The sequence below is a fragment of the Desulfosudis oleivorans Hxd3 genome (assembly GCF_000018405.1).
Classification (GTDB): Bacteria; Desulfobacterota; Desulfobacteria; order Desulfobacterales; family Desulfosudaceae; genus Desulfosudis; species Desulfosudis oleivorans.
The window spans coordinates 459,742-680,000 of the sequence record NC_009943.1 but is presented as its reverse complement, the minus strand read 5'-3'; the positions used below and the strand labels follow the sequence as shown (position 1 = coordinate 680,000).

The window sequence follows — 220,259 nt, the reverse complement described above, 5'->3', positions numbered from 1 at the left end:
CCAGCACCGCTTTGGCGCTGTTAAGGTCGGCGCCGCTGATCCGCTTGACTTCCTGGATTTCCGGCATGGGCAGAAAGGTAAACAGGGAAAGAAACCGCGCCACGTCCTGATCGTCGGTGTTGATCCAGTACTGGTAATAATCATACGGGCTGGTACGTTCAGCATCCAGCCAGACCGCGCCGGCAGCGGTTTTTCCCATCTTGGCACCGCTGCTGGTGGTGATCAGGGGAAAGGTGAGCCCGTACACCTGGCGGTTGAGCACCCGCCGGACCAGGTCGATGCCGGCCACGATATTGCCCCACTGGTCGCTGCCGCCCATCTGGAGCACGCAGTCCCGGTCCCCGCACAGCTTGAGAAAGTCGTAGGCCTGCAGGAGCATGTAGTTGAACTCGATAAAGCTCAGCCCCTCCTCGGACTCCAGCCGCATGCGGTAGCTCTCGGCCTTGATCATCCGGTTCACGGAAAAGTGCCGGCCGATGTCCCGTAAAAATGGAATGTACTCCAGGCCGGTCAGCCAGTCCGCGTTGTTCACCAGCAGGGCTTTACCGCCGTCAAAATCAATAAACCGCGAAAGCTGGCGCTGAATACCTTCAATGTTTGCTTCAACCGTTTCCGGCGTGATCAGCTGGCGCATCTCGGTCTTGCCGCTGGGATCCCCCACCAGGCCGGTGCCGCCGCCCACCAGGGCGATGGGCCGGTGACCGTTTCGCTGCATGTGGGCCAGGGCCATGATGGGCACCAGGCTGCCCACGTGCAGGCTGGAGGCCGTGGGATCAAACCCGATGTAGCAGGTGACGGCCGATTCAGCGGCCAGGTCCCGCAGCTCCTGCTCGTGGGTAAAGGCCTCCACAAACCCCCGTTCGCTCAGTATGTCTACCACGCTCATCAGTACAGACTCCGTTATTTAGTTTCCATCCATAAATGGCCTTTTTCCGCAATCTCTGCGTCAAACTGCGGGCTTCCTTGTGCGGTGTACAACAGTACGCCTCCGCGTCATCCCTTGTTTTCCTTGACCTTGCGAAAAAATTCTCATTTCTGGATTGGAAACGTTTTTCGTGCCCCCATCTATTATGAGAACGCAACAAAGAAATTGGGTGTTTTACGAAGCCATTCGTTATTTATTAGCGTATTCGACGGCTCTTGTTTCCCGGATCACTGTCACCTTGATCTGGCCCGGAAAGGTGAGGTTCTCCTCGATCTGCTTGGCAATGTTGCGGCTCAGCACCACCGACTCTTCGTCCGACAGGGCCTCGCCTTCCACCATCACCCGCAGCTCACGGCCGGCCTGAATGGCGTAGGCCGTGGCAACGCCCTTGAACGCGTTGGCGATCTTCTCCAGGTCTTCCAGCCGCTTGATGTAGTTTTCCAGCAGCTCTTTGCGGGCACCGGGCCGGGCACCGGAAAGAGCGTCCGATGCCTGCACCAGGACATCATAGACCGACTGAGGCTCCACATCCTCGTGATGAGCTCCGATGGCATGGGCCACCTCCGCCGACTCTCCGTATTTCAGGGCCACGTTGGAGCCGATCAGGGCATGCGGGCCTTCCACCTCATGGTCGATGGCCTTGCCGATATCGTGCAGCAGGCCCATGCGCCGGGCAAGCTTCTGGTCCAGGCCCAGCTCAGCGGCCATAATGCCGCACAGAAAGCCCACCTCGATTGAATGCTGCAGCACGTTCTGTGTATAGCTGGTACGAAACTTCAGGCTCCCCAGGATGCGCACCAGCTCGGGGTTGATACCGTGCACCCCCAGGTCGAAGGCCGCCTGTTCGCCGGCCTCCTTTATCGTTGCCGCCACCTCGACTTCGACCTTTTTTACCACATCCTCAATGCGGGCCGGATGAATACGGCCGTCGGCAATCAGCCGCTGGATCGAAATACGGGCCACCTCACGCCGCACCGGGTTGAAGCCGGACAGAATCACGGCCTCCGGTGTGTCATCAATAATCAGGTCGATGCCGGTGGCCGCTTCCAGCGCCCGAATGTTCCGGCCCTCCCTGCCGATGATGCGGCCCTTCATCTCGTCGCCGGGCAGTTCCACAACCGATACGGTCTTTTCCGCCACATAGTCGCCGGCGTACCGGTGAATGGCCGTGGAAATGATCTTCTGGGCCTTCTTGACCGCCTCTTCCTCGGCCTCGGTGGTAATTTTCTTGATCAGCTTGGCGGCATCGTGCCGGGCCTCATCCTCCATGGAGCGGACCAGAATCTCCTTGGCCTGTTCCGCCGTCAGTCCGGACACCACCTCCAGCTGCCGTTTCTGTTCAGCCAGCAGGTGATCGTATTCAGCCTGTTTCTGCTCGACCTCCTCTTCGATCTTCTGGGCCCGCTTCTCCTTCTTGACGACCTCCTGCTCCCGCCGCTCCATCTGGTCATACTTCTTGTCCAGGTTCTCCTCTTTGGAGATCAGCCGCTGCTCAAGCTTTTTTAATTCCTTTCTGGCATCCGCGGTTTCGGCGTCAAAATCGCTCTTCATCTTGAAGAGCCGGTCTTTGGCCTCCAGCTTGGCTTCCTTGACAAGGTTTTCCGCCCGCAACCGGGCATCCTCGACAATCCGCCGGCTCTCCTCCCGGGCTTCATTCACTTTCTTTCTGGCCAGCCAGTTCTGTATCACAACCGCCAGCACATACCCGATCACAACACCGGCAACACCGGCAACACCTGTGTATATATTCATACGGTTATTCCTCCTCGTCCCTGGTAAAGATCAGCGACCGGTTTAAGGTAAAAAAGGCACCGGCAGGCCGGCTCTGCCGGCGCCGGGGCACCTGTAAACGTCAATCAGTGCTGAAACGACAGACGGGAAGAAAACAGAAAAAAGAAGGAGTTTCAACTTGAGGAAAAGTGCTGTGGTGAAAAAATCCCCCTGCCTTTGTGCCGTGTTGCCAGGTCTTTGACCATGGTAAACAAGGTGGGCGCCGTGTGGCTCTTTTAGGCTTTTCCGTCCATGCGGAACCTGCACACCAGAGCCAGAGACAGCTCCCGTCCTGCTATAGTTGGGACAAAGAGCATCTATCAATCACTTGCACGGCAGGGGGTACACCTCAAAAATCATTTCACCTTACACGATTGGAACAACAGTTCACGAAAAAGGCCATCCTTAAATTACTACAGACGGGCATCCATCGCCTGAATCAGCGCCTGGGACCGGGTGGTCACGGCCTGCACCATCCGGTGCCGGTCGCTTCGCAACCCGACGCATTCATTGGCGATGTTCAGCGCGGCCTGGGTAAGCATGGCAAAGGGGTTGCGTGAAATGGCCGTTCCGCCGGCCTTCTTTGCAACCACCGTTACCTCCTGTTCCAGTAAATCAGCCACCGCATGCGCATTTGGAACATCCGCATCCGCCTCAAATGTATAACTTTTACCAAAAAGATGAATGGTTATATGCTCACCCAAAAGGACACCCTTTTCTAAAACCGTGGAGACCGCTTACTGCTGCCCCACTGTTGCGTTACCTTCCAGAGACTTGAAATGATTTATCTTTTCAATCAGTGCGTCGATTTTTGACCGAACCAACGCCTTTTCCTCGACAAACCGTTCCTGTGCTTCTGCTTTCTCCTTAACCTCTTGTTCCAACTGATTTATTCTATCCTTCAGCTGGATGTTGGCCGTTTCAAGTGACTCTATTGTTTTAAATAACTGTTCAACCCGTTTTTCAATCTCATCAAACTGATCGTGCAGTTGTCTGGTTTCCTGCTCGTTCAACAATACACCTCGCTGGTTTCATAATTTATTTGGATAAACATGAAAAGTCAAGAAGTTTTCCCCCGAAGACCGGCTGCCATCCGCTCCTCGGCACGGGCCAGGTCGGCCCTGCTGTTGACACCGATCACCTCGTCCGCGTCCGGGCAGACCAGTGTGCCGATCCGCCGCTTGTTCGTATAGGCAACACCTATTATATCGGTCAGGTAAATCTCGTTCTGGGCGTTGTGGGGTTCGATACGGGACAGTGCCCAGGCCAGAAAGTCCTTTTTCACGCAGTAGATACCGGCGTTGACGACATTGATTTCCCGCTCTTGTTCCGAAGCATCCGCCTCCTCAATAATACGGGAGACATTCCCTTCCGGGTCCCGAATGACACGGCCGTAACCGGTTGGATTTTCAAGGGCAACGGACAGCAGCGTCACGGCCCGCGCCTCCTGCCGATGGGCGGCAACCAGCCGGCAAATGGTGTCGCCTGCGATAAACGGCACATCCCCGCACAGAATCACCACATCCCCGGTCTCTTCAGAAAGGGCATCAAGGGCGCACTGGACCGCATGGCCGGTGCCCAGCTGCCGTTCCTGAAAGGCAAACCGCACCCCGCCCTTTTTCGCCGCCTCGGCCCGAACGGCTTCGGCCTGGCACCCCACCACCACCACGACATGTTCACAGGCCGTCACTGTCAGGGCTGCGTCCAGCACATAGCTGAGCATGGATTTACCGGCGATCTCGTGAAGCACCTTGGCTTTGTCGGACTTCATCCGGGTGCCAAGGCCGGCCGCCAGAATAACAATAGAAACAGGAGAGTTGCTCATTTTATATCCGTATTCAAGGTACTTGTTCTTGAGTCCCGGGCCGTGTCGCCGGCAGACCGGAACAAAACCCGGCAAAAACAAAAGGGCATGCCAGAAAACGGAATGCCCTTTGTATTCTTTAATAATCGACTGCCAACGGCGGTAGAACCGGTCAGGCGCCGGCTACGCGAATCCGCTGTATCGCCCGTGTCAAAGCAGCCTTTGCCCGGACAAAATCAACGTCTTCCCCGCTCTCCAGCCGCTTTTCCGCCCGCTCTCTGGCGGCCTCGGCCCGCTGAAGGTCGATATCCTCTTTTCTTTCGGCGGATTCCACCAGAACGGTGATCCGGTCGGGCAGCACCTCGGCAAAGCCGTCGCTGACAAACAGCAGGTGCTCTTTTTCACCTGTATCTTTATAGTGAAGGGCTCCCGGCATCAGGGACGTTAAAAAAGGGGTGTGATTGACAAGTACACCAAATTCACCCAGAACGCCCGGTGCCATGACGATCTGCGCGTCGTCGCTGACCACCGTTTTTTCCGGGGTAACCACTTCAAGCCTCAAATTTTCAGCCATTTTCCATCCCCTTGTTAACGCTGTTAGCCTTTGGCTTTTGCAACGGCTTCTTCAATGCTGCCCACCATGTAAAAGGCCGACTCCGGAAGGTCGTCATGCTTGCCGTCACAGATCTCCTTGAAGCTTCGAACCGTGTCTTCAATCTTGACATAGGAGCCGGGCTTGCCGGTGAAGACCTCGGCCACATGGAAGGGCTGAGACAGGAAGCGCTGAAGCTTTCTGGCCCGCTCAACCGTGACCTTGTCCTCATCGGAAAGCTCATCCATACCGAGGATGGCGATAATGTCCTGGAGTTCCTTGTATTTCTGAAGGGTCTGCTGAACCTCCCGGGCCACCCGGTAATGCTCCTCACCGATATAGGCCGCGTCCAGAATACGGGAGGTGGAGTCCAGCGGGTCCACCGAGGGGTAAATGCCCAGCTCGGCGATCTGACGGGAAAGCACCACTGTACCGTCCAGATGGGCAAAGGTGGTGGCAGGGGCCGGGTCGGTAAGGTCGTCCGCGGGCACGTACACGCACTGAACCGCGGTAATGGAGCCCTTGTCGGTTGAGGTGATCCGCTCCTGAAGGCCGCCAAGGTCCACCGCCAGTGTCGGCTGATAACCCACCGCCGAGGGAATGCGGCCCAGAAGGGCGGAGACTTCGGCGCCGGCCTGGGTAAACCGGAAGATGTTGTCGATGAAGATCAGCACGTCCTGGCCTTCCACATCACGGAAATATTCGGCGCAGGTCAGCGCGGAAAGGGCCACACGGGCACGGGCCCCGGGGGGCTCGGTCATCTGACCGTAAATCAGGGCCGCCTTGGGAAGAACCCCGGAATCCTTCATTTCATGGTAAAGGTCGTTGCCTTCACGGGTCCGCTCGCCCACACCGGCAAACACGGAAATACCGCCGTGCTGCATGGCGATGTTGTTGACCATTTCCATCATGATAACGGTCTTGCCCACGCCAGCGCCGCCGAACAGACCCATCTTGCCGCCTCTGGGAAAGGGCACCAGCAGGTCAATAACCTTGATGCCGGTTTCCAGAACGTTCACGCTGGTGTCCTGCTCAGTGAACAGAGGCGCGGGACGGTGAATCGGCATGGTCTTTTCACGGCTGACAGGGCCCAGGCCGTCCACGGGTTTTCCCACCACGTTGAGCACACGACCAAGAGAGGCCGCGCCAACAGGCATGGTAATGGGAGCACCGGTGTCCTTTACCGGCATGCCCCTCACCAGACCGTCGGTAACGTCCATGGCAATGGTGCGCACCACGTTGTCGCCAAGGTGCTGGGCAACCTCAACCACCAGGTTGTCCGCCTCATCATTAATGACGGTATTGGTAATCAACAGCGCTGTCAGAATCGCGGGCAACTTGCCGGGTTCAAACTCGACGTCCACCACAGGCCCCATGACCTGTACGACCTTTCCGATATTGTCACTCATCTATAGACCTCCTGGTATCTATTTACATGCTTGTTTGGTTAACCTTTAAGAGCCTCGGCACCACCCACAATATCCATCAGTTCCGCCGTGATGGCCGCCTGCCTGGCTTTGTTGTACAGCAGTGTAAGCTCGTTGATCATGTCGTTGCACGCCTTGGACGCGTTGTCCATGGCCGCCATACGGGCCGCGTGCTCGCTGGTGGATGTCTCCAGCAGGGCGCTGTAAATCTGAATAAAAACATTCTTGGGAAGCATGGCGTCAAGAATTTCATCCGGCGACGGTTCGCAGATATGTTCCGCCAGATAATCCTCCCCGCCATCCGACGCTGGAGAATCGGCCGTCTCAATGGGGGGAATCGGCAGCAGCTGCCGGATCACGGGCAACTGCTTGGCCATGCCCTGGAACTCGCTGTAAATAACATGGACCTCGTCATAATCACCGTTTAAAAAGCCGTTGATCAGCTCCCGGCCCGCTGTCACCGCCACGTTAAATCCGAACCGGGCGCCCACCACGCCGAGGTATTCGCTCTTGCGCTCGCAATCGGTCATCTTGCGGCACCAGTCACGCCCCTTCTTGCCGAAGTGGGTGAAAGAGACCTCAATCTCCTTTTCCTGGCAGCGCTTGAGATACGCATTGGCCATACGGACCAGGTTGGTGTTGAAACCGCCGCATAACCCCCGATCCGACGTGCAGAGAACCACGTTGACGCGCTTTACCGACTCTTTGGGAACCAGCAGCGGGCTGGTCTCCTCTCCGGCCTTGGCGGCCAGGCTGCCCAGCACCTCGGCAAACTTCTCCGCATAGGGCCGGAATGCCTCCATGTTGGTCTGTGCGCCGCGCAGCTTGGAAGTGGCCACCATGTTCATGGCCTTGGTGATCTTCTTGGTCTGCTTGACACCCTTTATTTTCAGTTGGACTTCTTTTAAAGATGGCATATGTCACTACCCTTATGTGCCCTCAAAGCAAGGCTTTCTGAATTATTTGATCGTGTCCTTGAACTCCTGTCCGTATTCACCCAGTGCTTTTGTCAGGGTCTGTTTGATCTCATCCGTAAAGGCCTGCTTCTCCTTCAGGTCGGCAAAAACCTGCGGGTATTTGGTCTCGATAAAGGTATAAAGACCGGCTTCATAAGCGGCAATGGCATCCAGGGGCAGTTCGTCCAGGTGCCCGTTGGTGCCGGCAAAAAGAATGGTGACCTGCTTTTCCATGGACAGGGGCTTATACTGGGGCTGCTTGAGAATTTCCACCAGCCGGGCGCCGCGGGTCAGCTGCCGCTGGGTGGCGGCGTCCAGGTCGCTGCCGAAGGCGGCAAACGCTTCCAGTTCGCGGAACTGGGCCATGTCCAGGCGCAGGGTACCGGCCACCTGCTTCATGGCCTTGACCTGAGCCGCGCCGCCGACGCGGGAGACTGAAAGACCCACGTTGATGGCCGGACGGATACCGGCGAAGAACAGGTTCGGTTCCAGGTAGATCTGCCCGTCGGTAATGGAAATAACGTTGGTGGGAATAAAGGCCGACACGTCACCGGCCTGGGTCTCAATAATGGGAAGGGCCGTGAGGGAACCGGCGCCCAGCTCGTCGTTCAGCTTGGCGGCCCGCTCCAGCAGACGGGAGTGGTTGTAAAAAATGTCGCCCGGATAGGCTTCACGTCCCGGCGGGCGGCGCAGGAGCAGGGAGACCTGACGGTAGGCGGCGGCCTGCTTGGAAAGGTCGTCGTAAATGATCAGGGCGTGCTTGCCGTTGTCCCGGAAATACTCGCCCATGGAGCATCCGGCATAAGGGGCCAGATACTGAAGGGAGGCGGGATCGGAAGCGCAGGCGGCAACGATGGTGGTGTACTCCATGGCGCCGTGCTTTTCCAGGATGGCCGCCACCTGGGCCACCGAAGATTTCTTCTGGCCGCAGGCAACGTAGATGCAGTAAACGTCCGTGTCCTTCTGGGCCAGAATGGCGTCGATGGCCACGGCGGTCTTGCCGATCTGGCGGTCGCCGATGATCAGCTCGCGCTGGCCACGGCCCACCGGGGTCATGGCGTCAACGGCCTTCAGGCCGGTGTAGCACGGCTCGTGCACGCTCTTTCTGGCGATAACGCCGGGCGCCACCACTTCGATGCGCCGGGTTTCACTGGCGTTGATGGGGCCCTTGCCGTCAATGGGCGCGCCGGTGGTATCCACCACGCGGCCCAGAACGGCCTCGCCAACGGGCACCTGGGCGATGCGCCCGGTCCGCTTGACGATATCGCCCTCCTTGATGTTGGTATCTTCGCCCATGATGGCCACGCCCACGTTGTCCTCTTCAAGGTTGAGCACCAGCCCCAGAATGCCGCCGGGAAACTCGACCAGCTCCATGGTCATGACCTTTTCCAGGCCATACACCCGGGCGATACCGTCACCAACAGAGAGGACGACGCCTGTTTCGCTCAATTCGACCTTTTTGTCGAAACCCCTAATCTGCTCTTTGATAATCTGACTGATCTCTTCGGCTCGTATTTCCATTAGACTCTCTCACCCTTTTTTAAAGATTCTTTCATATTTGACAACTGGGTCTTGATGCTGCCATCCAGTACCATATCCCCTACCTTTGTCACGATACCCCCGATCAGGGTCGGATCCTGAGCGATATCGACAATCACCTGTTTGCCGGTCATCTTTGAAAGCGAGGCGCGAATCTTTTCAACCACATCGTCGGACAGTTCGCCGGCGGAAACCACGTCGGCCCGCACAATCCCCTTGAGCTCGTCCACCAGATTCTGGTACACCTCGTTGATGCCCCGCACATGCTGAATGCGCCGTTTTTCAAAAAGCAGGGCCAGAAACGATCGCATCATGACCGACACGCCGAGCTTTTCAATGACCATGTCCAGCACCTTGCGCCGGGCTTCCACCGGGTAAAGCGGGTTGGTGATGGCGCTTTCAAACGCCTTTTCCATGTCCAGAACGGAGACAAAGCCGTTCAACTCCTCCTTGTACTGCTCGGCATTGTTGTCCTCCTTGCCGATCAGCAACAAGGCCTTTGCATAACGCCTCTGAATAACATAATTTTTCACTATAGCACCGCCTTGTCCAGATATTCTTCGACCAGCCTGTGCTGATCATCAGGAGTGATTTTTTCCGTTACCAGGGCCTCTGCTCTGGCAACGGCCTGCTCAAATATATCCAGCCGCAGTTTCTGCCGGGCGGACTCAAACTCATTGTCGATATTGCGCCGGGCCTGTTCCTCAAGCTTGGCGGCCGATGCCTGGGCGCTCTCCATGATCCGGGCCTTTGCGGCCTCGCCCTGTTTCTTGTAATCTTCGATGATCTTTTCGGCCTCCTTGTCGAGCATCTTGAGACGCTCGTTATAGGCCTCCAGGGCTTTTCTGGCTTCCTCCTTCTGGGCTTCCAGGCGGGCAAGCTCCTCGCGAATACCGGCGATGCGATTGTTCAAGGCCCCGGCAACCGGCTTGCGCAAAAGCAGGAACAGGGCAATCGCCAGAACGGCAAAATTCATGACCCTGAACGTATCCGTGGCCACCCAGCCCTTGGGAGCGGCTTCCGCCCCATGTTCAGCGGCAACCGCAAAACCGGCGCAGCAGAACGCCATCAGCGATACAACCACGATCACGGCCGCTTTTTTCTTTACTGATTCGCACATTCCAAACAGCCTCATGCAACGTCCCTCCCTAAAATTTTCGAGCCGATAGCAGCGGCAAATTCATCAATCTCCCGTTGCAGGGCTTCAGCGGCCCTGGCCGCATCCCTGGTGATCTCCTCCCGGGTCTGGGCAAGGGTCATCTGGGATTGCTGGTATATGCCCTCCATGATTTTCTTTTCCTCGTCGGCAGCCGCTTCGATCAGGGCGTTCTTTTCGTCCATGCCCCGGGTCCTGGCCTTCTTGATCCCTTCGGCAAAGGCCCGTTCCTTGTCCGCCGCGTCCTGTGTATAGGCCTCGATGTTGTTGTCGAGCCCTTCCATCTTCTCTTTCCGCCGGGCCACCACCGTGCGGATGGGCTTGTACAATACAAAATTAAGCACCACCACAAGCACTATAAAATTGGCCATCTGCCAGATCACAGACCCGTCCGGAATAACGGTTATGCCACCTTCGGCCGAAGCCGCCCGGGCAGACAACAGGATGCCGCATGCCATTGCCGCGCCCGCCGATATCTTTTTATCCAACCTCATAAAAATCCTCCGCGCCAGCCACTGTGTTGTAGTCGTTTCACAAACTCCCATCAACTGAAGATTTAAGCAAAAATTAAACTTCCCTTTTAGCACAAGACGCTTCAATGTCAAAGGGTTTTCGAAAAAAAAACAACTTTTTTTCACCGGCCTTTCGACCGGGGATGATTTTATTGATTTTATTTTATTTCCGTATGTTTACGCGATGCCATGGAGCAGTTCCCGTTGAACTTCACGCCGGCGTCAATGGAAATCACCGGCGCGTGAATGTCCCCCTCAATGGCGGCCGGCGGATAGACCTCGATGCGGGAGGCGGCATCCACCGTGCCGTTGACCCGGCCCTTGATGATGGCCACATCCACCGACACATCGCCGTCGATCACCGCCTTTTCCCCGATAATCACCGTGCCGGAGGCGCTGGTGACTTTTCCCGTGACCCGGCCGTCCACCCGTATGGTGCCTTCAAAGCTGACGGTCCCCTCCACCGAGGCGTCAGCCCCCAGAAACGTCGTAATGGCATCCGGTCCCTTCTCTGTCTTTCCCATGATTGCTCCTGTGTAAAATATAAGGCGCCGCCAAGGCCGCACCCGTCATGTAATATGGCTGAAAATCCGCCTCTGTTCACCCGGTGTCCGGGCGCCGTCACTCCACGCCGGAACGCCGCATGCTGATGTTGAGCAGCAACCCGATGCCCAGCATGAAAGTCACCACCGACGAACCGCCGTAACTGATCAGGGGCAGCGGCACACCCACCACCGGCAGCAGCCCCATCACCATGCCCACGTTCACCACCACGTGCCAGAAAATCATGGCGGTGACGCCGACCGCCAGGATAATACCAAAATTATCCTTGCATTGATACCCGATACTGATGCCCCAGATGATAATCAGCAAATACAGAAACAGCGCCACGCTGACCCCCACCAGGCCCCACTCCTCTGCCATGACCGAAAGGATAAAATCGGTATGCTGTTCCGGCAGAAAGGCCAGGGCGTTCTGCGTGCCCTGCATGAACCCCTTGCCGAACACCATGCCCGAGCCGATGGCGATTTTCGACTGAATAATATGATATCCCGCGCCCAGGGGATCCCGGTCCGGGTTGAGAAACGTCAGCACCCGCTGCTTCTGGTACTCCTTGAGCAGAAAAAACCACCCCAGGGCCAACAGTACCCCCATGACCCCGCCCATCAGGTAGAGGGTCCGCTTCTGAACCTTTATAAAAAGGGTAACAACCGTGGCAATCAGGGCCAGGAGCATGGCCGTGCCCAGGTCGGGCTGCATGCCGATCAGGACAAAGGGAATGCCGACCAGCAGGATGGGCACCAGCAGCTTTTTTATGCCCAGCCCGTCCGCGGTCGCCTGCTTGGCGTAATACCGGGCCAGAATGATGATCATGGCGATCTTGGCCAGCTCGGAGGGCTGAATCGCCACCGGCCCCATGGGCAGCCACCGGGTAGAGCCGCCGGCCGCCTTTCCCCAGAGCAGCACGCTCACCAGCAGGGCCATGCTGAAAATGTAAATAACAATGGCCCAGTTGTCCAGGCGCTTATAGTGAAACAGCAGCGAGCCGCCGGCCAGCACCAGGCCGAGGACAAACCACACGGCCTGCTTGATGCACAGCATCTTCTGCAGGTGGGCCGGGGCCGACGCCGACGCGCTGTAAAGCACGATCACCCCGATCATCCCCAGGGCCACCACCGGCAGCAGCAGGCCCCAGTCAAACTGTCTTGATTCCCAGCTCTCCCTCATCGTCCGTCCGTGCTCCCGCCTTTGTCACTTAGATAGGTCTCAATCATTGCCTTGGCCACCGGTCCGGCGGCGGAAGATCCGTGCTCGCCGTGCTCCACGATCACGGCCACCGCGATGACCGGATTCTCGGACGGCGCATAGGCCACAAACCACGCGTGGGGCTTATGCGTGTCCACCGCGTAAATCTCCTCGTCTCCGTTTCGCGGGCTGGCCACCACCTGGGCCGTGCCGGTCTTACCGCTGATCTCCACCTTGCGGCTGCGGGCCGACCACCATGCCGTGCCGTGACGGTCGTTCACCGCCTTCCACATGCCCTGCCGCACGATCTCCAGGGTGGCGTCGCTCACCGGCAGCATGCCCATGTCCCGCGGTTCTCCCTCTTTTAACCGCTCTTTCTCCACGGTTTCAACGCGGTCCAGGATCACCGGCCGTTTCAGCACGCCGCCGTTGGCCACGGCCGCGGTCAGCACCGCCATCTGCAAGGGGGTGACCAGGTTGTAGCTCTGGCCGATGGCCACGGAAAGGGTCTCCCCGCCCTGCCAGGCCGTGCCCAGGCGCCTGCGTTTCCACTGGCCTGACGGCACCAGCCCGCCCTTTTCCGGATAGAGGTCAATGCCGGTGGGCCGGCCCAGGCCACAGGCCTTGGCATACCAGGACAGGCGCTCCACCCCGACCCGCTGGCCCACCTGGTAGTAATAGACATCACAGGACCGGGCCAGGGCATCCACCACGCTCACCCGGCCATGGCCCTGCTCGGCCCAGCACCGGTAAACCCGGTCCCCGTACCGGTAATACCCGGGGCAGTAAAACGTTGTGTCCGGTTCCACCACGGCCTCTTCCAGCCCGGCAAAGCTGGTGACGATCTTGTACACCGAAGCCGGCGGATATTCCGCCTGAATGGCCTTGTTCTCCATGGGCCGGCGGGGGTCTGTCACCAGGGCCTGCCACTCCTCGGCCGACATACCGTCCACGAACCGGCTCTGGGGAAACGACGGGCTGCTCACCATGGCCAGCACAGCACCGGTGTCCGGATCCAGGGCGATGACCGCGCCGGACACGCCGGCCATCAGGGCCTCGGCCTTTTGCTGCAGGTTGAAATCAAGAGTCAGGTAGACATGGTGGCCGGATTCCGCTTCCACGGTTTTCAACACCCGGACCACGTTTCCGCCGGCATTCACCTCCACCTGGCGGCCGCCGTACCTGCCCCTCAAAAACGGTTCATACAGCCGTTCCGCCCCGTACTTGCCCACATAGCTGCCCGGCTCATACCCCGCAAAGCGGTCGCTGCCCAGTTCGTTGCGGCTGATCTCCCCGAGATAGCCGATCAGGTGAGCGGCAAACCCATTGTACAGGTACTGCCGCCGGGGCGTGACGTCCATCACCACTCCGGGCAGGTCAAAGCGGTGGCCCTCCACCACGGCCAGCACGTCCCGGCCCACGTCCTGGGCCAGCAGCACCGGCTTATAAGGATTGACTGTCTTGTGCTTGACAAAATTTCCGTGCAGCCGGGCCGCGGGAATGCCGGTCAGGGCCACCAGCCGCTCAATGATCTTGCCGGGGTTCCCGGCGTCCTTGGGAATGATGCTCAGGTCAAAGGAGGGCCGGTTATCCACGATGTTGACGCCGTTGCGGTCAAAAATCTGGCCCCTGGGCGGCTCGATCCGCTGAAGGCGAATGCAGTTGTTCTCTGACAGGCGGCGGTACTCCTCCCCCTCCACCACCTGAAGGAAGAAAAGCCGGGCAAACAGCACCACAAACACCCCGGCCACGCAAAGGGAGAGGGCCACCAGCCGATGCTTGAACCAGTCGGCATCCAGTGTTGCGAAATAGTCTTCCACCCGAAAAATCCTGATGGCTTTGTAAAAAGCCCAATATCTGCGTTGCGCTGCACCCCTCGTCATTGCGACGTACGACAAGTAGGCCTCATTCCTCGGGATTTGCGACGCCTTGATCTTGAACTTTTTACTTTGCCATTTCAAATAGACTTTTTACAAATTCATCAATCCTGACTTGACTGTACTTCAAGAATCCCCCGCCGGGGCCGGCCTGTTACACCGGCCTGTCCAAACGGATCAGCAACTGGCCCAGCACGGCATTAAACCCCAGCACGACAAACGGCCCGGTGATGCCGGCCAGCACCAGTTGCCGCGCCAGCCCGCCCGCCGCGCTGCCGCCGAAGGCGTACGCATGACCGGCCACCCGGCCCGCGCCCCAGAAAACAAGTGTTTCAATCAATACACCGGCCAGCACGGCAAAAAACAGAAAGGGCACGCCTTCGCCGTGGAAAAACCGGAGGGAGATGCGCACGCCGGCGACAATCCAGAGATAGGTGAGCAGGTAGAGACCAAAGGCCCCGCCCGACACCGCGTCCATCATCAGTCCGGCCCCCAGGGCCGTGACCCCGGCTTCCACCGGGGAACGGAACACGGCCAGGTAAATCAGCAGCGGAATCAGCCAGTCATAGAGGCCGTAAAGGGGGGAATACGCCGGAGGGGCCGCGGACTGGGCCACAATAAGGAGAACACACACCATCAGACAAACAAGATAACGCATTCGATGTGCCCCCTACATGTCCTGAAACTCGTGCCGGGGAGCGTTGAGGATCACCAGCACCTCCTCCAGCTTGCCGAAGTCCACGTAGGGATCCACCTCCACGGTCTGAAAGATGCCGGCGTTTCGCTTCACCACCGCCGACACCCGGCCGATGGGCAGCCCCTTGGGATAGATGCCGTCCAGCCCCGACGAGATCACGCTGTCGCCCACCCGCACATCGTCCTTGCGCAGCACGTACATAAAATCGCACCGCTCGTGAATGGTACCTTTGACCACACCCCGGGCACGGGTCCGCTGGCACAGGCCGTCCACCGAGCTGTTGGGGTCAATGATCAGCAGCACCTTGGCGTAATATCGGGAGGTGTCCACCACCTGTCCCACAATGCCTTCGTCCACCACCACCGGCATGCTGCGCCGGACCCCGTGGGTCGAGCCCTTGTCGATGATGACGGTGTTGAACCAGCCCGAGGGGTCCCTGGCCACCACCTCGGCGGCAAAGGATTTGACATCCACGGTCTCGTAAAAATTGAGAAGTTCACGCAGCCGCCGGCTGGAGAGTTCCATCTCCCGGTAGCGGTTGTTTTCAGCGATTTCCCGGGCCAGGGCGTCGGTCAGCCGCTCGTTTTCATGGGCAACGGAGACCAGGGCAAAATAGCGGCGCCAGGTGTTGCGGACAAACCGGGCCGATCCGGTCACCATCTCCTGAATCGGGGCGACCACGAGCATGCCCACGCCGCCGCCGCTCACCGGATAGGTGGCGCGCCGGCCGGTGACGGCAAAAAAGACAAGGCTGACGATCAGCATACCGGCGATGCCGACGATGACAAGCATGCGTCTTGAAAACATAAAATTTCGGTAACCCGGAGAAAAGGGTCCTGCCGGTCACAAGGAGGTTACGTGATCATGACCTGCTTTAATATGTCGATGTTGTCTAAGGCCATGCCGGAGCCCACGGCAACGGTGGTCAGGGGATTTTCGGCCACGGTAATGGGCAGGCCGCTCTCTTCCCGCAGCAGCTTGTCCAGGTTCTTGAGCAGGGCCCCGCCGCCGGTGAGCACGATGCCCCGGTCCACGATGTCGGCGGCCAGTTCCGGCGGGGTCTGTTCCAGGGCGATCTTCACGGTCTCGACAATGGCGTCGATCTGCTCGGAGATGGCCAGCCGAATCTCTTCGGAATCAATGGCCAGAATCTTGGGAATGCCGGAGACCAGGTCCCGGCCCTTGACTTCGATGGTCTCTACATTGTCCTCATCCGGGTAGGCGTTGCCGATGGTCATCTTTATCATCTCCGCGGTCCGCTCACCCACCAGCAGGTTGTATTTCCGCTTGATGTACTGGGCGATGGCCGCGTCCATCTTGTCCCCGGCCACGCGCAGGGACCGGCTGTACACAATGCCCCCCAGGGAGATGACCGCCACCTCGGTAGTGCCGCCGCCGATGTCCACCACCATGTTGCAGGTGGGCTCGGAGATGGGCAGCCCGGCGCCGATGGCCGCGGCCATGGGCTCTTCCAGCAGGAGTACCTCCCGGGCACCGGCCCGTTCCGCCGAATCCTTGACGGCCCGCTTTTCAACTTCCGTAATGCCGGACGGCACCGCGATAATGATCCGGGGCCGAATGAACTTGCGCCGGTTGTGCACCTTCTGAATAAAATAACGGATCATGGCCTCGGCCACGGCAAAATCGGCGATCACGCCGTCCTGCATGGGCCGGATGGCGGTAATGTTGCCCGGTGTCCGGCCCAGCATCTGCTTGGCTTCGGCCCCCACGGCCCGGACCCGGTTCTTGTGCCGGGTGTCGGTATACACCGCCACCACGGAGGGCTCGCTCAGCACGACCCCCTTGCCCTTCACAAACACAAGGGTGTTGGCCGTGCCCAGGTCAATGGCAAGGTCATTGGAAAACAGACCCAATATGGCATTGGCTATAATATTCATGGCGTCCTTTCTGGCGTTAACTGGTCACCCGGCGGAAATTCATGTTTCGCGCCGGATTATTATCCGCATTTTTATCAGTTATATAAAACCGATACAAGGGAAAAAAGGGCGAACTGAAAAAAGATTGGCCGCCGGGGGGTAAAAAAACGATAAAAATCAGACATGAACCATCACGGCATCGTGAAGCCGGGGCCGAAAGGCGCGAATGGCGTCGCTGGCCCGGTCCGGGTGGACCCGGTTGGTCAGCAGCACCACCACCGCCTCCCGATCCGGATCGATCCAGCAGGAGGTGCCGGTAAATCCCAGGTGCCCGGCCCCCCGGGCGGAAAAAAGCCGGCCCGCGCTGGAATTTTCCGGGTCCACCGTGTCAAACCCGAAGGTTCGGTTGGTGCCGCACTGGGGCGCCATCATGTGTGCGGCCATGGCAGAAGAAAACACCGGGCCGGGTTTTGCCCCGGAATAGACATCCAGAATTTCGGCCGCAAAGGCCGTCACGGCGCCGGCCGTGCCGAACAGCCCGGCCTGGCCGGCCACTCCGCCCATCTCGTAGGCATTGTCGTCATGCACCACCCCGCGCACCACCATTTTCCGGCGGGGGCAGTTTTCCGTGGCAGCCACATTTGAAAGGCCCAGGGGGTTGTTTACGGCCGTTTCTGGATTTATGGGAATAAAAAAAAGATCGAAGATTGCCAAAGGACGGTAAAGCCGGTCGGTTGCAAACCGGTCCAGGGCCAGGCCCGACACCGCTTTTACGATAAATCCCAGCACCATATATCCCAGGTCGCTGTATACCACTTTTTCGCCGGGCCGATATTCCAGGGGCTCATTTTCCAAAAGCTTTTTCAGGGCCGGCTGCCGGTCTTCAAAGGCCGTGGTCGAAAGATCATAAAAATACTCCCTGTGGGCCGGCAGACCCGAGGTGTGGCAGAGCAGGTGGGCAATGGTGATCTCTTTTTTGTCTCCGGCGTCAAATCCGTCCAGATACTTTCCCGCCGGGTCCTCAACCGACAAAAACCCCTGGTCGGCCAGTTTCAAAATCGCCGGGGCCGTTGCCAGAGGCTTGGTCAGAGAGGCCAGGTCAAACACCGTATCCGTGGTCACCGGGTGACGGGACTCAAGATCGGTCACGCCATAGGCTTTGCAGAACCGCACCGCGCCCTTGACCCACACACAAAGCACCCCGCCGGGAAAAACCCCGATTGCCACCCCCTCTTTCATCAATTCTTCCGCCTGCCTCATCTACCTTGTCTTTCTCTTACTCTTAATCGTGCTCGTGCTCGTGCCCGTGGTCGATACCGATAGCGATCCCGATACCGATTTCGACAAAGCCCTGCCGCATCCGCACCGTCAGCTTCGTGTCCTTCGTGCTCTTCATACGTCATTGCGAGGAGCGTCAGCGACGAAGCAATCTCCTCCGCATATGTCAAAGATTGCTTCGCTTCGCTCGCAATGACCCGTGAACTGAGCGATCCCGATATGCACAGGGGACTTCAACACGAAGACCGCGAAGAAGGGGGCCTCTCCGTTCATGCCCGGCCTGTTTGTAGTGACGCCGTAAGGCGTTTAAAACCGTCCATGCCGAATGCCCTTACGGGCACACTACAAACATCACGCCTGCCCCCGGTCCGCCTCCACAATGGCGATCTCGTCCGGCGTCAGTTCGTAAAGTTCATCCGCCTGATTCATCTGCCTTCTCTTACTCTTACCCTTAATCGTGCTCGTGCCCGTGATCGATCCCGATACCGATATCGATTTTGACAAAGCACTGCCGCATCTGCACCGTCAGCTTCGTTTCCTTCGTGTTCTTCGTGTCCTTCGTGCTCTTCGTGTTTAGAAGCAACCGGTCACACAAAGGCTCTCCGCCTATCGTGCCAGGGCCGGTTCGTGGTATTCCAGGAACCGGTTCTCCGCGTCCAGGCTGGCCCACACCCCCAGGGGCAGGGTTCGGTTGGTGCCGTTGTGGCCAACGGGAAACCCGGCCAGCACCGGCACCCCTTCGGGCAGGTGCTCGCGCACGATTTCAAAAATCACATCCATATGCCCGCACCGGTCAAACCGGCCCAGGGCCACGCCGGCAACGCCCGCAAGGCACCCGGCCAGCCGCATCTGGGTCAGCATGCGGTCAACGCGGTAGGCCGGCTCGCTGGTCTCCTCCAGAAACAGGATACAGCCGTCAAATGCAGGCTGCCAGGGTGTGCCGATCATCTGGCACAACGAGGCCAGGTTGCCGCCGGCAACCGGGCCCTGGGCTGTGCCCGGCACAAGGGACATGCCTTCGGCCAGGTCGATGCGAAGGGGTTCGGTGGTGGTCAGGGCATCGGCCAGGGAGGCAATGGTGGCGTCGTCGGCATCGGCCAGGGAGGTAACCACCGGGCCGTGAAAGGTGATGAGCCCGGCCTTGCGGCCCAGAATGGAGAGCAGCACCGAGATGTCGGAAAACCCGAGAAATATCTTTGGATGGCGCGTGATGGCGTCCATGTCCAGCAGGGGGGCCATGCGCAGCGCCCCGAACCCGCCCCGGGCGCAGGCCACGGCCTTTATTTCCGGGTCGGCAAACAGGTTGTTGAACATGGCGGCCCGGTGTTCGTCGGTGCCGGCCAGATAGCGTTGGGAGGCGTGGGTGCCGTCGGGAAGGCGCACCAAAAAGCCCATGGCCTGAAGAACGGACAGCCCCTTTTCAAGCCGGTCGGCGTCAAAGGCCCCGGCCGGGGCCGCAATGCCGATGGTGTCGCCAAAGGCAAGGGCACGGGGTTTGATTTTTGACATGGGCGCAAGGTCCATTGTCGATACCCCTTAATGAATGTTACGGCGCCGGAAAAAACTCATGACCCGGCCCGTAAGTTCAATGGCATGTTCGGGACACATCTCCTGGCAGCAGTAGCAGTGAATGCAGGCGGCAGCGTCGGCCCTGGGAAATTCGCCCTCCGCCATGGTCATGGCGTTTACCGGGCAGTGGCTGACACAGATGCCGCACTGTTTGCACACCGCCTCCACCACCTCCGGCGTGCAGTTCATCCGCCGGGACAGAATCCGGTTGAGCACCACGCCCATGATGCCGGGCAGAAAGGTGACCGGCATTTTAAACCCGGCCACCGGCACGATGGGCGTGTTGATCTCAATGTCGGCCATGTCGATGGGGCCCAGCCCCTTTTGCGCGGCAATGCGAAGATGGGGAATGCGGGCCGGCTTTTTTCCGACCAGGGTGACGGCCGCGGCATCCAGGCTCACGGCGTTTGTGCCGGCCAGGACCTTGCCCACGAACCGGGGCGCGCCGCTGCTGGGGCCGTTGCCCTCCATGGCAAGGACCGCGTCCATGATGGTCAGGTCCGGAGGCCGGATCGAAAAAATATCCACCAGGGCTTCGGCAAACTTTACCGGCGTGGGGGCGTCGGCATGGACCCGCATCTTGTCCCCGCCCACCACGTAGCCGAAAGTGTTTTTCACGGCCCCGGTAAAATAGGTGAGGCCGTGGGTCTTGAGCTTGGGCAGGTTGATCACCAGGTCGGCGGAGAGCACCTCGGACGCGATCATCACGTGGTCGATAACACGGGAGGAAACGGTGTGGCGCACCGGCCGGCCACCCAGGTTGATAAAACTGTCACCGGCCGCCTGCAGGATGCCGGCGATGCGGGCCGCCTTTTCCGACCGGCCGTAGCCGTGCAGGCCGGGGTTGTCCCCCACCATGACCCGGGCTCCGGCTCCGCGCAACTTTTCCACCACGGCACTCACCAGCACCGGGTGGGTGGTCACCGCCTTTTCCGGGGCATAGCCGGACAGGATGTTGGGCTTGACCAGCACGTTTTTTCCGGCCAGGTCCAGGGGAAAGGTGTCAAACACCCGGTCCACCACGTCGGCCATCACCTCGGCCTCGTAGGCGGCATCCATTATCAGAACGCGGTCCTGGGTTTTCACTCTTGCTCCTTTTGTCCCGTCCATCGGTAGCCCGACCATAAAACAACTCCGGGCAGCCCGTGGGAATCACGCCGGACTATAACAGGATAACCAGTTAAAAAACAAGCATTTATTTGCACCGGCCCCCCTGTTTTTGCTTGACACCCCGCCCTGGAACCGGTACAAAGGCCACTGGCACTGTTTCACGAATAAAACCCTAACACAAGGAGACCCATTTTACGATGAACCCGATCGCAAAAGAGTTGAACGATATTCTGCAGGCAAAAAGCCCCCATATTTTTGACATGCTGTCCGACGTGGGCAAGTCCCTGTTTTTTCCCAAGGGCATTTTAAGCCAGAGCGCCGAGGCCAAGGAAAAGGCCCACGCCATCAACGCCACCATCGGCATTGCCAAGGAGGAGGGGGGCATCATGTGCCTGCCCTCGGTCATGGACCAGGTGGCGCCCCTGGTGCCGGAAGAATCCCTCACCTACGCGCCCTCCTTCGGCATTCCCGGCCTGCGCAAGGCATGGCAGAAGGGACTGTATGAGAAAAACCCCTCCCTTGCGGGCCAGGCCGTCAGCCTGCCGGTGGTAACCTGCGGCATCACCCACGCCATCAGCGTGTTTGCCGATGTGTGGACCAATCCCGGCGACACCGTGCTTTTGCCCCACATGTTCTGGGGCAACTACAACATGATCCTCAACGTGCGGGGGGGGGTGAACCTGAGCCACTTTCCGCTTTTCAACGAGGCGGGCGGCTTTAACGTAAAAGGGTTTGAGAAAGCGGCCCGGGCCGCCGCGGAAAAAGACGGCAAGCTCATCACCCTGCTCAACTTTCCCCAGAACCCCACGGGCTACACCCTGACCCATGCGGAAGGGGAGGCCATGACCGCTGTCCTGACCGACATCGCGGCCGGCGGCACCAACGTGATGGTGGTGTGCGACGACTCCTACTTCGGCCTTTTTTACGAAGAGAACGTGATGAAAGAGTCGCTGTTTGCCAGGCTCTGCGGGGCCCACGAGCGGCTGCTGGCCATCAAACTGGACGGCGCCACCAAGGAGAATTACGTGTGGGGCCTGAGAATCGGGTTTATCACCTATGGCTGCAAGGCCGGGGCTTCAGCCGATGTGTATGACGCCCTGGAGAAGAAAACCGCCGGGTGCGTGCGGGGCTCCATCTCCAACGCCTCCCACCTGGGCCAGTCCATTGTGTTAAAGTCCCTGGAGAACGCCAACTACCAGAAAGAGCGGCAGGCAAAAGGCGAGGTGCTAAAGGCCCGGGCCAACAAGGTCAAGCAGGTGCTGGCCGACTCCAGGTTTGACGACGCATGGGAGGTCTACCCCTTTAACTCCGGCTATTTCATGTGCCTGAAGTTAAAAAAGGTCAAGGCCGAAACCCTGCGGGTCCACCTGCTGGACAAATACGGGGTGGGCCTGATCGCCCTGGGCGAACACGACCTGCGGGTGGCCTTTTCCTGCATTGAGGAGGCCGATGTCCAGCGGCTGTTCGACATCATCTATAAAGGGGCAAAAGAGCTGCAATAAGCCTTAGAAGATTGCTTCGCTTGCGCTTCCGCCGTCGCCAAAGGCTATGGCGGACAGGCGCAATGACCCATGGGCGTTCCAGGTTGCTTCGCTTACGCAATGACGGGAAATTCCCGAGAAAAAACCTTTTTCCAGGCAGGTGCCTTATGAAACGTTTTGCTGTTGGCCTACTGGCCTGCGTCACTTTTTTTACCGGCCCGGCTTTTGCCGAGAACTATCTGCTCAACGGCGGCCAGGACTCTGCCATCGCCTACCAGATGGTCCAGTCCATTACCCCGGCCCCGGACACGCGCAAGCTGTTTTTAAGCTACGTAAAGCCGGTTTCCTTTACCTCTCCCACTTACAACCAGGCGGTGGAGTCGGTAAACATCACCTTTTCGGTGGCGCCGGACAGCCAGACCTCAAAAACCGACGAGAACGGCAACACCATCATGGAGGCCGCCTGGAACAACCCTGCCCAGCCCGTGTCCGCCACTCTGGCCTTTAACGTGAAAAACAGCGTCCGGCTGGACACGCTGAAGACCTCGGCCCCGTTCCCGGTGGCCGGGCTTCCCGACGCGGTGAAGCCCTACCTTGCCGCCACCGATCAGGTGCCGGCGTCCGACCCGGCCATCACACAAAAGGCCCGGGAGCTCACCGCCTCGGCCGAAACCCAGTTCGACGCGGTGCGCCGGGTCCTCACCTGGGTGATCGACCACATGCGTTACGTGCAGCCGCCGGAAAGCTACGACGCCATGTACGCTTTCACCTCCGGCAAGGGCAACTGCCAGAACTACTCCCACCTGTCCGCGGCCCTGATGCGGGCGGCCGGTATTCCGGTGCGCATCGTCAACGGCGTGACCCTGAAAAACCCCTACGAGATCAAACAGGGCGACACCGTGCTGATCATGAAAAACGCCGAAGGCCGCCACTCCTGGATCGAGGTCTATTTTCCGGATTTAAAGTGGGTGCCCTTTGATCCCCAGTGTACCGAGCTGTTTGTAAGCAACCGGTTCATCCGCGTGGAGGTGGGCCTGGACAACAACGACACGGAAAACGACGGCCTGATCCGGTGGACCCGGGTAAAGGGTTCCACCGGCAAGCCTTCGTTCCGGGAAGATATTCGAGCCGACTTTCTGTCCGACAACGTGACCCTGGCCGGCACCAAAACCGACTACGGGCCCAAAAACAAGATGTTCGGCCCGCCGGTGACCGCCGCGTTCCAGAAAGTGACCAAGGTGTACAAGGAGCCCGAGCCCGAGCCGGTAAAGCCGGAGCGGTTAAAGACCCTGGTCTTTTCCGAGCCCTTTGTGTTCGGCAACCTGGAGTTTCCAAAGCACCTGGACTTTCAGACGGCCCGTGCCCGCACCGAAGAGGCCCCGGACGGCAGCATGAAGATGGTCAAGACCTTTCTGGTGGAGACCGCCGAATACGTAACCACCCAGGGGAAAAAGTACGCCCAGTCCTTTGTTCTGGACAGGCCGGTGAAGCTGTCGGCCATCGGCCTGGCCCTGCACAACTTCAGCTCGGACGGCCAGCTCTGGGTGGAGCTGTTTACCGACAAAAACGGCATTCCCGACCAGCAGATGGCGGTAAGCGACATGGTGTTTCTGGCCGACCGGGTGTACAAGCCCGGCTACGACTGGGTGAATTTCGCGTTTGCCGGCCAGGAGATCGTGCTGCAGCCGGGCCGCTACTGGGCGGCCCTTGGATTTACCGGCGGGCCCATCGTGAACTGGTTTTTCTCCTACGGCAAGCCCACCGGGCCCCAGGACGGCACCCGGTACCGGACCCTGTTTGACGAGCAGTGGAGCCACAGCCACGCCTTTGAGTTCAACTACCGGGTCACCGGCCTGGCGCCAAAGGATTTTAAGGCCGAATAGCGTTCAGGGTATTGCAAGGAGAGGCCCGACCACCATCGCCGGGAACGGCGGCGGAAACGGCCCATTCCGTTATTTCGTTTATGGGGAAAACCGCCATGGCCAAAACCCAGTTGGATTTCACAGCGTCCGCCGACCTGCTTGAAGCATATGGAATTCCCATTCTTGGCAAAATGGTCACTGATCCGCAACAGGCGGTCCAGGTCGCCCGGGACCTTGGATACCCCGTTGTTTTAAAGGCCATATCGGAAAAGATCATTCACAAAACCGATGCCCAGGTTGTATTTCTGAACCTCAAAACCGAAGAGGCCGTCAAAAATGCCCTGGACCGCCTGATGGAAAACGTGAAACAGGCCGGCGCCGGTCTGCCGGACGGCATCCTGGTGCAGAAAATGGCCGACCCCGGATTTGAACTCCTGGTGGGGGCCAAGCAGGACCCCGGGTTCGGACCGGTGACCATGGTGGGCCATGGCGGCCGCTTTGTTGAGCTGTGGGCAGACGTTCAGCCCGGTATCGGCATTCTGACCGAAACCGATGTTGAAGAAATGCTTTCCCAGACCATGGCCGGCACCGTTCTGAACGGGTTTCGCGGCCCGGCCCTGGACAAACCGGCTGTAATTCGGCTTGCCATAAACGTATCCCGGTTCATGGCCGACCATCCGGAAATTAACGAACTGGACTTAAATCCCGTGATCGTCTACGAACAGGGATACGCCATCGTGGACTGCCGGCTCATTGCCGATGATCCCATTACCGTACCGTCCGGCACCGACCTTTCCGAAGAAAAAATGAAAAGCCTGAAAGCCGTTTTCAGCCCCCGGTCCGTTGCCATTGTGGGCGCCTCCCGGCCCGGCACCATGGGCGGCATCATTCTGAAAAACTGCCTCGGCATCCCCACCGTCTACCCCATCAACCCCAAGCTGAAAACCGTCCAGGGCCTGACCTGCTACCCGGATTTTGACGCCCTGCCCGAAGCCCCGGACCTGGGGGTTTTTGCCGTCAACGCCGAAGCCACGGTGGAAAGCTTTGAGCGATTCTGCAAGGCAGGCGGCCGGGGCGCCATCATCTTCAGCGACGGATTTGCCGAAATCGGCAGAAAAGACCTGGAAGAGCGGCTCCTGGAGTTGAGCATACAATATGACGTGGCCTATATCGGCCCCAACTGCATGGGGGTGATTGACAATTTTTCAAAGGTCAACACCCTGTTCATACCGGAACACCGCACCAGCGTCATCAGGGGGTCCAGCGGTATCGGCATCATCTCCCAGAGCGGCGGCGTGGGCCTTGAACTGATGGAAATGATGGAGGCCGACAACCTGGATCTTGGCATGTGGGTGAGCTGCGGAAACGCCAGCTCCGTGGGCGTGGCGGAAATTCTGGCCCACATGGGAAACGACCCCAGAATAAAGGTGATCGCCATCTACATGGAAGGTTTTGACAACGGCCTCAAGCTGATGCAGGTGGGCAAAACGGTTTCGGCAAAAAAACCGGTGCTGGTCATCAAGGGCGGCACCGGGGGCGGGGCCGCGGCCACCCTCTCCCATACCGCTTCTCTGGCCGGCAGCCACGAGGCCTTCAAGGCCTGCTGCCGCCAGGCCGGTTTTTACCTTGTGGAAGAGCTGACAGAAGACCCCAAGGTCCTGGTCAACATTCTCTCCATGCTCAGTTCCCAGCCGGCGGCCGGAGGCAACCGGGTGGCCGTGGTCAGCGTGGGGGGCGGTGCCGGCATCCTGCTGGCCGACCGGGTGACCGAAGAGTGCATGGAGCTGGCCGAGTTTGCGCCGGAAACCAGAAAGGCCCTTCAGGACCTGATGGCGGACAATATCAAAACCGCCCGGCCGGAAGACAAGGCCACCATTGTTGCCGGCATCGGCTCAAACCCGCTGGACCTGTTCGGCAACTGTGATGACGACCGCCTGCTGGCCGCCCTGCGGATTATCGCCGACGACCCCAACACGGACATCATCCTCACCGCGATCTACCTGCAGGTGCCCTACCTGTCTGAATACCTGCCCGAGCGGCTCATTGACCTGCAAAGAGACCTTAAAAAACCCCTGATCGTCTCCCCGCGCGGGTTTTCCAAACACGTGGCCAGAAGCAGGGCCTACCTGTATTCAAAAAAATTTCACACCTACACCGTGCCCATGATAAAGCCCATGAGCATTGCCATCAAGGTGTGGTGTGATTACGGAAGATCGTTTATTCCGGAGGAGTAGCGAAAGACGCTGGGGTGCTACCGCAAAAAAGTTCGCCGCACACTCCCGGGGTGGTGTTCACAGGAGGGTGCTCCCGGGGTTGATGCGCCGGGTTGATACGGTTTTATGGCTGCTGATCCACCTTTTTTGCGACATACACCCCATAGCTGTAATATGGTTTGTATTGCTCATACATTTTGATTTCCCGGATTTCGGCTTCCACGACCGCCTGTGCCGCTTTGCTGTTTTTGTGCCGGTCAAGGAACTCCTTAAAACGGTTCTGCATGGGCCGATAATAATTCTCCAGCCAGCAATGCGCGGGCAGGACAAAATATCCAACCGGTGAGTAGCCGTGCTTCTCCAGCACGGCAATCTTTGAAGCGGCCGTGTCTATTTCGGGATATTCGGCTTCCCAGTATTTCTGGAGTTCCGGCGGGCGGGAGGCGGTAAGCCAGGTAATCTCCGAGACAACCAGCAGGCCGCCTACCGGCAGATAACGGCGCCACGCCTTTACGCCTTTTTCAAACCCGATGTTATATATCGCCCCTTCAGACCAGATGACATCATATGCCTCATCTTGAAACGGCAGGTTGTCCATTGACCCGCACAGGGTCGTTATTTTCTCAGAAAGCCCCATGCTTGCAGCCCTGTCTTCAAGCACTTCAAGAAAATCTTCAAGAAAATCCACCGCCGTAATTTGGGCCTTTGGCAGGCGGGCCAGCAGCAGGGCAGAAGCGCCCGTGCCGCAACCGATGTCGGCAATTTTTAATGGTTTCGACCGGTCCGGCATGGCCAGGAAAATCGCCTGTTCGGTCTCTGCATCCCCGCCCGGACCCTGCCGGTCCGCGCTTTTGTGAAGGTCTATCAAGAGTTGATAATCGTCCACTGACAGCCTCTTATCTTTGAGGGACAAACCGCATAATCGGGCACAGGTCCGCCATTTCATAATCACCGGTAAAGAATTCGACCAGGTCAAACCGCTCGCCAAAAATTTGACCGACCTCTTTCTGTGTGGGCAAAAAATAACGGGTGGGCTGGCCCCGGTAGTTGTCCATCAGGGCCATGGCCTCAGGTGTCCAGCCCAGGTTGCGGGCGATCTGCTCCTTATCGATATCGGCATTCTGCCATGCCTGCCAGACATCGTTGAGGCAGACACCCTTTTCCACGTCATCCCCCTGAAGGGCCATTGCCAGTTGTATTCTGAACGCGTCAAAACTGCGGATTGTCCCGTTTTCCAGGCCGGCCATTAACTGCGAAACGGTGGGCGCCTTTGCCGGCCGCGTGAAAAACCGCGATATCAGGCACCCGCCCGGCAACAGCACCTGGTGCAGAACGTCCGCCACCCGGCGATACCCCTCCGGAAAGTCCATCAATATAAAACAGCCGTCACCGATCACCATGGAAACAGCCGCCTTACGCACCGGCATCTGCTGCCACCGGCCGCAGACGGCCATGCTGTCGGCGCAGCCAGCCTCACCCGGCCACACATAACGGACCATATCCAGGTTGTGGTCCACGGCCAGCAGGCGCGTGCGAGCCGGCCAGGACATGGCCGCTATCTCCGGGGTCACGCCCAGCAGCAGGGCCACGGAGTCGTCCGCCGGCCGGGTTTCGGCATGCCAGGCGGCGATGCGTTGCTCGAAAATACGAATGTCTTGCGTGCAGGGCCGCAGCGGCGGGCCGATATGGCGCCACTGCCTCGCGTGCAGGCTCCAGTGTTCCGGGCGTGAAGGGGTCACGGCATCATCCTTTCATCACAATTCATTGCCACAAAACAGCCGTATTCAGGGAGCGCCGACAAAGATGCCGCATGATACCCTGAATCGCGGTCTGCTTCAAACCGTTTACCTCAAAAGCCTGTCTGATTCGGAAATACCGGGCGGTACAGGCTCTTTTTTTATTTTCACGCAGATAAAAAATCCTTCACCGGACACCGCGTTGGCCGAGTGGCTGCACCCGGCCGGAACCCATACAGCGGCCGGCGCCGCCACCTTCTGTTCGCGACCATCCAAAATGATACTGTAGGACAGCCCGCCGGCGCCTAGAACAATATTGATTTCATCATGGTCCTCGTGGGCATGGGGGGTTACATACATCTCCGGGACAATGCCCTTCGGCACCGACACGTTGTGAACCGCCATTTCCACAGGGAATCCAACGGGCACAAACCGTTCGAACCACTGCGCCATTTCATGGTGGGCCATCTCCTCAAACGGAGCAACTGATAGAGGATAGACTTTTCCGACAGGCAGATTGTCGCGCATTTGCAAGACCTTTCCGTGACGGAACCATCTTCCGTCATTTGATTGGCGGTTGCGTGATATAGTCCGATGTAAACATCTGAAACTTGCCATTGGCCGGTTCCGGAAAACCGTCCACCTCCACGATGCGCATGGCCGGCGGGTTGTCTGTATCCGGCCTCCAGGCGCTTTTCACATATTCAATCAGTGCCTCCGGCCGGCCCGGCGTTAAGGCCAGGCGCAGCTCAAAGATATTGTCCCGAAAAAGATGCATCTGGAACTGCCGAATGTACTGCATCAGGTGAGATGGCATTGACGAAAAGTTGCCCACAAAGGCGATCCAGTAATTCCAGTATCCGTCGGGCAACGACACAATGCTGTTGTACCGGCCGTGAACCATGCCAAAGGAAGGCAGGGTCCGGCCGCAGGGACAGGGTCCTTCCATGGCTTCTGCCAGGTCCCCGGTGTCGTAACGAATCAGGGGCATGGCGTCGTTGGCCAGGGCCGTGACCAGGAGCCGGCCTTTTTGGCCCGGCTTGCAGGGCTGACCGTCGGCGTCCACGATCTCCACCACACAGAGCTCGGTGTTGACGTGATACCGGCCCCCCTCGGGGCAGCGGGAGGCAATGATCCCCACTTCGTTGATCCCGTAGTTCTGGTGTACCGGCACGCGAAAAACGGCCTCAACAAAGGCGCGCATCCGCGGGGTCAGCTCCTGGGAAATGGAAAGCGCCGCCTCCAGGGTTTCCGGCACGGGCCGCTGCTGGTATCCAAAGGCCAGGTGCTCCAGCTTGGAAGCGATCACCATCAGGTAGTGGGGTTGTACATGGTCCAGCCACCGGACCTGGGTCTCAAGAGGCGCGGTGCAGCTCATGCCGCAAAAAGGGCCGGTATGAAAACAGCTGCCGATCACCGGCCAGTGAGGGGTTTGACAAAAAAAGGTGTTCTCAAAGGCGGTCCGGTTGTCGTCTGAAAACGGGATCTCGTTGGCCGACCGGACAGCGGCCAGGGTTTTTTCAGGATTCCACCGAAACCAGCGCAGCTCCCGCTGCTTGAGCAGGCCGAACATGCGGCGGCTTTCCACGGTGTGCAGCACGGTCACGGGCTGTCCCGTTGACCCTGACGTCTGCGTGGGCAGCATGGGCTGCCCCGGTTTCAAGGCCGTGGACTGCATGCGGTCAAAGTGGGCCTGAATATCGAGGCGTGTCAGCACCGGCAGCCGGGCAAGGTCAGACAACCGTCCAATATCGGGCCGGCCAAAGGCGGCCTGGAAACGATCACCATAGTATGGAACCGTTTCAAAGGCGCGTGCCACGGTGCGCTGCAGCATGGCCAGCTGCCGGCGCTCCTGAACATCAGGCGGAAGGAACTCGTTTGCCAGCAGTTGATCAAACCAGGGAGTTCCACGAAAACGGGGCAGAAGGCGCCACAACGATTGCTGGGCCTTTTCCGCTTCCAGGGAGGTGGGGGCAGGTTCAACCGCCTGGTTCACGCGCATGGCTCCTGTCAGAAAAACTGATTCTCACAAATTTCTGACAAAATACCACGGGTGTAATGAAAAATCGAGAAGCAAGGCGACGAAGCAATCTCCTCCGCGTCTGGACAAGATTGCTTCGCTGCGCTTCCGCCGTCGCCAGAGGCTATGGCGGACAGGCGCAATGACACATGGATAAAATAGACGGTGACTTTACATCATGCCACGGCCCCGGCCACCGCCACCACCACCTCCCATGCCCCGGCCGCCGCCACCGCCCATGCCACGACCACCGCCGCTTACGCCACGGCCACCACCGCCGGCCACACCGGCCTTTTCCGCCACCGTGGCTTCGGTCACTTCCTGAAGCGTACCGCTTTTAAACTTTTCCACGGCATCAGCCACGCTTCCGGACAGGCCCGCGTAAATCTTGATGTCGGCCGCTGAAAGGCCCTGCAACGCCTTGGGCCCGCAGTTTCCGGTAAGCACCGCCGACACCCCCTGGGAGGCAATGAAACTGGCGGCCTGCACACCGGCACCGCCGCTCAGGCCCACCCCTTCGTTGGGAAAAGCCGTAAACCCCATATCTTCTGTATTGACCACCACAAAATAGGCACACCGGCCGAAGCGCGGATCGATCTGTGAAGACAGGTCCGTTCCGGTTGAACTGACCGCCACTTTCATAACAACCTCCTTTTTTAATGATAATCATGGGTCCCGGTCACCACGGGAATGCCGAACTTGCCTTCGATCATTTTTGCCATCTCTTCCGCGTTGCTGTAAGGGCAGCCGGGCTTGGCATTGGCCAGGCAGCTGCTCAGGTATATCCTGTCCGGCTTGATCTCGGACAGTTTCATGGCCATGCCCACGTTGGGCACCAGGCAGCGGCCCGGGCACTCGCACTTGATAAAGGCAACCACCGTTGCGGGGGCCTCAAACTTGCCCTCGCCCAGGGCCGCGGCTTTCAGGCACCGCCACTCGCCGGGACATCCGTATCCATTGTCCATGTACGCTCCGCATCCCACAACCGCAACTTTTTCCATTTTTCTCTCCTTGTTCGTATGTTCGAATTATTCAGGTATGGTGCCCATGGCCGCGAACCGGGGCTCATGCAGCGGCAGCAGGATATCCGCCATGGACCGGACCGCCTGCATGATGTCATAGGCCTTGTAGCTGTTGACCACGGTGCCCGGCGGAATCACCTCCATCTCCATGGCCCGTGCCTCTTTAGGGGGATTAAAATTTTCGTCGATCACGCAGAACCCTGTAATGGCCGCGGTGCCGGCAGGGGTCTGAATCAGCACCGTGAGCCCGCCCTCGGTGTGCACCGGCGTGTGAATCACGCGAATGCCATCCACAATATCGGTGTTGCCCTCCACCGTGACCACCTGGCCGTTTTCTTCAACGGTTTCCAGGTAATCTTCCACATACCGGATATCCAGGGGATGGGGGGCATGAAGATGGGCCAGTTCCCTTTCGTGCACGTAAAACACCGCGTTGGGACACTTGTCATCGTTTTCACAATGGTCATTGTGAAGGTGGGTGTGAATCACAACGTCGATGGCTTCCGGTTTTATACCCCACCGGGCCAGGCCCTCCTCAAAGGTATAGATCTTTCCGCCGATGGCCGCTTCCCGTTCCGCCGAGCAGATGGGATTCCGTTCCCCGGTGTCCACCAGGATGGTCTTGTCGCCGCCCTTGATATACCAGCAGTAGATAGGAATGGTATACGGGGTGCCGGCGCCGAACTGGTAGGTCATCATGCTCTTGTCAAACACCTTGGTCCCCATCACGATGGGATGGATGGTGTATGTGGTCATGATTCTCTCCCGTTACGCATTTTTTACCCGAAAACGCCGTTCCGAATATGTCACAATTGATCTGAACCGGATATTTCACGCGTTTATTTGGCCGAAAGATGCAGGGCGCGGGACAATATATTGTAGGGGCACTCCCTGTGGTTGCCCATCAAAGGGCGAACACAAGGTTCGCCCCTACCGTATATATTGCGAGCGGCCCGCAACACAGTCCCGCCGATGGCGGGATCAAAGCGACTCGCCCGAAGGTGAAATATTCGGCTAGTGGCCGCCGCCCCCGCCACACACCTGGTCGTCCCGGATCTGGAGCAGCTTGCCGGCGATCAGGTCTTCCACCACGGGGCGGATTTCGGGCCGCTGATCGTCGTGGTACACGTCGATGCCCACCTGCCGGAAACCGGCCAGGGGGCGCATGCCGATACCGCCCACCACCAGGGCGTTGACCCTGTGTTCCGCCAAAAGGTTCACCGGCACCATGCACCCGCCCTGAACATGCTCCTGGTTGGAAATGGTGGAAACCTGGGCGATCTGGCCGTCTTTCACGTCCACCAGGGTAAACACGTCACAGTGGCCGAAATGGCCGGACCGCGTGCCGTCCAGGCCGCCCGCTCCGTTGGAGGGGACGGCGATTCTTCCGTCTTTCATACAATCTCCTTCATCGTTTGTTGTTAAGCGTACAGCGCTCTACAGGAACCGGCCGCCCCATGCGGCCCGTCCCGCACATTGTTATGCCGGATTCATTTCAGGCGACGCGGCAATGGTCTCCCACAACCGTCGCACCGCCTCGGTGACTTCGGCTTTTGCATCATATTCAAAAACTGTTTTGCCGTAAACCATGGCCTTTGTAAACACCGGGTCAAAGGGAATCCGGCCCACAAAGGCGAGTCCCCGGTCCCGGCACAGGGCCTCAATGGCGTCCGACTGGTCCGGGTTCAAGTCGTATTTGTTCACGCACACCATGGCCGGCACCTTGAAGTGGGCTGCCAGCTCGGCGGCCCGGCCCATGTCGTGAATGCCCGAGACCGTGGGCTCGGCCACGATCAGCAGGGCCGTTGCCCCGCCCAGGGAGGCGATCACCGGGCAGCCCACGCCGGGCGGCCCGTCGGTCAATATCAGGTCCAGATTTTGGGCCTCGGCCAGCTTGCGGGCCTCCTGCCGCACCAGGGCCACCAGCTTGCCGGAGTTCTCCTCGGCAATGCCCAGCCGGGCATGGACCATGGGGCCGAACCGGGTGCCTGATATATACCACTGCCCACAGGTCTGAATGGGAAAGTCAATGGCCTGTTCCGGGCAGAGGTCCACGCACACGCCGCATCCTTCGCAGGCAATGGGGTCGACCACAAAATCGTCGCGAATGGCCTCAAACCGGCACAGCTCGAGGCACCGTCCACAGGAAGTGCAACGGTCCGGGTCTATTTCAGCAATACCGCCGCCGGTAAAATCGGTCTCCTGCTTTACGGCGGGCGCCATGAGCAGATGCAGGTCCGCGGCATCCACGTCCGCGTCGCACAGTACCCGGTTATTGGTAATGGCCGCGAAAGCAGCGGTCAGGCTGGTTTTGCCGGTGCCGCCCTTGCCGCTTAAAATCACCAGTTCCTTCATTTGCGGCCCCCTTTCTCCACCAGTTGGGTGATCCGGCCATACATGTCCACAAATTTTTCCCGCCACTCGGGGAACCGCTCCACCACCATCTCCCCCCGGGAGTAAGCCTCGGCAATGCCCCGGTCAAACGGCATCTCCATCAGGATGGGCAGGTTTTCCGCCTCGGCGTAACGCCACACTTCATCATTGCCGATGTCGCTGCGGTTGATCACCAGGCCGCAGGGCAGGCCCAGCATCCGCACCGCCTCCACCCCCAGCTTCAGATCATGCAGGCCAAAGGGCGTGGGTTCGGTCACCATCACCACGAAATCGGCATCCTTAACCGACGCGATTACCGGACACGACGTGCCGGGCGGCGCGTCAATAATGGTCAGACCGCTGGGCCGGGTATAGGCCCGCACCCTTTTAATCAGGGGCGGGGCCATGGCCTCGCTCACGCGCAGGCGGCCATGCACAAAAGCGGTGTCGCCCACGCCGGTGCCCCGCTCCACCACACCCACCTTGCGGCTGGTTTCATACACGGCGTCTTCCGGGCAGACTTCAATGCAGCCCCCGCAGCTGTGGCACAGCTCGGGAAAGGTGAGGATGGTCTCACCCAGCACGGCAATGGCGCGAAACCGGCATATCTCGGCGCACTTGCGGCAGTAGGTGCATTTTTCTTCGTCAACAGCCGGCACCATCACCATCACGGCCTCCATGTCGGTGAAGGCCGGCTTTAAAAACAGGTGGGCATTGGGTTCTTCCACGTCGCAGTCCAACACCTGAACGTCCGGGCCCAGGGCCACGGCCAGGTTGGTGGCCACCGTGGTCTTTCCGGTGCCGCCCTTTCCGCTGGCAACACTGATGATCATTTTGCACGCTCCTTTTTACCCGCTTTTTTTCCCAGGTTTAAAATGGCACTCAAATGATCGATCAACTTACGGGCATGTGCCTCTCCCGGAACAGGGGGAAGCTGCATCAGCACGCCCAACCCCTCGCTGGCCTCGTGAAAGTCCTCCGGCGACCGGGTGCTCACTGCCGCGCAGTTGAGAAAAGGATTGCGTGTCACCATTGTTTTTATGCATTCCAGGCCGTCGGCGCCTTCAACCCGCTCGTCTACTATCACCAGGTCCAGGGGTCCGGCCTCCGACACGGCCAACGCGCTTTCACATGTATCGGCCCATTTGACCGCAAAACCCGCTGCCTCCAGCGCGGCGGACATCGCTGTAAAAGCAGGCCGGTTCGATCCCACCAGCAAGGCTTGCATGGCGTTTTGTCTCCTTTTTCGCTTTTGTAAAACGTATGGGTACGTTTCGTTTTTCAGGCAAACGAATTTACACCCGCCTGGGACATCATACAAGGCCCGACCCGGCCCCCGTTCACGATTGAACGGGGATCGGGCAGGGTTGGAGGAGGGCATGAATATGGCACGCCCAGGCAAAACATATTTTGCTAGTTTCCATCCATAAATGGCCTTTTTCCGCAATCTCTGCGTCAAACTGCGGGCTTCCTTGTGCGGCGTACAACAGTACGCCTCCGCGTCAGCCCTTGTTTTCCTTGATCTTGCAAAAAAATTCTCATTTCTGGATTGGAAACACCATGTGGTCTCATCCATGTTACATGGATGGACACTTGCTAACCTGTCGGGTTATTCCTCTTTTTCCAGTTCGGCAAGCCTTGCGGAAATGGCATCCAGGCTGTTCTGCATGGCCTGGGCCTGCTGCTTCAGGGCCGCGGCCTCGTCAGTGGGTGATACCCCGTAAGGGGCCTGCGGCCCCGCGAACCGTCGGCCGTAGCCACCTCCGGCGCCTCTGCCCGGACCAAAGCCACCGCCCCGACGATATGCCATGCCCCGGCCAAAGCCGAAACCCGTACCTCTCTGGCCCGCAGCGGCCGGTGAACAGTAACCCCGCGCACCGCCCGTCATGGGCCCGGCCCCCATGGGGCCTGTTCCATTGTATCCTGGCATTTTCATCTCCTTATTTGACGACTTCGTAAAAAGCCCAATTTCTGTGTTGCGCTGCATTCACTCGTCACTGCGGCGTACAGCAAGTACGCCTCATTCCTCGGAACTTGCGCGCCTTGAACTTGAACTTTTTACGAAGCCGTCCGGTTTTTGGTTTTTACGACTTTATCTTTTCAATAAAGTCGAATTATCGGTTTCTTTTACCCTGGCCGGCGCCGTTTCCTGCACCCTGGCCTCTGCCCTGGCCACGGCCTTGACCTTGACCCTGGCCAGTGCCCTGCCCGGTGCCTGTTCCGGTCCTGCCGCCCTGGCAGGGCCCACGGCCCCGACCGGTTCCCGGCCCCAGACCCTGGGGCCCTGTTCGATCGCTTCTTGGCATTGCATTCACCTCCTTATAACTTCTCGGGCAGGCGCCCCTGCCCTGTCGGCGTTGCCCGCGACCACACCCCGGCATCAGAAAATCCGAGGCAATACGGCCGCTTCGGGCAAACGCGTTGAGCACCTCTTCAATGGCACCGCCGATAAAAGGAATCAGGCGGATGCCATTTGCCTCTATAATAGTGGACGGCGTCTGTGAAATGGCGCCGCAGATCAGCACGTCCACCCCCAGTTCGCGCAGCCGGTCGGCCAGGTGGGAAATCCACACCGGATCAATGCTTTCATACCGCCGGGACACCACCTCACCATCTTTTATCTCCGCAAGCATCAGTGTCCTTGCGGAATCAAAGACCGGAGAGATTCTCCCGCCCCAGGCTGTTACCGCCACATTCATCATTTACCGACCGTTCTCGTCAGATTAGGGTTGCACTTACTGTCTTCGCCTTTACTTACAGCAATTGCCGTGCCACTTGTTGCATAACCTCGATAAAATAAATTTAAATATAAAATACAAATATTTAAAGTTTATAGCGGCTGATGGGAAAGGAGTCGGAAGCGTAACATAGTCGCAAAAACGCGACTATTCTCGCACCAAAATGTGCGACCCTATTGCGACTGTATCGGTTTCGTCAGGGGGAGGGCAGACAGGATGACTCAGGCCTTTGTGCGGCCGTCCCGGTCGGGCAGGGGAATGCCCAGCCGGTGCATCTTGCGAAACAGGGTACTCTTGTGAATGCCCAGGTCCCTGGCAGCGGCATTTCGGTTATAGTCGTTGCGCGCAAGGGCGTCGGTGATGGCCTGAACCTCGGCCGACCTTACCGGGTCATCGAACCCATGGTCCCCGGCAGACGGCTCTGCCTCCTGCCGGACCAGGTCGGCGGGCAGGTGGCGCACCCCGATGCGATCATCGCTGCACAGCACAAAGGCGTATTCGACGATGTTTTCCAACTCCCTAATATTGCCGGGAAAACGGTGGGTCATCAGTACCTCCAGTGCCTCCTGGTCGATGCCGGATATGGTCTTGCCCCGAAGCCGGTTGAGCCGATCGATAAAATGGTCCACCAGCAGGGGCACATCTTCCATGCGCTGGCGCAGGGGCGGAAGGGCCAGGCGAATCACGTTGATGCGGTAAAACAGGTCCTGGCGAAAGGTACCGGCTTCCACCATTTTTGCAAGGCCGGCATTGGTGGCGGCAAGAATCCGCACGTCGGTCTTCTCTTTTTTCACCGTGCCCAGAGGGGTAAAGGCGCGATCTTCCAGCACCCGCAGCAGCCGCACCTGGAAAGCCGGGCTGGTTTCGCCGATTTCATCGAGAAACAGGGTGCCGCCATTGGCCGCGGCAAACAGGCCCTGCTTGTCCTTGACCGCGTGGGTAAAGGCCCCGGCCTTGTACCCGAACAGCTCGGACTCCAGCAGCGTGTCCGGAAAGGCCCCGCAGTTTACCGTCACAAAAGGCTTGTCTTTGCGAAAACTCAGGCTGTGCAGGGCCTTGGCGGTCAGCTCCTTACCGGTGCCGGTCTCTCCCTCGATCAAGACCACGCTGTCGCTTTCCGCCACCTGGGGCAGCATCTTCAGAATGCGGCGCATGGCCGGGCTGCGGCTGACAATGTCGCCCATGCGCCAGGTATCGGACAACTCCTTTCGCAGCTCCTCCAGCTGGCTGTGGTCCCGAAAGGTCTCCACACATCCCACCACTTCACCGTCGTCATCCTTGAGCAGGGCCGTGGATACCGTGACGGGAATGCGCTTTTTTTCGCTGTTGATGATATAGCTGTCGGTGCTGACAAAGGGCTTGCCCTCTTTACGGGTCTTTTTCAGGGCACACTCCGCCTCGCACATGTTGGAGCGAAAGACCTCCCAGCAGTGACGGCCCAGGGCCTCTTTTCTGGGAATGCCGGTGATCTTTTCAGCGGCCCGGTTAAAAGAGGTGATCCGCCAGTTGTTATCCACGGTAAACACCCCGTCGGAGATGCTCTCCAGGATAATGCCGGTCACGTCTTGCGGCAGCGTGTTGTCGGTTTTCTTTTTTGCCATTGCTTTTTTATAAATACCTTACAGCAGGCCCATGTCGATCAGCACCTGCCGGACATTTTGTGCCCCGTAAACGCGGCGGGCGTTCATGCCGCAGGCTTCGGCCGCGGCCACGTTGGTTGGGCTGTCATCAAAAAACAGCACCTGTCCCGGCCCGCAGCCCAGGCCTGCCAGCACATGATCAAAGGCCTCGGCGTCCGGCTTGACCAGCCCTATCTCACAGGAGGCAAAGGTTTTTTCAAAACAGGAAAGCACGTCAAAATCGCTGCGGATAATCTGCCAGTGCACGTCATTGGTGTTGGAAAAGCAGGCCAGCCGGTAGCGCGGCGCCAGGTCGGCCAGCAGCTCCTTTGTGCCGGGAAACACCTGCCGAATCCAGGCCCTGAAGGTTTTTTCAAACTCGTCGTCGGAAACGGCCAGCTCCAGCTCCTGCTTCAATGCGTGCCGAAAGGCGAAAAAATCGATCCTGCCGCACTCAAAGGCCCGCACCGACGGAGAGGCCAGCCACCGCTCCAGCAGATCCGCCGGCGCCAGCCGGCCCCCGGTCCAGTGGGAGATTTTCTGAATGCCGGACAGCTCGAACAGGACCCCGCCCAGGTCAAAAAGAATGGTGGTAACCTTATCTGTCTTCAATGGCCTGACTTTCTATTTTTCTTGCAACTTTCCACGTTATGTTATTTTTTATACAGGACTATTATAATCACGAACAGCCTTTTTGCAAAAAGGAGCCTTTCCCATGAAAACCTTCCGCAAGGAGCTTGTGTTTAATGTTCCCACCCGCCGGGCCTTTATCAACATCACGCCCGAGGTCGAACAGTGCCTTTCGGAAAGCGGTATTCAGGAGGGCCTGGTGCTGGTCAATGCCATGCACATCACCGCCTCTGTCTTTATCAACGACGATGAATCCGGCCTTCACTACGACTATGACCAGTGGCTGGAAAAACTGGCGCCCCACGCCCCGGTTTCCCAATACCGGCACAACGTGGGCGAAGACAATGCCGACGCCCACATGAAACGCCAGATCATGGGCCGGGAGGTGGTGGTGGCCGTCACCGGGGGCCGGCTTGATTTCGGCACGTGGGAGCAAATATTCTACGGTGAGTTTGACGGACGCAGGCCCAAGCGGGTATTGATTAAAATCATCGGGGAATAGGAGATGGCTTTGTCAGAAGCCCAATATCTGCGTTGCGCGGCACCCCTCGTCACTGTATTTCAAAAAATTATGACAACTCGCTAAAATGGAGGGGAGAGATGGAATACGAAAAAATTTTAAACCCGGATTTTTGGAAAGCATTCAAAATTCCTGGATATGCTCTCGCTGTTCTCTTGTTGCTACTGCTCATGAGAGATATCAACAATGGCCTTGAGTATATTTACATTCAGAAGGTGGCCAATTTCGCCATCGGTGCCAGTATTATTTCATATGGGCATTCTATGCTTCACAGCACCTGGGTAAATCGCCGAAAAGAGATGGATCTCCCGTTTTGGCCACAGCTTCTGGCTTTGACAATTCACGCTGTTTGGTTCGGTTTTTTTCTCTACCAAGTAGTCTGACAATAAAGTATGCCCTAGTCCTAAGGATAAAAAAACAAAGCGACCAGACAGCATTCAGCATAACCATGAATAACAATTGAACGCAAAGGATCAGGCCCCGCCCGTTGCAGCGCAGCCGAGCGTGAATGCTTTTTTCGGAAACAGCGGGCAGGCTGTTTGAGCACCGCCACAGGCGGGCGAGTTCCTGCCCGCGCCGAAAAAAGCGTTTGCACGAGGGCAGCCGAAGGCCAAGCTGCAGGGCATGTTTCTTTTGGTACTTTTCTTTGCGCCAAAGAAAAGTACACGAAACAGATAAATATAGTATTAATACTGTTGTGACATGAGAAGACTGACACGAAACAGTTTTACGGAAAAATACCTGCGCTTCACCGAAGAGACAAATGCGCTCGATTACTTGGAAAGAGCAGGTGAATTTATCCGACGGGCACTCACTGATCCAAAGGCATGGAAATGGGTGGTGTTATCATTACATGGAGCTCTGTATGGTTTTGCAATAGTCGCCTGCAAAACTTCCAATCCAAGCTCAATCGTAAAAACAACTAAAAAAGGACATGAGCGGCTTATAACGCTCGATGAAGCGTTGGAGATGTGTAAGGATGCTAATTGGATGGGCACACTTTACGGTGGTATCCCACTAAATGTCTCTGCTAGACAAGCAGATTCCATTAGACGATTAAAAGAAACTTTGAGAAACAACTTTGAACATTACATCCCGAGCCTTTGGCTCATAGAGTTGCATGGAATGCCACAAATAGCGATAGACATCCTTGATGTTATTCGTTTTCTTGCGATAGAGACATTTCGATACCAACATTTAAACCAATCTCAAGAGAGGAAAATCAGGTCCATTATCTTCCAAAGTAAAAAATTGTTAACAAAATCCGCTCTGCACCTAGAATCTCTGGAAATGAACCGCTCCAATGGAAGCGAACAAACATTCTGAATGATTGTTTAGGCGAGACGCTATCGATTTCGATACCGATAGCGATACCGATACCGATTTAAAGGGGTAAGCACATGAAAACCGAAAAAGTCGTTGACCATATCGTTTCCTGGCTGGTGAATTACTGCGACAATGCGAAAATGAAGGGCTTTGTGGTGGGGGTTTCCGGCGGCATTGATTCCGCGCTCACCTCCACGTTGTGCGCGAAAACCGGCAGGCCGGTATGGGCATTGAACCTGCCGATCCTTCAGGATCCGGCCCAGGTCTCCCTGTCGGCAAAGCATATCGCCTGGCTGACGGGCCGTTTTGACAACGTGCGCACCGAAACCGTGGACCTGTCGAATGTACTGGCCTCACTGCAGGACGCCCTGCCCGATGCGGTCGGCGACACCCGCACCCTGGCCAACACCCGGTCCCGGCTGCGCATGGTCACCCTGTACGTCTTTGCCTCTCATTACAGCCTGCTGGTGGCCGGCACCGGCAACAAGGTCGAAGACTTCGGCGTGGGGTTTTACACCAAGTACGGCGACGGCGGGGTGGACCTCTCCCCCATTGCCGACCTGGTCAAAACCGAGGTCTATGAAGCGGCCCGCCACCTGGGCGTAATTCAGGAAATTCTGGACGTGCCCCCCACCGACGGCCTGTGGCCGGACAACCGCACCGACGAAAGCCAGATCGGCGCCACCTACCCCGAACTGGAGTGGGCCATGGCCTTTGATGCCACCGGTGAAGATCCCTCGCTGCTGTCGGCCCGCCGACAGGAAGTGCTGGCCATCTATCGCCGGTTTCACAGGGCCAACCGCCACAAGATGGACCCCATACCGGTGTGCCAGATTCCAAATGACCTGCGATAGCCCGGCTGCATCGTCAGCTTCGTGCGCTTCGTGTTAAAAAGCGGCCGGCCGAGCCGGGAGCACCGGGAGTTTCAACACGAAGACCGCGAAGAAACGAAGCGCACGAAGAAAAAAGCGTTTAATATTGCTTCGCTTTCGCTGATAATGACGCGTAAACTGCCCCTGCCCTCACTGGCCTCTCGCTAATCACATTTTTGTTGTTTATTTTTTATTATATTCCAAAAATGTAAAGTACCACACCGGTGCCTGGCCAAATAATCATTTAAAATAAGAATATTACATAAAAACAGCAGTTGGCATTCCAGTTGCATTCTTTTTGTTCCAAAAGGAACCGATAGTCATGAATGCAGGGACCACCACTGGCATCGACACACCCGCGACCCGCATGCGCACTGCACGGGAGCGCCTGATTGCCGACTTTTCCGCACAGGGCAAGGCATTTGACTTTCTCTCCCGCCACACCGCCCTGCTGGACGACTATTTTATCTCCTGCTTTGAAGGCAGCCGGGTGGGGCCGAAGATGAATTTCCACAAACATCCCTTTGCCGTCATCGCCCTGGGCGGCTACGGCCGTCAGGAGATGTGCATTCATTCGGATATCGACCTGCTGTTTCTGTTCAAAAAACAGGTGCCCCCGGCGGCTGAGGCCCTGATCCGGGAAATGGTCTATCCCCTGTGGGACCTGGGATTTGAGGTAGGTCATGCCACCCGGTCGGTCAAGGAGTGCGTGACCCTGGCCGGCCAGGACCTGGACGTGCTCACCTCCCTTCTGGACGCCCGTTTTCTGTGCGGCATGCTGCCCCTGCATACCCAGCTTCGGGAACGGCTGGCCCCCGGGCTTTCCGGTCGCCGGGCCCGCAACGTGATCGCGGCCCTGATTCAGGGCAACCAGGAGCGTCACCGAAAATTCGGCGACTCCTCCTACCTGCTGGAGCCCAACCTCAAGGAGGGCGTGGGCGGCCTGCGGGACTATCACTCCATGCTGTGGATCGCCCGCATCATCTCGCCCATCATCAGCCCCCGGGACCTGGAGTACTACGGTTACCTCTCCCACGACGAATACGCGGACCTGAACAGGGCCCTGGCCTTTATCTGGACCGTGCGCAACCATCTGCACGGGCTTGCCGGCCGAAAATTCGACCAGCTCTACCTGGATCACCAGGAGGTCATTGCAACGGCCATGGGCTTCAAGACGGCCGGGGGCCAGATGGCGGTGGAGCGGTTTCTGGGACGGCTGCACAGCGAGATGGAATACATTCGGCACACCAACCGGGCCTTTCTGGCCGAGGCCGGTTATGCCCGGGGCTACCGGTTCGCGCGAAAAACCCGGGTCCGGCAGCCGGTGGCGCCGGGCATCGAGGTCGACCGGAACCTGCTTACGTTTGCGTCACCGGAGGCCATTCTTTCCCGGCCCCACCTGCTGCTCGATATTTTTGAACAGAGCGCCCGCCTGCATCTTCCCCTGGGCCTGGAAGCCCGGCGCATTCTTCGGGAGTTTGCCTTTCTGGTGGACAAACCCTTTCGCAGCGACCCGGCCGTCACAAAAGCCTTTGAGCGCATTCTGGCCGCCTGGGCCCCGGATGCCGGGGTGCTCAACGAAATGCTGCACACCGGCGTTCTGGAGCGGCTTATTCCAAAAATGAAAACCATTATCGACCGGATTCAGTTCGACGGGTACCACCTGTTTCCCATTGCCCGCCACTCCATTCAGACCGTGGAGCGGCTCAAGGCCCTGGGGGCAAAGGAGAGCGACGCCCCCCTGTGCGCAAGGCTTTACAGGGAGCTGGGCCGCCGGAAAACGATTCTACTGTGGGCCGGCCTGCTTCACGACATCGGCAAGGGCGAGGCCGGCGGCGGCCATTCGGAACGCGGGGCGAAAATAGCGGAAACAATTCTGTCGGGAATGGGATACGGCCCGGAGTTTACCGGGGCCGTGGCCTTTCTGGTGAAAGAACATCTGCTGCTGGCCAAAACCGCCACCCGCCGGGATATTAACAGCGAAGAGACGGCCCTGGCCTGCGCCCGCCGGATCGGTGACGAAAAAACCCTGTCCATGCTCTACCTGCTCACCGTGGCCGACTCCATGGCCACCGGCCCCAAGGCGTGGAACGACTGGACCGCGTCGGTGCTGCGGGACCTCTTCTTAAAGGTATTAAAAATCCTGGAAAAGGGCGAGCTGGCCTCCCGGAAGGCCCTGGCCACCGTGGAAACCAAAACCCGGGAGCTGCTGGACATCGCCGCCTCCGCGGAGGAGAAAACCGCCCTGGCCGCCCACATGGAGATCCTGCCGCCCCGCTACTGCCTCTATGTGCCGGCCCTGAACATTCGCGCGCACATGGACCTTTACCGGCGGCTGGGCCATGGCGACTTTGTCTGGACCGTGGCCTCGACGGCCAACGGCACAGCCCGCACCGTAACCATCTGCGCCAAGGACCGGCCCGGCCTGTTTTCAAAGATCGCCGGGGTGTTTACGTTAAACAGCCTGGATATTCTGGAAGCTGAAATCTACACATGGAAAAACGGCATCGCCCTGGACGTGTTTACCGTAAGCCCGCCGGCGGACCGAATCTACGAGCACCAGCAGTGGGAAAAGGCGGCTTCCCATCTTCAGGCGGCCCTGTCCGGAGACCTCGACCTGGCAGGGGCCATCGCGGCCCGGCCCGCGCCCCTGCGAACGGAAAAGACCTTTGCCACGCGCCCGCACCGGGTAAAGATCGACAACGAAGAATCGAGCTTTTTTACCATTGTGGAGGTGTTTGCCTACGACTTTCCGGGATTGCTCTTTTCCATCACCGACATTCTGTTTCAGTGCGGCATCGATATCTGGGTGGCCAAAATCGCCACCAAGGTGGACCAGGTGATCGACATCTTTTACGTGCGGACCCTGGAGGGAGAAAAAGTGGACACGCCGGAGGCCGTTGACCGGCTCCAGACCATGATTGAAACAATGCTGGAACGACATGAAGCGGGTAATCCCGCCCCTTCACAGACGGCCACCGTATGAACATCAAATAAATTGAGAACAAAGAGGGGACAGCCAATGAAAAGAAAAATGGTATCGGCCCTGACCGCTGCATGGGTCCTCCAGACAATGCCGGCGCTTGCCGCCGCCCCGGAGACGGTTATCGACACCGGCACCACCTCCTGGATGCTCACCTCCACGGCCCTGGTCCTGCTGATGGTGCCGGGGCTTGCCATGTTTTACGGCGGCCTGGTGCGGACCAAAAACGTTCTGGGCACCATGATGCACAGCTTTGTGGCCATGGCGGTCATCGGCGTGCTGTGGGTGGTGGTGGGATACGCCCTGACCTTCGGTAAAAGCGTGATGGGCGGTGTGGTCGGCTGGAACAGCGACTACTTCTTGTTGAAGGGCATCGACTCCAGCATCACAAACGGCGTGCCTGAATACGTGCTGGCCATGTTCCAGGGCAAGTTCGCCATCATCACGCCGGCCCTGATCAGCGGCGCCCTGGCCGAACGGGTCTATTTCCGGGGATACATCCTGTTTATCGCCCTCTGGTTTCTGGTGATCTACTGCCCCCTGTGCCACTGGGTGTGGGCCGCCGACGGCTGGCTCTTCAACCTGGGCGCGGCCGGGGTCATCGACCTGGCCGGCGGCACGGTGATCCATGTTTCCGCGGGCGTCAGCGCCCTGGTCATCGCCCTGATGCTGGGCGCCAGAAGGGGATATCCCCAGACCCCCATGCTGCCCAACAACATGGTCATGACCATGATGGGCGCGGGCCTGCTGTGGGTGGGCTGGTTCGGCTTCAATGCCGGCTCCACCGTGCAGAGCGGCCTGGACACGGCACGGGCACTGACCATGACCCAGATATCCGCGGCCAGCGGGGCCCTCACCTGGCTTGTGATCGAGGCCCTGATTTACCGCAAGGCCACCTCCCTTGGGTTTGTGTCCGGCATTCTGGCCGGCCTGGTGGTGATCACGCCGGCCGCCGGCGTGGTGCTGCCCGGCGGCGCCCTGGTCCTGGGCGCCCTTTCGTCCATGGCCTGCTACTTTGCGCTGAAAGCCAAAAACCGGCTGGGGTATGACGACAGCCTTGACTGTTTCGGTATTCACGGCGTGGGCAGCGGCCTGGGGGTTCTGCTGCTGAGCTTCTTTATCCGCGACAGCTGGATGAAAGACGCGGCCGAGGCGGCGGGCGGGGCCTGGAGCGCGTGGAACCAGCTGGCCGTTCAACTGGCCGGTGTCGGCGCCACCGTGGCCCTGGCCGTGGTCGGCACCCTGGCCATCTATTTTGTGGTGGAAAAAAGCGTGGGATTCCGCATTGAAGAGCAAGGGGAAGTGGAGGGGCTTGACCAGTTCCTGCACGGTGAAAACGGATACGGCCTGGTCCGCTCCGACTTCATTACATAACCAAAAAAAAGGAGAACTCCGATGAAAAAAATTCTGTTGGTACCGGTGGCGTTGCTGCTGTCCGTGCTGCCGGCATTTGCCGAAGAGGCGGTGCTGGACACCGGCGACACGGCCTGGATCATCGTGGCCACGGCCCTGGTGATGATGATGACCCCGGCCGGCCTGGCCCTGTTTTACGGGGGCATGTCCCGCAGCAAGAACCTGCTCAACACCTATGCCATGACCTTTGCCGCCTACTGCCTGGCCAGCCTGGTGTGGGTCTGCTGGGGCTATACCCTGGCCTTTGGCCCGGACAAGGGCGGGATCATCGGCGGCCTGGACCACCTGTTTTTAAACGGCATCGGCATTGACACCCTGTCCGGCACCATTCCCGCATCGGTGTTTGTCCTGTTCCAGCTTACCTTTGCCGGCATCACCGTGGCCCTGGTGCTGGGATCAGTGGTGGACCGAATGAAGTTTTCCGCGTGGATTGTCTTCTGCCTGCTGTGGCTCACCTTTGTCTACAGCCCGGTGGCCCACTGGGTGTGGGGCGGCGGCTGGATGGCCGAGATGGGGGCACTGGACTTTGCCGGCGGCAACGTGGTGCACATCAACGCGGGTATTGCCGGCCTGGTGCTGGCCCTGATGCTGGGAAAACGGGAAGGCTATGGAAAAGTGGCCATGTTTCCCTCCAGCGTCTCCTTAACGGCCCTGGGCGCGGCCCTGCTCTGGTTCGGCTGGTTCGGGTTTAACGCGGGCAGCGCGCTGGGCGCCAACGGCCTGGCCGGCTCGGCCTTTCTGGTCACCAACACATCGGCCGCCATGGCCGGCATGGCGTGGATGTTTGCCGAATGGATCGTCAGCAAGCGGCCCACCCTGCTGGGCCTTGCCTCGGGCGTGGTGGCCGGGCTGGTGGCCATCACCCCGGCGGCCGGGTTTGTCAACCTGCCCGCCTCCCTGGTCATCGGCCTGGTGGCCGGGGTCCTGGGATTCTACAGCGTGGCCGTGCTCAAGCACAAAATCGGGTATGACGACTCTTTGGACGCCTTTGGTGTTCACGGCGTATGCGGCATATGGGGCGCCCTGGCCACCGGCCTGTTTGCCAACCCCGCCATTTCCGGGGCCAGCGGCCTGTTTTACGGCAACCCCGCCCAGCTGGGCATTCAGGCGATCTCCATTGTGGCCACCATTGCCTTTACCGCCGTGGCCACCCTGATTATCGTTTATGTCACCCGGCTGATCACCGGCGGCTTGCGCGTAAGCCGGGAAGATGAGATGATGGGCCTTGACAACGCCATTCACGGCGAACGGGCCTTTGAGCTGGACTGATGCCCCAACCCTTGTCCCATATAAAAAAGGAGACCGACCATGAAAAAGATAGAAGCCATAATCAAGCCCTTCAAGCTTGATGATGTAAAAAACGTCTTAAACGAACTGGGCATTCAGGGAATGACCGTGACCGAGGTCAAGGGCTACGGCCGCCAGAAAGGCCATACCGAAATCTACCGGGGCGCGGAATACATAGTTGACTTTGTGCCCAAGATCAAGCTGGAGGTGGTGGTGGCGGCAAGCATGGCCGACAAGGTGGTGGACGCCATTGCCAAGGCCGCCCTCACCGGCAAGGTGGGCGACGGCAAGATCTTCGTGATGCCCGTGGAGCAGGCCGTCCGGGTCCGCACCGGTGAAAAAGGCAAAGACGCCATCTGATTTAAACGCCACACCCTACATTCAATCCATTCGCCCCGGGGCCGGACAACCCTGCCCGACCCCGGGGTTTTCTTTTTCCTCCGACCCGAAAGCCCAGCAAAAAACCTTGATTTTCTGGCCCGACATGGCCAGACTGCAAACCAGAAGGAAGCGATTAATAATAAGAACCCCACACACCCCAAGGAGGAAATCATGTCCCAATTTACAGACCGGATGATCCGGGCCGCAAAACTGGATGTCAACGTCTATGAAGAAGTGGAGGCGGACGGTGAGGCCATGGGCCAGGCCATGGGCGTGGTGATTCTTTCCAGCCTGGCGGCCGGCGTCGGCACCATCGGCACCGGCGGCATCATGGGCCTTGTGCTGGGAACCGCGGGGGCACTGGCCGGCTGGTTCATCTGGGCCTGGCTGACCTATCTTATCGGCACAAAACTCCTGCCCGAACCCCAGACCCAGTCCAGCCCGGCCGAACTGCTGCGCACCATCGGATTTTCCAGCTCACCGGGGCTGCTTCGCATTCTGGCCATCATTCCCGGCCTTGGCGCCATTGTTTTTATGATAACCGGTATCTGGATGCTGGCAACCATGATCATTGCGGTGCGCCAGGCCCTGGACTACACCAGCACCCTGCGGGCCGTGGGCGTCTGCCTCATCGGATTTATCGTCCAGGCCGTGGTCATCGGCCTGCTGGTGTCCCTGTTCGGCGCGCCCCAGGGAGCGATGTAAGGCTTTTTGAAATTATAAAAAAAATCAGGGGCGCAAGTTCTGCGCCCCTGTCCGCTTTAATCGAAATCGACAGCCCATATCCCGCCTGTTTTTAATAAGGCATGGCTACTCCCGTTGCCCGTCCCTTCACGGGTAACCTTTGGTTTACCCGTGGCACCCGCCTATGAAAATCCCGTCTTTACCTGGTGGCACGGGCCAGGCGCAGTCTGCCCGTGTTGGGGACCGGGCTCGCTTCAATCTACTGTGGCGGGATCGATTTTCAGAAGAATGCGGCCGTCGGCGTCCAGCATGAAGATCAGGCAGCCGTTGGCGGTGGCGTCTTTGGCCAGGTCCTCAAACATCACCGCCTGAATTTCATATTTTTTCCCCTTTTCCCGGGGCAGGTTGATAAAGCAGGCCTGGGCCTCCTCTTTTTTGTAAAACGCCGGCACATAAGAAATATCGGAGACCTCATCCCGGTAGGCCACAAACCGGCCTGCCCAGTCGCCGGCCACTTCGGCCGCCACAAATACCCAGTCACTGTTTTTCGGCTGTTCTGCCATCTTCTCTTTCTCCTTTTGAAATGCAATCTCGGTGCGGACGGTGGCCCGCGCTTTTGAATCAAAATAGCATACCGGCACGGCAAACAACAAGCCGAACAGTGAAGGGCAGGAAAATCCGTTCAGAAGGCCGAAGCCTTGGAACGCAGAGCCGTGCAGGGAATGGCGAAAAAGCCCGTGGGTGGCAGGGCGGAAGGCCTTTCACGGGCAACCGTTGGTGCCCGTGGCACCCGAGGAGCTTAGGAATGGTTAATAGTCAATAGTTAATGGCCAATGACCAATAGCCAATGAAAGGGCCACTCCGCACAGGCAAGGCAGCCCCTGCATTTCAAACCGCTGTTGCGGTGGGATATTACTGCTTTTTTTCCTGGAGCATGTCGAGGTCCAGGGGGAACAGGCCCTCGGCAAACTCTTTGTTCAGGGAGCGGGCCTGCCGGGGACAGTGTTCCACGCAGAGGCCGCAGCCCATGCAGGCGTCCCGGTTGTAGACAGGCGCGCCGTTTTCATCGGCGGTGATGGCGTCGAACATGCAGCCCGAGATGCAGGTGCCGCAGGCGGTGCACAGGGCCGGGTCGTGGTCCACCTTGTAGCCGGAGGGCGCCACGTTGGAAACGTTTTCTCCGCCCTTGATGGCTTTCACCATGCGCATGCCTTCCAGCCCGCCGCAGCAGCAGGTGCAGCAGTTGCAGATGATGCCGGTGCGGCCGCCGGTGCCCACCTTGACCCAGGCCGTGGTGATGCACCCTTTTTCGCGCTGGGACCGGACCAGCTCCAGGGCCTCTTCCTGGGTGATTTTGCGGGGATGAAACTTCTGGGAGTGCTCCAGCCAGAGTTGACCATAGTAGCGACCTACGGCCATGCACACGGTAACCGGCTCGCAGTGGTGCTCGCGGTGCAGCCGGCAGGGGCAGTCCATCACCACGATAAAGTCCGGCTCGTCAAAAATGATCTTGTTGGCATAGGCATAGGGGATGACCTGCTTGTGGGGGCCCAGGTCCAGCTCCCGGTTCAAGGTGAGAATTTTTCTCACATCAGCCTCGGTCATTACCTTGGAGTGGTAGCGCTCGAAAACCGACTTGAAAGGGCGGCTGAGCAGCCACATGCCGCCGAAGTGCTTCTGCAGAAACCGGGCGGCGGCCAGCATGGTTTTAACGTAAATTCTGTAGTGGGCAAAATAGAGCCAGTTGTGAAAGGCCCGGTCCGGCCGCAGGCCGTGATACCTTATTATACGCTTAGTGGATTCTTTCATTTTCAGGCCGCTGTTCCCTTGAAGTCCACGTACTGTTCGATCCGTTTTTTCACATCCTCGGTGACGTTGGGGTTGTTGATGGTGATTCTGACCGCGTGGTTGGGGCACCGGGTTTCGCAGCGGCCGCAGCCCCGGCACTGGTCGTTGTGCACCGCTTTGCCGTTTTCAATGGTGATGGCGCCGAACCCGCAGAACTCCACGCAGGTGCCGCAGCCCACGCAGGCGTCGGTGACAGAGATTTCCAGGCCTTCGATGCGCGGCATGATGCCGTCCAGGTAGTCACCGGGAATGTGCTTGAGCGAGGTCATCATGCAGCAGCAGTGGCAGCAGAAACAGACAGACAGCAGCTTGCTGCGGTCCGGGGTAAGAAAGATGAAGTTATCCACCCGCACCTTGCCGGTCATGGGAATCAGGCCGACGCTGATGGCCCGGTCCACGTGGGCGTGGGCCTGTTCGCGGGTGACCCGGCGGCTGACACCGTGGGGCATTTTCAGGGCGGTTTCTCCCATGAACAGGCACCCGATGTCCGGGGTGTGGTGCTGGCACTTTCGGGCCAGCCGGCAGCCACACTTGTCCATGATGACATAGGTGTCGGCGGCGTCGATAAAATCGTGCACCACCTGGGCGGGCAGCACCTGGTCCACCACCTGGCCCAGGCTGCGGTTGACCGGCAGGTAGCTCATGCTGTTCTTTTTGGGGTTCATCCAGGGAATGGCCCGCCGAAGACCGGGTACCTTTCCCAGCCGGAACACGTTGAGCACCGCCATGGTGGGCCGGGTGCGGGGGCCGCTTTTGAATATCCAGGACAGGGTGGCCTGAATGGGGTTGTCTTTGGCGTCACGCTCGCGGGCCGCCAGAAAGGACTCAAAGGTCTGGCGGGAGGTGTACCGGGGTTTCCACCCGGTGGCCTGCTTGAACTTGTCGCAATTCATGAAGATGGTGTATTCGCCCAGGCTGACCCAGCCGCGGCCGGCCGAAAACAGGCGCAGCTTGAACCCAACGGCCGCCACCAGCTTGAGCAGGCTTGTGGGCACCGGAATGATGCGGACCCCGGCCATGGCAAAGGCGTGCCGGGTAGCCATGCCGTCGTCGGCCCCCACGTTGTAGATGCCGGGCAGGTCGCAGGCCATGGCCATGTGAAGGGCGCTGCCCAGGTCTTCTTCGTGAATGTACTGGTTGTGGGTGGTGCGGCCCATGGGAAGGGACGACACCGGCAGGTCGTAAAGCTTTGAAAACATGTTGTCGATGTGAGGGCCGAACAGCAGGGCCGACCGAATGACCGTAAACGTGATATCGGGATGGTTGCGGAAAAAATCCCGGGCAAAGGTTTCGACCTTGACCTTGCTTTCGTTGTAGTAGCTGTCCTCGTTGACGCGCAGAGGGGCGTCTTCGCGAAAACCGATGGGATTATCCGCATGGGCGCCATAGACCGTGGAGGAGCTGGTGTAGATCACCTTGGACACGTTGTTCTTCACGCAGGACTCAAACACGTTGCGACTGCCGTTGATGTTAATGTCCAGGGCTTTTTGAGTGTCCTGAATCTGGCCCACGATAAAGGCCAGGTGATACACCACGTCGGCCCCGGCCAGGATGTCGGCGATCTGGGGGTCCCGAATATCGGCCCGGTGGAACTCAACCTTGCCATATCCCCCTTTCCAGGGTGACACGTCAATGCCGATGACTTTATCCACGTCAGGATCGGTTTCCAGCAGCGGCAGGATAGTGGATGCAAAGTAGCTGTTAACGCCGGTGATGGCAACGGTGGTGCCCATGGTCTACCTCCTGGTTGAAGGTTTATGAATTTTTTCCCGGCCGGTCCAAATCGGGATCGATGCGGCAAGGGTTCTCGATGCCGATACCGCTACCGATACCGATGACAAGGTATTGATCAATTTTATCCGGAATGACGGCTCACCCTATTCCTCGTAAGCCTTTTCCAGGAGCTGGGTTTTCTTTGTGGCCCGCTCCAGGGTATTGGGCGCCAGCCATTGGATGGCCGGCCGGATTTTCAAAAGCGAATGCATCCGGCTTGTCAGGTCGGCCTCAATGCCGGGCAGGTCTTCTTTTCTGACCCCTTCGGCGTATTCAATTTTAAGTTTAAGCGGGGGCACCACCCGGGGGGGCGGTTCGTCGAGCACGATGCGGAAGGAGCCGGTGAGCTTGTCGGGAAAGGAATGGATCACCCCCTCAATGGCCGCCGGGTAGACCGGCACTCCCTTGACCTTGAGCATGTCGTCGGCCCGTCCCACGATCTTATACCTGAAACCGGACCGGCCGCAAGGGCAGGGGTCGGTAAACACCTGGTGAATGTCCATCATGGTAAACCGCAGGTCAAACCAGACCGCGGCCGGCGGGTTTAAGGAGGTGCCCACCATGATGCCGGTGGCGCCGTTTTCCATGGGTACGGGCTGGCGGGTTTCCGGGTCGATGAGTTCGTAGTAGGCATAATCGTCGGCAATCCAGTGCATGCCCTGGTAGACCGGGTGATCGCAGGAGCAGCCGTAGCCGCCGCCCAGGTCAAACACCTTTGCGCCGTAAGCCTCCTCCAGCTTGGCGCGCACCTCGGGAATGCCGGCACCGGCTTCGGCCCCCAGCATCAGCACCTTGATGCCCAGGGATTTCACGGTCTGGCCCATGAGCACTTCCGGGGCCCGCTCGATGAGATGAAGGGCCAGTGAAGGCGTGCCCAGAAACACGTTGACCTTGAACAGCTGCATAAACTGGAGAATCTTTTCCGTGCCGGCCTCGGCGCCGATGGGAACCAGGGTGATGCCCGGAAACTTGCGGAACCACAGCACCTGGGGCGTTCCTGCGGCATGCATGGAGAGCCCGAAGCAGATGCCGACGCGGTCACCGGGCCGAATGCCGATGCGCCAGGCGGCCCGGGCCATAATTTCGGCGGCGTCGTCCAGGGAGGCCCCGAAATTGGGATAGGGCGTGGGAATGCCGGTGGTGCCGGAGGTGGTGGTGAGCAGATAGAGATCGTTCATGCGCTTTTCACCGAACAGGTGGCCCATGAGCTTGTCCATGTCCAGGCCGATTTCGCCGATCAGATCCCGAATCTCCGCCTGGCCCATGGGCGGCAAGGCCTGGGCAAAATCGTCAAAACTGCGAATGTCGGCGGGCGTGATGCCGGCCTTTTCAAACCGGCTGCGGTGCATGGGCGTGTTTTCATACTGCCACTGAAGGGCCGGCACCAGCTTTTTCCACTGAAGCTCGCGCATCTCTTCCGTGTTGAGCCTGGGTTCGATCTCCATGTTCCAGTAGGGCTGATTGTTGTCCATTTAAATATTCTCCCTGGTTTTTGGAAAAAAGCGCTGGTTAATTTTTAAACACGTGCAGGGCCATGGCGGCGGCGTCCACGCCGAGAATGCCGCCGCCGTTGTGGGTCATGCCCACTTTCGGATTTTTCACCTGGCGTTTGCCGGCGGTGCCCCGCAGCTGGTTGACGATTTCATAAACCTGGCCCAGGCCGGTGGCGCCGATGGGGTGGCCCTTGGCCGCCAGCCCGCCCGAAGTGTTGGACGGACGGGAGCCGTCGATCTCCATGTAGCCCTCGTCAATCCACTTGGGCGCGTCCGCGCCGGGGCACAACCCCAGCTCAATGAGAGTGATGATTTCAGACGGTGAGGTGGCGTCGTGCACCTCGATCACGTCGATATCGTCCGGCCCGATGCCGGCGGCCTCAAAGGCTTTGGGCGCCAGCCGTTTGGTCAGGGTGTCTTCCAGGTCACCGGAAAGCTTGCCGCTGCCCACCACGCTGGAAGCGATCCAGACCGGCCGGGCCCCAAACCGGGCCGCGGCCTCTTTTGAACAGACGATAACGGCGGCGGCGCCGTCGCCGATGGGTGAGCACATCATTCGGGTCAACGGCCAGGACACATCACCGGAGTTCAGCACCTGCTCCAGGGTGACCTCTTCCTGGTACTGGGAATGGGGATTGAGGGCACCGTTCTTGTGACTTTTGACCGCGATCCTGGCAAAGTGCTCCTGGGTCAGGCCGTAGCGGTCCATATATATCTTGGTGTAGTGGGCGTACATGTCCATGAACACGCTGCGCTTCTGGCCGCTGCCCTCTTTTATGATCGATTCACCCTTGCCCTGGTTTTTCTGGAACTCGGCCAGAAACAGCTTGAACAGCTCAATGTCCACGGCCGTGCCCAGGGCGGCAAAGGACTTTTTCTTGTCCTCGTCATAAAGCTTTTCAAAACCTGTCACCAGCACGCAGTCAAAAATGCCGGCCCCCACCGCTGTCCATGCCAGGTTCAGGGCGCTGGAAGAGGAGGCGCAGGCGTTTTCCACGTTGTACATGGGAATCGCCTCAATGCCCATGGCCGACAGGGTGACCTGGGCCTTGATCATTTCCTGGCCGGTCATCAGGCCGGCCACGGCGCTGCCCACGTAGGCGGCCTGAATGTCTGACGGCTGAATGCCGGCATCCTTTATCGCGGCCTGGCTCGATTCTTTGACCAGGTCCTTGATGCTCTTTTCCGGAAACTTGCCGAACCGGGTCATGCCCGCTCCGATAATTGCCACATCACGCATTGCTGCCACTCCTTTTCTATATTGACGATCACTGATGTGGGAAAAGGCTATCCCGGTTTGGACGGTTGAGTCAAGAAAATTTATTCAAATCCTTTATTTTAAGGAACCGTGGTCAATTATATGTAAAGTGAGTGTATAGTTATAGCACGCCGGTTAATGTTGATGCTCTCGTAAAAAATCTGTTTTGGGATGGCAAAGTAAAAAGTTCAAGATCAAGGCGTCGCAAATCCCGAGGAATGAGTCACGCCGCTGGCGTGATGTTCCAGCAGCAATTATATGTACGCCGCAGTGACGAGGGGCGCAGCGCAACGCAGATATTGGGCTTTTCACGAAGCCATCAATGTCGCCGAATACCGGAAAGCACCACACCGATCACTTCGCGCAAAACAGCGTCATCGGAGATGTCCGGGTCCATGGAGCGCAACACCCGCATGCTGCGCATGGCCCCGATCATCAGGGCCGCGGCAATGGCCGGGTCCACCGTTCGAATCAGGCCCTGGGCCATGCCCTTGCGAATATCCGATTCCATGGGCTTTCGGATCGTTACCAGGGTTTGCTCGCCCATCTGTTTGAGCTTGGGGTCCGGGTCTTCATGGGCCTCTTCGCAGATGGCCAGAATGGCGCAAAACTCGTCCAACACCGGCAGAACGGCCCGGGCCCGCAACTCCAGACGTTTGAGGGGGTCGGCCTCCTGACGTATGACATCCCACCCGTTGGCAAACAGTTCGCCGAATATTCTGGGCACGCAGGCTAAAAGCAGCTCTTTTTTGTCGGAAAAATAAAAATAGAACGTGCCTTTGCCGATGTTGAGCCGGGTGGTGATGTCACTGACCCTGGTGGCCCGGTACCCTTTTTGCCGGAACAGGGCGGAGCCCAGGTCAAGAATGGCCTCCCGGGTTTTCATGCTTTTGCCCCGGCGGGGCATTCGCCGATCGGTGGTGCCGGCCTTCCGGGCCGGTGTGGACCGGCGGGCCGAAAAGCAGCCGGGGCTTTCGGCCTCCAAGCGTTCGATGTTTTCCCGAATGGAAAAAAGGGGCTGGCCCAGGGCTTTCTGTTCAATAATATAGGCCAGCTTGTTGAGGTGGGACGCGTCATAATAGGCCATGGTCCGTCCGGTGCGGTGGGGCGCATGGAGCAGGCCCTGCTGCATGTAAAAATGAATGTTGCGCCGGGCCACGCCGGACAGTCGTTCCAGCTCGCCGATGCGAAACAGATGCTGCGTGTTTTCCATTTTTTTACATCCTCCCTGATTCTGACCACAAACTATACACCTGTTATCGACCCGGGTCAATCCTGAAATTTTATAGCCTTCATTAAATAAGGCATTATTCCACGAGAAAGAAAGGCGCACAATTCATTTTCAGTTGACTAGAGAGTCAACTCCATACTATCATCGATCCAACATCATGACTTTAGGGAACCGCGAAAAATTAAATTTCTCGCAAAGACCCAAAGGACGCAGAGAAAAGCGTGAACGCTGGGTGTAAAGCAGAAGGCATAATCCTTTGCGCACTTTGCGCCTTCGCGAGATAAAAAAATAAACCGCCAAAAACAAAAAATGGCGTTTGGTGTTGGGAAAAAATCAATTTTTAGAGAGGTCCTTTAATCATTTAAATCGGCGTTAACGACAGGGAGCGGCCATGATCAAAAAATTTTTTCAATCGACCAACAACCCGGAGGCCGCTTTTGCACGGTTTGTTTTAGATGAAGAGAAATGTAACGGGTGCGGGGCCTGCGTGGCCGCCTGCCCCATGCAGATCCTTATGGTTGCCGACGGCAAGGCGGCCCCAAACCAGCGTTATGACCATTTCCGGTGCATCACCTGCCAGAACTGCGTGGCCACCTGCCCCAACAAGGCCATTGTCATTGAAGGAGACTACCGGGTGGGCGCCGGTTTCTGGAAAAACACCCACCTGTTTGAAAACGGCAAAACCCTTCCCGCACCCATACGCAGCCGCGCCGGCGAGCCCTTTGAGCAGATTGAAGGCCAGCTCACCGAGACCGAACGGGTGATCTACAAGCGGCGAAGCATACGGCTTTACAAAAAAAAGCCGGTGGAGCGGGACCTGGTAGAAAGGGTGATCGAGGCGGGACGGTTCGCGCCGTCGGCGGGCAACAACCAGCCCTGGAAGTTTATCGCCATCACCAACAAACAGGTCATTGACGAGATCAATGACAAGTGCAAACGGTCCCTTCGCAAAGGGACATTTATCATGATGCCCCACGCCTACCTGGACAAAAAAACGCCCGGCGATCCAAACGCAAAGCTCAACTGGTGGCAGAACATGGTGATGGCCCTGCTCTGCCGGATCAAAACCGGGGACGTGGAGCCCCGTGCCCGGGGCGGCATCAATACCGTGACCAGTGACCCGGACTACCACATCTTTTTTAACGCGCCGGTGCTGATCATCCTGCTGGCCGACAAGCGGGGCATCGGCTCCATTCAGCTGGACACCGGCATCTGCGGACAGAACATGGTGCTGGCGGCCCACGCCCTGGGCCTGGGCACCTGCTGGGTATCACTGGTAAGGGGGCTGGGGTTCTACCCGGCTTTCAGAAGGCAGTTGGGTATTGACGACCAGTTTGAAATCATCAGCTCCCTGACCCTGGGATGGCCCAAGATGCAGATCGACAACGTGGTGGCCAGGGAACAGGCCCGCATTCAGTGGGTCGAGTAACCCGGGTCAGGTCAGATTGTGAACATTTCTGACCCGCTTGGCCACATGGTCCAGTTCATAAGCCATGGTGCGAATAAAGGATTCGGTGTTGGGCCTTTCGTCCGGCATAAACGAGGTGACCGAACCGGCAATGATCACGTTCAAGGGAATGCCCTGAATTTCAAAGGGCTGGTCGTGAAGCAGTTTTGTGATGCGCTGCAGTGCCAGGCGGGCACCGGCTTTTTCGGCCATGGGCAGGATAATGGTCATGGTGTTCGGATCCAGCTCACCCACGATATCCGAAGTCCGGGCGACCTCCACCAGTCGCTCGTAAGCGGCAGCAAAAAGATCGGCTTTCTTGATTTTCACATCAGCCGGCACTTTGGTTTTGGGCCGAACATTGATGATGGTAAAGGCCAGGGTGGACAGGTAAAGCTTATGACGCCCGGCCCGGGACAGCTCCTTTTCAAGGTGGAACCGGAATTCGGCCGGCTTGAGTACACCGGCGGGCATCTGCCGTTTTGACTCTTTTTCCCTTCTCGCCTCCTGGTGTTTGACGATGGCCGCGTATATCTGTTCAATGCTGTTCTCGTCAAGGGCGTCGGCTTGGGCATCCGCACGCACGGCCTGCAGAATCTGCTTTAAATCCTGATTGCCCTCCAGGCTCTGCTCCATCATCTCCAGCAGGGTGCGCTCCTTTCGTGCCGGGCACCCGCCTCCCCCCAGTGCCGCCGGACCGGTGTCCAGCCGGTCAAAAACCGCCTGAATGCGGTCGTTGATCCGGGTCTCCATTTCGGCCAGGGCATCAGGGTCTATGTTCATGCCCCGCAGATGGGCCGTCAGGTTTGATCCCAGGTCGGCCATCATGCTGCGGGCGTCAGCCGCATCTCCGCCGGCGGTCTCTTTCCGGAGTCCGCTTCCCAGCTCCTCAACATAGTTCACCAGCGTATCCATAAAGGCCTGCTGGTCCCCGTCGCCCTTTCGAATCTCGGCAGCAATGGCAATCAGGCCGGCCACCTGTTCCGGATTTTTCTGAATCTCGTCGACCAGGTCGGCGCCATCCACACCCACGGACCCGGCCGCTTCCTGAAGCACCCTGGAAAGCCCCTCGCTTTCCAGTTCTTTGCCCAGATGCTGTACCAGGGAAAGATACTCGGCAACGGGCATGCCCTCGGACAACAGGGCTTTTTTGATCTTGGGCAGCAGCCGCCGCAGCTCGCCGGGTTCGGGAACCATGCGCCGCAGTATCTGGGCCAGCCGGACGGTTGTGATCTTTCCCTGCTGGTACTCGTTTTTAATTAACTGCACCAGCACATCATCGGACAGGGCATTGACCTGGTCTACAATCGCCGATTCGTTTTCATAGGCCTGGTTGACCGCCTTCCGAGCCTCAATTCCCAGGGTCAATTGACGCTTCATTTCAAAGACCGCTTCAGCCACATTCATCATGTCGGATGGGCCTTCGGTTTCCAGGTGTTGCCGAATATCGTCGCCCAGGGTCTGGATCTGGTAAAGGAGGGTGGCACCCGGTGTGATGGCCGCCGTATCCCCGGCAGCGCCGGAATCTCCCGGTGCAAGGTTGCCGGATGCCACAGCGGCCATACCTTTTTCTTCTACCGACAGCATTTGTTTCGACATACCCGCCGGATCACTCATCAGACGCTGCATGGAAAGGGTTTTATCCGTTTCCTCGGCAAGTACACTCTCCAGCAGCGTTTTCATGAGCTGCTTTTTTGCTGCGTCGGAGACCGGCGGGGGAACCGGTTTTTCCTCCTGGTCCCGACGGGTAATCACCTCCTCTTCACGGGTGATTTTTTTATAAAACACATGGTTGATCTTCAGCTGATCCACCCCCCGGAACCGCAGCTCCTCGATCATGGCCGGGCTGTCGGCATACTGGGCCGGCGATGTGACAATGTCGATCAGCACATCCAGTTCTTCCGCGGCCATACCCTTAAAAAAGGAAATCGACTGAATGCCGGCTTTCTTGAAGAGGGCCACGATGCGGCCCACATTGATGCGCGGGTCCACCGGTTCTTCATCCAGGTAAAGCTGGTCCTGGTGAAGAATCAGGGAGATGGAGGCCACCTGGGGAAGCAGGAGGGCAAGTTCCCTATACAGGTTGGCGGCCGCCTCACGAATCTGGGGGTGGTCGGCCTTGTACATCATGGCGCGGTTCAACAGCATGCACACCATGCGGCTCAGCTTGACATATTCGGCGCTGCCGGCTTTCGGCTCTGCCATTGGGTCTCCTTTCAACGGTCTGCCTGCAAATGGTTGGCTGCGTAGTGTTTCAAGGCATCCGCGAACTCCCGGCAGGAGCCATAGCGGTCCCGGGGGTGAAACGCGGTGGCCTTTACAACAATTTCGTCCATGTCTGAATGAACGGCCGGGTTGACTGCAGAAGGCGGGCGAATAAACATCCGGTCGGCCAGTTTGAGTTTCAGCAGTTCCCTGGTGGATTCATGCGGTGCCAGCGGCAGGTTTGAGACAAGAGACTGAAACAGCAGGACACCCGCACCGTACACATCAACCCGGTTGTCCATCTCTTTTCCCAGAATCTGTTCCGGCGCCATGTTCACCGGGGTCCCCAGAATGGTATTTTCAGCGGCGCCGGGCTCGCGCACACTTTTGGAGATGCCGAAATCCATCAAAATGGGGCGCTGCGTATGGGGTTCAATCAGCACGTTGGAGGGTTTTACGTCCCGGTGCACGATGTCCTGGCCGTGGGCATAGTCCAGAGCGTCCAGCATGGCCCGCACCAGGTCAAGACTGGCAGAAACCGGCAAAAATCTTTTTGACGGAATCACATGGTCCCGGACCCGGCCGATATGGTATGCGAGGGAGTTGCCCTGGATCAGCTGCATGGTGAAATAGAGAAATTCGTCCGTCTCTCCCACCTCGTAAACCTGAATGATGTTGGGGTGGGAGAGAATGGCGGCCATCTCGGCTTCCTGAACAAAAAGCGCGGCCGTTTCAGGCGTGAGAATGGATTTGGGAAGAATCTTAACGGCGATCTGACGCTTGAGGGTGCGCTGAAAGGCCACGAACACGACGGCCATGGCACCGCGGTCCAGCTCTTTTAAAAGCGTTGATGTTCCCACCTCCCGTCCAAGCAGGTGGCTCAGGTCGACCTCCGTGAGCTTTGCCATGGGCCTGCTCCAGTAAAATAGACGCGTGCCGGTGAAGATGCAGGTGCAGCGGCCTGGGATGGAACCCTTTTTCGTGCGCTTACAACAGAAGCATGGACACTACTCTAATGCCAGGATCTTTTCCGCCAGGGTATCGGCGATTTTTTCATTCATCAGCAGGCCAGCTGAAATACGGAGCCATCTTGCCAGGCTCTCCCTGTCTGAAAACTCAAGGGTGCCGGGGCTCTTGCCCAGGTGGGACCGAATCTGGCGATCCAGGAACCGGCCGGTCATCTGGCCGAAAAAGGGCTGAACCTCGGCAAATACCTTGTTATAAAACGCCGATGGTTTCTGGTCCTCCAAAACCGCTGGGATACGCTCCTGGTCCGCGTCATTCAGGTCGATACGGAAGTACTGCATAATCACGCTGCCGATCTTGATCTCGTCACGATCCTTAAGTTCGGCCTGTTCAATGAGAGTGTCGTTGAGAAAAGTGCCGTTGGTGCTTTTGCAGTCAACAATTTTCGCCCCATCTTCTGAAGAGATGATCTGCGCGTGCTTTTTGGAAACATACTGCTTGTTGATGACAATGTCCGATGCCTGGTCCCGGCCGATGGTCATGGTTCCCTTGTGTGCGGCCACCACATTGCCCCTGGACGGGCCGGTGATAAAGACAATGCAGGCCCCTTTTTTGCGTCCGGAGTAGATGACTTTCTCCTCCACCTGAAACTTTTCCTGCTCGACAAAGTCAAGGGCTTCCTTATCCAGGTTAAGGGTATCGTCGATTTCACGCCGGGTCATGGGTTCCTCCTTCTGTCCGTGCAAAACGGCCGGCCTCCCTGCCGGTTGCCGCAAAACATCTGCAACTTTATTTGCATACTATGCTAAATCAAGTTCGATTTTGCAAGAAGAATCAGGCAAACAGGTACTTAAGGTAAATATTTCATAAAGTGTTTCGATATGTATAGGTTTGGGGCCTTCTCCGATTTAATGGAAGCAAAGGGTTCAAGGATTCAAGGGGTCGAGGGTCCAAGGGGGTTGCCCCTTTAATATTTTGTCCCGCGCCTTGCATCTTTCGGCCAAATCAACTCGTGAAATACCCGGGCTCACGAAAACAGGCCGGAAATTTACGCCTGCCCGGCACCCGGTGTTTACAAGGGCAGGGCCGTGATGGACACCCGGAAACGTATTACAAAAATGCAATAATAGAATGCCATCAATACATTTTCGTAATACTATTTTTTTTATCATGGCTTACTGCACCATCTCAGTCACTCCTTTTTATTGAAAATAATTAAACAAAAGAGGTATTTATATTAACCATCCGCGATTCGATATTTTTCTGGCACATCCTTTGCTTTTGTCAATATCGAAAGGGCACAAGACCTTTCACATTCCAATAGAAGGAGGAGCGACACATGAAAAAGATTGAGGCAATCATCAAGCCGTTTCGGCTGGACGATGTAAAAACCGCGTTAAACGAGGCCGGCGTGACCGGCATGACCATTACCGAGGTCAAGGGATTCGGCCGTCAGCGGGGCCATACCGAAATTTACCGGGGAGCCGAATACCAGGTGGACTTTATCCCCAAGATAAAGCTGGAGGTCATCACCGATGACGAGATGAGCGAGAAGGTTGTTTCCATTATTCTGGAAAAAGCAAGTTCGGGAAAAATCGGTGATGGCAAAATTTTTGTGCTGCCGGTGGAAGGGGTCGTGCGCATTCGGACCGGCGAAAAAGGCAGCGCCGCTGTTTAAATAAAGAAAGGAGCATACAGGATGAAACGGATATTATATATGACGCCCCTGCTGGGTCTGGCCATGTCAGTCAGTGCATGGGCCGGGGAAGCGGCCATCACGCCGGCGGCCAACGCCGCTGCCATTGAACTGGTGCAGAGCCATGCCGACTACCTCTGGACCCTGGTTGCGGCGTGCCTGGTCTTTTTCATGCAGGCCGGGTTTGCCCTGGTGGAGACCGGCTTTACCCGGGCCAAGAACGCGGTCAATATTTTAATGAAAAACCTGATGGACTTTTCCATCGGCAGCCTGGTCTTCTGGGCCGTGGGATTCGGCCTGATGTTCGGGGCCTCGGCCTCCGGATGGTTCGGCACCAGCGGGTTCTTCTTAAGTGACTTTTCCCCGGAAGGGGATCCCTGGGTCCTGGCCTTCTGGATGTTCCAGGTGGTCTTCTGCGCCACGGCAGCCACCATCGTGTCCGGTGCCATGGCGGAACGGACAAAGTTCATCGGCTATATCGCCTACAGTATCGTGTTAAGCGCCCTGATCTACCCGGTGTTCGGCAGCTGGGCCTGGGGCAGCCTGTTCAACGGCGGCGGCTGGCTGGAAGGGTTCGGGTTTATCGACTTTGCCGGGTCCACGGTGGTGCACTCGGTGGGCGGCTGGGCGGCCCTGGCAGGTGCCATCGTGCTGGGCCCCCGTATGGGAAAGTACGCAAAGGACGGCACGGCACGGGCCATTCCCGGTCACAACATTCCCCTGGCGGCCCTGGGCGTCTTTATCCTGTGGCTGGGCTGGTTCGGGTTCAACCCCGGCTCCACCACCGTTGCGGACAAAAGCATTGCCATGATCTTTGTCAACACCAACCTGGCCGCGGCCACAGGCGCCGTGTTTGCCATGATCGTCTCCTGGCTCAAGTTCGGCAAGCCGGAAATCAGCATGAGCTTAAACGGCGCCCTGGCCGGCCTGGTGGGTATCACGGCCGGATGCGCCAACGTGTCGCCGACCAGTTCCATTATCATCGGCGCCATTGCCGGTGTGCTGGTGGTGTTCTCCGTTCTCTTTTTCGACAAAATCAAGGTCGACGACCCGGTGGGCGCGGTATCGGTCCACGGTGTGTGCGGGGCCTGGGGAACGCTGGCCGCCGGTATCTTCAACATGGGCGGCACATCGGCGTCCATCATCGGCGTGCAGCTTCTGGGCATGGGGACCTGCTTTGCATGGACCTTTTCCATGGCCTTTGTCATGTTCAAGCTGATAGACAAAACCATCGGCCTGCGGGTATCTCCTGAAGAAGAGGCCGAGGGGCTTGACTTTTCCGAGCACGGCGGTAATGCCTACCCGGATTTTAGTGTGTCGGCCTACGCCCAGAAGTAGGCGACGGAAAATTCGTATTCATAAAAAAAGCCCCCGTGAGGTTTCACGGGGGCTTTCTATTTTTATTAAAGCGGAAAGGGAGCAGGTTGTTACATCATGCCGCCCATGCCACCCATACCGCCCATGCCACCCATGCCGCCGCCCGGCATGGCCGCCGGCTCTTCCTTGGAGGGTTTCTCGGCGATCATGGCCTCGGTGGTCAGCATCACGGAGGCAACGCTGCACGCGTTCTGCAGGGCGAACCGCACCACCTTGGTGGGATCAATGACACCGGCGGCAATCAGATCGCCATAGTCGCCGGTGGCTGCGTTGTAACCGAAGCTGCCGGTTTCGTTCTTGACCTTTTCGATCACCACGGAGCCTTCCACGCCGGCGTTGTTGGCGATCCGGCGCAGGGGTTCTTCAATGGCCCGCATCACCACCTTGACGCCCAGCTTCTCCTCGGACTTGATCTTGATCTTGGAAAGTGCGTCCAGACACCGCACCAGGGCCACGCCGCCGCCGGGCAGAACGCCCTCTTCCACGGCCGCGCGGGTAGCGTTGAGCGCGTCTTCCACCCGGGCTTTCTTTTCCTTCATTTCAGTCTCGGTGGCGGCGCCCACGTTAATGACGGCCACACCGCCCACCAGCTTGGCCAGCCGCTCCTGAAGCTTCTCCCGGTCGTAATCGGAAGTGGTGTCTTCGATCTGGGCGCGAATCTGCTTGACGCGGCCCTCGATGTCGGCCTTTTTGCCGGCACCGTCCACGATGGTGGTGTTATCCTTGTCTATGGTGATGCGCTTGGCATGTCCCAGGTCGCCCAGGGTGATGCCTTCCAGATTGATGCCCACATCCTCGGAAACCACCTGGCCGCCGGTGAGAGTAGCGATATCCTCGAGCATGGCCTTTCTTCTGTCGCCGAAACCCGGGGCCTTGACCGCGGCCACGTTCAGGGTGCCGCGCAGCTTGTTGACCACCAGGGTGGCCAGGGCTTCGCCCTCAATATCTTCGGCAATGATCAGCAGGGGCCGGCCCGCCTTGGCGGTCTGCTCCAGAATGGGCAACAGCTCCTTCATGTTGGACAGCTTCTTCTCGTTGATCAGGATATAGGCGTTCTCCAGGGAGACCACCATCTTTTCAGCATCGGTAACAAAATAGGGGGAAAGATAACCGCGGTCGAACTGCATACCTTCCACCACGTCCAGGGTGGTGTCCATGGACTTGGCCTCTTCCACGGTGATGACACCTTCCTTGCCGACCTTTTCCATGGCCTCGGCAATGATATTGCCGATGGTCTCGTCGCTGTTGGCGGAGATGGTGCCGACCTGGGCGATTTCGCGCTGGTTCTTGGTGGGCTTGCTCATGCCGGCAAGCTCCTTGACCGCCACTTCACAGGCCTTGTCGATACCGCGCTTGATGGCCATGGGGTTGTTGCCGGCGGCCACCAGCTTCTGGCCTTCCTCGTAAATGGCCCGGGCCAGCACGGTGGCGGTGGTGGTGCCGTCACCGGCGGTGTCGCTGGTTTTGCTGGCGACCTCTTTTACCATCTGGGCGCCCATGTTCTCGAACTTGTCTTCCAGTTCGATCTCTTTTGCCACGGTAACGCCGTCCTTGGTGACCGTGGGGGATCCCCATGACTTTTCAATCACCACATTCCGGCCCCGGGGGCCCAGTGTTACCGCAACTGCGTCGGCCAGGGTCCTGACACCCGCAAGCATGGCTTCACGTGCCTTTGTTGAATATTTAATCTCTTTTCCAGCCATTTCATTCACTCCTTTATGTCTTTTGTCTTAAATTGTTCTATTCCAGAATACCGAGAATGTCGTCTTCCCGCATGATCAGGTATTCCTGGCCGTCCATCTTGACCTCTGTTCCGCCATATTTGCCGAACAGTACCCGATCGCCCTTCTTGACCTCCAAAGGAATGAGCTTGCCGTCCTCACCGAGCCGGCCGTTGCCAACCGCCATCACCTTGCCCTCAATGGGCTTTTCCTTTGCGGTGTCGGGAATGATGATACCGCCCTTGGTCTTTGTCTCTTCCTCAACCCGTTTTACCAGAATCCGGTCGTGCAATGGTCTGAACTTCATCTTCTTTCTCCTCCTTGCCTGTCAAGCGTTTATTTATACACAAAAAAGCATACACCTGTAATCCCAGGCGGCCTCAGAGCCGGCCCGGAAACACCATATCCAATTGTTATTATTATTTATCTTTAGACGAGCCGCTTTTTTCCTTGGATGCAGCCGGCGTTGATTCGCATGCCTGGCACGTTGACGCGCCCGGTTTTGCGCCGCCTGAATAGTCGGTCACGTACCAGCCGGAACCCTTTAAATGAAAAGCGCTGTGGGAAATCAGTTTGTGAAGTTTGCCTGAACAGGCGTCACACCGCTGCAGCGGCTTGTCGTTGATCTTCTGCCATGCCTCGTGGATTTTTCCACATTTGGTGCATTCATACTCGTAGATCGGCATAACGTGTTCTCCCTCTTGTTCTTTACATCGGCCACAGGCCGGGGCATTCAAAAATCCTGAAAACCCATATACCTCAAATTTGGTTGACAAAAGTTTAAGTCTCTTTATGGCATTGTCAAGGTGAAAAAACAAACAAAATAAACGGCAGGCCCGATTATTTCACAAATCGACAGGCGCCTGACACGTTTCCCATTTTTCATAAAATTTTAATACCGGCGCCATGCCGGCAATCTCATGCCGCACCAGGATGGCCCGGGTGGCCCGGTGGACCCGCCCCTCTTCTCTCTCCTTTTCTTCGGGCGGCGCGTCAAAGTGCTGGTCAAACCGGGCAAACCGGATAATGTGAACCAGTTCGTGCACGATGACATAGACCAGAAAGGGAAAAAGAGAAAGACCGGGCGTGGCGGAAACAACCGACAGAATGGCCGGGTCCTGAACGCATATCTTATAGAAATCATAGACAGAAGAGCCCAGAGACGCATCGCTGCCCCGGGCCGCGTAACGGACGATCTGAGCAAAAGGGCCTTCCACGATCTCAGTGCCGGAAAGCCCGGCCCGTGTTTTTACATCGTAGCGGTGGCGAAGCCACTGGCTGGCCGACATCTTGTAGTAATCGCATACCATCTCTTCGGCCACGGCCACAGAATCATTGAGCACCGCGAGCTGGTCTAAGGAAAAACAGGGTGTGGCCTGCCGGGCCTGCCTCGTTTTCTGTTTCATGGTGGTCAATACCTGTCCCCCCCTGTCATATGAGCAACAAAACTCTTGCATTTTGAAAATATATTCATATAGTGTGGACACGCAACACAAAAAAGGGTATGAATCACAAGAAATTTGAATAAAAAGGAGGTGGGCTCTTGGGCTCGGTTATTAAAAAAAGACGGAAAAAGATGCGGAAGCATAAACACAGAAAACTTCTTGCGCGCACACGCCACCAGAGAAGAAAAGGCAGATAAGCGCCTGCGCTTTTAAGTATATGACGGCAATTAAAACGCCTTTGACGCACGCTTTGCGTTGTGTCAAAGGCGTTTTTCCGTTGTGTTAAGCCGCGGATATTGCAGGCGTCGATTTGCCCGCAAACACAAGGCGCGGTGTGCAACGCTGTGGCCCGGGCTACCGTTTGTCCGAATACCCCTTGAGGTATTTGAAAAAATCGGTGTCTGTGGAAAGCACCACTGAACTGGATTCATCCAGGGACTCGGCATAAAGAGAAAGCGTTTTCACAAACGAATAAAACTCCGGATCCCTTGAGTAGGCGTCAGCGGAAATCTCCGTGACCCTGGCATCGGCCTTTCCCATAATGGTCTGGGCCGTTTTATATGCTTCAGACTGGATCTCCTTTAACTTCTTCTCTTTTTCACCCAGAATCCGCTGGGCCTCTCCCCGGCCCTCGGACCGGAACTGCTCCACGATCTGGGACCGCTCGGCGATCATGCGGTCGTACACCGATTCCTGCACGTCCTCCCGGTAGTTGATCCGCTTGATCTTCACATCCACCAGGTCGATGCCCAGCTCAGCGATCTTGGGTTTGGCCCGTTCCAGAATGATGTTTTCCACCTGCTCCCGCCCGACCTTGATCTCGCTGCTTTTCACCGTCCCCCTCCGGGTACCGGTGGTGGCCTCTCCATCTGTGGGTTCGGAGGATGATGAAAAAAGCTCTTCCAGGGAGGCCATCTGCCGGTTGCTGTTCCGCACCGTCTCAATCAGCTCCTGGTTGGCAATGGCGTTTTTCACCTCTGAGTCAAGAATATTGCCCATCAGCCGCTGGGCCTTGTCCATATTCACGGCCCGCTGATAAAACACCACCGGGTCCTCAATTCGCCACCGGGCAAAGGTGTCCACCCAGATATAGGTTTTGTTCAGGGTGGGCAGCTCCCCTTTTTCGCCGTCCCATTCCCTCAGGTTTTTCGGAAACAGGTACACTTTGTCCAGAAAAGGCACCCGAAAGTTCAGCCCGGCCTCCATCACCGGTTCCCGGGTCACCTTGCCAAAGCGGGTGACGATGGCCAGTTCAGTTTCATCCACGATAAACGCGGAGAGAAAAAAAGCGACAATGCCGACGACCAGCACGACAGCAATCGTTGTTATACCTCTGGATTTCACTTGGTCACACCCCTGTTTCCGGTTTCAAGATTAAGCAGCGGCAAAACATTTTTCTGATCTTCGTCGATCAGGTATTTTTTGCCCAGTTTCGGCAGCACATCCTTCATGGTTTCAAGATAGAGCCGCCGGCGGGTCACATCCTTGGCCTTGGAATACTCCTTGTAAAGCGCCATGAACTTGGCGGCATCACCCTCGGCCCGGTTGACCCGGTCCAGCGCATAGCCCTCCGCGGCGAGGATGGTTTTCTTGGCCTCGCCCATGGCCGCGGGAATGGCCTGGTTATACTCCTTGCGGGCGGTAAAGATCATGGTCTCCTTTTCCTGCTCGGCCTTGTTCACCGCGTTAAAGGAGGGCTGAACCTTGGGGGGCACATTGGTCTTGCCCAGCTCCAGGGCAGTCACCTGAATCCCGGTTTCCGCGTCATCCAGCTCTTGCTGCAAGCGGGTTCGGCACTCGGAGGCGATCTCCTCCCGGATCAGCAGGACCTCGTTGATGCTCCGGTCCCCCACGACCAGGCGCATGGTGGCCTCGGACAGATCCTTGAGCAGAATCTCGGCTTCATGCACTCTGAACAGAAACCGGATCGGATCCTTGATGTTGTACTGCACCACCCAGGGCACGATGCCCACGTTCAGGTCTCCGGTGAGCATCAGGGACTCGTCATAGACGTTGGACGGGGCCGCCGGCCGGGAGGAGAACAGGGTCTTTTCCGCCTGGGCCGTTGAAAGCCCGAAGCCTGCGGACCGGGTCTCGTCCACGTTGACAATGTGCAGGGTTTCAATGCCCATGGGCAGCTTGAAGTGAAGCCCGGGATAGGTGGTGCGCACATATTTGCCGAACCGCTGGACCACTCCCACCTCCCGCTGCTCCACCGTGTAGACCATGGTAGACCCGAGCAGGATCACCAGGATTGCCACGATGATCAGCACCGGGCCCATGGAAAATTTCATGTTCTTGAATTTATTGATCAGTTCATCCATCTGAGGCGGTGTTCCACCACCACCGCCCCCGGATGGACCGGGGCCGGACGGCCGCCTGCTTTTTTGTTGCTGCTGAAGCTTTTCCCAGTCCCAGTTCATTGTTTTTCCCGTGTCCATAGAATAACAGACCCTATTTTGGATTTTTGACTGCGTCGACATTGACCGCGTGACGTGTTACAAGAAAAGACTGTAAAGCAGCGGCCATATGAAGTCAAGGCCGATCCGAAAATATAGGTGATTTTAATTGACACGCTTTGCGATTTCTGAGACCTAAACAGCCATGGCCAGGGAAAAAAGAGAAAAAGGTGAATTTGAGCACATCGGTGCGATCCTTCAGGGTGTCATGCGGGGCATGCAGAACGGCCTTCATGCCGACCTGATGCTGATTTCCAAAATCTGGCCAACCGTTGTGGACGGGCCGACCGCCCAGAACGCTCAGCCGGCGGCCATAAAACAGAAGACCCTCACCGTCCATGTGACCAGTCCGGCCTGGATTCAGCATCTCCGCTTTCATCAGAACGATATGATTCGGCAAATCAATCAGGCCGCCGGCCGGGACCTGGTCACGGACATGAGATTCAAAATCGGCGGCCTTCACTCATGACCCGGCCCATCACGCAAGACTCCTTTTTTAACGGCCACGTTTGCGTCCGGCAGACGGCGGACGGTTATCGGTTCTCCATTGACGCGGTGATCCTTGCCTGGCACATCACCCCGGCACCCGGCGCCCGCATCGTGGACCTGGGCACCGGGTGCGGCATCATTCCCCTGATACTGGCCTGCCGCCACCCATCGGTATCAATCACCGGCATTGAGATTCAGCCGCAACTCGCTCAAATCGCCACGGAAAACGCGGCGGCCAACCAGATGACCGATCGTGTAAGCATCGTCTGTGCCGACATTCGAAACGCGAACGATCACCTGCCGGCGGGCAAGGCCGACATCGTGGTGTGCAACCCCCCTTTTCGAAAGGTGGCTGCCGGCCGGATCAACCCCGACGAGGAACGGGCCATTGCCCGGCACGAACTGGCCGTCACCCTGAAAGATATTCTGGCGGCGGCAAAACGGGCCCTGCGCACGGCCGGCGAGTTTGTCGTTATCTACCCCGCGTTCCGGGCACCGGACATGATCTGTGCCATGCGGGAGGCGGGCATCGAACCCAAGCTGGTGCGTACCATCCACTCCCGGCAGCACGAGGAGGCCCGGCTGGTGCTGATCAAGGGCACCCGTAACGGCCGGCCCGGCGCCGTCATTCCTTCTCCCCTGGTGATCTACGACGCGGACGACCGGTACACCCCTGAAGTTGAACGGATGTTTCTGCCCTGATACCGGCCCTGTTTTGGCGATGCCTGCCCCGATACCGATACCGATACCGATTTCGATGACATAAAGAAGCCGGATCAACCGATCATTTTAATTTGACACCGCCGGTCAAAGAGTATACAAATGACAGGTTGTTTTCGGCAAAGGGCCGGCCCATGGGCCGCCATTGGCCGACAGCCCCATTCCGGGGACTTTGCAGGAGAGGTGGCCGAGAGGCTGAAGGCACCGCTCTCGAAAAGCGGCATCCTGTTGACGCGGGATCGGGGGTTCAAATCCCTCCCTCTCCGCCATGACCCGCGCCGTGAACCGGCTGCGGGAAACCGGCCCCGGAACCGGCGGTACAACATCGAGAACACCCTGCGGAGAGATGGCCGAGCTGGCTGAAGGTGCACGACTGGAAATCGTGTGTGCTCTAACAGGCACCGAGGGTTCGAATCCCTCTCTCTCCGCCACACTCACAACACGCAGACCCGACATCCGTCATCCAATACGATGCGCCGCGCAGGGAGTTTGCTTCGAGCATGTCCTATCTTGTTCTTGCCCGCAAATACCGGCCCCAGACCTTTGAGGAGGTTGTCGAGCAGCAGCAGGTGACCCGCACCCTGACCAATGCCATTGCGTCGGGACGGGTGGCCCACGCCATTCTGTTCACCGGTCCCCGGGGCACCGGGAAAACCACCATCGCCCGGATTCTGGCCAAGGCAATGAACTGCGAAAAGGGCCCCACGCCCACGCCCTGCTGCGCCTGCCGCTCCTGCCTGGAGATCGCGTCGGGAAACGCCACCGATGTATTTGAAATCGATGGCGCCTCCAACAACAGCGTGGACCAGGTACGGGAGCTTCGCGGCAACGTCAAGTTCATGCCGGCCCACAGCCCCTACAAAATCTATATCATCGACGAAGTCCATATGCTCTCCGGCCCGGCCTTCAACGCCCTGCTCAAGACCCTGGAAGAACCGCCCGCGCATGTCATGTTCTTTTTTGCCACCACCGAGCCCCACAAAATTCCGGTTACCATTCTCTCCCGGTGTCAGCGCCACGACCTCTCCTTTGTGGGCATTGATCCCCTGGTGGCGCACCTGGAAACCCTGTGCGAAAAAGAAAACATCCCCATCGAAAAAAAGAGCCTTGAACTGATCGCCCACGAGGCGGGCGGCAGCGTCCGGGACAGCCTGAGCCTGCTGGACCAGGTGATGAGCAGCGCCCAGGGACCGGTTTCCCATGAAATGGTGCTCGAAGCCCTGGGCATCATCGACCGGGAGGTGATTTTCGGCCTGTCCGGGGCCGTGCTGGCCGGCGACATGACAGGTGCGCTGGACATTCTGGATACCGTTTACAGGGGCGGGCACGACATCAAGCGATTCTACGCCGAGATGCTGGGCCATTTTCGAGACCTGCTGATGGTCAAGCTGGGGGTCCGGGCCGAGCGCCTGGCGTCCCTGCCCGGCTGGGCCGTGGAAAAGATGCAGGCCCAGACCCGCGACGTGACCGAACTCTTTTTAAGCCAGGCCATGGCCCTGATGCTGGCGGAAGAGGACAGGGTCCGGTTTTCCAGCCAGCCGAAAATCGCCGTGGAGATGGTCTTTGTCAAGCTGCTGCACACCAAACCGGTGCTGCCCATTGATACGCTGATTCAAAAAGTGGACGCCCTCAGAAAATCCTTTGCCCAACTGGCCGGCAACGGCAATGCACCTGCCACGGCTTCCAAAGACGCGGCACCCGAAAGAAACGCCGACGGTGCTGCCGGTGTTTCCGCGTCCCGGCCGGCCCAGGCCAGGCCCGCGCCCACGGAAAATCAACCGCGGCCATCTTCTCCGCCGCCGGCTTCGCCACTGCCAGAAGAAACCGGGCCGGTCGCAACCGGTACCACGGACCCGGTACCCCTGGACAACGCAGGGACCTGGGAGGCCATTCTGGCCAGAATCGACGAACAATACCCCCTGCTGGGGGCCAACCTGCGCAACAGCACCCTGGCCGCCATGGAGGGCGGCCGGCTGGAGATCAAGGTATACGGTTCCCAGACCAACAAGGCCATCCTTGCCCGGGAACAGAGCATGGAAAACCTGAAACAGGTGTGTTGTGATTTTTTTAAAACCGATATAAACCTTGCCGTCACCTATACGTGCGACACCCAGCCGGCGCAACCGGACAAACAAAAACCCAGGACCGCGGGTCCGGACCCGCTGGTTGCCGAGGCCCTGAACATTTTTGGTGGAACTATTGTAAACACATAGAATAAAATCCGGATAAGGCAAGCGGCCACCGGGAACAAAGGAGTCAGTAAAGATGAAAAACATGGGAGGTATGCTCAAGCAGGCCCAGAAACTGCAGGCCCAGATGGTAAAGCTCCAGGAAGAACTGGCCGAAAAAACCGTTGAAGCCACCGCCGGCGGCGGCATGGTCAAGGCCACCGCCAACGGCCGCCAGCAGATCACGGCCCTGGTGATTGAAAAAGAGGTGGTGGATCCGGCGGATGTGGAGATGCTTCAGGACCTGGTGCTGGCCGCGATCAACGACGCCCTGACCAAGTCCCAGGAGATGATGAACAGTGAAATGGGCAAACTCACCGGCGGCCTTAACATTCCCGGACTGATGTAGTGCTTCCCTATCCGCCCTCCATTCGCAACGCGATTTCCCACCTTTCCCGGCTTCCCGGCATCGGCCAGAAAACCGCGGAGCGGCTGGCCATGCACCTGCTTCACGTGCCGGACCGGGCCGTGCACGAACTGGCCCGCAGCCTGGTGGACCTGAAAAAAAACACCCGAATGTGCTCGGTCTGTTTTACCTTAAGCGACACCCCGGTGTGCGCCATCTGCGGCGATCCCGACCGCAACGCCTCACTGCTCTGCGTGGTGGAAGGCCCCACCGAGGTGATGGCCATTGAAAAAACGGCGGCCTTCAAGGGCGTGTACCATGTGCTTCACGGTGTACTTTCTCCCATGGACGGCATCGGCCCTGATGATATTCGCATTCGGGAGCTGGTGGACCGGGTAAAAAAAGGAATTGTCAAAGAGATCGTGCTCGCCACCGATACCCGGGTGGAGGGAGAGGCCACGGCCGCCTACCTGGTTGAGGTGTTAAAACCCTTTCCTGTTACCGTGACCCGCATCGCCTCGGGCATGCCCGCCGGCGGAGAAGTCCGGTACAGCGACCCGGTGACCCTTAAAAACGCCATGGAAAAACGCTATGCCCTCTGATCATACACAACCCGAAGAGATATTTGAGTGCAAACAGTGCGGCGACTGCTGCCGGGGATATGGCGGCACTTTTGTGACCCCTGAAGATATCGCCGCCATTTCCGCCTATGTTCACACCGATCCAAAAGAGTTTGTCGAAAAGTGGTGCGCCTTTTCCGGCAGCCGGCCGGTGCTGGCCCAGAAAGCGGACGGGTACTGCGTCTTCTGGGACAGGGTGTGTACCATTCATCCGGTCAAACCGCGCATGTGCCGGGCATGGCCTTACATTGAAAGCGTAATGATCGATCCGGGCAACTGGGAGATCATGTCCTCGATGTGCCCGGGCATTAAAACCGGTGTGGGGCCGGAAACCATTCGGGCCTGTGTGCGCCGGCACCTGGCGGACCTGCCGCCGGCCGGAAGCAGGCATTTGGAACAACCCGTTTCTGAAGGGCGGTCCACCAATGATCGGCATCTTTGATTCGGGGCTGGGCGGGCTCACCGTTGCCAGGGCCGTGATGGATGAACTGGCCGGTTACGACATCCTCTATTTCGGCGACACGGCCCGGACCCCCTACGGCGCGAAAAGCCCGGAAACCGTCATCAAGTACGCGCTGGAAAACACCGAGCTGCTGCTGTCCCACGGCGCAAAAATGGTGATCATGGCCTGTAACACCGCCTCCAGCGTGGCCACCGAAGCCGTAACCGCCCGCTTTGACATTCCGGTGTTTGAAGTGATCACCCCGGCGGTGGCCCTTGCGGCCCGGCTTTCAAAAACCGGCGCCATCGGCGTCATCGGCACCCGGGCCACCATCAACAGCGGTATTTACGAAAAAAAAATTCTTGAACAGCGGCCCGGCGCCAGGGTCCATTCCCAGGCCTGCCCCCTGCTGGTGCCCCTGGTGGAGGAGGGGTGGCTGAAAAAGCCGGAAACCGCCATGATCGTGAAAAAATACCTTCACCCGCTCAAAACCCGGCAGGTGGACACCCTGATCCTGGGATGCACCCACTATCCGATTTTAAAAAAGACCATTGGTCACAAGATCGGCAGGCGGGTGGCCATCATTGACTCCTCCACGGCCGTGGCCCGGTCGGTCAAGGCGTTTATCGACGGTCATCCGCCGATGGAGGCCTCACTGTCGAAAACCGGAACAGCCCGGTTCCTGGTATCCGACATCACGGCCCAGTTCAAAACCACGGCCCAGCTGATTCTCAGCCGGGAGGTGGCGCTGGAGCATGTCAGTCTGTGATTTTTCTCCCGGCGGCACACCGTTCGAAATTTTTCTCCAACCTGCCAGAAAAACTAAAAACTTGACAATTGCGGGCCACAAAATGTAGGTTATAGGCATTAGCAGCGCCATAAAAATTATTAACCGTTCTACACACCACAGACAGGTGAATTATGCCAGATCAAAAACCCCTCTTTTCATTCATCGTTCTGTTTCTTGTGGGCCTGTTTTTCACTGCGACCCTATACGGTGCAGCAATGGCTGAGAATGAGCCGGCAGCCCCATCGGCCGGCGATGCCGCCGCCGTGGCACCGGGTGAGCCCACTGTTCAGGGCACGGGAACCGACCCCTTACCACCGGCTGAGGACACTTCGGTTTTTCAGGAAACGACAACCGGCACTCAGCTTGCTGTAGAAGATGAGCAGGCGGATCAACCGGAAGGCGGGGACTTTGCACCCGGGTTTTACTACACTGTCCGGCCGGGGGACACCCTGTGGGATCTTTCCAGAAAATTTTACGATTCCGAATGGGTGTGGCCTGCCATGTGGGGACAGAACAAGGATCTGACCAACCCTCACCTCATCTATCCCGGTCAGAAGATTCGGCTCTATCAGAAAACCGATGTGCCGGACTACCGGGACAAAATGGTGCCGCCACCGCCGCCGGAAGAGGAAGTGGCGGTGGCTCAGTTTATGCCAGAGGAGCAGGCCGCACCAGAGCCTCCGGTGGAAAAGCAAGTATACTTCGAATTTGCGCCCATCGACTCCGTGGGATTTATTCAGCGGCTGGAAAAAACGGTGCTGTCGCGCAACCCTTTGGATCCCTACAAGCTGGGAAAAATTTTCAAGGTGGAAGGGTATGACCGAAAACTACTGAGTCAGGGCGACACCATCTATATTCAACAGACCGGTGACACATCCTTTATCAGTGGCAACACCTACCGGATCTACAAACCGATCACACCCGTGGATGATCCTACCACGGGTAAATATGTCGGGCACCAATACAATATTGCCGGAATTGCGGAAATCACCGCTGTTACCCCAGACTTCGCCGTGGCCAATATTCACAGGTCCTTTCAGGAAATCACCGTCGGCGACCTGATCATGCCTTTTGAACAACGGGCCCCGAAAATCCCCCTGACAGAGAGTCCGGAAGGACTGACCGGCACCATCGTCGGTGTTAATTCACCGGCAAAAATTTTTGGTGAACACGCCGTTGTCTTTATCAACCGGGGCAAAAAAGACGGAATATACACCGGACAGCGCTATGAGGTTTATTATCAGGAAAACGAACAGGTAGGTGGGAAAAAAGTGGCCATGCCTCCCATCGTATACGGCAGGCTGCTGGTGCTGCTGACCCTTGATACCACAGCAACGGTGGTGGTCACCAATTCCGACGACATGATTGAAGCGGGGGCGACTTTTAGAAGTCCTTTATAAGTCAAACTCTGTTTTTCAAGCGGGAACAGGTTGGCACTGTTCCCGCTTTTTTTGTGTCCAGTTACAGCACCCGATGTCGGCGGTGGTGTATTATTCCCAGGTGACCCGCAGCACCTCCTGATAGGTAGTTTCACCCCGCAGCATCTTTTTCACCGCCGCTTCTCGCAGGGTCATCATACCCTCTTCCCTGCTTTTGGCCTGAATCTTTGCCATATCGGTCTGGGGAAGGGTCAACGCCCGAATGGCTTCCGTGTATGGCAGCAGCTCAAAAATGCCGGTCCGGCCTTTGTAGCCGGTGCCTCTGCACTTGGTGCATCCCTTACCCTTGTACAACTTCAGCTTCCCCCGTTTCCCCGTCTGAATGCCCATGGTCTCAAACTCAGCGGCATCTATTTCAATGGGTTCCCGGCAGTAAGGACAGATCCGTCTCACCAGGCGCTGTGACACGACGCCCACCAGTGTGGCCTGCACCAGGAAGTTGGGGACCCCGATATCCAGCAGTCGGATGATAGAAGAAGGAGCGTCGTTGGTGTGCAGGGTGGAGAGCACCAGATGGCCGGTCAGCGAGGCCTGAATGGCATTCTGGGCGGTTTCCAGGTCCCGCATTTCACCGATCATGATGATGTCCGGGTCCTGACGAAGAATATTTCTCAGAATTGATCCAAACGTGATGCCCACCGTCGGCTGAACCGAAATCTGATTGAAGTCCTCATGCACCATTTCAATGGGATCTTCCACGGTGGTGATATTGACGTCCGGAGTAGAGAGATACCGCAGCGTGGAGTAAAGGGTGGTGGACTTGCCGCTGCCCGTGGGACCGCACACCAGGATGATGCCGTTGGGCCGGTTGGCCATCTGCTGGTAAATATTCATCTCCTCGGCGGAAAAACCCAGGCCCTCCAGCGGCTGAAACAGGATGTCCGGGTCCATGATCCGCATGACCACTTTTTCTCCAAATGCCACGGGAATCGTGGAGACCCGAACCTCCGCCTCACTGCCCCCTTTGTCGGTTTTGATGCGACCGTCCTGGGGCCGCCGCTTTTCAGCCATGTCCATGCGCGCCAGGTTTTTGATACGACTCACCAGGGCGTAGTGAACTTTCTTGGGTATCTTGTAAATGGTGTGCAGCACACCGTCGATACGCATTCTCACCATGGTGATGTCCCGCTTGGGCTCAATATGAATATCACTGGCATGCTGATCCAGTGCGTAAGAAAACAGGTGGTTGACCGCGTTGACGATGTGGCTGTCATTTAAAGGAAGCTCACCCTCACCGGCCAGGCGCACATACTGTTCCAGGTTGCCCAGGTCCACGGTGGGGGCCGCGAACTGCGTCTCAGCGGCGGCAATGGATTTTTTAAAACCAAAAAACTCGTTAATGGTACGAATGATGTCCGACTTGGTGCTGACCACCGGCACCACCCTGCGGTGTACCACCCGGGCAATATCATCCATTACCGTGGTGTTGAACGGGTTGGGGGTGGCCACAATCAACTCACCGTTTTCAACGGCAATGGGCAAAGAGAGATAGTTCATGGCAAAGGAACGGGGAATCGTGTTGGTGACCAACTCCAGGTCCAGCTTCAGGGGGTCTATTTTTTTAAACGGAACGTCCCACTCCTCGGCCAGAGCCTGGAACACCGCATCCTCATCCAGTTCCCCCACCTCGGTGTCGGCCCTGGAAAGCCCCATGGACACCATCACATCCACGATGGTGATGGGATTGTTGATCCTTATGCCCGGCGGAGCAGCGGCCAGCCTGGCACTCTGGGCCTTTTCCAGTTTTGACTTCACCCCGCCATACCGTTTGAGCAGGTCTTCGGCGGTTTCCTTTGAGATCATCTTTCTGGCAACCAGGATCTGGCATACTTTTCTGGGGGCAAACAGTTTTTCAAAATCGTCGATCATCGTTCTCACCGTTTCCGCGGACTGTTTGAAAACAAAAGCCTTGAAAAAAACACGGCGTGTCTATACATTAGTTAGCATATCGTATTAAAATTTCAAGAAGATTGCAAATACCGGCCGGACACGACAAAGGCACCTGCCATGTATCAGAACAAAAGCGTTTGCGTGGTGATTCCCGCGCATAACGAAACCACCCAGATTCTTCGGGTGCTTTCCACCCTGCCGGAGTGGGTGGACCACATTGTTGTGGTGGATGACGCCAGCACCGATGCAACAGCCGACGTCGTAACCGGTCAGGCAAAAAAAGACGGGCGGGTGGTGCTGCTGCGCCACGACGTTAACCAGGGATGCGGCGGGGCATTGGTGTCCGGCTATCGGTGGGCCATTGAGCACCATATCGACATCGCGGTGCGAATGGACGGGGACGGCCAGATGGACCCGGCCGACCTGCCGGCCCTGGTGGAACCGGTGGCCAGCGGGGCGGTGGATTACACAAAGGGCAACCGTTTTTTTTCCGGTAATGCTTACCGGCATATGCCCAAAATCCGGTATTTCGGCACCGCCTTTCTTTCTCTTTTAACCAAGATCGTTTCCGGCTACTGGCACATATCGGACTTTCAGTCCGGTTATACCGCCATCAGCAACAAGGCCCTTAACACCATTGACTGGGACCGGATGTACAAACAATACGGCCAGCCCAACGACCTGATGATCCTTTTGAATGTGGACAACTTCAGAGTGGCGGACGTGCCGGTGGAACCTGTTTACAATGTGGGGGAAAAGTCGGGCATCCGTATCAAAAAGGTTGTTTTTACCATCAGCTGGCTGCTGTTCAAGCGGTTTTTCTGGCGTATGAAAGAAAAATACATTATCAAGGATTTCCACCCACTGGTCTTTTTCTACCTGCTGGGCATGGGCTTTGGCGCACTGACTGCGGGACTTTTTGCCCGGCTTTTTTACATATGGTACATCTCCGGTTATATCCCCCCCATCAACGCGCTGGCCGCCATGTTCTCTTTCATGTCGGCCAGCCAGTTTATCCTTTTTGCCATGTGGTTCGACATGGAAGCCAACAAAGACCTGAAAAGCGAGTCGATTAAGAGGTAAAGATGACTTCCGGCCGGACCTGCTCCCCTGACCTTCTATTGAGTATCATCATCCCCGTCTATAACGAGGAGGAAACCGTTCAGGAGGTGGTTGAGCGGGTCCTGGACGTGCCCTACCGGAAGGAGGTAATCATCGTTGATGACGGCTCCACCGACCGCACCCGGCAAATCCTTTCCGGCCTTGACGCGCCGGAAATCAAGCGGGTGTTTCATGAAAAAAACTGTGGTAAGGGCCGGGCCATTGGAACCGGGCTTGCGCATGCCACCGGGGACATTCTCCTGATTCAGGACGCGGATCTGGAGTATAACCCTGCAGAATATCCCGTGCTGCTGCAACCCATATTTGAGGGCCGGGCCGACGTGGTGTACGGATCCCGGTTTGCCGGTTCCGGCACCCACCGGGTGCTCTATTTCTGGCACTACATGGGCAACCGGTTTCTCACGCTGCTGTCCAACATGTTCACTGACCTGAACCTGACCGACATGGAAACCTGCTACAAGGTTTTCACCAAAAAGGCGCTGGAGGGCATCACCATTGAAGAACCCCGGTTCGGGTTTGAGCCTGAGATTACCGCCAAGATCGCCAAAAAGCACCTCCGCATCTACGAAGTCCCCGTCTCCTATTACGGCCGGACATACCAGGAGGGCAAAAAAATCGGATGGCGCGACGGGGTCCGGGCGATCTGGGTAATTGTCAAATATAATCTGTTCCGATTCTGACCCTGTTTCCGCGTACCCCCTCCCAATAAACAACAGCACCCTTTATACCCTCATATCCACCACCTCCACTGTCACTCTGGCGAATGCAGGTGGCCAGTCAATTCTATCGATTCCGGGTGTAACATCCCGGTAGCGGAACCGAATGGTTACCCTCCTCAGAAAAAAGCCTTGACAAATGTTCGGAAAATACCGCATATTTTATGAACAGAAAAACTACTCATAAAAAGATCGAGAATGGACACACTTTTTTCAGGGCTCATCTCATCAAAAACCCGTATCCGGCTTCTGGTGCGGTTTTTCTTCAATCCAGAGGCCCGGTCCTACCTGCGCGAACTGGCCAAGGAACTGGATGTTTCCACCAACGCCGTGCGGGAAGAACTGAACCAGCTCAGGAAAACCGGCCTGCTGACCTCTGAGAAGAACGGCCGCAGTGTCATTTACGCGGCCAACACAAAACACCCGCTTTTCCCTGAGCTCAAATCCATGGTCGGAAAATTTCTCGGGCTGGACCAGCTTATTGAAAGCATCCTGACACGACTGGGAGACCTTGAAAAAGCCTATATCATTGATGATTATGCCGAAGGAAAAGACACCGGCATTATCGACCTCATCCTGGTGGGCAATATTGACCCCTATCACCTGAACGACTTGAGCAGAAAAACCGAACGTTACATCAAACGAAAAATTCGCACCCTTGTATTAACAATAGAAGAGTTCAAATCCTTTGAGCCCACGCTGGTAACCCGGCCGAATCTTCTGGTCTGGACAAGGCAAAAACAGAGGTAGCAGCCGCTTGAAAATTCAAAGCCCATTAAGCTATCTGCCTTACGGACTGCGCGGCAGAATTGAGCAGAGCCCGGACTTGATGCGGATACTGAACAATATCAGCTGGCTGTTCTTTGATAAATTTCTGCGAATGGGCGTGGGGCTGATCGTAAGTATCTGGGTAGCCCGATATCTGGGCCCCGAACAGTTCGGGCTCATGAGCTATGCCGTGGCCTTTGTCGCCCTGTTTTCCGTTATCGCCGGCCTGGGTTTTAATGGTATAGCCGTGCGGGATCTGGTGCAGAACCCTTCCGAGACCAATACCACCATGGGAACGGCCTTTGCGCTGCAGGCACTTGGCGGCCTGTTCGCCTTTGGTCTGACGATGCTGACTATTGGCTTTGTAAAACCGGACGACGGAATGGCAAAGCTTGCGGTGTCCATTCTGGCTTTTTTAATGGTGTTCAATGCTACCGACGTGGTGCGTTACTGGTTTGAATCTCAGGTTCAATCCAAGTATGTTGTCTGGACCGAAAGCGGCGTTTTTCTTTTTGTCTCAGCGGTAAAAATCGGCCTTATTCTCGCCAAGGCGCCCCTGATCGCCTTTATATGGGTCTTGTTCGCCCAGGGCCTGGTGATTGCGACCGGCCTGATAGTCATATATTCATGGCGCGGCGGTGATATAAAAGCCTGGCGGCCGAGGCTCTATCGCGCCAAGACCCTTTTAAGCGACAGTTGGCCATTAATTCTCGCGGGAATAGCGTACCTGATTTATATGCGTATTGATCAGATCATGCTGGGACAGATGGTCGGAAACGAGGCCGTCGGCCTTTACACGGCCGCTGTTCAAATCAGTGAGGTCTGGTATTTTATTCCCATGACCATTACCGCATCGGTTTTCCCATTTATTATCCAAGCGAAAAAAAAGAGTGAAGACCTGTATACCCAGTCTTTACAAAAACTATTTGATTTAATGGTGGCGCTGGCATGTATCGTAGCGCTTCCGATAACATTATTTGCGGACTGGATCGTGACCTCTCTGTTTGGTTTAGCCTACCACCTGGCCGGCACTGCCCTCTCCATACATATCTGGGCCGGTATCTTCTTCTTCTTGCAGGCTGCCGGTGGAAAGTGGTTTCTCATCGAAGGGCTTCAAAAACATTCTTTTTACAGAACGCTATCAGGCGCGGTTTTAAACGTCGGCCTAAACATGGTTTTAATCCCGACAATGGGAATTGTTGGCGCTGCCTGGGCCACCATAGCGTCACTGGCCTGTGCAAGCGTCTTTTTCAATGCCTTGCATAAAAGAACAAGGCCCTTGTTTCGCATGCAGTGCCAGAGCTTTTTTTTTATCAACCGGCTGTTAAAGCAAAAATAAGGGCCTGCCTGGAACAGCGGTCCTGGTATCCTTGCAAGTGGGCCTGTCATACGAAAATTTATACCACCGTAATAATATTCATATGAGGACATATCATCATGCCTGACCGCCCAAACATGCCCAGACGCGCCAGACAGCATCTCGTTTCCTTATATAAAAACTTTTTTTTAAGCCGGAAACAATGGAATGTCATACTGGACAAAGAAATAAGATCGATCGAAAAGGTTCATTCCCCTCTGTATGAAAACACCTGCCTTCATACAGCCGTTGTTTTTGATTGTTCCACGGCCAGCTACCGACAATGGCTAACCAGGGCGAAAAGCAGTTTCCTGAATGTCCGTTATCCGCACAAAAAGGCCTTGGAGTTTTTCTTTTCAGCTATGCTGCTGAATATTCAAAAAGATGATATTGTTCTTGATGCGGCCGGAGGTCGCTCTGAGTATTTATCCAATATTCGCAATGTGGTCGGTTGCCGGAACCTTTATGTGAATGATCAAATCTATTCTACCGGCAATGTAAAGCGCGGGGGAGTGAACTTCGTGGGAGGTGATGTTACGGCAATCGGGCTTCCTGATGGGGCAGTGACAAAAATCGCCTGTCATCATGCCGTGGAGCACTTCCGCGGTGATAAGGACGCCCGGTTTGTCCTTGAAATATCGCGGCTGCTCAAAACCGGCGGCCGAGCCTGTATTCTTCCTCTTTTTATTGCAGACCGCTATGCGGAGGTCTGGAACATAAAACCCGAAAGCTGTTATGACCAGCGGGCGATGTGTATAGAAGACCCGTCTTCGTCACTTCCCGGGGGAAAGGATGATGGCCATTTCGCACGAATCTATGACAGCAGGGCGCTTTCGGAAAGAGTTCTGGCAACGGCGGACAGTGCCTCATTGCGAGCCACCATCATGGAATGTACTCTGGACGGACAGGCTGTTCCAGATATGTCTCTCAACTTCGGCTCCCGTATAAACCGCCCATTGCGGGCTCTGGTATTGGAAAAGGTATAATATGGGTGAAAAAACGCAAGACCTGTCACGAATCACACTGCCCGGTGCAACCATAAATGTGGAATTGAATCATCCCGTTTGTGAAGGGGAATCTTCCGTCGTGCATATTCAAACGGAAAGCGCCCGGTTTGAGTGCTCCCTTGAGGATTTTTTCTCTCTGGCCAGCGCCATTCTTGTGGCGGAAAAAAACTTAAAATCCATTAAGGAGTTGGTGTGAATCTGATCCCCGCCAGCCACATCCTGACTTTCTGTTCCGCCATGGTGGACTCAGGACCTCCATTCCGTCTTCTTCGCAATATTGACAACGAGCTTCCGGACCGTCTTTCAAGCGGCAAGGATATCGACATTTTGGTCCGATGGCAGGACAGCGAAAAACTTGAAAAATGGATGCCACAGGCCGGCTTTCACAGGACGCCACATCCTTTTCAAAATGAAAAATTCCTGTATGGCGTCCACCCGTTCCGGTTTTACAGAAACAACAACGCGCCTTTTATTATTGATTGTCACTTCGAACTGGCCTGCCGCAGTCTTAACAAAGGCGAATGGATTCCACTGGATCAAACCATTCAATCGCAAGCCTGGACATCCTGTGGCTATCATTTGGTCGACGGCCTGCACATTCCCGGATTGAATCCTGTCTGCGAGTGGATCCATTTGCTGACACGCTGTGTTTTTGACAAACGCCGGTTTGAGAAAGGATATATTCGCCGAATCGATCACCTGATGGCACGGCTGAATGAAACCGAAATGCTTGAAATAAGCCGACTGGTTTTTTTTAAATTTTCCATGTCCCTTCTGGCCTTGTTGCAGACGGGCCGATATACGGAAATTATTAGAGAACATCTGCATTTTACGGACTATTGACATGAGCAACCCCGCCGTTATCACTCTGGCAGAACTGCAGGGCGGCCTCGCCGGTCTTGACAGGCTGCAAATTGAAGACAATATCGGCGAAGCGATCCATCTGCATATCGGGCCGGTACGCCTTGATTTTACTATAACTGACTTTCTTGACCTCGCCGAGGGCATGAAAAAAGCCCTTGATGCCACCGGCCGTTTCTCTCCCTACACGGCGGAACAGTTTGATCCCATGTTTTTACTGACCTGTGGATCGCTTCTGGCACACCTTGAAGGTATCGATATTGAAGAGCGCTATATCGACGATTTGCGTTGCATCGTATATCGCTCCCGACGCCTAGGTATTTACACCGTGAAGCCGGTCAAGCAAACACCCGCATATCGTTTTCTTGCCACCGGGGATGAAAAATTCCTCTGTTATGAACAAAAGAGCTATCTCGGCATGAACAACAAAGAGCGACTGGTGCAAGTAGTGGCGAATATTGAAAACTTCGGGTATCCTCGTGAAGGCAGGCATATCATTCTTTTTAAAGGACAGAGCATTGTCCGTGACGGGCAGCACCGCCTGGCCGCCCTTCGCCACCGGTACGGCAACATGAAAATCCCTGTCATGGTGTTCCGATTTTCCCCAAAAGCGACAACTCATTTGAAACCATGGCAACCTTATATAGGCATTGTATTCCGCCTCGGAAGGATATGTGGGTCCCGGATGAATAACCGACTCAAAAAAATCAACAAATTTTTTAAATCACCTCCTTGAATAATCTGCGCGGAATTTTTGATGAACATACTATATGATTACCATATCTTTCATGCTCAGCGGCATGGTGGTATTTCAAGATATTTTTATGAACTTGCAAAACACCTGTCAGCCAGGGAAGATTGCAGCATCGAAATTTTTGCGCCATTACATATAAATGAATATCTGGACCTGACTTCTGATATCCGCCTCCGGGGGATAAAAATTAAAAACTATCCTTTTTCAGGATATATTAGAAGAAGCATAAACAATGCCTTAACCCGAATATTGATAACCCGTAGAAGCGACCTAGATATTTTCCATGAAACCTTTTATTCCGGAACAGATCATCGCCCACATTCGGCAAAAGGCCTGATAACCGTTCATGACATGATTCATGAAAAATTTGCTGAATATTTTCCGGGCCGGGATATCACCACAAAAATCAAGGCCGCTGCGGTTAACCGTGCCGACCATGTCATATGTGTTTCTGAGAATACGCGCCGGGATCTGATAGAACTGCTGCGTGTGCCGGAAGAAAAAACTTCTGTGGTGTATCATGGCTATTCTCTCTCCGGCGCGACCCCTGCTGTTTATCCCATAACGGGCCGGAAACCCTTCATTCTATATGTCGGTCACCGGGACGGGTACAAAAATTATCAATTATTACTGCGTGCGTATGCCTCTTCAAAATCGTTGAGAAACGAAGTCCCGATCATATGCTTCGGCGGTGGTGAAATAACCGCCCATGAGAAGGATTTAATGGCACTCCTTAATCTCCCGCCGGACTGCGTTCAGTATATGGAAGGGAACGATTCCGTTCTGGCGGGTTTGTATGCATCTGCCAGCGTCTTTGTCTACCCATCCCTTTACGAAGGATTCGGTATCCCACCGCTGGAAGCGATGGCCCTGGGCTGTCCGGTAGTATGTTCCAATACAGGATCCATACCGGAGGTGGTTGGGAATTCAGCGCGGCTCTTTGACCCGGAAAGCGAATCGGATCTGCGGTCTGCCATGGAAGAAGTGGTTTTCTCTCCTGAACATGCCGAACGTCTGAAGGCAAAGGGCTTTGATCGTATAAAGATGTTTTCATGGGAAAAATGTGCTCAAGACACCCTTGCTGTTTACAAAAAAGTCTCAGGCAACTAATAACAATTATAAACACGCAAAAACACCCGGGACAGTTCTATGAACTCAATCATTTTAAGAACCGTCAACATGGTCAATCGCATTCTGAAACCTGTCGGTGCAAAAATTATCAGCCGCCAGGCTGATGACTTTAACATAAATTCAGCGATAGAACGCATACATGACCATGGTATCAGGATTGACAGCGTTGTCGATATCGGCGGATCAAACGGCACCTGGAGCCTCAAGGCAATGAAGGTCTTCCCCGCCGCCTCGTTTGTCGCCATAGAGCCGCTCGTGGAAAGAAAAGAAGAACTTCTCAGGCTCGTCCGTCGATTTCCGAAATTCTCTTTCGAACTGTGCGCGGCCGGAGAGACCGACGGGGATACGGCAACGCTTACCATCGCCCAGGATCTGGACGGCAGTACGATCAACGGGCATGGCGGCGAAACGAGGCGAGTGCCGGTAAGAACAATTGATGCGATTGTTGCAAAACATAATCTGAGCGGCTCTTTTCTGTTGAAATTTGATACTCATGGCTACGAGCTGCCCATTTTAAAGGGCGCAAAACAGACCCTTGAAAAAACCTCCGTCATCATCATGGAAGTCTATAATTTTCAAATTTCCCAAAACGCCCTGCGATTCCACAAAATGTGCGCTCACATGGAAAACCTGGGCTTTCGCTGCTACGACATGGCCGATCCCATGCTCAGGGACCACGACAAGGCGCTGTGGCAGATGGACCTGTTTTTCTGCAGGAAAGATGAAAAAATTTTCGACCACCCGCATTATAAATAAGGGGTTCGCCTTCGGGCCGTCCCTATTAACCTGAACGCATGGTGCACAGGATGCAATGGCCTAAAATCAGCATCGTCACCCCCTCCTTCAACCAGGGCCGCTACCTTGAGGCAACCATTGATTCGGTGCTCTCCCAAGGCTACCCCAACCTTGAATATATTATTATCGACGGGGGCTCCACCGACAATTCTCTGGAGATCATCAAAAAGTATGCCGCCTATCTTCACTTCTGGTCCAGCAAACCCGATGAAGGGCATTATTTTGCGGTCAACAAAGGCTTTACAAAAGCCGGCGGCGATGTTTTTGCCTGGTTGAATAGTGACGATATGTATTGCAGGGATGCCTTAAAAACAGTAGGCACCATTTTCGCGGATTTCCCGGATGTAGCGTGGCTGACCACCTTGAGGCAAACAGTTTTCAACAGCCGGGGGCAACGCATCTCGACAAAACAGATGCCCGGTTTCTCCAGGCAGGCCTTTCTGGATGGGCTTTACGTTACAAAGCCATTTTCCGGCCTGGGGTTTATTCAGCAGGAGTCCACATTCTGGAGACATGAATTATGGGAAAAGGTCGGTGGCGTCCGGACAGCGTTCTCTCTGGCCGGCGACTTTGACCTGTGGGCGAGATTCTTTTCTCATGCCGATCTTTACGGCGTGGATCACCCTCTGGCCGGCTTCCGCGTTCACGAAAACAACCGAAGCCGCGGCACAGACACTTATATTCGTGAGGCCGGACAATCCCTTGAAGAGATGCGGCACCGGTTCAACTGGCCTCGCGGCAACGGCATTGCTTCCTTCTGGCAGGGTCTGAAACAGGCGCCTCCGATCCGCCGTCTGTCAAACGCCTTCCACATACCCTGGAAAAATAAATACAGCGCCGCTGTTATCTCGAAAGCAGAAACGAACATGGAGGGCCGATGGCAAATAAAGACCGTCTATTTTTAACCGTTCCGCCCGACTCAAGCGACTACCCTTTTTCATCCTTCTTAACGGTTCCTGAGCGCCCCTTTGCAGGCACCAACCGTACCTTGAGAAAAAAATGATATATTGCGGTGGCTGTCTTTTGCAGCCCCAGCACGGCTAAAATTTTCAATAAACCGGTGCGCGCAAGCATTAACATGTGGGTCCGGGAAGGAAAAGTTGCCTTGATCAGGTCCAGTTTATCCTTCTCAAACGCCTTATCCGCCTGCCTAGGGCTGAGGCCGCCTTCATCCGTAAAAACGGCGATCGTGTCAGGTATGTACTTAAATTGTATGCCGTCATCGACAAAGCACCGCAGGTTTAAATCATAATCCGCAAAGACCGGATACTTTAAATTATAGGAAAATTTTTTCCATACGCATCTGGGATAAAAAATACTCTGGTGGCATATGTTCCGGCAGGCCAGCTTATAGAAGGAGAATCTGCCGTCATAAATCCTGTCCGCAACAGGTCGATACACATTGCCATAGTACACCGTGGTTCCATCTTTCAACCGGGCCGCCGCTGACGTGAACCCATCGAGCAGATAGTCATCCGCACCCAAAAAATAGACCCATTCCCCTTTTGACAGGGCGACCCCTTTGTTCATGGCATCGTACAGCCCTTTGTCAGGTTCACTGATCCAGCAGGTCAGATGGGATTCGTACCGTCGGATGATATCAAGAGTGCCATCCGTGGAGCCCCCGTCTATGATGATATATTCAAAATCCCTGAATGTCTGGCTGACGACACTTTTTATGGCCCGCTCAAGGGTGTCCGCGCCATTGAGTACCACCGTGATGATACTGACCAACGGTTGTTGCGGTGTTGCGCCCCGGCCGGCGATATCGTCTGCTTTTTCCATGCCACATCCCTGTCAAGCGCATCTTGCGCCGCGTTATTTCAATATCGGCAGACCATATTTGATCAGCATGGTCAGTTTATGAGGCCAGAAGGTGTGCGTCGAATAAAAAGCCTTTAAGGAGGCTCGCCGTGTTGCCTGTATCTCGCACCTCAGGCGCATCAGCATGTGGCGGCGACGCCAGAGGGCCAATAAACAGGGCCAATAAATTTCTTTCCAGATGCGGGCGTCTTTTTTGAAGGCTGAAAGCAGCAGTCCCTCTACCGCCAGCAGCAACAAATGAAGCGGAACCAACACCTGGGCAAGGGGGGCGGGATAGCACAGCAGCATGACATACGTTTTGTTGCGCTCGCTCCGGGTGCGCCTGCGATAGGTGGTCTGCAAAGTGCGACCGACCACTTTGCCGCCGCCAAAACTCTCGCCGACCCAATGATTGAACCCGGACGCCGCAAGGGCGATGACCGGATATCCCTTGACCCGGGCGTAACAGCAGAGGTACATGTCTTCGGCAAGGCTCTCAAACCATTCCGGAAAACCGCCCAGCTCCTGCCAGAGGTGCCGGGGCAGCCAGAGACAGGCGCCGATCACCATGCCCACGTCGCGCCGGGACGGGTTCAGGTTGGGAACCGGGTTACAGAAAATGTCCAGCAGACTGCCCCGGTCGATCAGTTCACCGGTCGCCATGCTGTATTGGGGGAGGCCGAGAATGCCATACACGTTTTGCCTGACCGCAACATCATAAAGCGTGGCAAAGGCGTCCCGGTGCAACTCGGCATCATTGTTCAGCAGCAGGATAAACCGGCCCCTTGCAACAGCCGCCATGCGGTTGTTGCTGACACAAAAACCCACGTTGGTCCGGCTTTGAAGCAGTCGCACCGTCGGATATTTTTCCGCAACAATGCCGGCCGATCCGTCTGTGGATGCGTCATCATGCACGATCACCTCAAACGGATAAGGAAATGCCTGTTGAAAAACAGAATCCAGGCATGCCGCAAGCACGTTGGCGCCGTTATAGTTGGCGATACAGACCGAGCAGACGATGTCCTGATGGAAGACTTCATCCATTGGGCCACTCATCCCGTTTCCCCGCCCAGCCGGGTTACTGATGAAGCATCCATTGCCACGTTAACCGGACTCCTTCTTCCAGCGATGTTTCGGGTTTCCATCCTGTTTTTTCCATGATTTTCGAACAATCCAGTACAATCTTGCGCACGTCCACCTGCCGGGCCGTTGAATACTGGACCTTCAGGGGTCGACCACAAACCTTTTCCACGGTTTTAATTACATTATTGAGACTATGGCCTTCTCCGGAGCCGATATTGTAGGTATCGGTATGGGGGTCGGCGTTCATGACGCTTTCAATGCCTTTTATCATGTCCTCAATATAAAGAAAGTCGCGTACCGTCGAACCGTCCCCCCAGATTTTCACCTCCGTGTCCATGCGCGCATGTTCCAGAACGGTACGGATAAAGCCGAACCCCTGGCTCAGGGGCTGACCCGGCCCGTAAACATTGGCGGGCCGGAGAATGGTCACATGTTTTCCGGAATCATGCGCAAAGGCATGCAGAAACGCCTCAATGGCGATCTTTCCGGCACCGTGGTAAGAAAGCGGACAAAGCGGCTGGCTTTCGTTTACGGGAACCGTTTCGGGATTTCCATAAAGTGTGCCCCCGGATGAAACAAAAATCATCCACCGGTTTCCACAATCACGGAACATGTCCAACAGTTTCAGGGTGGGCAGGATGTTGGTGTCGGCTTCCGCCAGAGGCCGGCCGGCTGAGGAACCTGGCGTGGTGGCCGAGGCCAGATGAATAACGACATCGCATTGGGGAAGAATGCTTTCCAAAAGAGAACGGTCCGCCATGCTGCCCTGATGAAACACCGCGCCGCCCTCAAAATTTTTCACCGGGTTTCGGCCCACGACATGAACCGGCCCTCCCGTGCGGCACAGATGCCCGGCCAATGCCCGGCCGATAAACCCTCCGCCGCCCAGCAGCAGAACCGTTGGATGCTTCATGATACTTTCCCTGTCAAGTCCGCATAGGCGGCTTCGTAACGCATGGCGCAATCTTCCCAGGTGCCGATGTGCTCTTTTACCCAGATTTTTGCCGCCTCTCCCATACGCCGGTTGTTTTCCGGCACGCTCATAAAATTGATGGCCTGTCTTAAATCGTCCGGGGTGGTCACGATCCAGCCTGTTTTTTTGTGGATCACCACGTCCCGATGGGCCGCCATGTCCGAGGCAATCACCGGCAGGCCGGTGGCCATGGCCTCCAGAATCACCTGGGGCCTTCCCTCGTCGTGCCGGCTCAGGGTAACCAGGCCGGCCGCCGAAGGAAACCACTTTCTCTCCAGGTCCTCCGGATAGGTGGCACCCCCGTATGTGACCCATTCAGGGACCGGCAGGTTTTCCTGGTTTGGCCCCAGCAGGCATAATTCGTTCTCCGCATCAAACACGTCACGGCCCCACTCAAACAGGGGGCCGATCTTGTTGGCCGTCAGCCGGGACACCACCAGCCACCGGTTAATCCCCTGACCGGAAAATTGCCTTTGAATATCAAACCATCTTCGCTGAACACCAAAGGGAATGGGCCGGATTTGCGCGATATCGCCGAATTTTTCTTCAAGCGGCGCCTGCATCCAGTGGGCATTGGGCGCGATGATGGTTTTGCGCTGCCGGATCACCGTGCGCAGCAGGCTCACCATCCCCGGCAGGGTCAACAGTTTATAATCCGTGCCCAGCACCGTGATCAGCGCCGGGGTGTGGCTGCCCCACAACGGTATGGCGTTCTGCAGCCAGTTGACATGCATCACGCTGACGTGGGATTCCCTTTGATAAACTGCGCGAAGGTGTCTGAGCAGCTTCAGCGCCCAGGGGATCCCTTTTAATTTTTCACTCCTCAAAATATGGGCAATGCCGCCGGCTTCGGAAAGGGCCTCCAGAAATCGAGCTTCTTCCGGAAGCGCGGCAGTGGTCACACCGGCCGGAAGAATGCCCGGCGGCAGCCAGGTTCGAAGAGAGACCGCCGGCCGGCCGGAGAGGGCCTCCACCATGTCGGCAAGGAACCGTCCCCGCCAGTCCTGGGTGTCGCGGGGGTAAGAGGTGGCCGTCAACAGAACGGTGGTGATGTTTTCCTTTGATTGCCTCATTGGATGCCGTTATTCATCTTTCAATAGGGATTCCGCCACATCCAGATCTTCCACGGAATTGATGTTCACGTACCGGTCGCACACCGGAAACGCACGAACGGTTTTGCCGTCATCAATACTGCACTGCACCAGGTCCGGCAACTCTTTTTCCCGGCGTTCATGATGAAAAGGCGTTATATCAATATAGTCCAGAATCCGGTTATTAAAAATGCAATGGCCGGTGCCCTGAAAATCGTTAATGGGCCGAATCGGTTTTTCGATGAGCCGAAATATCCGGTTCTGCTCATCCTTTACAACAGCATAAGTTTTGCGAATCTGGTCGCAATTTTCCACTTTCACGATACCGCACACGCCGAAGGGGTTCGGATCACCTTTAAACATTCGAATCATATCACTGCACCGGTCGCTGGTCAGCACTTCATCGCCCAGGGCCAGAAAAAAATCTTCCCCTTCCAGTGCCGCTTTCGCGCACCCCATGGCATGCACCAGGCCCTTCTGCTCCTTCTGCAGCACATACCGGATACGCTTGTCCTGATAGCGAATGCCGAAGTGATTGATAATCTCCGTGGCCTTATAGCCGACCACCACCACAAGCTCGGACAGGTCTTCGGGGGCCATGCGCAAAAGCACATGCTCCAGCAGGGGCCGGCCCTTGAGCAGGGCCATGCACTTATTCCTGTTTTCGGAAAACTCGTTGATGCGGTTTCCCCTGCCCCCCGCCAGAATAAGCGCTTTCACGACAGGCTCCCTTTTGATTCAGTTGTGAAACCAAAGCATTTCCTGTTTTGCCGAATCCACTCAAGTAACGCCCTGATGCCCGGTTCAGGCTTCACCTCCGGGCGCCAGCCCAGAAGGGACCGGGCCTTTGAGACATCGCAGACAAAATACCGCAGGTCTCCATGCCGGTCCGGGCCAAACCGGATGTCCGGTTTTTCGCCGTTGAGTTTTTCCAGCAAAGCGATGCACTCAAGCAGGGATATGGCCGTGTTCGGGCCGCCGCCGATGTTGTAAATGCCCGGCACGCGCTTCTGGTAAAAAGCGTCAAAGGCGCGGCACACGTCGCCGGCAAACACAATGTCGCGAACCTGCTTGCCGGTGCCGTAAATGGTAAGGGGGCGCTTCAGCACGCTTCGAATGGCAAAGTTGGCCACCCATCCATGGTCTTCGCCACCGAACTGGCGGGGCCCGTAGATGCCGGTGAGCCGAAAGCTGGCCGCCGTCACCCCGTAGGTCTCGATATAGGTTCTCACATAAAGCTCAGCCCCGGCCTTTGACGCGTGAAGGGGGGTGAGGGTGCCCTCAAGAACGGGATGATCCTCGTCAATGGCCTCGGGCTGCCGGGCATAGCGGGCTTGACCTTCCGTCAATGTGTCGTTGATCCGGTTGCCGTAAACATGGATCGTGGCGCATGACGCCACGGGAACTTTCAACCGCCGGGCCGTCTCCAGTACATTAAATGTTCCCATCACATTAGAAGAAAGATCAAGGGCCGGATCTTCCACGCTGATGGTCATGGCAGGCTGGGCCGCAGTATGAACAATATAGTCACACCCGGCGGCGCTGTCGATCAACTGCTCCGCATCGCGGATGTCGGCCGTGACCAGGTCCACGCCCAGGCCGGCCAGAAAATCACGGTTATGATTTCTGGCTTTTCCCGTGGCAAACCCGGCCCGCTCAAGCTCATGCTTGGTCATGTTGTCATAGGAGACCACCTGGTCACCCCGGCGGGCGTAATATTCGCAGACATGGGACCCGAGAAACCCGCAGCCGCCTGTCACCAGAACATTCATGGCTTTTCTCCGATCAGTTCAACCGCCTTTTCATACCGCACCGGCGCCACGCAACAAATGGTGTGCCGCCTGACACATCACCGCCTGATTGCCTCGTTTATAATATTCGCCGGTATGGTGCCGACATAAGCGTAATCGCCGATAACATAGCAGGGTGTGGCGGTAATACCTATCCTGAGACCGTCATGAATATCCTGCCTCAGCACCCTTTCCAGACCCCTGTTTTCAAGCGCGTCAGCCAGTCCGGTCACCTCCAGCCCCAGCGGATTCAGAACGTCCTTTAATTTTATATCCGCTTTCCCCAGGGTAAACAGAAGGTCGTTGGCCTCCCAGAACTTTTCTTGCGTCTGCGCATAAAGGGCAATAAGAGACAGTTTGCCGGCACCCACATGAAACGGCTCTTTTACAAACGGGTTATACTCGTGGTCCATGGGAAAATGTCGATGGACCAGACGAAGGGTGTCGGGATGGGCATCAACCAGACGCCGAAGAAAAAAATGCATTTTTTTGCATTGAAAACACATGTAGTCGGTAAATTCAACAATCTCCAGCTTCGGGTGTTGGGCGCCGATCCAGGGGTGCCCCTCCGCGGTAACGCCTGTGCGTGTCTGGGCGGACAGGGGCGGCGGGCTCAGGTGCCAATAGTCGGGAAAAGCCAACATCATGGCCAGACCCACAACGCCGAATACAGCGGCAACCGGTATCGTTGTCTTTTTGAAATTCAGAAGGTGACGAATATCCAGGACCAGGGCACTGGCAAAAGGTTCACATCCAAACCGCTTTCGAATCATCCAGGCATAAAACAAAAGGGCCAGGTTGACGGCATAACTGAGAATGCACATGATGCAGTAGCTGCGGATCAGGTAGGATGAGATCAGGGCCAGCACCACGCTGTACACACTGAAGGCCAGGCTGATGACAAAAAGCAGGGTCCAGACCCGCTTTCTGCCGGCGGTGGGATGCCAGGCAACGCCCAGCAGAAAAAGAAAAAACCCGTATCCGAAAATACCCCATACAGGAACCGGCACGTTTAAAAATATGGAATAAGGACTCTGAGAAACCGTGTCACAGTTCAGGGACCGGGATATGGCGCAGAAACTCTGGTATCCCATATCCACATAATTACGATAATGGGAAACAGCCAGGTAGATCGAGTCACCAAAACCGATCAACGCAATGACAAAAACCGGTATGAAATACCAGCCATAGGCCAGCGGGGGGCCCTGCTTAAAAAAATTGCGCGCGCGCATGGTCCCGGTCCTTCCCCCTCTCACTGAAGCGCCAGCTCCAGCAGTAGCACATTGTTCTCTTCATACAGCACCCGGGTGTTGTTTTTAAACACGTTTAAAAAAACCGCCCGATCCTCTGTGGGCAATGTCCTCAACCAGTCAAAAAGTACCCCCCTGTCGATGATCACATGGGTGGTGTTGTACCGGGTCAGTTTGTTTATCACATCCGCTTCCGAATACCGCCCGCCGGTTTTATCATAAAAATCCTCGGCCAGGTGGAGATCTCTGTCCAGGTAGTAGGTCCGGTCACCGATGGAAAGGCACAACACCCGGGCATCGGCAGGCAGGACCTTATTGGCGTGGGCAATCACCGGATACTCCCGACGGAACCGGCTGATATAAGCTCCCCGATCCACGGCCCCGGAAAGATAATCCTGCGGCCGGATATGAGAAAACTGGCTGTAAACATAGTGTCCGTTCAAAAACAGCGCCAGCAGCACCACGGCTGTGACCGCGGCCTGCCCCGCCTTTTTTATGGCGCCGGTCTGCCGCGACGCCAAGTCTGACAGGTTGCGAATGCCAAAAACAGACAGCACCACCAGGGGAGGAATGGCCGGCCCCATATATCGAATACGAAAATCGGTCTGGAAAAGGACAAACAGTATAAACAGCAGGGCAAACAGGGCCAGTACCGTTCTATGGGTGGTAAAGGCCGGGAAGCACGGTTGCCGAGCACGAATAAACGCCGCCAGGGACAGCAGCAGCAGAAACGGATTCAACCGGCCGTCAAAATAACGGGGGTTGTCATCCTGCCCCTGAAAAAAAGCCCGAACCGGAATTGACAGTGTCTGCCAGAAAGACTCTTTATAGACATGACGCCGCATCCAGAAGGCATTTTTTGCCGGTGTCTCTTCTTTTTCAACCGTTTCTGAAAAAACCGGCTGCGCGGGCGGATTGAAAACGCTGTTATACAAAGGATAAACCGGGTTGCCCTTCCAGACCATATTGCGAATCATCCAGGGAGAAAAAAGAATCAGAGCAATCACTATAAATATCGCGGACCAGCCCAGTCCGGCAAAAGCGTTTTTGTACCGCAGCCGAAAATTTTCATGAAAAACGGCTCTGTTCTTTTCTGATGCATAAAGAATCGGGATGAGGGTTCCCAGGATCGGGAGCAGCAGCAGGCCGTTGTATTTAGTGCCCAGGGCCAGGCCGCAGGCAATACCGGCCAGGATCAGGCGACGGGGGGGAAAGCCGGCGTCATGCCATTGAATAATAAGGTAAAGCGATGCCCAGGAGAAAAAGATCAGGCCCAGGTCCACATAAACCGTTACCGACAGCTTCACGATCACCGGGAGGGTCAGAAAAAACAGAGCCCCCAGAAGACCATAATTCCGATTCAAAGTCTGCCGCAGATACCGATAGATCAGTCCGGCGCAAAACAGCGCAAACAGAAAATGGACATATTTGGCGGCAATATCGATTTTAAAATAGAGGGGCACCAGGTAAAGCAGGTCCATGTTCATGGGAAAATACGAAAAATGCATGGAGGCAATCTCATAAAGCCCTCCATGGCGCAGATACATTTTGGGTACAGCCAGGTGATGAATCAGCGCATCCCGGCTCACCGGCGGCACCGACGCCAGAATCACTATGCAACCGGTCGCCAGCAACAGCCCACCCGCCAGTAACAGTCGTGCAACCAATCGCCATGATCCGCCGGTATCAACAGCGGCGGCCGTGTCATCACATGGTGCTGAAAAAATCATCGGTTTTTCGGGCTTTCATATTGTTAAATCAAATTTTTATAATTACATTTCAAAATGTTATACCAGGGTCAGTTTTTTTACAACACAAAACAACCCCGGTAGGCGGTATGCATGGTTTTGCCACGCGAGTGGCGGTGGAGGACGGCACAATCCTCTGGCGCTTTTAAACAAATGATTCCATCGAAAAGAATCTTCTGCCTGCCTGCCGGGGCCAGCCGCAAAATAAACGAAAACAAAAAAAGGGGAGGCAAATGCCTCCCCTTTTTAAAACCTGCTCAGACCAGTGGTCTACTCCATGGTCATGCTCTTGACGTACAGGCTGTTGCCATCCCAGTAACCCCGGGGGCTGACGGTGGCGTCCATGGCGGTCTGATAATCGTCGGGGCAACGGCCGGACACATCCGTAACCTCTATGACGATATTGTCCATGTTGGTGGCGTCGACATCCCAGGTGTTACCGTTGGAAAGCTCGGTCCCCACATAGGTCTTGCCGTTGGCGTCGCTCTCAAGAGAGCCGTCGGTAACCGACACGTTGGCCGGAATGGAGAAGTAGTCAGCAATCGCCGATGCAATGGAGTTGGCATCCGATTCAGTGGCCGAACAGAAGGTCTTGTTTCTGTAGGCGATGAAGTTGGGAATGGCGATGGCGGCCAGAATACCGATGATGGCGATAACGATCATCAGCTCAATCAGGGTGAAGCCCTGGGTTCCCAGTGTGACTTTTGCTCTCATTTTTCTTAACATAACATCCTCCTTGGTTTGGTGTTGGTGATTTTGTGGTTCATTGGTTTACGTTCAGTGTACGCCTTTTTCCTTTTTTTGTCCTCCTGTTTTGTGGTAACCGTCCTCCTTTCCGCGCCTGGTGAAAAACAATATCACCGGGCGATCTGCTCCAAATCATGTGTGCAAACTAAAAAGCAAAAAGGGTGCCATTTTTTCAATAAGCACCCAGATAAAACATAATATATTGATTTTATAACATTTAAAACCTATATGATCCTTGGCTGGGGTCCTGCGGAAAAGCAAAACCACCCAAACCGGCCGCTCAGAGGTTACAAATTTTGTGCGATTTTTCACAAATTTTGTCACCACCCTCCGCGATCTGCGTCCCTGTTTTTTTCCAGCGCATCAATAATATAAGGGTCTTTTCCAATTTAGTAGGTGCACTGGCCCCTTTTAAAAGCCATCGGCTGCACTGAAATTACCCAACGTCCGAGATGCGCCTTAATAAAAACGCCTTCACTCTATTCTTCTTCGTCCCACGGCACATTCAGCTTGTCCAACCGGTACCGAAAAGAGCGAAAGCTGATGCCCAGCAGTTCGGCAGCCCGGTTCTTGTTGCCCCCGCTGCTCTCCAGGGCCTTTTTAAGATAGGCCCGCTCAATGTCAGCCAGAATCTCATCCAGCGCCACCCCCTTGGTCACCTCCTCCAGGTCGAACCGCCGGCCCGGCACCCCCTCGATCCAGCGCCGCTTGTGCACGGCCAGGGAGAGGCTTTCCGGCAGAATGATATTGGTGGTGGAAAGGGCCACGCTGCGTTCTATCAGGTTCTCAAGCTCCCGCACATTGCCGGGAAAACTGTATTTTTCCAGCATGTCCAGGGCATAGGAGGAGAGCTTAATCACCTCCTTGCCCAGGTCTTTTGAAAATTTTTCCACAAAAAACTGGGCCAGCACCCGAATATCGCTCTTGCGCTCACGAAGGGGGGGCACGTTCAACTCAATCACATTGAGCCGGTAAAACAGGTCCTCCCGGAAATTGCCGTCAATCACCTCCTGGGAGAGATTTTTGTTGGTGGCCGAAAGAATTCTGGCATCCACGGATATCTCTTCTGTTCCCCCCACCTGTTTGAAGGCCCCGTCCTGGACCACCCGCAGCAGCTTGACCTGCAGGGGCATGCTCAGCTCGCCGATTTCGTCAAGAAAGATGGTGCCCTTGTGCGCAATGGTGAAAAGCCCCTTCTTGTCCATGACAGCACCGGTAAACGATCCTTTCCTGTGACCGAACAGCTCGCTCTCCATCAGGTTTTCCGGAATACCGCCGCAGTTGACCACCACAAAGGGGTGGTTCGCCCTGTCGCTCTGCTCGTGAATGGCCCGGGCGATCAGCTCTTTTCCGGTGCCGCTCTCTCCGGTGATCAGAATCCGGGTCCTGGTCTGGGCCACCTGCCGGACCATGTTGTAGATATGCTTCATCTTGGGATGGCTGCCGACAATGCGTTCGAAATAGAGGTGGTCCTCCAGGCTGTTGTCCAGGGCCTGGCGCTCCTGCTCCACTGTGCGCAGGGACAGGGAACGGATAATGGTCTGCTTCAGCTCGGCACTGTCCAGGGGCTTGGGCACAAAGTCATAGGCCCCCTCATTCATGGCCGCCACCGCCACCTCGGTGGTGGCATAGGCGGAGATCATGATCACAACGGTGTCGTGATTGGCCTTTTTGGCCGCTTTGAGCACATCAATGCCCGACATGTCGCCCAGCCGCACATCACACAGCACCAGATCGAATTTCATCTCCCCCAGCATGGAAAGGGCCTGGGTGCCGTCCTCGGCGCAGGCCACCTTGTATCCCTCACGGGAAAGCATCACATCCAGAAGCTCCCGCATGCTCAGTTCATCGTCCACCACCAGTATGTTGGCCTTGGCGCCTGCCATGGGAAAAACTCCTCGGTTTATGGTTTTGCTTTGATTGAAAACAAAAAACCCGGCCGGCGTATCACGCGGTCAGGCCGTCAAAAATCACCCGGCCGTCGGCAATGGTCATCACGGCCCGGCCGGAAAGCTCCCACCCGTCAAACGGGGTGTTTTTCCCAAGGGAGAAAAAGGTTTTTGCATTCACCACCCAGGGGCTGTCAGGAGCAATAATGGTAATATGAGCGGGACTCCCCTCTTTCAGGCCCCACGGTTTTCCCAGAATGCGGGCCGGCGCCATGGACATTTTGTCAATCAGTCCGGCCATGGAGAGCACGTTGTCATTGACCAGGGAGAGACAAAGGCCCAGGGAGGTTTCGATGCCGCTGATGCCGTTGGCCGCCGCGTCAAACTCCACCTCTTTTTCAAGCACCGAATGGGGCGCGTGATCGCAGGCGATCACGTCGATGGTGCCGTCGGCAAGCCCCTCCCGAATCGCCTCCCGGTCGGCCATGGACCGAAGCGGCGGGTTGACCTTGGCCGACGTGTCATAAAGCCCCACGGCTTCATCAGTAAGCATGAAAAAATGGGGGGCTGTTTCCGCGGTCACGGGCACGCCCCGCTTTTTGGCCTCCCGAACAATCCGCACCGACTCTGCCGTGCTTACATGGGCGATATGGAGGGCCGCCCCGGTCAGCTCACACAGGGCCACGTCCCGGCACACCATAACGCTTTCCGCGGCATTGGGAATACCGGCCAGGCCCAGGCGCGCGGCAAAGGCCCCTTCGTTCATCACGCCGGGCCCCACCAGGGAAAGCTCCTCGCAATGGGAGATCACCGGCAGGCCGAAACCCCTTGCATACTCTAAAGCCCTTCGCATGAGCTGGCCGTCAGATACGGGATGGCCGTCGTCGGACAGGGCCACGGCGCCGGCGGCCTTCAACTCGCCGAACTCCGCCAGCTCTTTTCCGGCCTGGCCCACGCTGACGGCACCCACCGGCCACACCTTTACGCCCACGCCGCAGGCTTTCGCCCGGCCGCGGACAAACTCGCACACCTGGGCATGGTCGTTGACCGGATCGGTGTTGGGCATGGGGCAGACCGCCGCAAACCCGCCCCTGGCCGCGGCCGCGCACCCGGTAGCAATGGTCTCCTTGTATTCATATCCCGGCTCCCGGAAATGGACATGCATGTCGATCAGGCCCGGGGCCACGATCTTTCCGGACGCGTCGATCCACCGGGAAACCCCCTCCGCGGGCACGGCGCCGGTTGCGCTTTCAACAATCCCGCGAATCTTCCCGTCGGCGATCACGATATCGTAAATTCCGTCCCGCACACCGGGGTCAATGACCCGTCCGCCTTTAATCACCAGCATCCCGCTGACCTCCCATCACAAGATAAAACAGGGCCATGCGCACCGCCACCCCGTTTTCCACCTGGTCCAGTATCACGGAGTAGGGGCCGTCGGCCACCTCGGGCGCGATCTCCACGCCCCGGTTTACCGGGCCGGGGTGCATGATCAGAACGTCCTTTTTGGCGTTCTTCAATCGATTGGCCGTCAGGCCGTAGGTTCTGGCATACTCCCGGACCGTGGAAAAGAGAAAGGCGGCGGCTCGCTCCTTTTGAATGCGCAGCATCATGATCACATCGGCGCCGGCAATAGCCTCGTCCACGTTGTGGGTCACGTCCGCGCCAAAGGTCTCCACTCCCACGGGAATCATGGTGGGCGGCGCCGCCAGCACCACGCTGGCCCCCATCTTTAAAAACCCCTCCACGTTGGACCGGGCCACCCGGCTGCGGGCGATATCGCCGATAATGGCCAGCCGCAGCCCCTCGATGCGGCCCTTTTTCTCCTGCACCGTCATCATGTCCAAAAGGGCCTGGGAGGGGTGAGCGTGCATGCCGTCACCGGCGTTGATCACCGGCACCGACACGTGGCGGGCCAGCATGTGGGGAACGCCGGCCGACGAATGGCGGATCACCACCACGTCCGGGCTCATGCGCTCCAGGTTTTTCACCGTGTCCAGAAGGGTCTCTCCCTTGGTCATGCTGCTGGTGGCCACGGAAAGGGAAATCGAATCAGCGGAAAGCCGCTTGGCCGCCACGTCAAAAGAGACCTTGGTGCGGGTGCTGGGCTCATAGAAAAAACTGACAACGGTTTTTCCCCGAAGGGTGGGCACCTTTTTTACCGGCCGCAGGGATATCTCCTTCATGCTCCGGGCCGTGTCCAGAACCAGGGAAATGTCCTTGCGACTCAGCGACCCCATGTCCAGAATATCGCGTGTTGAAAGCCCCATCTTCCCCCCCTACCTGAGCATTCGGCCGATTCTGCCCCACCGCACCCGGTCGGTCACGCCGGACGGCCGGTCGTTCCACGACCAATAAATGATAAACGCCTTGCCGCGCACGGCCTCCATATCCACGAACTTCCAGAACCGGCTGTCATGGCTGTTGTCCCGGTTGTCGCCCAGCACAAACAGCTTGCCCTCGGGCACATGAATGGGTCCCAGGTTGTCCCGTACCGGCACCATGCGGGCGTCGGTGTGAATGGCGTAGGCATCCGGCAGCAGTTCGCCGTTCACATAAACTTTCTTGTTCTGAATATCCACCACATCCCCGCCCACGGCCACCACCCGCTTGATGAAATCCTTCTGCGGGTCTTCAGGATACTTGAACACGATGACATCGCCCCGGGCCGGATCCTTTCCGTCAAACAGGGGCATTCGCAGCAGCGGCACCTCCAGCCCGTAGACAAACTTGTTGACCAGAATATGGTCTCCGATCTGAAGTGTCGGAATCATGGAGCCTGAGGGGATCTTAAAGGCCTGGACCGCAAAAGTCCGGATAAACAGGGCCAGCAGCACCGCCACCAGCACGGCCTCCACATTTTCCCGCAGGCTGCTCCTGCCGTCGGACCGCTTCTCTTCCGTTGACGCGCGCGTCTCTTCTCCGGTCAATTGTCGTCTCTTTCACATGCACGGCAGCACCAGCCGCCGGCCGTTTACAGCCGCGGCAGGTCCGCCACAGCTTCTATTTTCGAGGTAATGTTGTTGGTGATCCACGCCGCGTCCCACCACTCCAGCGGATTGACGAACGTGCCGTGAACCATCATGCCGAAATGGAGATGATCACCGGCCGCCATGCCGGTCATGCCGGTCCGGCCGATGGGCGTGCCCCGTTCCACCATCTTCCCGGGTGTCACATCCATGGTGGAAAGATGGGAATACATGGAAAACAGCCCGCACCCGTGATCGATCACCACGGTTTTTCCGAAAATGCCGATCCAGTCGGCAAACACCACACGGCCGGCATTGGCCGCCGGCACTTCGGCATTGGCCAGTGAGGCCAGGTCGATGCCCATGTGGACGGAATGGCTGACCGTTTTGCCGTTGTAGACATACTCCCGCTGATCGGCAAACCCGGCCCTGGGGGCCGCGTTGGGCAGCCGGATAAAATCTCCCTTCCAGTGAAGGGCGCTGTCCGATGTCCGGCACAGGGACACGATCTTTTCCACGTTTCTTTTGCGTTCCGCGGAGTTGATGGTCACAAACTTGTCCAGCAGGGACGCCGGCTCTTCAGGCAGATCAAACTCGGGCATCTTCAGGTTTAAAAAGGTGTCGGATATGGTCAGCACATCTTTGGGAAACGTTTTGGGCTTGATCAGGTAGTAAAACCCGGTTTTTGCCGTGTTGCCCGCCGCGTCGGTGGCAGAAACCAGAAGCGGCGTGTCTTTGCCCTGGCGATGATCCACGGCAAAAAGGGCCAGACAGAGTGTTTTGTCGCTAAACACTCCCTGGTGGCCGGGGAAAAAGTTGTCCCCCACCAGCACCCCGTGGGTGGTGCCCGGTTCCGCCACCCGGTAAACCACAAGGCCGGCGCCGCCCTGGTTCACATAGTGCTGCCGGCTGATCACCGACACGTCCGGCTTTCGGGTGTCAATGGTCACGGCCTGCTCCAGGTAGGTGAGATTCCCCTTTAACCAGTTCCGTGCAGCGTTGTCCGTTACCGAAATCCGCAGCAGGGCCGGCCCGTCGGGCAGGTCCATGGCGCCCGGCTCGATGGTCAGGTTAAAGTCTTTTTCCGAAACGGGCGCGGTATACGACTCGTCGGCCAGCACCACCTCCCTGCCGTCGACCAGCAATGCCATCCACACATGGCGCAGGCCACTTTTGTCATCAGAGACAGAGACGGTAAAGGAGGAAGAAGTTCCAATGGCGGGATTAAAATCGGAAAATGCCACAACCGGGGCTTTCCCCTCCAGCCGGGGAAAAAACAGGATCAGAAGGGCTACGGCGCCGGCAGCCAGCATCAGCATCAGAATTATCGGCCATGCTCTTGATTTTCCGTCGCTTTTGCTGCGCACCATCCACCTCCTTGCAAAAAGAAACCGTTCCAAACGACCGGCTGTTTAAAAATTGAGTAACCATATCAGGGAATGCCTTTATATTCAAGAGTCAACATCCTTCAGCCCGTTTTTACTTCGATCCTATTGACGGTCCTGACACCCTCCTCTTTTCACGCCAGGATCATTACCTCCCGGCACCCTGCGCCCCATGCGAACACCTTGACTTTAGCACCTCTCCGGGATACAAAAGGCCATAGACAAACAACGGGTTCACCAGGAAGTGTCCATCCAGCTGTTATGAGGACACGAAAACCGTTTCCAGGAAAGAACGCATGACCGACACCATTGTTTTAAACGACATTTCCATCGGCGGGGGCGCCCCCCTGGTTGTTATTGCCGGCCCCTGCGTCATAGAGGATTATGACACCACCCTGCAGGCCGCCGAGTTTTTGAAAACCGTCACCGACAGGCTGGGGATTCCTTTTATATTCAAGGCATCCTACGACAAAGCCAACCGCAGTTCCGTCCACTCCTTCCGGGGACCGGGCCCGGACCTGGGGCTTGACATTCTGAGAAGGGTCAAAGAGCGGCTGCATGTGCCGGTGCTGTCGGATGTTCACACGGAATCACAGATCGGCCCGGCGGCCCAGGTTCTGGATATCATTCAGACACCGGCTTTTCTCTGCCGCCAGACCGACTTTATCACCGCGGTGGCGGCCACGGGAAAAATCATCAATATAAAAAAGGGGCAGTTCCTGGCGCCCTGGGACATCACCCAGGTGGTGGAAAAGGCCAGAACCGCGGGCAACGAGAACATTCTGATCACCGAGCGGGGCGCCATGTTCGGCTACAATAACCTGGTGGTCGATTTCCGGGCCATTCCCATCATGCAGCAGCAGACCGGCAAACCGGTGATCTTTGACGCCACCCACAGCGTTCAGCTTCCCGGGGGACAGGGCACCTGCTCCGGTGGCCAGCGGGAGTTCGTGCCCTGCCTGGCCAGGGCCGCGGTGGCGGCCGGCGCGGACGGTATCTTCCTGGAGGTCCACCGGAACCCGGACAAGGCGTTGTGCGACGGCCCCAACTCCCTGCCCCTGGAACAGGTCGAGCCCCTGCTGACCGCACTGGTGGCCATTCGGCAGGCGGCAACCGAGCAGGCCGGCCATGCATGACATCGATCTTTCACTGTTTGAGCCCATTTGCCTGCTGCTCCTGGACGTGGACGGCGTGCTCACCGACGGCACCCTTTTTTACACCGAAACCGACACGGAGACAAAAGCCTTCAGCGTCAAAGACGGCCTGGGGCTGCGCATGCTGGTCCGCAGCGGCATTGACGTGGGCATTGTCACCGGCCGCTCCTCTGATGCCCTGAACCGACGATGCAAAGAGCTGGGCATTACCACCGTTTACGACAATGTAAAAGACAAGGCCGCGTGCCTGGAAGCAATCCTTGCCCGGTGCCGGGTTCAGGCCGGTCAGACGGCCTTTATGGGTGATGACCTGCCCGACATTCCCCTGATGAAAAGGGCGGGGCTTGCCATTGCCGTGGCCGACGCCCATCCGGCGGTAAAAAGCACGGCCGCTTTTGTCACCCGTGCGCCGGGCGGCAGGGGCGCGGTCCGAGAAGTGTGTGAACACATACTGCACGCCCGGGGCCTGTGGAAAACGGCCGCCGGAAAATTTCTTTAGCATCTTTCGGAATCCAGACACTTCATGCGATACACCCGGCCCATATCCCTGTTTCTCATGATCACCGTTTTTGCCGCGCTGGGTGCCGTGATCTATCTGCTGGTACAGAGCCGGCCCCTTTCAGTACCGCCGGCGGCGACTGAACAGGCCGACACAGGTGTTGATATCTCCATGACCGGTGTTTCCCAGACCTTTGTTCAGGAAGGCCGCATCTCCCACACCCTGACCGCCGACACCGCCTCTCTTCTGGCCCGTGACAAAAAGGCGGTGTTTGAAAATGTGACGCTGACGTTTCTTGCCGAAGACGGCACCCCTTCGGTGGTCACCGCGAAACAGGGAGAGCTGTCCACCGAGACCGGCGACGCCACCCTTTCCGGCGGGGTGGTGGTGGAAAACCGGGCTCGCAAAATTTATGCCCAGACGTTGCATTATAACGACAACCGGCATATACTTTACTCTGTCGAACCGGTTGTCGTCACAGGGGATTCGTTCCGTTTTACCGGTAATTCCATGACCTTTGACATGACATCCGGCAAGGCGGTGTTGTCGGGAAACGTAACCGGCCGCATCACCGACGACGCACTGGCGCTTCAATAATGCCGGCAATCGAAACAGGCATATGGAACACAATGAAAATACAAACCGGACTGCTGACAATCTGTTTTCTGGTTTTTCCGGCGCTCTTCGCGTCGGCCGACACACCACCCCCCCCGCAGGACGACGCAAAGGCCATTCATATCTCTGCGGACCGGCTGGTCTCTGAAAGCCGGGCCGACTATGCCGAGTTTACCGGCAATGTCCGCGCCGTGGGCGAAAAATTTGACATTCAGGCCGACACCCTTCAGGTTTTTTACAGCCCGGCCCCGGACACTCAGGCGCCCGGAACCGCCAACCGGCTTGACACCGGTACCGGCAAAACCGTCAGGGAGATCATCGCCACGGGCAATGTCACCATTCTGTTTGACGACAAAGTTGCAAAAACAGACCAGGCCGTCTATTCACGGGAATCGGGCCGGGTGGTACTCATGGGGCCCGGCTCCACGGTCACGGGCAAAAGCGGCCGCATTTCCGGAGACACCATCACCCTGCACACGGAAACCGAAAGCGTCACCGTTATCAGCGGCGGGGAAACAAGGGTTCAGGCGGTGATCCACCCGGACGGATCCAAAAACGACGACCAGACGGAAAAATAACAGGAACCACCGGCATGGCGGTACTCTATTTACGGGAACTGGTGAAACATTACAGCGGACGGCCCGTGGTGAACGCGGTGAGCCTGGAGCTGGAAAGCGGACAGGTGGCCGGCCTGCTGGGGCCCAACGGCGCCGGCAAAACCACCACGTTCTATATGACCGTGGGCATGATCCGTCCCGACAGCGGCGCCATCGCCGTGGACAGCGACGATATAACCGGCGATCCCATGCACATTCGGGCGCGCAAGGGCATCGGCTACCTGCCCCAGGAGTCGTCGGTCTTTAAAAAACTGACGGTGGAACAGAACATTCGGGCCGTTCTTGAATACCTGGGCCTGCCCGTGGCGCAGCAGGTGGAACGGACCCATACCCTGCTGGAAGAGCTGGGCATTGAGCGCCTGTCCGGGCAGCGGGCCGGCCTGCTCTCCGGCGGAGAGCGGCGCCGCCTGGAGATCTGCCGGGTCCTGGCCACCAACCCCGCTTTTGTGTTGCTGGACGAGCCGTTTGCCGGCATTGATCCGCTGGCCGTGGCCGATATTCAGTCCATCATTCAGCACCTCACCGACCGGGGCCTGGGCGTCCTGGTGTCGGACCACAACGTGCGGGAAACCCTGGGGGTCTGCGACAAAGCCTATATTCTCAACAACGGGCAGATCATTGAGGCCGGCACGCCGCAGGTGATCGCGGAGAGCAAAACCGCGAAAAGCATCTATCTGGGAGAGGGGTTCAGGTTATAGTATGGCCCTTGATCTGCGACAACACCTCAAGCTGAGCCAGCAACTGGTCATGACCCCCCAGCTGCAGATGGCCATTCGGCTGCTGCAGCTCAACCGGCTGGAGATGGTGGACATGATCCAGCAGGAACTGTCCGAAAATCCGGCACTGGAAGAGGCCCCGGAAACAGCGCCCGAAGACGAGCTCTCAACCGATGACAGGGAAGCGGAGGCCCTTCCCGAAAGGGTTGAAGCGGAAAAGGAGGTCTCTATTGAAGAAAAGATCTCCGACCAGGTGGAGTGGGAAAACTACCTCAATGAATACAACTCCTACGGCGGGGTCCAGTTTGAAAGCGAGGCCAGGGAGCAGCCCCAGTATGAATCCTTTGTCGCCTCCCACAAGTCCTTAAAGGACCACCTGCTGTGGCAGTTTCTCATGACCCTGCCCACCGGCCAGGAAGAGGCCATTGCCAGCCTGATCGTCGGCAACGTGGATGACGATGGTTATCTCAAGGCCGATGTGGCGGAGATCGCGGCCACGGCCAACGCGCCCATAGAGCAGGTGGAAACCATTCTGGCCATGCTCCAGAATTTTGACCCGCCCGGCGTATGCGCCCGGACCCTTGCGGAATGCCTGTTGATCCAGGCCCGCCAGCTGGGAATCGACACCCCGGTGATCGCCGGCATCCTGAACAACCACATGAAGCATCTGGAGTCCAAAAATTACAAGGTCATTGCCAGGGCACTGAAAACCGACACGGAAGAGATCGTGGCCGCGGTCAACCTGATCCGGACCTTAGAGCCCCGGCCCGGCAGAAGCTTCAAGCAGGAGGACGCCGGGTACATCATTCCCGATATTTATGTTCACAAATTCGAAAACGATTTTGTCATTGTTTTAAACGACGACGACCTGCCGCGACTGCACATCAGCCCCTACTACCGGCAGGCGATGCGGGGCCGGGCCGCCGGATCAAAAGAGGCCAAAGAGTACCTGCAGGAAAAAATCCGGTCCGCCACCTGGCTGATCAAAAGCATTCAGCAGCGGCAGAAGACCATCTACGCGGTCATGAACAGCATCCTCAAGTTTCAGCGTGATTTTTTTGAAAAGGGGGTGGCCCACCTCAGGCCCATGATCCTGCGGGATGTGGCCGAAGACATCGGCATGCACGAATCCACCATCAGCCGGGTCACCACCAACAAATACGCCCACACACCCCAGGGCATCTTTGAATTGAAATACTTTTTCAACAGCGCCATCAACCGGACCGGCGCCGACAGCATGGCGTCGGTCAGCGTACAGGACAAAATTCGGCAGATCATAAAAAACGAAAACCCCAAAAAGCCCTTCAGCGACGACAAGATCGCTGACATACTCAAAGCGGCCAACATCAACATCGCACGGCGCACGGTGACAAAATACCGGGAAGCCATGGGCATCCTGTCATCCACCAAGCGCAAACAATTTTAAGGAGAATGGTCATGCAGGTAACAGTCACATTCAAGAACCTGGAGGCATCGGAGCACCTGAAACAGTTTGTGTCGGAAAAACTCAACAAGTTCGACCGGCTCTTCGACTCCCCTGCCAAAGCTGAGGTGTTGCTCTCGGTGGAAAAATTTCGCAACATCGCGGAGATCAACCTGACCGGGGACAAGCTCAATATCATCGGCAAGGAAGAAACAGAGGACATGTATGCGGCCATCGACCTGGTCATGGACAAAATCGAAAAACAGATCAAGAAAAACAAACAGAAGATCAAGCAGCACCGGCCGGCCACCCGAAAAGCCGCCAAGCGGGAGGACACGGACCTGCCGTAAAGGGGCACTCCTTTCGGACTTTTGGCACCGGGAAAACGGACTGCACCGGGAAAAAGCATCTCCTTCCCCGTCTTGCGCGGTCTCCTGCCCCGGGTTGACATCGCCGGCCAAGTGACGTATTTTTCCACTCTGGCATATCAACCTGGGAAACCGGCGGCTGTTTTATAAAGGTAGTAAACATGAAACTTCTGGATGTACTGCGTAAGGAGGCGGTTCTTGTCAACCTGGAGGCCCGGGACAAAAAAGGGGTCTTGGAGGAGTTGACCGTTCCGGCGGCAAAAATTTCAGGCATTGAGCACAGCAAGCTGGTGCGCATGCTCATGGAACGGGAGCGTCTGGGCACCACCGGCATCGGCGGTGGCATCGGCATTCCCCACGGCAAGCTCAAGGAGCTGGGAACCGTGATCCTGTGCGCCGGCCTGAGCCGCAAAGGCGTGGACTTTGACGCAATGGACGGCCGGCCGGTCCACATCTTTTTTCTGCTCTTTACGCCGGAGGGTTCCACCGAGCTGCACCTCATGCTGCTCTCCCGCATCTCCAAGCTGCTGAAAAACGATATTTTCAGGCAGCGGCTGGCCGACGCCCAGGACGCGGATACCGTGCTGGAGATCATCGAGGAGTATGACGAAGAGCCGTGATCCGCTATGCGCAACTTCATCATTCACATTCTCACCGGCCTGTCCGGTTCCGGCAAAAGCACGGCCCTGGATGTTTTTGAAGACGCCGGGTTTTACTGCGTTGACAACATGCCGGTGGCCCTGCTGCCGAAATTTCTGGAAATCCCGGTAAACACCGCATCCGGCATATCGGGGCTGGCCTTTGTCATGGACCTGCGGGAGCCCGATTTTCTTGCCACCTACCCTTCTGTTTTCAACGACCTCAAGGCCCAGGGATACCGGCTGACCGTTCTCTTTTTTGAAGCCGGGGAAAATGTCCTGATCCAGCGTTACAGTCAGACCCGGCGGCACCATCCCCTGGCCGGGGACAAGGGGCTGGTTTCCGGTATTCGGCGGGAACGGGAACTTTTGGAGGAGCTGCGCGCGTCGTCGGACACCGTCATCGACACCTCCACGCTGACCATTCACGAGCTGAAAATCCGCCTGCTGGCCAGAATCCGCAAAAGCGCCGACCACATGCCCATGCGGATTCACGTCATGTCCTTCGGCTACAAGTACGGTATACCCCATGACGCGGACATCATCATGGATGTGCGGTTTCTGCCCAACCCCTATTTCGTGGATCCCCTGAAGCATAAAAACGGCACGGATGCCGACGTGGCCGCCCATGTGCTGAATCACTCCACCGGCAGCGCTTTTTTGGAAAAGTTCTTAAACTTGATTGACTTCCTTCTGCCTTTATACAAGAATGAGCCCAAAGCATACCTGACCGTGGCCGTGGGCTGCACCGGCGGATGCCACCGAAGCGTGGCAGTGGCGACCGCTGTGTTCAACCACATGAAAAAACGGGAGGAGCGCCACGTGGAAATATCACACAGAGACCTCAAAGAGGCGGGCCAGACCACATGATCGGCATACTGATAGTCACCCATGAAAAGCTCGGCGACGCATTGATCGAAGCGGCCCAGTTTATTCTCGGCTCAAAGCCCGAAAAACTCGCGGCGGTCTCCATCGACCTGAACGAAAACGCGGACAAGCTTCGCAAAAAAATCGCCGACGGTATAAAAACGGTCAAAGGGGAAAACGGTGTGCTGATTCTTACCGACATGTTCGGAGGATCCCCGTCAAACCTGAGTTACTCCTTTCTTGAAGAGGGGCAGGTGGAGGTGCTGTCCGGCGTGAATCTGCCAATTCTCATCAAGGCGATACGGATTCGGCAGGACATGCCGCTGGCCGACCTGATCCTTACGGTGGAAGCGTTCGGCAAGAAAAGCATCTCCATTGCCAGCAGCATTTTAAAAGGCAACAAGCGTGGCGAATGATCTTCCGCTGTTCTATACCAGCGGTATCACACCGGCCGATATTCCCGCCATCACCGCAATCGAAACCGACTGTTTCAAGGATCCATGGAGTATGGCCGCTGTGGCCCTGGAGTTATCGGCGTCCCACGCCGGCGGAATGACGGCCCGTTGCGCCGCCACCCACCACATTGCCGCGTATATTTTTTTTCGCCGGGTCCTTGACGAGATGCACATCCTCAAGGTGGCCACGGCCCGGCCCTGGCAGCGCCGCCACGGCGCGTGGCTGTTGATGGACGAGGCGATCCGGCGGGCGCGCAAAATGGGCCTGCGCCAGGTGTTTCTGGAGGTGCGGGCGTCCAACATTGCCGCGATAAAACTCTATGAAAAAACGGGATTTACCGTGGCCGGCCGTCGGCCCGGTTACTATTATGACGACAACGATGACGCAATCATGATGATTCACAATTTAAAGGAGGCATGAAATGACCATACGGCTGGGAATCAACGGATTTGGAAGAATCGGACGCATGGTGTTCCGGGCGGCCATGAACCACCCCCAGGTCAAGGTGGTGGCCATCAACGACCTGAGCGACGCCGAGACCATCGCCCACCTGCTGGCCTTTGACTCGGTGCACGGCCGGTTCGGCCACACCGTCAAAGCCGGGGAAAACAGCATCATCGTGGACGGGGAGACCATTCCGGTTTTCGCGGTCAAGGACCCGGCCAAGCTGGGCTGGCGGGACGTCAATGCCGGCATCGTGGCCGAGTGCACCGGCATTTTCCGGGACCGGGATGGCGCGTCCAAGCACCTGGAAGCCGGGGCCCGCAAGGTGATCATCTCGGCGCCGGCCAAGGAGCCGGACATCACCATCGTCATGGGGGTCAATTCAACCAGCTACGACCCCAGAAAGCACCATATTATCTCAAACGCCTCCTGCACCACCAACTGCCTGGCGCCGGTGGCCAAGGTGATCCATGAAAAGTTCGGCATTCAGGCCGGGCTGATGACCACCATTCACTCCTACACCGGGGACCAGCGGCTGCTGGACTTTCCCCACAAGGACCTGCGCCGAGCCCGGGCCGCGGCCCTTTCCATGATTCCCACCACCACCGGCGCGGCCAAGGCCGTGGCCCTGGTGCTGCCGGAACTGGCGGGAAAAATGACCGGCCTGGCCATTCGGGTGCCCACGCCCAACGTCTCCATCGTTGACTTTGTGGCCACCGTCAACGCCTCCGGGGTCACGGCATCGGACGTCAACGCGGCCCTGAAAGCCGCGTCGGAAAACGAGCTTGCCGGCATTCTGGGTTACAGCGACCTGCCCCTGGTGTCATCTGACTTCAACGGCTCGGCCCTCTCCTCCATCGTGGACGCGCTCACCACCGACGTGATGGGCAACATGGTGAAGGTGCTCTCCTGGTACGACAACGAGACCGGCTATTCCACCCGCATGGTGGATCTCGCGGCCATGATCGGTGAAAGCCTGTAGCCGGATATGCCATGAAATAGTCGGGATTTGTGGCAGTAAACAACGTGCCTCTAAGTGTAGTCGATGGTTTTGAAAGGGGGCAAGTAAAATTGTGAGGACACGAAAATGGTTTCCAATCCAGAAATGAGAATTTTTTTGTAAGGTCAAGGGAAACAAGGGGTGACGCGGAGGCGTACTGTTGTACGCCGCACAAGGAAGCCCGCGGTTTGACGCAGAGATTGCGGAAAAAGGCCATTTCTGGATGGAAACTAGACAGGAGACAATGATGACCGCTCGAACACCGCTGATCGCGGGAAACTGGAAGATGCACAAGACCGGCGACGAGGCCGGGGATACGGCCGCGGACCTGGCCCGGCGCATTGCCGGTGTTACCGGGCGGGAGGTAATGATCGCCCCGCCCTTTACGGCCCTGGCCGCTGTAAAAATCGCCATTGCCGGCAGTATTATCGGCCTGGGCGGCCAGAACCTCCACTGGGAGTCCAGTGGGGCCTTTACCGGTGAAATTTCCGGCCCCATGCTGACGGCCGCGGGCTGCACCCATGTGATTATCGGCCATTCAGAACGCCGCCAGTTTTTCGGAGAAACCGATGAAACGGTGAACAAAAAAATTCAGGCGGCCCGGGCGGCAAACCTGGTGCCGGTGATGTGCATCGGCGAGACCGAAGCCCAGAGAGAAGCAGAGCAGACCTTTTCTGTACTTGACAAACAGATTCGAAACGGGTTACAAGGGTTTGCTTTACAGGATATAAGCGACCTGGTGCTTGCCTACGAGCCGGTCTGGGCCATCGGCACCGGCAAAACCGCGAGTCGGGAACAGGCCCAGGAAGCCCACGCGTTTATCCGTTCGGTGGTAGAAAAGCTGTTCGGCGGCCCGGCAGCGGCGGCCATGCGCATCCTGTACGGCGGCAGCGTCAAGCCGTCCAACATCGCGGACCTGATGGCCATGGACGACATTGACGGCGCACTGGTAGGCGGCGCCAGCCTGGAGGCGGCCACCTTCGCCGACATTGTAACGTACTAAATTTTGAAGTAAAGGCGAACCAATGACCATACTGATTACAATCATTCACGTGATTGTCTGTTTTGCGTTGATCCTGATCGTGCTGCTGCAGACAGGCAAAGGCGCCGGCATGGGCGCCACCTTCGGCGGCGGCGGCAGCCAGACCCTGTTCGGCAGCACCGGGGGCAGTACCTTTTTGAGCAAGGCCACCACCGGCGCGGCCGTTGTATTCATGGTGACCTGCCTCAGCCTGGCCTATGTATCAACGCACAGGCAACCGGCCTCCATCATGGAGGGGGAAAAGATTCCGGCGACCCAGCCGGCACCGGAACAGACGTTGCCACCGGATGCACCGGCCGGTGAACCGGCGGCGGATTAAACATTGCCGAAGTGGTGGAATTAGGTAGACACGCTATCTTGAGGGGGTAGTGGGGAGACCCGTGCCGGTTCAAGTCCGGCCTTCGGCACCATTTTTTCCCATTCGGGGACGCGACCTGTCGCGTCCCCTTTTTTTATAAGGTTCAAGGATTCAAGGGGCCGAGGGTCCAAGGGGCTGTCTGCACCTGTTGTTATTACTACTCTGATGAGCCTTTTTGATATACCGGGCCATTGGTGTCCCAAATAGCTCCCAAAAGGACTTTTAGGCCTTACAACCATCTGAATTTACAAATTCCGGAAATAAGATTTAAAACCAGCTTGTTGCTGGGGAAACAATATTTTTTATACACCCCGTCGGGGCATTAATGGCTGGCCCCGCCCATTGCAGCGCAGCCGAGCGCAAATGCTTTTTTCGGGAAAAGCGGGCAGGCTGTTTGAGCACCGCGAAGCGGGCGAGTTCCTGCCCGCGCCGAAAAAAGCGTTTGCGCAAGGGAAGCCGAAGGCCAAGCTGCACGGGCCGGTTCTTTTGGTACTTTTCTTGCCGCCAAGAAAAGTACACGGATAGGCAGGATAAGGGAGATACTCTTTGAGAGTATCGCCGTAAATACAATTCGATTTCGATACCGATAGCGATTTCGATTTGGATAAACAACTGGAAGCTGTCCTGCCGTGACTAAAATCGTTTTTGGACAATAATGATACCGGGCCGGGATTGAAACACCGAGGCAGGCATGGTATCTTTTTCCCGGTATCAAAGGAGCACGACAATGACCCTTTCTCTTGAAACATGGCTGCCGATTCGGTGTGACCGGTGCCGGCACTACCAGGTGACCCCGGAAGCGCCCCTGCCGTACCGGTGCCGGGCCATGATCTTTAAAGGACGGCGGCCCCCCGCGGAGGTGGTGTTCCGCACCGCTAACGGGCCGTGCCTGCTGTTTGCTTCCAAAAAGGCCAATGCCGGATGAGCCTGCACGTCAGCGAACTCTTTTTCAGTATTCAGGGGGAATCCCTGGATGCCGGACTTGCCTGCGCCTTTGTGCGGCTGGCCGGATGCAACCTTTGCTGCGCCTACTGCGATACCGCCTACGCCCGCCAGGGCGGCACCCCCATGGAAATACCGGAAATCCTGGACCGTGTTGCCCGGTTCGGCTGCTCCCTGGTGGAGATCACCGGCGGCGAGCCCCTGCTGCAGAAGGAGACGCCCCTCCTGATTCAGCGCCTGCTGTCCGTCGGCTACCGGGTTCTGCTGGAAACCAACGGCACCCAGAACATTGGCCTGGTGGATAAATCCTGCATTCGCATCGTTGACGTAAAATGCCCGTCCAGCGGCGAAAGTGAAAAGAACGACGCCCGCAACCTGGACCGGCTGGCCGCCCATGACCAGGTCAAATTTGTCATATCAGACCGGACCGATTATCTTTTTGCCAAAAAAACCGCCGGCCGGATCACCGCGGTTGCTCCGGGCCACATTCTGTTTTCAACGGTCCACGGCGTTTTGGATCCGGCGCAGCTTGCCCATTGGATGCTGGCAGACGGTCTGCCGGTGCGGCTTCACCTGCAGCTTCATAAAATTCTCTGGGGGGAGGCGCGGGGAAAATGACGGCAGACAGCAGAAGAGCGGTGGTGCTCTCTTCCGGCGGCATTGACTCCACAACGGCCATGGCCATGGCCGTATCCCAGGGGTTTAGCGTTTTCAGCCTGACCTTTGACTACGGCCAGCGCCACCGGCATGAACTTTCCGCTGCCCGGGCCGTGGCCCGCCACCTGAACGCCGAAAAACACCTGGTCCTTGAAACCGACTTTCGAAAAATCGGGGGGTCGGCCCTTACCGCCGACATTCCGGTGCCCGGTACCGGACCGGTTGAAAACACCATTCCCGTTACCTATGTGCCGGCCCGGAACACCATCTTTCTGGCCTATGCACTGGCATGGGCCGAAACCCTGGACGCGGCGGACATCTTTATCGGGGTCAACGCCGTGGATTACAGCGGCTATCCCGACTGCCGGCCTGAATATATCGAAGCCTTTGCCCGGGTGGCCAATCTCGGGTCAAAGGCCGGGGTGGAAGGACGAATAACATTTGCCGTTCACACCCCCCTGATCCACATGACCAAGGCCGAGATTATCCGCACCGGCGCGGCCCTTGGTGTTGACTATTCCATTACCTCAAGTTGTTACGACCCGTCGCCGGAGGGGCTGGCCTGCGGGTTGTGCGACAGCTGCCGCATTCGAAAAAAAGGGTTTGTTGACGCCGGTCTGCCGGATCCCACCCGGTATGTATAGAACGAAAAGGGTTCTAGGGTTCGAGGATTCGAGGGGCCCAGTGTTGTTCTTCAATGACGCCACCACCCGTCATTGCCCAACTTGATTGGGCAATCCAGCATAAAATTGACCCGCAATACCTTTTCCTTATCATCGAAATCGCTATCGGGATCGGGATCGAAATCGAATTTTAATATGCCACAGACCGTATCGATCCCGATAGCGGTCCCGATTTCGATTTGGATACTGCCCCGGCTTAGTGGCCCTCGTGTTTCTCAATCGCCTGTACTCTATCGATTACCGGTGGATGGGAGTAGTGCAGCAGCACGTAAAAAGGATGGGGGGTGAGGTTTGCCATGTTGTCCGCGGAGAGCCGCTTCAGGGCATCGGCCAGGGCCGGGCCGTTACCGGTAAGGTTCACGGCAAAGGCGTCGGCCTGGTACTCGTGGTGCCGGGACAGCGCCTGGACCGGCAGGCCCAGGGCCCAGGCTACCGGACCATAGAGAATGGAAAAAAAGACCAGCCCTCCATACACCGACACATTGGAGACATAAAAGGCGGTAAAAAGATCCGGCCACGAGACCGCCACCGACAGCAGAAAAAACATCACCCCGGCCTGGCCCATGGCCGCAAGGGTTTGCCACTGCAGGTGTCTCTTTTTGTAGTGGCCGATTTCATGGGCCACAACCGCCACGACTTCGAAAACAGGATGGTTGTCAATCAGCGTGTCAAACAGCACCAGACGCCGGTGCCGGCCCAGGCCGGCAAAAAAAGCGTTGGATTTTGCGCTCCGTTTTGATCCATCCATCACAAAAACGGTTTGAACGGGAAAGCCCGCGGCCCGGGCACAGGCCAGCACGGCGTTTTTCAGGTCCCCGGGTTCAAGGGGGGTAAACCGGTTAAACAGCGGCAGAATCCATGCCGGCACCACCACCTGTAGCACCAGCACCACCAGGCAGAACCCGATCCAGCACCAGAGCCAGGCCGTTTTCCCAAGGTTTTCAAAAAACCACAGCAGGCCGGTCAGCAGGGGCGCGCCCAGCAGAAGGGCCAGAAACAGGCTCTTGATCCGGTCGCTAAGGAAAAGTGGCCAGGTGGTGCGGTTGAACCCGAACCGCTCCTCTATCACAAAGGTTGAATAGATGGAAAAAGGAAGAGAAAAAACTGCCCGGGCGCTGACCAGAACCCCGATAAACACCAGCCCGGAAACAATTGGTGAAAAGCCGAGGCCGGACACCCACCGGTCCAGAAAGCTAAAACCCCGGGCGGACCAGAAGGCCAGCAGGATTGCCAGATCCACGGATGCTTCCACCATGGCCAGGCCGGTGGTGTTTTTCAGGTAGGCCCGGGATTTTGCATGACGGTCCGGGTCATACCATCCGGCAAAAGATGGCGGCACTTTCCGGGAGAGGGCCCTGAGGTTGAGAAGATCGGCCAGCCGCTCCACCCCGTAATGCACACACAGCAACACAAGAATTATCCAGCCGATTCCGGTCATAAAGTTACTCCTTTTAATATTTAAGGATTCAAGGGGCCGACTGTCCGATTCGAGGCCACAGACTGTATCATAAAACAGGATTGCTCCTGTATGACAGGACGAATTTTTCTTTTACGCGCCTGAATTAAAAAAATCCAGGCCGCGTTTTTTTTGTGCTACGGCTGCGGGCTTTTAATAAAAAAATATATTTTAAATACTTAACCACAAGGCCGGCCACCCTCAATATTTTTTCGCCGGAACAAAATTGTTGGCACATTTCTTGTTTTATATTTCTGTAATGCAACGGATATGTGCGTCAATGCTCCTTAAACCTTTTTAAGAGGAGGTGTGCCATGTTTTTCAAACAGATTATTCTGGACGGGTCAGGGGCCCTCTCTTATTTTATCGGCTGCCCCAAGGCGCGCAAGGCGTGCGTGGTCAACCCGAAAAAGGATATCGAGGAATACATGGACACGGCGGCGCAGTTCGGTATGCAGATTACCGATATTATTGAAACCGCCGGGTTTGAGGCCAGGAAAAGCGGGGCCGTCGAGCTGGCCGGCGTCACCGGCGCCTCAGTCTGGTTTCTTGAGGCCCAAGAGAAAACCAGCGGAAAAGTGGCAAAAACCGGGGCGCTTTTCCGTTTCGGCGACGCTGAAGTGAAAGTCGTGCGCGAATCCCGCTACACCCCCTTTGCCAAATCCCTGCTGGTAATTGATCAGGCCAAGCCGGACAAGCCATGGCTGGTGCTTACCCGGCGCTCGCTCTGCGCGGACAGCCGGCTCAACGAGGCCTTTGCCGGAAAGAACATGGCAGACGAACTGGTTGACACCATCGATTTTTACAATACCGACACCCGGGACGGCATCACCGACAACATCGCCTCCCTGGCCCGGTCCCTGTTTCATACCAGCCGGGCCGATATTGCCAGAATGTCGCTGCCGGCCTGACATCCTTTGTCTCCCTTCAAGTTTCCCCCGTGCCCTCAGCCGCCGAAAAAACGGCGGCCCGGCCGGGGGAGCTTGATTCCTTTTTTCTTTTTTATCCCACCCCGGCCCACATCGTTTGTAAACCATACAGGCTTGAGCTTTATTTTCAGGTGTGCCATCATAACCCTGGTTCGACTTCTGGCCGCAGACGGCATGTTTTAGATTTTCAATAATATTCAGATTATTAATCTATCCAAAACCATGAAAATCGCGGTGCTTCACTACCATCTCAAGCCCGGCGGGGTCACCACGGTGATTGACCGGCAGGTGGCGGCGCTGAAAAACGATCTGGATTTTCTGGTGATCTCCGGCCAGGCCCCGGACCGGCCTCTGGCGGTAAAAACCGAGGTGGTGGCCGACATCGGTTATGACAGGCCCGACACACCGGCCTGCACCGACCCGGCGGCCGGGGCCGACCGAATCCTGGCCGCCATTCGGCGCCACTGGCCCAACGGGTGCGACCTGATTCATGTGCACAACCCGCTGCTGGCCAAAAACCGCCACTTTCTCAGGATTCTTGCCGCCCTGGAGGAACGGGGGGCAAGGCTTCTGCTCCATGTTCACGATTTTGCCGAAGACGGCCGGCCCGGCGCCTGGTTTGCCGACGATCCCTATCCGAAAAAAAGCCACTTCTGCGTCATCAACTCCAGGGACAAAAGCATTCTGATCCAGGCCGGGGCCGATGCCGCCGGGGTCCACCTGACGCCCAACATGGTCACCCCGCTGCCGGCAGCCCCGGCACCCGCCTTTGTTGAAAACATGGCCCTCTACCCGGTGCGGGCCCTTCGCAGAAAAAACATCGGCGAAGCATTGCTGCTTTCCCTGTTTTTTCCGGGCCGGGAGACAGTGGCCATTACCCTGGGGCCCAACAGCCCGTCGGACATCGCGCCTTATAACCAATGGAAAACGTTTGCCCGTGACAACGGCCTTAAAGTGCGGTTCGAGGCGTCCGTCGGACAGGACTTTGCGGGCCTGGTGGCTGGGTCGGCCTTTATCATCACCACCAGCATCACCGAAGGATTCGGTTTCTCCTTTTTAGAACCCTGGACTGCCGGCAAGACGCTGTGGGGCAGAAAACTGCCCGATATCTGCGCCGACTTTGAAGGTGCCGGCCTGGACCTGGGACACCTGTATGCAGCGGTCAACATTCCGGTGGAATGGATCGGCAAAGCGGTGCTGGCAGAAAAAATCAAACAGGCGGTAAAAAAAAGCTGCCTTGCCTTTGGCCTTGCCCCGGCAACACGGCTGGATCATTTTACGACCCTGGCCGATGCCGCCTTTATTGATTTCGGCCGGCTGGACGAGGCCATGCAGCAGCAGGTGCTGGCCCGCCTGATGGCATCAAATGCGGCAAAAGAAACGGTCAGCGCGGTAAACCCCTGGCTCAACAGCATGGGCACCCGGGTGGATGAATCCCACATCGAACAGAACCGCAACGCCGTGCAGGCCGGATTTAACAGCGCGGTGTGCGCCGGCCGCCTGCTTTCCGCCTACCGGGCCGCGATGAGTGTGGAAGTGGCCCACAACATCGACAAGGCGGCCCTGGTAGACCGATTCTTCTGCCCGGAAACCTTTTCTCTTTTAAAATGGGGTGCCCCATGAACCGGTTCTATAAAATATGCGCCGACCGGCTGCTGGCCCCCATGGTCCCGGTTCCCACGCCAATGGCGCCCAGAGGAGGCCCAGCGCACCCGGTTTTGGCCGTGCTGTTTGACATCTACGGCACCCTGTTTATCAGCGCCGCGGGCGATACCGGCCAGCAGACGCAACACCCACGGACCGGGCCGCTGCTGCAGGAAGTGCTGAAAGACGCCAACCTTCACTTTCCCGCTGCTGTCAGCCTGGCCCTGGCCCGGGAAATTCAGAACGCGCACGCGCAAAAAAAAGCAGACGGCATCGATTTTCCGGAAATTGAAATCGACCGGCTGTGGCAGAAAGTTCTAAACACCGATGATCTTCAGGCGGCCCGCAACGCGGCCTTTGCCCATGAAATGACCACCAACCCGGTCTGGCCCATGCCCGGCCTTGAGAAACTGACAGAAAAAATAGAACAAAAAAAACTGGCCGCCGGTATTGTCTCCAACGCCCAGTTTTACACGCCCCTGCTGTTTGAATACTTTTCCGGCTGCGCCCCCGAAGCATCATGGGCGCTGCCGGACCTGGTGTTTTACTCGTATCGCCACGGCGTGGCCAAACCCTCGCCCCACCTCTTTGACCTGGCGGCGCGTGCCCTTGAAAAGCGGGGAATTTTGCCCCACCAGACCCTGTTTGTGGGAAATGACATGAAAAAAGACATGGCCCCGGCCAGGGCCGTCGGTTTTCAGACCGTGCTGTTTGCCGGCGATGCCCGGTCCCTGCGCCTTCACGCATCCGACCCCTGCTGCAAAAACTTTTATCCGGACATGGTGATCACCGACCTTGCCCAACTGGCCGATGCATTATAAAAAAGCGACCCCGGTTGTCACCCTGTAAAAAGAGACAACCGGAGCCGCTTTCGTTTAAACTCCAATACCCTTATTTAAGCTTGATCATCACGCCTATCGTGGACGGCGTGTCCAGCAGAAATCGCACCAGACTTCCCGTCCGAAAGCTTGAAGGAGAAAGCGTTTTCCCTGTGGCCGAGTAAAACCGGGTATTACCGGAAAAAAAATACTCCACGTCATCAATATTGACCGACCCGTCTCCCACAGACAGAATCCTGCCCTGATTGCCTGTTTCCTGGGCCACGATTTCCTGAACGTCTTCAGCGGCAAGATCGTTCTGGCCGGCGCTGCCCGGCAAACCGGAAACCAGGACCAGGACGACCAGACAGGCCAGCGCGATGCCAAAAACACGCCAATTTGTTTTCATTGCAAGCCCTCCTTTTTTTAAAAGCGGGAAGCCCTGTCTTCAGGGCTTCCCGCATGTGCACACAACCCGCCTACATGATAAACCGCCAGAACACCATGCCCTTCTTTTCCCCTTCAATGGTCTCCGGCGGGTTGCCGGGGTCATAGGGGACAAGAGAACTGTCCGGATCACCGATATAGCCATCATCATTATCATCGTCGTCATCCAACGGCGGCGGCGGTTCCGGCGGGTCAATAATCGGCGGCTTATAGTAGATATCATCCAGCACGACGCCTTTTTCCCATTTCCCGGTACACGCATCCAGCACGTTGAAGATAGAGTATCCGCCGGCCCGGCACACCTCTATGGAGGGCACCAGGGACATGAAGATCAGCAGGTTGCCTGTTTTGGAGCTTCGAATCTGGGGGTCGGAAATGACCCGTTCGCCGCCGCCGGACGGAAACTCCAGGTACCATCCCACATGCTGGCCCCCGGAGTAAGGCGTCTCTCCCGCTTCCCGCTGGGCCACCCACTTGTCCGGCGAAAACCAGTTGACATCGTTTTCACTGGTGACCCGCTCGCTGGAAGACAGAGACACCTGGCTCTGTTTCACCAGTGTCAGCGAGACCTCCGGATTGGGGGAGGCAAACATGCCGCTGGCCTCAATCTCCGAGAACAGGCGAACACCGCTGCTGGGGGCCCGCAGGTACCCATAATGCATTCTGTCCAGCTGGTCGGCAGAGAGTTCATCATCCGCCGCGGCCCAGGCATTTTCCCAGTCCCATATGCCGTAAAGGGCCTGAGTGGACATATCGGCAAAATCGCCCTCAGCCATAAACTGGCCCGTACCAAAGGCCACCATGTAGCCAAGACCGGCACAGTGCTTGGTCACAGCCGGCTTGGTGGTGATGGGCTGAACATTACCGCTCTCATCTTTTGCCTGAAACAGTGGTTTGGGGTTTCCGCTTGAATCCTTGCAGGCCACCGCCCATGTATCTTTTGTGCCGGACAGATCAAATTTCCACAGATTGCCCTGCAGGTCTCCGGCATAGACGATGTCCAGGTCCCCGTCCTGGTCGGTATCGATCAGGGTGGGGGTGGACAGGCCGTTGCACACCCCTGTGCCTGTGCTGCCCACGCCGGTATAAATCTTTTTCACATCGCTTTCCTCAAAAGAACCGTCCGTGTCATCGATGTCAATCACATAGAGTACGGCCTCCTGGTTGGTGCTGCTGTATCCGTTTCCGAATATCAGTACATCGCCGTAGGCTCCGCACGGCACCACAGCCGGCCGGGAAAAGGTGTAACCCATGTCCGGGTCGGACTCAGTGCCGTCATAGGTCACGGCTGGATACTCCCACAGTACGTCTGAAGCAGTAAAGCCCGACGGGTTTGACACGTCCAGGGCGAAATACCCCTTCGCCCCCCTGCCCAGTCCGCAGACCAGCAGGTCATTACGAACAAAAGTCGTGTTATCCACGTAGAACTTGTGAATGTAGTTGGGGTCGGCCAGCTTATAAAGCTTGGAGTAAGGATACAGATGCTCCGGAATATAGGCAAACCGTTCGGCGCCGGTCAGGGCGTTGAAGGCATACAGCATGCCGTCGTTGCCGCCCACGTAAATTGTGTCGCCCACGTGAACCGGCGCAGAGTGGACAATATCTCCCATGCGGCTTCGCCGGATTCTGAACAGCCCGTTCTCATTATTCTGCTCCTTTGACCGGTCCCCTTTAATAAAATCGACCACCAGCCGCTGATCGGTCTCGGTTTCACCCAAGCTGCTTTGCTGGTCTTCGGAGAGGTTGTCATAGGAAAAGGCAACACCGGTGGAGCCGTCATATGTAAAGATGTTTCTGGCCTTGGCCTCTGTGTCGGTCAGCGCGTCCAGACCGGCGGCCGCCGACCAGACATGGTTCGGATTGATCAACCCGGTCATCATGCTGATGGAGTAGGCCCGCAGGTCGCCCTTCCACCCGGCCGAATCATAGGACCCCTGGAAAAGCAGGGTGTCTTCCTTCAGCGACTGGGTGCTCACCGCCACTGACGCGCCGGACCCTCTCCGCGCCACCACATCGTCCATAATGGCTCTAATGGCCTCTACCAGCTGCAATGGGTTGGACGCCGAGATAAACTTTCCCCGGCCGTTTATCGCGGCATGGTAGAGATTGTCGATCCGTCCCGGTCCCTCATCGGTCCCCGGGCTGGGCCAGGGATCGGGGCAGGCACCGGTGCCGCCGGCAGGGCAGTTGGGGTAGTCGGCGGGGTCTTCGGTCCCCACCAGGCCGAAGCAGACGCCGTAGGTTACCAGGTGCTGATGCGTGGCCTGGTCATATTCGTTGGTGGGTACGGCGTCTGCCAGATCATCACGCAGGTCGTTTTTGTAAAAATACATGGCCACGTCAGCCAGGGTATCGCTGTAACTGTCGGCAAACGGCGGGCCGTCAAAATCATTGTTGGCATCATCGGCATCCGCATTGCCGATACCGGGATTCGATCCATTGTAGTAACCGTCGGTCATCACAATGGCAAATGCCGCCTGGCACTCGCCGCCAGCCGCCACAGTAGAATAGGGCGAATCAACGCCGCTGTAGTCGCCCGCGAAAAAGTTGCCCACCGCCTTGAGTCCCAGTCGCAATGGGGTGCCGCTGTATGCGCCGACGTCCTCTATATAGCCAAGGATGGTGGCCTTGTTGTCATCCACGGAAAGCATGCCCGTATTGGGAATGGTGATGCTGTTGTTGCCGTTAATGGTGTGCACACCGATCTTTACCCCGCTGAGGCTGTTTACCACCTGCAGGATCGATGCCTTTGCCGTGTTCTGCCGGGTCCGGTAGAACTGGAACCAGTTTGCAAAGTTCTGGCGCGCCTCGGCCAGGGACCCAATATTGACACCGGTGGGCGCGCTCCCTATCAACGAGACACTGTTGACCCGACCGTAGTAGTAAGATCCGGTTTCGTAACTCACCGTATAATATCGGACGCCGGAGGAATCCAGATCCACCAGATAGACATTGCCCCCGTCCTTTACAAAATAGTGGGCATTGCTGATGCCGATGGAGGAAAAATTATCATTCATGGTTATGGTGTCGCTGCTGTCAGGCGACTTCTTGGGTCTGTCCGGATCGGCCGGAGTGTGGCCCGGCCAGGGCACGTAACTGTATTCCGGGTTGTAGTACAGACTGTTTTCATCGGCACACTGGGTCTGATAAAAAGACCGGTCCGTGGACGAAGTGGTATTAAACACATCCGACACACTGGCGGAGCGCACCCCCCTGTAATAATACTGATAGTAAAACTTGCCATTATACGTGCCCTTATGCATCACCTCCCATGCCATACTGCCGGAGTCGTCAAACAGAAACTCCACCATGGGGTTTGCCGAAATCGCCCGGGTTTCCAGGGGATAATCGGCCAGGTTGGCGCAGCCGGCTGGCGATTCTTCGCAGTCGTCCATGCCATTGGCGCAGTTTTCATCAATGGTTGTGTTGCAGGGATCAAAAGCTCCGGGATGAATGCGGGGATTTTCGTCATTGCAGTCAAAGTCATCGGTGCCGTCACCGTCCGCGTCATCGGCCTCTACATAATTACCGGACGGCGGAGTGCAGCCGGACTGGCTGTTGGTGGGAATGCCCCACCCGTCACCGTCCTGGTCATAATAGTAGGTCACCACCGGCAGCCCTTCGTCGATAGCACCGTCGCAGTTGTCATCCAGGTTGTTGCAGATCTCTGTGGCGCCGGGATGGATGGCGGCGTCAAAATCATCACAATCCAGGCCGTTGTCCACATACCCCTCATACCCGGTAAGGCTGCACGGCTTTAACTCACCGGCAGGGTCGCCGTAACCGTCCCCGTCTTCATCCAGGTAGTACCAGAGATTGATATCGTCGACAGCGCCGTCGCAGTTGTTGTCGATGCCGTCGCACACCTCTGTGGCGCCGGGGTTTATGGCCGAATTCGTGTCATCACAGTCACCGGAAAGCGTGACAAACCCGGCGGCCGGGGCACTGGCGGTATGGCCCGGATCCCCGTACCCGTCACCGTCCGTGTCCCGATAGTAGGTGGCACAATCTTCATCAACATCACCGTCGCAGTCGTTATCAATGCCGTCGCAGATATCCAGGGCACCGGACCATTTGGCCGGGTCGGTGTCATCGCAGTCGTCGTCGTTGGCCACCCGTCCGGCAGGGCAGGAAGCGTTATAAATCACATCCGTCGGATCGCCGTAACCGTCACCGTCCGCGTCCAGGTAGCAGGCGGTGCCATACACCGCGCTAATGGACAGGGTATATCGTGTTCTGGTAAAAATGCCGTTGGGATAGGCAGCCACACACACATAATAGAGACCCGGCGACAGGGTGAGAACCTGAGTGGTGTTTGCCGCAACCCAGTCGCCGAGGAGGTCGGTGGCACCGTTGGTAACTCTCAGATATGAGTACCGGCTGTCATTGGTGAGGGTAAACGTCACCTCCGCAGTCTGATCCAGGCTAAATTTAATCCAGTCATAGTCCCAGTCCCACTCGTCGTTCTGGCCAGACCCTGAAAAATCAAGAGAATAACGTCTGGCACGGTCCGCCGTGTCGCCAGCGTCCTGATTTCTTCCAAAATCACCGGCCCAGGCGCCGACAGCGGAAAAAGACATGACCAGCAGGAGAACAAAAAGACAGACGACCGTCCGAACGGCACGGCCCGGTCCTGTTTTGCCATCACATTTGATTATATTGCGGTTCATCATACACCTCCCTTTCTGGTGATGCTGAATAGCGGCCGAAACCCGGCCGCCTGAAAATCTCTAAAACCGGCGGCGATAGGCCATCTGAAGGGTGCAGTCGCTTTGGTCACGAACATCATAAAACCCCCGGCCGTAAATAATATATTCGTACAGATGGGTATCCTCTTCCATACCCATTTCTCCCTCTTCGGCAAAACCGTCATACACCACCAGGTACTGCGCATTGGACACAAGACCGCTGTTGATCGCCGAGGCCCCGGCATCGGCCTGTACGTCAAATCCCACGTCCTGAATCCAGGCAAAGGCGCTGCCGCTGCCGGGTATCAGGTCCGTCAGAGGGGTGTTCGAATTTTCCAGCAGCTGAATGGCCTCCCGGGCCGCGGCTTCGGCCCGGTAGAAACTGATGCTCCGAATGGTGCTGTTGCGGGATATCTTCCCCTCGATCGCCGTGTCGTGTATTGCGGTAATGCCGATGATCAGAATGGTCACCATCACCATCAGCACCAGCGCCAGCACGGACCCGTTCTGGTTTTTCAGATTATCAAATGCGGTTTTCACCACAGCCTCCTTTCTGATGATCATGCCTTGAACGTTCTTGCGCTTGTCAGGGTGATATTTCTGGAACCGCCGCCCCAGAGCACGGTTACAGTGATCACCTTGGCGTCAATACCGGCGGTTGAAACATCCAGATCCTGATTGTCCACCCTCCACGTGATGGACTCAAAAACGCTGTTGTATTCCGGGATTACCGGCATGTCATCCTCGCCATCGCCGTCCTCGTCCTCGCCGTCCCCCGGCGCGTGGGTGCCGGCACTCAGGTAGGGATGGGAAAAATCCAGGGAAAACAGCCGCTCCATCACATCCGAGGCACAGGCCACGCCCATGGTGGCCTTGCGAAGCCGCGTGGTGGTACTCACCGCGCTGGTCTGCATGGAAGCGGCCCCCAGCACCCCGATGGAAAAGATGGCCACAGCCATCAGCACCTCGATAAGGGTAAAACCGTTTCGGCCGATGCTGCAAGACCGGTTCGCCCTTCTTTTCGCCAAGCTGTTTTTTGCGTTCATTATTCTTGCGCCTTTTGTGCGGTTAAAAATTTCTGCGATTCACCGTGACAACGGAAAGCTGTCGCCGGTACGCATCATTATAGGCTCCCCAGTCAGTGCCGGACAGCGTTTTGTAAATAATCCGGTCCACATACCCGGAGACCGACGGCTCTTCCGTTCTGGCCAGAATAGAGATGCCAATAGCCCGAATATCCGGCAGGTCGGCCGCCGATACAGGGGGGGTCGGCTGGGTGCCGTCGGCCAGCGTATACACAAACTCGAGAGCCTCTATATTCTCGGCAATGGCGGAGACAGACACGTTAGAGTTGAGTTCTTCCCTTCCCAGGTCCTGATCCCCATCACCCAGTGAATCATAAAGCTGGTAACGAATGGTGATGATCTCTCCCGCCTCATCCACCTCACCGGCTCCACCATCGTCATTGTCCCGCCCGTCTTTTTCGCCGGACTCATCCACCGTTCCGTCGCTGTCGTTATCAATCCTGTCCAGATCGGTTACCGGCTCCACCATGGAGATAACCAGTTCGTCAGCGTCAGCGGTGATAATGCCGAAAGCGGCGGGCACGGACGTGCCCGGTCTGGGCTTGTAGCCCGCCATCATGATCTCCCGCTCCATGACCTGAAGGGCCACCCGCAGATTCTGCTGCATGGCCACCACCTGGCCCTGGGAGCTGTTGGTGGTGGTCTGGCCGAAATAGGTGGCGACCACCAGCGCCATGATCAAAGATGCTGCCGCCATGGCCACCAGCAATTCCGCCAGCGTAAAACCATATGCCGATCTTAACAGGTGTTTCTGGCTGTGCATTGTGCTGTCCTCACGATTCTGTTCTTATCCTGCCGGACTCGTTAAGGATAATCCTGCTGTCCCGGACCCCGTTGGTCACGGTCACACTCCCGCTCCTGAAGGCACCACTTGGCCACCGGCAGAGACCCATGGGTGAAAAGCCGGCCGTATCGCCGTTTGGAGCGGAAAAAGCCGCCGCCGACATCTCTACCCCCGGCGGCATATTGCCCCGCAGAATAACGTTGTCATCCCCGGGGTCCAGCACACCGCTGGCCGCACCGTCCGGCGAATCCCGCCAGGCCACGTATGTTCCGTTGCCGGTATCAAACTGAATAAAGGCAAACTGATTGTATTTGACGGCCGACATTCTTGTGGCCTGAATATCCACAAAGACCTGCCGGGCCGCCCTGGAAAGCTGCTGGTTGTTCCGCCAGGACACCACGTTGGGTATGGCAATGGCCATGATCACGGCGGTAATGGCAACCACCACCATCAGCTCCATCAGTGTAAACCCTTTTTTCATTTCCCTGTTCATAAAATACGCTCCTGGTTGTCGTCCCTCTTTTGTTATACAAGAACCATACCGCATCCCATGCCCTGGCCGCTCAAACCTGATTGATGAATATAATATTCTAAAATAACTAAATAAAATTGTGACAGAAACTTCATTCATGGGGTTTGATGATACCGCTGGACAGAGCGTTTTTTACATTTTTATAAAAATTTTTAATAGGCCTTAAAGTTATTTGACACTCAACCCGGTGCGTTCGAATTTAAAGAACGTCTGCCTGTCTTGACAGAATCCAGCCAACCTGCATAGAATAATCTATTTCTGTTCGCCTCTTATCCTTTATTATTAAGGAGCGCAAATGAAATACCGGATATGGACCACAATGTTTTTTATTGCCGTCTGGTGTCTGGCACCCGGCACTGCGTCAGCCGATATCTATAAGTATGTGGATGAAAGCGGCCGGGTTCACTACACCAACAACCCCGACTCCATTCCAAAGGCCGCCCATGAGACGGTTGTTGTCGACCAGGAGGTGGAAAGCCGATCTCCGGACCCGGCGCAACCGCAGGAGATGGCACCAGAAGAGGGCGCGCCGCAAGAGACCGATACCCCCCTGACCCGGATAAGTCAGCAGCGAAACCACCTGCACACCGAACGAAAAAATGCCCTGGTAAAACGGCAACAGGCCCTGAATGAGGAACGCCAGGCCCTCCAGGCGGAAAACACCCGGCTGGAAACACTTCGCCGCACTGCCAATACAAGGGCGGAGATTGAACGATACAATGCGGAAGTAGAGCAGTACAATCAACGGACCGCTGCCTACCAGGCGCAGAAAAACGCTTATCAGCAAGAAAAAGAGCTGTTTCAAAAAGAGGTTGAGGCCTACCAGGCCGAATTGAAAAAAACACTGGAAGCCACACTGGAAAAGATGGAAAAAAGCCCTTCTCAACCGGCAGCCTCGCCACCCCCTGAAGAAACCCCCTGACAAGCGCTGTTGCCCCGCCCTTGCCGCCCGGATGCTTTCTGAAGCGTCCGGGTTTTTATTGTCGGTTCACCCCTTGGACCCTCGACCCCTTGAATCCTTGAACCCTCCAGACCAACTGAATTCGAAGAGGACCTTATTGTGTCCCGGCAACTTCCCGTTGCGCGTAGCGCACCAGGGCGCTCAGGGCGTGCTGGGTATAGTCGATACGGATTTCCGTGGCCTTGGGACCGCCGGCACCGGTTAAAGGAGCGCCACTGCCACCGGCCATGCGGGGAATGGCGCCCCGGTGAGGACCATCGGCAACCTGGGCGTCTATCAGGAACGTGATCCCTTCCTCTATCACAGTCCTCATGCGGGGCCGCAGCAGATGATCAGGGGGCAGTAGGGCCAGGGCGGCCTGAAGTCCCTCCAGGGTGCAGGCGACCTGGGTGGTGCTGAGAGCGCTTGCAAATTTTCGGCCGGGTTTGCGGCTGTTTTCGTAGCGGTCCACCATGCGGGTACAGATCTGGATGGCATGGGATGTGAGCAGATCCTTTGTTCCCTCAGGCACCGCCGCCGGTTCTGAAAGGGCCAGCAGCCGCTCCGTGGCGATCAGGGCCCAGTGGTCTTCCGGCACAGAAACAGCGCCCCGGCGGCTGTCGGCCAGAAAAGTCAGTGCCCGGACAGCGCCGTCCAGCCATGCCGGGTCCGGGTCCTTTTCATACAGCATCACCAGGCCAAAGGCCGCCTCACCGGGATAATAAAGAGAGGTCCAGGAATCATCCGGCCCGCCGGATCCCGGAATGTATTTGGAATAAAAATTTCCTTCCGGCTTCTGCATGTAAAGGATAAACCGGCCCAGGTCGCCAAGCCGCGCCATGGGGGTAAAGCCGGGAGAAACAGCTTCGATGGACAGCAGGGCCACCAGGCCCAGGCCGGTGCCGCCCAGCTTGGCCTGCACCGGAGCCCCGGTTTTGTTTACCTCGGGAAGGGACCAGACAGCCGACATGTTCTTCTTTCCCGGCACCGGGGAGACCGCTTCTTTTTGCAGGTAACGGCCGGCCTTTACCATGGCGGCCCGCACCCTTTTGTCGGGCCATGCAGCGTCATACATGGCCATGGCGTAGATGGTGCCGGCATGACGCAGAATGTTGTACCCCGGCGCCACACGAACCTTTGGGTTCAGGTTGTTCTGGTACACGAACTGGCCGTTTTTTGTCACCTGGTCCGCCAGGTGGTTCGCGGCCATGGTTACAGCCTGCCGGACCGGTTCATGCCCGTCCTTTTCAGTGGCGTCCGGCCGGTTGCAGGCCGCGACACAACACAAAAGAAAAAGAAGGATAACCGGCCAGAAGATTTTACGTCTGAGTTCCATAAACCGCTTCCCGGGTCGTTTTTCTTTAAAGACAGCCATGCTCCGGCCGGACTACGACACCTCTGTTTTTACAAAATCCACCCCGTTTAAAAACAGGCGGATGCCGTCGGTGGGAAAAGCAAAAACCGGGCTTTGCCCGGACCGGACGGCCTTTTCCTTTTGCAGGGGCCAGTGGGGATGGTTGGTGGGGTGGTTGTACGCCTCGGGATGGGGCATCAGGCCGAAGACCCGTCCCGTGGTGTCGCAGATGCCGGCGATATCGTCCACGGACCCGTTGGGATTTTGCGGAAACCGTCCCTTTGCAGGCGCGCCGGATTCATCGGCATACCGCATCACGACCTGGGAATTGGCCGCCAGGGCAGCCAGGATATCGGGCTCGCAGAAGAACTTTCCCTCACCATGGCGAATGGGCAGATCCAGAGACGCGATGCCCTTTGTAAACACGCAGGGCGAAGCCGTGTTCACGGCCAGGGTCACCCAGTCGTCCCGGAAATTGCCGCAGTCGTTGGCGATCAAGGCCACGGACCGGGTGGCATAATCACCGTCTATGCCGGGCAGCAGCCCCAGGTTGACCAGGGTCTGAAACCCGTTGCAGATACCGATCACCAGCCCCCCGCGCTCCACAAAGGCCACCATGTCTTTGCCCAGGCGGGTTTTCATGCGGTGGGCCTGAATCACGCCGGCCCCGTGGTCGTCGCCCCAGGAAAAACCGCCCACAAACGCCAGAATGTGAAAATCCTCCAGGGTCTTTTGCCCTGAGATCAGGGCGTTGATGTGGACCCGCTCGGCCCGGGCACCGGCCTGTTCAAAAGCAAAGGCGGTTTCATTATCGCAGTTGAGTCCGTACCCGGATAATATCAAGGCATTGACGGAGTGTTTCATATCAGGTTCCCGAATGGTTGTTTCCAGGTTTGTTTGAGCGTAGCCCCCTCCCGGTCCACCAGCGGTTTGCCGTTTTGCCCGGACAGGGTCAGGCGCCCGTTTTTACCGGTCACCGTGCCGATACAGGCGCAGGGCGCGTCCTGCCATAAAGCTTCAAAGGCGGCCCGGTTTTCCGGGGCCACGGTGATAACAAACCGGGCCGGGCTTTCTGAAAAAAGCAGGGCATGATCGGAAAGACCCGGCTCCTGAACGATCTTTGACAGGTCAACGGTCATGCCCAGGTTGCCGCCCATGGCCACAAAGGCCAGGTGGACCCCCAGCCCGCCGCGGTAGACGCCGTGTACCGAGGCGCACAGACCCCGGCCAATGGCGGTTGCCACGGCCCGGCACACGGCACTGCTTTCGTCAAACCGAACCCGGGGGATGGTAAGTCCGGTAAATCCCAGAAGCTCATAATACTCGGATGCCCCCAGTTCGTTCCGGGTGATGCCCGCCACATAGACCAGATCCCCTTCGGCCTTGGCCTCCAGAGTGGTGCAGGCCGTGACGTCGTCAACCACTGCCGTGGCGGAAAACTGCATGGTGGGCAGGGCCGAAACCTTGCGGGTCTCGCCGTACCGGCCGGCCAGGTGGCCGTCCACGTACATGCTGTCCTTACCGGAAAGAAGGGGGATACCAAAGGCGTTGCACGCGTCGCGCAGGGCCAGGCAGGAGCGCACCAGCTGGGCCGCCTTGAACCGGCCGTCCGGGTTGGATGCCGGATTGTAGGCGATGTTGGGCCAGCAGAAGTTGTCCACCCCGCCGATGCCGGCCGGGTCAGCGCCCACAGCCACCAGCCGCCGTACCGCCTCGTCAATGACCGCGGTGGTCATGTGGTAGGCGTCGATCTTCGAATAGGCCGGCAGCAGGGCCTGGGCAAAGGCAATGCCTTTTTCAGAAGCAAGCACCGGCCGGGTCACGGCCGCGTCCGAGGCAATGTCCCGGTCCGCGCCCACCAGGGGCTTGACCGCACTGCCGCCCTGAACCTCGTGATCGTACTGCCGGGCCACCCACTCCCTGGAGCAGATATTGGGCCGGGCCAGCATGTCGGACAGCAGGGTGTTAAAATCCGGGCTGCCGCCCAGCACCGGCTCACACAGGCCCCGGGCTTCCGGCGGGGTCCAGTGGGCCTCAAACTCCCACTGGGGGAAATCGGAGGCCATGAAATCCAGGTCGATATAGGCGCAGGTGGCGCCATCGTAAAGAATATGGAGCATGCCCGAATCGGTGTATTTGCCGATTACCGTGGACTCCACGGCATGGTCGGCGGACAGGGCTAAAAAACGGTCGATGTTTTCCGGGGCCACGGCCACGGTCATGCGCTCCTGGGACTCGGAGACCCAGATCTCCCACTGGTCCAGGCCCGCGTATTTCAACGGCACCTTTTCCAGCCACACCTCGCACCCGCCTGAATAGAGGGCCGACTCGCCCACAGACGAGGAGAGCCCGCCGCCGCCGTTGTCGGTGATAAACTGGATCAGCCCCGCGTCCCTGGCGCACAGCAGAAAATCGTGCATCTTCTTCTGGGTGTAGGGGTCGCCGATCTGCACATGGCCCGCCGGCGTGTGCTCGGAGTAAACCTCGGAAGACGCGGTCACGCCGTGAATGCCGTCCTTGCCCACCCGGCCCCCGCACATCACGATCAGGTCGTCGGGCCGCGTGGTCTTTTTGTCCGAGGGCTCACCATTAATATAGGCGGGCAGAATACCGATGGCCGTGACAAAGACCAGGCACTTGCCCATGTAACCGTCGTCAAAATAGAGCTGGCCAAAGGTGGTGGGAATGCCGCTCTTGTTACCGCCGTCCTTGACCCCCTCGATCACCCCGTCCAGCAGGCGGCGGGGAGACAGCCTGGGCTTAAGGTCCCCGTCATAGTCGCGCCTTCCCGTGCAGAACCCGTAGCCCCCCATGACCAGCCGGGCGCCTTTGCCCGTGCCCATGGGGTCCCGGTAGACGCCCACAATACCGGTCATGGCGCCGCCGTAGGCCTCCATGTTGGAGGGGGAGTTGTGGGTCTCGCCGGTGATCACGTAGCAGTGGTCCTCGTCGAACCGGGCCATGCCGGCATTGTCCCACAGCACGGACACGACCCACGGTTTTTCTTTTTGCAGGTCCAGGGTGGGCTGCCGGATACAGGTGGCAAACAGGCTGTCAATCTTCAGGGTTTCCCCGGTGATCAGGTCTTTATAATAGAACCGGCCGCCAAAGGTGTTGTGGTTGCAGTGGTCGCTGCGGGCCTGGGAGATATACTCCACCTCGATGTCGGTGGGGTCGGAGAGGCCCACGGCCCGGCGCCGCTCCCGGACCTCTTTTCGCACAAAATATTCACGGATCACGGGCACGTCGTTGGGGTTCAAGGCCAGGTTGCGCTCGTCGCTCACCTTCATCAGGGCGGCGTCGCTTTCCACCGGGATCAGGGTCACTGTCGGGCTGTGGGCCAGCCGCACTCTGGGAATGATCAGGCCGATGCCGGAGGTATCGTCCCACTCCTCTTTTGAAAACAGGCGCCACTGCTCAATGGTGTCGTTGGCCAGCAGCTCTCTTGCAATGGTCTCCACCTGCTCCCGGGAAAGACCGTCGCCTGTCAGGCAGTACCGCCTGGAAGTGTAGACCCCCTCGTCATCGGTAAACGTGCGGCCCAGGCTGTCGGAGATGGCCTCTTTTGCGGTGTCGCCGGCATTGTCCTTGACGCCGGGCCGCAGCCCCACCCAAATGATCCAGTCAAAGGCCACGGCCAGGGGACCAAAGGAAGAGACCTGGGTCACCGGGTTGGTGAATATCTCCTGCACGGCCCACTGCTGGGGCTCGGACAGCGCCGCGTCAAGGGTGATCACATGGACCACCCGCACGTCGGACAGAGAGATGGACAGGTAGTCCGCGGCCCTTTTTTTGACTTTCTGTCCCTGGGCATCGGTTAAACCGGGCTTTAAGGCAATTTCAAGCCGGTGGGCCATCCTTCCTCCTTATTCAAAAAAACGGGAAATATCGTTGTACATGACCAGAACCATCAGCATCAGAATCAAGAACATGCCGAACTGCTGGGCCGTCTCCCGGGTCCTGGCAGATACCGGTCTGCCACGCACCGCCTCAATGGCGAAAAAAAGCAGATGCCCCCCGTCCAGAACGGGAATGGGCAGAATGTTCAAAATGGCCAGGTTGATGCTGATAAAGGCAATAAAGGCCAGCAGGCTGGCGCTGCCCTGCCGGGCCTGCTCCCCGGCCATCTGGGCGATCAGAATGGGGCCGCCCAGGTTCTTGGCGGAGACCGTGCCGGAAACCATCTTGCCCACGCCGATGGCGGTCAGCCGGATCACCTCCCAGGTCTGGTCCACGCTTCTGCCCATGGCCTCAACCGGGTTGAGCCGTTCGCGCACCACCTCGCCGGCGGCGGCCACCCCGATCTTGTAGTCGGTGCGGGGCTCGCCGAAAATGGTTTCCCCATCAGTGGGATCGGGCTGCACATCCACCCTCAACAGGCCGCCTTCCCGCTGCACGGTGAGCCGCAACGCCCGCCCCCCGCTGTTCTGAATCATCAGGGCCATCTCATCCCAGGTGGTTACGCCCGTGTCATCCACGGCCACCACCCGGTCCCCGGCCAGCATACCGGCCGCCGCGGCCGGGCTTTCCGGCATCACCTCGCCGATCACCGGCAGCAGGTAGGCCTTGCCATAGACCTGAAACAGGCCGTAAAAGATCAGCACGGCCAGCAGCATGTTAAACACCGGCCCGGCCGCCACGATAAGAAACCGTTTGCCCACCGGTTTGTGGGTAAAAGAGATGGCCTGTTCCGCCTCGCTGAGATCCGCTTCGTCGTCCGGGTCCTCGCCCACCATCTTCACATACCCGCCCAGGGGGATGGCCGAGACCTGGTAGTCGGTGATGCCGGACTTAAAGCCGAAGAGCCGGGGGCCGAACCCCAGGGAGAACTTTTCCACGCCCACGCCGAACAGCCGGGCCACAAGAAAATGGCCCAATTCGTGAAAAAAAATCAGAACTCCCAGAACAATAATCAGAGCAAAAAGCGTTGTCATCGGTATAGAGACTCTCTAAAAATTAGGATTCACCGCAAAGACGCAAAAAAGGTCCCCTGTCGCTGTAAAATGGTGTTCACTCGATGTCTGCCGGCACAATACGCTTAAGGTAAAAGGGCGCCGGCCCTTTGCCTGGCCCACGCGTCCGCATCCTTAATATCAGATAACGACGGGTCTGTCACCCCTGTGTGCTCGGCCAGCACCTGCTCAATGACGCGGGGAATCCGGCCAAAAGGGATGGCCTCGCGCAAAAAAGCATCCACCGCCACCTCGTTGGCCGCGTTGAGCACCGCCGGAAAGGTCTTTTTCCGGCGGCAGGCCTCAAAGGCCAGCCCCAGGCAGGGAAACCGGTCCAGGTCCGGGGAAAAAAAGGTGAGCTGTTCCAGGGCCGCCAGGTCCGGGGCCGGCTGGTTTAAATCCAGCCGCTCCGGATATGAAAGGGCGTAGGCAATGGCGCCTTTCATATCCGGCACCGAGAGCTGGGCCATCATGGAGCCGTCAATATAGGAGACCATGGAGTGGATAATGCTCTGGGGATGGACCACCACCTCGATGCAATCCGCCGGCACGTCAAACAGAAACCGGGCCTCGATCACCTCCAGCCCCTTGTTCATCAGCGTAGCCGAATCAATGGAGATTTTTTTACCCATGGTCCAGGTGGGGTGGGCAAGGGCCTGTTCCGGCGTGGCAGTCTCTATCTCCTGCCGGGTCTTGTTTAAAAACGGCCCGCCCGAAGCGGTGAGATGAATCTTTGATAAAAACGTTTTATCGTTTCCCTGAAGGCACTGAAAGATGGCGCTGTGCTCACTGTCGATGGGCAGCAGGGGAACGCCCTTTTGGGCGGCCAGGGCCATGACGGTTTCACCGGCCATGACCAGCACCTCCTTGTTGGCCAGGGCCACGGCCTTTCCCGCCTTTATGGCGGCAATCGTTGGCCCCAGGCCGGCGGCCCCTACCATGGCCGACACCACCATGTCCACACCCGGCAGGGAGACGGCATGGCAGTAGCCGGCTTCACCAAAAAGCACCTCGGTGCGCGACCCGGCCGGCAGCCGTTCCTTAAGCGCCTGAGCCGTGGGCGCGTCGATCACAACGGCCAGGGACGGGGAAAACCGCTGAACCTGTTCGGCCAGGGTATCCACGCTGCCCCGGGCGCACAGGGCCTCCACGGAAAAACGGTCGCAAAACCGCGACACCACCTTCAGGGTGTTGACCCCGATGGAGCCGGTGGATCCCAGTAAGGTTAAACGCTTCATAGAAAAAACACGTATGCTTTGAACAGGTAGGCCACCGGGATGGCAAAAATCAACGCGTCGATACGATCCAGAATGCCGCCGTGGCCGGGAAAAAGAGCGCCTGAATCCTTTATTCCGGCATCTCTTTTCATGGTCGATTCAAACAGGTCCCCGGCCTGGCCGACAATGCTGACCACCACGAAAAAAATCAGTGCCGTTGTCCAGGGAAGGCGGGCCATGGCCAGGCCCCAGGGAAGCACCGGAAAAAAAATATTGATCGTGGCCCCCACACCCACGGTGGCCAACATACCGCCCACGGCGCCCTCAATGGTTTTTCCGGGGCTGACAGCGGGCAGCAGCTTGTGCTTTCCGAAAAACCGGCCTCCGTAGAAGGCCCCGGTATCTCCCAGAAACACCAGAAACACCAGAAACATGATCCACAGCGGACCGTGAGCGCCCTGACGGATAACCACCAGAAAAGAGAGGGCCAGGGGAATATAGATAAGGCCCAGCACCTGCCTGAGCACCCGCTCAAAAACCGGGTTGCCGGCCCGGTACTCGACCAGGGAACAGGCGCCGGAAAAAATCAGCAGGCCGGACGCGGCCAGGCAGATCACGTCAAACCTTCCGGACAGGGCCGCGCCGCTGATAATGGCTGCTGACCCATAGCCTGACAGCCGGGTGATGGAAAGCGGGGAATCGGTATTCCCGGAAAAGACGATCTGATAATATTCAAACAGCGCAAGGACAGCGGCAACACATATAAACAGGGCAAAAAACCATGCCGGGGCGCCAAAAACCACCGCTATCAAAATAGGCATTGCCACGGCTGCCGTGAGCCATCGTTTTAAATGCATAAGTCTTTGTTCCGATGGGTCTATACTTTACCGAACCGGCGATCCCGGGATTGAAAATCGGCGATGATCCGAATCAGCTCGGCCTTGTCAAAATCGGGCCACAGGGTCGGCGTGACATACAGCTCGGCATAGGCCAGCTGCCACAAGAGAAAATTGCTGATGCGCATCTCACCGCTGGTGCGAATCATCAGGTCCGGATCGGGCATGTCATGGGTATACAGGTATCTGGAAACAAGGGCTTCGTCAACATCCTTTACATCGATCCGTCCGGCCACCACATCAGCGGCGATGCGCCGGGTCGCGGCGGTGATTTCGGAGCGGCCCCCGTAGCTTAAGGCCAGGGTCAGCACCAGGGTGTTGCCGCTTTTCGTGTGTTCGATGGCCCGGTCCAGGGCCGCGCGCACGCTGGCGGGCAGCATATCGACCTCGCCCACCACGTTCAGCCGGACCCCGTTGTCTTTCAACTCCTGCTGCTTGGCGGCCAGAAACATCTCCAGCAGGGCCATGATGCCCTCTACCTCGGGCGCGGGCCGCTGCCAGTTTTCAGTAGAAAAAGCGTACAGCGTCAGGCAGGAAACACCGATCTCGGTGCAGGCGGTGACAATGGCCTCAATGACCTGAACACCCCGGCGGTGGCCTTCCAGCCGCTCAAGGGAACGCTGTTTGGCCCACCGGCCGTTGCCGTCCATGATGATGGCAATATGCCGGGGCAGCCTGGCGGGATCAAGTACCGCAAGGTCGGGCAGCGGGGCATCAGAGTTCAAGGATTTCCTTCTCTTTGGCTTTAAAAACCTCGTCGATCCGTTCAATATAGCCGTCGGTGACCTTCTGAACCTTATCCTTGCCGGCAAAGGATTCGTCCTCGGAGATATCGCCGTCCTTTTTCATCTGCTTTAAGGTCTCATTGGCGTCCCGCCGAATGTTGCGCATGGCCACCTTGTGCTCTTCGGCCATCTGGTTGACCCGCTTGGCGATCTCTTTTCGCCGGTCCTCGGTCAACGGCGGAATGGAGAGACGGATCACCTTGCCGTCATTGCTGGGGGTCAGGTCGATATTGGCCTGAAGAATCGCCTTTTCCACATCCTTGATAGCGGTCGCGTCCCATGGCTGAATCACGATGAGCCGGCTTTCGGGCACCGACAGGGAAGCCAGCTGATTCAAGGGGGTGGGAGTGCCGTAGTAATCCACCACGATGCCGTCCAGAAGAGCCAGGGAGGCACGGCCGGTGCGAACCTTTTTCAGGTCGTTTTTGAACACCTCCAGGGTCTTGCCCATCTTTTCTTCGATCTCTTCGTAAACCAGTTCCAACATGGCCTTTTCCTCACCGCGGCGGCAGCCGGGCCGCCGTCTGTTCAGATTGATTGGTCCGCTGAAGCTTCGTCGCCGATGTAGGTGCCCAGGTCTTCGCCGCAGATGATACGCCGGGCATTTCCCTTATCCCGCATGGAAAACACCACCAGGGGCAGATGGTTGTCCATGGCCAGGGTGATGGCCGTGGCATCCATCACCGCCAGCTGCCGCTTGATCACATCCATGTAGGTAATCTGTTTGATAAACCGGGCGCCGCTGTTTTTCACCGGATCCGAATCATACAGCCCGTTGACCTTGGTGGCCTTGAGCAGCAGTTCCGCGTGAATCTCCTCGGCCCGCAGCACGGCGGCGGTGTCGGTGGTGAAATAGGGATTGCCGGTGCCGGCGGCAAAAATCACCACCCGGCCCTTTTCCAGGTGACGCAGGGCCTTGCGCAGGATATACGGTTCAGCCACGGCATGCACCTCGATGGCGGACTGCACCCGGGTGGCGATGCCCCGTTTTTCAATGGCGTCCTGCAGGGCGATGCTGTTGATCACCGTGGCCAGCATGCCCATATGATCGGCGGAGGTACGGTCCATGCCGTAGGAGCTGGCGGCCACACCCCGAAAGATGTTGCCGCCCCCCACCACAACGGCCAGCTGGACCCCCATTCGGCAGATGGACTCGATCTCCTCGGCCACGTACTGAAGCACGTCGGGGCTGATGCCCATGGTCTGGTCTCCCATCAGGGCCTCGCCGCTGAGTTTCAGCAGTACGCGTTTATACCGAGGTGTCACAGGCTATTCTCCCAGGGCAAAGCGGGCAAACCGCTTGATACGGATGCTTTCGCCGATTTTTGCCACCGTTTCGTTTAAGTAGTCCCCGATGGTGATGTCCGGGTTCTTCACGTACTGCTGCTCTATCAGGCAGGATTCCTTGAAGAACTTCTTGATCTTGCCGTCCACGATCTTGTCCACCATATTCTCGGGCTTTCCCATCTCCAGCACCTGGGCCCGATAGACCTGCCGCTCGCGCTCAAGCAGGTCGGCCGGCACATCCTCGGGGGCGATGCCCGCCGGGTTGGTGGCCGCGATCTGCATGGCCACGTTGCGGGCAAACTCCTTGAAGTCATCGGTCTTTGCCACGAAATCGGACTCGCAGTTCACCTCCACCATCACGCCGATCTTGCCGCCCATATGAATGTAAGACTCGACAATTCCCTCGGAGGTCTCCCGGCCGGAGCGCTTGGCCGCCTTTGCCAGGCCCTTCTGCCGCAGAAAATCCACCGCCTTTTCGATATCGCCGTCACAGGCCGTAAGGGCCTCCTTGCAATCCATCATACCGGCTCCGGTTTTTTCCCGAAGCTCTTTTACCAGACTCGCGCTGATTGTACCCATAACCACAAACTCCTTTATATTGTCATGCCGCCTTATTATGCCTCGCTGTTTTCTTCATCGGCGTCTTCTTCCGGCTCCTGATAGTCCGCCGCCGAGGTGAACGTCTTTCGAATCCGTTCCACAATGGGGCCGTCGGTGCCGTCGGAGATCACCTCCCGTTCCACGGGCTTTTGGTCCTCGGCAGCCGCCGCTGCAGCCGGTGCTGGCCGGGGCTTTTCCTCGGTCTCGGCTTCGGCCTTGTCTTCAAATGCCTGCTTCTTCTCTTCAAACCGCTTTCTGCCGTCGATGCAGGCATCCGCGACGCGGGAAGACATCAGGCGAATAGCCCGAATGGCGTCGTCGTTGCCGGGAATCACATAGTCGATGTTGTCCGGGTCGCAGTTCGTGTCCACCACCGCCACCACCGGAATACCCAGCCGCCGGGCCTCGCCCACGGCAATAGCCTCTTTACGGACATCAATGACAAACAGGGCCGCCGGCAGCCGGGTCATGCTCTGAATCCCGCCCAGCACGCTGTCCAGTTTCTCCCGCTGCCGCATCAGTCCGGCCTGCTCTTTTTTGGGATAACGCTCGATGGAGCCGTCGTTGACCAGCTCATTCAAGTAGTGCAGCTGGTCGATGCTTTTCTTGATGGTCTGAAAATTGGTCAGCATGCCGCCCAGCCACCGGTTGTGCACATAAAACATCTCGGCCCGGTTGGCCTCTTCGTAAATCGATTCACGGGCCTGCTTCTTGGTGCCGACAAAAAGCACGGAACCGCCCTTTTCCGCGACATGGCCGATAAAGTCATAGGCATCCTTGAACATGCGCACGGTCTTCTGCAGATCAATGATGTAGATGCCGTTTCGCGCCCCGAAAATATAGGGCTTCATCTTGGGGTTCCACCGCCGGGTCTGATGACCGAAATGGACGCCTGACTCCAGCAGCTCCTTCATTGTGATGTAACTCATACCCATCTCCTTTACTGGTTGTTTGATTCCTCCGCCCCTTTCTTCCATGCCCGCGACTTTATTGAAAAAGCACCGGCGGCCATGTCCGGGGACGTGTGTGATGGTTTCATCCCTACGTTAAACGACCTAATTTAACAGAAATTACAATATAAAAACAACTCTTTTTTTATATGGCGCGAAAAGTTTCCCCCTCTTTTGACAAGCCGGGCCGGTCTATCATCCGGCCCGTTGCATGTGGACCACCCGGTGGTGACCGGCGAGGTCTTTTGCAAACCCCACGGCCGTATACAGGCCGGCCTGTTCGGTGACCTGGGCCACCCGCTCCTTCTGGTCCCATCCGATTTCGATCAGCAGGCGGCCACCGGGTTTTAAAAACCGGCCCGCCGCCTGAAGAATATGGCGGACAGGGTCCAGCCCGTCGGCGCCGCCGTCTAACGCCATGCGGGGCTCAAACCCGATCTCCGGGGCCAGGTGGTCGATATCGCCGGAGGCGACATAAGGGGGATTGGCCACGATCATGTCAAACCGGCCGCTGGCGGAGTTTCCCAGGGCGGAAAACCAGTCAGACGCAAAAAATACCACGCGATGGGCCGGATCGTATCGAACGGCATTTTTCCGGGCCACGGCCAGGGCCGCCGTGGACCGGTCAAAGGCGAAAAACCGGCAGCCGGGATGGCTCTTTGCCAGGGCCAGCACCACGGCGCCGGAGCCGGTGGCCGGCTCCAGCACCCATCTTTCGGCCGGGGTATCGGATCCGGGTCCGGCCAAAAACGACAGGGCCGTTTCCACCAGGCACTCGGTGTCGGGCCTGGGAATGAGCACATCCGGGGTGACGACCAGGTCCATGGACCAGAAGGCCTTCTCTCCCAGGATGTAAGCCACCGGCTCCCCGGCCTTGCGCCGGGAAATCAGGGAACGGAAGGCGGCCAGTTCATCAGGGGTCAGGGGCTGATCATACCGAAGGTAAAGATCCAGCCGCTTGATGCCCAGTACATGGGCCAGCAGAAGTTCAGCAGAGACACGGGGGGCTTCCACCCGGTGATCGGAAAAGAAGGTGGCGGTCCACGAAAGCACATCCAGAATGGTCCAGACCCGGGTATCAGGAGGCATCGGCCTGCTTGAGCCGCTCGGCCTGAAAATAGGTGGCGAGGCCGTTAACCAGTTCGGAGAGATCTCCCTGAAGAACGCTCTCCAGTTTATAAAGGGTAATGCCGGCCCGGTGGTCGGTCACCCGGCCCTGGGGAAAATTGTAGGTACGAATGCGGCCGGACCGGTCGCCGCTGCCCACCTGGTCTTTGCGGTTCTGGGCGATCTTTTCGTTCTGGTCCTGAATCATCCGGTCCAGAAGACGGGCCCGCAGCACTTTCATGGCCTTGTTTTTGTTTTTCAACTGGGACTTTTCATCCTGGCAGATAACCACCACGCCGGTGGGCAGATGCGTGAGGCGCACCGCCGAGTCGGTGGTATTGACCGACTGTCCACCCGGTCCGCTGGAACGAAACACGTCGGTCTTGATCTCAGACGGGTCGATGTGCAGCTCCACCTCTTCGGCTTCGGCCAGCACCGCCACGGTAACCGCCGAGGTATGAATCCGGCCCTGTGCCTCGGTCTCGGGTACCCGCTGCACCCGGTGAATACCGCTTTCAAACTTGAGATGGCTGTAAGCCCCCTTGCCGTAGACCATGAAGATGACTTCCTTGAACCCGCCGGAGCCGGTCACGCTGCTGCTCATGATCTCGGTCTTCCAGCCCATGGTTTCGGCGTACCGCCAGTACATGCGGAACAGATCGTGGGCAAACAGAGATGCCTCTTCCCCGCCGGTTCCGGCCCGGATTTCCACCAGCACGTTCTTGTTGTCGTTGGGGTCCTTGGGGGTAAGCAGGTTCTGCAACTCGCCGTCAAGCCGCTCCCGTTCGTCTTTCAGGCGGGAAATCTCTTCTTTGGCAAGTTCCCGGATCTCCGGGTCCCGGTCTTCCAGGAGGTCCCGGCTCTTTTCGATCTCGTCGCTGACCGCCTTGTACCGCCGGTAAGCATCAACGATGTCGGCAAGTTCGGCGTGCTCCCGGCTGTGCTTCTGGTAGGCTTCCCGGTCGTTGACGATGGAGGGATCGGCCATGAGCCCCTCCAGCTCGCCAAAGCGCCGCTCCACATCTTGAAGTCTGTCAAACATAACATTCGCCGCCGTCGGCCATAGACCGGGCCTTGCTTTGGGCCGGAATTTTTATTTGCCGCTCTTCTGCTGCTCGAACTTGGCGTACTTGCGACGGAACCGTTCGATCCGGCCGGCGGTGTCCACCAGTTTCTGCTTGCCGGTGAAAAACGGATGGCACTGGGAGCATATTTCCACCTTGATGCTCTCCTTTGTCGAGCCCACGGTAAACTCGTTCCCGCACGCGCACCGGGCCGTTGCCTGATGATATTCGGGATGAATCTCTTGTTTCACGCTACTGCCTCCTGTTATAAATCAATACCTTTTAAAAATCCTAATAATACCTGCCGGGGGGTATATACGTTTCCTCCGGCAAAAAGTCAACACGATTCAATATAATTCTATAATCCTGAAAAAGACCTCTTTATCCAAATCCAAATCGGGATCGGAATCGGAATCGCTATCGGGATCGAAAAACCTGTGCGGGTCTATTCCAAATAAGGCTATGGTCTAAATAAGGCCCCGACCTATGAATTCATGGCATCCATAAAATCCTTATTGCTTTTGGTGCTGCTCATCTTGTCGAGCAGAAATTCCATGCCGTCCACGGAGTTCAGGGTCGCCAGCAGCTTGCGCAGCACCCATACCCGGTTGAGCACATCCTTTTCCACCAGCAGTTCCTCTTTACGGGTGCCGGACCGGTTGATATCGATGGCCGGGTAGACGCGCCGATCGGCCAGCTTCCGGTCCAGATGAAGCTCCATGTTGCCGGTGCCCTTGAACTCCTCAAAAATCACATCATCCATGCGGCTGCCGGTGTCGATCAGGGCCGTGGCCATGATGGTGAGGCTGCCGCCCTCCTCAATATTGCGGGCCGCGCCGAAAAACCGCTTGGGCCGGTGCAGGGCGTTGGAATCCACGCCGCCGGACAGCACCTTGCCGCTGGAGGGCACCACCGAGTTGTAAGCCCGGGCCAGGCGGGTGATGCTGTCAAGCAGGATCACCACATCCTTTTTATGCTCCACCAGGCGCCGTGCCTTTTCAATGACCATTTCCGCCACCTGCACATGGCGGTCGGCCGGCTCGTCAAACGTGGAGCTGATCACTTCAGCGTTAACGGAACGCTTCATGTCGGTCACTTCCTCAGGCCGTTCATCGATGAGCAGCACAAAGGGCACCACCTTCTTGTGGCTGGCAATGATGCTGTTGGCAATGTTCTGCAGCAGCATGGTCTTGCCGGCCCGGGGCGGCGACACGATCAGCCCCCGCTGGCCGAAACCGATGGGGGTCAGCAGGTCCATGATCCGCATGGAGTAGTTGTCCGACTCGCGCTCCAGCTTGATCTTTTCATTGGGGAACAGAGGGGTGAGGTTGTCAAAAGGGGTTTTGTGCCGCGCGATCTCCGGGTCTTCGTGGTTGATGGCCTCCACCTTCAGCAGCGCGAAATAGCGCTCATTCTCCTTGGGCTGACGGATCTGACCCGACACGATGTCGCCGGTACGGAGGTTGAACCGCCGAATCTGGGAAGGCGACACGTAAATATCATCCAGCCCCGGCAGATAGCTGCTGTCCGGGGACCGTAAAAAACCGAACCCGTCGGAAAGGACCTCCAGCGTGCTTTCACCGAAGATATACCCGTTGTTTTCCGCCTCGGCCTGCAGAATCGAAAAAATCAGTTCCTGCTTTTTCATGCCGGCGCTGTCGACCTCGTAACCGGCGGCAATCTCCTTTAACTCATCCATCTTCTTTTTTTTCAGCTCGGATATATCCATCATCCATCACCTTTCCAAAAACGTGGCTGTGGATTGGGCCACTTGGGTTTATGCGTTGGCGTCACACCGCCGGCGCCGTAAAAAGACGCATGCGGCCGTTAAGATACTTTCTGTCAAAACCACCTTATTCAGACCAAACCTTTGAGTGTGCTAATGAAAAATATGAAGGCATACTGACTAGCAGGTTACACTTATTCAAAAGGCGGGCAATCAGTTTCATCATATACACCATTAATTCCAAGCCTTGTCAAGCACTTTTCGTCACCCGTAAATTAAAAGTCCGCTGCCGGCATACTGTTTTTTAGCCCGCCATGGCTTGACAAACCTGCGGCTTTCTTATACCAAGGGCTATTGTTTTTCCAAAGAAACGCATCTTTTGAATATAACCGGACAAAACAAAAACATGAAAAAGGAGAAAATCGCATGAACATTCTGTTTTTCGGCCCCAATGGCAGCGGCAAGGGCACACAGGGCGCCATTCTGAAGGAAAAGTACAGCCTGCCCCATATCGAGTCAGGCGCCATCTTCCGGGAAAACATCTCCAAGGGAACCGAGCTGGGCGCAAAGGCAAAAGAATATATTGACCGCGGCGACCTGGTCCCCGACGACATCACCATTCCCATGATTCTGGATCGGCTGCAGCAGGATGACTGCAAAAAGGGATGGCTTCTGGACGGGTTTCCCAGAAACAAGGTCCAGGCCGAAACCCTGGACGCGACCCTGAAAAAAGCCAACATGGCGCTGGACATCGTGGTGGAAATCGAGCTGGACCGCGAGATCGCCAAGAACCGGATCATGGGCAGGCGGCTCTGCGTCAACGACAACAACCATCCCAACAATATTTTTATCGACGCCATCAAACCCGACGGCGACAAGTGCCGGGTCTGCGGCGGGGAACTGAAAACCCGCAGCGATGACCAGGACGAGGCGGCTATTGACAAGCGCCACAACATCTACTACGACACCGAAACCGGTACCCTGGCTGCTGCCTACTACTTCCGTGACCTGGCGGCAAAGGGCGGCTCCCTCAAGTACATCACCCTCGACGGCGCCCCCGGCGTCAAAGAGGTTGCCGCGGAGCTGGTTTCCAAGCTGTAGCATATTGAACCACACCCGTCTTTATGAAGCAGGCGGGAAGACACCCCACATCTGATCATGCCCGGTTCCGTCAGGCGCCGGGCATGATTTTTTTCTGCCTCACTTTTTCCTTGCCAAGCCCCTTTTTTTCTTATAGGATCGGTTCCCGTTCAACCCCATCCGGTTGAAGAGATAAAATAACCGTTTGAAACAACAAACCTTTCAAACGGCAAAGAAAGGGTGATAGCATTGAAGGAAATCGAGGTTCGCGTCATTGATAATGACCTTGAAAAGGCCATGCGGATTCTGAAGAAAAAAATTCAGAACGACGGGCTTTTCAAACGGCTCCGGCTCAGAAAAACCTATGAAAAACCCAGCGAGTTCAAACGCAGGAAAGAGCGGGAAGCCCAGAGACGGTTGCGAATAGCCGAAATCAAGCGGCGCCGGTTCAGATAACCGCTTTCGTTTGCATCCTTAATTTTGAAGGAGAACCCGGTCAACACGGTTGGCCGGGTTTTTTTACGGCCCATGGCACGACAGAGCGAGTACCAGCGACTGATCCATGAGATGTACAACCTGAGACGGTTCGGGATCAAGCTTGAGCTGACCACCATGCAGCGCATGCTCGACGCCCTGGGCCGGCCCCACACCCGGTATGAAACGATTCACATCGCCGGCACCAACGGCAAGGGATCCATTGCAACCACGCTTGCCACGATCCTGCACGCGGCCGGTTACAGGACGGGACTCTACACCTCCCCCCACCTGGTCACGTTCAACGAGCGGATTCAGATCAACAACCGGCCGGTGAGCAACGCCGCGGTGGTCCGCGCCTGCAAGGCGGTCCGGGGGCTTTCCGGCGACGGCCGGGAACCCACCTTCTTCGAATACACCACGGCCATGGCCTTTTACCTGTTTGCCGAACTGGGGGTCGATATCGCGGTGATTGAAACCGGCATGGGGGGCCGGTTTGACGCCACCAACATTATTACTCCCTGCCTGTCGGTGATCTCCAATATCTCGGTGGAGCACCGCATGTACCTGGGCAACACCCTTGGAGAGATCGCCGGGGAAAAGGCCGGCATCATCAAACCCGGCGTGCCGGTGGTCACCGGGGCCCGGCAAAAGCCGGTCCTGGACGTGATCAAAAAAGTTGCAAAAAAACAGGCGGCCCCGCTGTACCGGCTCGGCGGAGAGTTCCGGGTCCGGCGCCATGGTGACGGCACCTTTTCGTACCACGGAATCTCCCACCGGTGGGACCGGCTGCGCACCGTTCTGGCCGGCGGTTTTCAGATGGATAACGCGGCCCTGGCCCTGGCGGGCTGCGAACTGCTGATGGCATCGGGCAAACCCCTTTCCGAGGCCACTGTTCGCAAAGGACTGGCATCCACCCGGTGGCCGGCCCGCCTGGAAATAGTCTCTGATTCACCGACCATCCTGATCGACGGGGCCCACAACCTTCAGGCCGCGAAAAACCTGGCGGCCTTTCTGTCCGAGCAGATGGCGGGCCGGAAAATCACCCTTGTGGCGGGCATTCTGGACGACAAGCCCTATCGGGCCATGCTCCGGGCACTGGTACCCCTGTGCGACCGGGTGATCCTGACCCGGGCGCAGATCGGCCGGGCCATTGCCCCGGAAATTCTTGAACGGGAGGCCCGTAATCTGGGCGCAACCCGCACCCATGTCGTCGACCGGGTGGACAAGGCCCTGGCCTTTGCCCTGGCCCACACGCCAAAAAAATCCGGCGCCGTCTGCGTGGCCGGTTCCCTTTACGTGGCCGGCGAGGCCCGGCACGCCATAAAGAAACAGGGCGAGATGCAGCCGGCGATTTGATGTTGACATACGCCGCGCAAGCGACTAAGTATGGTGTGGCAAAAACTGGAAATCGGCATGCGCGCCCGTGGCCCAGGGGATAGGGCGTCAGCCTCCGGAGTTGAAGATCGCAGGTTCGAATCCTGCCGGGCGCGCCACCGTTTCCAATACGCACTGCCACCGCTCTGATCCGCTTCCGGCTCACCCCGTCACACCACAGCGATTCGCAATGAAAAAAAATTTTCGGCTTATCATCGAATATGACGGCGCCTGTTTTCACGGCTGGCAGATTCAAAAAGATCTGCGTACCGTCCAGGGAGAGATCACCGGCGCGCTGGCGTCTATCACCGGCCAGGCCGTCTCCGTGATCGGTTCGGGCCGCACCGACGCCGGGGTCCACGCCATGGCCCAGGTGGCCAGCTTCATCTGCGATACCCGCCTGGAGCCCGGCACTCTTCAAAAGGCCCTCAACGGCATTCTGGCCAAAGACATCGTGATTCACGACTGCCGGGAGGTTTCCCTGAACTTTCATGCCCGGTATAGCGCAAAAAGCAAGACCTACCGTTACCGGATATTAAACCGGAACCTGCCGGCGGCCCTGTATCGCGGATACGCGTGGCACATCAAAAAGCCCCTTGATCTTGGGGCCATGACGGCGGCCCTGCCCCATATTCTCGGCCGGCACGACTTTTCCTCCTTTGAAGGGACGGGCAGCCCCAAGGCCTCATCTGTGCGGCATGTGACGGCAGCGACGTTCAACATGGCAGAAGATGGGTATCTTGCCTTTGAGATCACCGCCGACGGATTTCTCAAACACATGGTGCGCAATATCGTGGGCACTCTGGTGGAGGTGGGGCTGGGGAAAAAAACACCGGAAGCGGTGGCCGACATTCTGGCGGCAAAAGACCGGTCCCGGGCAGGGGCCACGGCGCCGGGCCACGGCCTGTTCCTGGTGCGCGTGAATTACGAACCGTCGCCGGATCCGTAAAGTTCCGGGCGCCGGCCGGGCAGAAAATAGCGCATAGGATGATTGCGGACGGTATTCAGCGTTGACGGAGAACAGTCGGCAACGATCATGCTGTCCGGCGATGTGGTTTGCGCCATCACCTTGCCGGACGGATCCAGTGCCACGGCCACGCCGGGAAACCCCTGGCCGGCGCCGTTTTCCCCGGCCTGGTTGCAGGCCGCCACAAACACCCCGTTGTCGTAGGCCCTGGCCGGCAGGTGCCGCATCCATGAGGCCAGCTTTTCTTCAGGCGTGTTCCTGGGCGAGGCGTGGGGCACAAAAAGAATATCAGCGCCCTTGAGCGCCATGGCGGTGGATAATTCGGGAAAATGGGCGTCATAACAGAGCTGCACCCCGAACACCGCGCCTTTTGCCTCAAACAGAGGGACTTTGCGGCCCGGCACAAACAGCTGTTTTTCCGGTGGCGCAATGTGAAGTTTGGTGTAGCCCCCTGCCGAACCGTTGGGGGATATCACCAGATGGCACGCGGTCACCCGGCCCCCGGCCGCTTCGGCAACGGTACCGGCGAGAATGACGATGTCAAAGGCCGTGGCCATGCGGGAGAGGGCGCCCACCACATCGTTGTACCGCCCGGCAGCCTCCCTGTATAAGGCGGCATCCAGGCAGTATCCGGACACATTGAGCTCCGGAAAGCAGACGATGCCGGCGCCCCGGGCCGCGGCTTTTCCCACCCACCGGGCCGTGGTTTCAAGATTTCGGTCCACCTGACCGGCAGGACAGGCGCAGGTGACAGCGGCAATTCGAATCTCTTGCATGGCCTGTTCCTCGGTGCTGGACGTGGCTTCCGGTTACAGGTTGAAGGCCGCCCGAATCTTGAACACCCGGGTGGCGGGAAGATTGATGATTCGTGTGACCCCTGTTTTCTTCGCAATTTCGGCCAGGCTCTCTTCAATGGCGTCGCGGGAGGGGGCAATAAATGTGAACCAGACGTTGTAGGTATTGTCCCGTATATAGTTATGGGTAACCCCGGGATATTCATTAACCGCCAGGGCAAAGGTCTCAATACGGTCCTCGGGCACACTGGCCGCGCACAGGGTGCTTACATAACCCAGCTTTTCCGGAACAAAATTTCCGCCGATGCGCCGGATAATGCCCTCCCGCTTTAAACGGGCCATCCGCCGGACCACCTCGTCCTCATCCAGCCCCAGTTGCTCTCCGATTGCTGAAAAGGGCCGTGGCGCCAGCGGAAAGTCGGACTGTACCGCGTTGAGTATCGCCCTGTCCGTGTCATCCAGGTGCATGCCTGTTTCCCCTGAAAAGGCCGGCGCGCCTGTGCGCCGTCCTGAGGCGGAGGTTAAAAACGCCGCCATGAAAAAAAGGGTCTTGGAAAGTCTTTCCAAGACCCTTTCTGGTCATGCCGTATACGTTTAAAGACTATACACAGCCCGTCGGCTTGGGAAGACCGGCCATCTTACAGGCTCCCTTGCCAGGTCCTGAGGGAAACAGCTCGTAGATGTGCTTCAGTTTGAACCCGGTCAGCTTGGACAGAATCCGAACCATGGGAGCGATGCCGTTCTTTTCGTAGTAGTCCTGAAGGACCTTGATGACCTGGCGATGCTCGTCGGTCAGCTCATCAATGCCCTCTTCCTTCTTGACCCACTGTACCCACTCTTCGCTGAACTCAGAATAAGACTCGATGAAGCCGTCTTCATCAACATTGAATGATTTGCCCTGGAATTCGATTGTAGCCATTTACACAACCTCCTTTATTGTTGTCAAATTAACGGTTTGAACTTCTTTAAAATCATTTTTTTCGGTTATTTTAAATTGTCGATACTAGCGTCTATGCTTTATGTTTGTCAACTACTTTATCTTTTTTTACAAAAAAATATTTCCGGCGGCCAACTGTTCCGCCCAGCCGGCGGGAATGCCGCCATGACCGAAAACAACCGGAATAAGCCGTCACGGGCTGACAGTCAAGGGTGTAACGCCTGTTCCCCAACATGATGTTTTCTGCTGCCGCAAAAGAAACGCACAGAGCAAAGAAAAACTTGACACACCCGCTCCTGTTGCATAATATACTCTCTTTTTGTTTTTAATTTGATTCGGCGCACAGTGCCTGTCTGCGGCTGTGGCATTTACCTGGAAGGAGCACGGGTTCATGAGACAACGGGTGGGTCGCAAAAAGGCGACGGTGCTGGTCAGTGCTTTTTTTTCTCTTTTTTTTGTTTTATCGGGCAATTGTGTCCTTGCCCAGGACCTTGAACTGAAAATGACGGATGACGTCACCCGGCCCCCGGTAATTTTTCCCCATGATCTGCATATGGGCGGCTTCGACTGTTTCGACTGCCACCACGATTATGACGAAGACGGCAACAACATTTTGGACGATTACGCCCTGGAAGAGGGCAATCCGGATATCCTGTGCGGCGCGTGCCACACCGGAAAAACCACCATCGAACCCCGGGAAGCGTTCCACCTTCAGTGCATGGGATGCCATGAACAGTTCACCTTTAAAAAGCGGCCCACCGGCCCGGTGCTCTGTGGTGAGTGTCACGTCAAAGAATAAAGAATAAATCCATAAATATGGAGGCCCCAATTGGTCAAAGCAAAACGTAAACCACTGGAAGAAATAGCCGATTGTGTCAAGGGGTACACCAAGATCCTGAACATAGGGTGCGGCGGCTGCGTATCGGTATGCATGGCCGGCGGCCAGCGCGAGGTCAACACCACCAATGCTGAGCTGACCCTTCTTTTCCAGGAAAAAGAAATCACCTCCCGTATCGACGGGTATACCGTTGAGCGGCAGTGCAACGCGGCCCTCCTGGAAGAGCTGGACGACCTGGTGGTCCGGTATGACTGTCTGGTCTCCATGGCCTGCGGCGCCGGTGTCCAGATGCTGGCAGAGCGCTACCCTTCCAAACCGGTTTTTCCGGCCCAGAACACCATTGCCATCGGTGTGGACCGGGAGATGGGCATCTACGAAGAAAGGTGCCGGGCCTGCGGTTTCTGCGTGCTGGCCTACACCGGCGGCATCTGCCCGGTAACCCGCTGTTCAAAAGGCCTGTTCAACGGCCCCTGCGGCGGTACCAACAACGGCAAGTGCGAGATCAGCAACGACGTCTCCTGCGCCTGGAACGACATCTATAACCGGCTCAAACAGCAGAACCGGTTAAACGACATCCTCCGGATTCAGGCGGCCATGGAGTGGCAGAACACAACCCCTCGCACCTTTGTGCAGACCGGGTATGAACACAGATATGCCAAGGAAGAAGCGTAACCTTTACCCGTGGAGTAATCATGGATCCATTGAATCTCGTCTATGACCTGGCACGCGGCCCGCTGGTGTGGGTGGCGGTTGTCGTGTTTCTTGTCGGTGCCGTTGTCCAGGTATACCGGATGTGGTCACTGACATCGGCTGCACGGCCCGTGGAAAACCTGCCCCGGTCCCTGAAGCCTGTTGAAAGAAAAAAACTGCCCCTGGGGGTTCGCCTGCGTCTTTCGGTGGCCGGCACCAGTCCGGTAACCGTGGTGGTCACGACTGTTTTTCACCTCTGCCTGGTGATCACGCCCCTGTTTGTCTTGGGCCACAACATTCTGGTCGACAACGCATGGGGCGCCAGCCTCTTCTCTTTTCCAGAGGGCTTTTCCGACTTTCTCACACTGGTGGTGGTTGCCTGCGCCGGATATTTCCTGGTGCGCCGGATTTTTTACGAACGGGTCCGCCTTATCTCCACGCCATGGGATTACCTGTTTCTGGCACTGGCGGCCGGGCCCTTTATCACCGGCGCCCTGGCCTACCACCAGATTTTCGACTACAAACTGATGATCACGGCCCACATGCTGCTGGGCGAACTCATGCTGATCGCCATTCCCTTTACCAAGTTCGCGCACATGCTCTTTTTTCCTGTTTTCCGGTTTGCCGTGGCAAGTGAGTACAGCCTCGGCAACGGGCGACGGACCTGGTAGGCAACCCAAAGCCGGTATTAATAATTTTGTGAAAGATAGAATTCGATGAAAGCAAACACAAAAGGCGTAAATCCGAAAGCCATTCAGGATATTATTGAAAAGGATAAAGCCAAGATTGCCTTTTCCCTTAAGGCCTGCGCCCACTGCAGTATGTGCGCGGAGAGCTGCTTTCTGTTTCAGGCCAGGAACCAGGACCCCAAATACATGCCGTCCTACAAGTTTTTGTCCACCCTGGGCGTGATTTACAAGAAAAAGGGAAAGGTGGACCGGCAGACCCTGGAGGAGATGCGGGAGACCGTGTGGAAACGGTGTGTGCTGTGCACCCGCTGTTACTGCCCCATGGGCATCGACATCCCCTACATGATCCGGCTGACCCGCCGCATCTGCCGCAGCCAGGGAGTGTATCACACATATGACACGGAAGCGTAACCCGGGCTAATACATAGAATCCATATACCAACGGGAGTTGAAAACCATGAAAGCTGGCAGTCATCTTGAAAAAATTCTTCGTGCCGGTCACTTTGCGTTCACCGGTGAAATCGGCCCACCGCGCGGCACCGACGTTGAAGAGGTCAAGGAAAAGGCCCGGTTCCTCAAGGGAAACGTGGACATGGCCAACATCACGGACAACCAGACCGCGGTGGTGCGCATGTCTTCCTGGGCCACGTCCCTTGTGGTCATGGAAGAGGGAGTGGAGCCCAACTACCAGATGGTGTGCCGGGACCGCAACCGCCTTGCCATGCAGGCCGATATCCTGGGAGCCTATGCCCTGGGAATCCGCAACATCCTGGCCCTTTCCGGAGACCACCAGCAGTTCGGTGACCACCCGTTTGCCAAAGGGGTGTATGACCTCGACTCCATTCAGCTGGTCAATATGATCAAGAACATGCGGGACGAGGGCAAATTCCAGGGCGGTGCCGACATCTCCCATCCGCCCAAGATGTTCATCGGCGCGGCCGCCAACCCCTTTGCCGAGCCCTATGAATGGCGCGTTCACCGGCTGGCCAAAAAAATCGATGCCGGCGCCGACTTTGTTCAGACCCAGTGTATCTTCAACATGGAACGGTTCCGGGAATGGATCCGCCAGGCCAACGACATGGGCCTCACCGAAAAGATCTACATCCTTGGCGGCATCACCCCCATGAAGAGCATCGGTATGGCGCGGTACATGCAGAAAAAGGTGCCGGGCATGGACGTTCCCGAGGCCATTATCAAGCGGCTTCAGGGCGTGGACAAAAAAGAGGTGGCCAACGAGGGTATCAAGATCGCCTGCGAGCAGATTCAGGAATTAAAAGAGACCAAGGGCGTGGCCGGCGTCCACCTTATGGCCATTGAGTGGGAGCATAAAGTTCCGGAAATAGCTGAGAAAGCAGGCATGCTGCCCCGGCCCGTGGTGGAAGACGACCCCGCGCCGGAAGCAAAAAAGGGCGACGCCGAATAGCCGCACACCGGAATAAAAACAGATAAAAACAAAAAGGGCGCCGAACATCGGCGCCCTTTTTTTGTGGTAAAGACCGCCAAAAAATTTTCACCCGGCCCGGTTTTTATGTCCCGAAAAAAACTTGACTAGAATCAAATTCTAAAATATAATTCTAGTCATGAAAAAGCCCAACACCATCCACGCCGCCTCTTGTGGGCGGCAGCGCCAGATCATTGAAGCGGCCCTGGCCTGCTTTACGGAAAAAGGGTTTCCCGCCACCAGCATCGCCGATATCTGCAAAAAAGCAGGGGCCAGCACCGGCAGCGTGTATCACCACTTCAAAAGCAAGGGCAGGCTGGCGGCGGCCATCTACCTGGAGGGGGTCCGCGACTACCAGGCCGGTATGATAGACGCCCTCTCAAAAGAGACAACCGCCAAAGGCGGCATTTTTGCCATTGTCCAGTACCATCTGACATGGGTGAAGACCCATCCGGAGTGGGCCCGGTTTCTCTTCCAGAAACGGCATGCCGAATATATGGATGACACCGAAGACCGGATGAAACAGCTCAACGCTGAATTTGTGAAACAGATGTCCGCCTGGTTTGCAAAACATATGGAATCCGGTGCGATCCGGCCCCTGCCCAGGGATGTTTTTTCCGCCCTGCTGCTGGGACCCTGCCAGGAGTTTGCCAGAATGCATGTGACAGGATATGCCAAAACCGATGTAACCGAGGCGGCCCGGCATCTTGCGGCAGCCGCCTGGGCCAGCCTGGGCAATTTTACCATCAACCCTTCATAACTGCGGAGGAATCCACGATGAGCGACCAGACCTACCGAACCGCGGCATCAGCCGTTATCGCGGCCGGAGCCATTCCCTTTCCGGTCAACGACACCCTGCTTGAAATTCTGAAAAACATCATGACCCCGGAACAGGCCGGGTTTGTTCAACTGCTCGACCGGCCGTTAAACCGGGAAGAGATCAAGAAAAAATCGGGCATGGCGGACGCGGACCTGGACCAGATGCTCAACAGCCTGATGAAAAGCGGTGTGATTTCAGGGACGGCCAGCCGGGGCTCGGGCCTGATGGTCTACCGGGCCATGCCGCCCATTCCCGGTATCTTTGAAACCACCATGATGCGGGGGGAGACCGGGGAAAAGCAGAAAACCCTGGCCCGGCTCTTTGAAAACCTGTTTGAAGAGCTTGCCGGCATGGTCCAGGCCAACTACGATGCGATTGTGCCGGCGTTTAAAGCCATGCCGCCCATGACCCGCATTGTCCCGGTGGAAAAGCACATTGACAGGGCTTTTGACACGGTGATGCCCTGCGAGGACGTCAAAAAACTGGTGGACCGCTTTGATACCATTGGTGTGGCCACCTGCTACTGCCGCCACCAGAAGGACCTTCTCGACCGGCCGTGCAAGGTGACCGACGAAAGGAAAAACTGCCTTTTCTTCGGCAAGACCGCCGAGTTTTTCATCACCTACGGATTTGCCGAGCCCATCACTCAGGACCAGGCCAAACAGATCCTGGAAAAGGCCGAGGCAGACGGCCTGGTACACAAGGCGTTTCATGAAAAGTACGACACCGGCAGAAACGAAATGGCCATCTGCAACTGCTGCAAGTGCTGCTGTGAGACCTTCCAGTCCTACTACCGGGGCAGTTCGCCCACCATCACCTACGCCGCCTATGTCGCACGGGTGGATGCCGATACCTGCACCGGGTGCGAGGCCTGCGCCGACATCTGTCCCATGGAGGCCATTGAAATGAAAGACGACATCGCCCATGTCTCGGACTCCCGTTGCATCGGGTGCGGCGTGTGCGCCTATCACTGCCCGGCTGACGCCCTGGCCCTGGAGCGGACCGGTCAACGGGAGGTGTTTGTGCCACCGCCCAAACACTAGTGGCTTTTTGATAAGACCCTCCGATAAATCCGGGTAAAAGACATTGCGCGAAGCAAGTCGCCCTGGCAGCATCTGCGACCAAACCAACGCATGAAATATTCGGGCCAGGATGAAAAAGGTTTCTGCATACGACACCATCGGAACAAAATACAACGCGTACCGGAATGCGGATACCCGAATCACTGCCGCTCTGAAAGACTTGCTTGGATTGCAGAAGGGGTCGAGCATTGTTGATGTCGGGGCCGGTACTGGAAACTACACGAATGCGCTTGCGTCCTTGGGTTATAAAATGAAGGCGGTCGAACCGTCACCGGTTATGCGGGAACAGTCCATTCCACATCCGCATGTTGAATGGGTTACTGGGTCCGCCGAGTCTATTCCCTTGGCAGACGGCTCTGTGGACGGCCTTGTTTCCACTCTTGCGATTCATCATTTCCCTGATATAGACGCTGCCTCACTTGAGATGTGGCGTGTATGCGGCAATGGCCCCATGGTCTTATTCACGATTGATCCCAGAAGAGGCGCATCGTTCTGGTTCAAGGACTATTTTCCGGGTATCTACAACCGAATATTTGATGTATTCCCTCCTGTTGAGGAGCTCATATCCATCTTTACCGGGGACCATGGAGCCACCGCCAGTATCCACGATTTTCCCCTGCCCTTCGATCTTGCCGATCTCAACATGCATGCAGGATGGAACAAACCGGAAATTTATTTTGATCCTGAGGTTCGCAGGGGCATGTCCGGCTTTGCAGTGTCTGATGAATCCGAGATAAAAGAGGGACTTAACCTGCTGAAGCGGGAGTTGGAAAATGGCGACTGGGAAAAGCACAACGGTCATCTTAGAAAAAAGAGCTGTTACGATCTTGGATTTGTTTTTGTAAAACTACAGACCGGTATTTGATGCCGTTACGCTGAAGATTGCTTCGCTGCGGCGCAATGATCTTTAAAAGAGATAAAACAAAAAAAGGGCGCCGAATATCGGCGCCCTTTTTGTTTTGGTTGCTACCGGCTGATTTTAATGATGGGCCGCATCCCCGGTTTCGGCCTTGACGGTCAGGGCGATCTTGTAAAGCACCACAAGAATCAGCGCGCCCGCGCCATAGATGCCGATGGTGATGATGATTTCGGGCACCGTGGGAATGTACTCAGTGACATGGTGCATGGGCGAGGGAACAAACCCGCCGGAGATCATGCCCAGGCCCTTGTCGATCCAGATACCGATAAACAGGATGATGCAGGAAAAGGCCAGGAAGGTCTCGTTGGCCCGTGTTTTGGGAATCACCAGCAGCACAATGGCCAGCAGCATCAGGCCCAGGGAGGTCCACATCCAGGGGACCAGCACCCCATGGCCGTGAAGCCCCACGAACAGGTACTTGATATGGTCCATGTGGCCGGGAATGTTGCTGTAGAAGGCCACAAACACCTCGCAGGCAAAGAAAAACACGTTGGCGATCAGGGCGTAAGTCACGATGCGGGCGATTCCCTGAATCGCCTCTTTGCCGGCGTCAAACCTGGTGAACTTGCGCATGACCATGGCCAGCAGGATGATCAGGGCCGGTCCGGCGGCAAAAGCCGAGGCCAGAAACCGGGGGGCCAGAATGGCGGTGAGCCAGAAGTGGCGGCCCGGCAGGCCGCAGTACAGGTAGGCGGTGACGGTATGAATACCAAAGGCCCAGGGCACCGAAAGGTAGATCAGGGGTTTGACCCATTTGGGCGGGGCCACGCCGTTGCGGTCCGCTTCCAGAACGCTCCACCCCACCACCACGTTTAAAAACAGGTAGCCGTTGAGCACGATCATGTCCCAGAAGAGCATGGAGTTGGGCGTGGGATAAAGCAGAACGTTAAAGGCCCGCATGGGCTGACCAAGGTCGGCGATGATAAACATCAGGCACATGGACACCGCGGATATGGCCAGAAACTCGCCCAGAATGGTTATCTTGCCGAACACCTTGTAGTTGTGCAGGTAGTAGGGCAGCACCAGCATCACGCCCCCGGCGGCCACACCCACCAGAAAGGTGAACTGGGCGATGTAAAAGCCCCAGGACACGTCCCGGCTCATGCCGGTGATGCCCAGGCCGTACTTGAACTGGAGCAGGTAGACCAGAAATCCCACACCGGTGATACCGGCCAGCACCCCGATCAGTGCCCAGTATTGTCTGTTTCCTTTTAACGCTGTATCAAGCATGATCACCTCATTCGATATCTGTTAAACGATGTAGTAAACGGAAGGCTCTGTCCCCAGGGACGGCTTGCGCCGGATGGTGAAGTTTTCTTCCAGTGCCCGTCGCACCTCGGAGGCGGGATCGTCCAGGTCACCGAACAGGATGGCGCCGTTGGAGGCCTCCACGCAGGCGGGCAGCTGACCCTTTGCCAGCCGCTCGGCGCAGAAATTGCATTTTTCCACAACACCCTTCATGCGCGTGGGAAAAGCGATGTTGGTTTCCTTCAGCCCCTCCCGGGGATCCCGGAAGTTGAAGCTCCGGGAACCGTAGGGGCAGGCGGCCATGCAGAACCGGCAGCCGATACACCGATGAAAATCCATCATCACGATGCCGTCTTCCCGTTGAAAAGTGGCCTTGGTGGGGCATGCCCGAACACAGGGCGGATTTTCGCAGTGATTGCACAGGGCCAGAAAAGGCAGCTCCGCCAGGCGCTGGGCCAGGTACTTGTTTTCCGCGTCCGGAAACACGTGCTTGAACTCGTCTTCCCAGAGCCACTTGATCTCGTGCCGGTTCTTGTCCGCTGAAAAAAACGGGGTCTCCAGGTCGGTTTCAAAGGTCGGCACATTGTGGACCTTGTGGCAGGCCTCAATGAGGGGGTCCAGGTCGGCCGCGGAGGTAAACTGGCGCGTATCAATGACCATGCCCCAGTGCCTGGCGGTCAGGGCCTCGGTGCCGCTCATGGTCTTTCCGGAGGGCGCCCCGCCTTTCTGGGCCGTGTCCTCGGCCGACGCGGTGAACCGGGTCAGGACCGGAGCCACGGTGATCCCCGCCGCCGTGATACCGGCTATTTTCAGAAATGCTCTTCTGTTGCTTTCCATCAGTTGTTCTCCTTGGTGTTATGGCAATCCCAGCAGTAAGGCCTTACCGATGAATAATTGTGACATCTGTCACAGAATTCAGCCTTGTTGGCGTGGCAGTCCAGACAGGTGTTGGTCAGGCTCATGTCGAACGTCTTGCCGCTGCTGTTCACGTAGGCCCGCTCAGCCTTGCGAACCACCGCGTCCCGCCACAGGTCCAGAAGCTGCATGTGTTCGGTCTTCATGTAGTCCGTGGATTCAACGCAAACCTTGGCCTCCTTGGCCTTGTCGGTATACACCAGTTCGGGCGTCTTGGCCTTGGTGCCGGAAAATACGTTATACCAGAACGGGATGGTGGCGATCACAAAAAAGACAATCAGTCCCGTAATAATCAACCCTTTATTCTTCATCAGCATCCTCCATGCCTAAAAGCGGTTCTCCGCGTAAATCCATGGTTCGTCTGGGCTCTCCAGGAAAGACCAGGGCATTGGCCACCAGTTCGTGCAGCCCGGTGACGCCCACTTCAGGCACCCAGTACTCCATCAGCGCGGGAAACACCGCCCGGTCGATGGCGCAGATACAGGACAGCATATTGACACCAAAGGTCTCGTGTACATACTTGACCGCGTTGGCCCTGGGCAGACCGCCCGACATGCGCAGCTCCATATTCTCACCGGCGTTCAGACCGGCGCCGCTGCCGCAGCAGAAGGTCTGCTCCCGAATGGTGTTGGCCGGCATCTCGTGAAAATGGTTACACACATTCTGAATGACATACCGGGGTTCGTCGAGCAGCCCCATGCCCCGGGCGGGGTTGCAGGAGTCGTGGTAGGTGACCTTCAGGTGGTCGTTGCGCGACTTGTCGAGGTTCAGCTTACCGTGCTTGATCAGGTCCGCCGTAAACTCGGCGATGTGGACCATCTTGGTGGACCGGGCATTTTCAAACACGGTGCCGGTGATGGGATTAACCGGTTCCTCCAGAAAGTCGGCCGGTCCGTTCATGGTTCCCATGTACTGGTGAATCACCCGCCACATGTGACCGCACTCGCCGCCGAGAATCCACTTGACGCCCAGGCGCCGGGCCTCGGCATACATTTTCGCGTTCAGCCGCTTCATGGTCTCGTGGGAGGTAAAAAACCCGAAGTTGCCGCCCTCGGAAGCGTAGGTGCTCCAGGTGACATCCAGGCCGTACACCTTTTTCAGGTAGTCGAACAGCATCAGGTAGCCCATGGCGGTGTAGGTGCCCGGATCGGCAAACACATCGCCCGACGGCGTGATAAAAAGGATGTCGGCACCCTTTTTGTTCATCGGGGGCGGATCCAGGGCGATGCCGGTGAACTCCTCAATGTCGTCGACAAAAAAATCGATCATGTCCTTGAAGGCATGGGGCTGAATACCCAGGTGGTTGCCGGTGCGGTAGCAGTTGGCCACCGGTGTGGCGATCCAGTCGATATTCAGGCCCAGCAGGTTGAGCAGCTCCCGGCCCATGATCGTGATTTCCGCGGTATCGATGCCGTAGGGGCAGAAGACCGAACAGCGGCGGCACTCTGTGCACTGGAAGAAGTAGTACCACCACTCCTTTAACACATCCAGGGTCAGGTCCCGTGCGCCGGAGATGTTTCTGCCGAACACCTTTTTGATGATCTTGCCGGCGGAGGTGAAATCGTTTCGATACACTGACCGCAGCAGCTCGGCCCGCAGCACCGGCATGTTCTTGGGGTCACCGGTGCCCAGGTAGAAATGGCACTTGTCGGCGCAGGCCCCGCAACGGACACAGATGTCCATGAAAACTTTAAAAGTCCGAAACCGCTCCAGCCGCTGCTTGATGCCTTCGTGCAGAATCTGCTGCCAGTTGTCCGGAAGGTGCCAGTCTTCCTCCAGGGGGTCCCACTTCCGGGGGTTGGGAAGTTCCACGTATTCGACGCTCTTCGGGTTCGACGCGTAGCAGTACATACCTTCCCGTATCTCAACGGGAGTGTCCATCCACCCGGTTACCGGTACGCCGAAATCTGTTCTTTCCAACAGCTCTTCCGGTTTGATATCGTTTCCCATCTATTGCTCCTTTTCCACTGGTAATCCAGCTTCTATCATCTTTTCTCTGAACTCATCTTCGTATTCGTCATAGGTATGGGTATGAACGGAATAGTTCCATGGGTTTACATGCCGAACCGCACGGTTGTTATTGGCCATGTTCCGCGTGGGGGACAGAAAGACCCCGCCGGCGTGCATCAGCTTGCTGAAGGGGAAATAGGCCGCCAGCACGCTGACCAGAAACAGGTGGACATAAAACAGCGCGCTCACCCCGTCCGGCGGTACCGGTTTAAACGTTGCCAGTCCCATGGCAAAGGTTTTGATGGCGGAGATATCCACCTTGGCAAAGTAGCGCATCAGGATGCCGGAAGCGGCAATACCGATGATCAGGAACAGCGGGAAAAAGTCCGCGGCCAGGGAGACATAACGCACCTGGGAAAGAAAAATCCGGCGGCCCAGCAGTAAAAGAAGGGCGCCCAGCAGCACCAGGCCCGAGGCATAGACGCCGGGAAGGCCGATGACAAAGTAGGGGGAGAAAAACTCCACCCGGAAAAAGGCGTCCGCGCTTTCCAGCAGTTGAATCACCATGGGCACGGGCTCGAAGAAGAAGCGCATGTGGCGCAGCAGGGTTACGGCAAACGCATAGTGAAAGGCCAGGGCCGCCACCCACAGAACGATTTCCCACCGGTAGGAGAGCCGGTTATTGTCTTTGAACTTGGCCCTGGTGTTCCGAAAAAGGGACCGGAACAGTAAAATTTCCAGCAGCATGCGAACAATCACCCCGCCGGTGGTGTTCGGGTTGTCGATTTTGTTCTGCCGGATCCAGGGCAGAGACTTCTGCTGGCCGCAGGTGGTGGGAATGCGGAAAGGCACATAGGAGTTGCTCCAGTCCAGAATCTTTCTGGCAAATCCCACGACAAACAGGAGCATGGCCGCATAAGGGACGAGAATGCCGAACACGCCGGTCATTCCCCATGCGCCCACACCGGCCCATGCAAGCAGGATCAGCACGACAACCGCCACAAATGCAAACAGGTAACTTACATTCATCTACCCTACCTCTCTGTGTGATGACATTAATATCTTTACAGAATATTTTTCCAGCACGTTTCAGGCCCGGGGTTCCGCTGCTTCAGGGTCCACAATCAGCCCGGCCCGCTCAAAGGCCTTGAAGGTCCTGTTGCGCACTTCGCAGGCCTTCAGCTCATAAATCTTTTCCCGGCACTCCATAAACTTGTCAAAGCAGATCAGGGCCAGCCCGTCTATTCGTTTATCCATCAGGGCCATCTGATCCGCTTCCGGCCCCTGAATATGCAACAGGTCCCGCAAAATCGATTTCAGCGAAAAGACAAACGCGAGACTGGCTGAAGGAGACAACCCCTGTACGGCCCGAACCCGGATCAGCGGGTCCATGCACTGGGACAAAACCTCAATACCAGCGCCGCTCAGAAGGCCCTCCAGTGTCTTTTCAAGGCTTTCCGACACAATACCGGCCACGGGATTGGCAAACCGGTCCCCCCCCTTGTTTAAGAACGACCGGGTCTGGTCCTGGTAGGTTTCGGAAACCCGCTCAAACCAGGCACCCAGAATCTCTTTTTTCTTGCCGGCAATCCGTTTGTCAAGACCGGTCATGGGCGTGCATAACTCCCTTTAAAATTTAGTTTAAACGAGTTGTATAGCCAAACGGCCGCCATCTGTCAAGAAAAATAACATGCGGGAGGCCGGTCCTGAACCGGCCTCCCGTTTCCCTGAATCGGCGGTTATTCGGGGTTTTAAGGCCCCGTCGCCATTGACTTTATACCGGCACACTGTTAACTTGCACGGTTATGGAAAAAGGCACCATCATCGACTTTATCGACAGCCAGAAAATGATCTGCGCCGTGGCCACGGAAACCTCCGGGACCGGGACCAGCCACCTTCGCCTGCTCACGGAAAACGGCCGCGAAGTAAAGCTGCCCTTGCGCCGGGCCTCGTACGCCGGGGGACGGCTCAACCCGTCGGTCGGCCGGCAGGCCCTGGTGGACCAGCTAAAGGCCACGGCCCACAAACGGAGTGAGCTGGCGGAACGCGTCGATATTAAAGAGGTCTGGGACCTGCTCAAAGACGAGGATCAGTGGATTGATCTTGCTTCCATGACCGGGCTCTGTTTTTCCGGCCCGGTCACACCGGACCATGAAGCCGCGGTGGTGCGGGCGATTTTTGATGACCGGCTCTACTTCAAGTTCGACCACAACCGGTTCTACCCCCACACGGAAGAACAGATTCACGCCATTTGCGTGCGGCGGGACAAAGAGGCCCGGCAGCGGGCAATGATCCATGAAGGCGCGGAATGGCTCAAAAAAGCCGGCGCCGGCACCCCGCCGCCCATGGATGAAACGGCCCGGGCCGTGGTGGATGTGCTGGCCGACTACTACGTGTTTGAAAAAGAGGCCAAAGAACCGGCCCTTGCCAGGGAGATTCTTGGCGGGGCGGGCAATCTTTCGCCGGACACGCTCTTTTCCCTTCTGGTCAGGCTGGGGGTATGGGACGAGCACGAAAACATCGACCTGCTTCGGCACCGGGTGCCGGTGTCCTGGCCCGACGACGTCACAAAGGCATCCGAAAAGCTGGTAGCCACTGCCGGCATCCCCTCTGCCGGGCCGGACCGGGTCGACCTGACCGGGCTTTCCCTGTTTACCATCGACGGCAGCCAGACCCTGGATTTTGACGACGCGCTCAGCCTGGAACCCATGGAAAACGGGGCCTGCCGCCTGGGCATTCACATCAGCGACGTGGGCCACTATATAAAAAAGGAAGACCCCCTGGATGCCGAGGCCTTAAAGCGCGGCAGTTCCATCTACACGGCGGACAAAAAAATTCCCATGCTGCCTGCCGAAATCTCCGAAGGCCTTTGCAGCCTGGTAGCGGGCAAGCCCCGGCCGGCCATCTCCATGCTGATCACCCTCTCCTCTTCGGCCGAGGTCATGGAGTGCCGGGTGGTTGCCTCTGTGATCCGGGTGGAGAACCACCTGACCTACAGCCAGGTAAACCTTTCCCTGGACAAAGATGAACGGCTGGGCCGGCTTTCCCGGATCGCCGTGAGGTTGCGTGAAAAAAGGGTCCGCGACGGGGCCCTGCTCATCGAGATTCCCGAACTCTACGTTCAGTTTGACGACAACCGGGCGGTGGTGCTGGCAAAGGGCGACCGGGAGAGCCCCTCCCGCATCCTGATAGAAGAGATGATGATTCTGGCCAACACCGTTATGGCCCGGTTTTTAAAGGAGCACGGCCTGCCCGCCATCTTCCGGTCTCAGCCCGAGCCCAAAACCCGGCTTTTTAAAAAAGGGACCACCGGCGAGACCCTGTTTCAGAACTGGGTGCAGCGGAAAATGGTGGCCCGGGTGGTGGTCGACACAAAGCCGGAGCGCCACTGCGGCCTGGGCGTGGACCTTTACACCTCGGCCACCTCCCCGATCCGGAAATACGCGGACCTGATTACCCAGCGCCAGGTGCGGGCGGCCCTGGGCCTTGAAACACCTTACACCGAAGACCAGTTGCAGCACCTGATGCAGATGCTGCAGCAGCCCCTCTCCTACGTGGGCAAAATTCAGCAGGCCCGCCACCGCTACTGGGTATTCAAACACCTGGAGACAAAAACAGGACAGCGCGTGAACGCCATTGTGCTGGACCGGTTTAAAAACGAGTATTCCATCCTGCTGCCCGACTACCTGACCGAGTGCCGGCTTCCCATGCCCCCCTCAGCGCTCCTGAAACCCAAAGACACCATCCAGGTCACCATTCAGCACGTCAACGCCAGAAACGGGGTCATTTCGGTTTTCTGTAATTGATTGGGCTGCGGAAATACTCTGACCGCCCGCAACCAAAAGCAGCCAAGACTGTCACCGACTCGCTTAAAAATGCTTATTATTCAGTTTCCTTCGAAGGTTCAGAAACGAGTGTCCTAGCTATCCTTTTGGGCTGACTTATTGAGCGGCGCTCTCTGCATTTAAACGAATACCATATATCTGGTATTCGTTTCCTTGTACGGCTATGGTTACCTTTAGCGTACCTTTTGTGCCGAATTCACTTTTTTCAGACAAATTAACTGAATAATACATCGTATAAATATTGGTATTCCCCCGCGATCCTAGAAGTTCAGAATAGATATAAACACCACTTTCTATTGAGTGAAAATAATCAACCATCCTTTTAAACTCTTTTACACTCGCCTCTTTCAGCACCTCAGCTTTAGCAACCGGCCCAAACATATTGTAAAGGGAGTCATAATCGGCAGCATTAAAATATTGAAAAAAAGTTTCAAATATTTCATTCCGGACTTCCGATGACACAACGGGTGGAAGTTCATGATGAGCAGCTTTTGCGATTTGGCTAACCTCTCCACCGGGCTCTTTGTTAATACCAAACCAGATTGTTGCTATTAAATTAGCGACCAGAAGGATAATGATTAGGGCTTGTGATAGTTTCATTTTTAGATATCTCCTTATTCTCTCATCTCGGACGTTCCGGCGGCGCCCAGCGCCGCCGGAACGTCCGAAGCCAATGGCAGCCAGGGCTTCCACCGACTTGGTTAAAGATTTTGGTTGTTCAATTTCCCCCGATTATTCAAAACCCGAATGCCCTGACTGTCCCCTTGAGCTTCGTTGTTAACTCTTAATAATTTCAATATCAGGTAAATTGTCAGCTACTTCCTGAAAGGAGTTTGATGATTCCAGAACTTTCTTGATTTCAGGTAGTGGGTCTGACCATATTTCTTGAAAATCTGCCTCACCCTCATTAACAATTTGAAAAGCAAGTTTTTCTACGGGGGGTATGAATTCTGTAAAGACGCCTTCTTTATTGCCTCTTGCATCAATGCGATACCATCCGAAATCTGGTAAATATACAGCATTAAGGCCATGTAAGCAGAATGGTGGCTTATCATTCTCAACGGCAAGCCGCTGATAACAGAGTCCTGCTGGGATTCCATTCGCTCTGAGCAAAGCGGCCAATAGATGGCTTTTGGCGTAGCAAAATCCTGTTTTGTGTTCGAGTACATCTGAAGCTTTGCATGTAACAGGATTTAGTTGGTAATCGTTGCTATGCTGTATTTCATCACGGACATAGATAAAACATTTTTTTGCAATTTCCAACGAACTATCAACACCTTGAGCAAGATCCTTTGCTTTCGTCATGACTTTAGGATTATCCCAGTCAATGATTGCACTTGATGTCAAATATTTATTCATAAGTTCATTTTAGTATGGGAGCTAACGTCCGCCACCACCGGCGAGTTGGGTTTACGGACTTCGCTAAAGTGAGTTCAACAACAAACTATGCCAAAACCAAGGCGGCCCGCCCCTGCGAGTCCGGGTGAGTGGCGTTGTTAGCTTCTGTTTTCTTTCATATATATATGAAAAATTTTTTCTCTGCTTTGGTCCCTTCCTCGAACTGTAAAACAATTAATCTCTCCTGGTATGGGCTTATTACCATTATTATCAATGCTTATGCTAAATGTTCCTTGATAAGATTCTTCGGAATGAAATTGAATAATATAATGCATAAAATACCCGGTAAACTGGCCAGAAACTCCAGATTTAGATGAATTTGTAAAGCCATATTTATAATCTGATATCTTTCCAAATTTGATTTTGAAATCTTCTAACTTGTCACCTGAAATATTATATAGTGTTCTCAATTCATCATATTTTTCTTTTGCAAGCAGTTCAATGAACTGGTCTGTATATTCAAGTGACTCTTTTTTCCATTGTCCCATCTTATAGTGATCGATGGCTATTGGGATAAACGCCCAAGACAATATAATTACACATATTATTACAAGGCTTTTTTTCATGATTGGAATAGATCAATCATTTAATAAACCTAACATTAATATTATTGTGATTCTTGTTTTCCGACCGAAAAAATATCCCCTGAAGCATTTAATACAATTGAAAGTTGGTTGTCAATATATTAAAAGTTAAATAAAATAAGGGTATTAACATTTAGATGACAAGCAGTTTATACAATTTTGAGGAGAAAACTTTGACAAGAACACTGAACCAGCCGGCCGAATGTCAATAATTATAATAATTGCAATTCGTTGATTGGCTGATCATGCCTGTATGGGCTTTGATTCGTTGCGGGATTTTGTGCCTATTGGAAGATTATACCGCTTCTCGTTTTTTTCAGGGAAAAATATACCTATGGATCTTTCCGGGGGGGATCTTCGGGGACGATCTTTCGGGGTTAGATCGTAAAAATTAATTAATACCAAATAGTTATTGGCATGATAACGTATTTTAGAGAGGGGGGCGGGAAAAAAAATGACCCATGAAAGTTGAGCCATGGGAAAGAGATCAGCCGGAGTCGATTTCGATCCCGATCCCGATCCCGATAGCGATATCGATTTGGAGAGGAGGCGTACTCCACCCTTCGGGAGCGCGGCCTTGCATCTGCGGTCAAGGTGATTCGTGAAACTGCTGAGTCAGTCCATGGTTGTTTCAGACGGCGCTACTTCTTTTCGCAAAACATTATCTGATCTCAAGGATTGTAGCGACTGCCTGGCAGATCTCGTCAAGCTCTGCCAGAGATAGCGACTCAATTTTCTTTTTGAGCCTGTGTTTTGCAACCGCCCGAATCTGATCCACCACGGCCACGGCAGCTCCCCCTGACAATTCACCGGAACCGTGATGGGTGGATGTGATTTTGCAGCGGTGGAAAGAGGAACCACAACAACCGTCCGGCGAAATCGGTTTATGGTGTTGTGTGAAAGGACAACACAGGGACGCGTTTTTTTAATCCCGGAACCCTGCGTCGGGTCCAGACTCACCCACCAGAGTCTCCCCTCATGATAGTGGGCTCGGTCATTCCTCGATTCCGCCATCAAATGCCTGCCACTCGTCTATCTCTTGCTCCAAGGCTTTGTCACGATTGGCTGCCCGGCAAGCAGCTGCCAGCGAGTTATCACGTTTCTTTAATTCCTGCTCCAATAAACGTGTAACAAGGCCAGATCGCTGACGGGCAGGTATTGCCGCCTGGAATCGGTGGGCCACTTCATCTGGTATGGATAATGTAATTCTCATAACTGCACATTATGTTTTATACTTATGATGTCAAGCAATTTTATGCGGCCCGACAGGCAAGCAGGGTAATGAGGGATACGGTAGTGGTCAGCCCGTGGCAACCGGCCGTTTGATTTGCCGCACTGGGGTGCGGCGCTCCCGGGGGTGCGCGGCCGGCTGTAGAACGCCTTACGGCGTCACTACAAACAGGTCTGCCGCCATAATAACGATCCCGCCCTTTGCGGCGCAGCCGAGCGCAAGCGGTTTTTCCGGCAAAAAGCGGGCATGCTGCCTGAATCCCGCAAAGCGTGGTCAGTCCATGGTTTTTTCAGACGGCGCTACTTCTTTTCGCAAAACATTAATACAATAATTATTAAGGCTGTTACCGGTCTGTAGGGCTTTTATTGCTAAAGCCTTGTGAAGCTCACACCCCGTACGCAATTGAAACTTGCCGGAATACTGTTTATCACTTATAGATGGAGGCAAAGGCTGGCCGTCTTTTTTATATATGTCAATCCATTCATCAACGATACGGCAGAGTTGACGATACACTTTTTCTTCGTTGTCTCCGTGGCAACACTTCCCGATCCATCCTGGCACGGAACCGACATAGCATTTATCTTCATCTGACCACTCGACAATTTTTAAATAACGGTCTCTATCTTTCATGATTTAGCCTCCTCAATCTTCTGCTTAACAATTTTCTCCTGATAGGGTTTTACATCATCGCCAGGTTGACCTGAGATTGTGACGGCAATTCCCTTTTCATGTAAGAAATTCCGATGGCTGCCCTTTCCGCCCCGATTAACAAATCCGGCATTTTCAAGGTCTTTGATTAGTTGGCGTATTTTTCTTGGCATGTTGCATGATACTACTCTGGTACCATGCTGTCAAGCGGGGGGCGGCCTGTTTTGCGAAGGCATTTGGGTTGACCGGGAAAACTTTTAAATTGTTAAGGTGGTTACAATTTGTTACCACCTCTTACTTCTGTATGAGATTTACAAACTGGACGCCCTGGGTGGGATGGGTTTGTAGTGTGCCCGTAAGGGCATCTTGTGCGGCCGGCGGTAGAACGCCTTACGGCGTCACTACAAACAGGCCGAAGGAATATGGTCGGGGATGACTTTCTAAAACGCTAAAGGGCAAGGCGCGCAAGTCTCGAGGAATGGAGCGTACTGATAGTACGTGACATGACGAGAGGCGCAGCGCAACGCAGAGATTGGGCGTTTTACGCAGCCATTGAGGCGGCTTCGTAGCCCATATCAAAAGCCTTGCAGTTGATCTCCACAAACGCCTTTTTGACGGTGGCGGCAATGGCCTGTTTCACGGTTTCGGCGGACAGGGGCAGGATGCCGGCCTGAATCAGGGCGCCCAGCAGCACCATGTTCACTGCCAGGGAACTGCCGGCCTCGGCGGCAAGGGCATTGGCGTCCAGGGCCACCAGCCGTGATGTTTTGGCGGCCAGCAGGGATTTGATGGTGTCCACCTCCGGGTAAACCCCTTTGCCGATGGCCACGGTAAAGGGCGGCATGGGCGCGGTATTGATGATGGCCACGGTGTTCGCGTTGCACCGGCCCAGGGCCCGCAGGGCCTCGGAGGGTTCAAACCCCACCAGCACGTCGGCGCATCCGTCGGAAATGATCGTGCTTTCGGCATCGCCGAACACCAGGGCCGACTCCACCACTCCGCCCCGCTGGGCCATGCCGTGCACCTCGCTCATGCGCACCGGCACGCCGGACAGCAGGCACGCTTCGGTCAACACCTTGGAGGCCAGCAGGTTGCCCTGGCCCCCCACCGCCACCAGTATCAGTCGTTTGGAATCTTGCATATTCATCCGCCTTGCGTGTTATATATTCCGGTCTTCTTAAAATCCGTTTGAACCCTTACTTCTGATCCTGTTTTACCGGCACAATGGCCTTCTCCGGGCACACCTGAACGCACACCGCGCACCCGGCGCACAGATTGGGGTTGATTTGCACCCGGCCGTCCGCCACGTAAAAAGCCGGGCAGGCCAGGGTGTTGATGCAGTCCCGGTGGTTTTTGCACCGGTCGCTCACGTAAAAAACCCGGGCGCTTCCCCGCTTGAGGCTTTTGGCCTTGAGCACGCACTCTTCCCGTGCAATGACCACGGAAACGCCCTTGAATTCAATGGCCTCCCGAATCGCCTCAATACTTTTTTTCAGGTTGTAGGGCCGGATCACTGACACGTGCTGAACGCCGGCGCCTTTGACCAGTGCCTCGATGGAGACCCGCTGAAAACCGGAAAAATTGAGCTCGTCCATGTCCACGCCGGGGTGTGGCTGGTGCCCGGTCATGGCGGTGGTGCCGTTGTCCAGGATCACCAGGGTAAAGTCGTGGTTGTTGAACACCCCGTTGATCAGGGCCGGAATGCCGGAATGGAAAAAGGTGGAATCCCCGATAAAGGCCACCACCTTCTGGTTCGATGCCCGGGAAAACCCGCAGGCCGTGCCCACGGAAGATCCCATGCAGATCAGAAAATCGCCCATGGAGAGCGGCGGCAGAAACCCCAGGGTGTAGCACCCGATGTCCGTGGGAAAGATCGTGTCATACCCTTCCGCGGCTTTTTTTACCGCGTAAAAGGTGGCCCGGTGGGAGCAGCCCGCGCACAGGTTGGGGGGCCTCTGGGGAATCTCGGGCACGCCGGACATATCCGCCGGCGTCGGCGGTGTGTAAGGAATATCAAAATAGCGGGCAATGCAGCGGGCCACCAGCTGGGGATCAAACTCGGAGAGCCGGGAAAACAGGTCTTCCCGCTTGCCCGCGATATCAATGCACCGCTTTTCCTCGGCGGCCATGGCCTTGACCGCCTCTTCCATGAAGGGCTCACCCTCTTCGGCCACCAGCACCCTGTCGCAGTCGGCCAGAAACGCCTTGACCAGGGCGTCGGGCATGGGGTTGGAAAACCCGACGCGCAGCACGGAAAAATCGCTCTCCCGGCCCAGGGCCTTTAACGCGTCGGTAACGTAAAAATAACTCACCCCGTTACAAATGATGCCATATCGGCCCTTGCCGGTGCGAATATTGTAAGGCGATGTATTGGACAGGTCGGCGGCCTTTTTCAGACGTTCCAGCAGCCGGACATGAAGCTTTCTGGAAACCGCCGGCACGGTAACGTAATTAAACGGGTCCTTTTCAAATTGGCCCTCGGTTTTGACCTTTTCAGGAAGGCTGCCCAGCGCCACCTTGGCCGATGAATGGTTGACCCGGGTGGTGGTGCGCAGGATCACCGGCTCGCCCAGGGCCTCGGAGACTTCAAAGGCGTAAACGGCCATCTCTTTTGCCTCGGCCACGGAGGAGGGCTCGACCACGGGCAGGCCGGAAAGCTTGCCGTAATAGCGGTTGTCCTGCTCGTTCTGGCTGGAAAACATGTGGGGATCGTCGGCGGACAACAGCACCATGCCGGCCTTGACGCCCACATAGGCCAGGGTCATCAGGGCGTCGGCCGCCACGTTCACGCCCACGTGCTTCATCACGCACATGCTGCGCACCCCGCAGTTGGCGGCAGCGGCCGCCACTTCCAGGGCCACCTTTTCGTTGGTGCTGTATTCAAAATAGAGGTCGGTCTCCCGGGAGATCTGGAAAAAATTGAGCGACAGCTCCGAGGATGGCGTTCCCGGATAGGTGGAGGCAAACCCCACACCCGCCTCCAGGGCGCCCCGGGCCAGGGCCTCGTTGCCCAAGAGCAGCATCTCTTTTCCCGGTTCCTTGGCAAGTAATTTATGCATAACTTCTCCTGTTGGTTGTTCAATGGGCCGGCCATGACGCACCGTACCCCGCCGTTTCATCAAATCAGTGGTTTATACCAGAAAACCGGGCCGATTCAAAGCGCTTATCCGTGTACTTTTCCTGGCGGAAAGAAAAGTGCCAAAAGAACCGGCCCAGCGGCTTGGCCGCGCCACGGGCACACCCGGGAGCGCCGCACCCCAGTGCGGCAATCCAGTGTAAAATTGACCTGTTTCCTTATTAATGCGGAATGGAATCAATCCTGGTCTGGATCGCCCAGTCAAGCTGGGCGATGACGATCCGGGGGCTGGGCGATGACGATCCGGGGGCCGGGTGGTGACGAGAGGCCGGGCGATGACGTTAGAAAAGCGTCATTACACGGCTTGACCGCGTTTCCCCGGCCCCTTGACCCCTTGAATCCTTGAACCCTTCTCAAATTAATCTTTACATTCTCTCTACCCTGTGGAAAAAATGAAAATTCAAAAATCAGCGGCACAGACAGGGCCGGCGGTACGGAGAAAAAAGAATGTCGATTCGTTCAGATTTTGAAGAGCGGGAAAAAACCTTTATATCTCCTTATGGATGCCTGAGTTCCAACCTTCGGGGCCGGGACCACGAGGAGCCGGAGGGCGCCATCCGCACCGAGTTCCAGCTGGACCGGGAGCGGATTGTTTATTCTAACGCTTTTCGGCGGTTGAAGCACAAAACCCAGGTGTTTCTGTCGCCCCTGGGAGACCAGTACCGCACCCGGCTGACCCACACCCTGGAGGTGGCCCAGATATCCCGCACCCTGGCCCGGGCCATGCGGCTCAACGAAGACCTGGCCGAGGCCGTGGCCCTGGGCCACGACCTGGGCCACACGCCCTTTGGCCACAGCGGGGAGACCGTGCTGCGAAAGATATCTCCCGCCGGTTTCGCCCACAACGAACAGAGCCTGCGGGTGGTGGAGAAGCTGGAAAACAACGGTAAAGGCTTGAACCTCACCTTTGAAGTGCGGGACGGTATTCTCAAGCACTCCAAGGGATACGGCAACATTCTGGACGACGACCCCAGCGAGATGGCAATCACCGTGGAAGGCCGCATCGTGCGGGTGGCCGACATCATGGCCTACCTGAACCACGACCTGGACGACGCCCTGCGGTGCAATGTGATCGAGCGATCTCACATTCCGGAAAAATGCGTGAAGGTGCTGGGCAAAAACCACTCTGAACGGGCCACCACCATGATCCGGGACGTGGTCTACTCCAGCAGCTCCGAAGACGGCCTGCTGCGGCTGCGCATCAGCGACCCGGTGTTTGAGGCCATGACCGAACTGCGCCATTTTCTGTACGACCATGTGTACCGATCTCCCAAGGTGCATGCCGAGTTTGAAAAGGCCAACCGCATTCTCACCGAGCTGTACGAGTTTTTCTACAAGCATACCGACATGCTGGAGGCTGAACTTAAAAAAATGGAGATGGGCAACTGCATGGACACGGACGACACCGACCGGGTGGTGTGCGACTTTATCGCCAGCATCACCGACGAATACGCCCTGGCCCTCTACTCCAAGCTTTTTTTCCCCACACCCATTATCTATCCGGGGCCGATGCATGTCTGAATCCGATAAATTACAGCCCTTTTTTGACCGGCTGGCCGACCTTTACGCCCGCATGGACGCGGCCTACAACGCCACGGCCGGCCGCTACGGGTTTGACTGCGCAGACTGCGCGGACAACTGCTGCTACACGGTTTTTTATAATCACACCAGCATTGAATACTTTTATCTCATGGAAGGGCTGGCCCGCCTTTCCGAAGAAAAACGGCGGGCCGTTGTGGCAAAAGCCCTTGACGCGCGGAACCAGGTGGACGCGGCAAAGGCTGCCGGGCAAAAGCCCCGCGTGCTCTGCCCGCTCAATGAAAACGGCCTGTGCGCCATGCACGGCCACCGGCTGATGATCTGCCGGCTTCACGGCATTCCTTACGAAATTCACTATCCGGGCCGGACCCCATTTAAGGGCAGCGGGTGCGAGGTGTTTGAAACCCGGTGCACCGGTACAGCCTATCTTCCCTTTGACCGGACCCCGTTTTACAGCGAGCTGGCCCAACTGGAGCAGGCGGTGCGCCAGGCCACAGGCCGGAACGAAAAAGTAAAGATGACCATTGCCCAGATGCTTTCCACCGACCTGCCCGCTGACCTGTCCCACGCCGGAGGCGCCCGATGAAACCCGTGGCCCCGGACCGGATCGACGCCCTGCCCGGAAAGCGGCTCTCCGAATCCGACACCTTCAATTTTGCCTGCCATGACGGCCTTGCCTGTTTTAATCAGTGCTGCCGCAACCTCAACCTCTTTCTCTACCCCTATGACGTGCTGCGGCTGAAAAAGGCTTTAAACATCACGGCCGGCGACTTTATCGAACGTTACGTGGATGTGGTGATGCGGCCGGACAACTTTTTTCCGGATGTGCTGCTCTCCATGGCCGACAATGCGGAAAAGACCTGCCCGTTTCTTACGGATACCGGGTGCGCGGTGTACGAAGACCGCTCCTACTCCTGCCGCCTCTTTCCCATGGAGCAGGGCGTGATCATGCCCGACGGCGAGGCCAAACCGGAGATTCTCTATTTGTTCAGGCCCCCGGAGTTCTGCCTGGGCCGCCACGAAGACCGGCCCCTGTCCCCGGCCCAGTGGATCGCCGACCAGCAGGCCGAAACCTACGTGCGCATGACCCGGCTCTGGGCCGAGGTCAAGGCCCTGTTTTCCGCCGACCCCTGGGGCGCGGCCGGCCCTTACGGCCCTGCGGCAAAAATGGCCTTTATGGCCGCTTACAACATGGACGCCTTTCGGGACTTTGTCTTTAACAGCGGGTTTCTCAAACGCTACAAGGTCAAATCCGCGACCCTGCAGAAGCTGCGGGCCAGCGACACCGAGCTGATGCTTTTCGGGTTTGACTGGATCAAGCTCTTTGTCTGGGGCATCAAAAGCGACCGGATTCGGTTAAAGTAGACTATGGCGCGATTCATTCTTCAGAATGACCTTGTCGTTTCAGACACGGCCACCGGCCTGGCCTGGACAAAAGACGCGGCCCTGTCCGAATTTCCCCTGACCTGGCAGGAGGCCCTGGATTTTGTGGCCGACCTGAACCGCGCCGCGTACGGGGGCCACACCGACTGGAAGCTGCCCAACCGGCGCGAGCTGTTCAGCCTGGCCAGCCACGACACCATCAACCCCAGCCTGCCTGTCGGCCATTTTTTTGAAAACGTGTTTCATGGCTACTACTGGACCGCCACCACCTGCCACCGCCTGCCGGACCAGGCCTGGTACGTGCATATGGGCGGGGCCCGGGTGTTCAAGGGAATGAAACACGGCTCCTACATGGTGTGGCCGGTGCGCCTGCCGCCGGAGACACCGGGCCGCCTGCTGGCCACCGGCCAGCAGCGCTGTTACACCCGATCCGGAAAGGTGACAGACTGCGACGGCACCGGACAGGACGGCGCTTTTGGTTCCGGCCGCACCGCACTCCCCCGGTTTACCGACCAGGGCGACACCTTTTATGATACCCTGACCCGGCTGTCCTGGCTCAAACCTTCCCTCTGCCCGGCCGCGCTTTCGGACTGGCCCTCCACCTTTGATGCTGTGGAGCAGATGAACCGGGACCACGCCTTTGGCCGAAGCGACTGGCGCGTGCCCCACATCATCGAGATGGAAAGCCTGGTTCACATGGACCGGCACTCCCCGGCAGTGGCCACAGATGACCAAAGGGAAAGGGTCCAGCCCTTCTACTGGTCGGCCACCACCAGCGCCTACAACCCGGATTACGCATGGGTCCTCTATTTCAACGACGGGGCCGTGGGCGTGGGGTTTAAACCCCTGGCCGAGTTTTTTCTCTGGCCGGTGGCCGGCACACCGCAAGCCCCTCCGGTTCCGGGCCTTGCCGGCCCCGGGCCGGACATACATTGACAAACCGGCAATAAGCGCTTATTATAGCCCTATAAACTGTTCTTTGGGGGCGAAACGGCTTCGACGGGGATAAAGATGCTCAGGTTGCATGTCGAGTTCCGCCATCTCGTAAAACGGCGGGCCTAAACATAATCGCAGACGATTATAACTACGCAGTAGCCGCTTAAGGGCTACTCGTTCTTCGGTTTCTTTCTCGCGGATTCCGACAGAACGTCATTTTAGCGGGATAGCGAACCTTTGATGCCTGTAGAAGGAACGCGAAATTTACAGACTATCCATGTAACTCTTTTGCCTGAACAGTGGTTACATGGAGAAATTCAAAGTTCAGGATAAGCATGTAGACGCCTGTGTTGAATGTTTCCGGACGCGGGTTCAACTCCCGCCGCCTCCACCATTTGAAAAAAGACAACCCGTCTCTCCGGGACCACTCTCGGGGGCGACGGGTTTTCTATTTCCCCTTGTTTTCAAAGGGTTTGGGCGGTTTTCACATCGACGTCAGACCCCTCTCCACCCGCCTCATTTCCACCATTCTCCAGCCTTTCATTCTCTGTTTGCCCCCGAATTCTCTGTTTTCTCAGGACGAGGTCAGAAGCTCGTCCGGTTGGGCAATCCTTTTTATTTCAAGGATTTGAGCCGACCGACCTGTTTTGGGAGTTATGGAAACACGGCCTGTGGTGCGGAAAAACACCCGAATTTTCGAACCAAAAGTCCCTCGCAGGATTTGAGAAATGGGATTAATGTGGATTTCCCGGCAGGGAATGCTCAATAATTTTCATCACCTTCGGGCAGGATTCGAAAGCGGCAGCGATAACACTTTTCGCCCTTGACCCACTCGATGGGGTCCTCTTGGAGCCGGAAAAATTCCCGTAAGCACTTGGACAGTTCCTGCTTCTGCTTCTTCAATTTATTATTTGCAGCCTGGTTGCTCCAATCGATTTCGCCCCTGGAGGCAGCAAACGCTTCCAGGAGTTTCCACTGTACGGTGCGGTCACCATTCTTCTTGCTGTACATGCCCATTTGGTAGTAGGTGTACCTCCCGCTTTGGCCACCGGCCCAAATCGTAACCGTGTGTCCATTCCTGAACTGGATTTTGATGTCAGACCATCTTATCCCGTCAGGCGTCGGAAAATGCACCATGCCACCGGAACCAGGCTCCGGAACATCCTCGTGAAACGCGGCAAACAGCTCGTCGGGAGTTCGCCGTACTTGAAGGTCGCTCTGCTCGTCGAACGGCATCTCTTCTTCAAGTGCCAGGAAGACGGCCTTGCGTTGGGCCAGCATCTGTTCGACTGGAGGGGATAACCGTCGCCGGGTCGGGGTCAGGAGCACAAAGGGATCGGCATGTAGCAGGCAAAGATTTTTCACGATCTCAAGCAGTTCGTCCTGGTTTTCCTGTTGAGTCAAGAATACTGGAAAAACCAATCCAGCCGTGGGCACAAAATCACCCAACCGCCATGTGCGCCGGCAACCGTCAACCTTGCTTTCCCGGTGCGTGATTCCCAACGCCGAACAGATATCCTTGTGCAGGGATGCTCGCTTCACCGAATAGATGAGAGTGTCCTGCTGCTTGAGCGGATACGGTTTCTCTTCCTGCTCCGGGCAGACCGCCACGATGTCATTGGGAGCGTGCGTTACAACATTGCGCGGGCATCCCAGACCGCAATCGGTTCGGCACTCCACGGCCGTGGCCTGACTTTTGGTCAGTTGAAGGTGGCGTTTCCGGAAAACCGAAAATCCCGGCCACCCGTCAAGATGCTGTTGCCACTCGACCAGGGGAGCTATTCCCAAACCTGAGTTATCCCATTGTGACCGCCTTGGATCGTGGCGATCTGGATGCGCTCTACGAAGCCCAGAAGCGGCACGCCCCTGGAGTGCTGGGCGACAACGCTACAAAGGAATTCGTCCTGCGACATGTTTTTGAGATTGCCCCGGAACTCATCCGCAAACCGTCCGATTTACTGCGGGCGCTGCTGCGCCGCCACTATCGGGAGCAGCGCATCCCAGCTTTGCTTGATGAGCGCTTTGTTCAGGTGCTACGCCAACAGGGCGATTTTGAAGAGTGGCCCCTCGAAACAATTATCCCAGATCGGGAAGCCTTTTTCGCTTTCCTCCAGGAACGCTGGCCCGTTTTTCTAAATCAGTCGGCGATCCAGGATGCCACCGGAGTTCGCGAGGATGAGAAGCCCTACGGCTTTGAATATCCCGGCCCTTCGGATTTGCCCTTCGACCATGACGACATCCGTGTCTACATTGACAACCTGTTTGTCGAAGGATTGCTTGAAGCGGTTCCCCATGATTGGGCTGAGTCACTCTCCAAGACCTGGCTCGCCATTGGCATCCGAACTGATCAGCAGGCGGACCGGGCGAGGCGCGTGGAGGGACTACTCGATAACTTGTCGGCCGATATTCCTAATGAGGACACACGACACGACGACTGGTTCCACTTTGCCAAAACCTGGGCGGAGCTGGTGGCTCTGGCGCTGGATTCGAATGCGGTGCTGCCGGAGCCGGCGCGTCAGAAGATGGAGGCGCTTCAAGCTCAGATAGATGCCGTACTCGTACCGTGGCTGACAAAACGCTACGCAGGATTGGTCAACCTGCCCCCGGCTCCACCGGTCATGCTCCACCATATTCCCCGTTTCCTCTCCCGACACATCAACGACGCCAAGCAACACAAGGCTGCGTTCGTCCTGGTCGATGGTCTTGCGATGGATCAGTGGATCGTCATCCGAAAGGAAATCGCCAGGCAGCGAGCCAATTACCGCTTTCGTGAGAACGCGGTGTTCGCCTGGATACCGACCATCACTTCTGTTTCGCGCCAGGCGGCCTTTGCAGGAAAGCCACCGATCTATTTTCCGAACAGCATCCACACCACCGACAAAGAACCGGCCCTATGGACGCAATTTTGGGTGGACCAGGGGCTGACAAAGCAGGAAGTCGCATATGCCAAGGGGCTGGGGAACGGCACCTTGGAAAATGTGGAGGAGATTGTTGCTCGGCCCAAGATGCGGGTGGTCGGTCTGGTTGTCGACAAAGTGGACAAGATCATGCACGGCATGGAGCTTGGCGCTGCAGGGATGCACAACCAGGTTCGCCAGTGGGCCGCAGGACCGTTCTTGGCGCAACTGTTCGACTTGCTTCTGGAGAATGGATTCCGTGTCTACCTGTCGTCGGATCACGGCAATATCGAGGCGTCTGGTTGCGGGCGGCCCGTTGAAGGAGCCGTGGCGGATCTGCGCGGAGAACGCGCTCGGATTTATCCCGATTCCTTACTACGAGGTCAGGTTAAGGAACGATTCCCAAACGCTCTGGAGTGGCCGCCTATCGGGCTGCCGGAGGAATATCTACCCCTGCTTGCTCCGGCTCGATCGGCGTTTGTCCGGAAGGCCGAAAGCCTTGTCGGGCATGGCGGCGCTTCTCTTGAAGAGCTCATCGTCCCTCTTGTTCAAATCGAGAGGAGGGACACATGAACGGACGGAAGGCACAGATCGGCTTCAGCCAGCGCATCAGGCTCGAATGGTTCGAGCAGACGGCCAATCTGACACTGGCCGGGAACGACAAGGCCACAATCAATGACTCGCTCCAAGATCTGCTGCAGGACAAGGTGTCGGTCGGTGGAAAGTCCGTCAGGGGCAATCGGGAAAAGGTTATCACCATTCTCTTGAAGACCTGGCTTACCGTGCCCCGTGAATTGGAAAAGTTGCGGGACGAGGGTCTGGAGATACTCCAAGAACTTCCACGCAAAGACCGAATCGCTGTTCACTGGGGCATGACACTGGCTGCTTATCCCTTTTGGGGTGCAGTTGCCGCTCACACCGGCAGGCTCTTGCGGCTTCAGGGAACAGCCGCTGCAGCACATGTTCAACGGCGGGTGAAAGAGGATTACGGAGAAAGAGAAACCGCATCACGGTCCACCCGGCGCGTGCTTCGATCATTCATCGATTGGGGCGTTTTGAAAGAGACGGGCGACAAAGGCGTCTATGGTCAAGGGAATCAGTATCCGGTTGAAGACCCCAGGCTCATTGCCTGGATGGTGGAGGCATCACTCCGTGCAAGGATGAACGGGTCGGCAGCCATAAAGGACCTGCTCGACAGCCCGAGCATCTTTCCCTTCCGATTAGCCCATATCTCAGCCGAACATGTGGCATCGCTCTCGCCTCGTCTGAATATCCTGCGGCACGGTCTGGATGACGACCTTGTGATGTTGCGTGAAGATCATCGCAAAGAACCCAAAAGAAGAAAGCTCGGGGACTCGGGGAGTAGCTTATGACGAATGAGGAAATAGCACGTTTCTTTAATGACACCCAGGCGTATATCCAGGGTAATGCCGACCTGCGTGATCCCCAGGTTGAGGGGTGGTTCCGTACGCGCCAGCACTTTAGGAACAGCTCAGAGCACGCCATTCTCCAGATTCCAGTGGGTTGCGGAAAAACGGGGCTCATGGCGCTGCTTCCCTTCGGTATCGCCCAGGGTCGTGTCTTGGTGATCGCTCCGAACCTTGAGATACGCCGGGGCATCTCCACGGCCTTCGACATTGCCGGGCGGGACTGCTTCTGGACCTACACACGTGTCCTCACTGACGTAAATCATGGTCCATATACCGCCGTCCTGGACGGTCAGGATGCAAATATTCATGACTGTGAGAATTCCCATATCGTTGTAACCAACATCCAGCAACTGGCGAGTCGGGCTGATCGATGGCTGCCTGCTTTCCCGGATGATTTTTTTGACCTTATCATGGTTGACGAGGGTCACCACAATGTGGCCAGAAGCTGGGAGCGCGTGTTTGAGCGGTTCCCCAACGCCAAGGTCGTGAGTCTAACCGCCACGCCCTTTAGGGGCGACGGTCGCGAGATTGCAGGTGAGGTGGTCTACGCTTACCCCTTCCGCACAGCCATGGTGCGTGGGTATATCAAGCAGATCACTGCGGTGAACGTTGCTCCGCAGGAAATATCCTTCACCTATCGGGGGGATTCCAGGCATCACACGCTTGATGAGGTCCTTCAGCTGCGGGACGAGGAATGGTTCAGCCGGGGTGTGGCCCTGGCCCCGGAATGCAACCGGTCCATCGTGGACGCCAGCATTCAATGGCTTCAGCACCTTCGGGAGTCTGGAACCTTCCATCAATTGATTGCGGTAGCCTGCTCGGTGGACCATTCCCGCCAAGTCCGCTCGCTCTATGCAGAGCGCGGCTTGAACGCGCGTGAAATCCACAGCAACATGCCGGCGGACCAGATCGAGGAGGTGCTCCAAGATTTGCGGCGAAGCCGGATCGATTGCATCGTCCAGGTCCGGATGCTTGGGGAGGGATTCGACCATCCCAATCTGAGTGTAGCGGCGATCTTTCAACCATTCCGGTCTCTATCGCCCTATGTCCAGTTCATCGGTCGGGTCATGCGGGTAATCCACCAAAACAACCCACAGCACCCCGACAACCGGGGAATAGCGGTCTCACACGTGGGATTGAACATCGACCGACATTGGGACGACTTCAGGCGTATCGACCGAGAAGACCAAGAACTAATCCAAGGCTGGCTTGAATCCGGCGATGAGCGCCCACCTGCGGATGAACCTGGCCGGAGACGACGTCTCACTCCGGATATGGTGGTCCAGGATGAAATCATCAGTCATTTCATCGAACAGGCTTACCTGGACCCCATGGATGATGCTGTCATTGACGACCTGGTAGAGGAATTCCGGAGACGGGGTCTTGATCCGGAAGCTCTCGGATTGTCCCGAGACAACCTCCGTCAGCGCCTCATCCAGGCCAGAACCAGGGAAAGCATGGAGCCTCGCGAGATTCCGGTGACTCCCCAGCGTCGCCGCCAGGAAGCCCGTCGAAGGCTCAACGAACGCTCCCGGGCCCTGGCGAGCCGAATCGTGAGCGCAATCGGTGCATCCATCAATGGCCGTAACATCGCTTTGACCTATCCCGAACTACGAAGTGTCAACAACTACGCCGCCGTTGTGCAGATTGTGAATCGCGCCGTCAATGAGCGACTGGAGGCCGATGTTGGAACCCGCGGCGAAATCCCTTTGGAGAGACTTGAGGAGGTTCTGGAGCAGATTGACCAGATCGGCGATGAGGTCCAAGCCGACATCCAGGAGCGCCTTTCAAGGAGATGACTTATGCCCAAGCTGAAACGCCTTCTCGTATCCGCTTGCTTCGAAACCGCCCAGCGACGGCGGCAGTGCTCCCGTAACAAGGGACACGTGATATGCAAAGGCGACAAGTGCTTGGTGATCAAGGAAAACATGGCGAAGAACAATTACTGTATGGAATGCGCAGCCCTCATCCTGCGAAAGGCCCAGGAAGAGCTCAACCAGCTATTGTGGGATCTGAGGTTTCTCGGTCAGGATGGAAACCAACGAAGGACGTGAACGACCTCACACAAACTGTTACTACTCCCTCACAAAATAATTCCGCATCATCCCCATATCCTCATGTTCCAGGTTGTGGCAATGGTACAGAAACATTCCCGGATAATCGTCAAAATCAACCAATATTTTGATCCGCTCACCGGGCATCAGCAAAACCGTGTCTTTCCATCCTTCATCCACATAGCCTTCATGTGCAACGCCGCTGCGTTCAATAACGCGGAACTGCTTGCCATGCAGGTGAATGGGATGGGGCATGTTCATCATATTCATCATACCACCCCCGGTGTTGTTGAATTCCCAAATCTCCGTTGAGCCCAGTTGGACAATCTCGTCGTCTGCCACCTCCTCCATTTGAAACACCCGCCCGTTGATCGTCCATTGCATATGCCGCATCGTGAGATAGAACTGCCGTGGACGAAAAAAATTCGCTGCGTCATCAGGTCGGACAGGCCCGATCTCGGAAAGTGTGTCCGGGAGACGGTAATCTGTTTTCACAGGCTGGGCCACCTTAACCTTAAACACGGAAAAAGCCACACCATTTGGAAGGTTTAGATTTTGGCCCGTTCGTCCGCCCATCATCATGCCGCGGCCCATTCGCCCCCCACCCATGCCACCGACATCGAAGGGAAGGCTCAAAAGGGATGTCGTATACCCGACCGGATTGTCGCTGAAATCGGCCCAGATCTCCAACCGTTCTCCCGGGCTTAAAAACACATACCTTCTGAAGACCGGCCTTTCCAGCAATCCACCGTCCGTACCAATAATGGTCAGCGGCCGGCCGTCTTCCCACGCCAACTTATAAATACGAGAATTGGAGCCATTCAGCAGGCGTAACCGATAGGCAGCGGTCGATACGGGGAGCGTGAAATCCGGCAGCCCGTTAACCATTATCATATCGCCCAAAAAACCGGTCATCCGCTCCATTCTGTGGCCCGACATGTACACCAGCTGATTGCCTGAATCGAATGTTCGGTCCTGAATCACCAGTGGAACATCATATTCGCCATCGGGCAAGCCAACAGCTTGCTCTTCCTCGTCGGACACGAGAAATAGGCCTGCCAGACCACGATACACCTGTGGGCCGGTTCTGCCGTGTGGGTGTGGATGATACCAATAGGTACCGGCTCTGTTCTTGACTTCGAACTCATACAAGTAGGATTGCCCCTGCGGAACGACATAGCGCGGGTGTCCGTCCATAATCGCGGGCACATGCAGGCCATGCCAATGCACAATAGACTCTTCAGGGATGGCGTTTCTGAAGCGAATCCGTATCTTTTCACCCTGATGGACTTTAATGATCGGGCCAAGATAGCTGCGGGGTATTTCAGCAATTCGAGTACGGTCGCCTTTGTGCACCGTCGCATGGTAGCGCCAAATCAAAGTGGGATCGCCCGGCAAAACGGGGACCTCGCCGGGGCGGGCGGAAAGGGTGATGTCGAGGTCGGGGATGAATTCTGTATCAGGAGTTTGTCCGGCTGCGAAACCATCGAATCCAGGCCAGAGCCCGGCTGCCATCAATCCAAGGGTTCCATAGCCGGCCAGCTTTAAAAAATGCCTTCTGGAATGCCTGCTATCGAATCCCAGGTCTGTGTTTCTGTTTCTCATAGTCGGTCTCCTGTAGGGCTATCTAAGGATCTCTTTTTTCATGGACTCAAATTCATCGTGGGTGATTTCTCCTTTGGCATAGCGTTCCTTTAAAATATCCATTGCCTGAGAACCTGTGCCGACACCGGATGAGCCTCTGCTGCCCGTGTTTTGAACCAGCCAGCGAATCAGAAAAACGATTCCGACGATGACTAAAACCCAAAAAAGTAACATGAATATCATACCGAACCACCCCATTCCCCAGTCGCCCATCATCCATCGCCCCATGTGCCAGTTTCGGTACCCGCCGGATTGGGCGAATGCGGGACTTAACATAAAATTGTTCAGACTCCATATCGCGAGAAGCCCCATCAACACTTTGTTATAAACATATTTAATGATCATAGCTTTCTCCTCGATGATTATTCATATTGAGGCGAATAAACTCGATCACCACCCACAGTATCCGCCTCGGCCGTCCCCGTAGCCAGCAGGTCTGTGTCGGTGGTAGCCACTACCGTCGGGGCCGTACATAGCCCCGTGGGAGCCACTATTGCGGTAATCATCGCCGCTTCCAGCACCATGATAATTATTGTAACCATGCCGGTATGGCCCATGGCCGATTCCGCAGCCAGCCAGCACCGTTAGTGCAAGACCCACAATTGCGACAAGCATGATTGGCCTTATCGCCGTTTTCAAAAAATTCCTTTTCATCAGCTCACCTTTCTATCGATTCTATCGCGTCGTCCTTTGATGCAGTCACCTACGGATTCCCTGTTGGTTTCGTGCATGACAGGGCGGCGTTTACCGCCCTGTCATACCCTTTTCGTTGCGTCTTGGCTTACCACCCACAATATCCGCCACCGCGGGGGCCGTAACCCATCATCGAACCATATCCTCCTCTATAGCCGCGGTTGTAGTTGGGTGCTGATTTGCGGGCCTGGATATCATACTCCAATCGTTTTTGATCAAGATCGCTTTGCAGCTTGGAAATTTCGCCCTGAAGCTTTGATGCCTTGGCGGTGTCCGGATTTTCTTTAGCCAGTTCGCTTTGCAGAGCCAGATTCTTCTCATACAGCTGTTGCCTGGTATTTTCCGTCGCCCGGAAGAATTCTGCGCGCTGCTGTTCCAGTTTCGCGATTTCATCTGCGGAAAGATTTCCGTAATAGCCACTTCCCTGCTGCCAGCCCGGTCCCATCATACCCGGTCCCATCATGTGGCCGTATCCATCGCCCCAACCGGCAAACGCGAGGGTCGAGAATCCAAACACGGCCAATACGGCCAGCGTCATAATCCCTTTGGTATTTCGTTTCATTTTGTACCTCCATTATGTAATGTGTTGCAATCTGTTGTTCCCGATCAAAAAAGCGGCCGCTTTCCGAAAACCATATGGCTTTGTCTTAGGAGTAAAGCAAACATGATGCCAATACTCTGCCATGCGGGTCTGAAAAGAATATATATAGCTGTAATTACTTATCTTTATAAAATATTAAGCATACGACAGGATAGATCGTGTGAAGGTGGGCGGGAAGGAGTGTGGTTCAATAATACCCACATTAGTCCATCCTGAATTGCATTGTGGGGTCAAAATGGACAGCTCATGGGGAAGCGGGACCTCTATCTATTCAAAGCGATCCCGAGATGACCAGGAAAATCGTGAAGCCCGCAAGAAGACTGAGAGCGGACCAAGGGCTATCTTCGGCACTCTCATGGGCCTCGCGCATCATATCCTCCATGGCGGCAAGCATGTACAAGCCGGCCACAAAGACCAGACCGGCCATCTTCAACACTTCACTCCGCCCTCGAAACGCGAAGTACGCAAGAGCAGCGGCGCCTATGACCGGCAAGAGAAACGAGGCGGAAATGAGCAGCCGTTTGACCCGTCCCACGCCCTTATCCCGAAAGTTGGCAATCGTAGCGAAACCTTCGGGAATATCCGCCAATACCTGGCCCAAGGCCAGAATGAGCGCCATTTGGCTCGATACTGCTGATCCTGTGCCGATGAGCAGTCCATCACCGACAAGATCGGTTGCCACCGCCAGATAGACCATCCATGCCCCAGCCCCTGCTCCGGCTTGTTTGCCCTCCTGCCATCGTTTGACACCGGATTCTATGAGCAGGTAAGTGCCGCCACCTCCCATGAAAGCCAGGGCGAGCAACCAGGCCGGCGCGCCGGCAAGTGCAGCCGGCATTACTTCGACCGCAACGACTGCGAGGATAATTCCGGTGGCGGCATGCAGGGCGTGATTGAGCATTTTTTTCGACGGCCGCAGCCACTCGGCGAGCACGCCACCACCAAAATTTCCCAGCGCCGGAAGCGTCGCTAAGCCCAGGACCGTTAAGAATTGGCTTTCCATTAGGAATCTCAATCTATTCCATAATCTTTGAGTTTCTTGTGAAGGGTTTTGCGGTTGATTCCGAGCCTGCGTGCGGTTTCGCTTTTATTCCCGCCACTGTCATCAAGTGTGGCCAAAATGGCCTCCTTTTCAACTTCTTCCAGGGGGCGATTGGCTGCAACCGGTGGGGGCGGAGCCACCCATTCGCTTTTTTCGGCATAACTTGAGGTGATGGTGACAGGCAGCTCTTTCTCTGTGATGTGTTCATCCGGCAGGAGAATCACGGCACGCTCAATGACGTTTTCAAGTTCCCTGACATTGCCGGGCCAAGCGTATTTTAGCAGCATATCCATTGCCAACGGAGAAAAGCCTTTGACCTGCTTGTGATTTTTTTTCGCGTACTTCTCCAAGAAATGCTGGGCAAGTAAAGGAGTATCATCTTGACGCTCGCGCAGCGGCGGGATGCGCAGCGTGACGACGTTCAGTCTATAGAAAAGGTCTTCACGGAATTTTCCGTTTTTCACATCCTCCTCCAGGTTTCGGTTGGTCGCGGCAAGAATCCGCACATCCACGCTCAACGTTTCTTCCCCGCCGACCCGCTGGATTTCCCGCTCTTGAATGACCCGCAGCAGCTTGGCCTGCATCGCGGCGGAGGTTTCGCCGATCTCATCCAGAAAAATGGTTCCCTTGTCAGCCTGCTTGAATCTGCCCTCGCGGCGTTTATCGGCACCGGTAAACGCACCTTTTTCATGGCCGAACAGCTCCGACTCCAGTAATGTCTCTGTAAGTGCCGCGCAATTGACCACCACCAGGGCGCGATCCTTGCGCTGGCTGTTGTGATGGATGGATTTGGCGATCAGCTCTTTGCCGGTCCCGCTTTCCCCGGTGATCAGCACGGTTGCCTCCGAAGGCGCAACCATGGACATCATGTCGACCAGTTCCTTCATCGGCCGGCTTCTTCCGATGATATTTTCCAGCTCGTAATCTGCGCTCATCTTTGATTTTAAGGTTGCATTTTCCGCCTTGAGGCCGGAATGCTCCAAAGCACGCGCTAGGCTGATTTTGAGCACTTCAAAGTCCAGGGGTTTGGTCAAATAATCGTAAGCCCCGGATTTTAAGGCCTCTACCGCCGAATCAACCGAAGAGTATGCGGTCATGATGAGAATCGGGATGGCCGGATTGTACTGTTTAATTTGCTTCAGGGCCTCGATGCCGCTCATCTGAGCCATGCGCACATCCATCAAGATCAGGGCGAACGGTCTTTCTTTGACGGTGTCAACGGCCTTGACCCCATCGTCGGCCGTGGACACCTGGTAGCCCCAACTTCTGACGATGGTTTGAAGCGTTTTCAAGTGGTTCAGATCGTCGTCGACAATCAGAATGTGAGAAGGGTTTTGTATGGTCATGACAACCTCATTTCGCTGTCCCCAAGCGGCAGGGCAATCGAGAACACGGTGCCCTGACCAATGGTGCTTCGAACTTTGATTTGCCCCTGGTGGGCTTCGATAATCTTGTGCACAATCGCCAAGCCCAAGCCGGTGCCTTTTGGTTTGGTGGTAAAATAGGGGTCGAATATCTTGCTGAGATCTTCTGCGGATATCCCCGAGCCGTTATCCTTGATGTCAATTGCAACGTTCCCGTTTGCGCCTGTGGAGCTGGAAACAGTCAACCGGCCGCCACTTTCCATGGCTTGCAAGGCATTCAGAAACAGATTCAAAAAGCACTGGGTCAAACGATCCGGATCGACATCGGCCTCAATGGATTCGGATGTAAGATTGAGTTGAATATCGACTTTTTTCGCCGCTGCTTCCTGCTCGACCAGCCGGGTTGAATGTTTCAGCAGTTCATTCATATCGGATAGCTTCCTGTTTAATTTCGTCGGCCTGGCGAACTCCAGCAGCTCGCTGATGACTCGGCTGAGGCGATCCACCTCCTCGATCATGACCCCGGCCATCTCTTTGTCCTCGCTGCCGTCCTCGAACTTGCTCTTGTAGTAGGAAGCGATGCCTTTGATGGAACTCAGCGGGTTTCTAATTTCATGGGCCACGCCGGCCGCCAACTCCCCGATCGCCGCCAGCTTTTCCTTGCGGCGGATTTCATCCTGAAGGCGGCGAACCTCCCCAAGATCTCGGATGATCAGAACCTGCCCGACAAACTGACCTTCTTCGTTGATAATTTTCGAGGCGCTGATGCTCACCGGGACAATCTTGTTTTCGGTGAACTCACATTCCATTTCTTTTTCGAATATCGACTCTCCAAGATCCAGTGATTCCTTCAGCCCACATAAATGCCTTGGTAGGACAGTGTCGGGTTCCTTCCCCCGCGCCTGGGCCAAGTCAAGCCCGGTGATCCGTTCTGCGGCACTGTTGTAAAATGCGATCTTTCCGTGTTTATCCGTGGCGATCAAACCCACGGGGAGGCTGGTGACCACCTGGTCCTTAATGGCGCTGGTGTCCTGAAGTGATTTTTTAGCCGAGCGGTATCCCTGCATCCAGAACATCGAAATAAAACCGGCCAGCCCCAGTAAAATCAAAATGCCTGATATGATGGCCGTGTTGCGGATGTCCTCCTTGCGCCCTTCTTCAAAGGGCTGAGGGTTCAAGCCAACCAGTATGATCTGATCGCTGTCGCCGCTTGAGGTAGGAAAACACCAGTCGTTATCGGACCGCATCATCATCTTGCGCCCTTGCTTCATTTGGCACATACGATCACCCATCTGACGCTCCTGGTCAGTGATCGGCATAAAAAGTCGGTACACTTCAAAAGTGTTCCGCTGATCATCGATGCGCTTATACCGCCAGTTGATTTCCTCTGGTTGATCAAGTCCTTTTTCGGGAAAACCGCTGTTCATTTGGGTGCCGATCAATCCGCGATTGCTGCTGGCCAAAACCAACCCTTTGCGATTTACCACGGTAATATAGAAGACATCCGACAGTTGGGCGGTTTCCTCGATTAATGACTGGACCTGCTGTCCGCCCCACATCATCCCCATCATTCCCGTACGGGCGCCGGCTTCCACCGCCTTGATGATCGCGGCGCCCTTTTCACTCAAAATTTGGGACATATATTTTTTTTCGCGACTGTAGTTCTGATATGCCAGGACCACCACGACGATCAGCAGGATTCCCACCGATCCGATGATAATCCATGGAGATGTGTGCAGGTTTGTCCGGTTGCGGCGACGTGTATTTGGAATCATGGTCTCCTTTGTATTTCCGTGTCTTTCTCATCAATATACTCACGCATGGGTATTTTGGCAACAGTTTATTTTTTTGTGCCAAGCAGTTTGGGTATTTTGACCCCACCTCATTTGATGATAAGGCTTAAAGGACTTTGAATGTCCGTCCGCTCATATGTTTATTTAATGTAAATCCAAACATATAAAGCATTTTGATTGAATCGTGGCATGCAAGTTGCAAATTCTGTAAAATAACGGCGACCACGGCGCCATTGACAGGCGTCATGGACATTTAATTTAAAGAAAAACAACATAACGGAGGTAAAAATCATGAAAAAGACAATTCTTGTCATTGCGGCAACGGCATTTATCGCACTGTTCAGCACCCAGGCATTCGCCTGCTACTGGGATGGGTATTGGGGCGGCCCCGCGGGTGGACCGACGGACGGCTTCAATGGTGATCAACACCAGGGGTTTTATGACAAAACCGCTCAACTCAGACAGGATCTTGCCGCCAAACGGGGCGAGTACAACGCCCTGATGGCCGCGCCCAATCCCGATTCCAATCGGGCGTCAGAGCTGAGTCGTGAAATTGCGGTCCTGCACGATCAGTTGAGGGTCCAGGCGCGATCCTACAACCTGCCGATGTCAAACAATGGGTATTGCGGCCACGGCCGGATGGGCAGACACGGATGCTGGTAGTCAACCATGATGAGGAGATGAGACGGCCGGATCGAAACCGGCCGTCTCATCCTGAATATCAGGGAAGGGAGGCTTGATCATGTGGGGCTGTGGTTATGGACCTATGTCAGGGGGCTGGTGGGGCGGTTTATTCCCGGGAAGTTTATTTTCCCTATTGTTATGGGGCCTGGGAATTTTATTGATCGTGTTTTTTGCTATCCGGATCTTCAGGTCCCAGACCCTTGGCCCGCGTGGGCTGGCACAGGATCGTGTCGACTCTGAGGCTATTTTGAAGGCGCGATTCGCAAAGGGTGAAATCTCAGAAGAAGAGTTTGTCAAAATGAGAGAGATTCTTTCCCGGTTCTAAAAAAGGCGATCCTCCGCAATTATGAGTCTTATTACCCTTGCGCATCACTGGAGAAATTTATCAGGAAGAATCCATGAAAATGACTTTGATTCCGCAACCTATAAGATATATTATTTAGAAGATATAAAGAGTGTGCCGTGGAACTTGGAGAAAAGAGAAAAGACGTTGAAATTAAATCGGAGAGACCAGATGAGAAAGATCCCCTGACAAAATATTTTGACGGCATGGGAACCGCCACTGCCAGAATCATAATCAAACGGCATCTTGACGACGATCAATGGGAAAAATACGGCCTGAAAGATCTGAAAAACACCGGCCGATATTACATTGCCCGGCTTGTTGAAAAGGACGGCACCGTCATTGATGAGGTCTTGATCGACAAACAGTCCGGAACGATTCAGTCGCTGAGAGGGCGAATCGGTGCCGAGGGACAACTACGATAGTGGAACTGAAAGCACATGATATGACAACGACATGTAAAACCACGCTGAAAGTCGGCGATGTGCTCAACAATAGATGGGTCATCCTCGGCTTTATTGACAAGGGCGGAATGGGCGAGGTCTATCGTGCGCATCAAACCAATCTGAATCGCGATGTCGCAATCAAGGTCGTTTCACGGGAATGGCTTGAATCCATTGACGAGGGAGACGAAGAGGCCGAAACCTTGGTCCAACGGTTCAGGCGGGAAGTCCAGGCCATGGCCCAGATTCGGCACCCGAATATTTTGCAGGTTTTCGATCACGATGCCATCACCGTAAAAAAGGGCGATCAGGACAAGTCCATGGAGTACATCGCCATGGAATACATCCCCGGCGGGTCTCTTAGAGACACCATGTCCGATGAAGGATTCTACCCGGAAGAGGATCTTATCAAAACGTGGGTGAGGCGGTATTTTTTACCTGTGCTGGCGGGTGTAATGGCATTGCACGAAAACGGCATCGTGCACCGTGATCTCAAGCCTGAAAATATTTTCATGGACCAGGACACGCCCAAAATCGCCGATTTCGGCCTGGCGCGTTCGAGCCGACTGAAACCGGTCACCCAGTCCATGGACGTAAAAGGTTCGCCTCATTACATGTCTCCGGAACATTTTTTCGATTTCAAAAGGGCTGATCAGTGCGCTGATGTCTATTCTTTGGGCAAAATGCTTTTTGAAGCGGTTGAAGGAAAGATCACGTCCGTAACGACGCCGTTTAAAAGGGCAAAGCTTGCCAAAGCCGAATCCCCCTTTTTTCAAGAGTTGGACCGAATTATTCAAATGGCTACGGCCGAGAGCAGAGACGAGCGAACCGAATCCGTGCGGGACTTGCTCGGACAGCTTGAACGCGTAATCCATGGGTTGGCGTCTCAGAAGCCGGGTGCGAAATTTCCATGGCAACAATCGGCCTCCCTGTTCTCGAAACCGAGATGGGTATGGACAGGTATCATTGTTGCGGTGCTGTCGGTCATATCGATGGCCGCCTGGCATTTTATGGGTGAACCCGGTTTGGGTCCACCGAAGGGTAGTCTTTCGACATCCCCCAGCCAGCACCAAACCCAGACGGTCCCTGGTAACGAGACCACCGCAAGACCGGCGGACGCCGAAAAGGATTCTTTCGCGTCTGAGCACCTTGGAAAACAGCACCTCATCCAAGGGGGACCATTTTCGATCCCTGCGGTATTGGATGGGAGCAGCGATCAATCGATCCAGGTCGAACCGTTTTACGTGGACGAGTTTTTCGTTACCAACCAGCAGTTCGTCGATTTTTTGAATCACAACCTTTCACAAATCAGCATAGAAAGCGGTGTGGTGAAAGGCAGTGGTGCAAACTGGTTCTTGATGGGAGAGGTGCGCGCGGGATACGAGCCGATCGTCTACCGAAGCAATGAATTTCATGTCAGTGATCCGGCCTATGCCTCTAGTCCTGCTTTGCGCGTTACCGGTTATGGCGCTTCGGCCTTTGCAAACTACTTCGGCAGACGATTGCCGACGGAGGTGGAAATGCTCTTTGCAATGGTTAAGGGCGAGGACGGATCGAAAGTGAATGCAGAGCCCTCAGCGGAAGTGAATACCCAGCCGATGGGGGGCATGATGCGTATGATGGGAGACTGGCAGGGCGAAACGGAAAACTGGAGTAGCGTTTCTCCTGATCCGAGTCCGAGCGCCAAAGACCAAGCGGAACCAAAGCGTTCCGATTTTCTGTTATCAGCCGCATCTTTTTCTCCGAACCTGTTGGGCATAAAGGGGCTCAACCATGAGATCGGCGAATGGGTTTATACAGAGGGACTGGTCCAGCCATCGGCGAACGCCTCGACAACAAATCGCTATGCGGTTATCGGTGGCGTTGAGGGGGCTCCGAAGGATAAAAATTCTTTACCCGCGGTCGTTGTGCGTTTCCCCTGGGAAGGATTCGAGGAAATTGGTTTCAGGACTGTAAAGAGCGCCGTTGTCAGCAATTCGGCGGGATGAGCGAGAAGGCAAGAACAATGAGAATCGCGGTGATATCTGACATTCATGGCAACCTGGAGGCGCTTGTCCGCTGCCTGGATGATATCGACCGGTCAGGTGTCGACCGCATTGTCAACTTGGGAGACGCCGTCGGGTATGGTCCACAACCGGAGGAGGTCCTGGTCCTGTTGGAAAAAATGGATATTGCCAATCTTCTTGGCAATCATGAACTGGCGGTGATCGACAAAGTTCATCGTAGCGATTTTTCACCGGAAGCAATTATATCGTTGGAGCAGACCCTGAAATATCTCACATCTGCATCTTTGCTCTATATTAAAAACCTTCCGTATTATCGGGAAATGATTGGCGCGCTGATGGTACACGGCTGTCCGCCCGATTCGCCGACTGTCTACTTGAACCATATGAGTTTGCCAGAGATTAAAGAAACCTTTGCATCCAACAGTTTCGATATCGCCTTTTCCGGACATACCCACCGCCTGATGCTCATTGGTTATGATGGAAAGGATCTTCAATTCGATCCATTGCAGCAGGAAACCATTAAACTCGAACCGGATTATCGGTATATCGTCAATGTCGGTGCCGTCGGACAGCCCAGGGATGGCGATCCGCGTGCAAAATATGCGATTTGGGACAGTCATCGCAACGCCCTCGAGATAAGGCGGGTGGCGTATGATATATCTCGAACGGCCAACTTAATCATTAAGCGCGGTTTTCTCCGAAGGGATGCCGATAGGCTTTTTTCTGGGGATTGCCCCAAACAATATAAGCTCACTCGAGCGGCTGCAAACGACCGATAGCCGAGGAGAGTCGCAATATGGAAACTGTTCAGGAAAAGAGATTTCGCGTTCAAAATCTTGACTGCGCCGCCTGCGCGGCCAAGATAGAGAGGGAACTGCAGAATACCGAAGGGGTGGAAGCGGCGGTTGTTGATTTTGCCAACCTCACCCTACACTTGAGGGCGGCCGATATCTCGAAGGCTCTGGCAGCGGTTGCGCGCATTGAACCCGACGTCAAGATCGAGTCCACCTTGCAGGACTCGGAAGGGGATGCCCATGAATCAACGGAGGCGGGCAATTTTCGAAAGCAAGTTGGAATCATCGTCATCGCTGGTATTATCTTCGCAATTCACCTGTTTTTTGAAGACCAATTGCACCAGCGGCCGTGGGCGTGGGTGGAATATCCCATCGTGATTGCCGCTTACCTGCTGGCCGGCTGGAGCGTTTTAATCGGTGCGCTGCGAACGCTGCGGCGAGGGCAGTTTTTTGATGAGAATGTGCTTATGGTCATCGCCACGACCGGTGCCATGGCCATACACGCCCTGTCCGAGGCAGTCGGTGTGATGCTGTTTTTCAAGGTTGGCGAACTCCTGCAGGACATGGCAGTTTCCAAATCACGGCGTTCGGTTCGCGGGCTGCTGGCTGCCAGGCCGAACCGGGCCTTGCTTAAGACTGAGGGTGGTCTAAAGGAAACCTCTCCCGAAAAGGTCAAGGTGGGCGAAATCATCCTGGTCAAGCCCGGCGAGAAAGTCGCTTTGGACGGTACGGTGATTGAAGGAGTCTCGCAGGTGGACACCTCGCCTTTGACTGGCGAACCGGTTCCGGTTCAAACGCGCCCGGGCGATACCGTCCTGGCCGGCAGCATCAACACGGCATCGGCGCTGACGGTTCGGGTCACAAAGCCTTTTGAAGCGTCTTCGATTGCACGGGTATTGGAGTTGGTTGAAAGTGCGGCCGCGCGCAAGGCCGCCACTGAAAAGTTTATCACCACCTTTGCCCGTTATTATACGCCGGTGGTGGTGGCCATTGCGGCGGCTATCGCCCTGGTTCCGCCTCTGCTCATAAATGACGCCCAATTCTCGACCTGGATCTATCGCGCCTTGGTGTTGCTGGTGATCTCGTGCCCCTGTGCTCTGGTAGTCAGCATCCCCTTGGGTTATTTCGGTGGAATCGGCCGGGCCTCGCGCAGTGGAATCCTGATCAAGGGATCAATGTTCATCGATGCCCTTTCAAAAGTCAAAACAGTGGTTTTTGACAAGACCGGCACTTTGACACGCGGCGTTTTTACGGTGGATCGTGTCGTTACCGACAACGGATTTTCGTCGGACCAGGTACTGCAAATGGCCGCAGCCGTGGAACTGCACTCCGATCATCCCATTGGCAAGTCCATCGTAGAGGCGATGACGAGTAAAGGTCTTGCCATTGATGAATCGCTGGTGAGCAATCACGTCGCCATTTCCGGAAAGGGGGTCAAGGCTGTCTTTGACGGGAAAAGCATCGCCGTCGGTAACGATGCGCTTTTGCATGAAAGACAGATCGATCATGGAAAATGTGACTTTGACAGCACCGTTGCCCATGTAGTGGTGGATAATCAATATGCCGGTCACATCTTAATCGGTGACCAACTCAAACCGGATGCCAAGCTGGCAATGGAGCGGCTGCGATCAGATGGGGTTTCGAAACTTGTGATGTTGACGGGCGACAACGCGTGCGCAGCTGCAAGCGTTGCCAAGGCTCTCAATCTGGATCAATTTCATGCCGAATTGCTGCCGGAAGACAAGGTCCGCATTTTCGAACAAATCCTCGCGGAAACCAAAGAGGACGGAAAGGTCGCCTTTGTGGGAGATGGTATCAACGATGCGCCGGTCTTGGCCCGGGCAGATGTGGGGGTGGCCATGGGTGCCCTCGGTTCAGACGCCGCCATCGAAACCGCCGATGTGGTGCTGATGACCGACGCTCCGGCAAAAATGGCCGATGCCGTCAGCATCGCTAAGAACACCCGAAAGATTGTTTTGCAGAATATTGTGCTGGCACTGACCGTTAAAGGGATATTCATATTGTTCGGGTCCTTTGGTTTGGCTACCATGTGGGAGGCCGTTTTTGCTGATATGGGTACTGCCCTGCTCGCACTGCTCAACGCGACGCGAGCGTTTCGTGGATATCCTTCCCTCAAGGAAGTCCACGTTAAAAACGCTTCCGTCTGACATTAAAGGACTGGATTTTTAATAACCCATTGATATCGAGAGGTTCTCAGTTAACTGCGGGAGAACGAGAACGGTTATAAAAAGGGTTGCTCACGGGGAGGGTCATGCATAAACAAAGAGAACGAAATAATGGAGACTTGAGTTGCGATATCACCGCGTTTGATGTGCAAACGGGAATCGAACCCACGTCCGTTCTCTGTTTGGGGAAAATGTGGAGAAAAGGATTTCCCGCGTAGGGATGCGGAGAACGTGACTCAGAGGTTCTCAAGGCATTGTAAATAAAGGACTTTTAATGTGTCGGCGCTGGGGAGACTAAGTTTTTGGAAGGCGGCGAGCCCTCCACCATCCTTCGCTTTCAGCAACGCGAAAAGCGAAGGCTGCCGCGACGTAGCCGAAGGGCGAAGTCGGGCAAAATCAAAAGCCGACGCGCAAGCTACGGCTCGGCACGCCTCCCCATGAAATTCTATTCTTTGGCTCCCCCTGCCTACCGAAATGTGTAGCGGAATGTAACGTCGGCCATTGAGCGGGCTGTCAAGCGGCGCCTCAATGGCCTTGTTGGAGCAATCACTCCTCGTATTTCAGTAGGCGGACGGCCTTGCCCTTTTCGGATAGAGACCAGAGCAAGCCCTTTGATTTCGAATGTGCCTTGTGCAGGTATCCCAAGTCGTAGAGCCTGGCGAGGACCGACTCTACGGTGTGGCGAGTCATTCGCGTGTCCTTGGCAAGGCCGCTGATTGATCTGAAGGAGAACTTTGAGTCCTGAAGTCGCCTCAGGATTGTGTCCAAAGCTGCTTCACTACTGTGAGAGAGATTCAGCTCCTTCGTCAGGTCTTCGATTGAGACGGGAGTGTCGATTTTCTCCTCGGTGTCCGACGCCGAGGACGATATTAGCGTGTCTACCGTCTCCTCGATGTCCCTCACCTTGGCCTTAAGACCAAGCCCTTCGAACGACTCAAACCGATGAAGCTGAGAGAAGATGAAGCACAGGAAGGCGGCACCGTATGTGGCGAGATTCGTGGACTTGCCCAGGAACGACAGGATCAGTCCAGCGACAAGCAGAGCGAAAGCCACAAGGATGAGAGCATTGCTCAATATATTCCGCATCTTCTTCATCCGTGCTCCAACGTTGAGCTAACCGGCCTGGGAAAAAGCGCAGCTTTTTCCCAAGTCCGGTTCAGCGACTGGTTCGGTCATTCTTCCGCATTCTGTTTTTGGCGGTTGGCTTCGGCGTTCTCCTTGATTGCCTCCGCATGTGCCTTGAGTAGTTCAGCTTGAATAGCGGGCATAATATCACCCATGTAGTCTCCGAACTTATTCATCGCCGATTTTCCAACCGGCGATCCGTAGAAATCGGCAAGGGCTTTGAGTTCGTCGGCTGTGAAATGCTTTTCCATGGAATCCTTCATGATCTTGGTGAAGGCCTCCAGATCCAAGTGTTTTGTGAGCAGTGCTTTGAACTCTTCACGATTCTCTGGAGGCAGATTCATGGACACCTTCTGTGCCATGTCCTTCATCATATCCGCAGGTGGAGTTGTTTTCAGATAGCGGGCGGCTTCTTTCTGCCGATTCGACGGGGTGTCCTCCAAGGCGAATGCCGTGGCGGCAATGCAAATGATAAAAGCAATAAGCACTTTCTTCATTTCTTCCTCCTCTCTTGACCGATCATAGATTATATTGGTTCTATTTTTTGTGCTTCTAAGACGTATTATTCACATTCTGCTTGAAATTTACGATCTGCTCCTGGCATCTTCTTTCAGTTTCTGAATAGCTGTCACTACCTTGACATGCTCTTGTTTCTGGGGCTGGAAATACCGGTCAAAGACCTTGTTTGTGGTCTGGCCGGTGCCGCCGTAAAGATTAACGTCTTCAACCCCCAGGTTTTTACAGGCCCGGTCCCACCAGACGTTTAAATATTTCCGCCCGAACTGTACGTCATCAACAATGCCCTGTTTTTTCTTTTGGCGTGTTGACCATGATAAACCTGAATGCGGTGTTTGATGGCCGCTCTGGTCAAACCGCGTTTTACAGCCACGCAAGTTTTGCCAATGCCAACATAGACGTTCATGTAACACCCTCCTCAGGATAGTGAAGAAAAATTAGCATGCTGTGTCTGCAAGGTCAACTCCGTTGGCTGCCGGCCCGAATATTTCATAAAATTTTTCGACGCGGGTCGCCCCATATCCGGACACCAACAAAACGGCGGCCAGCCGGTCGCCTCTTCTATACCCCGCTGAGTTTTGCCATGACGGCGGTGGCGAAGCTGAGCACAAAGAAGAATCCGCACATATCGGTCACCGTAGTGAGCAGGGGAGAAGACACCAGGGCCGGGTCCATTTTCATCCGTTTTAAAAGCAGGGGAAGAATACCGCCCAACATCACCGCCACAACGGTGTTGGCTGCCAGCGCACTTCCTACCACGAGCCCGAGATAAAAATTCCCCTTCCACATGAATGCCAGTATACCCAGAAGCAGTCCCAGGGCCGCGCCGTTGATCAACCCCAATCCCGCTTCCTTTAAAAGTACCCGTATCAGCTCATTGGGCCGAATCAGTCCCAGGCTCAGCTCCCGCATGGATACGGCCACGGCCTGATTACCGGAGCAGCCGCTCATGTCACTGACCATGGGCAGGAATACGGCCAGCGCAATGGCCGCGGACAGGGTGTCCTGATACATGGCAATCACACTGGCAGCAATAACATTCAGTACAATGTTGAGGCTCAACCAGGACAGACGGCGGCCGGACCGGACCAGCAGCGGCATGGACCGGAATTCTTCGCCGCCGACAATACCGCTGAATCCCAAAAACTGGCGCACAGAACGCTTCCGGGACGCCTCTTCCACAGCTTCCGGCAGCACCACCCCCTGCATCCTGCCGTCACCGTCCACCACCGGCACTCCAAACAGCCGGTGCTCTTCAAAAAAATGGCGCAGTTTTTCAAGGGGTGTATCCACGGACACCTTTAGTGGATTTTTGATCATCAGATCCCGGAGATAGGCGTCTTTGGACGGAAAGAGCAGATCATGCATCCGCAGCACACCGGCCAGCCTGTTATCCTTTTCTGTTACATAGAGGTACTGGACATTGTAGCCTGTATAGGTTTCCCGGTTTTTTTGAAGATCTTTTAATATGTCGCTCACCCGCAACCCCTCGGGATATGCCAGAAACTCGGAGACCATCAGGCCGCCGGCGGAGTCGGGGGGATATTCCAAAAACTGCCGGGCCTCCCGGGCGCCTTCAATATCCATTTCATCCAAAATGGCCTCTGCCCGATGATCGCTGATTTCCCCCAGCACATCCACCACATGGTCGCTGTCCAGTTCTTCAAGAATGGCGGCCGCCATTTCCGGGGGTAAATCTTCAATCAGGTCCGCCGCCTGGGTGTCGGAAATTTCTTCGATGATATCCGCCGCATCCGCCGGTGTCAGTATTGAAAACAGGCGGACCTGGTCTTCGGGATGGATGCGGGAGATGGTGCGGGCGGTTTCCGCGGCCCCCAGGAAATCAAAAAAGGCCAGAATTTCCTCCGTGCCCGCGCCGGTGATCAGTTCATGCAATTTTTCCCAGGGTTTGTCTGTTTTGTCCGTCACGATGGCGTTCATTTGAAAAACTCCCATGCTTTTAAAAGGCTGGATTCGCTGTTGATGGGCTTCCGTCACATGGCCACGAAACTTTGCGTGTGCCGTTATGGACGTTCACGTAAAACCCTCCCTGAGGACAGTGTGCAAAAGTTAGCATGCTGTGCCGGCAGGGTCAATTCCGTTGGCTGCCAGGTCCTGTTTTTATTTTGCATGCGCCATGGCAGATGATATAGTCGATCCTAACCCGAACATTTCATGAAGGTTTCGACATTTTTCAAGGTGGTTATGGACACGGATGTAATGGGCGACCGGCGGGTCGCCCCAACGAAATCCGGGAACAGATAACCGAATATGGCGTGGAGGCATGGATGGCATGAAAACCAATTATCAACCGCCCTGCACCATCACCCCGGAGATTGTAAACCGGGTCGCCGAGATCAGCGAAGCCATCGGGCGACTATCTGTAATCACCGATCAGGCCAAGGCCCTGCGGCTGCGGAGAGTCAACCGCATTCGCACCATTCGGGGATCCCTGGCCATCGAGGGCAATACATTAAGCGAGGCCCAGATCACCGCGATTCTGGAGGGCAAGCGGGTGATCGCGCCGCCCCGTGAGGTGCGGGAGGTGAAAAACGCCCTGGCCGCCTACGATCGGTTCGATACCTGGAAGCCCGAGGCGGAAAAAGATCTGCTGGAAGCACACCGGATTCTCATGTCCGGCCTGATCGACGAGGCGGGGCTGTATCGGCACGGCGGCGTGGGGGTGATGGAGGGCCAGCAGGTGATCCACATGGCGCCTGCGGCGAAGCGGGTGCCGCGATTGATGGGCGATCTGTTTTCCTGGCTGGCTGTCACCGATACCCACCCGCTTATTGCCAGCTCGATCTTTCACTACGAGTTTGAATTCATCCATCCCTTTGCCGACGGCAACGGCCGGGTGGGGCGGCTGTGGCAGAGCCTGATTCTTTCGCGCTGGAATCCCCTGTTTGCCCATATCCCGGTAGAAAGCATGGTCTTTGAACATCAGGTTGAATATTATGAGGCATTACAGGAGAGTACCCGAAAGGCCGATTCTTCGCCCTTTATATCCTTCATGCTGCGGATGATCCTGGATACGGTGACCACTTCGACCCCGGAAGTGACCCCGGAAGCTACCCCGGAAGTTCGACTGCTCTCAGTTCTTGCCGGAGAGATGACCCGGCAACAGCTCAAAGAGTCGCTTGGACTGAAAGATGATGAACATTTCCGCAAGGCCTATCTGCTCCCCGCTCTGGAATCCGGCCTGATTGAGATGACCATTCCCGACAAGCCGCGCAGCAGCAAGCAGAAATACCGGCTGACCGACAAGGGGCGCAAACGAATGACGCAGCATGGCAAAGGGTAACTTACAGCAACGCGGAAAGTGAAGGCTGCCGGTAGGGGCGACCGGCGGGTCGCCCCTACCGGTGCTCGATATCCCAAAATCCCCTGTCTTACCGGCCCGATAAGAAAAATCCGAAAAACGTTGCTTTTCTGTTTTTGTCTGTTTATTTTAGGATAGCACTTAAAGGTAAAATAACGGCAGCGCTTATTTTAGGTTTAAGGCAGGCAGGATGAAGCGAGAACTCCAAGGCAGATACGTGACCATATCGACGGTAGGGGAGACGGCCAAGGCCTTTGTGCCTTCACCGCTGCCCCCGCGTCCGCCCATCAACTGGACGCTGGAGTTGCGCAGCAAGTTCGACAAGGCACTGCTGGCGCTCGGACGGCTGGACAGCGTCTCGACCCTGCTGCCGGACACCTCGCTGTTCCTCTACATGTACGTCCGCAAGGAAGCGGTGCTCTCCTCCATGATCGAGGGGACCCAGTCGTCCCTGTCCGACCTGCTGCTGTTCGAACTGGATCAGGCGCCCGGCGTGCCGCTGGATGACGTGCGGGAGGTCAGCAACTATGTCGCGGCCCTCGAACATGGGCTGCGCCTGCTGGAGGAAGGGCTGCCGCTGTCGCTGCGGCTGCTCCGCGAGATCCATGGCGTGCTGCTGACCAAGGGGCGGGGCAGTATGCAGGCCCCGGGTGAGTTCCGCCGCAGCCAGAACTGGATCGGCGGCACCCGGCCGGGCAACGCGGCCTTTGTTCCGCCTCCGGCCGAAGAGGTGCTGGAGTGCATGAGCAAGCTGGAGCTCTTCCTGCACGACCAGCCGGAGCCGACCCCGGTATTGCTCAAGGCGGCGCTGGCCCATGTGCAGTTCGAGACGATCCACCCGTTCCTTGATGGTAACGGCCGTCTGGGGCGTCTGCTGATCACGCTGCTGTTGTGTGAACAGAAGGTGCTGCGGGAGCCGATGCTCTACCTCAGCCTCTACTTCAAAACACACAGGCAGTATTACTACGAGCTGCTCAACAACGTGCGCCTGACCGGCGACTGGGAAGCATGGCTCGACTTTTTTGCCGAAGCAGTGGTCGTTACCGCTACCCAGGCGGTGGAAACCGCCCAGCAGCTTCTCGACCTGTCACGCCAGGACCGCGGCAAAATCAGGGACCTCGGCCGGGCGGCGGCCTCGACCCTGCAGGTTCATCGGGGGCTGATGGAGCATCCCATCGCCACTTCGGGCTCACTGGTGGAAAAAACCGGTCTCACCCCGGCCACGGTTAACAAGGCGCTCGGCCACCTGGAAAAGCTCGGCATCGTCAAAGAGCTGACCGCCCAGAAGCGTAACCGGTTGTTCAGCTATGCCGGCTATATCGAGATCATGAGTCGCGGCACGGAACTACCGGGTACGAATTGACCAGGCAGGGACCTGCCTTTTGCCTTTGTCACCAAAAGGTCAGGCGTTGCCTGACAAAGCGGACTGACTGCCAGGGGGCGCAAGTGGCTGACCGGGCCTGCCTTCGGGATCTGTTTTGTTTTTCGGCCGGGTTGGCCGCCGGGCTACTGGCACTCCCGGGTTTTTGAAAACCCGATGTCCGGCCACTTTTCCGCCATGTAGTTGAACTGCCATTCGTTCTGGGCCAGGTAGGTGAGGTTGCCCTCGGCGTCGCGGGCCAGGTTGGCCTGGCGGTCCTTTTCAAACAGCGACAGCAGCTTGCGGTCATCGCAGTGGACCCAGCGGGCCACGCTGTAATCCACCGGCTCGTAAACGGCATCCACCCCGTATTCGGCCTTGAGCCGGGCCATGGTCACCTCGAACTGCAAGACGCCCACGGCCCCCAGAATGATGGCGTTGTTCGCCAGGGGCCGGAACACCTGAATGGCCCCCTCCTCCACCAGCTGATCAATACCTTTCTGAAGCTGTTTTGCCTTTAAGGGCGACCGCAATATCACCCGGCGAAAAAGCTCGGGCGCGAAATTGGGGACCCCGGTAAAGGCCAGGGGCTCTTTTTCCGAAAAGGTGTCGCCGATGCGAATGGTGCCGTGGTTGTGAATGCCGATGATGTCGCCCGGCCATGCCTCTTCCACAAAGGCCCGGTCCTGGGCCATGAAGATGATGGGGTTGGCGATCTGAATCTCCTTGCCGATGCGGTGGTGGCGCACCCGCATGCCCCGCACAAACCGGCCCGAGCAGACCCGCAGAAAGGCGATCCGGTCCCGGTGGGCCGGGTCCATGTTGGCCTGAATTTTAAACACAAACCCGGAAAAGGCCGGCTCATCCGGTGTCACGGTGCGGGTAACGGCGGCCCGGGGCTGGGGGCCGGGGGCGATCTCCACAAAGGTGTCCAGAAGCTCGCGCACACCGAAGTTGTTGATGGCGCTGCCGAAAAAGACCGGGGTCTGGCCCCCTTTTAAAAAATAGTCCAGGTCAAAGGGGGTGGCCGCGCCTTCCAGCAGGGCCACGTCTTCGCGCAACTGGTCGGCCTGGCTGCCCAGGACCTGGTCCAGCAGGGGATCGTCCAGATTTTGAATGGTCACCGTATCGCCGGTCAGGCGCTCCTGGCCGGGGGTAAACAGGACCAGCTCGCCGCGATGAAGGTTGTAGGTTCCCTTGAACCGTTTGCCCATGCCGATGGGCCAGGAGAGGGGCGCGCACTCGATCTGGAGTTTGTCTTCGATATCGCCCAGAATATCGATGGGCGACAGGCCCTCCCGGTCCAGCTTGTTGACAAAGGTGAGAATGGGGGTGTTGCGCATCCGGCACACCTCCATCAGCTTGCGGGTCTGGGTCTCCACGCCCTTGACGCTGTCGATCACCATCACCGCGCTGTCCACGGCGGTGAGCACCCGGTAGGTGTCTTCGGAAAAGTCCTGGTGGCCGGGAGTGTCCAGCAGGTTGATCTCGTAGTCGCGGTAGTCGAACTTCATCACCGAGCTGGTCACTGAGATGCCGCGCTCCTGCTCAATGGCCATCCAGTCGCTGGTGGCGTGGCGGCCGGCCTTGCGGGCCTTGACCGCGCCGGCCATCTGAATGGCGCCGCCGAACAGCAGCAGCTTTTCGGTCAGGGTGGTTTTGCCGGCGTCGGGATGGCTGATAATGCCGAAGGTGCGGCGCCGGTTGATCTGCCGCTGAGAAATTTTATTTTCAGTTTTCATTTTTTAAACAGTCTCAAAAGTTATCGGGCCGGCGGGCATGATGCCCGTCGCTCCGGCCAAGTCAATGCGTTGTGCAAAAAAAAACAGTCTGGCAGACGGGGGTTTTCCCGGAACGCGAAAGCATCAGGGCGGCGTCAGGCAGGGGGGTGTCTCTGTTCGCACCGGTTCCGTGGCCCCTGCGAACGCAGACAGGCGCAAAACCGTGGGGCAGAATCGTAGAATGTCAAAACCGGTACTCATGGGTTGATGCTTATAAGCGGTTTATTGCAACATGTCAAATGGTTCCTGCGTTCCTTGTGGGCGGCGCACTTTAAACCGTCGGTACAACAGTCTCCCGCAGCACCCGGGCCTTTTGCCAGGCCCCGGACTGAAACCGCACCATCCAGATCACGGCCGTGGTGCCGATAAAAATCGTGGCCAGGGTCCATTCCGTGACCAGGCCGGGCATGGTCCGGTCCACCAGCCAGAGCAGCGCGAGAAACACGCCGGAAGAGGCGCAGTAGGCCCAGGCCAGCCACCGGGTGTCCCCGGCGGCGGCCAGCACCCACCCGATGATGATGTTGGCCGCGTCCAGAATGCAGTAAAGGGCCACGAATTTTAAAATCAGGATGCCGGCGGCCACGATTTGGGCGCTTTCCGGCCCGAAGCCGGCAAAAACCGACATCAGCGGGGCCGGGGCCAGGGCAAACAGCAGGGCCATGGCCAGCATCCACGCCTCACCCACGGCCAGGGACTGCCAGGCAATGGCCGGTACATCATGGTCTTTCCCGGCGCCCCGGGCCTGACCCACCAGGATGCCCGCGGCCTGGGCCAGGCCGATGGCCGGGAAAAAGGCCAGGCCGTTGATGCGGAAGGCGATGCTGGAGGCGGCCAGCTCTGCCACGCCCAGCCGGCCGATGATCACCAGAAACAGGGTCCAGGCCACCAGTTCGCCGCTGATCCTTAACCCCACGGGCACGGCCAGCAAGAGAAAATGGCGGAAGGCGGGCCATTCAAACCGGCGGGCCGCTGCCTCGCCGAACCCGCCGGCCCTTGCAAACAGGATCGTGAACAGGCTGGCGGAGATCATTTCCGCGGTCACGGTGCCGATGGCCGCGCCGGCAATACCCATTTGAGGCAGGCCACACCTGCCCAGCACCAGGGCCCAGGTCAGCACGGCATTGATGGTAAACGCAAAAAGCATGACCCAGGTGATGGCAAGGGTGCGGCCGATGCCGGAGAGCCAGCCGGCCAGTGCGCCGCCGGCCACCGGGAAAAAAGATCCGGCCATGCAGATCCAGAAATAGGTCATCTCATACCGGGCCACCAGTGGATCGTGGCCCATCAGCAGAAACAGCCGGGCCAGGGGCCAGGCAGCGATCAGTGCCGCCAGGCCGGAAAACAGGGCGGCATGAATGCCCATCCACGTGGATTTTTTAACGCCCATGCTGTCCCCGCGTCCGTGGCTGTGGGCCACAAAGGTGCCGGCATAGGCGGCGATGCCGTATAAAAAACCCTGGAACAGGATCACGGCCAGGCTGGAAGGTCCCATGGCCGCCACGGCCTCGGCCGAGTGCCACGACAGCACGATCGTATCAATGATCTGCATGGTCATGACGGCCGAGGATGAAAGAATCAGGGGGAAAGCCAGCCTGAGCAGGCGCGGGACGTGATTGAACATGATGGAGTGGGCCGGGCGGCATTAAACGCCCGCCCGGCACTGTCTTTTCAAATTATGGTTTATTTTACGGTTTGTTTTTTTATCTCGCAAAGGCGCAAAGGTTTATGTTTTCTGCCTTACACACAGTGTTCTTGCTTTTCTTTGCGTCCTTCGCGTCTTTGCGGGAAATTTAATTTTTCGAGGTTCCTTATATATGATGCCATCGTAAAAAGTCAGGAACAAGACGGCAAAGTAAAAAGTTCAAGTTCAAGGCGTCGCAAATCCCGAGGAATGAGGCGTACTTGTCGTACGCCGCAGTGACGAGGGGTGCAGCGCAACGCAGAAATTGGGCTTTTTACGAAGCCGTCTTATATCATATACCCAGCATCAGTTTGATGGTGGTGAAATAGATCAACAGGCCGGTGATGTCCACCATGGTGGTCAACGCCGGGCTGGCCACCACGGCCGGGTCTTTTTTCAGCAGGGCCGCGAACATGGGCAGAAATACACCGATCAAGGTGGCGGAAACCACCTGAAGGCCCAGGGCTGCGGAAATAGCAACGGCAATGGAGACCAGGGAGTAGCTCTCCGGCATGGTGGAGGCTTCGCCGAAAAACATCACACGGCCAAAGGCCACAAGCGCCAGCATCAGGGAGAGCCCCAATCCCACCTGGAACTCCTTGGCCAGGACCCGGAGAATATCTCTGGTCGAGATCTCTTTTAACGCCAGGGCCCGAATGATAAGGGCCGCGGCCTGGCTCCCGGTGTTGCCGCCGGTATCGGCCAGCATGGGCATGAAGGAGGCCAGAATGGCAAACTGAAGCAGCATGCCCTCATGGCTCTGAACGATAAAACCCGATACCATGCTCAGGCAGGCCAGCATCACGATCCAGGGGGACCGGTTTTTCAGGTGGGCCCAGGCCGAAGTTTTCATGTATACCCCGGCCTCATGGCTGCCGGCGATGGCCATGAGCTTTTCCATGTCCTCGGTCTGTTCCTGGGTGATGATGTCAAGGGCGTCGTCGTGGGTGATGATGCCCACCAGGGTGTCGCCGCCGTTGATCACGGGCAGGGCCAAAAGGTCGTATTTCTGAATTTTGCGGGCCGCGTCCTCCTGGTCCTCCTCCACCCGGGCAAAAATCACCTCAGGGTGCATGATGTCGCCCACTTTGGATTCCCGCCGGGCCACGATCAGGTCTTTTAAGGAGACAAAGCCCTGGAGCTTTCTTTTCTCATCCACCACGTACCCGTAATAGATGGTCTCCTTGTCCGGCGCCACCTTGCGCAGATGGTCGATGGCCTGGGAGGCGGTGAGATGGGGGGGCAGGGTCACGTAGTCTGATGTCATGACCGCGCCGGCCGTGCCCTCTTCATAGGCGGTCAAGCGGCGGATGTCCTCCCGCTCGGCCTGGGCCAGGGCCGGCAGCACCGACTCCTGCATCTCGTCGGGCAGTTCCTTGAACAGGTCGGCCCGGTCATCCGGGGGCATGTCGGCCAGCAGGCGGGCCACCTCCATGCGCCGCAGGGAACCGATAATCTCGATCTGGAGATCCTCGTCCATGTGGCTGAAGATGTCGGAGCGCAGGGGAAAATCGGCGTGGCGCAGCACCTCCCAGGCTTCCGTGCCCGGCAGGGCCGAGATCATTTCGGCCACAACAGCGGGATGGCCGGTCTTGCAAAAGGCTTGAAGTGCTTGCGCGTCCCCGGCCGCGATCAGTTCACGCAGTTCGGGGACAACAAGGGGATTTTTGACTGTCATGGTTCACCTCCATTATGGCCGCGGCAAAGGGCAGTCGCGGCCGTCGGTGAACCGGGGGGCTAGGCGCGAATGGGGCGCCGACCGGTCACGCGAATGGCCGCAAGGCCGAATCGCTGCGATCCAGGGTCGTCGGGATCGGGCAACGTCGACGGGCGGGCAATGGCCTGCCGACTGTGAGTTCCATCCGAGCCGTTCATCTAGATAGCCTCCTGTTACGTTGATAAAAAACCGGCGACAGGTGCCGGTAAATGGTGTCTGGTTTATAAAGGATGCGGTTGCAAAAGACAAGCTTTTTTTCCGGGCCGGGGCTCGTGGTTGCTGGCAAAACGCTTTGCAGAAGTGTAAAAGTCAGGATATTCCCGGACAGTTCCGGCTGATGGCACCGCTGGTTTTCATGACGGGTTTTTCGGGGAAGTGAATTTTATGCCAAGGATATCGGATGCCTGTGCCAGTTTTTTGTCAAAGGTCCAGAGGGGCACGCCGGTCAGCGCGGCGGATGCCAGAAGATGCATATCCACATACCCCAGCCCTTTTCCCATCAGGTGGTGGTTCTCAATAAACGCCAGCACCTCATGATGCTCGGCCTCGGTGCTCATCGGCAGCAATTGCAGGTGGGTCAGGATGACGGCCCGGTCCTTGAGATTGCCGCAGGCCAGCTCGCCCACAATCAGCGGGTGGCACATCACCCTTCCGTCATTGAGCAGGGCGGCAAGCCCGGGAGATCCATCCCTGAAATGGGCAACCCAGACCGATGTGTCCACAAGCACCATGTTCTGTTACGCCCCTTTTCTTCTGGGAACCGCTTCCAGCTGCTTCTGGGTGCCGCCAAGCCGTGCAAGCCGTTTGCCGCTTTCCCTGGCAATCAGGGCCTCCAGCCCCAGTTTTACAAGAGCGGTTTTTTCTTTTATACCGGTCATTTTAGACGCCTTATCGATCAGGCCGTCTTCGATATTCAGTGTTGTTCTCATGGCTTCACCCCTTATAATTATGATGCCTTAATATGCATTATTTATGCACATCTGTCAATTCATCCGGCCAGCGCCCTTTGTCCCGGTGTTGTTACCCGCTGCAAACGCGTTGTAAGGTTTTTGGATCAATCTTATTCTGGATTACCCGGTCAAGCCGGGTAATGACGGGCAGGGTGGTGATCGGCCCGTGGCAACCGCCGATGCACTCATAAACAGTTACAATTTGTTTTTGCCCATCTGATCCACCATGAGCATGAAAACATTGATATCCGGGTTGTAGCGCATCATGATGCCGCCCAGAGTCAGCAGGACCCGGCCCAGAAGGACAAAATGGCGGGGCACCCGAATGCCGGGATATTTTTTGATCAGCTCCAGCCCCCTGGTGAGTTTTTGCGTTGTGTCCACGTCGGCCAGGCTCTGGTCCGGGTCGAGCATCAGAAGCTCGATAAAGTCCGTTGCCATTTCCCGCAGGGGCGCCCCTGCCCCGGCGCCGGCGGAAAACCCCATGCTTTCAAACAGTCGGGCCATGCTCTCCGCGTCCCGGGACAGAATGGCGGAGATCATTTCCATATACAGGGCGTAGGTCCCGGCTGAAAAATGCTCCACGCAGCCGAAGTCTATAAGGCCCAGCCGGTCACCGGGCAGCACGAACATGTTACCCGGATGGGGGTCGGCATGAAAAAAACCGTGGGTCACGATCTGGCTGCAAAAACTTTCGGCGATCAGGGCCAGCAGCCGATTTCTTCGGTCAGGAGCGGCGGCTTCCAGAAAAGGAATCAGGTGCTCGCCTTCCAGTTTTTCCATGGTCAGAATGCGCTGGGTGGAAAGCCCGGGGTAGACTTTGGGGGCGACCACGCGCGGATCATCCACGGTCTGCCTGTTGAACCTGAGAATGTTGGCCAGCTCCTGGCGGTAGTCAAGCTCCTTTTTCACCGAGTCTGCCAGGGCCCGGCTGATTTCAGAAAGGCCCAGGGCCGGAAACAGGTCGTTGGTGAGGTCCGCGGCAATGGTAAAGGCGGTCAGATCGATTTCCGCCGTGTTCTCAATATCAGGCATCTGCACTTTGATCACCACACGGGTGCCGTCGTGCAGTTCGGCCGGGTGGACCTGGGCCAGGGAGGCCGCCGCGATGGGTTCAGGGTCGACCCGGGCAAACACCTGTTCCGCCGGCCGGCCGAATTCAGACTCGATCCGCCGGGCAATGGCTTTATAGGGGACAGGCGGCACCCGGTCCTGAAGACGGCCAAGGTATTCGATGTAGGCAGGGGGCAGGGCGTTTGTGTAGGTGGAGGCAAACTGGCCGATCTTGATCAGGCCGCCGCGCATCTCCACGCAAAGGTCATAAATCCGTCGGGCGTTTTTCTGATGCAGCGCTTCAAGGGCCTGCGCTGCCTCGGCATCGGATAAAAACCGGGATTTTACAGAATGGATACGATAGCTTGCCACGATGCGGACAAGATCGCTGAAAAGGCGGGTAAAGCGCGGGGCCGATCGAATGGCCGCGTTCACCGAGGCGGCGCGGTCCCATGCCCTGGCATACACGGCCTCGGCTTCACCGGCAACGGCAAACGAATCGCGAAGGATATCACCCACGAGTTTTTCCGTGTTTCCCAGAATGTTGAATACCAGCGCGCAGGAGCGGTTGACCACCCGGCCCGTTCGGGAGAAAAGCGTATCCCGGTATGCCGGGGATGAAGGGGGCAGGCCTTTGCGGTTATTCATTATTATCCGAACGGTTCTGGTCTTCATGGGTGATCTCCTTGAGGCAGGTTAAACAAAGGGCGGGACGCGGACCGGTGCCTTCGACAACCGCAATGGCGGCGCGGCTTCCCTTTTCCAGGATGGTGTTGCATTGCGAGCAGACCGCGTTGAGGTTCATAATGGCTTCCTGCCATGCCACCACGCGGCCCGATTCTGAAACCGGATCGGGCGCAACCGGGCCGGAGGGTCTGGTTCCGTCGACCGGCGACGCTGACCGCCTGCGCGCGGACCGGGAGATGTCGGCGCTGTCTGTGACGATGTTTTCCACCAGGTCAAAGGTGTTGGAAAGAATGTTGCGCACCAGGTTGGATACCGAGACCCCCAGGGACCCGGCCTCTTTTCGAATCTGCTCTTCCAGGTCCTGGCTGATGCGCGCGTGAAGTACCTTCTCTTTTTTCTTGTCTTCGGGCATATCGGCCTCCTTTGGGTGTGATACATTTGTATACAAAATGTATCACAATGTAATCAAAGTCAAGCCATATTTTCATTTTCACAAAAAAATTCGGCTGATGGCCAAAAGTTTTAGAAATGGCTTTTGGCTGCAAATCCGGATATAGTGGATTATCGGATGCTGATGTCAGTGGATATCGCAGTTTCGTGTAAACCCCGTCATTGCACGAAGCGATACCCCTCCGTCATTGCGAGGAGCAACGCGACGAAGCAATCTTAAGCGCACCTGTATGTTCAAGATTGCTTCGCCTTCGGCTCGCAATGACGTAAGTCGCGTCCAGGATTGCTTCGCCTTTGGCTCGCAATGATCTTCAACAATGAAAACTCTTTTTGCGTTGACATTGAAATAAACAATCCCTTCAGGAGTCATCATGTTTTTACCGGCAACACCGGAAGAGGTTCATGCCCTGGGATGGGAGGCGGTAGACGTTATCCTGGTCACCGGGGACGCCTATATTGACGCCCCGTCGGTGGGCGTGGCCGTGATCGGCCGGGTGCTGTCCGATGCCGGCTATCGGGTGGGGGTGATTGCCCAGCCCGACCTCTCTGGAGACGATATCGCCCGGCTGGGCGAGCCGGCCCTGTTCTGGGGGGTGACCGGCGGGTGCGTGGATTCCATGGTCTCCAATTACACGGCCACGGGGAAAAAACGGAAAAGCGACGACCTGACCCCGGGCGGGGTCAACAACCGGCGGCCGGACCGGGCCGTGATCGCCTACGCCAACCTGATCCGCCGCCACTTCAAGCAGACCCGGCCCATTGTGCTGGGCGGCATCGAGGCCAGCCTGCGGCGCATCTCCCATTATGACTGCTGGAGCGATTCGGTACGCCGGTCCGTGCTGTGCGACGCCAAGGCCGATTTTCTGGTCTTCGGCATGGGCGAACGCACCGTGGTGAAGCTGGCCCACGCGTTGAAAAACAACCTGCCCACAGCCGACATTCGGGGCCTCTGCTACATGTCCCGCGAAAAACCGGACACCTGCGTGGAACTGCCCGCCCATGAGGCGGTGGCCCAGGATAAAGAGCTGTTTGCCACAATGTATGCCGAGTTTTACAAACAGAGCCGCACGCCCCGGGGCAAACGGCTGTGCCAGCTTCAGGACACCCGCTACCTGGTGATCAACCCGCCCCCTCAGCCCCTTTCCACCGAGGAGCTGGACCATGTGTACGGGCTTGCGTATCAACGATCCGTGCACCCGACGGACAAGGCGGCAGGCGAAGTGCGGGCGATTGAAACCACACAGTTTTCCATTGTCACCCATCGCGGGTGCTTTGGCGAGTGCAGCTTCTGCGCCATTACGGTTCATGAAGGCCCGATTATCATGAGCCGAAGCGAGGCCTCCATTCTGCGGGAGGCCCGCCAGATGAGGGACCATCCGGATTTTAAGGGCACCATTTATAACGTGGGCGGGGCCACGGCCAACATGTACGGCGCCGGGTGCGGCCGCAAAAAAACCGGCGGGGTGTGTGCCGGCCGCCAGTGTCTCTGGCCGGAGATCTGCGACAACCTTGTGGTGGACCACCATCGGCAACGGCGGCTTTTAGAAAAGATCGGCAAGCTGGCCGGTGTGCGGCATGTGTTTGTGCAGTCCGGTATTCGTCACGACCTGGTGCTGCATGACGCCGGCGGCGGGCAGCGGTACCTGGAGGCCCTGCTGACCCGTCACATATCGGGCCAGATGAAGATCGCGCCGGAGCACTCGGAACCCCATGTGCTGCGGCTGATGGGCAAACCCGGCGCCGATGTGTGGACCCGGTTCGTGCGGGAGTTCAACACCACCAAAAAACGGCTGAGCAAGCGGGTATTTTTCACCTGCTATTTTATCGCGGCCTTTCCCGGATGCACCCTGGCCGACATGCGCCGCCTGGGCGCCATCGTCAAAAAAACCCTGGCCTTTACACCGGAGCAGGTCCAGATATTTACCCCGGCCCCTTCCACCCCGGCCACCGCCATGTACCACACGGAAAAGGATCAGAACGGCAATCCCGTGTTCGTGGAAAAAGACCCGGCAAAAAAAGAGGCACAGAAAAGGGTGCTTACCGAGGCGGCAAAGGAGGTGCCGCCAGTGCGGCCGACAGATCGCCGGCCATCCGGTCCAAAAAAGACTCGGCCGCGCAAAGGGCCTGCCAATCGGCCAGGTTCGACCAGAGGGCGGTAAGCACCGGCGCCCACCTGGATGTTTCCGCGCCCGGGGCTTTAAAGTCAATGGCCGGCGGCGCATACTCTTTTTGATTGAAAAAAAAGTTGGCCGGCCGGAACGTTTCCGGGTCGGCAAACGGCCATGTGTGCTTGATGGCCAGAAACCTTTGGACAACCGCCATTGCGGCGGGCCGTCCTTCAAGGTCTGTTGCGTCCACGGTCCGCTCCAGCCGCTTTTCCACCTGCTCAAAAAAAGTTTTCAGCATGCCGGTTTCCGTGATCATCAGGCCGTAGTCGTACCAGTTGTCTACGGCCTGCCGGACCATACGCTTGTACCGGGGGGCAAGTTCACGGCAGGTCGGGCAGAAATAGGTGGCGCAGGCATAGGCCCCGTAATAGCTCAGGCCCCGCCAGTCAATCCCCTTGTTGCCGTCAGCCCGGGGATGGAGCAGGCACCCCACCGTGGTCTGTTGCGGACCGATCAGGCCGAGAAACGGGCAGTGGTGAAAGTTTTTCATGGGCCGGTGGCGACCTTCGGCGCCAAGGGTCTCTTCCCCGAACCGGTCAATGGCCTCAATGGTGCGGGGCACCCGCGCAAACCTTTGTGTCCGGCCTTTCAGCAGGTGGGTCAGGTTTTCGCGGGAAAGATGCTGAATATTGTAAAGGCCACAGCAGGCCCCGCAGGAGATAGCTGGGCCGACCTGGCACAGATAAACGCCGCCCGGAGTTTTACCGTCAAGATCGGAAGCCGCGCCGGCCGGGGCGATGTTTAACATGGCGCCTCCGGCGGCAGAAGGGGCATGACGGTCTCCTGTATCTCCGACCAGTTCCAGGGCGGGGCGTCACTGTTGGCGTGGTCGCCGGGCCAGGGCCAGCCCCAGGGAAATGAGCTGGTAAAGGTAAGTGCATGGCCCAGGGTGGGATGGGTCACTGTCAGGCGCCGGGCCAGCAGGGCGATCTGGCGGCCGGGCAGCGGGGCCGGGGCGCCGTAGCGCAGGTCACCCACCACGGGAAAGCCCAGGTGGGCAAACTGGACCCGAATCTGGTGATGGCGGCCGGTTTCAAGGTCGATCTTGACCAGGGTGCGGCTGTCTGTCCTGTCAATCACGTGAAAGGCCAGGCGCGCCTCCCGGCTTTTCGGGGTAGGAACGTCAATAATATGGCTGGTGGGGCCGCGCCGAAAAATGTGGTTAGCCAGGCGGCCCTCGTTCTCGGGAATGACGCCTTCCACCACGGCCACGTACTGTTTGGCCGTAACACCGTCGCGGAACTGAGCGCTGATCCGGCCCGCCGCCTTGGAGGTGCGGCAGAACAGCACCACCCCGGCCACGGGCCGATCCAGGCGGTGCACCATTCCCAGAAAAACCTTGCCCGGCTTGTTGTACCGTATTTTGAGCCAGCACCGGCCCAGCTCCAGAAGGGTGGGGTCGCCGGTGCTATCTCCTTGAACAAGCAGGCCGGCTGGTTTATAAAGGGCCAGAAGATGGTTGTCTTCATACAGCACCGGCCATTGGGGTATGAAAAAGTCGGGTGTTGGGGCGGTCATCACTCTTTTCTCAAGTCAAAGCCATGGCAGCCGTAAAAAAACAGCGCACCTCCGCAGGAGAAAGCCGGCACACGCAGCGGGAGATGGCCCGCCTGCTTGCGCGGTCGGGCATCGTGCTTTCCGATGCCGGCTTAAAGCAGCTATGGTCATACCACTGTTTGCTGCGCAAACACAACCCTGAGTTGAACCTCACCCGCATTCACAATTTTGAAAACATGGTGCTAAAGCTCTACGTGGATTCCATCCTGCCCGGCACACTGGTCGATCTGCCCTCCCCTCTGCTGGACCTTGGCACCGGCCCGGGCATGCCCGGTATTCCGCTGAAAATAGCCTTTCCGGAGCTAACCGTGCTGCTGGCCGAAGGCCGGGGCAAGCGGGTGGCGTTTCTCAACACCGCTGTTCAGGAACTGGGCCTTTACGGTGTTTCAGTGATCGGCCGGGCCATTGCCCCGGACTTTCAGGAGCCGGTGGCCGGCGTGATCACCCGGGCCGTGGAGGCCATGGCCGCCACCCTGGAGCGGGTTGATGGCTGTCTTTCCTCGGGCGGCAAAATCTTTTTCATGAAAGGCCCTTCCTGCGACGACGAGATTGCCGATGCACAGGCAAAGTTTGGCGCCCGGTTTCGGCTGACGGATGATATAGCCTACTCCATTGCCCACACTCCCCACCGGCGGCGGCTGGTGATATTTGAACGCCTGGACGCCTCCCGGCGCCAGCAAAAGGCGGCGGCCATGAACAGACACAGGGTGCATGTGATTGAAAGCGAAAACAATGCCCGGTTCAAGGAGTTAAAAAAACTGCTGGGGGGCCGGGGCGTAAAAAAACAAAACCTGGCCCTGGTTGCCGGGGTAAAGCCGGTAACCGAGGCCCTGGCCGCCTTTCCCGATCAGTGCCGGGCCTGGATCACCCGGCAGGACCAGACGCCGCCGCCGGAAAACGCCCCGTCCCATCTTGCCTGGGAGCAGCTGGCCCCGGCCCTGTTTGAAGCCCTGGATGTTTTCGGCACCCGCGCCCCCCTGCTGCTGTTTGAACCCTCGTCCATGGGGGTCTGGCGGCCGGACGAAGGATTTTCACCGGGCTGCACCCTGCTGTTGCCTTTTCAGGACCCGGAAAACGCCGGGGCCGCCATTCGTTCAGCCGTTGCCTTTGGCGCGGCAAAAATCGTGCTTTTGTCCGAGTGCGCCCACCCCTTTCATCCCAAAACCATTCGGGCCTCAGCCGGGGCCGTGCTGCACGCCCCCCTGTTTGAAGGCCCGTCGTTAAAGGACCTGCCCGAGGACCTGCCCATTGTGCCCCTCTCCATGGAGGGGGCTCCCATCACCGGGTTTTCCTTCCCCGCCGCCTTCGGCCTGCTGGCCGGCATCGAGGGGCCCGGTCTGCCCGATGCGTGGCGCAGCCGGGCGGTGTCGATTCCGGTCACCGGCGCCGTGGAATCACTGAACGCGGCCACCGCCATTGCCGTTGCCCTGTATGCGTGGTCCCAGGCGGGAAAATAACCGGATAAAAGGGGGAACCCATGAAAAAGTGTCCATTCTGTGCCGAAGCGATTGCCGATGAGGCGGTAAAGTGCAAACACTGCGGCGAGTTTCTGGATGCGGAGGCCCGGGCCTTTTTTGAGAAAAAAAAACAGCCCTGGTATTTTCGCACCTCTTTTATCACCATAGCCGTTCTCTGTGTCGGTCCCCTGGCGTTGCCTTTGATCTGGTGGCGGCCGGAGACCTCCCGGGTTTATAAAATCAGCCTGACCATTATCATTCTTGTGGTCAGCTGGCTTGCCTTTGATATCACCATGAAATCCCTGGAATCCCTAGGGGAGTATTACCGGTTATTGGATACGCTTTGACGGTTTCGTAGAAACCTTGTTTTCTGTTACTCATCGTGCTCGTGCTCGTGACCGTAATCGTGATCTTATTCTGATTTTATTTCAAAAGGCGTTTTCTTTTACATCGTCATTGAGAGCCGAAGCACTTGCCCCACGTGTCATTGCGAGCGAAGCGAAGCAATCTTGGCCATATGCGAGGGAGATTGCTTCGTCGCTTCGCTTCTCGCAATGACGTTATATTTCGGTTTGGGACCATTTTGATTTAGAAGTGGAATTAATCCGGCCTGCGTTCCAGCCCGAATACTTTCGAGCACGTTCACGGTCACGAGCACGAGCACGAATTCTCAAAAGTGTATTTTTGGGGGGAAAATGAAAATTGCGTGCAGGAAGACAGGCAGGGGCGGCCCTACAGCCGTTGCCGGGCCATCAGCCGGACCTTTTCGATCAGCAGGAAGAGAAAGAAGGCGGCGCCGGCCACCAGGATGATGGCCGCGCCCGAGGTCAGGTCAAAGGCGTAGGAGAGCCACAGCCCGGCCAGGGTGAAGAGAATGCCCAGCAGGCTGGAGCCGATCATCATGCGGGCCAGGGACCGAGCGTATTTTTCCATGATAAAGGGGGGAATGGTGAGCAGGGCGATCACCAGGATCAGGCCCACCACCTGGATCACCATCACGATGGAGACCGCCAGCATGCCGATCATCATAAAATAGATCGGCCCCACGGCCACGCCCCGCACCCGGGCAAACTCCTCGTCATAGGAGATGGCCAGAAGGTCGTTGTAGAAGAAAACCACCAGCACCGAAATCCCCAGCCCCAGACCCGCCATGATCCACAGGTCCTTTTCCGGCACCGTGAGAATGCTGCCGAACAGGTAACTCATCAGGTCCACGTTGTATCCCGGCGTCAGGTCCAGGAGCACCACGCCGATGGCCATGCCCACGGCCCAGATCACGCCGATGATGGTGTCGGCCCGGTGTTTGGCCCGCAGGGTGATCCCGGCCATGATCAGGGCCGCAACCAGGGCAAACCCCAGGGTGCCGGCCAGAAAGGACCAGCCGAAGAAAAAGGCCATGCCGATACCGCCGAAGGCCGCGTGGGCAATGCCGCCGGAGAGAAACACGATGCGGTTGACCACCACCAGGGAGCCCATGATGCCGCAGATCACGGCGGCCAGCAGGCCGGCGGCCAGGGCGTTTTGCATGAAGTCGTAGTGCAGGGCCTCGATCATGGGGTCACGGTTTCCGGTTTCGAATAAAAAGGTGCGGGGTTTCCCTTGCCACCATCTCCACCGGGCAGAGCGACTCCACGGTGCAGGGGCACGACGTATTGATCAGGCTGCCGGCCAGTTCGGACCGGCGGTGGTAGTGAAGGCCCCGGTTGACGCAGGCCACCGAGGTCACATGGTGCGAGATGGCCAGAAGGTCGTGGCTTACCATCACGATGGTGACCTGTTGATTCAGATCATGCAGCAATTCCAGAAAGTCGGCCTGGCCCCTGGTGTCGATGCTGGCCGTGGGTTCGTCCAGCAGCAGCAGTTTCGGTTGGGTGACCAGGGCCCGGGCGATAAAAACCCGCTGGCGCTGGCCCCCGGAAAGCTCTCCGATGCGGGTATGCGCGCTGGCCTCCATGCCCATCTGCGCCAGGGCGGCCAGGGCGTCGGTTTTGTGACGGGCCGGTCGGCCGATCCACCGTTTGCCGGGTGCAAGCTTTCCCATCAGCACCACGTCCAGGGCAGTGACGGGGAATGCAAGGTTTAAGTGAATGTCCTGGGGCACGTATCCGATATGGTGGGATGCCTTTTCAGGGGGCCGGCCCAGCACCCGAACGGTTCCTTTTTGCGGTTTGACCAGGCCCAGCATCAGCTTGAGCAGCGTGGTCTTGCCCCCGCCGTTGGGCCCGATCAGGGCCACGAACTCCCCTTCGGATACGGACAGGGTGACGTTTTCTATCACGGCCGGACCGCCATAGGTAAATGAAACGTTGTGCATATCCACGATGGCGGTCATCGGTTTACTGCCCCCCGAATGGTGCGGGCCACGGTCCGTAAATTGTCCGGCCAGTTTTCCGCCAGCGGGTCGGCCACGGCCACGGTGCCGCTGATCTCTTCGGCCAGGACCTGCGCGCTTCTGGATGAAAACTGGGGCGCAACCAGGATGACGGAAATCCGGTTTTTCCTGGCATGCTCAATCAGGTCCCGCAACTGGCCCGGCTTGGGCTCTTTTCCTTCAACTTCCATGGGCACCTGGACAAGGCCGTAAGCGTCGGCAAAATAGCCCCACGACGGATGAAACACCAGAAACCGCGCTCCGGTGGCATCGGCAAACAGGTTCCGCAACTCTTTGTCCAGGGCCTCAAGCTCGGCGAAAAACGCATCGGCATGGACCTGGTAGTCGGCGGCATGGGCCGGGTCTGCTTCTTTTAACGCGTTGGCAATGGTTGCGGCCTGAAGTTTAACCAGGGACGGCGACAGCCAGATGTGGGGGTCGGCACCGCCGTGGCTGACAGCTGCTTCTGCGTGTCCGTCATCATGGGCGTGGTGTGTCATGGCGCGTTTTTCAATTCCCCGGTCTGTACGGACGATTTTCATGGCCGGGTTGGCGGCCGCGATCCTGGGCAGCCACACCTGTTCAAAGGGAACGCCGATGGCGAAATAGAGAACGGCCGCTGAAAGTGCCCGCATCTGGCCGGGCCGGGGTTCATAAGTGGCCGGGCTGGCGCCCGGCGCCACCATCACCGACACTGCCACATGATCACCGCCGATCCGTTCCACGAAATATTTCTGGGGCGCGATGCTGACAAACACCGGCAGCTTCTCCGCTGCTCCTGCCGGCAGAGCCGGCAAGCAGAAGAAGACCAGCGCGAAAAGGATTTTTTTCATACCGCGTGTCATGGCCTGCTCTGGTTGTACCATTGGTTCAAAGAAATGTTTGGTTGCCGGGTGTTAATGTAGTGCATTCAACCGGTCAAGGCAACGGCTTTTGATAGTTTCAGAACGGCTACCACGCCACCTGTTTAAGAGGCTTCAGGTGACGAAGCAGGCGGCCGCAGTAGACCCACAGGCCCGGATGAAAGGTCACCCGGGCCGCCATGGCCGGGGTGGGGTTGACCGGGCCGTTGTTAAGGATTTCTCCCAGGGCCCGAAGCGTTGCATCCGGCGGGTAGAAGAGATGGCGGACCGCCTTCCAGTAGGCCGGGTCATAGTGATGGGTTTTGATCAGGCGGGTGTAAGCGCCCTCCTCCTGCCAGCCAACGGCCTGGCGCAAAAAGTCGGCGCAGGCGATGATGGGATTGAGCCCGCCGCAGGTGGCGGCATTGGTCAGGCCGGCGGCATCACCAATGAGAAAAACTTTCCGCCGGTCCAGGGTCCCTTCAAAACGGGTGCCGTGAACGGCGATGGGAGCACCGCCCCTGTGCGTTATCTCTCCTCGAATGTCAAACGCCGATAAAAACAGATCCAGTTGTTCAAAGGAGCCCTTGACCCCCACGTTGAACGAATCCTTTTTCGGAAAGATCCAGGCATACCCGTCGTTGTGTTTTCCGTGGTAGAACCGCTCGTCGATAAAAAACTCCAGAAACTCCCGGGGCCGGTCCAAATTCATGCGGTACTGGACCGCCGGCACCATGTCCACGGTACCGCCAATGGCGGTCCGGATTCTGGAGGCCGGACCGTCGGCCCCCACCACCACATCGGCATCCAGTTCGTCGATGCCGGAGACCCGTGACTCCCAGAAAACCTCAACGCCCCGGCGCCCGGCAAATTCGGCCATGGCCTGCTGCCAGGCGGTTCGTTCCAGGGTGGCGCCGGGCTGATGAAGGTAGCCGCACTTTCCTCCGGGAAAATGCACCTGAATGCCGCAAACGGCCCGGGAGATAAACGGCGTTGAATCAAACCCGGTGTGGCGTTCCAGGCGTTGCAGCATGTCGCGCGATATACCCTCGGCGCACAGCGACGATGTGTATGCCGGGGGCCCCTGCTTTTCATGCAGGCAAATCTCAGCCCCGTGCATCCGGGCAAGACAGAGGGCCGTGATCAGCCCGGCCGGCCCTCCGCCCACGATGATGATCTTCATGAATGCTCCTGTCGTGTGCCGTGGTTTTGCCTTGCCGCAAAAAAACGATTATCATGCAATGGACCACCACGGAGAATATAAACCGTATCTTACGCAATGGGGATCGAATAATCAAACGATGAAAGGTGAATGATCATGGAGCAGACCATACAGACCGCGCACGGGAGTTTTGCGAAGGGTGTTCTGGGCCGTACCGGGCTTTCCGTCGGGCGGCTGGGCCTTGCCGCCAGTTACGGCGCGCCGCCGGCCGCCTTTGAGGAGGCGTTTGAGCGGGGGTGCAACTATTT

The 220,259-nt window shown here is 56.8% G+C and carries 217 protein-coding genes, 4 tRNA genes and 2 other RNA genes (2 of these 223 only partly in view); 93 read left to right on the top strand and 130 right to left on the bottom strand.

The window, feature by feature from the left end; all coding sequences use genetic code 11:
- The 22 genes from tyrS to DOLE_RS03005 all read right to left on the bottom strand — a co-directional run.
- Nucleotides 1-886: the 5' portion of a tyrosine--tRNA ligase gene (gene tyrS / locus DOLE_RS03105; RefSeq protein ID WP_012174038.1), read on the bottom strand. It extends 416 nt beyond the left edge of the window; the window shows 886 of its 1,302 coding nt (coding positions 1-886); its start codon is at nucleotides 884-886; its stop codon lies off the left edge, out of view.
- 228 nt (nucleotides 887-1,114) lie between these two features.
- Nucleotides 1,115-2,677, bottom strand: a complete 1,563-nt coding sequence (gene rny / locus DOLE_RS03100; protein WP_012174037.1) for a ribonuclease Y — start codon at nucleotides 2,675-2,677, stop codon at nucleotides 1,115-1,117.
- 182 nt (nucleotides 2,678-2,859) lie between these two features.
- A non-coding RNA gene (ssrS, locus tag DOLE_RS17850) (6S RNA) lies at nucleotides 2,860-3,040 on the bottom strand.
- Between the two features lie 68 nt (nucleotides 3,041-3,108).
- Nucleotides 3,109-3,399, bottom strand: a complete 291-nt coding sequence (locus tag DOLE_RS03095) for a cell division protein ZapA (protein ID WP_012174036.1) — start codon at nucleotides 3,397-3,399, stop codon at nucleotides 3,109-3,111.
- Nucleotides 3,400-3,432: 33 nt separating this feature from the next.
- The gene (gene zapB / locus DOLE_RS03090; RefSeq protein WP_012174035.1) at nucleotides 3,433-3,708 is read right to left on the bottom strand and encodes a cell division protein ZapB; all 276 of its coding nucleotides are present in this window, start codon (nucleotides 3,706-3,708) and stop codon (nucleotides 3,433-3,435) included.
- Nucleotides 3,709-3,755: 47 nt separating this feature from the next.
- Nucleotides 3,756-4,520, bottom strand: a complete 765-nt coding sequence (locus DOLE_RS03085; RefSeq protein WP_153304341.1) for a sugar phosphate nucleotidyltransferase — start codon at nucleotides 4,518-4,520, stop codon at nucleotides 3,756-3,758.
- Nucleotides 4,521-4,671: 151 nt separating this feature from the next.
- On the bottom strand, nucleotides 4,672-5,073 hold the full coding sequence (locus tag DOLE_RS03080; RefSeq protein ID WP_012174033.1) for a F0F1 ATP synthase subunit epsilon: 402 nt from the start codon (nucleotides 5,071-5,073) through the stop codon (nucleotides 4,672-4,674).
- 23 nt (nucleotides 5,074-5,096) lie between these two features.
- Entirely contained in the window at nucleotides 5,097-6,500 is a 1,404-nt protein-coding gene (atpD, locus tag DOLE_RS03075) for a F0F1 ATP synthase subunit beta (protein WP_012174032.1), read from the bottom strand.
- A gap of 38 nt (nucleotides 6,501-6,538) precedes the next feature.
- A complete protein-coding gene (atpG, locus tag DOLE_RS03070; protein WP_012174031.1) occupies nucleotides 6,539-7,435 on the bottom strand; it encodes an ATP synthase F1 subunit gamma in 897 nt (298 codons plus the stop codon).
- Between the two features lie 42 nt (nucleotides 7,436-7,477).
- A complete protein-coding gene (gene atpA / locus DOLE_RS03065; RefSeq protein WP_012174030.1) occupies nucleotides 7,478-8,995 on the bottom strand; it encodes a F0F1 ATP synthase subunit alpha in 1,518 nt (505 codons plus the stop codon).
- Nucleotides 8,995-9,546, bottom strand: coding sequence for an ATP synthase F1 subunit delta (gene atpH / locus DOLE_RS03060; protein WP_012174029.1), 552 nt, complete (start codon nucleotides 9,544-9,546; stop codon nucleotides 8,995-8,997). The genes atpA and atpH overlap by 1 nt, the downstream gene beginning before the upstream one ends.
- Nucleotides 9,546-10,148 (bottom strand): F0F1 ATP synthase subunit B family protein, encoded by a 603-nt coding sequence (locus tag DOLE_RS03055; protein ID WP_012174028.1) that lies wholly within the window; start codon nucleotides 10,146-10,148, stop codon nucleotides 9,546-9,548. The genes atpH and DOLE_RS03055 overlap by 1 nt, the downstream gene beginning before the upstream one ends.
- Entirely contained in the window at nucleotides 10,145-10,663 is a 519-nt protein-coding gene (locus DOLE_RS03050) for a F0F1 ATP synthase subunit B family protein (protein ID WP_012174027.1), read from the bottom strand. Before DOLE_RS03050 ends, DOLE_RS03055 begins: the two co-directional genes overlap by 4 nt.
- A gap of 176 nt (nucleotides 10,664-10,839) precedes the next feature.
- Entirely contained in the window at nucleotides 10,840-11,205 is a 366-nt protein-coding gene (locus DOLE_RS03045; protein ID WP_012174026.1) for a bactofilin family protein, read from the bottom strand.
- A gap of 97 nt (nucleotides 11,206-11,302) precedes the next feature.
- Complete coding sequence (gene rodA / locus DOLE_RS03040) at nucleotides 11,303-12,409, bottom strand: rod shape-determining protein RodA (protein WP_012174025.1); 1,107 nt, start codon at nucleotides 12,407-12,409, stop codon at nucleotides 11,303-11,305.
- The gene (gene mrdA, locus DOLE_RS03035) at nucleotides 12,406-14,247 is read right to left on the bottom strand and encodes a penicillin-binding protein 2 (RefSeq protein ID WP_232362724.1); all 1,842 of its coding nucleotides are present in this window, start codon (nucleotides 14,245-14,247) and stop codon (nucleotides 12,406-12,408) included. The genes rodA and mrdA overlap by 4 nt, the downstream gene beginning before the upstream one ends.
- Before the next feature lie 211 nt (nucleotides 14,248-14,458).
- Nucleotides 14,459-14,962, bottom strand: a complete 504-nt coding sequence (gene mreD, locus DOLE_RS03030; RefSeq protein WP_012174023.1) for a rod shape-determining protein MreD — start codon at nucleotides 14,960-14,962, stop codon at nucleotides 14,459-14,461.
- A 12-nt stretch (nucleotides 14,963-14,974) separates the two neighbouring features.
- Nucleotides 14,975-15,808 carry a rod shape-determining protein MreC gene (gene mreC / locus DOLE_RS03025; protein WP_012174022.1) on the bottom strand — a complete coding sequence of 278 codons (834 nt, stop codon included), beginning with the start codon at nucleotides 15,806-15,808 and terminating at the stop codon, nucleotides 14,975-14,977.
- 47 nt (nucleotides 15,809-15,855) lie between these two features.
- Entirely contained in the window at nucleotides 15,856-16,899 is a 1,044-nt protein-coding gene (locus DOLE_RS03020; protein ID WP_012174021.1) for a rod shape-determining protein, read from the bottom strand.
- Nucleotides 16,900-17,055: 156 nt separating this feature from the next.
- Entirely contained in the window at nucleotides 17,056-18,138 is a 1,083-nt protein-coding gene (locus tag DOLE_RS03015; protein WP_012174020.1) for a serine hydrolase domain-containing protein, read from the bottom strand.
- A gap of 624 nt (nucleotides 18,139-18,762) precedes the next feature.
- Nucleotides 18,763-19,665, bottom strand: coding sequence for a S66 peptidase family protein (locus DOLE_RS03010; RefSeq protein ID WP_041280768.1), 903 nt, complete (start codon nucleotides 19,663-19,665; stop codon nucleotides 18,763-18,765).
- A gap of 27 nt (nucleotides 19,666-19,692) precedes the next feature.
- On the bottom strand, nucleotides 19,693-20,811 hold the full coding sequence (locus DOLE_RS03005) for a DUF362 domain-containing protein (RefSeq protein WP_153304340.1): 1,119 nt from the start codon (nucleotides 20,809-20,811) through the stop codon (nucleotides 19,693-19,695).
- A 221-nt stretch (nucleotides 20,812-21,032) separates the two neighbouring features.
- Here DOLE_RS03005 and DOLE_RS03000 point away from each other — a divergent pair, with 221 nt between their 5' ends.
- The 3 genes from DOLE_RS03000 (at nucleotide 21,033) to DOLE_RS02990 (ending at nucleotide 26,412) form a co-directional block, all read left to right on the top strand.
- A complete protein-coding gene (locus DOLE_RS03000) occupies nucleotides 21,033-22,337 on the top strand; it encodes an aminotransferase class I/II-fold pyridoxal phosphate-dependent enzyme (protein ID WP_012174017.1) in 1,305 nt (434 codons plus the stop codon).
- 146 nt (nucleotides 22,338-22,483) lie between these two features.
- Nucleotides 22,484-24,199, top strand: coding sequence for a transglutaminase-like domain-containing protein (locus DOLE_RS02995; protein ID WP_012174016.1), 1,716 nt, complete (start codon nucleotides 22,484-22,486; stop codon nucleotides 24,197-24,199).
- Between the two features lie 95 nt (nucleotides 24,200-24,294).
- Complete coding sequence (locus tag DOLE_RS02990; protein ID WP_012174015.1) at nucleotides 24,295-26,412, top strand: acetate--CoA ligase family protein; 2,118 nt, start codon at nucleotides 24,295-24,297, stop codon at nucleotides 26,410-26,412.
- 103 nt (nucleotides 26,413-26,515) lie between these two features.
- Here DOLE_RS02990 and DOLE_RS02985 read toward each other — a convergent pair whose 3' ends face one another.
- The 15 genes from DOLE_RS02985 to DOLE_RS02910 form a co-directional block, all read right to left on the bottom strand.
- A complete protein-coding gene (locus DOLE_RS02985) occupies nucleotides 26,516-27,277 on the bottom strand; it encodes a class I SAM-dependent methyltransferase (RefSeq protein WP_012174014.1) in 762 nt (253 codons plus the stop codon).
- A gap of 10 nt (nucleotides 27,278-27,287) precedes the next feature.
- Complete coding sequence (locus DOLE_RS02980) at nucleotides 27,288-28,130, bottom strand: hypothetical protein (RefSeq protein WP_012174013.1); 843 nt, start codon at nucleotides 28,128-28,130, stop codon at nucleotides 27,288-27,290.
- Between the two features lie 105 nt (nucleotides 28,131-28,235).
- Nucleotides 28,236-28,655 (bottom strand): hypothetical protein, encoded by a 420-nt coding sequence (locus tag DOLE_RS02975; protein WP_012174012.1) that lies wholly within the window; start codon nucleotides 28,653-28,655, stop codon nucleotides 28,236-28,238.
- Between the two features lie 34 nt (nucleotides 28,656-28,689).
- Entirely contained in the window at nucleotides 28,690-30,123 is a 1,434-nt protein-coding gene (locus DOLE_RS02970) for a phenylacetate--CoA ligase family protein (protein WP_167320831.1), read from the bottom strand.
- Between the two features lie 195 nt (nucleotides 30,124-30,318).
- On the bottom strand, nucleotides 30,319-30,789 hold the full coding sequence (locus tag DOLE_RS02965) for a NifB/NifX family molybdenum-iron cluster-binding protein (protein WP_012174010.1): 471 nt from the start codon (nucleotides 30,787-30,789) through the stop codon (nucleotides 30,319-30,321).
- A gap of 14 nt (nucleotides 30,790-30,803) precedes the next feature.
- On the bottom strand, nucleotides 30,804-31,148 hold the full coding sequence (locus DOLE_RS02960; protein ID WP_012174009.1) for a CGGC domain-containing protein: 345 nt from the start codon (nucleotides 31,146-31,148) through the stop codon (nucleotides 30,804-30,806).
- A 27-nt stretch (nucleotides 31,149-31,175) separates the two neighbouring features.
- Entirely contained in the window at nucleotides 31,176-31,925 is a 750-nt protein-coding gene (locus DOLE_RS02955; RefSeq protein ID WP_012174008.1) for an N-acyl homoserine lactonase family protein, read from the bottom strand.
- Between the two features lie 258 nt (nucleotides 31,926-32,183).
- Nucleotides 32,184-32,567, bottom strand: coding sequence for a NifB/NifX family molybdenum-iron cluster-binding protein (locus DOLE_RS02950; protein WP_012174007.1), 384 nt, complete (start codon nucleotides 32,565-32,567; stop codon nucleotides 32,184-32,186).
- An 81-nt stretch (nucleotides 32,568-32,648) separates the two neighbouring features.
- Nucleotides 32,649-33,524 carry a 4Fe-4S binding protein gene (locus DOLE_RS02945; protein ID WP_012174006.1) on the bottom strand — a complete coding sequence of 292 codons (876 nt, stop codon included), beginning with the start codon at nucleotides 33,522-33,524 and terminating at the stop codon, nucleotides 32,649-32,651.
- Nucleotides 33,521-34,375 (bottom strand): ATP-binding protein, encoded by an 855-nt coding sequence (locus DOLE_RS02940; protein ID WP_012174005.1) that lies wholly within the window; start codon nucleotides 34,373-34,375, stop codon nucleotides 33,521-33,523. Before DOLE_RS02940 ends, DOLE_RS02945 begins: the two co-directional genes overlap by 4 nt.
- Entirely contained in the window at nucleotides 34,372-34,770 is a 399-nt protein-coding gene (locus DOLE_RS18380; RefSeq protein WP_012174004.1) for a response regulator, read from the bottom strand. The genes DOLE_RS02940 and DOLE_RS18380 overlap by 4 nt, the downstream gene beginning before the upstream one ends.
- A gap of 381 nt (nucleotides 34,771-35,151) precedes the next feature.
- Complete coding sequence (locus DOLE_RS02930) at nucleotides 35,152-35,472, bottom strand: DUF5320 domain-containing protein (RefSeq protein ID WP_012174003.1); 321 nt, start codon at nucleotides 35,470-35,472, stop codon at nucleotides 35,152-35,154.
- Nucleotides 35,473-35,656: 184 nt separating this feature from the next.
- A complete protein-coding gene (locus tag DOLE_RS16970; protein WP_083766507.1) occupies nucleotides 35,657-36,244 on the bottom strand; it encodes a NifB/NifX family molybdenum-iron cluster-binding protein in 588 nt (195 codons plus the stop codon).
- 257 nt (nucleotides 36,245-36,501) lie between these two features.
- Nucleotides 36,502-37,881, bottom strand: a complete 1,380-nt coding sequence (locus DOLE_RS02915) for a sigma-54 interaction domain-containing protein (RefSeq protein ID WP_012174001.1) — start codon at nucleotides 37,879-37,881, stop codon at nucleotides 36,502-36,504.
- An 18-nt stretch (nucleotides 37,882-37,899) separates the two neighbouring features.
- A complete protein-coding gene (locus DOLE_RS02910; protein ID WP_012174000.1) occupies nucleotides 37,900-38,511 on the bottom strand; it encodes an HAD family hydrolase in 612 nt (203 codons plus the stop codon).
- Nucleotides 38,512-38,614: 103 nt separating this feature from the next.
- Between DOLE_RS02910 and DOLE_RS02905 the strand changes: the two genes are divergently transcribed.
- The 9 genes from DOLE_RS02905 to DOLE_RS02865 all read left to right on the top strand — a co-directional run bounded on the left by DOLE_RS02905 (nucleotide 38,615) and on the right by DOLE_RS02865 (nucleotide 48,016).
- A complete protein-coding gene (locus DOLE_RS02905) occupies nucleotides 38,615-39,031 on the top strand; it encodes a secondary thiamine-phosphate synthase enzyme YjbQ (protein ID WP_012173999.1) in 417 nt (138 codons plus the stop codon).
- Between the two features lie 98 nt (nucleotides 39,032-39,129).
- Entirely contained in the window at nucleotides 39,130-39,432 is a 303-nt protein-coding gene (locus DOLE_RS02900; RefSeq protein ID WP_012173998.1) for a hypothetical protein, read from the top strand.
- A gap of 319 nt (nucleotides 39,433-39,751) precedes the next feature.
- The gene (locus DOLE_RS17840; RefSeq protein WP_083766506.1) at nucleotides 39,752-40,375 is read left to right on the top strand and encodes a hypothetical protein; all 624 of its coding nucleotides are present in this window, start codon (nucleotides 39,752-39,754) and stop codon (nucleotides 40,373-40,375) included.
- Nucleotides 40,376-40,449: 74 nt separating this feature from the next.
- A complete protein-coding gene (gene nadE, locus DOLE_RS02890; RefSeq protein WP_012173997.1) occupies nucleotides 40,450-41,229 on the top strand; it encodes an NAD(+) synthase in 780 nt (259 codons plus the stop codon).
- Between the two features lie 340 nt (nucleotides 41,230-41,569).
- Entirely contained in the window at nucleotides 41,570-44,233 is a 2,664-nt protein-coding gene (glnD, locus tag DOLE_RS02885; protein ID WP_012173996.1) for a [protein-PII] uridylyltransferase, read from the top strand.
- 36 nt (nucleotides 44,234-44,269) lie between these two features.
- Complete coding sequence (locus DOLE_RS02880) at nucleotides 44,270-45,604, top strand: ammonium transporter (RefSeq protein ID WP_041280319.1); 1,335 nt, start codon at nucleotides 44,270-44,272, stop codon at nucleotides 45,602-45,604.
- 21 nt (nucleotides 45,605-45,625) lie between these two features.
- Nucleotides 45,626-46,912, top strand: coding sequence for an ammonium transporter (locus DOLE_RS02875; RefSeq protein ID WP_012173994.1), 1,287 nt, complete (start codon nucleotides 45,626-45,628; stop codon nucleotides 46,910-46,912).
- Between the two features lie 39 nt (nucleotides 46,913-46,951).
- Nucleotides 46,952-47,290, top strand: a complete 339-nt coding sequence (locus DOLE_RS02870; protein ID WP_012173993.1) for a P-II family nitrogen regulator — start codon at nucleotides 46,952-46,954, stop codon at nucleotides 47,288-47,290.
- Between the two features lie 192 nt (nucleotides 47,291-47,482).
- Nucleotides 47,483-48,016 carry a hypothetical protein gene (locus DOLE_RS02865; RefSeq protein WP_012173992.1) on the top strand — a complete coding sequence of 178 codons (534 nt, stop codon included), beginning with the start codon at nucleotides 47,483-47,485 and terminating at the stop codon, nucleotides 48,014-48,016.
- A gap of 233 nt (nucleotides 48,017-48,249) precedes the next feature.
- On the opposite strand, the gene DOLE_RS02860 is transcribed toward DOLE_RS02865, so the two are convergent.
- The 6 genes from DOLE_RS02860 to DOLE_RS02835 all read right to left on the bottom strand — a co-directional run bounded on the left by DOLE_RS02860 (nucleotide 48,250) and on the right by DOLE_RS02835 (nucleotide 55,580).
- Nucleotides 48,250-48,558 (bottom strand): hypothetical protein, encoded by a 309-nt coding sequence (locus DOLE_RS02860; RefSeq protein WP_012173991.1) that lies wholly within the window; start codon nucleotides 48,556-48,558, stop codon nucleotides 48,250-48,252.
- A 349-nt stretch (nucleotides 48,559-48,907) separates the two neighbouring features.
- Complete coding sequence (locus tag DOLE_RS02855; protein WP_012173990.1) at nucleotides 48,908-49,804, bottom strand: 4Fe-4S binding protein; 897 nt, start codon at nucleotides 49,802-49,804, stop codon at nucleotides 48,908-48,910.
- A gap of 2 nt (nucleotides 49,805-49,806) precedes the next feature.
- On the bottom strand, nucleotides 49,807-51,576 hold the full coding sequence (locus tag DOLE_RS02850) for an NAD-dependent epimerase/dehydratase family protein (protein ID WP_012173989.1): 1,770 nt from the start codon (nucleotides 51,574-51,576) through the stop codon (nucleotides 49,807-49,809).
- Nucleotides 51,577-51,720: 144 nt separating this feature from the next.
- Nucleotides 51,721-53,088 carry a phenylacetate--CoA ligase family protein gene (locus DOLE_RS02845; protein WP_012173988.1) on the bottom strand — a complete coding sequence of 456 codons (1,368 nt, stop codon included), beginning with the start codon at nucleotides 53,086-53,088 and terminating at the stop codon, nucleotides 51,721-51,723.
- A 37-nt stretch (nucleotides 53,089-53,125) separates the two neighbouring features.
- On the bottom strand, nucleotides 53,126-54,349 hold the full coding sequence (locus tag DOLE_RS02840; RefSeq protein ID WP_012173987.1) for a thiolase family protein: 1,224 nt from the start codon (nucleotides 54,347-54,349) through the stop codon (nucleotides 53,126-53,128).
- A 337-nt stretch (nucleotides 54,350-54,686) separates the two neighbouring features.
- Nucleotides 54,687-55,580 carry a MerR family transcriptional regulator gene (locus DOLE_RS02835; protein ID WP_012173986.1) on the bottom strand — a complete coding sequence of 298 codons (894 nt, stop codon included), beginning with the start codon at nucleotides 55,578-55,580 and terminating at the stop codon, nucleotides 54,687-54,689.
- 409 nt (nucleotides 55,581-55,989) lie between these two features.
- On the opposite strand from DOLE_RS02835, the gene DOLE_RS02830 reads away from it, so the two are divergent.
- Nucleotides 55,990-57,027, top strand: a complete 1,038-nt coding sequence (locus tag DOLE_RS02830; protein ID WP_012173985.1) for a nitroreductase family protein — start codon at nucleotides 55,990-55,992, stop codon at nucleotides 57,025-57,027.
- Nucleotides 57,028-57,033: 6 nt separating this feature from the next.
- Here the strand turns inward: DOLE_RS02830 and DOLE_RS02825 are convergent, their stop codons facing one another.
- The 3 genes from DOLE_RS02825 to DOLE_RS02815 form a co-directional block, all read right to left on the bottom strand.
- The gene (locus DOLE_RS02825) at nucleotides 57,034-59,250 is read right to left on the bottom strand and encodes a nucleotidyl cyclase domain-containing protein (protein ID WP_012173984.1); all 2,217 of its coding nucleotides are present in this window, start codon (nucleotides 59,248-59,250) and stop codon (nucleotides 57,034-57,036) included.
- An 11-nt stretch (nucleotides 59,251-59,261) separates the two neighbouring features.
- Complete coding sequence (locus DOLE_RS02820) at nucleotides 59,262-60,158, bottom strand: serine/threonine protein kinase (RefSeq protein WP_012173983.1); 897 nt, start codon at nucleotides 60,156-60,158, stop codon at nucleotides 59,262-59,264.
- A 99-nt stretch (nucleotides 60,159-60,257) separates the two neighbouring features.
- Nucleotides 60,258-60,938 (bottom strand): FHA domain-containing protein, encoded by a 681-nt coding sequence (locus DOLE_RS02815; RefSeq protein ID WP_012173982.1) that lies wholly within the window; start codon nucleotides 60,936-60,938, stop codon nucleotides 60,258-60,260.
- A gap of 617 nt (nucleotides 60,939-61,555) precedes the next feature.
- On the opposite strand from DOLE_RS02815, the gene DOLE_RS02810 reads away from it, so the two are divergent.
- A complete protein-coding gene (locus DOLE_RS02810) occupies nucleotides 61,556-61,894 on the top strand; it encodes a P-II family nitrogen regulator (protein WP_012173981.1) in 339 nt (112 codons plus the stop codon).
- A 21-nt stretch (nucleotides 61,895-61,915) separates the two neighbouring features.
- Nucleotides 61,916-63,250, top strand: a complete 1,335-nt coding sequence (locus DOLE_RS02805; protein WP_012173980.1) for an ammonium transporter — start codon at nucleotides 61,916-61,918, stop codon at nucleotides 63,248-63,250.
- An 89-nt stretch (nucleotides 63,251-63,339) separates the two neighbouring features.
- Here the strand turns inward: DOLE_RS02805 and groL are convergent, their stop codons facing one another.
- From groL to DOLE_RS02785, 4 genes are all read right to left on the bottom strand, one after another.
- Complete coding sequence (gene groL / locus DOLE_RS02800) at nucleotides 63,340-64,992, bottom strand: chaperonin GroEL (RefSeq protein ID WP_012173979.1); 1,653 nt, start codon at nucleotides 64,990-64,992, stop codon at nucleotides 63,340-63,342.
- Between the two features lie 37 nt (nucleotides 64,993-65,029).
- Nucleotides 65,030-65,317: a co-chaperone GroES gene (gene groES, locus DOLE_RS02795; RefSeq protein WP_012173978.1), complete on the bottom strand. Its 288-nt coding sequence runs from the start codon at nucleotides 65,315-65,317 to the stop codon at nucleotides 65,030-65,032.
- 112 nt (nucleotides 65,318-65,429) lie between these two features.
- Entirely contained in the window at nucleotides 65,430-65,696 is a 267-nt protein-coding gene (locus DOLE_RS02790; RefSeq protein WP_012173977.1) for an FmdB family zinc ribbon protein, read from the bottom strand.
- A 159-nt stretch (nucleotides 65,697-65,855) separates the two neighbouring features.
- Entirely contained in the window at nucleotides 65,856-66,416 is a 561-nt protein-coding gene (locus DOLE_RS02785) for a hypothetical protein (protein WP_012173976.1), read from the bottom strand.
- Nucleotides 66,417-66,553: 137 nt separating this feature from the next.
- Between DOLE_RS02785 and DOLE_RS17835 the strand changes: the two genes are divergently transcribed.
- Nucleotides 66,554-66,652: a 30S ribosomal protein bS22 gene (locus DOLE_RS17835; protein ID WP_083766505.1), complete on the top strand. Its 99-nt coding sequence runs from the start codon at nucleotides 66,554-66,556 to the stop codon at nucleotides 66,650-66,652.
- A 157-nt stretch (nucleotides 66,653-66,809) separates the two neighbouring features.
- Here the strand turns inward: DOLE_RS17835 and hflC are convergent, their stop codons facing one another.
- Together hflC and hflK are read right to left on the bottom strand one after the other, a co-directional pair.
- Nucleotides 66,810-67,799 carry a protease modulator HflC gene (gene hflC / locus DOLE_RS02780; RefSeq protein WP_012173975.1) on the bottom strand — a complete coding sequence of 330 codons (990 nt, stop codon included), beginning with the start codon at nucleotides 67,797-67,799 and terminating at the stop codon, nucleotides 66,810-66,812.
- A complete protein-coding gene (gene hflK / locus DOLE_RS02775; RefSeq protein ID WP_041280317.1) occupies nucleotides 67,796-68,878 on the bottom strand; it encodes an FtsH protease activity modulator HflK in 1,083 nt (360 codons plus the stop codon). The genes hflC and hflK overlap by 4 nt, the downstream gene beginning before the upstream one ends.
- A 181-nt stretch (nucleotides 68,879-69,059) precedes the next feature.
- Here hflK and DOLE_RS02770 point away from each other — a divergent pair, with 181 nt between their 5' ends.
- From DOLE_RS02770 to DOLE_RS02725, 10 genes are all read left to right on the top strand, one after another.
- Nucleotides 69,060-69,383, top strand: coding sequence for a DUF721 domain-containing protein (locus tag DOLE_RS02770; protein WP_052294237.1), 324 nt, complete (start codon nucleotides 69,060-69,062; stop codon nucleotides 69,381-69,383).
- The gene (locus DOLE_RS02765) at nucleotides 69,380-70,105 is read left to right on the top strand and encodes a tRNA1(Val) (adenine(37)-N6)-methyltransferase (RefSeq protein ID WP_012173972.1); all 726 of its coding nucleotides are present in this window, start codon (nucleotides 69,380-69,382) and stop codon (nucleotides 70,103-70,105) included. Before DOLE_RS02770 ends, DOLE_RS02765 begins: the two co-directional genes overlap by 4 nt.
- Before the next feature lie 195 nt (nucleotides 70,106-70,300).
- Nucleotides 70,301-70,392: transfer RNA gene (locus tag DOLE_RS02760), tRNA-Ser, on the top strand.
- 71 nt (nucleotides 70,393-70,463) lie between these two features.
- Nucleotides 70,464-70,554, top strand: a tRNA-Ser gene (locus DOLE_RS02755).
- Between the two features lie 69 nt (nucleotides 70,555-70,623).
- Nucleotides 70,624-72,336 (top strand): DNA polymerase III subunit gamma/tau, encoded by a 1,713-nt coding sequence (dnaX, locus tag DOLE_RS02750; protein ID WP_012173971.1) that lies wholly within the window; start codon nucleotides 70,624-70,626, stop codon nucleotides 72,334-72,336.
- Between the two features lie 52 nt (nucleotides 72,337-72,388).
- Complete coding sequence (locus DOLE_RS02745; RefSeq protein WP_012173970.1) at nucleotides 72,389-72,700, top strand: YbaB/EbfC family nucleoid-associated protein; 312 nt, start codon at nucleotides 72,389-72,391, stop codon at nucleotides 72,698-72,700.
- Nucleotides 72,700-73,299 (top strand): recombination mediator RecR, encoded by a 600-nt coding sequence (gene recR / locus DOLE_RS02740; RefSeq protein WP_012173969.1) that lies wholly within the window; start codon nucleotides 72,700-72,702, stop codon nucleotides 73,297-73,299. The genes DOLE_RS02745 and recR overlap by 1 nt, the downstream gene beginning before the upstream one ends.
- Nucleotides 73,289-73,759 carry a YkgJ family cysteine cluster protein gene (locus tag DOLE_RS02735; protein WP_012173968.1) on the top strand — a complete coding sequence of 157 codons (471 nt, stop codon included), beginning with the start codon at nucleotides 73,289-73,291 and terminating at the stop codon, nucleotides 73,757-73,759. Before recR ends, DOLE_RS02735 begins: the two co-directional genes overlap by 11 nt.
- Nucleotides 73,743-74,528 carry a glutamate racemase gene (gene murI / locus DOLE_RS02730; RefSeq protein ID WP_012173967.1) on the top strand — a complete coding sequence of 262 codons (786 nt, stop codon included), beginning with the start codon at nucleotides 73,743-73,745 and terminating at the stop codon, nucleotides 74,526-74,528. Before DOLE_RS02735 ends, murI begins: the two co-directional genes overlap by 17 nt.
- 236 nt (nucleotides 74,529-74,764) lie before the next feature.
- Nucleotides 74,765-75,949 carry a LysM peptidoglycan-binding domain-containing protein gene (locus DOLE_RS02725; RefSeq protein ID WP_012173966.1) on the top strand — a complete coding sequence of 395 codons (1,185 nt, stop codon included), beginning with the start codon at nucleotides 74,765-74,767 and terminating at the stop codon, nucleotides 75,947-75,949.
- Between the two features lie 90 nt (nucleotides 75,950-76,039).
- Here DOLE_RS02725 and DOLE_RS02720 read toward each other — a convergent pair whose 3' ends face one another.
- The gene (locus tag DOLE_RS02720; protein WP_012173965.1) at nucleotides 76,040-77,857 is read right to left on the bottom strand and encodes a GspE/PulE family protein; all 1,818 of its coding nucleotides are present in this window, start codon (nucleotides 77,855-77,857) and stop codon (nucleotides 76,040-76,042) included.
- A 138-nt stretch (nucleotides 77,858-77,995) separates the two neighbouring features.
- Here DOLE_RS02720 and DOLE_RS02715 point away from each other — a divergent pair, with 138 nt between their 5' ends.
- From DOLE_RS02715 to DOLE_RS02665, 11 genes are all read left to right on the top strand, one after another.
- Complete coding sequence (locus tag DOLE_RS02715; RefSeq protein WP_012173964.1) at nucleotides 77,996-78,961, top strand: glycosyltransferase family 2 protein; 966 nt, start codon at nucleotides 77,996-77,998, stop codon at nucleotides 78,959-78,961.
- Between the two features lie 2 nt (nucleotides 78,962-78,963).
- Nucleotides 78,964-79,680, top strand: a complete 717-nt coding sequence (locus DOLE_RS02710; RefSeq protein WP_012173963.1) for a glycosyltransferase family 2 protein — start codon at nucleotides 78,964-78,966, stop codon at nucleotides 79,678-79,680.
- Between the two features lie 234 nt (nucleotides 79,681-79,914).
- Nucleotides 79,915-80,466 carry a winged helix-turn-helix domain-containing protein gene (locus tag DOLE_RS02705; protein WP_012173962.1) on the top strand — a complete coding sequence of 184 codons (552 nt, stop codon included), beginning with the start codon at nucleotides 79,915-79,917 and terminating at the stop codon, nucleotides 80,464-80,466.
- Nucleotides 80,467-80,473: 7 nt separating this feature from the next.
- A complete protein-coding gene (locus DOLE_RS02700; RefSeq protein ID WP_012173961.1) occupies nucleotides 80,474-81,823 on the top strand; it encodes a flippase in 1,350 nt (449 codons plus the stop codon).
- Nucleotides 81,824-81,921: 98 nt separating this feature from the next.
- Nucleotides 81,922-82,827 carry a methyltransferase domain-containing protein gene (locus DOLE_RS02695; protein WP_041280315.1) on the top strand — a complete coding sequence of 302 codons (906 nt, stop codon included), beginning with the start codon at nucleotides 81,922-81,924 and terminating at the stop codon, nucleotides 82,825-82,827.
- Nucleotide 82,828: 1 nt separating this feature from the next.
- Nucleotides 82,829-83,044: a hypothetical protein gene (locus tag DOLE_RS02690; RefSeq protein ID WP_041280314.1), complete on the top strand. Its 216-nt coding sequence runs from the start codon at nucleotides 82,829-82,831 to the stop codon at nucleotides 83,042-83,044.
- Entirely contained in the window at nucleotides 83,041-83,691 is a 651-nt protein-coding gene (locus DOLE_RS02685; protein ID WP_012173959.1) for a hypothetical protein, read from the top strand. Before DOLE_RS02690 ends, DOLE_RS02685 begins: the two co-directional genes overlap by 4 nt.
- A 1-nt stretch (nucleotide 83,692) precedes the next feature.
- On the top strand, nucleotides 83,693-84,445 hold the full coding sequence (locus tag DOLE_RS02680) for a hypothetical protein (protein ID WP_012173958.1): 753 nt from the start codon (nucleotides 83,693-83,695) through the stop codon (nucleotides 84,443-84,445).
- 21 nt (nucleotides 84,446-84,466) lie between these two features.
- On the top strand, nucleotides 84,467-85,573 hold the full coding sequence (locus DOLE_RS17830) for a glycosyltransferase family 4 protein (RefSeq protein ID WP_012173957.1): 1,107 nt from the start codon (nucleotides 84,467-84,469) through the stop codon (nucleotides 85,571-85,573).
- Nucleotides 85,574-85,612: 39 nt separating this feature from the next.
- Nucleotides 85,613-86,350 (top strand): FkbM family methyltransferase, encoded by a 738-nt coding sequence (locus tag DOLE_RS02670; protein ID WP_012173956.1) that lies wholly within the window; start codon nucleotides 85,613-85,615, stop codon nucleotides 86,348-86,350.
- Between the two features lie 50 nt (nucleotides 86,351-86,400).
- Nucleotides 86,401-87,294, top strand: a complete 894-nt coding sequence (locus DOLE_RS02665) for a glycosyltransferase family 2 protein (protein ID WP_012173955.1) — start codon at nucleotides 86,401-86,403, stop codon at nucleotides 87,292-87,294.
- Between the two features lie 22 nt (nucleotides 87,295-87,316).
- Here the strand turns inward: DOLE_RS02665 and DOLE_RS02660 are convergent, their stop codons facing one another.
- The 14 genes from DOLE_RS02660 to DOLE_RS02595 form a co-directional block, all read right to left on the bottom strand.
- Nucleotides 87,317-88,174 carry a glycosyltransferase family 2 protein gene (locus DOLE_RS02660; RefSeq protein WP_012173954.1) on the bottom strand — a complete coding sequence of 286 codons (858 nt, stop codon included), beginning with the start codon at nucleotides 88,172-88,174 and terminating at the stop codon, nucleotides 87,317-87,319.
- A gap of 33 nt (nucleotides 88,175-88,207) precedes the next feature.
- Nucleotides 88,208-89,236, bottom strand: a complete 1,029-nt coding sequence (locus DOLE_RS02655) for a glycosyltransferase family 2 protein (RefSeq protein ID WP_153304339.1) — start codon at nucleotides 89,234-89,236, stop codon at nucleotides 88,208-88,210.
- Nucleotides 89,237-89,270: 34 nt separating this feature from the next.
- Nucleotides 89,271-90,188 carry an NAD-dependent epimerase/dehydratase family protein gene (locus DOLE_RS02650; protein WP_012173952.1) on the bottom strand — a complete coding sequence of 306 codons (918 nt, stop codon included), beginning with the start codon at nucleotides 90,186-90,188 and terminating at the stop codon, nucleotides 89,271-89,273.
- Nucleotides 90,185-91,321, bottom strand: a complete 1,137-nt coding sequence (locus DOLE_RS02645) for a glycosyltransferase family 4 protein (protein ID WP_012173951.1) — start codon at nucleotides 91,319-91,321, stop codon at nucleotides 90,185-90,187. The genes DOLE_RS02650 and DOLE_RS02645 overlap by 4 nt, the downstream gene beginning before the upstream one ends.
- Before the next feature lie 9 nt (nucleotides 91,322-91,330).
- Nucleotides 91,331-92,059, bottom strand: coding sequence for a nucleotidyltransferase family protein (locus tag DOLE_RS02640; protein ID WP_012173950.1), 729 nt, complete (start codon nucleotides 92,057-92,059; stop codon nucleotides 91,331-91,333).
- Complete coding sequence (locus tag DOLE_RS02635; protein WP_012173949.1) at nucleotides 92,056-93,111, bottom strand: NAD-dependent epimerase/dehydratase family protein; 1,056 nt, start codon at nucleotides 93,109-93,111, stop codon at nucleotides 92,056-92,058. Before DOLE_RS02635 ends, DOLE_RS02640 begins: the two co-directional genes overlap by 4 nt.
- A gap of 77 nt (nucleotides 93,112-93,188) precedes the next feature.
- Nucleotides 93,189-94,361 carry a vitamin K epoxide reductase/DsbA family protein gene (locus DOLE_RS02630; RefSeq protein ID WP_012173948.1) on the bottom strand — a complete coding sequence of 391 codons (1,173 nt, stop codon included), beginning with the start codon at nucleotides 94,359-94,361 and terminating at the stop codon, nucleotides 93,189-93,191.
- Nucleotides 94,362-94,381: 20 nt separating this feature from the next.
- Nucleotides 94,382-96,109, bottom strand: coding sequence for an ArnT family glycosyltransferase (locus DOLE_RS02625; protein WP_083766504.1), 1,728 nt, complete (start codon nucleotides 96,107-96,109; stop codon nucleotides 94,382-94,384).
- 288 nt (nucleotides 96,110-96,397) lie between these two features.
- Entirely contained in the window at nucleotides 96,398-96,853 is a 456-nt protein-coding gene (locus DOLE_RS18655) for a prepilin-type N-terminal cleavage/methylation domain-containing protein (RefSeq protein ID WP_012173946.1), read from the bottom strand.
- 500 nt (nucleotides 96,854-97,353) lie between these two features.
- Entirely contained in the window at nucleotides 97,354-98,760 is a 1,407-nt protein-coding gene (locus DOLE_RS02615) for a sigma-54-dependent transcriptional regulator (RefSeq protein WP_012173945.1), read from the bottom strand.
- Nucleotides 98,761-98,821: 61 nt separating this feature from the next.
- A complete protein-coding gene (locus DOLE_RS02610; RefSeq protein ID WP_012173944.1) occupies nucleotides 98,822-100,111 on the bottom strand; it encodes a dihydroorotase in 1,290 nt (429 codons plus the stop codon).
- A complete protein-coding gene (locus tag DOLE_RS02605; RefSeq protein WP_012173943.1) occupies nucleotides 100,098-101,033 on the bottom strand; it encodes an aspartate carbamoyltransferase catalytic subunit in 936 nt (311 codons plus the stop codon). The genes DOLE_RS02610 and DOLE_RS02605 overlap by 14 nt, the downstream gene beginning before the upstream one ends.
- Before the next feature lie 9 nt (nucleotides 101,034-101,042).
- Nucleotides 101,043-101,693, bottom strand: a complete 651-nt coding sequence (gene lepB / locus DOLE_RS02600; protein WP_012173942.1) for a signal peptidase I — start codon at nucleotides 101,691-101,693, stop codon at nucleotides 101,043-101,045.
- A gap of 44 nt (nucleotides 101,694-101,737) precedes the next feature.
- Nucleotides 101,738-103,102 carry a M23 family metallopeptidase gene (locus tag DOLE_RS02595; protein WP_052294234.1) on the bottom strand — a complete coding sequence of 455 codons (1,365 nt, stop codon included), beginning with the start codon at nucleotides 103,100-103,102 and terminating at the stop codon, nucleotides 101,738-101,740.
- A gap of 311 nt (nucleotides 103,103-103,413) precedes the next feature.
- Between DOLE_RS02595 and kdsA the strand changes: the two genes are divergently transcribed.
- The 18 genes from kdsA (at nucleotide 103,414) to queC (ending at nucleotide 115,557) form a co-directional block, all read left to right on the top strand.
- Nucleotides 103,414-104,253, top strand: a complete 840-nt coding sequence (kdsA, locus tag DOLE_RS02590) for a 3-deoxy-8-phosphooctulonate synthase (protein WP_012173940.1) — start codon at nucleotides 103,414-103,416, stop codon at nucleotides 104,251-104,253.
- Complete coding sequence (locus tag DOLE_RS02585) at nucleotides 104,246-104,770, top strand: KdsC family phosphatase (RefSeq protein WP_012173939.1); 525 nt, start codon at nucleotides 104,246-104,248, stop codon at nucleotides 104,768-104,770. Before kdsA ends, DOLE_RS02585 begins: the two co-directional genes overlap by 8 nt.
- A gap of 24 nt (nucleotides 104,771-104,794) precedes the next feature.
- Nucleotides 104,795-105,367: an LPS export ABC transporter periplasmic protein LptC gene (lptC, locus tag DOLE_RS02580; RefSeq protein WP_012173938.1), complete on the top strand. Its 573-nt coding sequence runs from the start codon at nucleotides 104,795-104,797 to the stop codon at nucleotides 105,365-105,367.
- Nucleotides 105,368-105,399: 32 nt separating this feature from the next.
- Nucleotides 105,400-105,963: an LptA/OstA family protein gene (locus DOLE_RS02575; RefSeq protein ID WP_041280310.1), complete on the top strand. Its 564-nt coding sequence runs from the start codon at nucleotides 105,400-105,402 to the stop codon at nucleotides 105,961-105,963.
- A 14-nt stretch (nucleotides 105,964-105,977) separates the two neighbouring features.
- The gene (lptB, locus tag DOLE_RS02570) at nucleotides 105,978-106,700 is read left to right on the top strand and encodes an LPS export ABC transporter ATP-binding protein (protein ID WP_012173936.1); all 723 of its coding nucleotides are present in this window, start codon (nucleotides 105,978-105,980) and stop codon (nucleotides 106,698-106,700) included.
- Nucleotide 106,701: 1 nt separating this feature from the next.
- The gene (gene rpoN / locus DOLE_RS02565) at nucleotides 106,702-108,144 is read left to right on the top strand and encodes an RNA polymerase factor sigma-54 (protein WP_012173935.1); all 1,443 of its coding nucleotides are present in this window, start codon (nucleotides 106,702-106,704) and stop codon (nucleotides 108,142-108,144) included.
- Between the two features lie 11 nt (nucleotides 108,145-108,155).
- Nucleotides 108,156-108,491, top strand: a complete 336-nt coding sequence (gene hpf, locus DOLE_RS02560) for a ribosome hibernation-promoting factor, HPF/YfiA family (RefSeq protein ID WP_012173934.1) — start codon at nucleotides 108,156-108,158, stop codon at nucleotides 108,489-108,491.
- A 179-nt stretch (nucleotides 108,492-108,670) separates the two neighbouring features.
- The gene (locus DOLE_RS02555) at nucleotides 108,671-109,129 is read left to right on the top strand and encodes a PTS sugar transporter subunit IIA (protein WP_012173933.1); all 459 of its coding nucleotides are present in this window, start codon (nucleotides 108,671-108,673) and stop codon (nucleotides 109,127-109,129) included.
- Nucleotides 109,130-109,135: 6 nt separating this feature from the next.
- Nucleotides 109,136-110,017 (top strand): RNase adapter RapZ, encoded by an 882-nt coding sequence (gene rapZ / locus DOLE_RS02550; RefSeq protein ID WP_012173932.1) that lies wholly within the window; start codon nucleotides 109,136-109,138, stop codon nucleotides 110,015-110,017.
- Nucleotides 110,014-110,430: a PTS sugar transporter subunit IIA gene (locus tag DOLE_RS02545; protein WP_012173931.1), complete on the top strand. Its 417-nt coding sequence runs from the start codon at nucleotides 110,014-110,016 to the stop codon at nucleotides 110,428-110,430. The genes rapZ and DOLE_RS02545 overlap by 4 nt, the downstream gene beginning before the upstream one ends.
- Nucleotides 110,420-110,890: a ribosomal protein S18-alanine N-acetyltransferase gene (rimI, locus tag DOLE_RS02540; protein WP_012173930.1), complete on the top strand. Its 471-nt coding sequence runs from the start codon at nucleotides 110,420-110,422 to the stop codon at nucleotides 110,888-110,890. Before DOLE_RS02545 ends, rimI begins: the two co-directional genes overlap by 11 nt.
- Nucleotide 110,891: 1 nt before the next feature.
- A complete protein-coding gene (gene gap, locus DOLE_RS02535) occupies nucleotides 110,892-111,896 on the top strand; it encodes a type I glyceraldehyde-3-phosphate dehydrogenase (RefSeq protein ID WP_012173929.1) in 1,005 nt (334 codons plus the stop codon).
- Nucleotides 111,897-112,161: 265 nt separating this feature from the next.
- The gene (gene tpiA, locus DOLE_RS02530) at nucleotides 112,162-112,917 is read left to right on the top strand and encodes a triose-phosphate isomerase (protein WP_012173928.1); all 756 of its coding nucleotides are present in this window, start codon (nucleotides 112,162-112,164) and stop codon (nucleotides 112,915-112,917) included.
- A 22-nt stretch (nucleotides 112,918-112,939) separates the two neighbouring features.
- The gene (gene secG, locus DOLE_RS02525) at nucleotides 112,940-113,275 is read left to right on the top strand and encodes a preprotein translocase subunit SecG (RefSeq protein WP_012173927.1); all 336 of its coding nucleotides are present in this window, start codon (nucleotides 112,940-112,942) and stop codon (nucleotides 113,273-113,275) included.
- A 5-nt stretch (nucleotides 113,276-113,280) separates the two neighbouring features.
- A tRNA-Leu gene (locus tag DOLE_RS02520) sits at nucleotides 113,281-113,366 on the top strand.
- A gap of 675 nt (nucleotides 113,367-114,041) precedes the next feature.
- Nucleotides 114,042-114,239, top strand: coding sequence for a hypothetical protein (locus DOLE_RS02515; protein ID WP_041280309.1), 198 nt, complete (start codon nucleotides 114,042-114,044; stop codon nucleotides 114,237-114,239).
- Complete coding sequence (locus tag DOLE_RS02510; RefSeq protein ID WP_012173926.1) at nucleotides 114,236-114,874, top strand: 7-carboxy-7-deazaguanine synthase QueE; 639 nt, start codon at nucleotides 114,236-114,238, stop codon at nucleotides 114,872-114,874. The genes DOLE_RS02515 and DOLE_RS02510 overlap by 4 nt, the downstream gene beginning before the upstream one ends.
- Nucleotides 114,871-115,557, top strand: a complete 687-nt coding sequence (gene queC / locus DOLE_RS02505) for a 7-cyano-7-deazaguanine synthase QueC (protein ID WP_012173925.1) — start codon at nucleotides 114,871-114,873, stop codon at nucleotides 115,555-115,557. Before DOLE_RS02510 ends, queC begins: the two co-directional genes overlap by 4 nt.
- Before the next feature lie 235 nt (nucleotides 115,558-115,792).
- On the opposite strand, the gene DOLE_RS02500 is transcribed toward queC, so the two are convergent.
- Entirely contained in the window at nucleotides 115,793-117,034 is a 1,242-nt protein-coding gene (locus DOLE_RS02500) for a M48 family metallopeptidase (protein ID WP_012173924.1), read from the bottom strand.
- A 332-nt stretch (nucleotides 117,035-117,366) separates the two neighbouring features.
- On the opposite strand from DOLE_RS02500, the gene DOLE_RS02495 reads away from it, so the two are divergent.
- From DOLE_RS02495 to DOLE_RS16955, 3 genes are all read left to right on the top strand, one after another.
- Nucleotides 117,367-117,963, top strand: a complete 597-nt coding sequence (locus DOLE_RS02495; protein ID WP_012173923.1) for an MBL fold metallo-hydrolase — start codon at nucleotides 117,367-117,369, stop codon at nucleotides 117,961-117,963.
- A 240-nt stretch (nucleotides 117,964-118,203) separates the two neighbouring features.
- On the top strand, nucleotides 118,204-119,604 hold the full coding sequence (locus DOLE_RS02490; protein WP_012173922.1) for a glycosyltransferase family protein: 1,401 nt from the start codon (nucleotides 118,204-118,206) through the stop codon (nucleotides 119,602-119,604).
- The gene (locus DOLE_RS16955; RefSeq protein ID WP_012173921.1) at nucleotides 119,601-120,446 is read left to right on the top strand and encodes an HAD family hydrolase; all 846 of its coding nucleotides are present in this window, start codon (nucleotides 119,601-119,603) and stop codon (nucleotides 120,444-120,446) included. The genes DOLE_RS02490 and DOLE_RS16955 overlap by 4 nt, the downstream gene beginning before the upstream one ends.
- Before the next feature lie 70 nt (nucleotides 120,447-120,516).
- Here the strand turns inward: DOLE_RS16955 and DOLE_RS02480 are convergent, their stop codons facing one another.
- The 6 genes from DOLE_RS02480 to DOLE_RS16950 form a co-directional block, all read right to left on the bottom strand.
- Complete coding sequence (locus tag DOLE_RS02480) at nucleotides 120,517-120,852, bottom strand: hypothetical protein (protein WP_012173920.1); 336 nt, start codon at nucleotides 120,850-120,852, stop codon at nucleotides 120,517-120,519.
- A 70-nt stretch (nucleotides 120,853-120,922) separates the two neighbouring features.
- Nucleotides 120,923-125,560, bottom strand: coding sequence for a PilC/PilY family type IV pilus protein (locus DOLE_RS02475; protein ID WP_012173919.1), 4,638 nt, complete (start codon nucleotides 125,558-125,560; stop codon nucleotides 120,923-120,925).
- 60 nt (nucleotides 125,561-125,620) lie between these two features.
- Nucleotides 125,621-126,118 carry a pilus assembly PilX family protein gene (locus DOLE_RS02470; protein ID WP_153304338.1) on the bottom strand — a complete coding sequence of 166 codons (498 nt, stop codon included), beginning with the start codon at nucleotides 126,116-126,118 and terminating at the stop codon, nucleotides 125,621-125,623.
- Nucleotides 126,119-126,138: 20 nt separating this feature from the next.
- Nucleotides 126,139-126,624 carry a type IV pilus modification PilV family protein gene (locus tag DOLE_RS02465; RefSeq protein WP_012173917.1) on the bottom strand — a complete coding sequence of 162 codons (486 nt, stop codon included), beginning with the start codon at nucleotides 126,622-126,624 and terminating at the stop codon, nucleotides 126,139-126,141.
- 22 nt (nucleotides 126,625-126,646) lie between these two features.
- Nucleotides 126,647-127,426, bottom strand: coding sequence for a prepilin-type N-terminal cleavage/methylation domain-containing protein (locus tag DOLE_RS02460; protein WP_012173916.1), 780 nt, complete (start codon nucleotides 127,424-127,426; stop codon nucleotides 126,647-126,649).
- Between the two features lie 10 nt (nucleotides 127,427-127,436).
- The gene (locus DOLE_RS16950; protein ID WP_012173915.1) at nucleotides 127,437-127,940 is read right to left on the bottom strand and encodes a GspH/FimT family pseudopilin; all 504 of its coding nucleotides are present in this window, start codon (nucleotides 127,938-127,940) and stop codon (nucleotides 127,437-127,439) included.
- Between the two features lie 334 nt (nucleotides 127,941-128,274).
- Here DOLE_RS16950 and DOLE_RS02450 point away from each other — a divergent pair, with 334 nt between their 5' ends.
- Entirely contained in the window at nucleotides 128,275-128,901 is a 627-nt protein-coding gene (locus tag DOLE_RS02450; RefSeq protein WP_012173914.1) for a DUF4124 domain-containing protein, read from the top strand.
- A 133-nt stretch (nucleotides 128,902-129,034) separates the two neighbouring features.
- Here DOLE_RS02450 and DOLE_RS02445 read toward each other — a convergent pair whose 3' ends face one another.
- From DOLE_RS02445 to rho, 15 genes are all read right to left on the bottom strand, one after another.
- Nucleotides 129,035-130,255, bottom strand: coding sequence for a hypothetical protein (locus DOLE_RS02445; RefSeq protein WP_012173913.1), 1,221 nt, complete (start codon nucleotides 130,253-130,255; stop codon nucleotides 129,035-129,037).
- A gap of 51 nt (nucleotides 130,256-130,306) precedes the next feature.
- On the bottom strand, nucleotides 130,307-131,137 hold the full coding sequence (locus tag DOLE_RS02440) for a phosphoribosylformylglycinamidine synthase subunit PurQ (protein WP_012173912.1): 831 nt from the start codon (nucleotides 131,135-131,137) through the stop codon (nucleotides 130,307-130,309).
- Complete coding sequence (locus tag DOLE_RS02435; RefSeq protein ID WP_012173911.1) at nucleotides 131,134-134,130, bottom strand: AIR synthase-related protein; 2,997 nt, start codon at nucleotides 134,128-134,130, stop codon at nucleotides 131,134-131,136. The genes DOLE_RS02440 and DOLE_RS02435 overlap by 4 nt, the downstream gene beginning before the upstream one ends.
- A gap of 9 nt (nucleotides 134,131-134,139) precedes the next feature.
- A complete protein-coding gene (gene rseP, locus DOLE_RS02430; protein WP_012173910.1) occupies nucleotides 134,140-135,207 on the bottom strand; it encodes an RIP metalloprotease RseP in 1,068 nt (355 codons plus the stop codon).
- 104 nt (nucleotides 135,208-135,311) lie between these two features.
- Nucleotides 135,312-136,463 (bottom strand): 1-deoxy-D-xylulose-5-phosphate reductoisomerase, encoded by a 1,152-nt coding sequence (locus DOLE_RS02425; RefSeq protein ID WP_012173909.1) that lies wholly within the window; start codon nucleotides 136,461-136,463, stop codon nucleotides 135,312-135,314.
- The gene (locus DOLE_RS02420) at nucleotides 136,460-137,299 is read right to left on the bottom strand and encodes a phosphatidate cytidylyltransferase (protein ID WP_012173908.1); all 840 of its coding nucleotides are present in this window, start codon (nucleotides 137,297-137,299) and stop codon (nucleotides 136,460-136,462) included. The genes DOLE_RS02425 and DOLE_RS02420 overlap by 4 nt, the downstream gene beginning before the upstream one ends.
- Nucleotides 137,300-137,319: 20 nt before the next feature.
- On the bottom strand, nucleotides 137,320-138,063 hold the full coding sequence (locus tag DOLE_RS02415) for an isoprenyl transferase (protein WP_012173907.1): 744 nt from the start codon (nucleotides 138,061-138,063) through the stop codon (nucleotides 137,320-137,322).
- The gene (frr, locus tag DOLE_RS02410) at nucleotides 138,053-138,610 is read right to left on the bottom strand and encodes a ribosome recycling factor (protein WP_012173906.1); all 558 of its coding nucleotides are present in this window, start codon (nucleotides 138,608-138,610) and stop codon (nucleotides 138,053-138,055) included. The genes DOLE_RS02415 and frr overlap by 11 nt, the downstream gene beginning before the upstream one ends.
- A 41-nt stretch (nucleotides 138,611-138,651) precedes the next feature.
- A complete protein-coding gene (gene pyrH, locus DOLE_RS02405; protein WP_012173905.1) occupies nucleotides 138,652-139,389 on the bottom strand; it encodes a UMP kinase in 738 nt (245 codons plus the stop codon).
- Between the two features lie 3 nt (nucleotides 139,390-139,392).
- Complete coding sequence (gene tsf, locus DOLE_RS02400; RefSeq protein WP_012173904.1) at nucleotides 139,393-139,989, bottom strand: translation elongation factor Ts; 597 nt, start codon at nucleotides 139,987-139,989, stop codon at nucleotides 139,393-139,395.
- 35 nt (nucleotides 139,990-140,024) lie between these two features.
- The gene (rpsB, locus tag DOLE_RS02395) at nucleotides 140,025-140,939 is read right to left on the bottom strand and encodes a 30S ribosomal protein S2 (RefSeq protein WP_012173903.1); all 915 of its coding nucleotides are present in this window, start codon (nucleotides 140,937-140,939) and stop codon (nucleotides 140,025-140,027) included.
- A gap of 216 nt (nucleotides 140,940-141,155) precedes the next feature.
- A complete protein-coding gene (prmC, locus tag DOLE_RS02390) occupies nucleotides 141,156-142,049 on the bottom strand; it encodes a peptide chain release factor N(5)-glutamine methyltransferase (RefSeq protein ID WP_012173902.1) in 894 nt (297 codons plus the stop codon).
- A complete protein-coding gene (gene prfA, locus DOLE_RS02385; protein ID WP_012173901.1) occupies nucleotides 142,039-143,109 on the bottom strand; it encodes a peptide chain release factor 1 in 1,071 nt (356 codons plus the stop codon). The genes prmC and prfA overlap by 11 nt, the downstream gene beginning before the upstream one ends.
- Nucleotides 143,110-143,160: 51 nt before the next feature.
- Nucleotides 143,161-143,382 carry a 50S ribosomal protein L31 gene (gene rpmE / locus DOLE_RS02380; protein ID WP_012173900.1) on the bottom strand — a complete coding sequence of 74 codons (222 nt, stop codon included), beginning with the start codon at nucleotides 143,380-143,382 and terminating at the stop codon, nucleotides 143,161-143,163.
- Nucleotides 143,383-143,615: 233 nt separating this feature from the next.
- Nucleotides 143,616-144,860 carry a transcription termination factor Rho gene (rho, locus tag DOLE_RS02375; RefSeq protein WP_012173899.1) on the bottom strand — a complete coding sequence of 415 codons (1,245 nt, stop codon included), beginning with the start codon at nucleotides 144,858-144,860 and terminating at the stop codon, nucleotides 143,616-143,618.
- 423 nt (nucleotides 144,861-145,283) lie between these two features.
- Between rho and DOLE_RS02370 the strand changes: the two genes are divergently transcribed.
- The 5 genes from DOLE_RS02370 to truA all read left to right on the top strand — a co-directional run bounded on the left by DOLE_RS02370 (nucleotide 145,284) and on the right by truA (nucleotide 148,737).
- Nucleotides 145,284-145,958, top strand: coding sequence for an adenylate kinase (locus DOLE_RS02370; RefSeq protein ID WP_012173898.1), 675 nt, complete (start codon nucleotides 145,284-145,286; stop codon nucleotides 145,956-145,958).
- A gap of 219 nt (nucleotides 145,959-146,177) precedes the next feature.
- Nucleotides 146,178-146,393 carry a 30S ribosomal protein S21 gene (gene rpsU / locus DOLE_RS02365; protein ID WP_456297499.1) on the top strand — a complete coding sequence of 72 codons (216 nt, stop codon included), beginning with the start codon at nucleotides 146,178-146,180 and terminating at the stop codon, nucleotides 146,391-146,393.
- 72 nt (nucleotides 146,394-146,465) lie between these two features.
- Nucleotides 146,466-147,770: a bifunctional folylpolyglutamate synthase/dihydrofolate synthase gene (locus DOLE_RS02360; RefSeq protein WP_012173896.1), complete on the top strand. Its 1,305-nt coding sequence runs from the start codon at nucleotides 146,466-146,468 to the stop codon at nucleotides 147,768-147,770.
- 61 nt (nucleotides 147,771-147,831) lie between these two features.
- Nucleotides 147,832-147,907: transfer RNA gene (locus tag DOLE_RS02355), tRNA-Arg, on the top strand.
- A 71-nt stretch (nucleotides 147,908-147,978) separates the two neighbouring features.
- The gene (gene truA / locus DOLE_RS02350) at nucleotides 147,979-148,737 is read left to right on the top strand and encodes a tRNA pseudouridine(38-40) synthase TruA (RefSeq protein WP_012173895.1); all 759 of its coding nucleotides are present in this window, start codon (nucleotides 147,979-147,981) and stop codon (nucleotides 148,735-148,737) included.
- Here truA and DOLE_RS02345 read toward each other — a convergent pair.
- Genes DOLE_RS02345 through DOLE_RS02335 form a run of 3 tightly spaced genes read right to left on the bottom strand, consistent with a single transcriptional unit; the run spans nucleotide 148,713 to nucleotide 150,468 of the window.
- Nucleotides 148,713-149,531: a nitrilase family protein gene (locus tag DOLE_RS02345; protein ID WP_012173894.1), complete on the bottom strand. Its 819-nt coding sequence runs from the start codon at nucleotides 149,529-149,531 to the stop codon at nucleotides 148,713-148,715. The two genes, truA and DOLE_RS02345, sit on opposite strands and share 25 nt — an antisense overlap.
- A 33-nt stretch (nucleotides 149,532-149,564) precedes the next feature.
- Entirely contained in the window at nucleotides 149,565-150,116 is a 552-nt protein-coding gene (gene ahbA / locus DOLE_RS02340; protein ID WP_232362723.1) for a siroheme decarboxylase subunit alpha, read from the bottom strand.
- A 34-nt stretch (nucleotides 150,117-150,150) separates the two neighbouring features.
- Nucleotides 150,151-150,468, bottom strand: coding sequence for a TusE/DsrC/DsvC family sulfur relay protein (locus DOLE_RS02335; RefSeq protein ID WP_012173892.1), 318 nt, complete (start codon nucleotides 150,466-150,468; stop codon nucleotides 150,151-150,153).
- 409 nt (nucleotides 150,469-150,877) lie between these two features.
- On the opposite strand from DOLE_RS02335, the gene DOLE_RS02330 reads away from it, so the two are divergent.
- From DOLE_RS02330 to DOLE_RS02295, 8 genes are all read left to right on the top strand, one after another.
- Nucleotides 150,878-151,285, top strand: coding sequence for a cytochrome c3 family protein (locus DOLE_RS02330; RefSeq protein WP_012173891.1), 408 nt, complete (start codon nucleotides 150,878-150,880; stop codon nucleotides 151,283-151,285).
- 30 nt (nucleotides 151,286-151,315) lie between these two features.
- Nucleotides 151,316-151,996, top strand: a complete 681-nt coding sequence (locus DOLE_RS02325; protein WP_012173890.1) for a methylenetetrahydrofolate reductase C-terminal domain-containing protein — start codon at nucleotides 151,316-151,318, stop codon at nucleotides 151,994-151,996.
- A 20-nt stretch (nucleotides 151,997-152,016) separates the two neighbouring features.
- A complete protein-coding gene (locus DOLE_RS02320; RefSeq protein ID WP_012173889.1) occupies nucleotides 152,017-152,685 on the top strand; it encodes a hypothetical protein in 669 nt (222 codons plus the stop codon).
- Nucleotides 152,686-152,730: 45 nt separating this feature from the next.
- Complete coding sequence (locus DOLE_RS02315) at nucleotides 152,731-153,114, top strand: (Fe-S)-binding protein (protein WP_012173888.1); 384 nt, start codon at nucleotides 152,731-152,733, stop codon at nucleotides 153,112-153,114.
- Nucleotides 153,115-153,160: 46 nt separating this feature from the next.
- Nucleotides 153,161-154,126: a methylenetetrahydrofolate reductase gene (locus DOLE_RS02310; RefSeq protein WP_012173887.1), complete on the top strand. Its 966-nt coding sequence runs from the start codon at nucleotides 153,161-153,163 to the stop codon at nucleotides 154,124-154,126.
- 157 nt (nucleotides 154,127-154,283) lie between these two features.
- On the top strand, nucleotides 154,284-154,904 hold the full coding sequence (locus tag DOLE_RS02305) for a TetR/AcrR family transcriptional regulator (RefSeq protein ID WP_012173886.1): 621 nt from the start codon (nucleotides 154,284-154,286) through the stop codon (nucleotides 154,902-154,904).
- A gap of 17 nt (nucleotides 154,905-154,921) precedes the next feature.
- A complete protein-coding gene (locus DOLE_RS02300; protein ID WP_012173885.1) occupies nucleotides 154,922-156,007 on the top strand; it encodes an ATP-binding protein in 1,086 nt (361 codons plus the stop codon).
- 109 nt (nucleotides 156,008-156,116) lie between these two features.
- A complete protein-coding gene (locus tag DOLE_RS02295; RefSeq protein ID WP_012173884.1) occupies nucleotides 156,117-156,911 on the top strand; it encodes a class I SAM-dependent methyltransferase in 795 nt (264 codons plus the stop codon).
- 114 nt (nucleotides 156,912-157,025) lie between these two features.
- On the opposite strand, the gene dsrP is transcribed toward DOLE_RS02295, so the two are convergent.
- From dsrP to DOLE_RS02265, 6 genes are read right to left on the bottom strand one after another with little or no spacing between them, the layout of a single operon-like run.
- Nucleotides 157,026-158,195, bottom strand: coding sequence for a sulfate reduction electron transfer complex DsrMKJOP subunit DsrP (dsrP, locus tag DOLE_RS02290; RefSeq protein WP_012173883.1), 1,170 nt, complete (start codon nucleotides 158,193-158,195; stop codon nucleotides 157,026-157,028).
- A gap of 21 nt (nucleotides 158,196-158,216) precedes the next feature.
- Nucleotides 158,217-159,050, bottom strand: coding sequence for a sulfate reduction electron transfer complex DsrMKJOP subunit DsrO (gene dsrO / locus DOLE_RS02285; RefSeq protein WP_012173882.1), 834 nt, complete (start codon nucleotides 159,048-159,050; stop codon nucleotides 158,217-158,219).
- A complete protein-coding gene (gene dsrJ / locus DOLE_RS02280) occupies nucleotides 159,050-159,439 on the bottom strand; it encodes a sulfate reduction electron transfer complex DsrMKJOP subunit DsrJ (RefSeq protein ID WP_012173881.1) in 390 nt (129 codons plus the stop codon). The genes dsrO and dsrJ overlap by 1 nt, the downstream gene beginning before the upstream one ends.
- Nucleotides 159,429-161,078: a sulfate reduction electron transfer complex DsrMKJOP subunit DsrK gene (gene dsrK, locus DOLE_RS02275; protein ID WP_012173880.1), complete on the bottom strand. Its 1,650-nt coding sequence runs from the start codon at nucleotides 161,076-161,078 to the stop codon at nucleotides 159,429-159,431. Before dsrK ends, dsrJ begins: the two co-directional genes overlap by 11 nt.
- Nucleotides 161,079-162,107, bottom strand: a complete 1,029-nt coding sequence (dsrM, locus tag DOLE_RS02270; protein WP_012173879.1) for a sulfate reduction electron transfer complex DsrMKJOP subunit DsrM — start codon at nucleotides 162,105-162,107, stop codon at nucleotides 161,079-161,081.
- A 60-nt stretch (nucleotides 162,108-162,167) separates the two neighbouring features.
- On the bottom strand, nucleotides 162,168-162,689 hold the full coding sequence (locus DOLE_RS02265; protein WP_012173878.1) for an RsbRD N-terminal domain-containing protein: 522 nt from the start codon (nucleotides 162,687-162,689) through the stop codon (nucleotides 162,168-162,170).
- A 194-nt stretch (nucleotides 162,690-162,883) separates the two neighbouring features.
- Here DOLE_RS02265 and DOLE_RS02260 point away from each other — a divergent pair, with 194 nt between their 5' ends.
- Nucleotides 162,884-164,884, top strand: a complete 2,001-nt coding sequence (locus tag DOLE_RS02260) for a ribonuclease catalytic domain-containing protein (RefSeq protein WP_012173877.1) — start codon at nucleotides 162,884-162,886, stop codon at nucleotides 164,882-164,884.
- Between the two features lie 135 nt (nucleotides 164,885-165,019).
- Here DOLE_RS02260 and DOLE_RS02255 read toward each other — a convergent pair whose 3' ends face one another.
- The 9 genes from DOLE_RS02255 to iorA form a co-directional block, all read right to left on the bottom strand.
- A complete protein-coding gene (locus DOLE_RS02255) occupies nucleotides 165,020-165,523 on the bottom strand; it encodes a hypothetical protein (RefSeq protein ID WP_153304337.1) in 504 nt (167 codons plus the stop codon).
- A gap of 177 nt (nucleotides 165,524-165,700) precedes the next feature.
- Nucleotides 165,701-166,282: a transglutaminase-like domain-containing protein gene (locus DOLE_RS02250; protein WP_012173875.1), complete on the bottom strand. Its 582-nt coding sequence runs from the start codon at nucleotides 166,280-166,282 to the stop codon at nucleotides 165,701-165,703.
- A 137-nt stretch (nucleotides 166,283-166,419) separates the two neighbouring features.
- Nucleotides 166,420-166,887: a hypothetical protein gene (locus DOLE_RS02245; RefSeq protein WP_041280306.1), complete on the bottom strand. Its 468-nt coding sequence runs from the start codon at nucleotides 166,885-166,887 to the stop codon at nucleotides 166,420-166,422.
- 633 nt (nucleotides 166,888-167,520) lie between these two features.
- Nucleotides 167,521-167,919 carry a type II toxin-antitoxin system PemK/MazF family toxin gene (locus tag DOLE_RS18740; protein WP_083766501.1) on the bottom strand — a complete coding sequence of 133 codons (399 nt, stop codon included), beginning with the start codon at nucleotides 167,917-167,919 and terminating at the stop codon, nucleotides 167,521-167,523.
- Complete coding sequence (locus DOLE_RS17815; protein ID WP_012173873.1) at nucleotides 167,900-168,118, bottom strand: hypothetical protein; 219 nt, start codon at nucleotides 168,116-168,118, stop codon at nucleotides 167,900-167,902. The genes DOLE_RS18740 and DOLE_RS17815 overlap by 20 nt, the downstream gene beginning before the upstream one ends.
- Before the next feature lie 291 nt (nucleotides 168,119-168,409).
- Nucleotides 168,410-168,766 carry a type II toxin-antitoxin system HicB family antitoxin gene (locus tag DOLE_RS02240; RefSeq protein ID WP_012173872.1) on the bottom strand — a complete coding sequence of 119 codons (357 nt, stop codon included), beginning with the start codon at nucleotides 168,764-168,766 and terminating at the stop codon, nucleotides 168,410-168,412.
- Nucleotides 168,763-168,957, bottom strand: a complete 195-nt coding sequence (locus DOLE_RS02235) for a type II toxin-antitoxin system HicA family toxin (RefSeq protein ID WP_012173871.1) — start codon at nucleotides 168,955-168,957, stop codon at nucleotides 168,763-168,765. Before DOLE_RS02235 ends, DOLE_RS02240 begins: the two co-directional genes overlap by 4 nt.
- 368 nt (nucleotides 168,958-169,325) lie before the next feature.
- Complete coding sequence (locus DOLE_RS02230; RefSeq protein ID WP_012173870.1) at nucleotides 169,326-169,931, bottom strand: indolepyruvate oxidoreductase subunit beta; 606 nt, start codon at nucleotides 169,929-169,931, stop codon at nucleotides 169,326-169,328.
- Between the two features lie 49 nt (nucleotides 169,932-169,980).
- Nucleotides 169,981-171,843 (bottom strand): indolepyruvate ferredoxin oxidoreductase subunit alpha, encoded by a 1,863-nt coding sequence (gene iorA, locus DOLE_RS02225; protein WP_012173869.1) that lies wholly within the window; start codon nucleotides 171,841-171,843, stop codon nucleotides 169,981-169,983.
- A 524-nt stretch (nucleotides 171,844-172,367) separates the two neighbouring features.
- On the opposite strand from iorA, the gene DOLE_RS02220 reads away from it, so the two are divergent.
- The 5 genes from DOLE_RS02220 (at nucleotide 172,368) to ssrA (ending at nucleotide 176,172) form a co-directional block, all read left to right on the top strand.
- Nucleotides 172,368-173,441: a deoxyguanosinetriphosphate triphosphohydrolase gene (locus DOLE_RS02220; RefSeq protein ID WP_012173868.1), complete on the top strand. Its 1,074-nt coding sequence runs from the start codon at nucleotides 172,368-172,370 to the stop codon at nucleotides 173,439-173,441.
- Nucleotides 173,434-174,045: a hypothetical protein gene (locus DOLE_RS02215; RefSeq protein ID WP_012173867.1), complete on the top strand. Its 612-nt coding sequence runs from the start codon at nucleotides 173,434-173,436 to the stop codon at nucleotides 174,043-174,045. Before DOLE_RS02220 ends, DOLE_RS02215 begins: the two co-directional genes overlap by 8 nt.
- The gene (locus DOLE_RS02210) at nucleotides 174,042-174,824 is read left to right on the top strand and encodes a YkgJ family cysteine cluster protein (RefSeq protein WP_012173866.1); all 783 of its coding nucleotides are present in this window, start codon (nucleotides 174,042-174,044) and stop codon (nucleotides 174,822-174,824) included. The genes DOLE_RS02215 and DOLE_RS02210 overlap by 4 nt, the downstream gene beginning before the upstream one ends.
- A 3-nt stretch (nucleotides 174,825-174,827) precedes the next feature.
- The gene (locus DOLE_RS02205; RefSeq protein ID WP_012173865.1) at nucleotides 174,828-175,778 is read left to right on the top strand and encodes an Lcl C-terminal domain-containing protein; all 951 of its coding nucleotides are present in this window, start codon (nucleotides 174,828-174,830) and stop codon (nucleotides 175,776-175,778) included.
- A gap of 45 nt (nucleotides 175,779-175,823) precedes the next feature.
- Nucleotides 175,824-176,172: a transfer-messenger RNA gene (gene ssrA / locus DOLE_RS17810) on the top strand.
- Nucleotides 176,173-176,540: 368 nt separating this feature from the next.
- On the opposite strand, the gene DOLE_RS18535 is transcribed toward ssrA, so the two are convergent.
- Nucleotides 176,541-177,566 (bottom strand): hypothetical protein, encoded by a 1,026-nt coding sequence (locus DOLE_RS18535; protein WP_012173864.1) that lies wholly within the window; start codon nucleotides 177,564-177,566, stop codon nucleotides 176,541-176,543.
- Between the two features lie 17 nt (nucleotides 177,567-177,583).
- Here DOLE_RS18535 and pglZ point away from each other — a divergent pair, with 17 nt between their 5' ends.
- The 3 genes from pglZ to DOLE_RS02185 are packed head-to-tail and all read left to right on the top strand — an operon-like array spanning nucleotide 177,584 to nucleotide 181,904.
- Nucleotides 177,584-179,248, top strand: a complete 1,665-nt coding sequence (pglZ, locus tag DOLE_RS02195; protein ID WP_012173863.1) for a BREX-3 system phosphatase PglZ — start codon at nucleotides 177,584-177,586, stop codon at nucleotides 179,246-179,248.
- Nucleotides 179,245-180,048, top strand: coding sequence for a hypothetical protein (locus DOLE_RS02190; RefSeq protein ID WP_012173862.1), 804 nt, complete (start codon nucleotides 179,245-179,247; stop codon nucleotides 180,046-180,048). The genes pglZ and DOLE_RS02190 overlap by 4 nt, the downstream gene beginning before the upstream one ends.
- Nucleotides 180,045-181,904 (top strand): DEAD/DEAH box helicase, encoded by a 1,860-nt coding sequence (locus DOLE_RS02185; protein ID WP_012173861.1) that lies wholly within the window; start codon nucleotides 180,045-180,047, stop codon nucleotides 181,902-181,904. Before DOLE_RS02190 ends, DOLE_RS02185 begins: the two co-directional genes overlap by 4 nt.
- A 276-nt stretch (nucleotides 181,905-182,180) precedes the next feature.
- On the opposite strand, the gene DOLE_RS02175 is transcribed toward DOLE_RS02185, so the two are convergent.
- The 6 genes from DOLE_RS02175 to DOLE_RS02145 all read right to left on the bottom strand — a co-directional run bounded on the left by DOLE_RS02175 (nucleotide 182,181) and on the right by DOLE_RS02145 (nucleotide 189,278).
- The gene (locus DOLE_RS02175) at nucleotides 182,181-183,764 is read right to left on the bottom strand and encodes a multicopper oxidase family protein (RefSeq protein WP_012173860.1); all 1,584 of its coding nucleotides are present in this window, start codon (nucleotides 183,762-183,764) and stop codon (nucleotides 182,181-182,183) included.
- A gap of 18 nt (nucleotides 183,765-183,782) precedes the next feature.
- On the bottom strand, nucleotides 183,783-184,148 hold the full coding sequence (locus tag DOLE_RS18475; protein ID WP_012173859.1) for an SHOCT domain-containing protein: 366 nt from the start codon (nucleotides 184,146-184,148) through the stop codon (nucleotides 183,783-183,785).
- A gap of 436 nt (nucleotides 184,149-184,584) precedes the next feature.
- Complete coding sequence (locus tag DOLE_RS02160) at nucleotides 184,585-185,058, bottom strand: periplasmic heavy metal sensor (protein ID WP_012173858.1); 474 nt, start codon at nucleotides 185,056-185,058, stop codon at nucleotides 184,585-184,587.
- Nucleotides 185,059-185,368: 310 nt separating this feature from the next.
- Entirely contained in the window at nucleotides 185,369-186,100 is a 732-nt protein-coding gene (locus DOLE_RS02155) for a ZIP family metal transporter (protein ID WP_041280303.1), read from the bottom strand.
- Nucleotides 186,101-186,108: 8 nt separating this feature from the next.
- Entirely contained in the window at nucleotides 186,109-187,485 is a 1,377-nt protein-coding gene (locus DOLE_RS02150; protein WP_012173856.1) for a sigma-54-dependent transcriptional regulator, read from the bottom strand.
- Entirely contained in the window at nucleotides 187,482-189,278 is a 1,797-nt protein-coding gene (locus DOLE_RS02145; protein ID WP_012173855.1) for an ATP-binding protein, read from the bottom strand. The genes DOLE_RS02150 and DOLE_RS02145 overlap by 4 nt, the downstream gene beginning before the upstream one ends.
- Nucleotides 189,279-189,587: 309 nt before the next feature.
- Here DOLE_RS02145 and DOLE_RS02140 point away from each other — a divergent pair, with 309 nt between their 5' ends.
- The 6 genes from DOLE_RS02140 to DOLE_RS02115 all read left to right on the top strand — a co-directional run bounded on the left by DOLE_RS02140 (nucleotide 189,588) and on the right by DOLE_RS02115 (nucleotide 195,734).
- Nucleotides 189,588-189,959: a periplasmic heavy metal sensor gene (locus tag DOLE_RS02140; protein ID WP_012173854.1), complete on the top strand. Its 372-nt coding sequence runs from the start codon at nucleotides 189,588-189,590 to the stop codon at nucleotides 189,957-189,959.
- A 79-nt stretch (nucleotides 189,960-190,038) separates the two neighbouring features.
- Nucleotides 190,039-190,305, top strand: a complete 267-nt coding sequence (locus DOLE_RS18735; protein WP_041280302.1) for an SHOCT domain-containing protein — start codon at nucleotides 190,039-190,041, stop codon at nucleotides 190,303-190,305.
- 137 nt (nucleotides 190,306-190,442) lie between these two features.
- A complete protein-coding gene (locus tag DOLE_RS02130; protein ID WP_012173853.1) occupies nucleotides 190,443-190,748 on the top strand; it encodes a hypothetical protein in 306 nt (101 codons plus the stop codon).
- Complete coding sequence (locus tag DOLE_RS02125; protein ID WP_012173852.1) at nucleotides 190,748-192,754, top strand: bifunctional serine/threonine-protein kinase/formylglycine-generating enzyme family protein; 2,007 nt, start codon at nucleotides 190,748-190,750, stop codon at nucleotides 192,752-192,754. Before DOLE_RS02130 ends, DOLE_RS02125 begins: the two co-directional genes overlap by 1 nt.
- A gap of 17 nt (nucleotides 192,755-192,771) precedes the next feature.
- Nucleotides 192,772-193,551: a metallophosphoesterase family protein gene (locus DOLE_RS02120; RefSeq protein ID WP_052294231.1), complete on the top strand. Its 780-nt coding sequence runs from the start codon at nucleotides 192,772-192,774 to the stop codon at nucleotides 193,549-193,551.
- Between the two features lie 17 nt (nucleotides 193,552-193,568).
- Nucleotides 193,569-195,734 carry a heavy metal translocating P-type ATPase gene (locus DOLE_RS02115; RefSeq protein WP_012173850.1) on the top strand — a complete coding sequence of 722 codons (2,166 nt, stop codon included), beginning with the start codon at nucleotides 193,569-193,571 and terminating at the stop codon, nucleotides 195,732-195,734.
- A 564-nt stretch (nucleotides 195,735-196,298) separates the two neighbouring features.
- On the opposite strand, the gene DOLE_RS02110 is transcribed toward DOLE_RS02115, so the two are convergent.
- From DOLE_RS02110 to mgtE (DOLE_RS02095), 4 genes are all read right to left on the bottom strand, one after another.
- Entirely contained in the window at nucleotides 196,299-196,847 is a 549-nt protein-coding gene (locus tag DOLE_RS02110) for a hypothetical protein (RefSeq protein ID WP_012173849.1), read from the bottom strand.
- Nucleotides 196,848-196,924: 77 nt separating this feature from the next.
- Entirely contained in the window at nucleotides 196,925-197,374 is a 450-nt protein-coding gene (locus tag DOLE_RS02105) for a DUF2059 domain-containing protein (protein ID WP_012173848.1), read from the bottom strand.
- 266 nt (nucleotides 197,375-197,640) lie between these two features.
- On the bottom strand, nucleotides 197,641-197,799 hold the full coding sequence (locus tag DOLE_RS18120; RefSeq protein WP_153304334.1) for a hypothetical protein: 159 nt from the start codon (nucleotides 197,797-197,799) through the stop codon (nucleotides 197,641-197,643).
- Nucleotides 197,800-197,954: 155 nt separating this feature from the next.
- On the bottom strand, nucleotides 197,955-199,334 hold the full coding sequence (mgtE, locus tag DOLE_RS02095) for a magnesium transporter (RefSeq protein WP_012173846.1): 1,380 nt from the start codon (nucleotides 199,332-199,334) through the stop codon (nucleotides 197,955-197,957).
- Between the two features lie 352 nt (nucleotides 199,335-199,686).
- Between mgtE (DOLE_RS02095) and DOLE_RS02090 the strand changes: the two genes are divergently transcribed.
- A complete protein-coding gene (locus DOLE_RS02090; RefSeq protein ID WP_012173845.1) occupies nucleotides 199,687-200,697 on the top strand; it encodes a Fic family protein in 1,011 nt (336 codons plus the stop codon).
- Between the two features lie 208 nt (nucleotides 200,698-200,905).
- On the top strand, nucleotides 200,906-202,078 hold the full coding sequence (locus DOLE_RS02085) for a Fic family protein (RefSeq protein WP_012173844.1): 1,173 nt from the start codon (nucleotides 200,906-200,908) through the stop codon (nucleotides 202,076-202,078).
- Nucleotides 202,079-202,221: 143 nt separating this feature from the next.
- Here DOLE_RS02085 and DOLE_RS02080 read toward each other — a convergent pair whose 3' ends face one another.
- The 7 genes from DOLE_RS02080 to DOLE_RS02050 form a co-directional block, all read right to left on the bottom strand.
- Nucleotides 202,222-203,817 carry a peptide chain release factor 3 gene (locus tag DOLE_RS02080; protein WP_012173843.1) on the bottom strand — a complete coding sequence of 532 codons (1,596 nt, stop codon included), beginning with the start codon at nucleotides 203,815-203,817 and terminating at the stop codon, nucleotides 202,222-202,224.
- A gap of 310 nt (nucleotides 203,818-204,127) precedes the next feature.
- Entirely contained in the window at nucleotides 204,128-205,477 is a 1,350-nt protein-coding gene (locus DOLE_RS02075; RefSeq protein WP_012173842.1) for an MATE family efflux transporter, read from the bottom strand.
- A gap of 352 nt (nucleotides 205,478-205,829) precedes the next feature.
- A complete protein-coding gene (mgtE, locus tag DOLE_RS02070; protein WP_012173841.1) occupies nucleotides 205,830-207,215 on the bottom strand; it encodes a magnesium transporter in 1,386 nt (461 codons plus the stop codon).
- Nucleotides 207,216-207,607: 392 nt separating this feature from the next.
- The gene (locus DOLE_RS02065; RefSeq protein WP_012173840.1) at nucleotides 207,608-207,985 is read right to left on the bottom strand and encodes a type II toxin-antitoxin system VapC family toxin; all 378 of its coding nucleotides are present in this window, start codon (nucleotides 207,983-207,985) and stop codon (nucleotides 207,608-207,610) included.
- Nucleotides 207,986-207,991: 6 nt separating this feature from the next.
- Nucleotides 207,992-208,183, bottom strand: a complete 192-nt coding sequence (locus tag DOLE_RS02060; protein WP_012173839.1) for a type II toxin-antitoxin system VapB family antitoxin — start codon at nucleotides 208,181-208,183, stop codon at nucleotides 207,992-207,994.
- 216 nt (nucleotides 208,184-208,399) lie between these two features.
- On the bottom strand, nucleotides 208,400-209,932 hold the full coding sequence (locus DOLE_RS16945) for an ABC1 kinase family protein (protein ID WP_083766500.1): 1,533 nt from the start codon (nucleotides 209,930-209,932) through the stop codon (nucleotides 208,400-208,402).
- Nucleotides 209,898-210,356: a hypothetical protein gene (locus DOLE_RS02050; protein ID WP_012173837.1), complete on the bottom strand. Its 459-nt coding sequence runs from the start codon at nucleotides 210,354-210,356 to the stop codon at nucleotides 209,898-209,900. Before DOLE_RS02050 ends, DOLE_RS16945 begins: the two co-directional genes overlap by 35 nt.
- Before the next feature lie 409 nt (nucleotides 210,357-210,765).
- Here DOLE_RS02050 and DOLE_RS02045 point away from each other — a divergent pair, with 409 nt between their 5' ends.
- On the top strand, nucleotides 210,766-212,553 hold the full coding sequence (locus DOLE_RS02045; protein WP_012173836.1) for a YgiQ family radical SAM protein: 1,788 nt from the start codon (nucleotides 210,766-210,768) through the stop codon (nucleotides 212,551-212,553).
- Between the two features lie 750 nt (nucleotides 212,554-213,303).
- On the opposite strand, the gene DOLE_RS02040 is transcribed toward DOLE_RS02045, so the two are convergent.
- Nucleotides 213,304-214,080: an RluA family pseudouridine synthase gene (locus DOLE_RS02040; RefSeq protein ID WP_012173834.1), complete on the bottom strand. Its 777-nt coding sequence runs from the start codon at nucleotides 214,078-214,080 to the stop codon at nucleotides 213,304-213,306.
- A gap of 23 nt (nucleotides 214,081-214,103) precedes the next feature.
- Between DOLE_RS02040 and rsmG the strand changes: the two genes are divergently transcribed.
- Together rsmG and DOLE_RS02030 are read left to right on the top strand one after the other, a co-directional pair.
- Nucleotides 214,104-215,576, top strand: a complete 1,473-nt coding sequence (gene rsmG / locus DOLE_RS02035; protein WP_012173833.1) for a 16S rRNA (guanine(527)-N(7))-methyltransferase RsmG — start codon at nucleotides 214,104-214,106, stop codon at nucleotides 215,574-215,576.
- Nucleotides 215,577-215,596: 20 nt separating this feature from the next.
- Nucleotides 215,597-215,923 (top strand): zinc ribbon domain-containing protein, encoded by a 327-nt coding sequence (locus DOLE_RS02030; RefSeq protein ID WP_012173832.1) that lies wholly within the window; start codon nucleotides 215,597-215,599, stop codon nucleotides 215,921-215,923.
- Nucleotides 215,924-216,308: 385 nt separating this feature from the next.
- Here the strand turns inward: DOLE_RS02030 and DOLE_RS02025 are convergent, their stop codons facing one another.
- The 4 genes from DOLE_RS02025 to DOLE_RS02010 all read right to left on the bottom strand — a co-directional run bounded on the left by DOLE_RS02025 (nucleotide 216,309) and on the right by DOLE_RS02010 (nucleotide 219,972).
- Nucleotides 216,309-217,130, bottom strand: a complete 822-nt coding sequence (locus DOLE_RS02025) for a metal ABC transporter permease (RefSeq protein ID WP_012173831.1) — start codon at nucleotides 217,128-217,130, stop codon at nucleotides 216,309-216,311.
- Nucleotides 217,131-217,134: 4 nt separating this feature from the next.
- Nucleotides 217,135-217,908, bottom strand: coding sequence for a metal ABC transporter ATP-binding protein (locus DOLE_RS02020; RefSeq protein ID WP_012173830.1), 774 nt, complete (start codon nucleotides 217,906-217,908; stop codon nucleotides 217,135-217,137).
- Nucleotides 217,905-218,780: a metal ABC transporter solute-binding protein, Zn/Mn family gene (locus DOLE_RS02015; RefSeq protein ID WP_041280298.1), complete on the bottom strand. Its 876-nt coding sequence runs from the start codon at nucleotides 218,778-218,780 to the stop codon at nucleotides 217,905-217,907. The genes DOLE_RS02020 and DOLE_RS02015 overlap by 4 nt, the downstream gene beginning before the upstream one ends.
- 118 nt (nucleotides 218,781-218,898) lie before the next feature.
- Entirely contained in the window at nucleotides 218,899-219,972 is a 1,074-nt protein-coding gene (locus DOLE_RS02010) for an NAD(P)/FAD-dependent oxidoreductase (RefSeq protein ID WP_012173828.1), read from the bottom strand.
- Nucleotides 219,973-220,107: 135 nt separating this feature from the next.
- Here DOLE_RS02010 and DOLE_RS02005 point away from each other — a divergent pair, with 135 nt between their 5' ends.
- Nucleotides 220,108-220,259, top strand: partial view of an aldo-keto reductase family protein gene (locus DOLE_RS02005; protein WP_012173827.1) — the 5' portion only. Its footprint extends 679 nt past the window's final position; 152 of the gene's 831 nt are visible here — the first part of the coding sequence; it begins with the start codon at nucleotides 220,108-220,110; its stop codon lies beyond the right edge, outside the window.

What these genes read in the sequence shown, in the direction of transcription:
- DOLE_RS02265 (WP_012173878.1), bottom strand. Translation starts at nt 162,689, where the DNA reads ATGACCGGTCTTGACAAACGGATTGCCGGCAAGAAAAAAGAGATTCTG.
- DOLE_RS02010 (WP_012173828.1), bottom strand. Translation starts at nt 219,972, where the DNA reads ATGAAGATCATCATCGTGGGCGGAGGGCCGGCCGGGCTGATCACGGCC.
- DOLE_RS02370 (WP_012173898.1), top strand. Translation starts at nt 145,284, where the DNA reads ATGAACATTCTGTTTTTCGGCCCCAATGGCAGCGGCAAGGGCACACAG.
- DOLE_RS02245 (WP_041280306.1), bottom strand. Translation starts at nt 166,887, where the DNA reads ATGAAAAAAAGCCTTGTAATAATATGTGTAATTATATTGTCTTGGGCG.
- DOLE_RS02210 (WP_012173866.1), top strand. Translation starts at nt 174,042, where the DNA reads ATGAAACCCGTGGCCCCGGACCGGATCGACGCCCTGCCCGGAAAGCGG.
- groL (WP_012173979.1), bottom strand. Translation starts at nt 64,992, where the DNA reads ATGGCTGGAAAAGAGATTAAATATTCAACAAAGGCACGTGAAGCCATG.
- DOLE_RS02575 (WP_041280310.1), top strand. Translation starts at nt 105,400, where the DNA reads ATGAAAATACAAACCGGACTGCTGACAATCTGTTTTCTGGTTTTTCCG.
- DOLE_RS16955 (WP_012173921.1), top strand. Translation starts at nt 119,601, where the DNA reads ATGAACCGGTTCTATAAAATATGCGCCGACCGGCTGCTGGCCCCCATG.
- DOLE_RS18120 (WP_153304334.1), bottom strand. Translation starts at nt 197,799, where the DNA reads ATGAACGTCTATGTTGGCATTGGCAAAACTTGCGTGGCTGTAAAACGC.
- groES (WP_012173978.1), bottom strand. Translation starts at nt 65,317, where the DNA reads ATGAAGTTCAGACCATTGCACGACCGGATTCTGGTAAAACGGGTTGAG.
- DOLE_RS03045 (WP_012174026.1), bottom strand. Translation starts at nt 11,205, where the DNA reads ATGGGAAAGACAGAGAAGGGACCGGATGCCATTACGACGTTTCTGGGG.
- DOLE_RS02725 (WP_012173966.1), top strand. Translation starts at nt 74,765, where the DNA reads ATGGCTGAGAATGAGCCGGCAGCCCCATCGGCCGGCGATGCCGCCGCC.
- rpsB (WP_012173903.1), bottom strand. Translation starts at nt 140,939, where the DNA reads ATGAGTTACATCACAATGAAGGAGCTGCTGGAGTCAGGCGTCCATTTC.
- DOLE_RS02080 (WP_012173843.1), bottom strand. Translation starts at nt 203,817, where the DNA reads ATGAAAACTGAAAATAAAATTTCTCAGCGGCAGATCAACCGGCGCCGC.
- prmC (WP_012173902.1), bottom strand. Translation starts at nt 142,049, where the DNA reads ATGCCTCCTGATACCCGGGTCTGGACCATTCTGGATGTGCTTTCGTGG.
- glnD (WP_012173996.1), top strand. Translation starts at nt 41,570, where the DNA reads ATGAATGCAGGGACCACCACTGGCATCGACACACCCGCGACCCGCATG.
- DOLE_RS02545 (WP_012173931.1), top strand. Translation starts at nt 110,014, where the DNA reads ATGATCGGCATACTGATAGTCACCCATGAAAAGCTCGGCGACGCATTG.
- DOLE_RS02805 (WP_012173980.1), top strand. Translation starts at nt 61,916, where the DNA reads ATGAAACGGATATTATATATGACGCCCCTGCTGGGTCTGGCCATGTCA.
- lptB (WP_012173936.1), top strand. Translation starts at nt 105,978, where the DNA reads ATGGCGGTACTCTATTTACGGGAACTGGTGAAACATTACAGCGGACGG.
- tsf (WP_012173904.1), bottom strand. Translation starts at nt 139,989, where the DNA reads ATGGGTACAATCAGCGCGAGTCTGGTAAAAGAGCTTCGGGAAAAAACC.
- DOLE_RS02335 (WP_012173892.1), bottom strand. Translation starts at nt 150,468, where the DNA reads ATGGCTACAATCGAATTCCAGGGCAAATCATTCAATGTTGATGAAGAC.
- DOLE_RS02420 (WP_012173908.1), bottom strand. Translation starts at nt 137,299, where the DNA reads ATGCATTTAAAACGATGGCTCACGGCAGCCGTGGCAATGCCTATTTTG.
- queC (WP_012173925.1), top strand. Translation starts at nt 114,871, where the DNA reads ATGACGGCAGACAGCAGAAGAGCGGTGGTGCTCTCTTCCGGCGGCATT.
- DOLE_RS02870 (WP_012173993.1), top strand. Translation starts at nt 46,952, where the DNA reads ATGAAAAAGATAGAAGCCATAATCAAGCCCTTCAAGCTTGATGATGTA.
- DOLE_RS02115 (WP_012173850.1), top strand. Translation starts at nt 193,569, where the DNA reads ATGGAAACTGTTCAGGAAAAGAGATTTCGCGTTCAAAATCTTGACTGC.
- DOLE_RS02480 (WP_012173920.1), bottom strand. Translation starts at nt 120,852, where the DNA reads ATGAAAACAAATTGGCGTGTTTTTGGCATCGCGCTGGCCTGTCTGGTC.
- secG (WP_012173927.1), top strand. Translation starts at nt 112,940, where the DNA reads ATGACCATACTGATTACAATCATTCACGTGATTGTCTGTTTTGCGTTG.
- frr (WP_012173906.1), bottom strand. Translation starts at nt 138,610, where the DNA reads ATGTTGGAACTGGTTTACGAAGAGATCGAAGAAAAGATGGGCAAGACC.
- DOLE_RS03055 (WP_012174028.1), bottom strand. Translation starts at nt 10,148, where the DNA reads ATGAGGCTGTTTGGAATGTGCGAATCAGTAAAGAAAAAAGCGGCCGTG.
- hpf (WP_012173934.1), top strand. Translation starts at nt 108,156, where the DNA reads ATGCAGGTAACAGTCACATTCAAGAACCTGGAGGCATCGGAGCACCTG.
- DOLE_RS02995 (WP_012174016.1), top strand. Translation starts at nt 22,484, where the DNA reads ATGAAACGTTTTGCTGTTGGCCTACTGGCCTGCGTCACTTTTTTTACC.
- DOLE_RS02850 (WP_012173989.1), bottom strand. Translation starts at nt 51,576, where the DNA reads ATGGGCACCACCGTTGCCATCACCGGCGTTAACAGCTACTTTGCATCC.
- DOLE_RS02085 (WP_012173844.1), top strand. Translation starts at nt 200,906, where the DNA reads ATGAAGCGAGAACTCCAAGGCAGATACGTGACCATATCGACGGTAGGG.
- DOLE_RS03080 (WP_012174033.1), bottom strand. Translation starts at nt 5,073, where the DNA reads ATGGCTGAAAATTTGAGGCTTGAAGTGGTTACCCCGGAAAAAACGGTG.
- DOLE_RS02630 (WP_012173948.1), bottom strand. Translation starts at nt 94,361, where the DNA reads ATGCGCGCGCGCAATTTTTTTAAGCAGGGCCCCCCGCTGGCCTATGGC.
- rapZ (WP_012173932.1), top strand. Translation starts at nt 109,136, where the DNA reads ATGCGCAACTTCATCATTCACATTCTCACCGGCCTGTCCGGTTCCGGC.
- DOLE_RS02215 (WP_012173867.1), top strand. Translation starts at nt 173,434, where the DNA reads ATGTCTGAATCCGATAAATTACAGCCCTTTTTTGACCGGCTGGCCGAC.
- DOLE_RS02905 (WP_012173999.1), top strand. Translation starts at nt 38,615, where the DNA reads ATGAAAACCTTCCGCAAGGAGCTTGTGTTTAATGTTCCCACCCGCCGG.
- DOLE_RS18380 (WP_012174004.1), bottom strand. Translation starts at nt 34,770, where the DNA reads ATGCAAGCCTTGCTGGTGGGATCGAACCGGCCTGCTTTTACAGCGATG.
- DOLE_RS02110 (WP_012173849.1), bottom strand. Translation starts at nt 196,847, where the DNA reads ATGAAGAAGATGCGGAATATATTGAGCAATGCTCTCATCCTTGTGGCT.
- DOLE_RS02765 (WP_012173972.1), top strand. Translation starts at nt 69,380, where the DNA reads ATGACCCGGCCCATCACGCAAGACTCCTTTTTTAACGGCCACGTTTGC.
- dsrJ (WP_012173881.1), bottom strand. Translation starts at nt 159,439, where the DNA reads ATGAAGAATAAAGGGTTGATTATTACGGGACTGATTGTCTTTTTTGTG.
- DOLE_RS02050 (WP_012173837.1), bottom strand. Translation starts at nt 210,356, where the DNA reads ATGCCCGAAGACAAGAAAAAAGAGAAGGTACTTCACGCGCGCATCAGC.
- DOLE_RS02645 (WP_012173951.1), bottom strand. Translation starts at nt 91,321, where the DNA reads ATGAGGCAATCAAAGGAAAACATCACCACCGTTCTGTTGACGGCCACC.
- DOLE_RS02610 (WP_012173944.1), bottom strand. Translation starts at nt 100,111, where the DNA reads ATGCTGGTGATTAAAGGCGGACGGGTCATTGACCCCGGTGTGCGGGAC.
- DOLE_RS02240 (WP_012173872.1), bottom strand. Translation starts at nt 168,766, where the DNA reads ATGAAAGATAGAGACCGTTATTTAAAAATTGTCGAGTGGTCAGATGAA.
- DOLE_RS02445 (WP_012173913.1), bottom strand. Translation starts at nt 130,255, where the DNA reads ATGGAACTCAGACGTAAAATCTTCTGGCCGGTTATCCTTCTTTTTCTT.
- DOLE_RS02075 (WP_012173842.1), bottom strand. Translation starts at nt 205,477, where the DNA reads ATGTTCAATCACGTCCCGCGCCTGCTCAGGCTGGCTTTCCCCCTGATT.
- DOLE_RS02660 (WP_012173954.1), bottom strand. Translation starts at nt 88,174, where the DNA reads ATGGAAAAAGCAGACGATATCGCCGGCCGGGGCGCAACACCGCAACAA.
- DOLE_RS02785 (WP_012173976.1), bottom strand. Translation starts at nt 66,416, where the DNA reads ATGAAACAGAAAACGAGGCAGGCCCGGCAGGCCACACCCTGTTTTTCC.
- DOLE_RS02020 (WP_012173830.1), bottom strand. Translation starts at nt 217,908, where the DNA reads ATGACCGCCATCGTGGATATGCACAACGTTTCATTTACCTATGGCGGT.
- DOLE_RS18740 (WP_083766501.1), bottom strand. Translation starts at nt 167,919, where the DNA reads ATGGCGGAATCGAGGAATGACCGAGCCCACTATCATGAGGGGAGACTC.
- DOLE_RS02625 (WP_083766504.1), bottom strand. Translation starts at nt 96,109, where the DNA reads ATGATTTTTTCAGCACCATGTGATGACACGGCCGCCGCTGTTGATACC.
- prfA (WP_012173901.1), bottom strand. Translation starts at nt 143,109, where the DNA reads ATGTTTGACAGACTTCAAGATGTGGAGCGGCGCTTTGGCGAGCTGGAG.
- DOLE_RS02300 (WP_012173885.1), top strand. Translation starts at nt 154,922, where the DNA reads ATGAGCGACCAGACCTACCGAACCGCGGCATCAGCCGTTATCGCGGCC.
- DOLE_RS02490 (WP_012173922.1), top strand. Translation starts at nt 118,204, where the DNA reads ATGAAAATCGCGGTGCTTCACTACCATCTCAAGCCCGGCGGGGTCACC.
- DOLE_RS02950 (WP_012174007.1), bottom strand. Translation starts at nt 32,567, where the DNA reads ATGAAAGACGGAAGAATCGCCGTCCCCTCCAACGGAGCGGGCGGCCTG.
- DOLE_RS02715 (WP_012173964.1), top strand. Translation starts at nt 77,996, where the DNA reads ATGTATCAGAACAAAAGCGTTTGCGTGGTGATTCCCGCGCATAACGAA.
- DOLE_RS02875 (WP_012173994.1), top strand. Translation starts at nt 45,626, where the DNA reads ATGAAAAAAATTCTGTTGGTACCGGTGGCGTTGCTGCTGTCCGTGCTG.
- DOLE_RS02220 (WP_012173868.1), top strand. Translation starts at nt 172,368, where the DNA reads ATGTCGATTCGTTCAGATTTTGAAGAGCGGGAAAAAACCTTTATATCT.
- DOLE_RS02830 (WP_012173985.1), top strand. Translation starts at nt 55,990, where the DNA reads ATGATCAAAAAATTTTTTCAATCGACCAACAACCCGGAGGCCGCTTTT.
- DOLE_RS02230 (WP_012173870.1), bottom strand. Translation starts at nt 169,931, where the DNA reads ATGAATATGCAAGATTCCAAACGACTGATACTGGTGGCGGTGGGGGGC.
- DOLE_RS02965 (WP_012174010.1), bottom strand. Translation starts at nt 30,789, where the DNA reads ATGAAAGTGGCGGTCAGTTCAACCGGAACGGACCTGTCTTCACAGATC.
- DOLE_RS02105 (WP_012173848.1), bottom strand. Translation starts at nt 197,374, where the DNA reads ATGAAGAAAGTGCTTATTGCTTTTATCATTTGCATTGCCGCCACGGCA.
- DOLE_RS02295 (WP_012173884.1), top strand. Translation starts at nt 156,117, where the DNA reads ATGAAAAAGGTTTCTGCATACGACACCATCGGAACAAAATACAACGCG.
- DOLE_RS02460 (WP_012173916.1), bottom strand. Translation starts at nt 127,426, where the DNA reads ATGCACAGCCAGAAACACCTGTTAAGATCGGCATATGGTTTTACGCTG.
- mreD (WP_012174023.1), bottom strand. Translation starts at nt 14,962, where the DNA reads ATGCGTTATCTTGTTTGTCTGATGGTGTGTGTTCTCCTTATTGTGGCC.
- dsrM (WP_012173879.1), bottom strand. Translation starts at nt 162,107, where the DNA reads ATGAATGTAAGTTACCTGTTTGCATTTGTGGCGGTTGTCGTGCTGATC.
- DOLE_RS02250 (WP_012173875.1), bottom strand. Translation starts at nt 166,282, where the DNA reads ATGAATAAATATTTGACATCAAGTGCAATCATTGACTGGGATAATCCT.
- DOLE_RS17840 (WP_083766506.1), top strand. Translation starts at nt 39,752, where the DNA reads ATGAGAAGACTGACACGAAACAGTTTTACGGAAAAATACCTGCGCTTC.
- DOLE_RS02955 (WP_012174008.1), bottom strand. Translation starts at nt 31,925, where the DNA reads ATGACCACATACACCATCCATCCCATCGTGATGGGGACCAAGGTGTTT.
- DOLE_RS02655 (WP_153304339.1), bottom strand. Translation starts at nt 89,236, where the DNA reads ATGGATGAAGTCTTCCATCAGGACATCGTCTGCTCGGTCTGTATCGCC.
- DOLE_RS02065 (WP_012173840.1), bottom strand. Translation starts at nt 207,985, where the DNA reads ATGGTGCTTGTGGACACATCGGTCTGGGTTGCCCATTTCAGGGATGGA.
- iorA (WP_012173869.1), bottom strand. Translation starts at nt 171,843, where the DNA reads ATGCATAAATTACTTGCCAAGGAACCGGGAAAAGAGATGCTGCTCTTG.
- DOLE_RS17815 (WP_012173873.1), bottom strand. Translation starts at nt 168,118, where the DNA reads ATGAGAATTACATTATCCATACCAGATGAAGTGGCCCACCGATTCCAG.
- DOLE_RS03000 (WP_012174017.1), top strand. Translation starts at nt 21,033, where the DNA reads ATGAACCCGATCGCAAAAGAGTTGAACGATATTCTGCAGGCAAAAAGC.
- DOLE_RS02175 (WP_012173860.1), bottom strand. Translation starts at nt 183,764, where the DNA reads ATGAGAAACAGAAACACAGACCTGGGATTCGATAGCAGGCATTCCAGA.
- DOLE_RS02345 (WP_012173894.1), bottom strand. Translation starts at nt 149,531, where the DNA reads ATGCAAGAGATTCGAATTGCCGCTGTCACCTGCGCCTGTCCTGCCGGT.
- DOLE_RS03010 (WP_041280768.1), bottom strand. Translation starts at nt 19,665, where the DNA reads ATGTCAAAAATCAAACCCCGTGCCCTTGCCTTTGGCGACACCATCGGC.
- DOLE_RS02680 (WP_012173958.1), top strand. Translation starts at nt 83,693, where the DNA reads ATGAGCAACCCCGCCGTTATCACTCTGGCAGAACTGCAGGGCGGCCTC.
- DOLE_RS02975 (WP_012174012.1), bottom strand. Translation starts at nt 28,655, where the DNA reads ATGCGCGACAATCTGCCTGTCGGAAAAGTCTATCCTCTATCAGTTGCT.
- DOLE_RS02305 (WP_012173886.1), top strand. Translation starts at nt 154,284, where the DNA reads ATGAAAAAGCCCAACACCATCCACGCCGCCTCTTGTGGGCGGCAGCGC.
- lptC (WP_012173938.1), top strand. Translation starts at nt 104,795, where the DNA reads ATGCGATACACCCGGCCCATATCCCTGTTTCTCATGATCACCGTTTTT.
- mgtE (WP_012173841.1), bottom strand. Translation starts at nt 207,215, where the DNA reads ATGACAGTCAAAAATCCCCTTGTTGTCCCCGAACTGCGTGAACTGATC.
- DOLE_RS02435 (WP_012173911.1), bottom strand. Translation starts at nt 134,130, where the DNA reads ATGGCCCACCGGCTTGAAATTGCCTTAAAGCCCGGTTTAACCGATGCC.
- DOLE_RS02025 (WP_012173831.1), bottom strand. Translation starts at nt 217,130, where the DNA reads ATGATCGAGGCCCTGCACTACGACTTCATGCAAAACGCCCTGGCCGCC.
- DOLE_RS03020 (WP_012174021.1), bottom strand. Translation starts at nt 16,899, where the DNA reads ATGAATATTATAGCCAATGCCATATTGGGTCTGTTTTCCAATGACCTT.
- DOLE_RS02615 (WP_012173945.1), bottom strand. Translation starts at nt 98,760, where the DNA reads ATGGCAGGCGCCAAGGCCAACATACTGGTGGTGGACGATGAACTGAGC.
- DOLE_RS02150 (WP_012173856.1), bottom strand. Translation starts at nt 187,485, where the DNA reads ATGACCATACAAAACCCTTCTCACATTCTGATTGTCGACGACGATCTG.
- DOLE_RS18735 (WP_041280302.1), top strand. Translation starts at nt 190,039, where the DNA reads ATGTGGGGCTGTGGTTATGGACCTATGTCAGGGGGCTGGTGGGGCGGT.
- tpiA (WP_012173928.1), top strand. Translation starts at nt 112,162, where the DNA reads ATGACCGCTCGAACACCGCTGATCGCGGGAAACTGGAAGATGCACAAG.
- DOLE_RS02040 (WP_012173834.1), bottom strand. Translation starts at nt 214,080, where the DNA reads ATGACCGCCCCAACACCCGACTTTTTCATACCCCAATGGCCGGTGCTG.
- DOLE_RS02045 (WP_012173836.1), top strand. Translation starts at nt 210,766, where the DNA reads ATGTTTTTACCGGCAACACCGGAAGAGGTTCATGCCCTGGGATGGGAG.
- DOLE_RS02825 (WP_012173984.1), bottom strand. Translation starts at nt 59,250, where the DNA reads ATGGCAGAGCCGAAAGCCGGCAGCGCCGAATATGTCAAGCTGAGCCGC.
- rodA (WP_012174025.1), bottom strand. Translation starts at nt 12,409, where the DNA reads ATGAGGGAGAGCTGGGAATCAAGACAGTTTGACTGGGGCCTGCTGCTG.
- DOLE_RS02960 (WP_012174009.1), bottom strand. Translation starts at nt 31,148, where the DNA reads ATGGAAAAAGTTGCGGTTGTGGGATGCGGAGCGTACATGGACAATGGA.
- dsrO (WP_012173882.1), bottom strand. Translation starts at nt 159,050, where the DNA reads ATGGAAAGCAACAGAAGAGCATTTCTGAAAATAGCCGGTATCACGGCG.
- DOLE_RS02360 (WP_012173896.1), top strand. Translation starts at nt 146,466, where the DNA reads ATGGCACGACAGAGCGAGTACCAGCGACTGATCCATGAGATGTACAAC.
- atpD (WP_012174032.1), bottom strand. Translation starts at nt 6,500, where the DNA reads ATGAGTGACAATATCGGAAAGGTCGTACAGGTCATGGGGCCTGTGGTG.
- DOLE_RS17830 (WP_012173957.1), top strand. Translation starts at nt 84,467, where the DNA reads ATGAACATACTATATGATTACCATATCTTTCATGCTCAGCGGCATGGT.
- DOLE_RS02790 (WP_012173977.1), bottom strand. Translation starts at nt 65,696, where the DNA reads ATGCCGATCTACGAGTATGAATGCACCAAATGTGGAAAAATCCACGAG.
- gap (WP_012173929.1), top strand. Translation starts at nt 110,892, where the DNA reads ATGACCATACGGCTGGGAATCAACGGATTTGGAAGAATCGGACGCATG.
- DOLE_RS02810 (WP_012173981.1), top strand. Translation starts at nt 61,556, where the DNA reads ATGAAAAAGATTGAGGCAATCATCAAGCCGTTTCGGCTGGACGATGTA.
- DOLE_RS02450 (WP_012173914.1), top strand. Translation starts at nt 128,275, where the DNA reads ATGAAATACCGGATATGGACCACAATGTTTTTTATTGCCGTCTGGTGT.
- DOLE_RS03050 (WP_012174027.1), bottom strand. Translation starts at nt 10,663, where the DNA reads ATGAGGTTGGATAAAAAGATATCGGCGGGCGCGGCAATGGCATGCGGC.
- DOLE_RS02310 (WP_012173887.1), top strand. Translation starts at nt 153,161, where the DNA reads ATGAAAGCTGGCAGTCATCTTGAAAAAATTCTTCGTGCCGGTCACTTT.
- mgtE (WP_012173846.1), bottom strand. Translation starts at nt 199,334, where the DNA reads ATGAACGCCATCGTGACGGACAAAACAGACAAACCCTGGGAAAAATTG.
- DOLE_RS02555 (WP_012173933.1), top strand. Translation starts at nt 108,671, where the DNA reads ATGAAACTTCTGGATGTACTGCGTAAGGAGGCGGTTCTTGTCAACCTG.
- DOLE_RS02845 (WP_012173988.1), bottom strand. Translation starts at nt 53,088, where the DNA reads ATGGACAACAATCAGCCCTACTGGAACATGGAGATCGAACCCAGGCTC.
- DOLE_RS02665 (WP_012173955.1), top strand. Translation starts at nt 86,401, where the DNA reads ATGCAATGGCCTAAAATCAGCATCGTCACCCCCTCCTTCAACCAGGGC.
- rny (WP_012174037.1), bottom strand. Translation starts at nt 2,677, where the DNA reads ATGAATATATACACAGGTGTTGCCGGTGTTGCCGGTGTTGTGATCGGG.
- DOLE_RS02090 (WP_012173845.1), top strand. Translation starts at nt 199,687, where the DNA reads ATGAAAACCAATTATCAACCGCCCTGCACCATCACCCCGGAGATTGTA.
- DOLE_RS02465 (WP_012173917.1), bottom strand. Translation starts at nt 126,624, where the DNA reads ATGAACGCAAAAAACAGCTTGGCGAAAAGAAGGGCGAACCGGTCTTGC.
- kdsA (WP_012173940.1), top strand. Translation starts at nt 103,414, where the DNA reads ATGACCGACACCATTGTTTTAAACGACATTTCCATCGGCGGGGGCGCC.
- DOLE_RS02650 (WP_012173952.1), bottom strand. Translation starts at nt 90,188, where the DNA reads ATGAAGCATCCAACGGTTCTGCTGCTGGGCGGCGGAGGGTTTATCGGC.
- atpG (WP_012174031.1), bottom strand. Translation starts at nt 7,435, where the DNA reads ATGCCATCTTTAAAAGAAGTCCAACTGAAAATAAAGGGTGTCAAGCAG.
- DOLE_RS03015 (WP_012174020.1), bottom strand. Translation starts at nt 18,138, where the DNA reads ATGAGGCAGGCGGAAGAATTGATGAAAGAGGGGGTGGCAATCGGGGTT.
- DOLE_RS02475 (WP_012173919.1), bottom strand. Translation starts at nt 125,560, where the DNA reads ATGAACCGCAATATAATCAAATGTGATGGCAAAACAGGACCGGGCCGT.
- DOLE_RS02880 (WP_041280319.1), top strand. Translation starts at nt 44,270, where the DNA reads ATGAAAAGAAAAATGGTATCGGCCCTGACCGCTGCATGGGTCCTCCAG.
- DOLE_RS02690 (WP_041280314.1), top strand. Translation starts at nt 82,829, where the DNA reads ATGGGTGAAAAAACGCAAGACCTGTCACGAATCACACTGCCCGGTGCA.
- DOLE_RS02495 (WP_012173923.1), top strand. Translation starts at nt 117,367, where the DNA reads ATGTTTTTCAAACAGATTATTCTGGACGGGTCAGGGGCCCTCTCTTAT.
- DOLE_RS02770 (WP_052294237.1), top strand. Translation starts at nt 69,060, where the DNA reads ATGGCCAGGGAAAAAAGAGAAAAAGGTGAATTTGAGCACATCGGTGCG.
- DOLE_RS16950 (WP_012173915.1), bottom strand. Translation starts at nt 127,940, where the DNA reads ATGAACAGGGAAATGAAAAAAGGGTTTACACTGATGGAGCTGATGGTG.
- rho (WP_012173899.1), bottom strand. Translation starts at nt 144,860, where the DNA reads ATGGATATATCCGAGCTGAAAAAAAAGAAGATGGATGAGTTAAAGGAG.
- rsmG (WP_012173833.1), top strand. Translation starts at nt 214,104, where the DNA reads ATGGCAGCCGTAAAAAAACAGCGCACCTCCGCAGGAGAAAGCCGGCAC.
- mreC (WP_012174022.1), bottom strand. Translation starts at nt 15,808, where the DNA reads ATGTTTTCAAGACGCATGCTTGTCATCGTCGGCATCGCCGGTATGCTG.
- DOLE_RS02855 (WP_012173990.1), bottom strand. Translation starts at nt 49,804, where the DNA reads ATGAAAGAATCCACTAAGCGTATAATAAGGTATCACGGCCTGCGGCCG.
- atpA (WP_012174030.1), bottom strand. Translation starts at nt 8,995, where the DNA reads ATGGAAATACGAGCCGAAGAGATCAGTCAGATTATCAAAGAGCAGATT.
- DOLE_RS02155 (WP_041280303.1), bottom strand. Translation starts at nt 186,100, where the DNA reads ATGGAAAGCCAATTCTTAACGGTCCTGGGCTTAGCGACGCTTCCGGCG.
- DOLE_RS02945 (WP_012174006.1), bottom strand. Translation starts at nt 33,524, where the DNA reads ATGAAGGAACTGGTGATTTTAAGCGGCAAGGGCGGCACCGGCAAAACC.
- DOLE_RS02315 (WP_012173888.1), top strand. Translation starts at nt 152,731, where the DNA reads ATGAAAGCAAACACAAAAGGCGTAAATCCGAAAGCCATTCAGGATATT.
- DOLE_RS02865 (WP_012173992.1), top strand. Translation starts at nt 47,483, where the DNA reads ATGTCCCAATTTACAGACCGGATGATCCGGGCCGCAAAACTGGATGTC.
- DOLE_RS02585 (WP_012173939.1), top strand. Translation starts at nt 104,246, where the DNA reads ATGCATGACATCGATCTTTCACTGTTTGAGCCCATTTGCCTGCTGCTC.
- rpoN (WP_012173935.1), top strand. Translation starts at nt 106,702, where the DNA reads ATGGCCCTTGATCTGCGACAACACCTCAAGCTGAGCCAGCAACTGGTC.
- DOLE_RS18475 (WP_012173859.1), bottom strand. Translation starts at nt 184,148, where the DNA reads ATGATCATTAAATATGTTTATAACAAAGTGTTGATGGGGCTTCTCGCG.
- DOLE_RS02160 (WP_012173858.1), bottom strand. Translation starts at nt 185,058, where the DNA reads ATGAAACGAAATACCAAAGGGATTATGACGCTGGCCGTATTGGCCGTG.
- nadE (WP_012173997.1), top strand. Translation starts at nt 40,450, where the DNA reads ATGAAAACCGAAAAAGTCGTTGACCATATCGTTTCCTGGCTGGTGAAT.
- DOLE_RS02940 (WP_012174005.1), bottom strand. Translation starts at nt 34,375, where the DNA reads ATGATCATCAGTGTTGCCAGCGGAAAGGGCGGCACCGGAAAGACCACG.
- DOLE_RS18655 (WP_012173946.1), bottom strand. Translation starts at nt 96,853, where the DNA reads ATGTTAAGAAAAATGAGAGCAAAAGTCACACTGGGAACCCAGGGCTTC.
- DOLE_RS02840 (WP_012173987.1), bottom strand. Translation starts at nt 54,349, where the DNA reads ATGCGTGATGTGGCAATTATCGGAGCGGGCATGACCCGGTTCGGCAAG.
- dsrP (WP_012173883.1), bottom strand. Translation starts at nt 158,195, where the DNA reads ATGCTTGATACAGCGTTAAAAGGAAACAGACAATACTGGGCACTGATC.
- DOLE_RS02255 (WP_153304337.1), bottom strand. Translation starts at nt 165,523, where the DNA reads ATGAAACTATCACAAGCCCTAATCATTATCCTTCTGGTCGCTAATTTA.
- DOLE_RS02705 (WP_012173962.1), top strand. Translation starts at nt 79,915, where the DNA reads ATGGACACACTTTTTTCAGGGCTCATCTCATCAAAAACCCGTATCCGG.
- DOLE_RS02815 (WP_012173982.1), bottom strand. Translation starts at nt 60,938, where the DNA reads ATGACCCGGCGTGAAATCGACGATACCCTTAACCTGGATAAGGAAGCC.
- DOLE_RS02030 (WP_012173832.1), top strand. Translation starts at nt 215,597, where the DNA reads ATGAAAAAGTGTCCATTCTGTGCCGAAGCGATTGCCGATGAGGCGGTA.
- murI (WP_012173967.1), top strand. Translation starts at nt 73,743, where the DNA reads ATGATCGGCATCTTTGATTCGGGGCTGGGCGGGCTCACCGTTGCCAGG.
- DOLE_RS02635 (WP_012173949.1), bottom strand. Translation starts at nt 93,111, where the DNA reads ATGAATGTTCTGGTGACAGGCGGCTGCGGGTTTCTCGGGTCCCATGTC.
- hflK (WP_041280317.1), bottom strand. Translation starts at nt 68,878, where the DNA reads ATGAACTGGGACTGGGAAAAGCTTCAGCAGCAACAAAAAAGCAGGCGG.
- DOLE_RS16945 (WP_083766500.1), bottom strand. Translation starts at nt 209,932, where the DNA reads ATGAAGACCAGAACCGTTCGGATAATAATGAATAACCGCAAAGGCCTG.
- DOLE_RS02710 (WP_012173963.1), top strand. Translation starts at nt 78,964, where the DNA reads ATGACTTCCGGCCGGACCTGCTCCCCTGACCTTCTATTGAGTATCATC.
- truA (WP_012173895.1), top strand. Translation starts at nt 147,979, where the DNA reads ATGAAAAAAAATTTTCGGCTTATCATCGAATATGACGGCGCCTGTTTT.
- DOLE_RS02145 (WP_012173855.1), bottom strand. Translation starts at nt 189,278, where the DNA reads ATGATTCCAAATACACGTCGCCGCAACCGGACAAACCTGCACACATCT.
- DOLE_RS02060 (WP_012173839.1), bottom strand. Translation starts at nt 208,183, where the DNA reads ATGAGAACAACACTGAATATCGAAGACGGCCTGATCGATAAGGCGTCT.
- DOLE_RS02860 (WP_012173991.1), bottom strand. Translation starts at nt 48,558, where the DNA reads ATGGCAGAACAGCCGAAAAACAGTGACTGGGTATTTGTGGCGGCCGAA.
- DOLE_RS02235 (WP_012173871.1), bottom strand. Translation starts at nt 168,957, where the DNA reads ATGCCAAGAAAAATACGCCAACTAATCAAAGACCTTGAAAATGCCGGA.
- DOLE_RS02820 (WP_012173983.1), bottom strand. Translation starts at nt 60,158, where the DNA reads ATGGCAAAGCTCACGGAGGTCGACCTGAGCCACCTGCTTGGACGGGAG.
- DOLE_RS02745 (WP_012173970.1), top strand. Translation starts at nt 72,389, where the DNA reads ATGAAAAACATGGGAGGTATGCTCAAGCAGGCCCAGAAACTGCAGGCC.
- DOLE_RS02915 (WP_012174001.1), bottom strand. Translation starts at nt 37,881, where the DNA reads ATGGCAAAAAAGAAAACCGACAACACGCTGCCGCAAGACGTGACCGGC.
- DOLE_RS02720 (WP_012173965.1), bottom strand. Translation starts at nt 77,857, where the DNA reads ATGATCGACGATTTTGAAAAACTGTTTGCCCCCAGAAAAGTATGCCAG.
- DOLE_RS02835 (WP_012173986.1), bottom strand. Translation starts at nt 55,580, where the DNA reads ATGGAAAACACGCAGCATCTGTTTCGCATCGGCGAGCTGGAACGACTG.
- DOLE_RS02190 (WP_012173862.1), top strand. Translation starts at nt 179,245, where the DNA reads ATGAACGGACGGAAGGCACAGATCGGCTTCAGCCAGCGCATCAGGCTC.
- DOLE_RS02605 (WP_012173943.1), bottom strand. Translation starts at nt 101,033, where the DNA reads ATGGGGCTTTCAACACGCGATATTCTGGACATGGGGTCGCTGAGTCGC.
- DOLE_RS02500 (WP_012173924.1), bottom strand. Translation starts at nt 117,034, where the DNA reads ATGACCGGAATCGGCTGGATAATTCTTGTGTTGCTGTGTGTGCATTAC.
- DOLE_RS02510 (WP_012173926.1), top strand. Translation starts at nt 114,236, where the DNA reads ATGAGCCTGCACGTCAGCGAACTCTTTTTCAGTATTCAGGGGGAATCC.
- DOLE_RS02120 (WP_052294231.1), top strand. Translation starts at nt 192,772, where the DNA reads ATGAGAATCGCGGTGATATCTGACATTCATGGCAACCTGGAGGCGCTT.
- DOLE_RS02185 (WP_012173861.1), top strand. Translation starts at nt 180,045, where the DNA reads ATGACGAATGAGGAAATAGCACGTTTCTTTAATGACACCCAGGCGTAT.
- DOLE_RS03085 (WP_153304341.1), bottom strand. Translation starts at nt 4,520, where the DNA reads ATGAGCAACTCTCCTGTTTCTATTGTTATTCTGGCGGCCGGCCTTGGC.
- DOLE_RS02930 (WP_012174003.1), bottom strand. Translation starts at nt 35,472, where the DNA reads ATGCCAGGATACAATGGAACAGGCCCCATGGGGGCCGGGCCCATGACG.
- DOLE_RS02015 (WP_041280298.1), bottom strand. Translation starts at nt 218,780, where the DNA reads ATGAAAAAAATCCTTTTCGCGCTGGTCTTCTTCTGCTTGCCGGCTCTG.
- DOLE_RS02205 (WP_012173865.1), top strand. Translation starts at nt 174,828, where the DNA reads ATGGCGCGATTCATTCTTCAGAATGACCTTGTCGTTTCAGACACGGCC.
- DOLE_RS02425 (WP_012173909.1), bottom strand. Translation starts at nt 136,463, where the DNA reads ATGAAGCGTTTAACCTTACTGGGATCCACCGGCTCCATCGGGGTCAAC.
- DOLE_RS02990 (WP_012174015.1), top strand. Translation starts at nt 24,295, where the DNA reads ATGGCCAAAACCCAGTTGGATTTCACAGCGTCCGCCGACCTGCTTGAA.
- dsrK (WP_012173880.1), bottom strand. Translation starts at nt 161,078, where the DNA reads ATGGGAAACGATATCAAACCGGAAGAGCTGTTGGAAAGAACAGATTTC.
- DOLE_RS02260 (WP_012173877.1), top strand. Translation starts at nt 162,884, where the DNA reads ATGGAAAAAGGCACCATCATCGACTTTATCGACAGCCAGAAAATGATC.
- DOLE_RS16970 (WP_083766507.1), bottom strand. Translation starts at nt 36,244, where the DNA reads ATGATGAATGTGGCGGTAACAGCCTGGGGCGGGAGAATCTCTCCGGTC.
- DOLE_RS02670 (WP_012173956.1), top strand. Translation starts at nt 85,613, where the DNA reads ATGAACTCAATCATTTTAAGAACCGTCAACATGGTCAATCGCATTCTG.
- rseP (WP_012173910.1), bottom strand. Translation starts at nt 135,207, where the DNA reads ATGACAACGCTTTTTGCTCTGATTATTGTTCTGGGAGTTCTGATTTTT.
- DOLE_RS02595 (WP_052294234.1), bottom strand. Translation starts at nt 103,102, where the DNA reads ATGGTGCGCAGCAAAAGCGACGGAAAATCAAGAGCATGGCCGATAATT.
- DOLE_RS02900 (WP_012173998.1), top strand. Translation starts at nt 39,130, where the DNA reads ATGGAATACGAAAAAATTTTAAACCCGGATTTTTGGAAAGCATTCAAA.
- DOLE_RS02695 (WP_041280315.1), top strand. Translation starts at nt 81,922, where the DNA reads ATGCCTGACCGCCCAAACATGCCCAGACGCGCCAGACAGCATCTCGTT.
- dnaX (WP_012173971.1), top strand. Translation starts at nt 70,624, where the DNA reads ATGTCCTATCTTGTTCTTGCCCGCAAATACCGGCCCCAGACCTTTGAG.
- DOLE_RS02140 (WP_012173854.1), top strand. Translation starts at nt 189,588, where the DNA reads ATGAAAAAGACAATTCTTGTCATTGCGGCAACGGCATTTATCGCACTG.
- DOLE_RS02440 (WP_012173912.1), bottom strand. Translation starts at nt 131,137, where the DNA reads ATGAAACACTCCGTCAATGCCTTGATATTATCCGGGTACGGACTCAAC.
- DOLE_RS02515 (WP_041280309.1), top strand. Translation starts at nt 114,042, where the DNA reads ATGACCCTTTCTCTTGAAACATGGCTGCCGATTCGGTGTGACCGGTGC.
- DOLE_RS02735 (WP_012173968.1), top strand. Translation starts at nt 73,289, where the DNA reads ATGCCCTCTGATCATACACAACCCGAAGAGATATTTGAGTGCAAACAG.
- DOLE_RS02330 (WP_012173891.1), top strand. Translation starts at nt 150,878, where the DNA reads ATGAGACAACGGGTGGGTCGCAAAAAGGCGACGGTGCTGGTCAGTGCT.
- DOLE_RS02320 (WP_012173889.1), top strand. Translation starts at nt 152,017, where the DNA reads ATGGATCCATTGAATCTCGTCTATGACCTGGCACGCGGCCCGCTGGTG.